This is a genomic window from Scandinavium tedordense (assembly GCF_024764965.1).
Taxonomy (GTDB): Bacteria; Pseudomonadota; Gammaproteobacteria; order Enterobacterales; family Enterobacteriaceae; genus Scandinavium; species Scandinavium tedordense.
Window position 1 is genome coordinate 114375 of the sequence record NZ_JALIGG010000055.1, and the last position, 230686, is coordinate 345060.

Consider the following 230686-nt stretch of genomic DNA (forward strand, 5'->3'; position numbering starts at 1 on the left):
CAATACGGATCACAAACCTTAACGGCTGTGTGAAGGCTGCAGGCCAGATCTGGATGAGCATAGAAAAAAGAAAGGCCAATATAAAATATTGGCTCAAATTCTTTTTAATAATCGGTAGCGATGCACTGATGAATGACATGAGAGACTTAATGTAAATTGGTCTTAAAATAATACTGCTATTGTATAGGAATTTTCCATTCTAATGTGTGGCCAATAAGTGCTTTCAAGCATGAATTATTCGAAATCGATAGGAATATTTGCTGTGCTGACGCCAGAGGTTAATGCGCATTGTGCTTGTAATGAAATACAGGCAGGCCGAGTTTTAGACGGAGCGCCAGCATGCGCATGGTAAAGCCGAACAACAGCGTGGCAATCACCACCACATCATGGTTGCTGACATAGTTCTGCAGGGCGATATACAGCACCGCAGACGCAAACGAGACCCCAGCGTACAGCTCTTTCTGGAACACCAGCGGGATGCGCTTACAGAACATATCGCGTAACACGCCGCCAAAAACGCCCGTTACCACTGCTGCGATACAGGCGATTACCGGGCCTTCTCCCATGTCCAGTGCAATCTGAGCGCCGATGATGGAGAACACCACCAGGCCAAGCGCATCAAGCACGAGGAACAGGCGACGCAGATGTGGCATTACGGGGGCAACGATGGTCGTCAGCACTGCGGCGATGGCCACAATAATCACGTATTCCGGGTGTTTAACCCAACCCAGAGGATAGTGGCCGAGCAGGATATCGCGCACCGAACCGCCGCCGAGCGCCGTAGCAGTGGCAATGATGATGACGCCAAAGGTATCCATCCGGCGACGTCCGGCCGCCAGCGCACCTGTCATCGCTTCCGCGGTGATCCCAATGAGATAAAGAATATGTAGCAGCATAATTGCCCTCGCAAGTCAGAGCGGCAGATTAGCGATTTGTGCGGTTGATCACGATTGAGATTTTCTAAGGCAAACTGAAAAGGATTAGTTTTTGTTATTTGAAATGATATCCATTGGCCATTCTAAGGCGATATTGCTTTTTTTATGGATTAGTAAAAGTATGCTGTTTAACACCCATCAAAGTTCGGAAGTTGAAAAGCCCGGCGTGAACCGGGCCTGTTCACTTATTCGATATTCTGAATCTGCTCGCGCATCTGTTCAATCAGCACTTTCAGCTCGATGGCGGAGGTGGTGACTTCACTGTTTATGGATTTAGATGCCAGCGTGTTCGATTCACGGTTGAACTCCTGCATCATAAAGTCGAGGCGACGACCCACAGCCTCTTTCTTTTTCAGGATGTTCCAGGTTTCTTTCACATGGGCTTCGAGACGATCAAGCTCTTCAGAGACGTCAATACGCTGGGCCATCATGACCAACTCCTGCTCGAGGCGATTGTTCTCAAGCTGTACCTGTGCGTCTTCAAGCTTCGAGACCAGGCGCTCGCGCTGCCACTGGAGAATTTCAGGCATATGCGCACGGACTTTGACAACTTCGGCGCTAACGCCGTCAAGCCGTTGTTCAATGAGTGCTTTCAGCGCAGTGCCTTCAGTTTCACGGGCAACGATGAAGTCATCGAGTGCGCCATCAAGAGCAGAGAGGATTTCAGCGCTGATTGCATCAAGGTCTTGCTCCTGAGCGGCCATAACTCCCGGCCAACGCAGAATATCTACCGGGTTAACTTCGCCCTCGTCGCTTTGCATTTTGACCCAGTTGGCCGCGGTGACCAGCTGTTTCGCCAGCTTTTCGTTGAGAATGAGCTCGCCGGTCGCGATCGGATCTTGTTCGAAACGCAGGGTACATTCGACCTTCCCACGCGTCAGACGGGCACGGATACGCTCACGGACAACCGGCTCCAGGCTCCGGAACTGTTCCGGCATGCGGAAGTAAGTTTCGAGATAACGCTGGTTTACCGAGCGCAATTCCCACGCGGCACTGCCCCATTCACCTTTGATTTCACGACGGGCGTAGGCGGTCATACTGCGGATCATAGACGTTCCTGTTTTTAAAGGAGAGATGGGGGGATTATAGCTAGCGGGGCTTTCTCATGATAGGAATAAGCGCGTTTAATCCGTATAATGCGCAGCCACATTCGTTTTAAGCCGGAGATATCATCATGCGTCCAGCAGGCCGTAGCGCTCATCAGGTGCGTCCCGTAACCCTGACCCGTAACTACACCAAACACGCTGAAGGCTCTGTGCTGGTCGAATTCGGTGATACCAAAGTGCTTTGCACTGCATCCATTGACGAAGGCGTCCCGCGTTTTCTGAAAGGGCAGGGCCAGGGCTGGATCACCGCCGAATACGGCATGCTGCCGCGTTCCACCCACACCCGCAACGCCCGTGAAGCGGCGAAAGGCAAGCAGGGTGGCCGTACCATGGAAATTCAGCGTCTGATCGCTCGTGCCCTGCGCGCTGCCGTTGACCTGAAAACGCTGGGTGAATTCACCATTACGCTGGACTGCGACGTCATCCAGGCTGATGGCGGCACGCGTACCGCATCCATTACCGGTGCCTGTGTAGCGCTGGCTGATGCCCTGAACAAACTGGTTGCTGCCGGTAAGCTCAAAACCAACCCGATGAAAGGCATGGTTGCTGCGGTTTCCGTCGGTATCGTTGCCGGTGAAGCGCTGTGCGACCTGGAATACGTTGAAGATTCCGCCGCAGAAACTGACATGAACGTGGTGATGACCGAAGATGGTCGCATCATCGAAGTGCAGGGTACGGCAGAAGGCGAACCGTTCACCCATGAGGAACTTCTTACCTTGTTGGCTTTAGCCCGAGGGGGAATCGAATCTATTGTCACGACGCAGAAAGCGGCGTTAGAAAATTAATTAGAGGGCGACTGATGAGTCGCCCTTTTTTTGTCTGTAGAAAACAGGATGAGGAGTGAATCCATGAAACCGTATCAGCGCCAGTTTATTGAATTTGCGCTTAATAAGCAGGTATTGAAGTTCGGCGAATTCACGCTGAAATCCGGGCGCAAAAGCCCCTATTTCTTTAATGCCGGGCTGTTTAATACCGGGCGCGATTTGGCGCTGTTAGGTCGTTTTTACGCTGAAGCGCTAATGGATTCAGGCATCGATTTCGACCTGCTGTTTGGCCCAGCGTATAAAGGTATCCCGATTGCCACGACTGCTGCGGTCGCACTGGCTGAACATCACGATCGCGATGTGCCGTACTGCTTTAATCGCAAAGAAGCCAAAACCCATGGTGAAGGCGGCAACCTGGTGGGCAGTCCGCTCGAAGGCCGAATCATGCTGGTCGACGATGTGATCACTGCTGGAACGGCTATCCGTGAGTCGATGGAAATCATCCAGGCTAATGGCGCAACGCTTGCGGGTGTGCTGATTTCGCTGAACCGCCAGGAGCGCGGGCGCGGGGAAATTTCTGCGATTCAGGAAGTTGAGCGCGACTACGGCTGTCAGGTGATTTCTATTATCACTCTGAAAGACTTGATTGCTTACCTGGAAGAAAAGCCGGAGATGGCCGACCATCTGGTGGCAGTCCGGGCGTATCGCGAAGAGTTTGGCGTATAAAAACGAAACCGGGCATCGCGCCCGGTTTTTTTACTGGAGTTGTGCTGCAACCAGCGGCCAGCGGGCATCAAAATCTTCCGTTGGGCAGTATTTGAATTCACTGCGCACAAAGCGGGAAAGCATCCCTTCGCAGAACGCCAGAATCTGGCCAGCTAGCAGTGTCTCATCGTTAACGTAGCCTTCGCCTTCGCGCATTTTCTTTTCGCGTAATACCTGACGCAGCTGAGCTTCAATGCGCTCGAAAAGCTGGTTGATGCGACCCTGCAGTCTGTCCTGTTCAAACATCAGGGCATGACCGGTCAGAATGCGTGTCAGACCTGGGTTACGTTCACCGAAGCCGAGAATCAATAGCACAATCAGACGCAAACGGGCGTTGGTGTCTTTTTCATCCTTCAAAATCAGATTGATACGGGTGATCAGGCTGTCTTCGATGAACTCGATCAGGCTGTCGAACATCCGGGTTTTGCTTGGGAAATGGCGATACAACGCCGCTTCGGAAACGCCCACTGAGGCGGCCAGCTTTGCAGTAGTAATACGTTGACTACCATCACTGGATTCAAGCATAAGCGCCAGAGATTGAAGTATTTCTTCGCGACGATTCCGTTTCGCGGTTTGTTTTTCTGCCATGTTTTCAAATACCCCTGAAAATAAACACTCGTCAGGCGGGCATCCACACAACGACCGCAAACAAGTGCTTGCGGTGATGTTATTGCATTATTGCGCTGGTGGATGCTGCTTCAGAACGGCTTATTTGCGTCCTGAATGGCCGAAGCCGCCTTCGCCACGATCGGTGGCGTCAAACTCTTCCACCAGGTTGAACTCTGCCTGAACGACAGGAACAAATACCATTTGGGCAATACGTTCACCCGGCTCGATGGTAAAGCTCTGCTGACCACGGTTCCAGACGGAAACCATCAATTGGCCCTGATAATCTGAATCGATAAGGCCGACCAGATTACCCAGCACGACACCGTGCTTATGGCCGAGACCGGAACGCGGCAGAATAACGGCTGCCAGGGAGGAATCCGCGATATGAATAGCCAAGCCAGTTGGCAGCAGTGTGGTTGCGCCAGGAGCCAGTTCTACGGCTTCATCAAGACAGGCTCGCAGGTCAAGTCCGGCAGAGCCGGAGGTGGCGTATGTCGGCAGCGGGAATTGCTCGCCAACACGCGGGTCCATAATCTTAACGTCGATTTTTTTCATCATAACGGGTAACGATCTCGTCCAGTAGTAGTTGGCCCAGGAGTTCCTTTCGCGCAAGCGGTAAGACTTTATCTCCATCCTGCCAGAAAAGGTGTAATGCATTGTTATCGCTATTAAATCCTTGATTCTCTTGCGATACATCGTTCGCGCAGATCAGATCAAGGTTCTTGCGGGCTCGCTTTTTCTGCGCGTATTCTTCCACATTATTTGTTTCTGCGGCAAACCCTACGACATAAGGACGAGAGGTCGTGAGCGCGGCAACACCAGCAACGATATCCGGATTTTTAACCATTTTTATCGTTAATTCATCACCTTGCTTTTTAATCTTCTCGTCCGAAATGGCCGCTGCACGATAGTCAGCAACCGCTGCGCAGCCAATAAAAATGTGCTGATTTTGCGCATTTTTCTGGACAGCAGCTTCCATTTCCAGCGCCGTCGTTACATCGATGCGCTGAATGAATGGCGGGGTAGCCATTGCAACAGGGCCGCTGACCAGCGTGACGTTTGCACCACGCTGTGCTGCTGCCGCCGCAATCGCGAAGCCCATTTTACCGGAACTGTGGTTGGTGATGTAACGCACCGGATCTAACGGTTCGCGGGTAGGGCCTGCGGTAATCATGATATTGAGATGTTGCAGGTCTTTGACAGGCGAAAAATGCGTTGCCGCCATCTCGACAATCACCAGCGGATCCAGCATACGGCCTGGGCCGATATCGCCACAGGCCTGGCTGCCACTGTCTGGGCCCCAGAGCAGCAGTCCACGTGAAGCGAGCGTGTCCAGATTATGCTGGGTCGCTGCTGCGCGGTACATTTGCTGATTCATCGCTGGTACGACGGCGACTGGGGCCGCGGTGGCGAGGCAAATGGTGGAGACCAGATCATTGGCCATGCCTGCGGCAATACGGGCGATGAGGTCGGCAGTCGCCGGGGCCAAAATCACCAGGTCAGCCCATTTCCCGAGCTCAATATGACCCATCGCGGCTTCGGCGGCAGGGTCCAGCAGGCTGTCGGACACCGGGAAACCGGATACCGCCTGAAGGCTCAATGGCGTGATGAAGGCTTTCGCAGCATCTGTCATGGCGACGCGGACTTCTGCGCCACGTTCGCGCAAGCGGCGCACCAGTTCCGGCGTTTTGTAAGCAGCGATACCTCCGCTGACACCAAGAACGATTTTTTTACCGGCCAGGCTTAACATGATTCTTTCCTGTGGAAGACATCGGAATACGCCCATTTTATCACAATCCCTCCGTTGTCGTGCTGCAAAGGAAAATCCACTGTGCGAGGCGTTACGCAAGTGTGGCAATCCGCTGTCGTGCGCATGATGGGGCGCATGGCAAGATAGCTGTCGTCAAAAGGAGAAGACGTATGGAAGACGTTGAACGGATTTTGCCGCGTGAAAAAATGCAAACCGAGGGGATTGAAGTACTCAGTGACGTTGAACTGCTGGCTCTGTTTTTACGAACAGGTACGCAGCGACGTGATGTGTTTTCTTTCGCCGATTATTTGCTGAAACATTTTGGGTCGTTACACGGTTTGCTGTTGGCACCAGAGTCAGAACTTCTGAGGATGGACGGCATTGGTATCGCCAAATATGCCCAACTTAAAGGCATTGCCGAACTGGCGCGACGTTTTTTTAATCTTCAGTTGATGATGCAGGAAGACCCGCTGAGCAGCCCTCATGCCACGCGTGAATTTCTGCAAAGTCAGCTGGCGAAAGAAGAGCGTGAGATCTTCATGGTGATTTTCTTAGATAGTCAAAACAGGGTGTTAAAGCATAGCCGAATGTTCAGCGGGACGTTGAGCCATGTCGAAGTTCACCCTCGTGAGATAGTCCGCGAGGCCATTAAGGTCAATGCGGCGGCGCTGATACTCGCACATAATCATCCTTCAGGCAGTGCTCAGCCTAGTAAAGCGGATAGAATCATCACTGAAAGAGTGATAAAGTGCTGCCACTTCATGGAGATAAGCGTCCTCGATCACTTGATCGTCGGCAAAGGAGAGATAATTTCTTTTGCTGAGCACGGATGGATTTAGCGATCCACCGGGATCTTTGTCTGTTCGGGACTTGAGCACACCGCGGAGTCAGCGTATACTACGCCACCTTTGAGAATCTCGGGTTTGGCATTTGGGCCTGGCTATACGAGTTCACTTAGAACCGTCAGACCGGGCTGTAGCAGCCTGACGAGGCGCCAATACCCTATACGAAGCTCGAGCTAATTTGATTTTTGGAGAATAGACATGTCCCGAGTCTGCCAAGTAACTGGCAAGCGTCCGGTGACCGGTAACAACCGTTCCCACGCACTGAACGCGACTAAGCGCCGTTTCCTGCCGAACCTGCACTCTCACCGTTTCTGGGTTGAGAGCGAGAAGCGCTTTGTCACCCTGCGTGTATCTGCTAAAGGTATGCGTGTTATTGACAAGAAAGGCATCGATACAGTTCTGTCCGAACTGCGTGCCCGTGGCGAAAAGTACTAAGTACTAAGAGGAATTAAATCATGGCTAAAGGTATTCGTGAGAAAATCAAGCTGGTTTCTTCTGCTGGTACTGGTCACTTCTATACCACCACGAAGAACAAGCGTACTAAGCCGGAAAAACTGGAACTGAAAAAGTTCGATCCAGTTGTCCGTCAGCACGTACTGTACAAAGAAGCTAAAATTAAATAATTTTAGTTCTCTTATAGAAAAACCCCGCTTCGGCGGGGTTTTTTGTTTTCTGCTCGCCCCCATAATAGGACGCATCCTGCAAAGTATTTGGAGACGTCATGCCTGAATTACCCGAGGTCGAGACCAGCCGTCGCGGTATAGAGCCGCATCTGGTCGGTGAGACCATCCTGCACGTGATTGTTCGCAACGGCCGACTGCGCTGGCCCGTATCTGCGGAAATTCATAGCCTCAGCGATAAGCCCGTACTCAGCGTTCAGCGTCGCGCCAAATATCTGCTGCTTGAGCTGCCTGACGGCTGGATAATCATCCACCTCGGGATGTCAGGCAGTTTGCGTATCCTCGCCGAAGAACGCTCGCCAGAGAAGCACGATCATGTCGACCTGGTGATGAGTAACGGCAAAGTGCTGCGTTACACTGACCCTCGCCGATTCGGCGCGTGGCTGTGGACCAAAGAGCTGGAAGGCCACAGTGTGTTGGCTCATCTCGGCCCGGAACCTCTGAGTGAGGCATTTAACACCGATTACTTCCGCGAGAAGTGTGCGAAAAAGAAAACGCCGATCAAACCGTGGTTGATGGATAACAAGTTGGTGGTCGGGGTAGGGAACATCTATGCCAGCGAGTCGCTGTTTGCCGCAGGCATTCACCCTGACAGGCTCGCATCATCGCTTTCTGCGGAAGAGTGCGCGTTATTGGTGCGTGTCATCAAGGCGGTGCTGCTGCGCTCTATTGAACAGGGCGGAACGACGCTGAAAGATTTCCTGCAAAGCGACGGTAAGCCGGGCTATTTTGCGCAGGAATTGCAGGTCTACGGTCGGAAGGATGAACCTTGTCGGGTCTGTGGCTCGCCGATTATTGCGACGAAGCATGCGCAGCGGGCAACATTTTACTGCCGCCGCTGCCAGAAGTGATTATTTCAACTTGTCCATCAGCGCCTGGTGGACAGCAGGCGGCAGAAAGTGGGCGACGTCGCCATCGTGGCGCGCCACTTCTTTCACCAGTGAAGAGGAGATAAACGACCACTCTTTCGACGGCATCAGGAACACGCTCTCAAGCTCTGGCATCAGGTGGCGATTCATGTGCGCCAGCTGCATCTCGTATTCGAAATCCGCCACTGCCCTTAAACCACGAATCAAGATGTTGGCCTGCTGCGCGCGAGCGAAGTTTGCCATCAGGTCACTAAAACCCACCACTTCCACATTAGTCAGGTGTGAAGTCGCTTGTCTGGCTAACGCGACGCGTTCATCCAGGTCAAACATCGGTTTTTTACTTGGGCTGGATGCAATGGCCAGCAGCACTTTATCGAACATGCAGCTGGCGCGAGTAACGATATCGAGATGGCCGTTGGTGATGGGATCAAACGTGCCCGGGTAGATGGCTTTTGTGCTCATGACTCACGCCTTTTTGCTAAAGCCGCGGTTCAGCGCCCACAGCTCGGTGTACTTGTTAAACGTATACTGCGCGTTCACGACCGACAACAGCCAGCCCTGTGCGCCATCCAGAACGCCGCCACGCAGGATAAGCGTTTTGATTAACGCGCCCAACGTGTGACCAAAAACACTTGCCAGTGAGGTTTTCTTGCCTTTCTGATGACGTTCCTGCGCCCATGCCGTGGCGTAAGCCAGCTGTTTACGCTGGAACTCAGTAAAATCACGACAAGTCAGATGTTTCAGGTCGCCCTTTAGCTCAACAACTTTTGCACCGCGACTGTCGAGGGATTCATGCACTCGATTATCGTTGTACTGCCAGCGCTCACGTTCGTAAAGACGCAGAACTCTGTCTGGATACCAACCGCTGTGACGCATAAAACGACCGAGAAAATAGTTACGGCGGGCGATACTGTAAACGGCGCCCGGTTCTGGGGCCGCAAGGACGTCGCGAAGGGATTTTTCGAGCTCAGGCGTGACGCGTTCGTCTGTGTCGATCATTAACACATAATCGCCGGTGGCGAGCGCTTGCGCGCGCTGACGCTGAATGCCGTAGCCCTGCCAGTCGGCGTTCGCATGAACCTGCACGCCAAGACTTCTTGCCAGTTCAACTGTGTTGTCATCGCTGCCGGAGTCCAGCAGAACAATCTCGTCAGCCCATTGCACTGATGCCAGGCAATCCGGCAGCAGATCGGCAGCGTTTTTGGCGATCATCACCACCGACAGGCGAGTTGGCATTAGTGGCTCCGCTGAGGCAGATAGGGTTGCAGTAACTGTAGCAGACGGGCAAGCGCGCCCTGATTCTGATGAAGCACTTCGACGGCATGGCGGCCATACCAGAGGCGGTAATCTTCATCAGTCAGCAGCGTAGAGACTTCTTTCACCAGAGTGTCCATATCGGTGACCGTGATGAGTCCGTCATCCTGCTGAAGTTTGGCGCAGATATCTTTGAAATTGAAGGTATGCGGGCCCATCAATACCGGAATTGCATGCGCGGCCGGTTCCAGCGGGTTGTGTCCACCACGTTCAACGAGGCTGCCGCCGACAAAGGCCAGGTCAGCAATACCGTACAGCAGCATCAGCTCACCCATGGTGTCGCCAATGACCACCTGCGTGGTAGCGGAAGGGATTTCACCCGTGCTGCGCAGCGTAAACGGCATACCCGCTTTCTGCACCAGTTCACGGGCGTCAGCAAAGCGTTCAGGATGACGTGGCACCAGAATCAGCAGCAGATCGGGGAAAGTTTCCAGCAGCTTTTTATGCGCGTCGAGGATGATTTTTTCTTCGCCGTCATGGGTGCTGGTTGCGATCCACACCTGACGACGCGGCGCCCACTGACGACGTAACGTCACCGCACGTGCTGCCAGTTCTGGCGTCACGGAGATATCAAATTTGAGGCTACCGGTAATAGTCAGCTGATTACGTTTGAGGCCCAACGCGAGGAAACGGTTACCGTCCTCTTCGTTCTGTGCGGCAATCAGGGTGATGCGGCTCAGTAGTCGACGCATAAATTTTCCGAGCTTGCCGTAGCCTTTTGCTGAGCGTTCAGACAGACGTGCATTGGCAATCACCAGCGGGATTTTGCGCTTATGCAGCGCGGCAACCATGTTTGGCCACAGCTCGGTTTCCATCACGATAACCAGCTTCGGACGCGTGGTATTGAAGAAGCGGTTCATCGCGCCGGGTAAATCGTACGGCAGATAGACATGCTGCACATCTTTGCCGAAGGCAGACATTGCCCGCTCAGAACCGGTTGGCGTCATGGTTGTGACAGTTATCGGCAATGACGGGTAACGATGGCGCAGCGCACGCACCAGCGGAATGGCGGCCAGCGTCTCGCCTACGGAGACGGAGTGCAGCAGTATGCCATCAGGCACTACCTTATTTTTGCAAAAGCCATAGCGTTCAGCCCAGCGTTTACGGTACGCGGGAGCCTTTCGGCTGCGCAACAATAACCTCAGCCAGACTAGCGGCTGAATCAGGTAGAGCAAGGTGGTATACAGAAATTCCAAGCGAGTTATCCGTTTTTATACTTCGGCGGGCAAATTCTAAGCATTTAGCGTGCTTAAAGCTATCCCTTTGGTACATCAGTCAGGCCGATGATTGAAGCTTGTGCGCAAAGTGGTTGAAAAAATGGCAGGGAAAGGCTTCCCCGCCATTCATATCAATACTATTGCTCTGCCGGAGGTAAGGCGTTGAGATGGTAAGTTATGCGCTCAGAGAGACCCCGAATATCACCACCGGTGATGAAATAAGAATCATCTTTCTGATTAGGGTTTTTCACGTTAAACCCAAGCATTTTGTTGATGAGGGTAGCGAGCTGGAAATGGTTGAGCGGCACATGATTGGTGATGTTGCTCATCGAATATTCCGGATCGTTACTGAAGTACAGGAATGGAGTCTGGGCTATTGGCATCTCAACCACTGAGTGTCCAAAGAGGCCACCGTCTCCCACTCTTTCACCATGATCGGAAGTGATGAATACCAGGACAGGCAGTTTCGACTTCGCCATAGCTGTGCGAATCGCGGCGGCGAGTTCTTTGTCGTACAGACGAACGGCGTCATCGTACTCGTTCTTCTTCTGCGCAACGTCATCACTCAGACGCGGGGTAGAGAATTTAGCAAATCCAGGCGGAATGTTTCGCTCATAAGGGATATGTGGCGCACGGCTGTTCAATACCATCAGGAACGGTTTGTTCCAGTCCAGATTGGATTTTTCGACTGATGGTGTGAGAACCACATCCGCACCCACTTCTGGAGCAGGACGGATTTGCGTGTCTTCCCACAAGTCGATGTCATGAATACCAATCCAGTTGCTAAGCCCCTCGAGTCCTTGCGCAGAAATAAAGGCCGTCTGGTATCCGTGCTTTTTTGCGTTGGAAAAGATATTCGTGGCTCTGGATTTATAAGCTGCGTAGTTGTCGGGTTCGCGGAGGTTGTTGACCAGCATCGGGATGGCCACGCGCGTCGATACGGCATTTGAGATAATTAAACGGCCTGTCCCTTGGTACTGTTGGAGCAGTGCCTTCAGCTCAGGCGTGGTATCACGCTCATAGCCAAGTGCGCTCACATGGTGAGGATTCAGGCTTTCACCGATGGCAAGAATAATCGAATACTTACCAGCATGCGTATCCGGTACTGGCGTCACGGCATAGGGTTCGTAATGGGCAATATTTTGATTTTCACCAGAGATAGCTTCAGGTATCAACCGGATAGCGCTGTAGCTCATAGCAGATAAGCCATTTCGCAGCAGCGAGTGACGCAGATCTGGGTTGAATTTATACATTTGCCCGTCAATGGCTTTGTAGAACTGGCCCACAAACATTACGACAATCGCAAGCAGGCATGGCATTGCTAACCCTTTATGCCACTTCGGTGCCAGGCGACGAGTAACAAACAACGCAACCAGGACTGCCACAATCATTATGGCAAAGTAGACCCCTAATGAGCCCAGGCTATCGGTAATACCACTGGCAATATCTTTCGTTTCAACGAACGCCAACCAGACTTCGCTGGGTCCATAAAACTGACCATAAAATTGATAATAAATGGCCTCGCTGATCTGAACTATAAATGTCACGGCAAGAAGCACACGTGTTATGAAAAACCGCGAACTCATGGCAGCAAGCAAAGAAATGATGAGATAAAGTGAAATATCACCCGCTTTTGGCTGATAGACATGATCTTTTAGTAGAATAATGATTTCAGAAAGCGAGAACAGGACCAGAAAGAGAACCGTCAGGAACACGGTTCGCAGCAGGTTGGTGCGCAGTGCGGGCGACCATTTTGCAGATGTTTTCAGCATTGGCAGGCTCAATCTCATTAGAACTTTTTAGTCAGCGGACGAATGGCTTTACCAAAGCCAAAGCGAACAGCGCGAACAAACGTAGGGCGGTTATGCAATCCTTTACGCCAGATGTCTTCAAACAAGCTGAACCAGCGGGCAGCAACAGCTTCGCGAGAATAGACCTGTAGACGTTTCTCGCCCTGTTCGCGCATTTGGCGATAGAGTTCAGGGGAGTTTTTCAGTTTCATGATCGCATCAAATGCTTCATCAGGCGTTTTCGCTATCAAATAGTCCAACTCGCTTTCGCGAATAGCTCGGTAAGACGGCTCATCATCACAAACCATGACCGTTTTGCCCAACCAGTTGTTTATGAGTTTGCTGGCAGGTTTCCGCGCTAACTTATGATCGTGTGATTTGCGAAAACTGATGCAAACATCCACATCCTGGTAGTTAGTCCAGTTATCAAACGAGATCCGCAATTTGATGCCTTGCTCTGCCAGGCGCTGCTTGAATGTTCCTTCTCGATACGCTTCCGGGAAACTATCGACACGCCCAAAAAAGGCGACGGTTTCAATCGATTCATCAGTACGTTGACGAGGTTTGACCCCAGGTTGTGGCCAGTTCGGAATGAAGAGGCGGCCAGGAATTGAGGCAACTTCAGGATTTTGTTCGACAACATAATCTGCGCCAATTACCGGTGGTCGATCTGCCCGGGCAACAACTGTTACACCAACCCAAGGTTTTACGCGTGAACCGTAGTGGTCGTTATGCATCAGGTTGATAGCATCCGAGCGACACTCAGTTCCCCAGGTGCATTCTATCTGACCGTTGTAATAGTAATTCAGACATAACATGGTCTGGAATGTCCAGACTCCACGCCCTCCGCAGTAAAAACGATGGGGAATATCATTAGGGTTGATTGCCAGGTCAATCAACTCTTGAAAATCCGCAAAATTAGAAGTGATAAAATCAGGCCGGGAGACAACATGCAGTTTTAGTTTGCTCATAATATCCGTTAGCTGAGAATTTTTTTAAGTCGGAAGAATCGACGCCCCAGACGCCACCGCTGGCGAAAACCACGTGCATTCTGCCAGATCATTGACCAGATACCTCTTTCGAAAAGCTCGCGCGTTATCTCGCGCTGTTTCTCTATATCTTCAATATTGTTGATGCTGTGCAGGATCCCAAGACCTTCTTTTGCTAGCTGCCAGTGACAGGCTGGTACGCGCTTCACCTGTTCTGGATGGCGTTTATTGATGGCGTCCAGCATCTCAAGAATCTTCATATAGTGGCGGGAAGATCGCATCCGGGTATCGTCAGTGCCTGGCGTATGGGATACAGAGGCTGAGTGAATCAGGTAATCGTAAAATACTTCGTCAATATACTGAACGCGTTTCGCCGTCAAAAGAACTTCGGTTGTCCATGGGATATCCTGATGGCGTAGACCGGGTTCGAAGGTAAATCCCTGCTCTTTGATAAAGGCATGGCGGTAGATATTCAGCCAGGTGACATGCAGGAATTTACGTGATGTCAGCGCCATTTGTAGCCAGCTCGGGCCATCCAGCACATCTGTTGAAGAGAGTTTGTCAGAGGGAAAAATCTTTTTCGACGGACGCCCATCGTCGTAAATGTAAGTCCCGTTGCAGGTCGCGACATCCAACTGACCAGCAGAAGCGATTTCCAGCAGGCGTGGGTACATTCCTGGATAGATAACATCGTCGATATCCGGGAAGGCGACATACTCCCCCTTCGCAATGGCAAGCCCTGAATTGCGTGCCACGGAGACTCCGCCGTTAGCCTGCTCAATCACTTTAAAATCACTGAATTCATTCGCATAGCGCTGGATGATTTCTGCTGAGCCGTCGTTTGAACCATCATTGACAATAATGAGTTCCAGACTGCTGAGGTTCTGTTTTTTGATGCTGTCAAAGAAAGCGCTCAGAAATTTCTCGCCATTATAAACGGCGACAATGAGGCTTAACTGCGGCGTACCAGACATGCTTTCTCCGTACTATTACGCGATGATGTGGCTATCAAGATTTAACTGAATCGTGCGATGGCAATTCGACAGCCGTCAGGCTAAAGAGTTCTGAAGGCGTTGATCGCGCCAGAGCTTTTAGGCTCAGACGCGATCAACGTGCGTTCAGGAGGGTTTATCTGTGACTTGCGGATTTCGCAGGGCACACATGCCGATAAGCAACCCTGTAAGGAACATGTACTGCTCCAGATAGTGATCTTTCAGGTTATGGTCGACCATGGTTCTGGAGAAGAAGCCGACGGTGAAGAGTAACAGGAACATCCCAACCATTGTGTTGCCGTGACGGAACTCTTTCCAGCCAATATACCAGCATCCCGCGAGCAGAATAAGCCAACCGGCGATGCCGGCAATCCCATTCTGGAGGCCAAACTCAATCAGACCATAATGGCTGTGTGGGATATTAATTCGATTATCCTGGGTGTCACGCCGCAGAACATAACGGAACGCTTCTTTACGCGGGCCCATCCCGGCAGGGTGTTCACCCACCAGTTTCCAGCCCTGATGGAAGAAGCTGGCGCGGCAGCCATTGGAATGGTCCATTTTACCGCCAATGTTATTGATCGGAACCAAACCGTTAGTTTTGTTGTAACAGAAGCTGGTGAATGGGGCACTCCATCCTGTTACAGCATCTCTTTCAAGATTTTGCCAGCGTGGGTCTGTTTTCCATGACGTATAGCCGAGCACCACTGAGGCAAGAACAATTGCGAGCAGGATACTTCCCGTGAGGATTAAACGGCTGCGCCGCATGTTATGCATGCTCAGCAGGATAAAGGTTGAAAACAGGCTACCGACCAAACCGATAGTGCCCCAGCGGGTATCCACCAGGCCAGTGCATATCAGATTACAAAGCAACATGAGGGATAACGCGGGCGTACCAAGGCGTAAGAAACGTTGGCGCAATAATCCACGCGCGAGCAGCTCAGCAAGAATAAAGCCGGTGATCATATTGATCTGAAAACTCATACGTACGCGGTTAAAGACGATACGTGTTTTACCCCAGGGGATATATCCATCACGCCAGTAGAGGTAGATGCTGTCTAAAAGGTGTATCAGTACTACCCCCCAGAAAAAGAGGATAATCAATGTAAACAGGCGTGCCGCGGTTAGTGAGGGGAATTGTTTCTGAATTGCGGGCAATAAGACAAGACCTGCACAGAAAAGTAATACCGGGCGTAGCCATTGCCCATCCCAGGTCGATACCATTTCTTTGATATCGGGTGCGACAAAAAAGCCGTTAATCAAAATGAAAAAGGTCAGCACCCATAGCGTTATGAGAACGAACTTAACTTTGCTTAAATGTAGACTTTGCTTTGCTGTCACAGAACTGAAAAACAGGCCAAAAGATACGACAATAATGGGGTAAATCAATCCATTACGATGAAATGGCAGCTGATCATTTGGAATTGGCCAGATAAAACATAAAGCCAATACAGACAGGATGATCGCACCTGTCAGAATGTTTCGAGTTTTTGTCATAGTTTTTTAGCTGGTTACGGACTTCGGCATCTTTAACGGCAAGTTTACGGTGCTGTCTGAAATCCACCGAGTTATGCCGTGCAATTAAAAAAACCGAGGAAAATTACCACAGATACCCCCACTACAGAAGGGCAATGTTTGTAAGCAGGAATAATCTCTCTCATTTGTAACGGTGGGGTCTTTTATGTATTACATAAGAGCAACGTATATACTACGCCGATCAAATTAAACAGAGATTATGAACAGGAACCCTATGCACATTGTCCACACCGAAGCAGATGGCGGAAAAGGCGGCCAGCCGCTACGTATCATCAACGAATCTCTGGGCATGATACAGCGTGGACACCAGGTGACTATTCTCTGCCCTGAATCTGCTCCGCTGCATCAGTTGGCGCTCTCGGCAGGACTCAACGTGGTGACCATGCCGCTGAGAAGGAAAAATCTTGGCAACTTGCTGTTGTTACGCCGCTGGCTCAGTGGCCATCGCGACACCGTCGATGTCGTTAATAGCCATAACTCGGCGGATACGTGGCTTGTTGCCTTGGCAAATCTGTTCTTATCTCGCCCACTTCCGCTCATTCGTACGCGACATGCATCCGGTGTACCTCGCAATAACTGGACGACGCGCTGGCTTTACCGTAAAGCCTGCAAGCATATTGTCTCCACAGGAGAAGCGCTGCGTTTGCAAATGGTGGCGCTGGGTGTGCCGCTGGAAAATACCACTTCCGTGCCTAGCGGAGTCGATACTTCGCGTTTTCATCCTGGTGACAAAGACGCTGCCCGCAATCACTGCGATCTGAGTCAGGGTGATTTTTGGCTGGGTGTGGTGTCGCATTTAAGACCGAATAAAGGTCATAGCGTACTGCTCAAGGCACTGGCGCAAATCAACATCCCGGAAATTAAGGTCGCCATCGTGGGCGATGGACCGCATCGTGAAGCGCTTGAAAGCGAAGTTATTCAGCATAATCTCTTAACGCGTGTGGTCCTGGCGGGTCATCAGCCCGATCCGGAACGCTGGTTCCCGGCATTTGATATTGCCATTAGTCCTTCCCACGATATGGAAGGCGTGCCGCAAGGTGTGTTGCAATCTTTGGCGACAGGTATTGCGACAATCGCTACGGATGCTGGTGGGACAGCAGATGCGGTTATCGACAGGAAGACAGGGCTACTGATTGCACAGCAGGACGTCGAGGGACTGCGTGATGCCATTCTCACGCTGTATCATGACCCGGTGTTGCGCCGCCAACTGGCAAGCCAGGGAAATGAGTATCTTAATTCTCATTTTACCCGTGAATGCATGCTGACGGCGATGGAGAAGGTCTTTGCTGACGCGGCTCAGTCCAGCAGTTCGCGATAAAGGTTCTGCAGTTTGGTGGCCATGCTTTCAAGCGTATAGGGTTCGGCGGTGGCGCGTGCCGCCGTCGCGTAATCAACGCCATGATAGCGCCCGTCCAGCCAGGCAGCGATCGCTTGCTGGTATCCCCGGACGTCAAGTGCGTCACGAACCCAGCCGTTGCTTCCTTCCTCAATCCACTCCGCTGCGCCGCAGCCGTGGCTGGTCAACAGCGGTAAACCGCAGGCCAGGGCTTCAACACAGACGTTCGGGAAAGGATCGTACAGCGTCGGCAAAATAAGGGCGTCTGCGCTGCCATAGACTTCGCGCACATCTGACACTGGCCCGAGAAATTTCACGCGATCAGAGACGCCTAACGTACTGGCAAGCTTCGCAAATTTTGATGCATGCTTATCATGACCAGCAATTAACAGCCAGACGTCCTGGTACGGTTGAATTGCTTTTAGCGCCGTGGCCACACCTTTACGGGCGAAACCGGAGCCAACATACGCCAGCACAGGCGCGTTATCCGGAATGCCAAGACGACCACGCATTGAAACCTGGCCCATATCGGGGTGAAAATATTGGGTATCGACCCCGTTATAAATCACCGTCAGTTTATCGTCGCTCACGCCAAAACGGCGGGCGATATCATCCCGTACCATACGTGAGTTACAGATCACTTTGCGCAGGTCAGGGTGGGTAAACATCTGCTGTTCAGCGCTGAGAATGTATCGGTGATAACGGCTAAAAGACTGCGCCCAGCGGGTCAGAGGCGACTGAATACGGTTGTATTGTTCGAGCCAGGCTGCGTGAACGCCGTCACCTGCGCGGAAAATGGACGCGCCGGGGATGCGTTCGTGGCTCTGGACGAGATCAAAATCTTTAAAATGCGCAGCTACAGCTGCTGCAAAACCTTCTTCGCGAGCCTGGCGATTGCGAAACGGTGGGTCGATAGTCAATGTATTCCAGCCCGCCGCATTTTCCCATTTTCGTGCGATTAGGGTGACATCGATTTCGGTATCGCGGGCAAGCACATTCAGTGCGCGGGAGACGAATCGTTCCGCACCGCCGTTAGGATTATAGGTTTGTCTGACGATAGCGAGCTTCATGCCGGGTTTTCCAGAAGCAGTGTATCAATCGCACTCAGTACCTGTTGAGAGGTGATGGCAGTGATGCAATCTGAAACATGGCTATCTCCGCAGCCCGCTTTACCACATGGCTGACAGGTAAAACCTGCGGTAATAACCCGGTATTGCACGCCCCACGGTGCCCATTTAATCGCGCCGGTTGGGCCGAAGATAGCGACCGTGGGCGTTCCCACTGCGCTGGCCAAATGCATCGGCATGGAGTCGACGCCAAAATAGAGCCGGGCATGCTTCATTAATGCGCCCAGTTCTTTCAAATTCAGTTTTCCGCTCAAATCATGGTATGGCTGAGTGAGCCGTGCCCGCAGCCCGTCCATGTATTCACTCTCTTCTTTGGATGGTGCCGCAGAAAGAATAATCGGCAGACCGCGTGCGGAAAGGGTGTCGATGGTGACGGCAAGCTTATCCAGCGACCAGGCTTTAAACATCCAGCGAGAGGTCGGGTGTACCAGCACATATGATTTTGAAACAACACCGAAATCCGCCAACTTCTGCACAATAGAGGCTTCCGCTTCGTCACCCGGAACGAACAGCGTGTTTTTGTCAGCAGCCGTTTGCGGATGAATGCCGATGTGGCGCAGTGCATCCAGATTCACCTCAACCATATGGCGCGAATTGTCCTGAATGGCAGGGTAGAGCGTGGTAAAGGATTTCACCCAGCGACGACGCGCCAGACCAGTGCGTTTATCCGGCTTGAAGCCGACAGATACACGTGGTTTAAGACGACGGGCCAGACGCGCGCCGTGCCAGTGCTCTGTCAGATTGATCAGTACGTCGTAATCGCGGGCTTTCAGAGTTTGGAGCAACGCCCGATACAGCGTCAGCTGTTTGATAAAACCCTGCTTACGCCAGTTGCGGCCAATGGTATGCACCTGATTAATCGACGGATGATTGGTCAGCATAGCCTGTGTATCATCGTAAACCAGCGCATCGACTTCGACATCTGGCCAGTTTTTCTTCAACACGGTAAAGACCGGGGATGTCAGCAGCACATCCCCGTGATGGCGTAGTTTAACGATCAGAACGCGTTTTGGTGGACGATTCGGTGAGAAAAAATCAGGCATGATGACTCTCTGCGGCCAGTAAAGACATTAATCGCTCATAAACGGTCGCCGCACTCAGGTCGCTCAGTTGTGATGAGCTATCAGGACGGCAAATGTGTTGGTTTTTTCCGTAGCCACCGATAAGACCCGGATCCGTAGGGCCATAAAGCGTGATATTCGGGCGGTCCAGCGCAGCCGTTAAATGGCTGAGTCCGGTATCGACCGACACGACCGCACACGCGTCTGCGAGAACGTGAGCAACCTTCTCAAGGCTCATTCGCGGCAACACTTCCGCGTAATCATGGCCTTCGGCTAAACGTTCCGCCCTGGCTTCTTCATGAGGCGCGCCCCACAGCAGTTTGATGTTCAGACCGCTGCCAGCCAGCTTTGCAATCAGCTCCTGCCAGTGCGATTCCGGCCAGTGTTTGTCGTCACGCGTGGTGGCGTGCAGAAATACGAGGTAAGGCGCCGCTGTGGCGCAGCTGGTGTTCACAAAGTGCTGCGCAATCGCATAATCACCTTGCTGATCGGGCTGTGCATAGCCGAGGCTTTTCGCGAACAGCTCACGGGTACGTTCGACCGCATGCTGTTGTTTTTCTATACGATGGCGACGGTTGTAGAACAGGCTGGCCAGCGGTTCGCGGGCACTTTGCCAGTCCATGCCGTGCTTGATGCCGTGTGCGAGGCGCGTAACCAGCGCCGCGCTTTTCACCAGCCCTTGGGCATCGATGATGGCGTCATATTTTTCGGCCTGCACCTTTTGGCGAAATGCGAGGCGTTCGGCTTTTATCGGCGCTGAAAACCACGCTTTGCGCCAGCGGCGGATCGCCACCGGGATAACGTTGTCTACCGCGGCGTGCCAGGAGGGAATCTGCGCAAAGCCTTCTTCAACCACCCAGTCAAAACGGATGCCTGGAATCGCCTGAACGGCGTCGGTCAGCGCAGGTAACGTGTGCAGCACATCACCCATCGAGGACGTTTTAACGATCAATACGCGCATCCGTTATGCGTCCTCGGCCAGCAGCAGCTGGTTTAACTCTTCCAGCACGCGGTCTGGCGTAATGTCGATCAGGCTCTGATGATAACCCTCTTCGCCGTCGCCTTTTCGTACTTTGTGGTAGCCGGTAATCAGGCGGATAACCTTGGCTTTGTGCGATAGCGGCGGCGTGAAATCCGGGCTGCTTGGGCCATACAGCGCAACCAATGGCCGGTTGAGCGCTGCGGCGACATGCATTAATCCGGAATCATTGGTGACGACCGCCTTACAGGCGGCAAGCAGGACAACGGCCTGCTCAAGCTGCGTTTCACCCGCGAGGTTGCGGCACCAGGCCTGCTGTTCCTGGCTGAGTGTGGCCAGAATTTCGTTCCCGGCGTCGTGGTCTTTGGCTGAGCCGAATAAAACCACCTGGTAACCTTCGTCGATCAGTTGTTTTGCCAGTTCTGCATAGTGATAGTGCGGCCAGCGTTTTGCCGGACCAAATTCCGCACCAGGGCAGAAGCCAATCATCTGGCGTTCAGCGGAAAGCGAAAATGCGGAAGCAACCTGTAACTTTTCACTTTCGCTGACCTGGAGCTGTGGCCAGAGCAGCGGCTGCGGTAAATCTTTCGCAGAACGTATGAAACCTTTGTTATACGCCAGCGCGACATAGCGCTCGACCATCAGTGGCCAGGCCGCTTTGTCGAGGACGCGGGCGTCATTCAGTAAACCGTAGCGCATTTCGCCACGCCAGCCGGTACGTTGCGAAATGCCCGCAAAGAACGGGACCAGCGCCGATTTGAACGAGTTCGGCAGGACGTAAGCGCGATCGTAACGTTTTTCACGCAGACTGCGCCCGAGCCGACGGCGTTCGCCAATTTCAAGTGCACCGTGACCGAGCGGCATCGGGATGGCTTCATTCACTTCCGGCATACGCGATAAAAGCGGACGGCACCACGCGGGTGCCATCACATCAATGATCGCCTGGGGATAGCGCGCCTTGAGCGTGCGATAGAGACTTTGCGACATCATCATGTCGCCCACCCATGACGGGCCAACCACCAATATCTTCATTCACTTCATCCTTCACGCTGTCTCTGCGTTGGCTGCCTTCATGCACCCCAGCCACATCGTTATCCTATGCTCTGGGGGCACTCAGTTGCCGCCTTGATACCGCTTCAATGATTTTGTGAATTTGTATCGCTGTCGCGATTAAGCCATTGCATGTATTCCGTCACGCCTTCGGCAACGGTTTTGAACGGCTTATCGTAGCCTGCTGCACGCAGGTTAGTCAGGTCAGCCTGGGTAAACGCCTGATAGCGGCCTTTGAGTTTTTCCGGGAACGGAATGTACTCGATGCTGCCTTGCTGGTGATACGCAAGCGTTGCATCTGCCACAGCCTGGAAGGATTCTGCGCGGCCAGTGCCGAGGTTGAAAATGCCGGACACGCCGTTTTCCCAGAACCACAGGTTTACCGCGGCAACATCGCCGACGTAGACGAAGTCGCGCTTAAAGCTGTCGCTGCCTTCGAACAGTTTCGGGCTTTCGCCATTGTTTAGCTGGGTGTTGAGGTGGAAAGCCACGCTCGCCATGCTGCCTTTGTGGCCTTCGCGCGGTCCATAGACGTTGAAGTAACGGAAGCCGACAACCGGAGAATCCACTTCTGGCAGGATTTGACGCACGTATTCGTCGAACAGGAATTTGGAGTAGCCGTAAACGTTCAGCGGCTTTTCATACTCGCGGGACTCGATAAAGTCAGACGTGCGGCCGCCGTAGGTGGCTGCGGAAGACGCGTACAGGAACGGGATTTCACGCTCCAGGCAGTAGTGCAGCAGTTCTTTGGAGTACTGATAGTTATTATCCATCATGTACTTACCGTCCCACTCGGTGGTGGAGGAGCAGGCACCTTCGTGGAAGACAGCTTCGATTTCGCCCATCTCTTCGCCAGCCATAATCTGGATCAGAAAATCTTCTTTATCCATATAGTCGGCGATGTTCAGGTCGACCAGGTTAACGAATTTGGTGCCGTCTTTCAGGTTGTCCACCACCAGGATGTCAGTGATGCCTTTATCATTCAGGGCTTTAATAATGTTGCTGCCGATAAAGCCTGCGCCGCCGGTAACGATGATCATAACGATAACCTTTGAATGTGGGTGACCGGGACTATCCCGGACGCTAATGGTTCTTATCATACCATCACTACGCAGAGTCTTCACATTCACCGACAACCCGCAAGGATACACGTGATTTATGCTACAAAAATGCTTAACCGACGCAGCGTCATCTCGTATAGACCTATAGCATTGGGTAATATGTTCCAAATTTTGCCGAATCTGGAGAGTTGCAATGCGTGGTGATTTTTACAAACAGTTAACCAGCGACCTGGAAACCGCCCGTGCGGAAGGGTTGTTTAAAGAAGAACGCATCATTACCTCTGCCCAACAGGCGGACATTACCGTCGGCGATGGCCACCATGTCATCAACTTCTGCGCGAACAACTATCTCGGCCTGGCAAACCATCCAGAGCTGATTGCTGCGGCAAAATCCGGGATGGACAGCCACGGATTTGGCATGGCCTCCGTGCGTTTCATCTGCGGAACGCAGGACAGTCACAAGATCCTGGAAAAGAAACTGGCCGATTTCCTCGGTATGGAAGACGCGATTCTTTACTCCTCCTGCTTTGACGCCAATGGTGGACTGTTTGAAACCCTGCTCGGCCCGGAAGACGCCATTATTTCTGATGCGCTGAATCACGCTTCCATTATTGATGGCGTACGTCTGTGTAAAGCGAAGCGTTTCCGTTATGCCAATAACGATATGCAGGAACTTGAAGCGCGCCTGAAAGAAGCCCGCGAAACCGGCGCTCGCCATGTACTGATCGCCACCGACGGCGTGTTCTCAATGGATGGCGTGATTGCCAACCTGAAAGGCGTCTGTGACCTGGCAGACAAATACGATGCGCTGGTGATGGTCGATGACTCCCATGCGGTCGGATTTGTCGGCGAAAATGGCCGTGGCTCGCACGAATACTGCGAAGTGCTGGACCGTGTAGACATTATCACCGGTACGCTGGGCAAAGCGCTCGGCGGTGCATCCGGCGGCTACACCGCGGCGCGTAAAGAAGTGGTCGAGTGGCTGCGTCAGCGTTCCCGTCCATACCTGTTCTCCAACTCACTGGCTCCGGCCATCGTTTCCGCTTCTATCAAAGTACTGGAAATGGTGGAGTCAGGTGCTGAGCTACGTGACCGCTTGTGGTCCAACGCGCGCTTATTCCGTGAAAAAATGACTGCAGCAGGCTTTACTCTGGCCGGGGCCGATCACGCCATTATCCCGGTGATGCTGGGGGAAGCGACCGTGGCGCAAGACTTTGCCCGCGAGCTGCAAAAAGAAGGGATTTACGTCACCGGTTTCTTCTATCCGGTGGTGCCAAAAGGTCAGGCGCGTATCCGCACGCAGATGTCTGCGGCGCATACACCTGAGCAAATTGAACGTGCGGTGGACGCGTTTACCCGCATCGGTAAGCAACTGGGCGTGATTGCCTGAGGATGTGAGATGAAAGCATTATCGAAACTGAAGGCCGAAGAAGGTATCTGGATGAACGACGTTCCGGAACCGGAAGTCGGTCATAACGACCTGCTGATTAAGATTCGCAAAACCGCTATTTGCGGCACCGACGTGCACATCTATAACTGGGACGAATGGTCGCAGAAAACCATTCCGGTTCCGATGGTTGTGGGTCATGAGTATGTTGGTGAAATCGTCGGTATTGGCCAGGAAGTGAAAGGTTTTAAAATCGGCGATCGCGTTTCTGGTGAAGGGCACATCACCTGCGGCCACTGCCGTAACTGTCGCGCGGGCCGCACACATCTTTGCCGCAACACCACGGGGGTTGGGGTAAACCGTCCGGGCTGTTTCGCTGAATACTTGGTTCTGCCAGCGTTCAACGCCTTCAAAATCCCGGATAACATTTCTGATGATCTGGCGTCCATCTTCGACCCGTTCGGTAATGCGGTTCACACGGCACTGTCGTTTGATTTGGTCGGTGAAGACGTGTTGGTGTCCGGTGCAGGCCCAATCGGGATTATGGCCGCTGCCGTCGCGAAACACGTTGGCGCGCGTAACGTCGTGATTACTGACGTGAATGAATACCGACTGGAACTGGCGCGTAAAATGGGTGTGACTCGCGCGGTTAACGTGTCCAAAGAAAGTCTGACTGATGTCATGGCCGAACTGGGTATGACCGAAGGGTTTGACGTGGGCCTGGAAATGTCAGGCGCACCGCCAGCGTTCCGTACCATGCTTGACACCATGAATCACGGCGGGCGTATTGCAATGCTGGGGATACCGCCATCAGATATGTCTATCGACTGGACCAAAGTCATCTTCAAGGGCCTGTTCATTAAAGGTATCTATGGTCGGGAGATGTTCGAGACCTGGTACAAGATGGCGGCGCTGATCCAGTCAGGTCTGGATCTCTCCCCAATCATTACCCACCGTTTCGGCATTGATGACTTCCAGAAAGGTTTTGACGCGATGCGTTCCGGCCAGTCCGGGAAAGTGATTTTGAGCTGGGATTAACCATAGAAAGCGCCCTCGGGCGCTTTTTTCTGCAATTTAATTCATGTAGTTTGTCCAAAAAAAGATTATCGCTAACTTTTCTTCGCTTTTTAATCCCCACGTTTATAAAGTCTGTTGAGGTTTCATTTAACTTTATAACGCCTATGTTCAAACTCACCGTTTGTTTGTTGACCTTCAATTCCGCGCGACTGCTGCATGAAGTCCTGCCTCCGCTGGTTACCGTTGCCGATGAGTTTATTGTGGTGGATTCTGGCAGCACCGATAAGACGCTAGATATTTGTCATGATTATGGTCTGACAATACATCACCATCCCTATTCCATGCATGGTGCACAAATGCGTCATGCAACTGAGTTATCCAGCTATGACTGGGTGCTTTGTATGGACAGCGATGAAATTTTGGATGCTGAAACGGTTGAATTTATTTTGGCGCTAAAAGCGGGCAGTGAACCGGAAGCAAATCATGCCTGGCGCATTTCTCGTTACTGGCATGTGTTAGGGGAAGAAGTACGCACGATTTATCCCGTCTCTTCGCCTGATTATCCGGTGCGATTGTTTAATCGTATCCAAGCCCGCTTCAACGATCGTCCGGTCGATGACAAGGTTGAAGGTAATCTTCAGACGGCCAAAATACCAGGTCGCGTGCGGCACGATACATTTTATTCACTTCATGAGGTTTTTAATAAACTCAATGGCTACACCACCCGACTGGTGAAATATCAGAACATCCGTCCTTCAATTGCCCGGGGGGTGATCAGCGCGATTGGTGCCTTCTTCAAATGGTATCTTTTCAGCGGCGCATGGCGGCAGGGGAAAGTGGGGGCTGTAACGGGGTTATATGCCACGCTCTACAGTTTTCTGAAGTATTTCAAAGCCTGGTATGCTCACAATACAAAACAGGGAGCCGTGATGGAAAAACACACGGACTCCCGTCAGGTCTGAATCAGGGCTGATCCCATCCCTGCCACTGCAGCTGCATATACTGCACCAGCGTACTGTGCGTAATGCTGTCGCCGAGCACGGTAAAGAAGCGGCTGGCATACACTGGCTGCTGAGGTTGTCTTTGTTTACACAGTTTCACACCTCGGAACGGGTTACGCGATGTGGTGGGCTGCTGAGTCGGACTGCTATTCTGCGGCGTCGACGTGTCTACCTGTTGTTCGTTGAGCAGACTGCTTGGTCGGACAAGGGTGATATCCGGCGGCAAGTTGTACACCATCTGCTGAAGCACACGAACCGTCGTTGGATGCGGGTGGCCAATCGCAATCGCCGAGCCATTTCGGCGCGCAAGCTGAATCGCACGATTAAACTGTACCCGAATATCTGCCTCGTTTTGCTTGTCATCCAGGAACACTCTGCGCTTGATGACCTTCACACCTGTGCCGGCGGCCGCGCGCATTGACTGGCTGTTGCCAATCGTCATGCTGTCGAGAAAATAGAAATTGTAGTGGCTCAGCGTCTGCATCACTTTCTGCATGCCGAACAGGCTCGAGGTCATGGCGCTGCCCATGTGATTATTCAGCCCCACGGCGTACGGCACTTTGCCGACCGCATCACGAATAATACGATCAATCTCTGCGCTGCTCATGTCCGGACGAAGGGTGTCTTTCTCCAGCGGCTGCTTGCTGAGTGGCGCCATTGGCAGGTGGATCAGGACTTCATGACCGCCGTTATGGGCTTTAGTCGCCATTTCGCGGGCGTGGGGAGCATTGGGTAACACGGCAACGGAGATGGTATTGGGCAGGGCCAACACTTGATTTTCTTGCTGAGGGCGATAGCCAAAATCATCAATGACTATCGAGAGTTTTCCGGCGTGGGCCGGGGAAACCATCGCCAGTACGGCGGCGACGGACAACGCTAACGAGCGAAATTGAAGCAAAACTTATCTTCCCAACCACGGCTGTGGATTGACCGCCTGACCCTGGCGGCGAATTTCGAAGTAAAGTGACGGTCGGCCCTGACCACCACTGCTGCCCACAAGGGCAATCGGCTGACCCGCGCGAACCTGGGTCCCGACGCTGACCAGCGCGCTTTGGTTATAACCATACAGGCTCATGTCGCCTTTGCCGTGCTCAACCACCACCACAAGGCCGTAGCCCTGCAGCCAGTCGGCGAGGATCACTCGGCCATCGGCAATGGCTTTTACCTCGGTGCCTTCAGACGCACCGATAACCATCCCTTTCCAACGTAGTTCACCCTGAAGCTGTTCGCCATAGCGATGCAGCGTTGGGCCACGAACTGGCCAATAGGCCTGACCGCGCGGTGAACCCAAGCCGCCAGTACGGGACATCAGCGAGCGTTCACTTTCGGACGGTTTATAGGTGGTGCCTTTACGCGAGGCGTCCTGCTGGCGGTCGCGTACGGCCTGCGCTTGACGGGCTTCGCGGTCTGCGCGAGCACGCGCGGCAGCGGCGGCCTGTGCAATGCGGGAGCGCATGCGTGATTCGTTGGCCCGCATTTCGGAAAGCTGTTGTTGGCCTGCCTGAATCGAGGACTCAAGTCCGGCGAGGGTTTTCTTACGTTCGTTACGCGCTTGCTCAAGTTTGGCCTGCTGCGCTTTCTGCTCATACAGCAGCGTTTGCTGTTGGCTTTGTTTCTCTTCCAGCTCGGCTTTTTGCGAGGCCACTTCTTCGCGCGTCTGTTTCAGTTCGACGATAGTATCCTGACGCGCTTGATTGAGGTAACCAAAATAGGCCTGCAGACGTTGCCCGCGCTGGCTCTCTTCACCGCTCAAAATCAGCTGAATACCCGTATGCTCACCCTGACGAAACGCAGCATCAAGCTGTGCTGCGAGACTGCGTTCCTGAGCGGCTTTTTGTTTTTCAAGTTTAGCAATCGATGCGTTCATGGCATCGACCTGCTTATTGAGATCTACGAGGGTATTCTGGGTTTCCCGCAGTTTGCGGGCGGCGGCGGAAATGGCTTCTTCCTGCGTTTTAAGCTGGGCCAGCAAAGCGGAGCGCTGTTGCTGCTGTTGGCGAACGGCCTTTTCTTTACTGGCGATGTCAGCCTGAATAGATTTTAGCTGGTCGCGATCGTCCGCGTGAGCATACGTCGCGCACAGCAATACGCCAGCGCTAACTGCGCTGGCGTAACAAATGGATCGGACTGCCGTCGCTATCCATGTATTTGAAAAAATCGCCTTTCCCCTCATGGGGAGGGATTATTCCACGATGAACAGCGGCTTGCCAGTCATCTCTTCCGGGATTTCCATGCCCATCAGGGTCAGCATGGTTGGTGCGATATCGGAAAGTTTACCGCCATTGACCGCTTTAACCGCTTTGCCACCGACGTAAATCAGCGGTACAGGCAGGTTGGTATGTGCGGTGTGCGCTTGGCCGGTAGCCGGGTCACGCATCTGTTCAGCGTTACCGTGGTCAGCAGTGATAAGTAACTGACCTCCAACGGTCTCTACGGCTGCAGTCACTTCCGCGATGCAGTTGTCCAGCGCTTCAATTGCCTGCACTGCCGCCTCCATCACACCGGTGTGGCCAACCATGTCGCCGTTCGGGTAGTTACAGATGATGGTGTCGTACTTGCCACCCTTGATTGCGCCGACCAATTTTTCAGTCAATTCTGCCGAACTCATTTCTGGCTGCAGATCGTAGGTCGCGACTTTCGGGGAGTTGATAAGGATTCGTTCTTCACCCACAAACGGGTCTTCTACGCCGCCGTTGAAGAAGAAGGTGACGTGCGCGTATTTCTCGGTTTCAGAGATACGCAACTGGGTTTTGTCCTTCTTCGCCATCCACTCGCCGAAGGTATTCGCGAGGGAGGTTGGTGGGTATGCGCAAGGGGCTTTAATGTCAGCCGCGTATTCGGTCAGCATGATGTAGTCGAGATTGACCACTTTCTTGCGAGCGAAGCCGTCGAAATCAGCGTTAACGAAAGCTCGGGTGATTTCACGGGCACGGTCAGCACGGAAGTTCATGAAAATCAGCGCATCGCCATCTTCCATTGCTGCGTCGGCCTGGCCTTCTGCACGGATAACGGTGGCTTTCACGAATTCGTCGTTTTCGCCGCGCGCGTAAGCGGCTTCGAGACCCGCAACGGCGGAGTCAGTCTGGAACTCGCCTTTCGCCAGGGTCATAAGGTCATAAGCCTGTTCAACACGATCCCAACGGTTGTCGCGGTCCATAGCGAAGTAACGGCCAATGATGGACGCCACACGGCCTTTGCCCAGCTCAGCAAATTTTTCTTCGAAACGCTGCAAAGTGGGTTTGGCACTGCGCGGTGGAGTATCGCGGCCATCAAGGAAGGCGTGCAGATAGATTTTCTCTGCGCCACGCTGAGCGGCCAGTTCTACCATCGCCAGGATGTGATCTTCGTGGCTGTGAACGCCACCGGCAGACAGCAGGCCCATGATGTGTACGGCTTTGCCCGCCGCAACGGCTTTATCAACCGCGCCTGCCAGCACGCTGTTTTCAAAGAACGTACGCTCTTTGATTTCAACGTCCAGACGGGTCAGGTCCTGATACACGATACGGCCGGCGCCCAGGTTGACGTGGCCCACCTCGGAGTTACCCATCTGACGGTCCGGCAGACCCACTTCCAGACCGGATGCGTCAATCAGTGTGTGTGGACGTTTGGCCCACAGGGCATCCATAACCGGCGTTTTCGCATCGAAAATCGCGTTATCCTGCTGGTCCTCACGGTAGCCGTAGCCATCCAGAATCACCAGTACCATAGGTTTTTTAGTAACCGACATATGCGACAACCTCATGCTCACAAGATAAAAAATTTGCGTAATTTTACTACAGCTGAATCGATAAATCTGCCTCGGAAGATCAAAGAACGGGCGACCCCTACGCTGAGTTTGGTTATTTTTGGCCTAAATTTAGCGAAACGGGCCGCAGAAATTGGATTAGCTTAGGCTTGGCTTGCTGTATTTGCCACCACGCACAGGTATACTCCTTCCCTGTTTTTTTAATCACTGAGTCGGGAGTTATCACCCTCCATGCAAGAAATTATGCAATTTGTTAGCCGTCATCCCATACTGAGTATCGCTTGGGTTGGCTTACTGGCTGCCGTTCTGTTCACGACCTTTAAGGGCCTGACCTCAAAAATCAAAGTGATCACCCGCGGTGAAGCCACGCGCCTTATCAATAAAGAAGACGCCGTGGTTGTCGACCTGCGCCAGCGTGATGATTTCCGTAAAGGCCACATTGCCGGTTCCGTTAACGTTCTGCCTGCCGAAATCAAAGCTAATAACCTCGGCGAGCTTGAAAAACATAAAGATAAACCCATCATCGTTGTAGATGGTTCCGGTATGCAGGCTCAGGATCCGGCAACGACGCTGAACAAAGCGGGCTTCGAGCGCGTATATGTTCTGAAAGAAGGCGTTGCGGGCTGGAGCGGTGAGAACCTGCCACTGGTCCGTGGTAAGTAATTTTCTGAGGTAACGTCATGGCCAATATTGAGATCTACACCAAAGCAACCTGTCCGTTTTGCCATCGTGCGAAAGCACTGTTGAACAGTAAAGGTGTCTCCTTCCTGGAGTTGCCAATCGACGGTGACGCGGCTAAGCGTGAAGAAATGATTGAACGTAGTGGCCGCACCACGGTGCCGCAGATTTTTATTGATGCGCAGCACATTGGCGGCTGTGACGACTTGTATGCACTTGATGCACGTGGTGGACTTGATTCCCTGCTGCGATAATCCCTTTTAAGGACAAATAAGATGTCAGAACAAAACAATCCAGAAATGACTTTCCAGATCCAGCGCATTTACACCAAAGACGTTTCCTACGAAGCGCCAAATGCGCCGAATGTTTTCCAGAAAGATTGGCAGCCAGAAGTTAAACTTGATCTGGATACGGCTTCAACCCAACTGGCTGAAGGCGTATTCGAAGTCGTTCTGCGTGTCACCGTTACCGCATCCCTGGGCGAAGAAACTGCATTCCTGTGCGAAGTTCAGCAGGGCGGCATCTTCTCCATCGAAGGCATCGACGGTAACCAGATGGCGCATTGCCTGGGTGCATACTGTCCGAATATTCTGTTCCCGTACGCCCGTGAATGCATCACCAGCCTGGTTTCTCGCGGTACATTCCCGCAACTGAACCTTGCGCCAGTAAACTTCGATGCGCTGTTCATGAACTATCTGCAGCAGCAAGCTGGCGAAGGTGCCGAACAACATCAGGATGCCTGATGAACGCACGTAAAGCTGCAATGACTGTGATCGGTGCCGGTTCTTACGGCACCGCTCTTGCCATTACCCTGGCAAGAAATGGGCACGATGTCGTCCTTTGGGGTCACGACCCCAAACATCTGGCGATACTGCAACAAGACCGCTGCAACGCGGCCTTCCTCCCTGATGTGCCTTTCCCTGACACGCTGCACCTTGAAGCCGACCTCGCTACAGCGCTCGCCGCCAGCCGCGATATTTTGGTTGTCGTGCCAAGCCACGTGTTTGGTGACGTGCTGCGTCAGCTCAAACCACTGCTGCGCTCTGATGCGCGGCTGGTCTGGGCGACGAAAGGCCTGGAAGCTGAAACCGGCCGCCTGTTACAGGACGTCGCGCGTGAAGCGCTCGGAGATGACATTCCACTGGCGGTGATTTCCGGCCCGACGTTCGCTAAAGAACTGGCGGCTGGTATGCCGACGGCGATTGCGCTTGCGGCGACCGAACCGGCATTTGCTGAGGATCTGCAAAAGCTGTTGCACTGCGGCAAAAGCTTCCGCGTTTACAGCAACCCAGATTTTATCGGGGTACAGCTGGGCGGTGCGGTGAAAAACGTGATTGCGATTGGTGCCGGGATGTCTGACGGCATCGGTTTTGGTGCTAACGCCCGAACCGCGTTAATCACCCGTGGGCTTGCTGAAATGTCGCGTCTCGGCGCGGCACTGGGTGCTGACCCGACCACCTTTATGGGGATGGCGGGACTGGGTGATCTGGTGCTGACCTGTACCGACAACCAGTCGCGTAACCGCCGCTTTGGCATGATGCTCGGACAGGGCAAAGATGTGCAAGGCGCGCAGGATGCGATTGGTCAGGTGGTTGAAGGTTACCGCAATACCAAAGAGGTCAGGGCACTTGCCCACCGATTTGGTGTCGAAATGCCAATAACCGAGGAAATTTATCAGGTATTGTATTGCGGAAAGAATGCTCGCGAGGCAGCATTGACCCTATTAGGTCGTGCCAGCAAGGAAGAGCGTAGCCACCACTAGTCGCAGGGAATCGTTGTCATCTCAATGACCCGGTCAGCGCAGAACTGACCGGTCATTATCATCGTTTCTGGAGTTTGCAATGCCGTGTGAAGAACTGGACATCGTCTGGAACAATATCAAAGCCGAAGCCCGCGCGCTGGCTGACTGTGAGCCTATGCTCGCCAGTTTCTACCACGCTACGCTCCTTAAGCACGAAGACCTTGGCAGCGCGCTGAGTTACATGCTCGCCAACAAACTTGCCTCGTCTATCATGCCCGCCATTGCTATTCGCGAAGTGGTAGAAGAAGCCTACGCCGCTGATCCCGAAATGATCGCTTCTGCCGCCTGTGATATTCAGGCCGTGCGTACCCGCGACCCGGCGGTTGATAAATACTCCACGCCGCTACTGTACCTCAAAGGTTTTCACGCCCTACAGGCTTATCGAATCGGCCACTGGCTGTGGCATCAGGGGCGTCGTGCGCTGGCAATTTTCCTGCAAAATCAGGTGTCAGTGACATTCCAGGTCGACATTCACCCGGCGGCGAAAATCGGTCGGGGGATCATGCTCGATCACGCTACCGGTATCGTGGTGGGTGAAACTGCTGTTATCGAAGATGACGTGTCGATTCTGCAATCCGTAACCCTCGGCGGAACCGGCAAAACCAGCGGCGATCGCCATCCGAAAATTCGTGAAGGGGTGATGATTGGCGCCGGCGCGAAAATCCTCGGTAATATTGAAGTCGGGCGCGGCGCGAAGATTGGCGCAGGCTCTGTGGTGCTGCAACCCGTTCCTCCGCATACTACGGCAGCAGGCGTACCGGCGCGTATTGTCGGTAAACCTGACAGCGATAAACCGTCAATGGATATGGATCAGCACTTCAACGGCATACACCATACCTTTGAATATGGCGACGGGATTTAACGGGCTCTCTTACTCACTATCTTGAACTTGGGCTGTGCTCGTCATCCTCACGTACTGCGTGTACGCTCCGGTGACTGCGCGCAGTCCGTGTTCAAGTTGGTTGCGCCGATAACGCCCGAAATTTAAATCATTATTTCCTAAGAATAGCGCCCGCATAACCCAGCTGGCGCCAGGCCTCATACACCACTACCGACACCGCGTTCGACAGATTCATGCTGCGACTGTCCGGCATCATCGGAATACGAATTTTTTGCTCAGGCGGCAACGCATCCAGGATGCTGGTGGGCAGACCTCGTGTTTCCGGGCCAAACATCAAATAATCACCGGCTTTGTAGCTAACAGCACTGTGCGCGGGCGTGCCTTTGGTGGTCAGCGCAAACAGACGCTGTGGTTGTTCCGCTTCAAAGAACGCTGCGTAATCGGCATGGCGCTGTACGGCGGTGAACTCATGATAATCAAGTCCCGCGCGGCGCAGTCGCTTATCGTCCCAGGTAAAACCCATAGGTTCGATGATGTGCAGGCGAAAACCGGTATTTGCGCACAGGCGAATGATATTGCCGGTATTCGGTGGGATTTCTGGTTCGAATAGTACAATGTTAAGCATGCTGCCCCCTTAATCGGGGGCAGAATAGCAGAAAGAAAATGATTACGCCGCATCTCCACGCGTCACCGGTGTCAGCGACGCCGCCAGATGCTTAGCCTCCTGCACCAGCGAATCACGCGAAATTTCGCTAATGGATTTCGCCCCGGTCAACGTCATCGCCACTTTCATCTCTTTCTCTATCAAATTCAGGAGATTGGTCACGCCAGCGCCGCCGTGAGTCGCCAGGGCATACAAATACGCGCGGCCCAGCAGCACGCTATCTGCGCCCAGCGCAATCATCCGCACCACGTCCAGACCGTTACGAATACCGCTGTCAGCAAGAATGGCGATATCGCCCTTCACCGCATCAGCAATGGCAGGCAGCGCGCGAGCGGATGACAGCACACCGTCAAGCTGACGGCCGCCGTGGTTCGACACCACAATACCGTCCGCGCCAAAGCGCACGGCATCGCGCGCATCTTCCGGATCGAGGATCCCTTTGATCACCATCGGTCCGTCCCAAAATTCGCGGATCCACTCGAGGTCTTTCCACGAAATCGATGGATCGAAGTTATTCGCCAGCCAGCCAATGTAATCTTCCAGACCCGTGGGTTTGCCGAGGTAGGTGGAGATATTGCCCAGGTCGTGCGGACGCCCGTTTACGCCCACGTCCCACGCCCATTGTGGATGTGTTACAGATTGCCAGTAGCGGCGCAGCGCGGCATTTGGGCCGCTCATCCCGGAATGTGCATCGCGATAGCGCGCACCGGGCGTTGGCATATCGACGGTAAACACCAGCGTTGAACAACCCGCAGCTTTCGCACGTTCCAGCGCATTGCGCATAAATCCGCGATCGCGCAGGACGTACAGCTGGAACCACATCGGACGCTTAATCGTCGGGGCGACTTCTTCAATCGGGCATACGGAAACCGTGGAAAGGGTGAACGGAATGCCTTTGGCATCCGCCGCGCCCGCCGCCTGCACTTCACCGCGACGCGCGTACATGCCACACAGCCCAACCGGAGCCAGCGCCACCGGCATCGACAGCGTTTCGTTAAACAGGTTCGTCTCCAGGCTGAGATCTGACATGTTCTTCAGTACCCGCTGGCGCAGTGCCACCTCGGAAAGGTCGGCCACGTTACGACGCAGAGTATGCTCGCTGTAAGCGCCGCCGTCGATGTAGTGAAAAAGAAACGGCGGCAGAATACGTTGGGCCGCGGCCCGATAGTCGCTGGCGGCTGAAATAATCATTAATGGTTCTCCCTGGAATGCTCGTTATGGTCGCCGGGAAGGCGAGTGATCCGCGCCTGGCGGGCCCTGTCTTCATCAAACTGCTTAATGGTGGTGTGGACGAAACCGAGATGCGACATCATTGCCTGGCGGGCGCCTTCGGCGTCTCCGGCGAGGATGGCATCCAGCACTGCCTGATGCTGCTCGGTCAATTTGGCGAACACCGGCGGGACGAGATACATCCGCTGGCGGCTCTGTTTGACGGAGGATTGCAACAGGTCGAAGAAGCCGCGCATCGTCTGCAACAGCACAACGTTATGCGAGGCTTCGGCAATGGCGAGGTGAAAGCGCACGTCTGCCTGAGAGGCTAAATCCGGGTCATCACTTTGCGTGGCGTCGAAGCACAGACGGATTTTTTCTTTATCGGCTTCAGTGGCCCGCAGCGCCGCATGCCAGGCGGTGCTGGCCTCAATGGCATGACGAGCTTCGAGAATATCGAAGCTGTAATCCGGATCGTCGGCCAGCAGACTTTTCAGTGGCTGCACTATATTTTGCTCCGACCACGGCTCATGCTGCCAGCAGATAAACGTTCCGCCGCCGCGACGGCTCACCAGAAGCCCTTCGCTCGCCAGTTTCGCCAGCGCTTCGCGCAGTGAGTTTCGCGACACGCCAAGCTGCGTGGCCAGCTTGCGCTCGGCGGGCAAACGCGTGCCCGCCTCCAGCTGTTGTTCTTCAATCAGCGTCCGCACACGGGTCGCAACCTCGTTCGCCAGACGCCGTGGCATCACTTTCATGGGATCATCCAGGTTAAGACATATGCCTGTAGCGTGGTGATCACGCCCACCATGCAGGTGAAAATCAGGCTGTGTTTGACCGTGAAGCGGAACAGGTCCGACTCTTTACCGACCAGCCCCACTGCCGCACAGGCAATGGCGATGGACTGCGGGGAAATCATTTTCCCGGTCACGCCACCGGTGGTATTCGCCGCGACCAGTAGCACGTCCGAGACGCCAATCTGCTGCGCGGCGGTGGCCTGCAGCGCGGCAAACAGCGCGTTGGAAGAGGTATCAGAACCGGTCAGGAATACGCCTAACCAGCCGAGGAACGGCGAGAAGAACGGGAACGCGCCACCGGTATGCGCCAAGGCCAAAGCCAGTGTCGATGACAGGCCGGAGTAGTTAGAGATAAACGCGAACGCCAGCACCATGCCGATGGAGTAAATCGGTAGCGCCAAATCCTTCAGCGTATGGCCGAACGTCACTACCGCATCTTTCGGCTTCATGCGTAGCCACACCACGGAAAGCAGGGCGGCAAACAGGATTGCGGTGCCGGTCGCGGAGAACCAGTCAAATTTATACACCGCCGCATACGGCGTGGCTTCGTGAACTACCGGCGGCATACGCGCGACCAGTTTGTCGAGATACGGCACGGAGACGTTAAACACCCAGTCATACAGCGCGCCGCCCGGGGCGAACAGCGCCTTAAACGGCGGCACGCTCCATAACGTCACGGTGGCGGTGAGGAACAGGAAAGGCGACCAGGCGCGGAGCACCTGTCCCGGTGTGTATTGGGTGCGCGACAGGGTCATATCGACCTGAGACGCGCCCACGTCGGCAAAGCGGAAAATGCGCACTGGCTGCCAGCGTTTCAGGAAAAGCGTCAGGCACACCAGGGAAACCAGTGACGAGATAATGTCTGGCAGCTCAGGGCCGATAAAGTTGGAGCTCAGGTACTGGGCAATCGCAAACGAACCACCCGCGACCATTACCGCAGGCCACGTCTCTTTCACGCCGCGCCAGCCGTCCATAATCGCCATGATCCAGAACAGCACAATGATGGTCAGGAATGGCAACTGACGGCCAACCATTTGGCCGATGGCAAAGCTGTCGATACCGGTGACCTGGCCAGCAACCAGAATCGGAATACCCATCGCGCCGAATGCCACCGGCGCAGTGTTCACGATCAGGCACAGGCCCGCGGCATACAGCGGGTTAAACCCAAGGCCGACCAGCAGCGCGGCGGTAATCGCGACCGGCGCGCCGAAGCCTGCTGCCCCTTCCAGAAAAGCGCCAAATGAGAAGCCGACGATCAGCATTTGCAGACGCTGGTCCGGCGTTATTGACAATATAGATGATCGGATAATGTCGAACTGCCCGGTTTTCACCGAGATTTTGTAGACAAATACCGCGGCAATAATAATCCAGGCAATTGGCCACAGGCCGTAGAAGAAGCCGTACACCACGGAAGCCAGCGCGCGATCGACCGGCATTTTATAGAACAGGAGTGCCACCGCGAGGGCGATAGCGACGGTATAGCTCGCGGCCACGTAGCCCTTCAGCTTGAGCTTAAGCAGTGCGAAGAAGAAAAAGATGATCGGTAGGGCGGCAATCAGGCTTGAGAGCCAGATATTTCCCGCAGGGTCGTAGTTTTGTTGCCAGAGGTTCATGCAGGTCTCCCGAGAACCACTCCACGGCTACACGGGCGAGTCTACGCTCAGCTCTGCGTCACACGTTTTGTAAAAGTGGTCCTGCCAATATTGTGATGTGAGGGTAATGCCAAGGAATGGTTAACCATATGTTGCTGTCAGGCAATTCATATGTTGCATGAGATGTGGGTTATGTGAGGCGTCAGGCAGAACCAACAGGAATTGGTAGGGCCAATATAAAGAGGTTTAAATAATCACCCTCTCCCGGGAAGGAGAGGGTCGGGAACGGAAGAGGGATTAAAACGCAGTCTTAGAAAAACCGGTCATCTCTTGCAGTTCCATCTCACGACCGAGAGCGGTCATCGGGTGAACAATCACCAGTCCGCGCACGGCTTTCTTGAGCTTGCCAATATCGGCCTGCTCTTTCTTGGTGATGGCGCGGCGGTGCGGCAGGGCCATCAGTTTTTGCGCTTCTTTGCTCAGCTTTTGCGTATACACGACACGCAGACGCGCAATCTCTGTTTCCAGAGTCGCTTTTTCTTTTTCAAGCTCAGCAAATTTCTCTGCTTCATCTACCAGAGAGAGGGTCGGCTGCAGGTGGCGGATAGCATCCAGGCGGTCGCTCAGGAGTTTGATTTCGTTCTTTTCAACTTCTTTCATGGTCTGTGGCTTTTGCGAGTAAAAGAGTATCGATGCTCAATAGTATGCGCGTTGAGCGCTGTTCCTGATAGTCAATTATCGAAATTTGACGCATTACACTCAGTGAAAATACGTAAATGGCATATCTAATTTTATGAAAATAAAGGATATTTTGTGATTTTCAATTCCGAGTGCATTTTTTTGCATTAAGCAGATGAAAAAGGATGTTATGTCAGTGGCAGGATAATTATTTCTGAAAGGCTTTTTTCAAGCTGACCCGTGAAATCAGCTCAGTGAGGGAAAGGACCATCGTGGAACGCACTACCTGCTGGTAGCGCTGCTTTTGCATGGCATACAGCTCCGCATCGCTGGCATCAAACATCGGCTGCGGCGGTAACGCGGTAACGCAATGGAGTTCGCCAAACGGGCCTAGAATTTCATCGTCAGTGAACGCGTATTCGCTACCGTCGTGATTGAGTTCTTCACGCAGCGCCATCAGCAGCTCGGCATCTTCGTATTCCGCACGGTTAATCACGCCGAGGCCGTAGATGAGCTTCAGGCGCACAGACAGATCGCCCAGCGGCCCTTCGCCGTCCAGCAACGGTTCCACTGCGTATTTCACCGCGTAATCGTCTTTGCGGAAGACCTGAAGCACCAGCATATTCACCGCCTCGGTTAACAATTCGACGGCGGTTATCAGGAAGCTTCTTACGGTTTTGCCAGCATTCAGACGCTCAAGCACACGGTTTTCAAAGGCTTGTGTTTGTTCCATTATTGCCTGCATATCTGACAATCTTTTGTTTGGGTGCTGCTGCAAGAGCAACACCGGGTCCTGCATCATGCGTTCGCTTTATACGCCGCAACCGCTTGTGCGACCACATCGCTCTCAGCATCCAGGCCGGAGACCTGCGCGAGTGCGACCTGTGGCCCTTTCTCGTCGATAAGCGCCGCCAGTTCCAGCGCCTGTGGATCCTGCTCGCTGCGGTAGTGCATCGCGGCAGCAATACCTTTCACCAGATTGGCGTGCGGCAGGCTGTATTCCAGCGTGCCAAGCAGCGGTTTAACCAGGCGATCGCCCGCGCTCAGTTTACGCAGCGGCTGACGGCCCACGCGCTCAACGTCATCTTTCAGATACGGATTCTCAAAGCGACCGAGGATTTTCTGGATGTAAGCCGCGTGTTTGTCGGCATCAAAACCGTAGCGTTTAATTAGCACCGCCCCACTTTCATCCATCGCGCCTTTCACTACCGTACGGACCTGCTCATCGAGGATCGCATCACGGATAGTCTGATGACCCGCCAGCTTACCGAGGTACGCGGTTATAGCATGCCCGGTGTTCAGGGTGAAGAGCTTGCGCTCGACAAATGCCATCAGGTTATCGGTTAATTCCATTCCTGGGATCGTCGGCAGGGTTCCCTTGAACTGGGTCTTGTCGACAATCCACTCGCTGAAGGTTTCCACGGTCACTTCCAGCGGGTCATTGGTGGCGGATTCAGACGGCGGAACGATGCGGTCCACGGCGGAATCGACGAAACCAACGTGTTCCGCGACCCAGGTTTTATCTTCTTCGGCCAGCGCTGCGTCAACGTGACCTTTCAGCTGGGTGGTGCCGCGTACCATGTTTTCACAGGCGATGATGTTCAGCGGGGTGGTGTTGCCAGCGGCTTTACGCTTGGCCAGGCCTTTGGCAATCGCCGGAGCGATGCGCTCCAGAACCACAGGGCCGACGGCGGTAGTCACCAGGTCTACCTGAGCAATCAGGTCCACCACGTCGTCGCCGATGCTGCTCACGGCGTTCACGCCGGATACGGTTTCAACCTGCTCATTCTCGCCAACCACATGCACCTGATAGCTATGACGGGCATTCAGGGCATCAAGAACGACCTGATTCACATCGGCGAACGTCAGCGTGATACCTGCGTCGGCCAACAATTTGCCGATAAAGCCACGTCCGATATTACCTGCGCCAAAATGTAATGCTTTCATAGTGTTAACCTTCATCAATGTTTTTACCCGAGAGGGCTCGGGTGAGGGGACATCCGCGGTCCCTCACCCGAACCCTCTCCCTGCAGAAAACTGCCGAGAGAGGGAAGGAAATCTTAAGAGACTTTGTTACCCGAAATCAGAGCCAGCACTTCGCCCACGCTGTTGGTGGTGGCCAGGCGCTCAATGACGGATTCGTCGTCCAGCGCGTTGGTCAGGCTGGTGATAACGTGGATATGTTCGTTATTACGCGCTGCGATACCAATCACCAGGCGGGCAATGTCGTCCGGCTCTTCGCCGAAGCGCACACCGTCAGGGTACTGACAGAATACCACGCCGGTTTTCAGAACACGGTCTTTCGCTTCGATGGTGCCGTGCGGTACCGCGATGGACTCACCCAGGTAGGTCGGGGTCAGTTTTTCACGTTCCAGCATTGCTTCCACATATTCTGGCTCAACGTAGCCGCCTTTCACCAGTTGCTCACCGGCAAAACGGATGGCTTCTTCTTTGCTGAACGCTTTGCAGCCGAGGAAGATATTTTCCGCGCTGAGTTTGAACAGGTTGCTGTCGTCAGCATCAAAGCTGTCTTTCAGGCTGTCGCGCACTTTCACTTGGTTATCTTCATGACGCTGTGCTGCGACCAGACGCTCGGTCAGGCTGGAGTACAGGCCGCTGTCGAGGAAGTTAGTCAGTGAAATATGCTGGGCCTGTGGCACCTGGCGCATCGCACGCTCGGTCAGATCGCGGTGAGTAATCACCAGGTCGACATCCGGCGGCAGATTGTTGATAGCACTGTTGGTGACAGAGATATGACCCAGACCGGCATCAGCCACTTTCTTACGCAGCACGCCTGCACCCATTGCGCTGGAACCCATACCGGCATCACAGGCAACGATGATTTTACGCACGTGGCTCAGGTCGTTGGTCACGTCGCCCGCAGTCAGCGGATTCGCTGCACCTTTGGACTCGGATTTCATCTCCTGCATACGACGGCTCGCTGCTTCGATATCGTCTTCTTCTTTCACTTTGCTGGTTTTCAGCAGGATGGCAGAGACGATGAAGGAAACCGCTGTTGCCGCAACAATTGCTGCGATGTTTGCGAAGTAAGCGCCTTTCGGGGTCATCGCCAGCACTGCCAGGATGGAACCTGGAGAGGCCGGAGACACCAGGCCGCCATTCAGCAGAGTCAGGGTGAACACGCCAGTCATACCGCCGAGGATAACGGCCAGGATCAGACGTGGGTTCATCAGCACATACGGGAAGTAAATTTCGTGGATACCCCCCAGGAAGTGGATGATGGCCGCACCGCCTGCAGACTGCTTAGCATTACCACGACCGAAGAACATGTACGCCAGCAGGACGCCCAGACCCGGCCCCGGGTTCGCTTCAATCAGGAAGAAGATGGATTTGCCCAGTTCATGGGACTGCTGAATACCCAACGGCGAGAAGATACCGTGGTTAATGGCGTTATTGAGGAACAGGATTTTCGCCGGTTCAACAAAGATAGACGCCAGCGGCAGCATGTCGTGAACGACCATGAAGTTAACGCCAGCGGCCAGCACTTTCGACAGCATCTCAACCGCAGGGCCAATGCCGAGGAACGCCAGAATGGCGAGGATCATCCCGATGATGCCCGCAGAGAAGTTGTTTACCAGCATCTCGAAGCCGGATTTGATTTTACCGTCAACCCAGGCGTCGAAGCGTTTAATCGCCCAGCCACCCAGAGGACCGGCAATCATCGCACCGAGGAACATCGGCATATCAGCGCCGACGATAACGCCCATGGTGGTAATTGCACCGACCACGCCGCCGCGGTCACCGCCAACCAGACGACCACCGGTGTAACCGATGAGCAGTGGCAGCAGATAGGTAATCATTGGCCCGACAAGTTTCGCCAGCGTTTCGTTTGGCAACCATCCTGTTGGAATAAATAACGCCGTGATAATACCCCACGCGATAAACGCGCCGATGTTTGGCATCACCATGTTGCTGAGGAAGCGACCAAAGCTTTGCACTCTGATCTTGATATCGGATGACATAAAAACACCCCTTCTTATGTTTGCTATCGCGCAGGCTAAAAGCCCGAGGTTTATTGTTAATTGGCGGCAGAGGTAGTAGCCGGACCCTGTTGATGATGCGAAATCTGGCACTGAATCGTTCAACTGTCCAGTCAACGCCCCTTTATGTGATCTGTGTCACTCTAATATAGGGTGGTGCGTCGTAATTGAAGAGATCTACGTCACAAAATGGCTGTGTAAAAAAAGAACAGAGATTGAAAAGTGAACTGCCATTGGCTGTTAATGTGATGTTAATCACATTTTCAAGCGTGCTGTTTGTTACTGATGTGTGATTAGAGTCACAAAGAATTTTCGCCTCCGTCCGGACAACTGTGATCGCACGCATATTCTTAATGTCGAGCGACTGCCGCTGTAATGGAGTAACACGGTCAACGGACGGCGACTTTACTCATTCTGTGTTATAGCAATATGACCGACTGGCGATTAATTTTTAGTTTTCTCTCAGGCGTTCCGCAACGGGGCGCGTGCCGATGGGCGTGTCATAATTTCGAGGCGGCTATGTTTCTTAATTATTTTGCGTTAGGTGTGCTTATTTTTGTCTTTTTGGTGATTTTTTACGGGATCATTATTTTGCATGATATTCCTTATCTTATCGCCAAATCCCGCAATCACCCTCACGCCGATGCCATACACGTCGCGGGTTGGGTGAGTCTGTTTACCCTGCACGTTATCTGGCCATTTTTATGGATCTGGGCCACCTTGTACCGCCCTGAACGCGGCTGGGGAATGCAGGCGGAGCACGAGTCTTTGATTCAATTACAGCGCCGGGTCTCGGAGCTTGAGCAGAAACTTGCGGAAACACAACGGTCGTCTGCGGAGTAATCATCATGGATTTACTCATTATTCTGACCTACGTCGCGCTCGCCTGGGCGATATTTAAAATATTCAAAATCCCGATTAATAAATGGACGGTTCCGACGGCAGCATTGGGAGGCGTTTTTATTGTTAGCGGGCTTATCTTATTAATGAATTATAACCACCCGTATACCGCTCAGGCGCAAAAAGCGGTGATCTCCATTCCGATCACGCCACAGGTGACGGGCATTGTCAGCGAAGTCACCAATAAGCAAAATGCGCTGATTAAAAAAGGCGACGTGCTGTTTAAACTCGATCCTACGCGCTATCAGGCGCGTGTCAGCCGCCTGGAGGCCGATTTAGTCACGGCTATCCACAATACTGAGTCGATGAAAGGGCAATTAACCGAAGCGCTGGCGAATACCCAACGTGTCAGCGCGGAGCGTGACCGGCTGTATAAAGATTATCAGCGCTATTTGAAAGGCAGCCAGGCACGGGTGAATCCGTTTTCAGAAAGCGACATCGACAATGCCCGGCAAAATTATCTGGCTCAGGATGCGATGGTGAAATCCTCGGTGGCTGAACAGTCACAGATCAAGAGCCAACTCGACAGCATGGTCAACGGCGAGCAGTCACAAATCGTCAGCCTGCGCGCGCAACTGACCGAGGCGCGTTATAACCTCGAGCAAACGGTGATCCGGGCGCCCAGCGACGGCTACGCCACACAGGTGTTGATTCGTCCCGGAACCTACGCTGCCGCGCTGCCATTGCGTCCGGTGATGGTTTTTATCCCGGAGCAAAAACGGCAAATTATCGCACAGTTCAGGCAAAACTCGCTCCTGCGTCTCGAATCGGGGGACATGGCCGAAGTGGTGTTTAATGCACTGCCAGGGCAAGTATTCACCGGCAAACTGACCACTATTTTGCCGGTGGTGCCAGGCGGGTCTTATCAGGCGCAGGGTACGCTGCAATCGCTGACGGTAGTGCCCGGCACCGATGGCGTATTAGCGCTTATCGAGCTGGAACCCAATGCGCAGGTGGAATCGCTGCCGGACGGTATTTACGCCCAAGTGGCGGTCTATTCCGACCACTTCAGTCATGTCGCGGTAATGCGCAAAGTGCTGCTGCGCATGACCAGCTGGATGCACTATCTGTATCTCGATCATTAACCTGAATTTTTAACCCGCCCGATAAATGAGTCGCGAAGCCGCGGTGAAGGGGGAGAGTCCTTTACCGCAGCCTGGTGTGATACCCACCCAAAATGAATCTTCAAATTTGTGATCAGTCTAAAAGTTACCTTTTTTGTAATCGATTACATTTTTATTCGTCGAAATGTAATCGATTACTTTTATGAGGGGTGGGTTTACTTATGTCTACATCACAAAGTCCTGAAGTTGTCCTGTCGCACCGCCGGCTTTTGGTTCCCCGATTGTCACTGATGATGTTTATGCAATTCTTCATTTGGGGGAGTTGGTCGGTTACGCTCGGATTGGTCATGGCACAGCACAATATGTCATTGCTGATCGGCGATGCATTTTCAGCCGGGCCAATCGCATCCATCCTGTCACCTTTTGTGCTGGGAATGCTGGTAGACAGGTTCTTCCCGTCGCAGAAAGTTATGGCGGTGATGAATCTGGCGGGGGCCGTGATCCTCTGGTTTGTTCCTTCCGCTTTAGAAGCTGAAAATGGTGCACTGCTCATCGCGCTGCTGTTTGGCTACACGCTGTGCTTCATGCCTACGTTGGCGCTCGCCAATAATATTGCTTTCCACAGTCTGTCTAGCAGCGATAAAAGTTTCCCGGTAGTGAGGGTATTTGGCACGATTGGCTGGATAGTGGCAGGGATTTTTATTGGTGTTATCGGTATCTCCGCCAGCGCCTCGATCTTCACGCTCGCCGCTATTTGTTCTATCGCACTGGCAATTTACAGCCTGACGTTGCCGCATACGCCAGCACCGGCTAAGGGATTACCCTTCAAAATCCGCGATTTGTTCTGTGCGGATGCTTTTGCATTGCTGAAAATCCGTCACTTTTTTGTGTTTGCGCTCTGCGCGACCCTGATCTCCATTCCATTGGGTACTTATTACGCTTACACCGCGTCATGGTTGGCCGATGCCGGGGTGACCAATGTCAGTACTGTCATGTCATTTGGCCAGATGTCTGAAATCTTCTTCATGTTGGTCATTCCCTTCTTGTTCCGCCGCCTTGGGGTGAAATACATGCTGCTGGTTGGCATGGCAGCCTGGTTTGTACGTTATGCGCTGTTTGCTATGGGTATGGGCGAAGAAGGTCGTACCCTGATTTATCTGGGCATTCTGCTGCATGGTGTCTGCTATGACTTTTTCTTTGTGGTGGGATTCATCTATACCGATCGTATCGCAGACAAGAAAGTAAAAGGCCAGGCACAAAGCATGGTGGTGATGTTCACTTATGGCATTGGCATGCTGCTCGGCTCGCAAATTTCGGGAGCGCTGTATAACCGTCTGGTCGCAGGTCAAGGCACTGCACAAAACTGGGCAACGTTCTGGTGGATCCCAGCCATTGCGGCAGCCGTCATCGCCATTCTTTTCCTCTTCACTTTTAAATACAGAGAAGATGAAGCAGTTTGATTTACAGGAGGTGTACGTGAAAACGTTAAAAGGACCCGCTATTTTTCTGTCACAGTTTATCGGGCAGCAAGTTCCTTTCAATTCGCTGGAAGGGCTGGCGCAATGGGCATCGGCATTGGGTTACCGGGCATTGCAGATCCCCTGTAATCACCCATCGATTTTCGATCTTGAACGTGCGGCAACCAGCCAAACGTATTGCGATGACGTCACCGGATTACTGGCGAAATATGGGTTAGTCATTAGCGAGTTGTCGACACATCTTGAAGGGCAATTAATTGCAGTTCATCCGGCTCATGATGTGGCATTCGATGGATTCGCTCCGCTGCAGGTTCGGGGCGATAACGTAAAACGCACCGCCTGGGCAACGGAGACGGTGAAAAAGGCGGCAGCGGCATCAGCAAAGCTGAAGTTAAATGCCCATGCCACCTTTTCCGGTTCGCTTGCCTGGCCATATCTCTATCCGTGGCCGCCTCACAATCCTGCATTGCTGGATGAAGCATTTGATGAACTTGCGCGTCGTTGGCTGCCGGTACTTGACGAATTTGATCGCCATGGTGTTGACGTCTGTTTTGAAATTCATCCGGGAGAAGATCTGCATGACGGGATCACCTTCGAACGTTTCCTGGCGCGCGTGAACCACCATCCGCGCTGCAATATTCTGTTTGATCCCAGCCATCTTTTGCTGCAGCACATTGATTATCTGCAGTTTATCGATATCTATCATCAGCGTATTAAAGCTTTTCACGTTAAAGACGCCGAATACCTGACCAATGGTCGTAGCGGTGTGTATGGCGGTTATCAGCGCTGGCTTGATCGTGCCGGACGGTTCCGTTCACCGGGCGATGGTCAGATCGATTTCAACGGCATTTTCAGCAAACTGGCACAGTATGATTATGACGGCTGGGCGGTACTGGAGTGGGAGTGCTGCTTAAAAGACAGTGAGACCGGTGCGCGTGAAGGTGCCGAATTTATCCAGCGCCACATTATCCCAGTGGCAGATCGCGCATTTGATGATTTCGCGGCGCAGAGCGATAGCGTTGCCAGCGTGCGCGCACAGCTCGGTCTGGAATAAGGAACCGCAAATGATCAATGTAGGCATTATTGGCTCGGGTTTTATTGGACCGGCACACATCGAAGCACTGCGTCGGCTTGGCAATATCAACGTTGTCGCTATTTGTGACGTCAGTCAGAGTGCGGCGCAGGCCTGTGCGGCAAAGCTGAATGTGCCGCATGCGTACAGTGACGTTGCCCTTTTTTTGCAGCATGAAGGGCTGCAGGCGGTGCATAACTGCACGCCGAACCATCTGCATTCCGCCATTAACAGGCAGATTATCCGCGCCGGTAAGCATGTGTTCTCAGAGAAACCATTGTGTATGACGATGGATGAAGCCCGGGAGCTGGTGGCGCTGGCTGAACAAGCGGGCGTAGTACACGGCGTCAGCTTTGTTTATCGGCAGTTTGCCATGGTACAGCAGGCTGCCAGTATGGTAAGTCATCAACAGTTGGGGCGACTGTTCTCCGCGCAGGGCAGTTATATGCAGGACTGGATGCTGGAGGAGACCGACTACAACTGGCGGGTCGATGCGGAGAAAGGCGGTGCATCGCGTGCTATGGCGGATATTGGCTCGCACTGGTGCGATACCATCCAGTTTGTCACCGGACGCAAAATAGTAGAAGTGATGGCCGATCTCTCGATAGTCTGGCCCACCCGTAAGGCCAGCCTTGGCAGTGCAGCCACCTTTGGCGCGCAGGGAGGCGAAACACAATACCAATCACGCGACGTTACGACGGAAGACATGGGCTCTGTGCTGTTCCGTTTTGACGATGGCAGCAAAGGCTGTTTCAGCGTGTCACAGGTTTCTGCTGGACGTAAAAATCGCCTCAATCTGGAGGTGAACGGCAGCCTCGGCGCTTTGGCCTGGGATCAGGAAATACCGCAACAGCTGTGGCTGGGACATCGACAAAAAGCCAATCAGCTGTTGTCGGATGATCCCTCCCTGATGAATCCAGATGTGGCTGACCGGGCACGATTCCCCGGTGGGCATATTGAGGGCTGGCCGGATGCGTTCCGGGCGATGATGCAGCAGTTCTATCTGGCCGTGTCAGAGGGTAAACCGCCAGCTCAGCAGTCTGCCACTTTTGCCACCTTCCACGAAGGGGCTCAGGTAATGGCGATTGTCGAGGCGATTGTGCAAAGCCATCAGCAGCAGCGCTGGGTTCGCGTGAGCGCATAGCGCCTGACCCGACCTGCATCTTGCCGGTCGGGCTAACTTATTGTTCACGCTGATTTGTGGTAGCCTGCGTGTCATCTGACTAAGTATGAGTTGCTGCCATGTCCATTCAAAAAATCGCTCGTCTGGCAGGCGTTTCCGTGGCGACGGTATCGCGCGTGCTGAATAACAGCGACACGGTCAAAGACAAAAATCGCGAGAAAGTGCTGCAGGCGATTAAAGAAAGCAATTATCAACCCAACCTTCTGGCGCGCCAGCTACGGACCGCCCGTAGCTCAATGATTTTAGTCATGGTCTCCGACATCTCGAATCCGTTCTGTGCCGAGGTCGTGAAAGGTATTGAGGAAGAAGCCGAAAAAAACGGTTACCGCATACTGCTGTGTAATTCCGGATCCGATATCGAACGTTCCCGTTCCAGTCTGCAGCTTCTTTCCGGAAAAATGGTTGATGGCATCATCACCATGGACGCCTTCAGTAAATTACCCGAGCTGAGCCATTTGATTGCCAATACACCGTGGGTACAGTGCGCCGAATATGCTGATGCCGGGGAGATCTCCTGCGTGGGCATTAACGACAGCGATGCTTCGCAGGAAGTGGTGCGCTATCTGGTGGATAAAGGTCGGAAACGTATTGCGTTGATCAATCATGATCTCAGTTATAAATATGCCCGCCTGCGCCAGCAGGGGTATCTGCAGCAACTCTCGGAACATCAACTAGAGTGGCATGCGATTGGTTATGCCAGCGAGCTAAGTTTCAGTGCAGGAAAGGAAGCAATGATGAATTTGCTGGCATCTGAGACGCATCCTGATGCCGTGTTTGCTGTTTCTGATACGCTGGCTGCGGGTGCAATGGCCGCTATTCAGGCGGCGGGATTACGTGTGCCACACGATATTTCGGTTGTGGGCTTCGATGGTACGGAACTGGCGGAAATGGTGACACCTCCTCTGACAACGCTGGCACAGCCCTCGCGGGATATTGGCCGCAAAGCCTGCGTGCTAGTGTTGCAAAAAATTGAACAACCTGAATCTGCGCCGGAACGCATCATCATGCAAGGCCACCTGATTGAGCGTGCCAGCGCGTAACACCACAAAATGCACACCCGGTCTCTCGATCATTAACCTCAAACCTGAATTTTTAACCCGCCTGCGCCATACTGATATTTTTGCGGAATATTCAGGGAGCAGGCGATGAAACTGATCGGCAGTTATACCAGCCCGTTTGTGCGTAAAATTTCGGTTATCCTGCTCGAAAAGGGGATAACGTTCGAGTTTATCAACGAGATGCCGTACAACGCCGAAAATGGCGTGGCGAAGTACAACCCGCTCGGCAAGGTTCCGGTGTTGGTGACCGACAACGGCGAATGCTGGTCTGACTCCCCGATTATCGCCCAGTACATCGAGCTGCTCGATATTGCGCCCGCCATGGTGCCGCGAGATGCCAACGCCGCGCTACAGATGCGCCAGCTTGAATCCCTGGCCGACGGCATCATGGATGCGGGACTAGTGTCCGTGCGCGAGCAGGCGCGCCCGGCGGCCCAGCAGTCACCGGATGAGCTGCTGCGCCAGCGTGAAAAAATCACCCGCTCGCTGGATGCCCTGGAAGAATACGCTGCCAACGGCACACTAAAAGCCGATGAACTGAACTTGGCTACCATCGCCGTGGCCTGCGCAGTAGGCTATCTCAATTTCCGCCATGTTTCCCCGGGCTGGTGCGCCACGCGCCCGCATCTGGTGAAGCTGGTGGAAGCGCTGTTCCAGCGCGACAGTTTTGCCCGCACTGAACCGCCAAAAGCGTAGCGCGATCAATGACGCTTATCTCGCACTAGCAGTACAATTCCCGCACGTTTATTCCCCTCTCCCGTCGGGAGGGGGCATACCACAGGCTTACTCATGACCACCGAAAACCCTTCGCTGTTCAGTCAAATCCCCGCCACCGATCGCCTGTTGCGCGACCCGGCATTTTCCGAGCTTATTGATAACGCCGGGCACAGCCAGGTGGTGAATGTATTACGCCAGTTGCAGGATGAAGCCCGTGAGGCCATCCGCACTCACGGCACGCTGCCCGAATGGTGTCAGGACTGGCATCAGACTGTGGTCGCGCGGCTGAACGCCAAAGCGCAAAGCCCGCTGCGTGCGGTGTTTAACCTCACTGGCACCGTACTGCACACCAATCTGGGGCGTGCGCTTCAGGCGGAAGCTGCCGTTGCGGTGGTCACGCAGGTGATGCGTGAGCCGGTGACGCTGGAATATTCCCTCGACGGCGCCGGGCGCGGGCATCGTGATAGCGCGCTTGCGGAATTGCTCACGCGTCTCACCGGGGCGGAAGACGCCTGCATCGTCAACAACAATGCGGCGGCGGTGCTGCTGATGCTGGCGGCGACGGCGAACGGTAAAGAAGTGGTGGTGTCACGCGGCGAGCTGGTGGAAATCGGCGGGGCATTTCGCATACCTGACGTCATGCGTCAGGCGGGCTGCGAACTGCGTGAAGTGGGCGCCACGAACCGTACCCACGCCCGGGATTACCGTGAAGCCATCAACGACAACACCGGTCTGTTGATGAAGGTCCACACCAGTAACTACAGCGTGGAAGGGTTTACCAAAGCGGTCGATGAGGCTGAACTGGCCGCCATCGGTCGTGAGCACGGCATTCCAGTGGTCGCGGATTTAGGCAGCGGTTCGCTGGTGGATTTAAGCCAGTACGGCTTACCGAAAGAGCCGATGCCGCAGACGTTGATTGCCAGCGGCGTCAGCCTGGTAAGTTTCTCTGGCGATAAACTGCTCGGGGGCCCGCAGGCCGGGATTATCGTCGGCAAACGCGAGCTGATTGCGAAGCTGCAAAAGCACCCGCTGAAACGCGCGCTGCGGGCCGATAAAATGACCCTCGCAGCGCTCGACGCCACACTTCGCCTCTATCTCCATCCGGAAAAACTCACCCAAACGTTGCCGACGCTGCGCCTGCTGACCCGCAGTCAGGATGATATCCGCGCACAGGGCGAACGCTTGCTGGCTCCGCTTCAGGCGCATTATCCGGGATTTAATGTACGGCTTGAACCGTGTTTATCGCAGATTGGCAGTGGCTCGCTGCCGGTCGATCGCTTACCGTCACAGGCGCTGACGTTCACACCGACCGACGGGCGCGGCACTTTGCTTGAGGCGCTGGCCGAACGCTGGCGACGCCTCGGCACGCCGGTGTTAGGGCGGATTGGCGACGGGCGTTTATGGCTCGATTTACGTTGTCTTGAAGATGAATCACGCTTTCTGGAGAGTGTGCTGAAATGATTATTGCCACCGCCGGGCACGTTGACCACGGCAAAACCACGCTGTTGCAGGCGATAACCGGCGTCAACGCCTCCCGTCTGCCGGAAGAAAAAGTGCGCGGAATGACGATTGATTTGGGCTACGCCTACTGGCCACAGCCCGACGGGCATGTGTCTGGGTTCATCGACGTACCGGGCCATGAAAAGTTTCTGGCGAATATGCTGGCGGGCGTGGGCGGCATCGATCATGCTCTGCTGGTGGTGGCCTGTGACGATGGCGTGATGGCGCAAACCCGTGAGCATCTGGCAATTTTGCAACTGACGGGCAAACCCACTTTAACCGTAGCGCTGACCAAAACCGATCGCGTGGATGCCGCGCGAATCAGTGAGGTTCGCCGTCAGGTTGTTGATGTTTTAGGTGATTACGGCTTTGATGACGTTTCTCTGTTTGAAACCGCTGCCACGCAAATGCAGGGCATCGATGCCCTACGCACGCATCTTTTAAAGCTTGCCGAACGCCAGTACGTTGAGCATCAGCGTTTTCGTCTGGCGATTGACCGGGCGTTCACCGTCAAAGGCGCCGGGCTGGTGGTCACGGGTACCGCGCTTTCCGGCGAAGTGAACGTCGGCGACACGCTGTGGCTGACGGGGGCAAATACCCCAATGCGCGTGCGTGGTTTGCACGCGCAAAATCAGTCTGTCGAGCAGGCCCACGCCGGGCAGCGTATCGCGCTGAATATCAGCGGCGATGCGCAAAAAGAGCAACTCAACCGTGGCGACTGGCTGTTAGCGCAGCAGCCTCCGGTGCCATCGGAAAGGGCGATTGTCGAACTCCACAGCCTCACACCGCTGACCCAATGGCAGCCGCTGCATATTCATCATGCCGCGAGCCACATCACCGGGCGCGTCTCACTACTGGAAAACAATCTGGCGGAACTGGTTTTCGATACACCGCTGTATCTGGCGGATAACGACCGGCTGGTGCTGCGCGATATTTCTGCCCGCGTCACGCTGGCCGGTGCGCGGGTGGTCACGCTCAATCCCCCGCGTCGCGGCAAGCGTAAACCAGACTATCTGGCCTGGCTGGCGCAGCTCGCCGCGGCGGAAAATAACGGACAGGCACTCGATATCCATTTGCAGCGCGATGCGGTAAGCCTGAGCGAATTTGGCTGGGCGCGACAGCTCAACGATGTGGGCGTGGCCGAACTGAGTTGCCAACGCGACCTGCTGACGGCGGCTGATAATCTTCTCAGCGCCAGCCTTGCGGCGCGCTGGCAGCAAAAGCTACTTGATGCGTTGGCGGTGTATCACGATCAGCACCGCGACGAGCCTGGCCCAGGGCGCGAACGTCTGCGCCGGATCGCCCTGCCATTGGAAGACGACGCGCTGGTGCTCGCGCTGCTGGAGCAAATGCGCGCCTCGGGCGTTATTCACAGCCATCACGGCTGGCTGCATCTGCCGGAACACAAAGCCGGATTCACTGACGAGCAGCGCGTGCTGTGGCAAAAAGTGGAACCGCAGTTTGGCGATGAACCGTGGTGGGTGCGCGACCTCGCGCAGCAGACGGGCGCAGATGAACAGGTTATGCGCATGACGCTGCGTCAAGCGGCGCAGCAGGGCATGATCACCGCGATTGTCAAAGACCGTTATTACCGCAACGACCGGATTGTGCAGTTCGCAGGGTTGATCCGCGAACTGGATCAGGCGGTAGGCTCAACCTGTGCCGCCGATTTCCGCGACAGCCTCAACGTCGGGCGAAAACTCGCTATCCAAATTCTCGAGTATTTCGACCGCATTGGCTTCACTCGCCGTCGCGGTAATGACCATCTGCTGCGTGATGCGATGCTGTTCCCGGAGCCTGAAAACAGCAATCCGTGACCGCGCTCGTAAAGCGTTAAACGGCTGGCGAAGAAATCGCCAGCCGCGTCTACCCTTACAGGACACCTCACTGCAAGGAGACGGTAATGACCAACAATCCTCCCTCCACGGGTATCCAGCCCGGCGTATATGGTTTTCCCCTCAAGCTCAAAGCGCGTTACGACAACTTTATCGGCGGCAACTGGGTCGCGCCGGCGGAGGGTGAATATTACAAAAACCTGACGCCGGTCACAGGGCAGTTGCTATGTGAAGTGGCGTCATCCGGGCCGCGAGACATCGATCTGGCGCTGGATGCGGCGCACAAAATTAAAGACAAATGGGGGCAAACTTCGGTTCAGGATCGGGCCGCCATTCTGCTCAAAATTGCCGACCGCATGGAACAAAATATTGAACTCTTAGCGACGGCGGAAACCTGGGATAACGGCAAACCTATCCGCGAAACTACCGCCGCCGACGTGCCGCTGGCGATTGACCATTTCCGCTATTTCGCGTCGTGTATTCGTGCGCAGGAAGGTGGGATTAGCGAAGTCGACAGCGACACCGTGGCCTATCATTTCCACGAACCGTTGGGCGTGGTTGGGCAAATTATTCCGTGGAACTTCCCGCTGCTGATGGCGAGCTGGAAAATGGCGCCAGCGCTGGCCGCCGGAAACTGTGTGATCCTCAAACCTGCACGCCTGACGCCGCTGTCGGTATTAATGCTAATGGAAATCATCGGCGACCTGTTGCCGCCGGGTGTGGTGAACGTGGTTAACGGCGCGGGCGGTGAAATCGGCGAATATCTGGCGACCTCAAAACGCATCAACAAAGTGGCCTTTACCGGCTCGACGGAAGTCGGCCAGCAAATCATGCAGTACGCCACCCAGAACATCATCCCGGTGACGCTGGAACTCGGCGGCAAATCGCCGAACATCTTCTTTGCCGACGTGATGGACGAAGAGGACGCCTTCTTTGAGAAAGCGCTGGAAGGGCTGGCGCTATTTGCTTTCAACCAGGGCGAAGTCTGTACCTGCCCGAGCCGCGCATTGGTGCATGAATCCATCTACGACCGCTTCATGGAACGGGCCATACGCCGGGTGGAAAGCATCCGCAGCGGTAACCCGCTCGACAGCGTGACGCAAATGGGCGCGCAGGTTTCCAGCGGACAGATGGACACCATCCTCAACTACATCGACATCGGTAAGAAAGAGGGCGCGGACGTGCTGACCGGCGGGCGACGCAAAATGTTCGAGGGTGACCTGAAAGAGGGCTACTACCTCGAGCCGACGATCCTGTTTGGCAAAAACAACATGCGGGTGTTTCAGGAGGAAATCTTCGGCCCGGTGTTATCCGTGACGACGTTCAAAACCATGGAGGAGGCGCTGGCGATTGCCAATGATACCCAATACGGGCTGGGCGCGGGCGTCTGGAGCCGCAACGGTAATCTGGCGTACAAAATGGGGCGCGGTATTCAGGCGGGGCGCGTGTGGACCAACTGCTATCACGCCTATCCGGCCCACGCCGCGTTTGGCGGCTACAAGCAGTCAGGAATTGGCCGTGAAACGCACAAAATGATGCTCGAACATTATCAGCAAACCAAGTGTCTGCTGGTGAGTTACTCCGATAAACCGTTAGGGTTGTTTTAGCCGATAGTGCCCGGCGGCACTGCGTTTGTACGGGCCTACAAATGACTCGTAGGCCCAAAAAGCGTAGCGCCATCGGGCGTTTTAGTGCCCTGCGGCCGGGGCACTCGGTGCGCCGGATTTCACAAACGGTGGGCGGGTGAACCAGATAATCACGATCAACCCCATAAAGCCCCAGCCGAGGAGCCAGAAGTAATCAATCGTCGACATCATGTACGCTTGTTGTTCGATGGTTTTGTCGATCAGCGCGAAATGCTGTTGCGTCGGGCCGCCCATCTTCTGCACGTAATCCACCGCAGCCGGATTGTATTGCGACACACTTTCCGTCAGGTTGGCGTGATGGAAGATTTCACGACGTTGCCAGATCCAGGTGGTCAGCGACGAGGCAAACGAGCCGCCCAACACGCGGAAGAATGTTGCCAGGCCTGAACCTTCCGCTACTTCATTACCATTCAGATTCGACAGCACGATGGTCGTCAGTGGCATAAAGAAGAATGCCACCCCAATCCCCATAAACATCTGCACACCCGCAATGGTACGGAAATCCACATCGGTACTGAACTGCGCACGCATCAGGCATGACGCCCCCATCGTCAGGAACGACAACGAACACAGAATTCGCAGGTCCACGCGAGTGGCGTAGCGCCCGATAATCGGCGTCATCAGCAGCGGTAAAAAGCCCATCGGTGCGGCGGCAAGCCCGGCCCAGATGGCGGTATAGCCCATCTGCGTTTGCAGCCACTGCGGTAAAATGATGTTAATGGCGAAGAACGCGGCATAGCCGAGCATTAACGACAGGGTACCTATCGCGAAATTGCGGTCCTTAAACAGACGCAAATTCACAATCGGGTGCTTATCATCGAGCTCCCACATCACAAAGGAAATCAGGCTGATGGCGGAGACAATGGACATCACAATAATCGGCGTCGATGAGAACCAGTCCTCGTCGTTACCTTTATCGAGCACCACCTGCAACAGGCCCACGCCAAGTACCAGCAGCATGATCCCGATGTAGTCGATAGGCGACGACTGCGTTGTTTCTGCACGCCCGCGAAGCTGCGTCCAGACCACAATTGAGGCGAAAATCCCGATCGGCACGTTGATATAAAAAATCCACGGCCAGGAGTAGTTATCGGTTATCCAGCCGCCGGTAATCGGCCCGACAATCGGCGCAACCACGGTCACCATCGACAGCAGTGCCAGCGCCATACTTCGCTTCATCGGCGGAAAGATAACCAGTAACAGCGTCTGACACATCGGGAACATCGGCCCGGCGCAAAAGCCCTGCAATGCGCGGAAGATAATCAGCTCCGTCATGCTGTGGGCGAAGCCGCACAGGAACGAGGTCAGGGTGAAAAATACCACTGAAGCGATGAACAGCCGAAGCTGACCAAAACGCCGGGTAAACCAGCCGGTAAGCGGCAGGGCAATGGCGTTACACACCGCAAAGGAAGTGATAACCCATGTGCCCTGATCGGCGCTCACCCCGAGGTTGCCGGAAATCGTCGGCAGGGCCACGTTGGCGATGGTGGAATCCAGCACCTGCATAAACGTCGCCAGGGACAACGCCAGCGTCGCCAGGATCAGGCTCGGTGGCGTGTAGGCGGCCTTAGGTTCTGACATAGCTTCTCTCTTAGCGCTGCGCGGAGGCTACGGCGCTGCTGTTGTCATGCAGAATTTTGGCGACCAGTTTGTCGGCGGCTTCCATCGGCGTGTTGTACACATCGGTGGTAAAACGCGGCTCGCTGACGGTTTTTTGCGGCAGCAGATGGCCGTCGAGGTCACGAATATCGACCTGTACGTTCATCGACAGCCCAATACGCAGCGGATGCTTTTGCATGTCATGTTCGTCGAGCGCAATGCGCACCGGCAGACGTTGCACAATCTTGATCCAGTTACCGCTGGCGTTCTGTGCCGGCAGTAATGAGAAGGCGCTGCCGGTACCAATCCCCAGGCTTTCGATAGTGCCGTGATACTGCACATCATCGCCGTACAGGTCGGCATTCAGCGTCACTTTCTGGCCAAGGCGCATATCCTGCATTTGGCTCTCTTTAAAGTTGGCATCGACCCACACCTCTTTCAGCGGAACGATCGACAGCAGCGTGGTGCCAGACGTCACTCGCATCCCGAGCTGAACGGCGCGTTTCGCCACATAGCCACTCACTGGGGCCACAATGGTGCTGCGCGAGTTGTCCAGATAACGCTGACGCAGGGTCGCTGCGGCGGTTTTAATTTCCGGGTGGCTGTCGATAACGGTGTCATCGACCATTGCCTGATTGGTTTTCAACGCCTGCTGAGCAGCGGTTAAGTCGCTCTGCGCGCTGGTGACCGCATCGCGATAGTGCGACAACTCTTCTGCGGCAATCGCGCCTGTGGCGAAGATTTTCTGTCGACGATTGTAGTCATTTTGCGCGGTTTGCAGCGCAACTTTTTTGGCCGCCACCTGCGCGCGATAGTTATCGGCAGTGCTGTACAAGCCGCGAACCTGACGCACGGTGCTGGCGAGGTCGGCTTCTGCCTGCTGCAACGCAATTTCAGTATCGCTCGGATCAAGCAGGACTAACGGCTGGCCTTTCTGCACAAAATCGCCTTCATCGACCGTCACCTGAGTTACTGTCCCGGCAATCTGCGGGGTCAGCGTGACCTGGTTGCCGTTGACGTAGGCGTCATCGGTTGATTCATAAAAACGGGCATACAGCAGATACCACGCCAGGCAGCCTGCGGCGGCCAGGATGAGGATCAGCAATAAAATGGCGAAATTACGTTTGCGTTTGCTGGGACGTTGGGTCGTGTCCGGAGCGGTGTTTTCCATAGTGATAAAGGCCTTGGGCTTGTGCTTAGCGATGGGGAGCCGTGAATTCGTCCGGCAGCATTTTGATAAGAATGTCTTTCAGCTGTTGGGATTCATCGGGTGTCAGACGGGCCGTTAAATCAGCCAGGATAGTGTTAAGTGCTTCATTCTGAAATGTTTCGCAGAGGTTTTGGCCTTTCTCCGTCAGGGCCAGGATCACCTGGCGTTTGTCTTGCGGATTAGGGTGGCGTTCTATCAGGTCGCTCTTGACCATCCTTTCCACCATGCGGCTCATAGCGCCGGTATCCATCTGCAAGCTTTTGCAGATTTCCGCCGGGCGGGTGTTCCCTTTGAAGATATTAATCAGCACCTTAAATTGCGGCGCGGTTACCCCTGCACCGGAAAAATAGTGACTGATAAGTTGGTCTTTGAACTGATTTGCCAGATGAAAAAGCAAACCCAGATGCAGGTTTTTTTCGGTGATCGCCGTTGCGGATGTCATGATAGCTGCCTGGTCAGTAATTAAATTAATGATTACTGCCAGGTCAACTATTGTCAATAAACGTCAGTGTAAAGCACACGGATTGACAAATTGGACAGGACTTACGCGCCGGTCTGCAAAAATCCTGTCGATTACAGGGAGCATGAATTTTCTTGCGGCGAGTCTTTCTTAATCGCGATTCGACGGCAGCGCGGCGCGCATAAATATCACGCTGCCGCGCCGTCTGCTGGTCAAGATTGATGGATTTGTACGTGAACATCCATGTTTTAGTAACTGAAGTGCTTTTCTCGCAGAAGCAGCACGGCGTGTGCTGCTGGGTTTACAGTATTATAAATACAGTGCAGCCGTAGCTTTGAGAATATCGGCCCAGGAATAGATATCATCCACGGTTTCAATTGGGTGGCGAGTTTCATTTTTTTCTATATCAAACAAACCGATATATTTTTGTGAGCGGTTGAAATGTAACCGGCAAAGCGGTCTACGGTTATTGTCATCAACCAGTACGCCAAAATAGCTTTTGGTATCTCGGTGAGTGATTCTTTGTGCCTCAATCACTGTGCGGGTTATCGCTCTGACAATGTGATAACCCTCAATTTCTTCTTGTGTAGTTAAAATATCATTCTCATCACGTGATACATCAGACTCTGTTTCTGTATTTTCTGCTTCAATTTCCGCTTTGGCCGGAGTGACACCGGTAATGGCTGATTTTAAGCGCTCATTGACCTGGTCGTTGATGTACTGGATTGCTGCCTTTTTGGTCAGGTTTGAAAATAACTCGCGGACTTTTTGCGTCAATATGCCGTCATACACTCGGGAAGCGAAGAATTTAACAAAGTCATCTTCAGGATTATTGAGTTGTGTATGAAGGATTCTTTTTATTTGACTGACATACTTTAACTCTCCGGCAGCATTAATAATCGACTCAAGGTCGAATGATACTTTAGTAAGTTTTATTAATTCCGGCACAAGATTGTCATCTATGTCCAGCAGGTCAATCTCGAGGAAAGGTTTTTCATCCATTTTATTCGGAGCATCGAGATCGGTAAAAAATTTATAAACCTGACCGTTGGTTAGAATCGAAATGCGTGCATTAGTTACGTGGAAGTACCGGAAAAGCTGTGAGGCATGATTTAGGGTTAAAGGCTCGCCGATCTTTTTACATTCAATAAGGATTTGAACGTCATTATTTCTATGAATGGCGTAGTCAATCTTCTCGCCTTTTTTCGTCCCTACGTCACAAACAAACTCTGGCGTCACTTCCGTTGGATCGAAGACATCGTACCCCAGCACATTATGTATAAATGGCATAACGAAGGCGTTCTTAGTCGCTTCTTCAGTAACAATGGCATCCAGTTGCTGTTTAATCTTGGCTGATAGGGCGTATAATTTTTCATTAAATTCCATGACGTTAACCTTTTGAAAGTGCAGCTGAGTTGTTATGTAGTCGAGTAAATAGAAGACGTGCTAAAAAATAAATTGTTCCTGCTGAATCATTCGATGTCTGAGAAGGCTGTCACAACTATAGTTACGCACTGAAAAATAATGGAATTATTTAGACATTATCGGCACTAACACCATAAATATACTGAAGCACAGATACTAACGGATCATCACTTATTCCTCTTCTGTTTCACAATTTTAATCATTATTAGGCTGATACAGCTGTAAATCCCAAAATCTTATCCTGCAGCTCAGAACATTGATTCGCTTGGTTGTGATTGTCGTGCCTGCATCTATCCATGTTTATGTGTTGGTCCCGAGCAGTAAATTTATTGAGTATTAACGAGCATGTAGCGTAAATGCCAAGTAATGATGCAGGCTGCGCCATACAGCCTGCATGAGTCTGTTACCCCTCATTCACCCAGATCCGCATTTCACCTTCTCCTCGGTTGGCCCAGCAGAACCACGGAATAAAGGTGAGCGTCTGGGTCTGGCGGGTAGCCGGTGAGCGATCGTAGTGCCATAACGATTGCTGTTCCGGAGCGGCAGACGTCTGTTTGTGGCCTTCGGCCTGAATCAGTACTTTGTGGGCGAACAGGCCTTTGCCTTCAAACGCATTGAACGTCGCGTTTTCCGGCAGCCACAGATTATGCAGTTCCTCACCGTTGTCTGCTTGTTCGAGGCAGTACACCAAAGGACCGCGCTGAATCGCGACTTTTCCGGCTACGTGGCGCACCAGCGGGTTGCCATAAACGCGGCGAACCGGCATCGGCAACGTGAGCGTCAGCGTGTCACCCTCCAGCCAGCGGCGATTAATGTGCAGATAGCCTTTGCGGGCTTCACTCGTCACCGGCACGCCGTTGAGTGATACCTGCGGTGCGTCGCACCAGTCTGGAAGACGCAGCGCCAGCGTGTGCTGTACCGGCTGGGCTGAGTCGATGGCGATGGTGACTTTTTCTTGCCACGGGAATTCCCCGCTGATTCGCAGACGCAGCGTTTCATCGCCTACCGTGATTTCCGCGCTGTTACCGACGTACAGGTTGATGTACAGCGCGTCCTCCCGCGGCGTGTAGATATAATGCCCTAGCGACGTTAGCACGCGGGCGATATTCGGAGGGCAACAGGCGCAGCCGAACCAACGTTGACGAACGGGCTTCACATGATCGTAGATGTGATTCAAATTCAGCGACTTCGGATGCACTTCCAGCGGGTTAACGTAGAAGAAGTGCTTCCCGTCCAGGGCCATGCCGCCGAGCACGGTGTTATACAACGCGCGTTCCATCACGTCGGCATACTGACTGTCGGCTTCCATCTCCAGCATCCGTCGGGCGAACATCATCAGGCCAATCGAGGCGCAGCTTTCGGCGTACACCGTGTCGTTGGGCAGGTCGTAATCGCTGCTGAACGCTTCGCCGCTGCTCTGAGAGCCAATCCCGCCGGTAATGTACAGCTGGCGCTGGGCCATGTTGTTCCACAGGCGCAGGCAATCCTCACGCTTCGCTTCGTCGTTGCTAAGCCGCGCCAGGTGCGCGACACCGGTCATCAGGTACACAAAACGCACCGCATGGCCGATAGCCGTCGGCTGCTCTCCCAGCGGCTGATGCGCCTGGCTGTAGGCTTTATCCTTCACCATCCATGCCGGACCATGCGTATTCCAGTACGAGGTTTTTCCGCGTTTTTCGTGCTCGAAATCATAGTAATGCGGCTGAGTTCCCCGCTGTTCGATGAAGTAATTCACGAGATGCAGATAGCGCGGTTCCTGCGTGACGTCGAACAGACGCATCAACGCCAGTTCAATTTCCGGATGACCCGGATAGCCATGCAGTTGGTTTTCAGCGGGGCCAAAAACGTGGTCGATGTGGTCGGCGAGTTTGCAAACGACGTCCAGCAAACGGCGTTTGCCGGTGGCCTGGAAGAAGGCCACACCGGCTTCAATCATATGTCCGGCGCAGTATAGCTCGTGGCATTCTGCGAGGTTAGTCCAGCGCTCCTGCGGGGCTTTAACGGTGAAATAGGTGTTCAGATAGCCGTCGTCACACTGGGCCGCCGCAACCAGTTCAATCACCTCATCGGCGGTCTTTTCCAGCTCGCGATCCGGCTTCTGGCACAGCGACCAGGCCACTGCTTCCAGCCATTTTGCGACGTCGCTGTCCTGAAATACCATTCCGTAAAACTCACCTTGCGAAAGCCCGGCGGCGATACGGAAATTCTCAATGGCATGGCTCGGATCTGCTTCTGCAATCCGGTCGTTCAGCGCGTCCCACTGATAGGGAATAACCACGTCACGCACAAGCTGTTGGTACTGACCGAGAAACGGATCGCTGACTTTGAGTTTATGCAGGTCGACTTCCATCACAGACATAACGTTCTCCTTAAGACTGAACATGGCGCACACGCAGGTCGGTGGCAATGCGCGACATCATAGGGTTATTGAGTTTGCAGGTGCGCAGGGTGAAGGCCAGCAGCAAGTGGAACACCGCAGGTAATAGCGTTTCCATCGCGGTCATGCCGTGCAGCGAGGCCGCGGTCTGGTTCCCGGCGCCGGGTTGATAGGCGACGAAGATGAATACCAGGCTGACGATCCCGGCGCTGGACGCCCAGGCGAGCTTGATGCAGAAAAGGTTAAAGGCGAAGTTCATGCCAGATGAACGCACGCCGGTTTTCCACTCGCCGTAGTCGTCGGCAAAGGCCATCAGACCGAAGTGCAGCGGCAGTGTGAAGCCGAGAATGATGCCGTTGCCGAGAATAACGACCAGCCACAGTGTCTGCCATGCCGGGCCGACGGGCAGGAACCACATCGCTACCGCTAACACGGCTAAAACCAAGTTGGTGTAATAGTAAAGTTTTACCGTATCGACGCGTTTTGTCAGCGGATTGACGACGATCGCGCCGAGAATAGAGGCGAATGTCACCATCGTGAAGAACAATAAGGTGTACGCCGTACTGCCCTGTAAAACGTAGGTGATGAAATACATGTAGCCGCCGCCGCGGATGTTGAACACGTTGATCAGCAGGAAGGACATCACCAGCATCAGCAGCAACTGGTCGTTTTTACGCAGTCCGGCAATGTGCTGGCGGAGGGTAAACTGACCCATGGTGTCCAGCGGCACCCGTTCACGCACCCAGAAGAAGCAGCACAGGAACATCACCACCGCCACCGCACACAGAATGCTGACGCCCATCTGCCAGCCATGCGCGACGTTGCCTTTGCCGAGCGCAGACACCAGCCACGGCAGCCCGACGGAGACTAAAAAGCCCGCCACGCCGCACAGCACAAAGCGCCAGGACTGACAGGCCAGCACTTCGGAATGGCGCGTGGTCATGGTGTTGATCAGCGCGCAGTACGGCACGTTGATGGCGGTATAGCTCACCGAAAGCAGCAGATAGGTGCCGAATGCCCAGAGAATTTTCATGTTCATGCTGACGTCTGGCACGGTGAACGTCAGCACGCCGATGAGTCCAATCGGCACCGCAATCCACAGCTGCCATGGACGAAAGCGTCCCCAGCGGCTTTGGGTACGGTCGGCGATGACGCCCATTATCGGGTCCGAAATGGCGTCAAAGACGCGCAGTGCGATGAATAAGGTGCCGACCAGCGCCGGAGTCAGGCCGAAAACGTCGGTATAGAAAAAGGTCAAAAAGTTCATGATCAGACAGGTGATGACGGTGCCACCGGCATCGCCCAGTCCGTAACCGATTTTTTCTCGTGTCGACAGCACCTCGTTGGCGGTGTGTTGTGCGAGTTCGGTTTGCGTAATCGGAGCAGAAGTCATTGAAAACTCCTCACGTAGGTCAGGGTGCGTGGCCCGCTTTTGGGCGGGCTTATTGTGTGTTTTGCAAGGTACCTGATCCATTCTGCCTGGAATCGCGCGCCCAACAAGGGAAGGGGAAAGTAGAAAAAGATGACGATTCCGACCTGATGCACAAAGTGTGATCGTGATCCGGTAGAATGGATATTTTTGATTAATAATCAAAGACAAGAAGTGATTTCTGTACGCTAAAAAGCGAGAAAGTGAATATCCATGATTGAATTATCCATAGCGTTTCCGATTCGAGTTCAGAACGGAGGGTTATTTATTTCGCGCGGTGTGGGCAGCCATCCGGCGCGCAAACTGAACTCCTGGGAATTGGTGTTCGTCGAGCGCGGCGAGTTCAAGATCCGTGAAGATGGGCTCTTGTTTCGCGTTCAGGCGGGCGAAAGCCTGTTGCTGCGTCCGGGATGTTGGCACGTGGGTGAAGGGGAGTTTCCGGCGGACCTTAAATTTTACTGGCTGCATTTTGACTGGCTCGACGTCACGCTAAATTCCTCGTTGCGTCAGACGTTGCTCAATATTCCGCAGCACACGGGCGTAAGTTCTCCGTCTTACATCATCTCGCTGTTCCGCCAGTTCCTGAATGAGCAGGAAAATGTGCATCGCAGCATTGCGCTGGAGTGCATTTTGTTGCTGATCCTCCAACAGCTTTCAGCGGCGGGATCGCAGGAAAGTGCGAGCGAAAGCCCCGGTGTGGCGCTGGCCTACCGCGCGCAGCAGACGCTGCGTACGCAGTACCATCTGCCACTTTCTACCTCGCAGCTGGCAAAAGAACTGCATTGCAGTGCGGATTACCTCGGGCGCGTTTACCGACGTACGTTTGGTTTAACGCTGACCGAAGCGCTCCATCGCCAGCGGGTGATAGCGGCGGAAAAAATGCTGATCAGTGATTCACTGTCGTTGAAAGAGGTGGCCAGCCGCTGTGGGTTTAGCGATACCGGCTATTTCAGGCAGATATTCCGCAAGCACACCGGGCTGACGCCGGCGGCATGGAAGCGGCGTTATTGCAAAGAGCATATCAATTCAGGCTAACCGTAACTTTCTGACGGATAACGATAAGACATTACCATTCCAGCTTAAAGACAGACTGTCACACCCGTTGCGGGTCATCAGCTGGCTGTGACAGGCTGACGTGTCCTGAATCAGACATTTTCCTGCCAGGCTTTTTCGACTTCTTCAGCCAGAATTTTGATCCCAGCCTCGATTTTCTGCGGATCCGGCACGTAATTCATGCGCATACACTGGTGCGTGTGCGGCCACGGTTTATCGAGCCCCGGGAAGAAGAAGTCGCCAGGCACCATCAGTACTCCGCGCTTTTTCAGGCGCTGGTACAAAATTTCAGTGGTGATGGGCAGGTCTTTAAACCACAGCCACAGGAAAATCGCGCCTTCTGGCTTGTGGATCAGGCAGCGTTCTTCCGGCAAATAACGACGAAGGGTGGCAATCGTTTCTTGAACGCGCTGGTAGTAGAACGGTTTGATGACCGTTTCTGACAGCCGCAGCAGGTCTTTTCGCTGGATCATTTCGCACATCATTGCCGGGCCAATACCGCCAGGGGAGAGGCTGATGATGCCGTTCATGTTGCTGATAGCGCTGATGATTTTTTCATTGGCAATAATGATGCCGCAGCGGCTACCCGGCAGGCCGAGCTTCGACAGGCTCATGCACAGTACGATATTCGGGTTCCATAGCGGACGCGCTTCGCTAAAAATAATACCCGGGAACGGCACGCCATAGGCGTTATCAATGACCAGCGGAATACCGTGCTGATTGGCCAGCGCATCGAGTTTCAACAGCTCTTCGTCAGTGATGACGTTGCCCGTCGGGTTGGTCGGCCGGGAAACGCAGATCATCCCGGTTTCATCGGTAACGCGGAGGTGCTCGAAATCAACGTGATACTTAAACTGGCCTTCTGGCAGCAGCTCGATATTCGGTCGCGCGGAGACAAACAGGTCTTCTTCAAGGCCAGAATCGGCATAACCAATGTATTCCGGCGTCAGCGGGAACAGGACTTTGCGGGTGGTTCCATCGGCGCGACGGCCAGCGAAGAGGTTAAACAAGTAGAAAAATGCGCTCTGACTGCCATTTGTTAGTGCAATATTCTGTGGTCCGATATCCCAGCCGAGCTCTTCACGCAGCATGGTCGACAGGGCGGCCAGCAGTTCGGTTTTGCCCTGCGGACCGTCATAGTTACACAGCGCTTCAGTGGCTTTGCCGCTTTCCAGCATATCTGCCAGCAGATTCTGGAAGTAGTCGTTCATCTCCGGAATTTGTGCCGGGTTGCCACCGCCAAGCATGATGGCGCCTGGCGTGCGCAGCCCATCGTTGAGATCTTCCATCAGGCGGGTGATGCCGGAATGACGGGTGAATTTGTCGCCGAAAAGTGAAAAAGTCATATGCAGGTGTTCTGTCGGTCTTCTGGGTAGGGGCTAACCATAACCCCTGCGCCAGCGAGGTGCAAACAGGTGAAACATTTCTTCCTTGATTATTTATTCTGCATTTAATGTTTTTTCCGGAATATCACTCTGTTCAACGCGCAGAGTTAGTCCGTCAGGGTTTTGCCGCCCACACTACCATCACTTTATCGCCGTTATGTTCGCGCACGAAACCGTAGCCTTGAGATAGTGTGAGCGTCGTTTGGCGTCCCGCGCCAATCGCCGGATGGCGCGCGCGGAACTGGCCAAGTTTCTGCCAATGAGCGACGGTGGCTGCTTCTTTCCCGGTGATGTCCTGCCAGTTCATGTCTGAGCGCGTACCCTGCAACGGGTCGGAGCCAGTAGGGCCAAACGGGCGGGCGGATTCGTCACCGTAAAATATCTGTACTGCACCCGGGGCAAGCAACAACAATTCCGCGCCTTCACTGCCACCCTCGCGGAACAATCGCGTGTCGTGGGAAGAGAGATAGCTCAGCACGTTGAATTTCTGCAATTTGTCAGCCATTTGCTGCCAGGTGGTGTCGATGTTGGCCAGGCAATTCACCGCTTTTGCCGCCTGTTCCTGGTAATCGAAATTAATCATCGCGTCGAAGCCGTGCTGATAATACGCACTCTGCATCACGCCGTGGCCCCAGGCTTCGCCGGTCATCCAGAATGCGCCATCGTCTGGCGATTTACCCGGATTCGCCTTCTTCCACGCCGCCAGTGCTTCGGTGGCCTGAGTTTTTAGCTGCTGCCAGGCCGGGAGTTCAACGTGTTTGGCGGTATCAATCCGGAAACCATCAATGCCGTAATCCCGCACCCATTGGCTTAACCAGTGCGTCAGATAATCACGCGGCGTGTAGCCTGCAATGGCATTGGCTGCAGTATCCGGTTTGTGCTGATAAAACACCGGCAGGCCAGAAACGGTTGTGGATTCGGTTTTGAGGTCCGGCAGGAAGGCCAGCGACATCGTTAAATCGTCAACGCCGGGGTTGTCGTAGTCGCCAATATCGGTGCGGACCCATTGCTTGCCCCACCATTTTTCCCACGCCGTTTTATCGCTAAAGTTGATGTAATCATTAAAGCTGTGCCAGGTCTGGCCGGGACCGGGTTTCCAGTCGGTCCAGTGCTCGCCGAGGGTTTTCTTCAGCGCATCGCCCTGCAAATAGAGTGCGCCAAACTGGTACGTCTGCATATCGGCCAGCGTGGCATAACCGGTGTGGTTCATCACCACGTCAAACAGAATGCGGATGCCGCGCCTGTGCGCTTCGTCTACCAGACGACGCAGGTCGTCCTCGTTGCCCATGTTGGCGTCGAGTTTTGTCCAGTCCTGCGGGTAATAGCCGTGATAGGCGTAGTGCGGGAAATCCCCTTTAGTGCCACCCCCGACCCAGCCGTGAATTTGCTCCAGCGGCGAGCTAATCCACAGCGCATTGACCCCGAGTTGCTGAAGATAATCGAGTTTACGGGTCAGCCCCTGCAAATCGCCGCCGTGAAATGTACCGATCTCCTGCAAACCGTCACTGTGACGTCCGTAACTGTGGTCGTTATCCTGATTGCCGTTTACATAGCGGTCGGTCAATACGAAATAGACCGTGGCGTTATGCCAGTCGAAAGCGGCGGGTTGGCGTGTTTGCGCGTTTTCCAGCAGCAGCAGGCCATTGCTACCGTCGGCAGGCTGCATAGTGATTTTGCCGTCTTTCACCGCCGCGGTTTTTCCACTGTAAAAATCGCGGACCGTGCTGCCTTCTGCGAAGATCTTGCTGACATCCAGCGTGAGCGGTTTACCGTCCCAGCGCGGGCACTGGCGTATTTCCACACTGGCAGTTGTCGCAGCCTCGCTTTTGACGCTTAGCATCAGCGTCGGCGTACCGGAGCGAGTATCCACCGCCAGCGTATACTCGCCGTCGCGGAACAGTCGCCACTGTGGTGCATCGCCGTGGCAGGGCTCAAGCGACAGCATTTCATTCAGTTTGATCGCCGAAGCGGGCTGCCAGCACTGTTGGTCAAGATGCAACGTCAATGGATGTGTACCCTTCGTCAGCGTTTTCTGACTGACAAACGTCCCGCTACCTTCAGGTTTGAACGCAGGGAAATCCGGGGCGGTCCAGCCAGCGATGGCGGCACCGGGCAGCAGAAGCAGTACAACAGCAGCAAGTTTCATGGCGTTCACCTGAAAACAGTTTTGTGCATTTTGCCAGTTGCCACGGCGTTATCCCTCCTCCTGAACTGACATTCCAGGGGAGGACGTCGCAGGGTGAGTGATCTGCTTCTAATGAGAATAAAAATTTCTGCGATTAAGCGTTGAATTTCAGACTTATGAATCGAAAGAATGCCCTTCGTGCAGAACCTCGTTTAGGAATTTGCTTATATCTTAGGGTGCGCTGCCGGAGTATTTTTGGTACTATTCGCGATTCATTTCGCAGTTATATGCATAATTCAAGGTGTTGGAATGTTTCTATCCGACCAGGAGACCTAATGATATCGACTCCCATTCGACGATATGGGGCCGCGATACTCATGTTACTCACCGGTGTATTTTCAGGTGGGGTGCTGGCAACAACGCACACAGCAACAACGAGTCACAAAGCTCCAGTAATAAAGACCAGTAGTAGTAGCAAGGTAAGCAGTAAACAAGAGTATTCTCGCAATAGTGCAAAGAGTAGTTCACTTCCTGATTTGCGAAAATACCCTTCCGGAACACCTCGTAAAAAAGCGTTTCTCCGGACTGTAATGCCTTATATTACCAGTCAAAATGCAGCAATCACCGCCGATCGTAACTGGCTTGTTTCTAAACAGTACGATGGTCGCTGGTCGCCGACAGAGCGTTCGCGTCTGAAAGGTATAACTCAGCGCTACAAAATCAGATGGTCCGGGAATACGCGTAAAATTCCATGGAACTCGCTGCTTGAGCGCGTGGATATCATTCCTGGCAGCATGGTTGCGACCATGGCCGCAGCAGAAAGCGGTTGGGGCACCTCGAAGCTCGCACGTAACAACAATAATCTGTTCGGCATGAAGTGTGGTCGTGGCAAATGCGCGGGTAAAGTGAAAGGCTACTCGCACTTTGACTCTGTCAAAGAGTCTGTAGATGCCTATGTGGTGAACCTGAACACGCATGCGGCTTATAAGTCATTCCGTAAGTCCCGTGCGCAGTTGCGTAAAACGGACCAGGAAGTGACGGCCAGCGCGATGATCCACAAGCTGAAAGGTTATTCGACCCGCGGGTCGAGCTACAATAACTTCTTGTTCAGTATGTACCAGGATAATCAGCGCCTGATTGCGGCTCACATGTAATCACGCTCTGCCTGATATCGCTAAAGAACGCCTTCCATCGGAAGGCGTTTTTGTTTTCTGCGCAAGCTACACCAGCGCTTCACCGAAGCGTTCGCGATATTCTTTGGGCGTGGTGTCGTATTCCTTTTTAAACACCGAATAGAAATATTGTAGCGACGGATAGCCACACATCTGCGAGATCTCGTTGATGGATAAGGACGTCGACACCAGCAAGCTGCGCGCTTTTTCCAGTTTCTCGCTGTGAATAACGGCGTGAATGGTTTCGCCCACTTCCTCTTTAAAGCGTTTCTCCAGATTGGAACGCGAAATACCCACCGCATCCAGCACCTGTTCCACCTTAATGCCCTTGCAGGCGTTATTGCGGATGTAGTGCATCGCCTGAATCACCGCCGGATCGTCGAGAGAACGATAATCCGTGGATCGCCGCTCAATCACACGCACCGGCGGGACCAGCAGGCGTTGCAGCGGCAGCTCTTCGTTATCCAACAGACGGTGCAGCAGTTTGGCGGCCTGATAGCCCATCTGTCGTGTGCCCTGCGCCACGGATGAGAGCGCCACGCGAGACAGATAGCGCGTCAGTTCTTCGTTATCGATACCAATCACACACAGCTTTTCCGGCACCGGAATATGCAGATGTTCACAGGCCTGTAAGATGTGACGCGCACGGGCGTCGGTCACGGCGATAATCCCGGTTTGCGGCGGCAGCGTTTGCAGCCAGTCGGCCAGTCGATTTTGCGCATGCTGCCAGTTATCCGGCGCGGTTTCCTGGCCCTGATACACCACGCCGCGGTATTTCTCTTTCGCCACAATCTGGCAAAACGCATGCTCGCGTTCGACTGCCCAGCGCTTGCCGCTGGAGGAGGGCAGGCCATAAAAAGCAAAGCGATGAACGCCTTTTTCCTTCAGATGTAAAAACGCGCTTTCTACCAGGGCATGGTTATCGGTCGCGATATAGTGAACCGGAGGATAGTGCTCCGGACGATGATACGAACCGCCAACGCCGACGATAGGTACTTCAACATCGCCGAGCAGGGCTTCGATTATCGGATCGTCAAAGTCGGCGATAACGCCGTCACCGAGACATTCCTTTATGTTTTCAATGCGGGCGCGAAAATCCTCTTCGATAAAAATATCCCATTCCGACTGGGACGCCTGTAAGTACTCGCCCACGCCTTCTACAACCTGACGGTCATAGGCTTTGTTGGCGTTGAATAACAGCGTGACCCGGTGGCGCTTTTCAAACATGTTTTGCTTTCCTGAAGAAACAAGGATGGCGAGACCCGAAAGTGTCGCCATCGTAGCGGAAGTTGCCGCGATCAGGCCCGCCGCTTAGTGGCAGAATCCATCCACACCGCCAGCAGTAAAATGGCGCCCTTAACGATATATTGCCAGAAAGTTGGCACGTCCATCATGCTCATTCCGTTATCCAGCGCTGACATGATAAATGCCCCCATGACTGCGCCCGCGACGCTGCCCACGCCGCCTGCAAGGCTGGTGCCGCCAATCACACAGGCAGCAATGGCGTCGAGTTCGGCGATGTTCCCGGCGGATGGAGAACCAGCCCCCAGGCGCGAGCTCAAAATAAGCCCGGCAATGGCCACCATCAGGCCGTTAATCGCGAATACCGCGAGTTTGGTACGTTCCACGTTAATGCCTGACAACCGGGCGGCTTCCAGATTACCGCCAATGGCATAAATGCGCCGACCAAACGCCGTGCGGGTGGCCATAAACATTCCTGCCAGCAGCAGCAGGGCGAGGATCAGTACCGGCGTCGGCACACCGCGATAATCGTTCAGCATCCAGACCGCGCCGAGGGCAATCACCGCAGTAATGGCCTGACGCCCCACTACGCGCGTGGATGCAGGGTTACTCAGCCCGAGCGCCTGGCGACGCATACGCCCGCGCCATTGCCAGGCGACGAATACGAACAGGCCCAGCACACCAATGACAAAACCAATGCCGTCGGGAAGATAGCTCTGACCGATTTGCGACATCGCCGTGCTGGTGGGTGAGACCGTGGTACCGTTGGTGATGCCAATCAGGATGCCGCGAAACGCCAACATACCGGCCAGGGTGACGATAAACGACGGGACTTTCCGGTAGGCCACCCACCATCCGTTCCAGGCACCTAACACCAGCCCCAGCGCCAGCGTGACCACAATCGTCAACGGCAGCGGCCAGCCGAGCCAGACATCGAAAATGGCGGCGACACCGCCCAGCAGGCCCATCATCGAGCCGACCGATAAATCGATTTCTGCGGAGATAATGACGAACACCATCCCGACCGCCAGAATCCCGGTGATAGCGGTCTGGCGCAGCAGGTTCGAGACGTTACGCGCGCTGAGATACGATCCGTCGGTGGTCCAGGTGAAGAACAGCATGATCGCCACGATCGCCGCGATCATCACAAACACCTGCAAATTGAGTTTTTTTATCCCGGCGAAGGCGGCGGGCCTTTGCACGTCGAGCTTCAGTTCAGACGGCGTGTTTTTCGACATGACGCTCACTCCTCAGGGCCGCTTCCATTACTTTTTCCTGCGTCAGTTGATGGTTGACCAGGTCCGCTTTCAGTTTGCCTTCATGCATCACCAGCACGCGGTCGCTCAGGCCAAGCACTTCCGGCAGTTCGGAAGAGATGACAATGACCGCGATGCCCTGCTGCACCAGCTGATTAATCAGTTTGTAGATTTCGTATTTCGCGCCGATATCAATGCCACGCGTCGGTTCATCGAGGATCAGAATGCGAGGATTGAGCAGCAGGCAGCGGGCAAGAATCGCCTTTTGCTGATTGCCGCCACTGAGCCTGCCAATGGCCAGCTCGGGTGACGAGGTTTTCACTTTCAGCCGCGAGAGTGATTGCAGAATGCAGTTCTGCTCTGCGGCGTCATCCAGCGTGCTGAGTGGTCCGGAGAACTGGTTCAGCGCCGCCAGAGTGATATTTTTCCCAACCGCCATCACCGGCACAATGCCGTCTTTCTTGCGGTCCTCTGGAACCATCGCAATGCCGTGGGCTATCGCCTGCTGGCAGTTCTCGATATTCACGGCTTTACCGTCGATAAACACGCTCCCTTCCCAGCGCCCGCGCCAGACGCCAAACAGGCACTGGACTGCTTCGGTGCGTCCGGCTCCGACCAGCCCCGCGATACCGAGAATTTCCCCGCGTCGCAGCGAGAAGGAGATGTCATTCACCCGCTTGATATGACGATTGACCGGATGCCAGGCGGTGAGGTGTTCTACCCGCAGGATTTCTTCGCCGGGCGTGTGCGGCTCGTTGGGATACAGCGCCGTCAATTCGCGACCGACCATCATGGTGATAATGTCGTCTTCGCTCATGCCGTTTGCGTCGCGGGTGCCGATGTGCTGCCCATCGCGGATCACGCAAATGGTGTCGGAAATAGCCTTCACTTCGTTGAGCTTGTGCGAAATATAGATACAGGCGATGTCATGATTTTGCAGATCGCGAATGATATTCAGCAGAATTGCCGTTTCTTGTTCGGTCAGCGAGGCGGTCGGTTCATCCAGAATCAGCAGCCGCACCTGCTTGTTCAGCGCTTTGGCGATTTCTACCAGTTGCTGTTGCCCGAGGCCTAAATCACCGACGCGGGTATCGGGCGAAATGGCGAGGCTCACCTGCGCGAGAAGTTTCTCGCAGCGCAGCGTCATATGGTCGTAATCGAGAATGCCGTAGCGGGTGATTTCTGCGCCTAAAAAGATGTTTTCCAGCACCGTCAGATGCTTAATCAGTGCCAGCTCCTGATGAATGATGGCAATGCCCCGACGTTCGGTATCGCGAATGTGCGCGGCGTGCACCGGTTCTCCGGCAAACACGATTTCACCGTTGTAGGTGCCGTGAGGATAAATTCCGCACAGGACTTTCATCAGCGTTGATTTGCCTGAGCCATTCTCACCGCACAGAGAAACCACTTCCCCGGCGTTCAACCGCAGACTGACATTATCAACGGCCTTTACCGACCCGAAGGCTTTGGTAATGCTCTTCATTTCAAGTAAATAAGGCATGGCGACTCCACGTAGCGTTCCACGTAAAAAGAAAATGCCCCTCGGTGAGGGGCGCGCGGAATTACAGCTCGCTCTTCTTGTGGAAGCCGTCTTTAATCACGGTCTGGTCGATATTGGTCTTATTGACTTCAATCGGCGTGAGCAGACGCGCAGGCACGTCTTTCAGCCCGTTATTGAGCGTGGTGTCTGATTTCGGCTGCTGTCCGTTGCCAAGCTCAACCGCGATTTCAGCCGCAGTGGTGGCAAGCTGGGTGATAGGTTTATAAACCGTCATCGTCTGGGTGCCCGCGATAATGCGTTTCACCCCGGCGAGGTCAGCATCCTGGCCGGAAATGGCGACTTTCCCCGCCAGCCCCTGTGCGCTCAGCGCCTGAATCGCGCCCCCGGCGGTGGCGTCATTCGAGGCCACTACCGCGTCAATCTTGTTATTGTTGGCGGTCAGCGCGTTTTCCATAATTTTCAGCGCATTTTCAGGCAACCAGCCGTCGGCCCACTGATCGCCCACCACTTTAATTTTGCCGTCGTCGATGAACGGTTTCAGGACTTTCATCTGCCCGGCGCGGAACAGCTTCGCGTTGTTATCCACCGGCGATCCACCCATCAGGAAGTAGTTCCCGGTCGGCACTTTGTTGACCAGGCTCTGGGCCTGCATTTCACCGACTTTTTCATTATCAAAGGAAATATAGAAATCAATATCGGCGTTATTAATCATGCGGTCATAGGCCAATACTTTAATACCTTCCTGTTTCGCCTCTTTAATAACGTTACTTAAAACTTGCCCGTTATAAGGAATGATAACAAGCACATCCACGCCGCGGTTGATCATATTTTCAATCTGCGACATTTGTGTTTCTTCATTACCATTTGCGGATTGTACAAATACTTTTGCACCTAAGGATTCGGCTTTATGAACAAATATGTCGCGATCTTTTTGCCAGCGTTCCAGACGCAGATCATCGATAGCCATTCCGATTTTTACTTCTTTGGCGATGCCCGCGAAACTGGTCAGCAGCAGGGAGGCACAAAGGGTGAGGCAAAGGTTCTTTATCTTCATCATCGTAGGGCCTTTTGTAGGTTTTGAAGGTGCTGAGATTGGCGATAAAAGAAACAAATACGTAGGGTACGACGCAAATTTTTAGCACGAGTGGGATTAATGGCAATTACAGATTTTTATCTTCTGGTTACGATATTTGGTTTCTTTTCTAATTTATGACCGTGATCTGATTTTAAATCGTTTCAGCTATTTGTTGCATTGTTGTTCTGGCGATGGGCTGAAAAATGCGGCTTTAGCCTAATTATTTTGCGAGCCAGCGCACGTTTGTGCATTCTCTTAATCGCAGTGTGAAATAACGTAATTGAGCAACCGCGAAACAGGTAACAGTATTACGACACAACCTGGTATTCGCCGCGTTAAATGGAGTTCAATTATGCAAGCTTATTTCGACCAACTCGACAGAGTCCGTTACGAAGGCCCGAAAACGCAAAATCCGCTGGCCTTCCGCCACTACAACCCGGACGAGCTGGTGCTCGGCAAGCGCATGGAAGACCACCTGCGCTTTGCGGCGTGCTACTGGCACACCTTCTGCTGGAACGGTGCCGACATGTTCGGTGTGGGCTCGTTTGATCGCCCATGGCAGCAGCCGGGCGAAGCGCTGGCGCTGGCAAAACGCAAAGCCGACGTGGCGTTTGAGTTCTTCCACAAGCTGAACGTGCCGTATTACTGTTTCCATGATGTGGACGTTTCCCCGGAAGGCGCGTCGCTGAAAGAGTATCTGAACAACTTTGCGCAGATGGTCGATGTGCTGGCAGAAAAACAGCAGCAGACCGGCGTGAAACTGCTGTGGGGCACCGCAAACTGCTTCACAAACCCACGTTATGGCGCAGGTGCGGCCACCAACCCGGATCCGGAAGTGTTCAGCTGGGCGGCCACGCAGGTGGTGACCGCGATGAACGCTACGCATCAGCTGGGCGGTGAAAACTATGTGCTGTGGGGAGGTCGTGAAGGGTATGAATCTTTGCTGAATACCGACCTGCGTCAGGAGCGTGAGCAAATTGGCCGCTTCATGAAGATGGTTGTTGAGCACAAACACAAAATCGGTTTCCGTGGCACGCTGCTTATTGAGCCGAAACCGCAGGAGCCGACTAAGCATCAGTACGATTACGATGCCTCCACAGTGTACGGATTCCTCAAGCAGTTCGGCCTGGAAAAAGAGATCAAGCTGAACATCGAAGCCAACCACGCCACGCTGGCGGGTCATTCGTTCCATCATGAAATTGCGACCGCTATCGCGCTAGGTCTGTTCGGTTCCGTCGATGCTAACCGCGGTGATCCGCAGCTCGGTTGGGATACCGATCAATTCCCAAACAGCGTGGAAGAAAACGCGCTGGTGATGTATGAAATTATCAAGGCGGGTGGTTTCACCACCGGCGGCCTGAACTTTGATGCCAAAGTGCGACGTCAGAGCACCGATAAATACGACCTGTTCTATGGTCACATTGGCGCGATGGACACCATGGCGCTGGCGCTGAAAGTGGCGGCACGCATGATTGAAGACGGCGAGCTGGATAAACGTGTCGCGCGTCGCTATGCGGGCTGGAATGGTGAGCTGGGGCAGCAGATCCTGAAAGGCCAGATGTCGCTGACCGACATTGCGAAGTACGCTGAACAGCATAACCTGGCGCCGCAGCATCAGAGCGGGCATCAGGAATTGCTGGAAAATCTGGTCAATTATTACCTGTTCGACAAGTAATCATTGTTCACCTGGCATGTTGTTGTGTCAGGACCTGAAGCCCGGCAATCGTTGCGTTGCCGGGCATTTTTAATGGAGGAAGCGTCACTATGTATATCGGCATCGATCTCGGAACGTCCGGGGTCAAAGCGATTCTGCTCAGTGAACAGGGCGACGTGCTGGCTTCGCACACTGAGAAGCTGACCGTTTCGCGCCCACATCCGCTGTGGTCCGAGCAGGATCCTGAGAGCTGGTGGCGGGCGACGGACTGTGCGATGAAGGCGTTAGGTGCTCAACATTCACTGGCAGACGTGAAGGCGTTGGGCATTGCCGGGCAAATGCACGGGGCTACGCTGCTTGATAAGCAGCAGCGGATTCTGCGTCCGGCGATTTTATGGAACGATGGCCGCTGTGGCGAAGAGTGCGCGTTGCTGGAGCGCGCGGTGCCTCGCTCGCGGGACATTACCGGCAACCTGATGATGCCGGGTTTCACTGCGCCGAAGCTGTTGTGGGTCAAACGGCATGAGCCTGAGGTATTTAGCCAGGTCGATAAAGTACTGTTGCCAAAAGATTTTCTGCGCTTTCGTATGACCGGCGAGCTTGCCAGTGATATGTCGGACGCGGCGGGCACTATGTGGATGGACGTGGCGCAGCGCGACTGGAGCGACGAAATGCTTCAGGCCTGTGGATTAAGCCGCGACAACATGCCCGCGCTGTTTGAAGGCAGTGAGATTACCGGTACGCTGTTGCCGTCGGTGGCGCAGGCGTGGAACATTCCCGCAGTACCCGTGGTGGCCGGTGGCGGCGATAACGCGGCGGGCGCAGTGGGTGTGGGTATGGCCAATGCCGGCCAGGCGATGCTGTCGCTTGGCACATCAGGCGTCTATTTTGCCGTCAGTAATGGCTTCCTCAGCAAACCGGAAAGTGCAGTGCACAGTTTCTGCCATGCGCTACCGGGTCGTTGGCATCTGATGTCGGTGATGTTAAGCGCCGCATCCTGCCTTGACTGGGCAGCAAAACTGACCGGGCTAGGCGACGTTCCGGCCTTGCTGGCGGCGGCAGAAACGGTGGATAAAAACGCCGAGCCGGTGTGGTTCCTGCCGTACCTGTCCGGGGAGCGGACTCCGCATAACAACCCGAATGCCAAAGGCGTCTTTTTCGGGCTGACGCATCAGCATGGCCCGGCAGAGTTAGCGCTGGCGGTACTGGAAGGCGTGGGCTTTGCGCTGGCTGACGGAATGGACGTGGTGCATGAATGCGGTATCACGCCGAAAAGCGTGACCCTGATTGGCGGTGGCGCGCGCAGCGCATACTGGCGACAAATGCTGGCAGATATCAGCGGCATTGCCCTTGAATATCGTACCGGCGGTGACGTCGGCCCTGCGTTGGGCGCGGCCCGTCTGGCGCAGTTGGCGATGCACCCTGACATTCCGGTGACTGAACTCTTGCCGCAGCTGGCACTCGAGCAAATGCACCAGCCGGATGCAGCCAAAAATGCCGCGTATGCCCCGCGTCGTGACGTCTTCCGTCAACTGTATCAGCAATTAAAACCGCTGATGTCCTGAATGCGCGGATAGCTGTCCTTTTTTGACCTTAGCAAGACGCCTTTTCGTGGCCGCAATGGTTTTATACCGACACGAAAAGGCGTCTGACTATGTCCCGCACCGCCCTGATTAACATTGATACCCAGCAGTCTTTCGAACAGCGTCCGTTCTGGCAGACTGCCGATTTACCGGCGTTTCAGGCCACAATGCTGAAGCTGATTTCAGGCTGCTTGCAGCATAATATTCCGGTGGTCGACATTTTCCACGTCGATGACCAGGGGCCGTTTTCTCTTGAAAGCGGCTTCGTCAAACCAATGTCTTTTTTGCGCCATCAACCCGATGTCATTTTTCATAAACACGTCCATAACGCGTTTACCGACACTGGCCTCGATTTCTGGCTGCGCAGTCGCGATATCAATCACCTGATTATCTGTGGGCTGCGCACCGAACAGTGCTGCGAAACCACCACGCGCGTGGCGTCCGATCTCGGTTATCAGGTGACGTTTGTCACCGAGGCTACGCTGACCTTTCCGATGACGCATAAAGGCGTTACGCTGGATGTTGAGACGCTGCGCCACCGCACGGAAACCGTGCTGGAAGGGCGTTTCGCCACCGTCAAAACCGTAACGGAGACGCTTGAATCGCTATGACTACCGATGTCTGGTTCGTGATGCTGCCTGGCGTGCTGTCGCTTGATATGACCGGCCCGGCAGAGACTTTTGTGCTGGCGGGCGATGCGTTTCGCCTGCATTACATCGGGCCAGACGCGCAGGTGCCGACCTCTATCGGCATGACGATGGGCAACATTCAGCCGCTGCCGGAAACGCTTCCGGTGGGAAGTCTGCTGGTGCTGCCCGGCGTGTGCGATTCAAACCACTACTTTTCCACTCCGCAGGCTGAGTTGGTGCGCCGCTGGCTGACGCGCCAACAGCCCTTGCTACACGCCGGGAAAATCACCCTGATGTGCGTATGTTCCGGTTCGCTGCTGGCGGCGAAAGCCGGGCTGCTGCACGGCGTGCAGTGCACCACTCATCATGACGTGATTACGCGACTGAAGGCCGCCGCACCAGGCGCGATGGTCAAAGAGAACCGAATTTTTATTGAAGATAAGGGCATCTGGACCAGCGCCGGGATCACATCCGGTATCGACCTGGCCCTGCATCTGATAAACCGGCTGTATGGCCCGGAGCGGGCGATGGCGGTGGCACGAGAAATGGTGGTGTGGTTCCGCCGTTCCGGCGACGATCCGCAGCTTTCACCCTGGCTGCGCTATCGCAACCATCTGCATCCGGCGATTCATCGTGCGCAGGATGCGCTTACCGCGGCCCCGCAGCACGCGTGGGCGCTGGTGGATATTGCCGCGCGGGCGCACGTCACCCCGCGCCATCTGACGCGGTTGTTCAAACAGCATCTGGGCGTCAGCGTGCGGGATTATCTCGAACAGCTTAGGCTGGCGCTGGCAGAGCAGCGGTTGTTGCAGGGAAGTGGCGTCGAGCAGGCGGCACAGGCGGCGGGCTTTACCTCTGCCCGCCAGCTGCACCGCGCCCGTCAGCGGGCGTTAGCTGACCAGGCGGCGGGTGTCGATTCGCTGAATCAGCATTGAAAGCAGCAGGCTGCCCGCCAGCGTCGCGCAGAAAATCCACACAATATCCACCAGTGGCCAGCTTTTAAGCTCCAGACCGCTGGAACGCAGCGCGTGAATGACCAGCGCATGAAAACCGTAAATCCCGAGCGAATGCTGTGAAATGGTGCGTAATCCCGGTAGTTCGCGGCCATTTAGCGTGTTTTTCACCAGTGTTAGCAGCGTGACGGCGCAGATGAACACCATCGGCCCGGCATACAGATACCAGGTATCGGCGAAGTTGCCGCGCCATTTCAGTTCGTGCAGCGTTCCGCGTGAGATAACCCACACCGAGGCGGCGAACAGCGCGGCGCACAGCAGCGTCAGCGGTTTTTTGTCGGTGTCCATCATCCCCAGCGCGCGGCCCAGCAGGCCATACAGCACGTAATAAAACGTGTCGCCGTCGATGTATAAATTCACCGGCAGCCATTGAAAACTCCCGGTTTTCAGCGGCACGGTATTTGGGTTCGCCACGATGCCGAGCACAATCATCAGCGCCAGCAACATCCAGCCATTAACACTTTTGACCTGAATCAGCGGCGAAAGCAGGTAAATCACGAAAATCGCGAAGAAAAACCACAGGTGATAGAACACCGGCTTCTGCAGCAAATATTTCAGTGATAGCTCAGCATTGATGTGTGTAAACAATAGGATATATGCCAACGCTACCGTGCTGTAGAACAGCAAACACAGGCCGATGCGCAGGAAGTGACGTGGCTCAGCGCTGCGTTCACCAAAAAACAGATACCCGGAAATCATGAAAAATAGCGGGACGCTGACCCGAGAAGCGGAGTTCAACAGGTTGGCGATATCCCAGTTGAGCGGGCTAATGCTGTGGGCGTTGGTGATATACCAGGTTGTAGTGTGGATCATCACCACCATCAGGCAGGCAATCCCTCGCAGGTTGGTAATCCAGCTAATCTTTCCCGACATCGGTTCCTCAATAATAGGGTGATAAAAAAGTGTGACCTGTGAGTGTAGCCGCTGTCGGCAGGGAAAAATCCGATTTTGCGCGCCTGGCTTGTCGACAAGGGAACGTATTCGCAGAATGCGTGGTCAGAAAATGCATCTCGTCTTAAAAATGACAATAACAGGCAAAGAATAAGGCCGTAATTAAAAATGATGATCAAGTCTGTCATGCCCTTGCTGGTGGTCACGTTGCTGGCAGGATGCAGTACCCAAAAGGCACCCGAACAAAAAGCGCAGCGCGCAAAAGTGGACCCGACAAGCTCGCTCAATATGGAGCACTTGTGTAAGGACAAAGCGGCGGAGCGGTATAATACCGGCGCCCGGAGCGTCGACGTGACAGATTTCGAGCAGTTCCAGGGAAGCTACGAGCTGCGAGGCTTTACGCCACATAAAGAGAGTTTCGTCTGTTCTTTCGATGCAGACGGCCAGTTTTTACACCTTTCGATGCGCTGAGTGGCGGCGATGGCGGGGGGAAAAGTCTGACGTTTCCCCAATATTCCCTCAATTTTCCGCAAACAACTTCCATTCATACTGTATATCTCGCATCCAGCGGGTATACTTGATCCTTCCTTAAATCCACACGTATCCAGCACGAAAAAATATGCAAAAGTTTGATACCAGGACTTTCCAGGGCCTGATCCTGACCTTACAGGATTACTGGGCTCGTCAGGGCTGCACCATTGTTCAACCACTGGACATGGAAGTAGGCGCTGGCACCTCCCATCCGATGACCTGTCTGCGCGCGCTGGGCCCAGAGCCGATGGCCACTGCTTATGTGCAGCCGTCCCGCCGCCCGACCGACGGTCGTTATGGCGAAAACCCGAACCGCTTACAGCACTATTACCAGTTCCAGGTGGTGATTAAGCCATCGCCGGACAACATTCAGGAGCTGTACCTCGGGTCTCTGAAAGAGCTGGGTATGGACCCGACCATTCACGATATTCGCTTCGTGGAAGACAACTGGGAAAACCCTACGCTGGGTGCCTGGGGTCTCGGCTGGGAAGTGTGGCTGAACGGCATGGAAGTGACGCAGTTCACTTATTTCCAGCAGGTTGGCGGTCTCGAGTGTAAGCCGGTTACCGGCGAAATTACCTATGGTCTGGAACGTTTGGCCATGTACATTCAGGGCGTAGACAGCGTTTACGACCTTGTCTGGAGCGACGGCCCGCTGGGTAAAACCACCTACGGCGACGTGTTCCATCAGAACGAAGTGGAGCAATCCACTTACAACTTCGAATACGCGGATGTCGACTTCCTGTTCTCCTGCTTCGAGCAGTATGAGAAAGAAGCGCAACAGCTGCTGGCGCTGGAAAACCCGCTGCCGCTGCCTGCCTACGAGCGTATTCTGAAGGCCGCTCACAGCTTTAACCTGCTGGATGCGCGTAAAGCCATCTCCGTCACCGAGCGTCAGCGCTACATTCTGCGCATTCGCACCTTGACCAAAGCGGTGGCTGAAGCCTATTACGCTTCCCGTGAAGCCCTTGGCTTCCCGCTGTGCAACAAGAATAAATAAGAGGCGGCCATGTCTGAAAAAACTTTCCTGGTGGAAATCGGCACCGAAGAGCTGCCACCAAAAGCCTTGCGCAGCCTGGCGGAATCTTTTGCTGCGAACGTTACTGCGGAACTCGATAACGCAGGTCTGGCTCACGGCAACGTTGAGTGGTTTGCGGCTCCGCGTCGTCTGGCGCTGAAAGTTGCCGCGCTGGCAGAATCTCAGCCCGATCGCGAAGTCGAAAAACGAGGTCCTGCCGTGTCTGCTGCCTTCGATGCAGAAGGCAAACCGAGCAAAGCGGCTGAAGGCTGGGCGCGTGGCTGTGGAATCACCGTTGACCAGGCCGAGCGCATGGTCACTGATAAAGGTGAATGGCTGCTGTACCGTGCGCATGTGAAAGGCGAAAGCGCCGAAGCGCTGCTGCCGAACATGATTGTCACGTCCCTGGGTAAACTGCCTATTCCGAAACTGATGCGCTGGGGCGCGTCCGACGTGCAGTTCGTGCGTCCGGTTCACACCGTGACCCTGTTGCTCGGCGATAAAGTCGTCCCCGCGAAAATTCTGGGCATCGATTCCGATCGCGTTATTCGCGGTCACCGCTTTATGGGCGAGTCGGAATTCACCATCGATAACGCCGATCAGTACCCGCAGATCCTGCTGGAACGCGGCAAAGTCATGGCGGATTACGAATCACGTAAGGCCAAAATCAAAGCCGATGCAGAAGATGCTGCGCGTAAAATCGGTGGTAACGCCGATCTGAGCGAAAGCCTGCTGGAAGAAGTCACTTCGCTGGTCGAATGGCCGGTGGTGCTGACGGCGAAATTCGAAGAGAAATTCCTCGCTGTTCCGTCTGAAGCGCTGGTGTACACCATGAAGGGTGACCAGAAGTATTTCCCGGTATACGGCAACGACGGCAAACTGCTACCGAACTTTATTTTCGTCACCAACATCGAATCGAAAGATCCGGTGCAGATTATTTCCGGTAACGAGAAAGTGGTTCGCCCGCGTCTGGCGGATGCGGAGTTCTTCTTCAACTCCGACCGTAAAAAGCGTCTGGAAGATCATTTGCCGCGTTTGCAGACCGTGCTGTTCCAGCAACAGCTGGGCACACTGCGTGATAAAACTGACCGCATTCAGGCCCTGGCGGGCTGGATTGCTGGCCAGATTGGCGCTGACGTTAACCACGCGGCCCGCGCGGGCCTGCTGTCCAAGTGCGACCTGATGACCAACATGGTGTTCGAGTTTACCGACACCCAGGGCATCATGGGCATGCACTATGCGCGTCACGATGGTGAAGCCGAAGACGTAGCCGTTGCGCTGAACGAACAGTATCAGCCACGTTTTGCGGGCGATGATCTGCCGTCCAACCCGGTCGCGTGCGCGGTGGCGATTGCCGATAAGATGGATACCCTCGCGGGCATCTTCGGTATCGGCCAGCACCCGAAAGGCGACAAAGATCCGTTCGCACTGCGTCGTGCGGCGCTGGGCGTGCTGCGTATCATCGTTGAGAAGAACCTCAATCTTGACCTGCAAACCCTGACCGAAGAAGCGGTGCGCCTGTACGGTGACAAGCTGACCAACGCCAAGGTTGTCGATGAAGTTATCGACTTCATGCTCGGCCGTTTCCGCGCGTGGTATCAGGACGAAGGTTACACCGTCGACACCATTCAAGCGGTGCTGGCGCGTCGTCCGACCCGTCCGGCTGATTTCGATGCCCGCATGAAAGCCGTGTCGCACTTCCGTTCTCTGGACGAAGCCGCTGCGCTGGCTGCTGCCAACAAGCGTGTTTCCAACATTCTGGCGAAGTCTGATGAAACGCTGAACGACGTCGTTCACGCCTCGGTGCTGAAAGATGCGGCGGAAATCAAGCTGGCGACGCACCTGGTCGTTCTGCGCGATAAACTGCAACCGTTCTTCGATGAAGGCCGTTACCAGGATGCGCTGATTGAACTGGCCTCACTGCGCGAGCCGGTGGACGAGTTCTTCGAGAGCGTAATGGTTAATGCCGACGAGAAAGACGTGCGTATCAACCGTCTGACGCTGCTCAGCAAGCTGCGCGAACTGTTCCTGCAGGTAGCGGATATTTCCCTGCTGCAGTAATCGGTTATACGTCTCAAGCAACCCGCCGAAAGGCGGGTTTTTTTGCTGATAAAGTTCTAAAGCGCCCGGCGGCGCTACGCTTGCCAGGCCTACGTTCCGTCCAGTGCCTTGATGTTGTCGGCCCTATACGCGTCTGCTCATTAGTACGCTCCCTCCAGAAAGACGATCCCGTCCTCCGTTTTCAGCCAACGCGGCGCTTTCAGCGTTCCGGCGAAATAGAACACCAGTTGATACAGTAAATCACGGATTGTCCGTTCGGTTTTTGTCGCCAGCGAACCGCTCAGCAATAGCTGGGTTAAAGCCTGACAGTAATCGCCTGGCTGGTCGGCCGCACAGCGCCATTTTCTGCGCCGGATCGTCGCATTCCACTATCACTTCCACGAAACGTTCGCAGTTGTCTGCCAGTTCGGTGAAATCGGTTGTAGATGTAAACGGCACGGTAAATAGCATGTCACCAGTGAAGTCGTTCAGGGTTCCAATCCCGACACCTGATGTGCAGGTGCGAAGCGACAATACTGCTGACCGAAATCGGCGACAACGTTTTTCCACTATGTTGTTGTGGATATTATCATTTCCTGAAGCGTGTTCGCAAAACTCACCTTTAAACTATCGTCTGTGTTGTTATTGCGTGACGGCAAACTTTGGGTTTGCTATTACCAGAACCGGATGTGAGGCCAACGCACTCTGGCAGAGACTGAATTGCCATCTGTGTGAATTTTGCGCATACTAATGACATGTGCATTTTACACGTGTAATTGAGGTCTTTTATGCCAGGAATGAGTGTTCGACATAAAAAAACAGTCAGCGTGACCCTGGATCCAGCATTACTTCAGCAGGCCCGCGAGGCCGGTATCAACCTGTCGGCAGTCCTGACTGCGGCACTGCAACATGAGATAAGTGCTTCTGGGGCTGAACGTTGGAAACAAGAAAACAGAGCTGGCCTGCAGGAACTCAATCGTATAACCGATGAACAGGGCTTGCTGTCGGATGATTACAGGACGTTTTAATCATGCAATATGTCGTCTACCGTAATAATGGAAATAATCTGGTATACCCTTTTTTGCTGGATGTTCAGAGCGACATCATCGAGGAACTCACTACCCGGGTCGTTATCCCCTTGTATCCGCTGAGCCGACTCACGACGAAACCGGTCAGACGCCTGACACCGATCCTGAACATTGAAGGTAATGATTATCTGGTGATGACCCACGAAATGGCCAGTATCCGTCTGACCCAGATAGGTGACGAGGTGATGAATGCGAGACCCTACCGGCAGACCATCAAAAATGCGCTGGATTTCATCTTTGACGGCTTCTGAGCATTGATCAAAACAGAATTTACTGGCCAGTATTTAACCTTGAAACCCTTCCCTCATTGCGGGTATGCTGTGTCCCGACTTTTCTCTTCTCTCTGGAGCGCATCCCGAAAATGAACAATCACGACTGATGAATTCGACCCTGGCATAACGCAAACGCGTTGGCGGGGATGGTTTTTGATTTCATTCAGGAGTGCTTATGGCTCATTTTTGTGCGCAATCCCCTGCGTTTATTTTGCATCAGGTCACCTGTCAGTTTGCGACGGGCGATATTCTTTTTGGTCCTGTTGATCTCTCGCTTGAGCGTTCGCTTTGCGGCTTAGTTGGGCGTAACGGCAGCGGGAAAACGCGCCTGTTGCAGCTGCTTGCAGGCGTCGAAATACCTGCCCACGGACATATCGAACACTTTTCCACGGTGGCATATGTCGCTCAGCAACCGCTGCTTTCCGCGCACAGTACGCTGGCGGATTTACTCGGGCTGACGGCGATATTTTCCTCCCTGGGCCGCGTGAACGACGGCGAGATGCAGCCGGAAGACAGCGATGTGCTCGACGGTCACTGGGATATTGCGGAGCGCCTGAGTGCGGCGTTTGCCGCGTTGTCGCTTCCCGAGTTTGACGCGTATCGTCCGGCTTCATCTCTGAGCGGTGGCGAACGCGTGAAAGCGTTACTGTGCGCCGCATTCCTTTCCGGGGCCGATTATCTGTTGCTCGACGAGCCGACTAACCATCTGGATAGCGCCGGGCGGGCATGGTTATACCAGCAGCTTGCACAGTGGCGCGGCGGGGCGCTGATTGCCAGTCACGATCGCGAATTACTGGCGCAGGTGCCGCATATTCTCGAATTATCTGCCGGGAATTTGCGCCATTACGGCGGTAATTTTGAGGTGTATCAGCAGCAGCGAAAGGTCGAACAGCAGGCGGCACGTTCGGCGCTCGACCATGCGGCGACCGAGCGACGTCGTACCCGCGCCAGGTTGCAAAAGGAGCACGATAACAGCCAGCGGCGCTCTGCACAGACCCTTCGCACCGTGGATTCACTGAACATTGCCTCGTTTGAGCGAGTCGCCTACAAAGGTGCGGCCAAAGCCCGGCCAGGCACGCTGCGCCGTCAGCATCATGAACAAAACGAGGCGTTGAACGCGGCGGTTAATCAAGCGCGTGAACGCGTGGAAGATGAAATGCCGGTGATGATGACGCTGCCGGGCAACCACGTTGCAGCGGGTAAACAGGTGCTGGACGTTCACGATCTGATCCTGGCACATTCCTCGCTCGCGCCACTGAACTGGCGCATGGATGGTCCGATGCGCGTGGCGCTGCGTGGGCCAAACGGCTGTGGTAAAACCACGTTGCTGAAAACGCTTCTCGGGCTGGAGTCGCCGGTGAGTGGCAGCTGTAATTTGTCGGTGAATGCGGCCTGGCTCGATCAGCATCTGAGTCAGTTCAGTCTGTCGCTGTCGGTGATGGAGCATCTGAGTCTGGCGGATACCCCTCTGGAAGAAGGTGTGCTGCGCAGCCGCCTGGCCCAGCTACAGTTGACCGCCGAAAAGGTGGGTCTGCCGTTGTCATCATTAAGTGGCGGAGAACGCCTGAAAGCGGCGTTGGCCAGCGTATTATGGCGGCGAGAAGCGACACAACTTTTATTGTTGGACGAGCCCACCAATCACCTCGATTTGGCGTCGACACAGGCTATTGAAATGGCGTTGTCCGGTTTTCCGGGGGCGATGTTAGTCGTTTCACATGATGAGGCGTTTCTGCGGGGGCTGAAGCTGACTCACAGTCTGGAATGGCAGGATATGGGCTGGGTATTCACGGCGCTGTGATCAAAAACCCCCGCATTCGCGGGGGTAAAATAACAACGTTATTCCATAAGCTGTCTGCTTAATCGGGGATCAGCCTGGATCAGGCGCATCAACTTCAGCTCGGCAGGGGACGGTTTTTCTCGTCTCGATTCCCACTCATGTACCATCGCTACGCTGACGCCCATCGCGCGGGCAAAATCATCGATCTTCAAACCGGAGCCTTTACGCAGTTGCTCAAATTCGGTAAAGGCTGTGGGCTTTTGGGTCAGGGTCATTCTCTGTGAATCATCTTTGAAAACAATTTGTTCAAGACTACTAAGCAGTTCGTACATAGGATCTTTATTTGTCATTGAGAACTCCTCTTTACCCGTCATACTTCCAGCCGCAGGTGCGTTGACTATTTCTGCTCACCCCAGTCACTTACTGGAGTAAGCGCCTGGGAATTCTCAGATTTGCCGCCATCCTGCAACTCGAACTATTTAGGGTATACATCTCACAGTGGGCACGTGAACAACAAGAGCTCATTAAGGATAGTCAGTAAAAAGGGTGAAGGGTGGTAACGGGAGTGACTATTCGTGCGATGTTTTTTGCCTGACCCGATTCAGCCTTTCGTATTATTCGACTAATTATTTGATAAAGAGACGGGAAAGTTATTCAGCACAATTTTTGTAAATCGTAAGTAAACATGTGGCAAAAGACGGGCGTTGCCACCCGCCGTTTGCCCGTCAGGCCTTTTGTGTCGCCTTGCTAACCGGAGTGACAGTGTTTTCAGCCGAGCGATCGGTTTTGGTCATGGCGTATTTCACCATCAGCGCAGTGGCGGACAGCAGCGCGGGGATCGCCAGCAGCATGAAAATGGTTTCAAACGACAGCTGCGCCTGCATCAGGAATACCCCGCTGAAAGCCCCGAGAATACCGCCGAAACGTCCAATGCCTAACATCCATGCCACGCCCGTGGCCCGGCCCTGAGTCGGATAGAACCCAGCCGCCAGCGCGGGCATCGAAGACTGCGCCCCGTTCATGATGCTGCCTGCGACGAATACCATCACCCCCATCAGCGCCAGGCTGCTGGTGGAGAATCCGACCAGACAGACGAATATGCCGGTCAGCAACCAACCCACCGCGACCACTTTGTTGGGGTTAAATTTGTCCATCAGCGCCCCGAGTATCAGTACGCCAATTCCGCCACCGAGTGGGAACAGGGCTGTGATGATCGATGCCTGGCGCATGGTGGCACCGGTTTCGCGGATAAGCAGCGGTAGCCAACTGGTCAGTAAATAGAAAATCAGCAAACCCATGAAGTAGGTCAGGCACAGCATTACCGTACCGAGCGCGTAGCGTGGTGAGAAAATCACACCCAGCGCTGATTTATCCTGCACTCCGCCCGCTTCGTGCAGCACAAAGTGCGTGTCGGTGGCGATCGGAGCAATGCGACGCAGAATGGTTGCCACCTTCTGTTGAGATTTGTTTTTCGCCACCAGATAACGCACCGATTCCGGCAGCAGAAAAATAAGCACAACCGCCAGCACCAGCGGCATCACGCCGCCGAGGATCAGCACGCTTTGCCAGCCATACTGCGGAATTAACCACGCGGAGATAAACCCGCCGAGCGAGGAACCGATGGGGAAACCGACGAACATCAGATTCACCAGCAAAGAGCGGCGGCGTTCCGGGGCATATTCGCTCATCAGCGTGGCGGCGTTTGGCATGGCGGCACCGAGGCCAAGCCCGGTGAGGAAGCGCAGCAGCGTTAGCTGGTTGAGGCTGGTCGCCGCGGCGGTCAACAAGCTGAAGCCGCCAAAGATCAGAATGGAGAGGATCAGCACTTTTTTACGACCAATGCGGTCGGCCATTGGACCTGCGGTCAGCGCTCCGACAGCCAGCCCAACCAGCGCAGCGCTCATTACTGGGCCTAAAGCAGATTTCTGCACGCCCCATTCCTGCACGAGGTCAGAGGCGATAAAGCCGATAATAGCGGTGTCAAAACCGTCCATCGCCACGGTAATGAAGCACAGCACGAGGATCATCCACTGGTATTTCGTGAAGGGATTCTCGTTGATAAAGGCCTGGATATCGGTTGTTGTCTTTGTCATATCGCGATTCCTGGAAGGTAAGTTGTGCGATTATCGAACGTAAATCCGTTATTCGTTCATCAATCAAACCATCAGGATGCTTTTTCGACAACGTGCTGGCCGGGGGAAGCGTGCGATTATCGTACGCGGGGCTGACATCAGCGCCAAAAAAAAGAAGAAATACCTATTGATTCATTATGTTATAGACATAAGTGCGTGAGCTGACAAAATCATTAATTGTGATATGGGCAACAAATAATTAACATCCTTCGTGAGTGAGGAAAGCGTGCGACTTTTCCTAACGTGAATGAAGGAAAGGGTATCCTGCAAGGCTTGCGTCGACTATCCTTGTCAGCGTCAGGCACGTGTGTGCCAGTTTGCGCTTTTTTTTGGCTGAAGGAGTATGAAAATGGCGACAGGAAAGTCCTGCTCTCGCTGGTTTGCGTCTGTTGCGGCGTTATTGATGGTAGTTAGCCTGAGTGGGTGTTTCGATAAAGAAGGCGATCAGCGTAAAGCGTTCATCGACTTCCTGCAAAATTCCGTGATGCGTAGTGGCGAACGTTTGCCAACGCTGACCACCGATCAGAAAAAACAATTTGGTCCGTTCGTTTCCGATTACGCAGTGATTTACGGTTATTCTCAGCAGGTGAGCCAGGCGATGGACGCCGGTTTACGTCCGGTTGTAGACAGCGTGAATGCGATTCGTGTGCCACAGGATTACATGACTCAGCGCGAACCGCTTCGTCAGGCTAATGGCGCGCTGGGTGTGTTGAGCCAGCAGCTGGAAAACGCCAAAATGCAGGCGGACGGTGCGCATTCGGCACTGAAACAGGCTGACGATCTGAAGCCGGTCTACGACCAGGTTTACAATAAAGTCGTGACCCTGCCAGCGAACGCAATGCAGCCGCTGATCCCTGCCGCACAGATCTTCACCCAGCAGCTGGTGCAGATTGGTGATTTCGTGGCACAGCAAAATACCCAGGTAAGCTTCGTGGCCAACGGAATTCAGTTCCCGACGTCTCAGCAGGCGAGCCAGTACAATACGCTGATTGGCCCTCTGGCCGCTCAGCACCAGGCGTTTAATCAGGCCTGGAGCGCGGCGGTTAACGCCACGCGTTAAGCATGAAAACCGGGTGGCGTCCTGTCACCCGGTCTCTTTCTCATTTCACCTGCGGGTTCACGCAGTTCTTCTCAATCTTTCCGTTTAACGCATCAATCAGATTATCGACCGCCGTGGCCGCCATGTTGTAGCGCGTCTCATGGGTGGCAGAACCGATATGCGGCAGCGCCACGACATTGGGCAGCTTGAGCAATTCTGACGAAACCGGCAGCGGTTCCTGCTCGAACACATCCAGGCCCGCCGCATGAATTTCGCCTGCTTTTAACGCGGCGATTAATGCGTTTTCATCTACCACCTGGCCTCGTCCGGCGTTAATGAAAATGGCCGATGACTTCATTTTGGCAAACTCGGCGGCACCGAAAAGATGACGGGTTTCGTCGGTCAGCGGCAGGATCGAACAGACAAAATCCGCTTCCTGAAGCAGGGTGTCGAGGTCGCAATGGCGCGCGTTAAAGCGCTCATCCGCCTCTTTATGCTGACGTCGCGCGTTGTACAAAACCGACATGCCGAAACCGAAATGCGCGCGCTGCGCCAGCGCCAGGCCAATGCGGCCCATCCCGACAATACCTATGGTTTTGTGGTGCACGTCGGTGCCAAACCAGTCCGGGCCAATGCCTTTGGTCCATTCACCTGCTTTCACACGTTCGGCCACTTCGACCACCCGGCGCGCGCTGCTCAGGATCAACGCCATCAGCGTATCGGCCACGGTTTCGGTCAGCGCGGTCGGGGTGTGCATCAGCAATACGCGGCGGGCATTCAGCGCATCGACATCGAAATTGTCGTAGCCGACGGAAATGGTGGAAGTGGCACGCAGGGCGGGCATGTTATCCAGCAGTGCCGCGTCCACTTTTTCGCTTGAGCCAAGCAGGCCCACGGCATTTTTGAACGTGTCGGCGTGATCCTGAACGGTATCCGCGTCCAGGTTCGGCACTTTGGTGACCGAAAAATGGGTCTCAAGGCGGCGTTGCAAATCGTCAGGTAATGATTTGTAGAGAATGACGGACGGTTTCATTCCTTTCTCCAGATAAAGGGTTTAAGCGTGGCGTGCGCCGACGGGAAGCTTCTGATTATTAGCAGGCTTAACAATTAAAGTCAGCCACACTGAGACGAAAAGTGCCACCCCCATAAATATGTAGGAGGCAGACGGCGTGCCGGTTGCCCCGTTGAGGTAGCCAACAAACCAGGAGCCGAAGAACGAGCCGAGCGCACCCATGCTGTTGATCAGCGCCATTGCGCCACCGGCTACATTACGTGGCAACATCTCTGGCACAATGGCGAAGAACGGCCCGTACGGGGCGTACATCGCGGCGCCTGCAATCACCAGCAGACTGTAGGATATCCAGAAATGATCGGCCCCGACGGCCCAGGAACCAATAAACGCCAGGCCGCCAATCAGCAGTAATGGCCAGACGAACAGCTTACGGTTTTGCATCTTATCGGAGGCCCAGGATGCGAGGATCATGGCGATGGTAGCGGCCAGATACGGCACCGCCGACAGCCAGCCCACTTCCACCATTCCTAAGTTTTCACCGCCGCTGCGGATAATGGATGGCAGCCACAGCACGAAACCATACACCCCGATGCTCCAGGCGAAATATTGCAGGCACAGCAGAATGACGTTCCGCGAGCGGAAGGCTTCGCCATAGTTACGCACGGCTTTGATACCCTGCTGCTCCTGATTGAGCTGTGCCTGCAACGCAGATTTTTCTGCTTCAGACAGCCAGCCTACCTGTGTGGGTTTGTCTTTCACCAGCACCCACCAACAGAAAGCCCAGATGACCGCCGGGATGCCTTCAAAGATAAACATCTCGCGCCAGCCGAAGGACTGAATCAGATAGCCTGACACCACCGACATCCACAGCACTGTCACCGGGTTGCCGAGGATCAGGAAGGTGTTGGCGCGTGAGCGTTCAGATTTAGTAAACCAGTTGCTGATGTAAATCAGCATCGCTGGCATCACCGCGGCTTCGACCACACCCAGAATAAAGCGGATCGCCGCCAGCATTGGGATATTACTAACCATCCCGGTCAGCGAGGCACAGCCGCCCCACAGGATCAGGCACACAAAAATCAGTTTGCGCACACTGCGGCGTTCGGCGTACATCGCCCCGGGGATCTGGAAGAAGAAATAGCCGAGGAAAAACAGCGCGCCGAGCAGCGAGGACACGCCTTTGGTGATGCCGAGGTCGTCGTTGATCCCCGCGGCGGAGGCGAATGAGAAGTTGGCGCGGTCGAGATACGCCAGGCTGTACGTGATAAATACGATGGGCATGATGTACAGCCAGCGCCTGGTGGCAGGATTTGAACGGTTCATAAGCGTGCCTCTGTTGCTGAGGAAATGGCTACCGCAGTATGTAGGGTACAGGGTAGCGTTCGTTGTTTGGGGGTTTCGGTTGCTGCCGTTCGGTATGTTGTAAAGGGATTACCCGGCCTCGCCGAGCGCTTCCCGGGTGGGTAATCCTTCGCTGTCGCCCTGGACCTGAATCGCCAGAGAACCAATTTTGTTACCGCGTGCGACCGCCTGCGGCAGGGTTTTGCCCTCCAGCAGGGCACTGATCATGCCGACGGCGAAGCCATCGCCTGCCCCCACGGTATCGACGACGTTTTCTACTTTTTCGGCGGTTACGGTGCCATGCTCGCCATCCGCGCTCTGGTACCACGCGCCGTCGGCCCCGGTTTTAATCACCACCGCTTTTACGCCACGGCTCAGGTAAAAATCAGCAATGCCTTCCGGCGTGCGCTGTCCGGTCAGAATGAATCCTTCTTTCAGCCCCGGTAATACCCAGTCGGCCTGGCAGGCGAGATGATTCAGTTTCTCGACCATTTCCGCTTCGCTTTTCCACAGCACCGGACGCAGGTTTGGGTCAAAAGAGAGTGTTTTCCCGGCGCGTTTCATGGCGTTCGCTGCGTGATCGAGTAGTTCGTAGGCGCTGCCAGATAACGCCGCCGCCACGCCGCTAAGGTGCAAATGACGGGCTGACAGAAAATGCGCGGAATCGAAATCGTCTTTGCTGAGATGGCTGGCGGCGGAACCTTTGCGGAAGTATTCCACAATGGGATCGGTTCCATTTTCGACTTTAGATTTCAGCTGAAAACCGGTGGGATAACGCCCGTCGACGGTGACACCTGCGCTATCAATGCCTTCCTGTTTGAGTGAGTCCAGCACGAACTCGCCGAAGCTGTCATCGCCCACCCGGCTGACCCAACTGACGCTAAGTCCGAGCCGCGCCAGACCGGTAGCGACATTCAGCTCTGCCCCAGCCACGCGTTTGATAAACGACTCAACCTGGCTGAGCGGCCCGGTTTTCTGGGCGACAAACATCGCCATGGCTTCACCGATAGTGATCACATCCCGTGTCTGATTCATGCTTATTCCTCGCGTAACCAGCGAACATAGCGACGGGTGACGGCCACCAAATCGTCGCCTTCAAGCGGAAATTCGATACCGCGCGGTACGTTGTCAGGCAAGGCATTGAGCAGGGCAGCCCAGCGCGGATTGTCGTCCGGGGTTATCGCCCGCCAGCCGTCATGGTGCGGTTCGGCAGCTTTGACGTGAACGTATCCCACGCTCGGTGCCAGCAATTGTGCGGCCTGTTCCGGAGAATCGCCCAGCCACAGCCAGTTGCCCATATCAAACGTCAGACGAATCGGTAACGCCTGTACGCGTACGGCGGCCTGGAAGCGTTGCATCGGAGCCAGCTTTCCGCAGTCGGTCTGGTCGTTTTCAATCACCAGCGCCACCGGGCTGTCGGCCAGAATGGCGCGCAGAGTTTCCAGCGTGGCAGGCTGAGTGAAATGCCCCAGAGAGAGTTTCAGCCAGGCGGCGTTCAGAACCTGGGCTTCCAGAAGCAATGAGCGGAGATTGGGATTCAGACTGCCGTCGGTTTCAAACAGCCCTTGCGGCGCGGAATAGCAGGCCATCAGGTTGTGCTGAGATATGTCAGCCGCCAGCTGTGGCAGGGCGTCGATCTCCTGCGGGGCAAACAGTTCTCGGCGGATTTCGACGCCGTCGGCACCAGCCGCTGCAATGATGGAGAGCACGCCGCGCTGCCCTCCGAGGGTCATCACGCAGTCACGGCCGTAGGCAGCCGTTACGACGATGATTTTTCTTGCCATCCGGGACTCCAGAGCGAAATAAGAATGGGTTTCTCTGTATTACGCTAGATGGAACCGGTTCCAAAGAAAAGGCAACGTTGTCTAATTTATGATCGTCATCACAGGGTAATTAGCGGCTGGTGGATCCTCGGACGATCAGTTCGCCGGAGAAAACCTGCTCGCGGATCGGGTCAGTGCTGCCTTCGATCCGGCGTACCACCTGCTCTACAGCGGCATAGCCGATTTTCCAGGTAGGCTGTTTGAGGGTGGTAATACCCACACCCGCCAGCTCTGCCCATTCAAGTTCGTCAAAACCGAGCAGGCCGATATCGCTGCCCCAGTGCAGGTCAAGGCGTTTGAGCGACCGTGCCACCTGCAACGTCAGTGCGCCGTTGGCGGAAATCACGGCTTTGCGCATTCCGCGATGCGTGGCGTGGAACTGACGCAGCGCGTTATCGATGAGTGCACCGTCGTTCAGTGGCACTTCGGCGTTTTCAGCGCTGATGCCCGGATAGCGAGCCAGCGTCGTGCGAAAGGCGGTCAGGCGTTCGCGTCGGGTGTTGACGCTCCCGAGCGGTTCGCTGAGAAAAAGCAGCGCTTCAAACCCCTGCTCGACGAGGTGTTCGGTGGCGGTAGTGGCGGCCTGGGTGTTATCCAGCCCGACGACGTCGCAGGCAAAATCCGGAATTTTTCGGTCAATCAGGACCATCGGCAGGGCCGACTGTTGCAGACGACTCAGGCCTTCTTCGTGCATTCCCACGGCATTAACCACGATTCCTTCGACCTGATAACTGCGCAGTAAATCGAGATAGTGTCGTTCCTGATCCACTTCGTTATTGGTGTTACAAACCAACGGCGTAAACCCCTGTTCGCGACAGGCGGCTTCGATCCCGCTTAATACATTGACGGAATAGGGATTGGTGATATCGGCGATGATAAGTCCGATAAGGCGAGTGCGGCCATGCTTCAGGCCCCGCGCCATCAGGCTTGGACGATAGTCGAGTTCGGCAATAGCATGTTCGATTCGCGCCAGAAGGGCGTCTGAAAGTAGATGCTTTTCACCGTTAAGATAACGCGAAACGCTGGTCTTACCCGTTTTTGCCGCTTTCGCCACGTCGCTGATGGTGGCTCGCGCCTTGTTCGCCATGAGGGCTTCCTTCACCTGAATGTGTGAACACCTTAGCGTGAAAATAAGCGATGGCAAGCCGTTAATGCTGGAGCTGGTGGGCGTTTTCGTCGAAAACGTTGGCCGGGGCGGCGAAACCCTCCCCGGCACAACGATTACTGCAGCGGGCTGAGGGTGATTTCTACGCGACGGTTCTGCGCTTTCCCTTCGGCGGTGCTGTTGCTGGCGACAGGATTCGCTGGCCCCATTCCGTTGGTGCGGACGCGGTTCGCGGTGACGCCCTGAGTGATAAGGGCGCTGGCCACTGAATCGGCGCGCTGCTGTGACAGGCGCATGTTCAGGTCCTGACCGCCGGTGCTGTCGGTATAACCAACCACGTTAACTGCGGTTTTTTCGTACTCTTTCAATACCATCGCCACGCCGGTGAGGGTGTTTGCCCCGGCCGGTTTGAGGTTGGCGCTGCTGCTGTCAAAGGTTACGTTGTTCGGCATGTTCAGCACGATGTTGTCACCATTACGGGTGACGCTGACGCCTGTACCCTGCATTTTTTGGCGCAGTTTAGCTTCCTGAACGTCCATGTAATAACCGACGCCACCACCAACGGCGGCACCTGCTGCGGCACCAATCAGCGCGCCTTTTCCACGGTCTTTCTTCGACGAAGAAAGCATGCCGATACCCGCCCCCGCCAGCGCGCCAATGCCTGCGCCGATACCGGACTTGCCGGCTTCACGTTCGCCGGTGTAAGGGTTGGTGGTACAGCCTGAAAGGGCCAGCGCGCCGCTTACCATAGCGGCAATCATGATTACGCGTTTTTTCATCTTATTTCCTTAATCCTTTTTATTCTTTGCCACGGCGTCCGCGGCGGTTGATTATGACGCGTGATTGCTGGGAAAATTCCAGGAGCAATCTTTAAATTTGTAAATAAATTGAACACTGATGAAAAAATCAGCGTCGCAACACCTGCATCCGTTAACCAGGAGCCTGTTTTGGCCAACTCATCTGCAACAAAAACCATTCTGACCGCCGCCCACTGGGGGCCCATGCTGGTCGAAACCGATGGCGATACCGTGCTGGCATCTCGCGGTGCGCTTTCTGGGACATTTGAGAACTCGCTGCAAAGTGCGGTGCGTGATCAGGTGCACAGCAAAACGCGGGTCCGTTATCCGATGGTGCGTAAAGGTTTTTTGGCCACGCCGAACAGCCCACAGGGCGTACGCGGGCAGGATGAGTTTGTCCGGGTGAGCTGGGATGAGGCGCTGGATCTCATTCATGCCCAGCATCAACGTATCCGCGAAACACACGGCCCTGCATCGATTTTCGCAGGCTCCTACGGGTGGCGCTCTAACGGCGTGCTGCACAAAGCGGCGACGCTGTTACAGCGCTACATGAGCCTCGCGGGCGGTTATACCGGGCATCTGGGGGATTACTCCACCGGTGCGGCGCAGGCGATTATGCCGTATGTGGTCGGCGGCAATGAGGTGTATCAGCAGCAGACCAGCTGGCCGCTGATTCTGGAACATACTGACGTGGTGGTATTGTGGAGTGCGAATCCGCTGAATACCCTGAAGATTGCTTGGAACGCCTCCGACGAGCAGGGCATGACGTTCTTCGACACGCTGCGTAACAGCGGCAAGCGACTGATTTGCATCGATCCGATGCGTTCGGAAACCGTCGATTTCTTCGGGGAATCGATGGAGTGGCTGGCTCCGCACATGGGTACCGACGTGGCGCTGATGCTCGGCATTGCCCATACGCTGGTGGAAAATAACTGGCACGATACGACGTTCCTGGCACGCTGCACTACCGGCTACGCCCAGTTTGCTGAATATATGACCGGCGAGCGCGACGGCGTGGCGAAAACGGCCGAATGGGCGGCAGATATTTGCGGCATTGATGCGCCTAAAATCCGCGAACTGGCGGAAATTTTCCATCAAAACAGTACCATGCTGATGTCCGGCTGGGGTATGCAGCGCCAGCAGTTTGGCGAGCAGAAACACTGGATGCTGGTCACACTGGCAGCCATGCTCGGGCAGATTGGCACACCGGGCGGCGGTTTTGGTCTCTCTTATCATTTCTCCAACGGCGGAAATCCGACCCGACGTGCGGCGGTGCTGGCCTCGATGCAGGGCGGCGTCGCCAATGGCACTGATGCGGTGGATAAAATCCCGGTGGCGCGCATTGTCGAAGCGCTGGAAAACCCTGGCGCGCCGTATCAGCACAACGGCATGGACAGACACTTCCCGGACATCCGGTTTGTCTGGTGGGCGGGCGGCGCCAACTTTACCCATCATCAGGATACCAACCGCCTGATCCGCGCCTGGCAGAAGCCGGAACTGATCGTTATCTCAGAGTGTTTCTGGACCGCCGCCGCACGCCATGCAGACATCGTGCTGCCCGCGACCACCTCGTTCGAGCGCAACGATTTGACCATGACCGGGGATTACAGCAACCAGCATCTGGTGCCGATGAAACGCGTGGTCGCGCCACGCGATGAGGCGCGAGACGACTGGGAGGTGTTTGCCGAACTGAGCGAACGCTGGGAAGCGGGCGGGCGCGAGCGCTACACCGAAGGCAAAAGCGATCTGGAGTGGCTGGAAACCTTCTATGAGATTGCCGGGCAGCGCGGCGCGAGCCAGCAGGTGACGCTTCCCCCGTTCCAGCAATTCTGGGAAGCGAATCAGTTGATTGAGATGCCGGAGAGCGAGCAGAACGCGAAGTTCATCCGTTTCGCCGCCTTCCGTGAAGACCCGCATGCCAATCCGTTAAAAACCGATAGCGGTAAAATTGAAATTTATTCGCAGCGTATCGCGGGCTTCAATTACGCCGATTGCCCTGGACACCCGACCTGGCTTGAACCCGACGAGTGGCATGGTAATGCGCAAGCAGGGCAGTTACAGCTTTTGTCGGCGCATCCCGCACACCGTTTGCACAGCCAGCTGAATCACACGCGTCTGCGCGAGAAATACGCGGTGGCGGGGCGTGAGCCGCTGACGCTGCATCCTGACGACGCGAAAGCGCGTGGCATTGCCGACGGCGACCTGGTTCGCGTATGGAACGGGCGAGGGCAGGTTCTGGCGGGCGCGGTTGTGACAGAGGGCATTCGGGCAGGCATTATCTGTTTGCACGAAGGGGCGTGGCCGGATCTCGATAATCAGGCCGGGGGCATCTGTAAGAATGGCGCGGTAAACGTGCTGACGAAAGATCTCCCAAGCTCGAAGCTCGGCAACGGCTGTGCGGGAAATACCGCGCTGGCGTGGCTGGAGAAATACCACGGGCCAGCGCCCACGCTTACAGCATTCGATCCGCCTGCCAACGCATAATCCAGGTCGGTTGCCGGGTTTCATCCTGCCATGCGCTGTCCTGAATACGGAAACCCTGCGCATGGTAGAAATTCACCGCCCGGCTGTTTTTCTGGTACACCTCGAGGCTTAATTCCGGGTAGCGGTCGCAGACATACGCGAGCAGCGCCCGGCCAATGCCGCGTCCGATACAGGTGGGCGCGACAAATAGCGCGCCGACAAAGCGCTGGTCCATCACGCTGATAAACCCCTGCACCACACCATCCTCTTCCCACACCCACGTATGCGCGGCGGGCAGATACACATCGCGCACCAGCGGTTCGCTCTCATGCCAGTAGCTTTCCTCGATAAACGGATGCGCAAAAATAGTGCTATCCAGCCACAGCGTCAGCAGGGGTTGGCGGTCGCTATTTTGCCATTTGCGGATCATCGTCGCCTCCCGGATGGCAGAAACACGCGGTGACATGGTCGTTGACTAGCCCGCAAGCCTGCATAAAGGAGTAGCAGATAGTGGTGCCGACAAACTTAAAGCCGCGCTTTTTCAGTGCTTTCGACAGCGCATCCGACGCGGGCGTGCTGGTGGGGATTTCTGCCAGCGTCGCGGCACGCGTGGCCTGTGCATGGTTATCGACAAACGACCAGACGAAATCGGCAAACGGTTCACCGTTGGCTTCCATGGCAAGGAATGCGCGGGCGTTGCCAATAATTGACTGAATTTTTCCGCGATGGCGAATGATCCCGGCGTTGAGCACCAGTCGCTCTACGTCGGCTTCATCCATGGCCGCCACTTTTATGGGGTCGAAGTGGTGAAACGCGTCGCGATAGTTTTCACGTTTTTTCAGCACCGTTATCCAGGAAAGCCCGGCCTGCTGGCCTTCAAGGCAGATCATTTCAAACAGCTTTTGATTATCCCGCTGGGCCACGCCCCATTCGCTATCGTGATAGGCAATGTAAAGCGGGTCCTGACTTACCCAACCGCAACGTTCCATCTCACTCTCCCACTTTTCGATGTCGATGAAGAAATATTCAACCTGCCTTGACGGCAGAAATAAAATGACAATATTTAGTAATACGCACTCGCGTAAAAAATCATAACAACAATGCCGGATTCGGCTCTTTCGGAGTCGCCAAATGATTATTAAAAGATGCAATGGCTACCGGGGTGGTATCTACCCGGCATCTGTTTTTGTGTGGATGTCTCTTGCGACATCAGCTTTCGCCTGGCAACAGGAATATATCGTTACTGACCCACAAAGTAATATGCCGGAACGCTATACCTGGGATAGCGATCACCAACCGCGTTATGACGACATTCTGGCGGAACGCATCAGCGCGACGCAAGTTCAGCCGGGTATGGCGATGAATCAACCCGATGATACCCCGCTGGATGCGACCCGCACGCTGAGCATGGTCTGGAATATTCCGTTGACTGCCCTGTTCACGACCGGGCCGGTGGCGAGTTGGCATTATGATGGATCTGCCACGTCGACCTGGAATGAATTTGGCGACAGCGGGACCAGCACCACGGCGCTGACTGACCCGATGTGGCACGCCAGCAGCAGCACGCTGGGCTGGCGTCTCGACTCGCAGCCGCTGTGGGGTGTGCATCCGTGGGCGCAAATCAGCTATAACCAGCAGTTTGGCGATAATCAATGGAAGTCACAGTCGGGCCTGAACCGCACGCCGACATCCACGCAGGACGGAAATTGGTTCGACGTCACCGTGGGCGCCGATATGCTGCTTAATCAGCATGTTGCGGCATATGCGTCACTGTCCCAAGCCGATAATATGAGCGAAGGAGCCAATTATCTATACATCATGGGATTGAGTGCTCGCTTTTAACATGTTGTTATCGTCATAAATACATCTTTAATTTCATTTGTTCACAGTGTTTACGCGCTCTGTCGTGATAGTTAACACTAACCTCTCCCGCGTTTTTATTTTGGCAATGTCATTCATTCTCCTCTCAGTGCATTTCATTCCGCACTGACGGCAGTTCATGCCTTTTTTAACCCAGCCTGAAATACACTTCGTTATTTTAGCTGCAGTTAATTTTGATAAGGCATCTACGCCCATGAATACTGCAATCCGTCCTTCTACCCGCTGGCTGACGCTGGTTGGAACCATCATCACCCAATTTGCACTCGGTTCGGTTTATACCTGGAGCCTGTTTAACGGCGCGCTGTCCGAAAAGCTCGATGAACCTATCAGCCAGGTCGCATTTTCCTTCGGTCTGTTAAGCCTCGGTCTGGCCATTTCCTCGTCCATAGCCGGTAAACTGCAAGAGCGTTTTGGCGTGAAGCGCGTCACTATGGCCTCCGGGATCCTGCTCGGCCTGGGCTTCTTCCTCACCGCACATGCTAACAATCTGATGATGCTGTGGTTGAGCGCCGGGGTGCTGGTTGGTCTGGCGGACGGGGCGGGTTATCTGCTGACGTTGTCGAACTGCGTAAAATGGTTCCCGGAACGTAAAGGGCTGATTTCCGCGTTTTCCATTGGCGCGTATGGCCTGGGTAGCCTGGGCTTCAAATTCATCGACAGCCAGCTGCTGGTGAGCGTCGGCCTGGAAAAAACCTTTATCATCTGGGGCGCGATTGTGCTGGTGATGATTGTGTTTGGCGCAACGCTGATGAAAGATGCGCCGCTGCAGGAGGTTAAAACCACCAACGGCGTGGTAGAGAACGACTTCAGCCTTGCGCAGTCAATGCGTAAACCACAGTACTGGATGCTGGCGGTGATGTTCCTGACTGCCTGCATGAGTGGTCTGTACGTGATTGGCGTGGCGAAAGATATTGCCCAGGGCATGGTGCATCTGGACGTAATGACGGCGGCGAACGCGGTCACCGTGATTTCCATCGCCAACCTGGGTGGCCGTCTGGTGCTCGGTATTCTGTCCGACAAAATTGCCCGTATCCGTGTTATCACCATCGGTCAGGTGATTTCCCTGGTTGGTATGGCGGCGCTGCTGTTTGCTCCGCTGAATGCGATGACCTTCTTCGCAGCGATTGCCTGCGTGGCCTTCAACTTTGGCGGCACCATTACCGTGTTCCCGTCGCTGGTGAGCGAGTTCTTCGGCCTGAATAATCTGGCGAAAAACTACGGCGTGATTTATCTCGGTTTCGGGATTGGTAGCATCTGCGGTTCGATCATTGCGTCCCTGTTCGGCGGTTTCTACGTGACCTTCTGCGTCATCTTCGCACTGCTGATTTTGTCTCTGGCGCTGTCGACCACCATTCGTCAGCCAAATTGTGCAGTGTTTGAAGAGGCTCATGCCTGATATTGAACGGCATAACCCCTGCCGGTAACACATTCCTGCCATAAATCTTCCGATCCGGGCCATTATTTTTGTAAATATTGCCCGGATCACACTTCCTGATGACACTTTTCTCCTGCGCTATGGTCTACTCACTGCGCTTATAGACGTTTCTCATAACTGTTCCTTACGCGATTACCTAGTCTACTTACTGTCATGCCGATAGCTAAGTCGGTTTTTTGTGCCCCTTTTCCCAGGGTTTGCTTGCATGAATTATATTAAATCTTTAACACAACAGCGGTTGTGCCTGTTCCTCGCCTTGTATATCGGTCTGTTCCTTAACGGCGCGGTATTGGTCAGAAGACTGACGGGCTATCTCGAAAATCCTACGTTCGTAAATGGAATTTTTGCCATTATCGAAATTTGCGGCTCGGTACTGGTGACATTCTGCCTACTGCGCTTGATCTCTATCTTGGGCCGTCGCCCTTGGCAGATTCTGACCTCGCTGGTGGTCATTATCTCCGTTGCCGCCAGCTACTACATGACCTTTATGAACGTCGTCATTGGCTACGGCATTGTTGCCTCGGTGATGACCACCGATGTTGATCTGTCAAAAGAGGTCATCGGCCAAGGCCTGATGATGTGGACGGTGCTGGCAAGTTTGCCGCCGCTGTTCTTTATCTGGAGCAACCGTTGCCGCTATACGCTGCAACGCCAACTACGTACTCGCGGGCAGCGCGTGCGTAATATCGCCGTGGTGGTGATGGCTGGCCTACTGGTCTGGGCCCCGATCCGATTAATGGACCGTCACCAGAAACAGGTTGAGAAAACGTCTCAGGGCGATGCGCCGAGCTACGGTGGCATCATTGCCAATTCCTATCTGCCGTCGAACTGGGTATCCGCGCTGGGCCTGTACGCCTGGGCGCAGGTCGATGAATCATCCGACAGTCGCTCCCTGATTAACCCGGCGAAAAAATTCACCTATGTGGCACCGGGGAAAGACCTGGATGACACCTATGTGGTGTTCATCATCGGCGAAACCACCCGCTGGGATCACATGGGCATTCTGGGCTATGACCGGAATACCACACCGAAGCTGTCCCAAGAGAAAAACCTGGTTGCCTATCGCGGCACGTCCTGCGACACCGCGACTAAGCTCTCATTGCGCTGCATGTTTGTACGCGAGGGCGGGGCAGAGAATAACCCTCAGCGTACGCTGAAAGAGCAGAACGTCTTTGCGGTGTTGAAACAGCTGGGCTTTAGCTCAGACCTGTTCGCCATGCAGAGTGAAATCTGGTTCTACAGCAACACCATGGCTGACAACATTGCTTATCGTGAACAGATTGGCGCCGAGCCGCGTAACCGTGGCAAAGACGTGGCGGACAAACTGCTGCTGCCGGAAATTGCGCAGTCGCTGGAAAGCCATCCGAACGGCAAGCATTTGATCATCCTGCATACCAAGGGCTCGCACTGGAGTTACTACCAGCGCTACACCCGTGATTTTGCAAAATGGCAGCCGGAGTGCGTTGGCATCAACGACGAATGCAGTAAGAAGGAGATGATCAATGCTTATGACAACTCGGTGCTGTACGTGGATACCTTCATCAGTGATGTGCTGAATCAGCTGCGCGATAAGAAGGCAATCGTCTTCTATGCCGCCGACCACGGTGAGTCGATCAACGAGAAAGAGCACCTGCACGGTACGCCACGCATGCTGGCTCCACCTGAGCAGTTCCGTGTGCCGATGCTGGTATGGATGTCCGATAAGTATCTGGAAAATCCAGCGCATCAGCAGGCGTTTACGCAGCTGAAAAAGGAAGCTGACATGAAGGTACCGCGTCGTCACGTGGAACTGTATGACACCATCATGGGTTGTCTCGGATACACTTCGCCAGACGGCGGGATTAACGAGAATAACAACTGGTGTCACGTCCCGGCTAAAAGCCAGTAATGAGACGGCGAGTTTCTCGCCGATCGACAAGGCTTTTGCTGAAAAGGGATTGACGGGGCCGAATCGCAGCAGTAACATGCGGCCCGCATTCGGCGAGTAGCGCAGCTTGGTAGCGCAACTGGTTTGGGACCAGTGGGTCGGAGGTTCGAATCCTCTCTCGCCGACCACATTCGAAAAAACCGCTCTTTTGAGCGGTTTTTTTATGTCTGTAGTTCTTCGCGTGTTTGCCCCCTTGAGGGTACTTTTTCTTGGCCTGCGTCCGGTAGTGTAGGCCCGGTAAGCGCAGCGCCACTGGGTACTTACCGGCTTCTATCTTGACGCTGAAACATCACAAAATCCTCTGCCCAGAGACTCCCCGCTGTCAGTTAACTATTTTGTGACATATTCCATTGTATTTTTTTATATTTGGTTAGCCTTTTTCTTGCGTTTCTTATGGATAACATCAGCATTTTCAGCTGTGCGTTTTAACGTTCACGCTATTAATCGCTCAGATTATCGCCATTGAGGAAGAAATTTTTATCATTTCGCACAATTGTTAATCACTGGTTATTTCCGGGTGTGAAGATGATTATGCTGCTGTTAACCCCGTAGCATAAATTTCCCTGCTGAGAATCCCCTTCCGAAGTTTTTTTAATCTTTGCCTGAGGATTCTCACCGCTGATGTAAATCCCGGTTACCTGTATTGACGTTTGCACATTCTGTTGACAGATTGTAGGGCATGAGGGGCATTTCAGGGAGAATCTGCGCTGCTACTCAGTTGCTCTTCTGAAAGGAATCTCCAACCCTTTTAACGCCTTCGGGCACTACCGAACAGACCGGTTAAAAAACAAAAAAAGGTCTGGCGGAAAACACAACAAACAAACATCACATTTGGAGCAGAATAATGAGTATTTCCTTGAAAAAGTCAGGGATGCTGAAGCTTGGTCTTAGCCTTGTGGCCTTGACTGTGGCGGCAAGCGTGCAGGCCAAAACCCTGGTTTACTGTTCTGAAGGCTCGCCGGAAGGCTTTAACCCACAGCTGTTCACCTCTGGTACGACTTACGACGCAAGCTCCGTGCCTATCTACAACCGTCTGGTTGAATTCAAAACCGGCACCACGGAAATTATTCCGGGTCTGGCAGAGAAGTGGGATGTCAGCGCCGACGGCAAAACCTATACCTTCCACCTGCGCCCAGGCGTTAAGTGGCAGGACAACAAAGATTTCAAACCGACGCGTGACTTAAACGCCGATGACATCGTGTTCTCCTTCGATCGTCAGAAAAACGACAAAAACCCGTACCACAAAGTGTCTGGCGGCAGCTATGAATACTTTGAAGGCATGGGCCTGCCGGACCTGATAAGCGAAGTGAAGAAAGTGGACGATAATACCGTTCAGTTCGTGCTGACGCGTCCAGAAGCACCGTTCCTCGCCGACCTGGCGATGGACTTTGCATCGATTCTGTCAAAAGAATATGCAGACAACATGCTGAAAGCCGGCACGCCGGAAAAAATCGACCTGAACCCAATCGGTACCGGTCCATTCCAGCTGCTGCAGTACCAGAAAGACTCTCGTATCCTGTATAAAGCGTTCCCGGGCTACTGGGGTACCAAACCGCAAATCGACCGCCTGGTGTTCTCTATCACCCCAGATGCGTCCGTACGTTACGCCAAACTGCAGAAAAACGAATGTCAGGTGATGCCGTACCCGAACCCGGCAGACATCGCTCGCATGAAGCAGGACAAAAACATCAACCTGCTGCAGCAGGCTGGCCTGAACGTGGGCTACCTCTCCTTTAACACTGAGAAGAAACCGCTGGATGACGTGAAAGTTCGTCAGGCGCTGACTTATGCGGTGAACAAAGAGGCGATTATCAAAGCCGTTTATCAGGGCGCGGGCGTTGCTGCCAAGAACCTGATCCCACCAACCATGTGGGGCTATAACGACGATGTGAAGGATTACACCTACGATCCGGAAAAAGCCAAAGCGCTGCTGAAAGAGTCTGGCCATGCCGATGGTTTCAGCATTGACCTGTGGGCGATGCCGGTACAGCGTCCGTACAACCCGAACGCTCGCCGTATGGCTGAGATGATTCAGGCTGACTGGGCGAAAGTAGGCGTGAAAGCCAACATCGTGACCTACGAGTGGGGCGAGTACCTGAAACGCGCCAAAGCGGGTGAGCATCAGACCGTCATGATGGGCTGGACCGGTGATAATGGGGATCCGGATAACTTCTTCGCGACCCTGTTCAGCTGTGCCGCGGCGAAAGACGGTTCAAACTACTCTCGCTGGTGTTATAAGCCGTTTGAAGACCTGATTCAGCCTGCACGTGCTGCTGAAGATCACAACAAGCGTATTGAACTGTACAAACAGGCTCAGGTAGTGATGCATGACCAGGCTCCGGCGCTGATCATTGCTCACTCCACCGTGTACGAGCCAGTGCGTAAAGAAGTCAAAGGCTATGTGGTTGATCCATTAGGTAAGCACCACTTCGAGAACGTCTCCATCGAATAATTAAAAATGTAAGGGGTACGCGAGTACCCCTCTATGCCCGGCGACGCTGCGCCTGCACGGGCCTACGAATGTAGGCCGGGTAAGCGCGGCGCCACCCGGCAGTTGTGAGCAATACAGACGTGCTGTCGCCAGGCAGAGCGTCATGAGAGAGAATCCGGGTTATGTTGCAGTTCATCCTCCGACGTCTGGGATTAGTCATCCCGACCTTTATCGGTATCACCCTGCTGACCTTTGCCTTTGTCCATATGATCCCCGGTGACCCGGTGATGATTATGGCCGGTGAGCGCGGTATTTCCCCTGAGCGTCACGCACAGCTTCTGGCTGCCATGGGCCTTGATAAGCCAATGTGGCAACAGTATCTCCATTATATCTGGGGCGTTCTTCACGGCGATTTAGGGATCTCGCTGAAGAGCCGTCTGCCGGTATGGGACGAATTCGTTCCGCGATTTAAAGCCACGCTGGAACTCGGCGTCTGCGCCATGATTTTCGCCATTGCCGTCGGTATTCCTGTGGGCGTGCTGGCTGCGGTCAAACGCGGTTCTATCTTCGATCACACCGCGGTGGGTATCGCATTAACCGGTTACTCCATGCCTATCTTCTGGTGGGGCATGATGCTCATCATGCTGGTGTCGGTACAGCTGAACCTGGCACCGGTCTCAGGACGTATCAGCGATGCGGTGTTCCTCGATGACACGCTGCCGCTAACGGGTTTCATGCTGATTGATACCGCTATCTGGGGTGAACCGGGTAACTTCATTGATGCCGTCGCACACATGGTTCTGCCTGCGGTGGTGCTCGGCACCATCCCTCTGGCGGTTATCGTGCGTATGACCCGTTCGGCGATGCTGGAAGTGCTCGGCGAAGACTATATCCGTACCGCGCGTGCGAAGGGCCTGACCCGGATGCGCGTCATCATTGTGCATGCGCTGCGTAATGCCATGCTGCCAGTGGTGACGGTTATCGGTTTGCAGGTCGGCACGCTGTTGGCGGGTGCGATTCTGACCGAAACGATCTTCTCCTGGCCGGGCCTTGGGCGCTGGCTGATTGATGCCCTGCAGCGCCGTGATTATCCGGTTGTGCAAGGCGGGGTCCTGCTGGTTGCGACGATGATTATCCTCGTTAACCTGCTGGTCGACCTGCTGTACGGCGTGGTGAACCCGCGTATTCGTCATAGGAAGTAAGGGGCCATCATGTCACAAGTCACTGAAAATAAAGTAGCAGCACCGGTGCCAATGACCCCATTGCAGGAGTTCTGGCACTATTTCAAACGTAATAAAGGCGCGGTTGTCGGTCTGGTGTATGTGGTGGCGGTGATGCTCATCGCTATTTTCGCCAACGTTCTCGCACCGTTTAACCCCGCGGACCAGTTCCGTGATTCTCTGCTGGCGCCACCGTTCTGGCAGGACGGCGGCACGCTGACGCATTTGCTCGGTACCGATGACGTCGGCCGTGACGTGCTGTCTCGTCTGATGTACGGCGCACGTCTGTCGCTGCTGGTGGGCTGTCTGGTGGTGGTGCTGTCGCTGGTACTGGGGGTCGTGCTCGGGCTGGTGGCAGGCTATTTCGGCGGCATCATCGATAACATCATCATGCGCATCGTCGACATCATGCTGGCCCTGCCAAGCCTGCTGCTGGCGCTGGTACTGGTGGCGATCTTCGGTCCGTCGATCGGTAACGCCGCGTTGGCACTAACCTTTGTGGCCTTGCCTCACTACGTGCGACTGACGCGCGGGGCGGTGATGGTGGAGGTCAATCGCGACTACGTGACCGCGTCTCGTGTGGCGGGTGCGGGCGCAATGCGTCAGATGTTCGTCAACATTCTCCCAAACTGTCTTGCGCCGCTGATTGTTCAGGCGTCGCTCGGTTTCTCAAACGCCATTCTCGATATGGCTGCTCTTGGCTTCCTTGGCATGGGTGCGCAGCCGCCAACACCGGAGTGGGGCACCATGCTCTCCGACGTGTTGCAGTTCGCGCAAAGCGCCTGGTGGGTTGTGACCTTCCCGGGTCTGGCGATCCTGTTTACGGTGCTGGCATTTAACCTGATGGGCGACGGTCTGCGTGACGCGCTGGATCCCAAACTGAAGCAGTAAGAGGCACGAGATGGCGTTATTAAATGTAGATAAATTATCAGTGCACTTCGGCGACGAAGGCACCCCGTTCCGTGCCGTGGACCGCATCAGCTATAGCGTAAATCAGGGCGAAGTGGTCGGTATTGTTGGGGAATCCGGTTCCGGTAAATCCGTCAGCTCGCTGGCGATCATGGGGCTGATTGATTACCCAGGTCGCGTGATGGCGGAAAAACTGGAGTTTAACGGTCGCGACCTGCAGCGCATTTCCGAAAAAGAACGCCGCCAGCTGGTGGGCGCGGAAGTGGCAATGATTTTCCAGGATCCGATGACCAGCCTGAACCCGTGCTACACCGTCGGTTTCCAGATTATGGAAGCGATTAAAGTGCACCAGGGCGGCAACAAGAAAACGCGTCGTCAGCGGGCCATCGATCTGCTGAATCTGGTCGGTATTCCCGATCCGGCCTCACGTCTCGACGTGTATCCGCATCAGCTTTCGGGCGGGATGAGCCAGCGCGTCATGATTGCGATGGCGATTGCCTGTCGGCCGAAACTGCTGATTGCCGACGAACCGACTACCGCACTGGATGTCACCATTCAGGCGCAAATCATCGAGCTGCTGCTGGAGTTGCAGCAGAAAGAGAACATGGCGCTGGTACTGATTACGCACGACCTGGCGCTGGTGGCAGAAGCGGCACATAAAATCATCGTGATGTACGCAGGCCAGGTGGTGGAAACCGGGGCCGCGCAGGATATCTTCCGCGCGCCGCGTCACCCGTACACTCAGGCACTGCTGCGAGCGCTGCCGGAGTTTGCGCAGGATAAAGCGCGTCTGGCCTCGTTGCCGGGCGTCGTTCCGGGCAAGTACGACCGCCCGAATGGCTGCCTGCTCAACCCGCGCTGCCCGTATGCTACTGACAGATGTCGTGCTGAAGAACCGGAACTGAATACCGTCGACGGCGGTCGTCAGTCCAAATGCCATTACCCCCTCGATGATGCCGGGAGGCCAACATTATGAGTACGCCTGAGGCCACCTCGAAGCCGCTGTTGCATGCTATCGACCTGAAAAAACACTATCCGGTGAAGAAGGGCTTTTTTGCCCCGGAGCGCCTGGTGAAAGCGCTGGATGGCGTCTCATTCACCCTCGAACGCGGTAAAACGCTGGCAGTGGTGGGTGAATCCGGCTGTGGAAAATCCACGCTTGGCCGTCTGCTGACGATGATTGAAATCCCGACCGGGGGCGAGCTTTATTACCAGGGACAGGATCTGCTCAAGCATGATCCGGAGGCGCAGAAACTGCGTCGGCAGAAGATCCAAATCGTGTTCCAGAACCCGTACGGATCGCTGAACCCGCGTAAGAAAGTCAGCCAGATCCTCGAAGAGCCGTTGCAAATTAACACCACGCTGAACAAAGCGGAGCGCAAGGCGAAAGTGCTGGAAATGATGGCCAAAGTTGGCCTGAAAACCGAGCATTACGATCGCTATCCGCACATGTTCTCCGGCGGTCAGCGCCAGCGTATTGCCATTGCCCGCGGCCTGATGCTGGACCCGGACGTAGTGATTGCCGATGAGCCGGTTTCTGCACTCGATGTTTCCGTGCGTGCGCAGGTGCTGAACCTGATGATGGATTTGCAGCAGGACATGGGGTTGTCGTATGTGTTCATCTCTCACGACCTGTCGGTGGTGGAACACATCGCTGATGAAGTCATGGTGATGTACCTCGGTCGTTGTGTGGAGAAGGGCAGCAAGGAGCAGATTTTCAGTAATCCGCGCCACCCGTACACCCAGGCGTTGCTGTCGGCGACTCCACGTCTGAACCCGGATGACCGTCGCGAGCGTATCAAGCTGACCGGAGAACTGCCGAGCCCGCTGAATCCGCCGCCGGGCTGTGCCTTTAATGCCCGCTGCCGTCGTCGCTTTGGCCCCTGCACTCAGTTGCAGCCCCAGCTTAAAGACTACGGTGGACAACTGGTGGCATGCTTTGCCGTTGATCAGGATGAAAACGGTGAAAAACCGCTGGCCTGACTATCTGGCCAGTAGGCATAAAAAAACCCGCTCAATGAGCGGGTTTTTTGTGGCTGGCGATTACTGCGGGTAAGGTACCCACTCGCCACCGTTGAGTTTCACGTACGGTTTGTTCTGGTACTGAATTACGACGGCGTTGGAGTTCTCCGACACCGGTGCCGTTTGCGGCAGTCCTTTGGTCAATTCATCCCAGTTCACGCTGTCCGCGGTGAACATCTTGCCATCGACGGCACGGGAAACCAGTTCCGATACCGCCAGCAGGCTGCTTGGCTGATCGATTTCAATGGCTGCGCCTTCATGTGGTGCTTTCATGCCGAAGAATTTCACCGCTGTCGGGACGTTGGTGATGTTCGGGCTTGGGATATCACGCAGACCAGAAACCTGCATTTTATCGCCTTTCAGCGCACCACCGTGCTCAGGCACGATAACCACCATCACTTTACGACCTGATTTTTCCAGCTCGGTAAAGAAGGTGTCCAGCTCATCAAACATAATCTGCGCGCGGGCTTTGTAGTCAGCCGGTTTGCTCTGACCAGGGAAGCGGTTACCGTCGTGCAGTGGCAGGATGTTGTAGAACGTCGCCGTTCGCGTACCCGGTTCTTTCAGCTCGGTTTCATTCCATCGATGCAGCTGGTCGAGCTCGCTATAGACCGGCGAACCGTCAAAGGCCACCAGGGTCTGCTTCAGGCCTTTCTGGTCCATCAGCGGCGCCTGCATATCACCGTAGTTACGCATCTCTTTCAGGAAGTCGCCGAACATGCCGTTGTGGCCCAGCATCAGCTGTGTTTTGAAGCCCAGCGCCGCCAGGTTATCAAACAGGTAGCACTGCTTGCCCGCCGGAGAATAGAGATCGGTGTGTGATGGCTGACCGCAGCTGGCGCGCAGCAGACGAATCGCCGCCGGGCCGCTGTAGGAGGTGGCAGAGTTAAAGTGTTTAAACACAATATCAAAGTGTGACCACAGCGGATGCTGCATCAGGCCCGCGGCTTCAATGTCATCCCAGGAGATGGAACAGATATTGATAACCAGCAGTTCGAACGGCTGTGCATCTGCCGGCAGTGTCGCAGGGAACGTGGTCTGACGTTTCTGCTCCGCAGCATAGAAGCTGGAAAGCCAGGCGTTCAGGTTCGCTGACGTTGGCGGTGCGGTTTGTGCCGGAATATCACCGACAACAGGTTTCGCATCTGCCGTGGCGACGGTTGCTGCCGCGGTTCCGCCTGTGGTGGTGACCGTGCCGGTCGCCTGACCACCAGGGAACAGTGAGAAGTTTGGGCCAACAACGGTAATGAGGTTCAGCCACACCATGATGACCACGGTGAATACCGTTATGCGAAGCCATTGGGTTAAGAACAGCCATGCAACCAGCAGGACGAAGAAAAGGCCGACCATCTGCCAGTTAATAAAGCGCGTTATCAGATCGATAACGTAGCTCATGCTGAAGCCCGCGACTTCCGAGCCCTGGCTTATGATGCTTTCCGGGCCAGGCAGCCAGGTATCGTGCCAGAACAGCGCAAAACCGATCGGGATGGCAATCCAGTGACGTATTTTGTGCAGTTTGCTGTTCGGAATGGGCAACAGCAGAAAGGCCATAAATACCAGGTTCTGCATGGCGTGGAAATTAAGATATCCCGCCCACAGCAGGCCAAACTTCGCCAGAAAGTAGAAGTTCCATCCAGAAAGGCCGCGCCAGTATTGCCAGAATGGCGATGAGGAGACGGCGGTTTGAGTAGGGTTAGTCATCGTTTTGCTTTGCCTTGACGAAATCTGACCGGCGCAGTGTGCCTGCCGGTTTTACATAACGGGGTCTAAAAAACATCAACCTGAAGGTTGTTTCAATACGGCGCAGGAAGTGACGCGCCATGTATCCCAGTGGGAAAAAAATCAGTGCGCACAGTACAACCAGCTGAATAATATCGCTAATTGACATCATTGAGGTTGTCCTCCTTGTGCGTCGGTAAGACGATGAGGTTTAGGGTAACGACGCCAGCTGCGTCCGTCGTGAACGGCATTCACCACCGGCGCTTTGTCGATGGTAATGGGTAATGGTGCATTCCAGCGATCGGCGGTGACCGCCCGCATTTCCACGATTTCCGCCGTAATCTGCTTATCTTCGAACCAAATCATGCGGTTCGAGAAAATATCGGCCGTCGGTAACGGGAAGATGTGGTTCAGCGCGGTATCCAAATCGTTTATGCGACAGAAGGTCAGGAACATCACCAGACGGTTATCGCCAATGGTCATGATATCGCCGAGGCGGTTCGGGCGGCACAGCGTTAACGCTTGTTCCACACGCAGGCCTGGCACCGGTCGCAACGCCACCATCACACCTTTGTTATCGGCAGGCAGCAGCGGGTTGTTCATAATATTGTGTACCGCTTTGCAGAAAATATCCCACTTCTGATAGCCACGAAGTTTCAGAGGCTGGGTCATCGACAGCAGCGTGCTGATTTCGTCCGGTACGTGACGCTGGAACTGCTGCTTCTGCACGCTTTCAACCAACGTCAGGCAGCGAGACAGCGGCGTATTCCATGGCACAACCAGGTTCGCGCCGCAGCCCAGCAGTAGACGTTCATCCGTTGCACGCAGGCTGGCGGTGATTTCGCGCACCACAATTTTCATCGCGCTGCCACGTTGACGGCGCAACGAGTGGATGTCGTGGGCGAGCTGTTCGATCTGGCTGGTTTGTTCGACGGTGAAAATCACAGTGGCAGCCTGAGCGGTACGCGCGGCATTAAACACTGCATCGTTGGTATCAAAGACTGACCAGTATTCTGACAGCGGCGGGGCACCTTCGAGGGCACTTTTAGTGCTCAGCACATCTTTTTCATCGCTGCGCGGTTGAACCACTGTTTCTTCACGTTCGGCCAATTGCCAGGTTTTACCAATATAGTTAACCTGAAGCTGTTGGCGCGCGCTGACGCCTTTTTCGTTGGCCCAGAATGCAATATCAAAAAGATGACTGTCGCCCTGGAAACGAAGACTTGCTAAACCGGAAAGTGAGCGATACTCGGCCAGTAATAGCGAAAGTTGTGCGTCAGTATTGTTACCTGGATTAAGAATAAGCAACGAGCAACGATAGTATTTAGCCCAGCGCTGGGCGCTATTTAACCATTTCTTTATGCGTTCTGGTGGAATATTCTGCCAGGCGTTATCTGAACACAGCAACATAAATATATGGTCCGCAGGATCAATAGAGCAAAGCAGATCCTGGCGTAGCGAGTATAGACCATTTTCATTCTTTGGCATGTTGAATAGGCGTATTTTTTCAGGACCGTGAGATCCATTTAATTTTACTATCTTCTGCGGTTTTTCTCCCATTGTAATCGCGGCGACTTTTGCATCAGAATTCTGTGCAGCAATCGTCTGATTCAGCAGGCTCACGGCGTCTTCACGACGTTCAACATTGATCCACCAAACACCACCCAGAGGCATATGGCTAACTTCGTCCCATAAGGACTCAATTCCAAGTGAAAATACAGGGTCCACGGTGTCCCTCTTGTGTAAGTTTGACTGTGTATTAGTTTACTAGCAAAACTCTCAGATTAAACCTAACATTGAAATTAAAGAGTAACAGATTTAGCATGTGAACGAATTTTCTGTTCGGACATAGTGTATCTAACTGATGAACTCGTGTTTTAGTTTCTTGAGCCAAAGAAATGTCCGATACGTTTATCCACGAAATGTCCGATAAAGGTTCAAAGAAATGTCTGAAAACGAAAGCCGGACAGCGTCAGAATCAACGCCTGGTTACACCTTCCAAAATGATTTTTTGGCTTTAAGTCGGGCATTCTCTTTGCCCGAAATAGATTATACCGATATTTCCCAACGCGAGCATCTTGCGGCCGCATTAAAGCGTTGGCCATTGCTGGCCGAGTTGGCGGAAAAAAATAAGGAAGCCTGAATGGCCATTCTGGGATTACAGGGCCTGCGAGGCGGCACTGGAACGACGTCTCTGACTGCCGCGCTGGGTTGGGCATTACAGTCTCTGGGCGAGACGGTCATCATTATCGATGCGTGCCCGGATAACATGCTGCGCTACTTTTTTAATGACAACATTGCGAATCGCGATGGCTGGGCGCGTGCGCTTTTAGATGGCAAAGATTGGCGTGATGCCGGGCTTCGGTACACGTCCCAGATCGATATTCTGCCATTTGGTCAAATTTCTGTAGCGGAACGTGTAAATGTACAGGCTTTGGCACAGGTACTACACCAAGCTGTAGACATTGTTCAGGCCCTCGATCAAAAGCGTCCGAACCATTGGGTGCTTATTGATTTACCCCATGATGTTCAGCCGTGGATGCATCCGCTGATTGAAGCCTGCAACCATATGCTGACCGTGGTAAATCCGGATGCGAATGTACATATCCGTCTGCATCAACAGGTTCTGCCGAAACACGGTCATATTCTGATCAACGACTTACGTATTGGCAGCCATATTCAGGACGATATTTATCGAATCTGGTTACAGAGCCAGCCTCGTATGCTGCCGGTGGTTATCCACCGTGACGAATCCGTGGCTGAGTGTCTGGCAGCCAAGCAACCGCTCGGGGAATATCGAAGCGATTCTTTAGCGGCAGAAGAAGTGGTCACGCTCGCGAACTGGTGTCTGATGCATTACGCGGGGACTCGTCCGGGCATGGAGTCGTCATCATGATACGTCTTACCGCCCTCTTGCTGGCACCGGAAGCGGGGGCGCGTCTGCGTGCGCGATATAGTGATTATCGTCGCCACAAATCGTCATGGCTGGGTGCCACCATGGGTTGCATCTGGGTTGCTCTCGCATGGCTGTTTATCCCGCTTGAACACCCACGCTGGCAGCGTATTCGTGCCAATTACAACGAACTGTATCCGCATATCAACGCGCACCGTCCGCGTCCGCTCGATCCGGTCCGCTATGTCCTGCAAAGCCTGTGGCTGGTGTTGACGCTTCCTATTGCAGAGCAAAAGAGCTTCAACTGGAAAGGGCTGAAAGCCATGTCCGGCGCGCGCGGTCGTTATCATAAGTGGATGGACGATCTGCCTGAAAGAATGAGCACCAAGACCGCGCATCTGGACCACAAAAAAGAGCTGACCCACGTTAACCCGAAAGTGCGAAAAATCATTCTTGGGACGGTGGTGTTCTGCTCGTTACTGTTGGCGCTGGTCTGCGTCACGCAGCCGTTTAATCCCATTTCACAATTTATCTTCCTGCTGCTGCTGTGGGGCATTGCGCTTATTGTTCGCAGGATGCCTGGGCGTTTCTCTGCGCTGATGCTGGTCGTGCTGTCGTTAACGGTGTCTTGTCGTTATATCTGGTGGCGTTATACCTCAACGCTGAACTGGAATGACCCGGTGAGCCTGGTCTGCGGCATGACGTTGCTGTTTGCAGAAACCTACGCCTGGGTCGTGCTGGTGCTCGGTTACTTCCAGGTTATCTGGCCGCTTAACCGCCAGCCAGTGCCGCTGCCAAAAGACATGGCTCTGTGGCCGTCTGTCGATATCTTTGTCCCGACCTATAACGAAGACCTGAGCGTGGTGAAAAACACCGTCTATGCGTCGTTGGGTATCGACTGGCCAAAAGACAAACTCAAAATCTGGATTCTGGATGATGGCGGCCGTGAAGAGTTCCGCCAGTTCGCCAAAGATGTCGGCGTGGAGTATGTCGCGCGTACCACTCATGAACATGCGAAAGCAGGCAATATCAACAATGCACTGAAGCTGGCGAAAGGGGATTTAGTCTCGATCTTCGACTGCGACCACGTGCCGACGCGCTCCTTCCTGCAAATGACGGTGGGCTGGTTCCTTAAAGATAAGAAGCTGGGTGTGATGCAGACCCCGCACCACTTCTTCTCTCCCGATCCATTCGAACGTAACCTCGGTCGTTTCCGTAAGACTCCAAACGAAGGCACGCTGTTCTACGGCTTGGTGCAGGACGGGAACGATATGTGGGATGCGACGTTCTTCTGTGGTTCTTGTGCGGTAATCCGCCGTGGGCCGCTGGATGAAGTGGGTGGGATTGCGGTTGAAACGGTAACTGAAGATGCGCATACCTCGCTGCGCCTGCACCGTCGGGGCTATACCTCTGCCTACATGCGTATACCGCAGGCGGCAGGTCTGGCGACTGAAAGCCTGTCGGCGCATATCGGCCAGCGTATTCGCTGGGCGCGCGGGATGGTGCAAATTTTCCGCATGGATAATCCGCTGTTCGGTAAAGGGCTGAAGTGGTCACAGCGTATCTGTTACGCCAACGCCATGTTGCACTTCTTATCCGGCGTACCGCGGCTTATCTTCCTGACGGCACCGCTGGCGTTCCTGCTGCTGCACGCTTACATCATTTATGCGCCGGCGCTGATGATTGCGCTGTTCGTTCTGCCGCATATGGTTCACGCCAGCCTGACTAACTCGAAAATTCAGGGCAAATATCGCCACTCGTTCTGGAGTGAGATTTACGAAACGGTGCTGGCCTGGTATATCGCCCCGCCAACCATCGTGGCGTTGATTAACCCAAAAATTGGTACGTTCAACGTGACGGCGAAAGGTGGCCTGGTGAAAGAAGAGTACGTCGACTGGGTGATTTCACGTCCGTACTTGTACCTGGTAATTCTGAACCTGGTGGGGATTGCTGTCGGTATCTGGCGCCACTTCACCGGTCCGGCGAATGAAGTCCTCACCGTGTGGGTCAGTATTGTGTGGGTGTTCTACAACCTGATTATTCTGGGCGGGGCCGTGGCCGTATCTGTTGAAAGTAAGCAGGTACGCCGTTCCCACCGCGTTGAGATGAAAATGCCTGCGGCAATTGCCCGCGAAGATGGACACCTGTTCTCCTGTACGCTACACGACTTCTCTGACGGCGGTGTAGGACTGACAATCAACGGCGATGGACAGGTTCTGGAAGGTCAGAAGGTTAATTTGCTGCTCAAACGTGGTCAGCAGGAATTCGCCTTCCCGATGCTGGTTGCCCGCGTAATGGGCAGCGAAATCGGTCTGCAACTGCTGCCGATGCCGACTCGCCAGCATATTGATTTTGTTCAGTGTACGTTTGCTCGCGCCGATACCTGGGCGCTGTGGCAAGACAGCTTCCCGGAAGATAAACCGCTGGAAAGTATGCTGGACATTTTAAAACTGGGGTTCCGTGGCTATCGCCACCTTGCGGAGTTCGCGCCGCCTTCGGTGAAATTTATTTTCCGATCGCTCCTCTCACTGGTTGCCTGGATTGTCTCCTTTATACCGCGTCGCCCTGAGCGCAACGTGGGTGAGATTCTCCCTGAACCGGCAATGGCTCAACAATGATGACTATACGATGAAAAGAAAACTTTCCTGGATGTGCGCAGCGGCTGTGGGCATGAGCGCTTTTATTCCACAGATAACTTACTCAGAAACCATGGCACCCACGCCTCCAGCACCGGAGCAGGGGGCACCTACCGCCACCGAAGCCGAGCCTGCAGCACCGGGTGATATGGGAACGACGGCTGCGACCTCGGTTCCGGCAACGGCTGCACCGGGTATGGTTGACCCAACGGTCACGGATCCTTTGGCAGTGAATGCTGCTGAAGGGACGACGCCCGAGGTGGTTGAACAATCACCGTCCCGCGACGTGAAACTCAGTTTTGCGCAAATTGCCCCCGCGCCGGGCAGCATCGAACTGAAAGGCTCGAACCCGACCGGTGCGGTGCAGTTTGGCACTCGTAGCGATGAAGTGGTGTCTAAAGCGATGCTGAACCTGGTGTATACGCCGTCACCCTCGCTGCTGCCGGTTCAGTCACAGCTGAAGGTTTATCTTAATGATGAGCTGATGGGTGTCCTGCCGGTAACGAAAGAACAGCTCGGCAAAAAAGTGATGGCACAGGTGCCGGTTGACCCGCTATACATCACCGATTTGAACAACGTGCGTCTGGAATTTGTCGGCCACTACCGTGACGTTTGTGAAAACACCGGCAGCACTACCCTGTGGCTGGATGTTGCGCGTAATACGTCGCTGGATATGACCCTGCAACGGCTGAACGTGAAGAACGATTTGTCGCACTTCCCGGTGCCGTTCTTTGACGCCCGTGACAACCGGCCCCTGAAGTTGCCGATGGTGTTCGCCTCGACGCCGGATATCGCCGAACAGAAAGCGGCGGCTATTGTGGCATCCTGGTTCGGCTCGCGTGCTGGCTGGCGCGGACAGACCTTCCCGGTCCTGTATAACGAAGTGCCGGACAAGAATGCTGTCGTGTTCGCCACCAACGATAAGCGCCCGGATTTCCTGCGCGACTACCCGCTGGTGCAGACCCCGACCATCAAGATGATCGACAACCCGAATGACCCGTATACGAAAATGCTGGTCATCTTCGGGCGTGATGACAAAGATCTGCTGTTGGCGGCACAAGGCATTGCTGCAGGTAGCATCTTGTTCCGTGGCGACACTGTGACCGTGGATGACGTGAAATCGCTGCTGGCGCGTAAGCCATACGATGCGCCGAACTGGGTCAATACCTACCGTCCGGTGACGTTTGGCGAGCTGAAAACGTATGATCAGCAGCTGCAGTCCAGCGGTCTTGAGCCTGCGTCGATTAACCTGTCGCTGAACTTACCGCCGGATTTGTATCTGCTGCGCAGCAACGGCATCGATATGAATATGAAGTATCGCTATACCCAGCCGGCTATCAAAGACAGCTCGCGGATGGACATTAATCTCAACAACCAGTTCCTGCAATCGTACAGTCTGAACAGCACTCAGGATACCAACAACCTGCTGATGCGCCTGCCGATTGTTCAGGGCCTGATTGATGGCAAAGATCAGGTGTCTATCCCGGCGCTGCGTCTGGGGGCGACCAACCAGCTGCGTTTTGACTTCCAGTACACCAACCCGATGCCGGGCGGTACCATTGAGAACTGCGTCACCTTCCAGCCTATCAAGAACAATGTGGTGATTGGTGACGATTCGACGATTGATTTCTCCAACTACTATCACTTCCTGGCGATGCCGGATCTGCGCGCATTTGCTAATGCAGGCTTCCCGTTCAGCCGGATGGCGGATCTCTCTGATACGCTGGTGGTGATGCCGAAAGAACCGACGCAGGATCAGGTCAGTACGCTACTGGATTCCGTGGCGACCATTGGTGGGCAGGTCGGGCTGACTGGGGCAAACCTCAATCTGACCAACGATCCGAGTGAGATGCAGAAGCAGGATGCTGACATCCTGCTGATCGGCGCCATCCCGGAGAAGCTGAAAGATGACCAGCATATCGATCTGCTGGTGGATGCGACCAAGAGCTGGGTGAAAACCCCGGTGCGTCATAATGAACTGGCATCGGTGAAGTTGGACGACAATGAGCGTCGGCCGGTAGCGCAGGCGAGCATCGGCTCTAAAGGCCCGATGGCAGCCATCATTGGCTTCCAGTCTCCGTATCACGATCAACGCAGTGTTATTGCGCTGATGACGGATAGCGCGCGTGGCTCTGAACTGCTGAACCAGGCACTGAATGACAGCGGTAAGCGTGCGGTGATGTTTGGTTCGGTGGCGGTTATCCGCGAATCGGGCGTGAACAGCCTGCGCGTGGGCGATGTGTACTATGTCGGTCACCTGCCGTGGTATGAGCGTGTGTGGTTCGCGCTGTCTAACCATCCAATTCTGCTGTCGATTCTGGCGGCGCTGAGTGTGGTTCTGCTGGCGTGGGTACTGTGGCGTCTGCTGCGTATCATTAGCCGTCGTCGCCTCGATCCAGATGATGAGTAAACGATGATGAAAGGTGTACGCCAGGGTTGCCTGGCGCTACTGACGCTGGTCACGATGCAGGCCTCAGCCGCCTGTACGTGGCCTGCGTGGGAGCAGTTCAAAAAGGACTATATCAGCGACGGCGGTCGGGTCATCGACCCGTCTGACGCGCGTAAAATCACCACCTCCGAAGGGCAGAGCTACGCAATGTTCTTCGCGCTTGCCGCTAATGACCGCGAGGCGTTTGCTTCACTGTTCACCTGGACGCAGAACAACCTGGCCGCTGGCGATATAAAAGCGCAGCTGCCGGGCTGGCTGTGGGGCAAGAAAGAGGACAACAGTTGGACCGTGCTTGATACCAACTCCGCTTCCGATGGCGATGTCTGGATAGCCTGGTCGCTGCTGGAGGCCGGACGTCTGTGGGATATGCCGTATTACACCGAGCGCGGAAAATCATTGCTGTCGCGGATTGCTGCCGATGAAGTGGTGAAAGTACCGGGCCTGGGTTCAATGCTGCTGCCGGGCAGAGTCGGTTTTGTTGACGATGCGGGCTGGCGTTTTAATCCAAGCTATCTCCCGCCGCAGTTAGCGAGCTACTTCGTGCGTTTCGGCGCGCCGTGGAACGCCCTGCAGGCAACCAATCTGCGGCTGCTGCTGGAAACCGCGCCGAAGGGCTACTCGCCAAACTGGGTGCGTTTCGACAAGAAAAAGGGCTGGCAGCTCAAGCAGGATAAATCGCTGCTCGGCAGCTATGATGCCATCCGCGTTTATATGTGGACCGGCATGCTGAACGATGCTGACCCGCATAAAGCCCGCCTGCTGGCGAAGTTTAAGCCAATGGCAACACATACTGAAAAGACGGGTCTACCGCCAGAAAAAATCGATATTGCCACCGGGAAGGTAGACGGTAATGGGCCGGTAGGCTTCTCCGCTACGCTGTTACCGTTCCTGCAAAATCGTGATGCCCAGGCCGTGCAGCGTCAGCGCGTCGCCGATAACTTCCCAGGTAACGATGCTTATTACAGCTATGTTCTGACCCTGTTCGGGCAAGGATGGGATCAACACCGTTTCCGGTTTACTGCTCGCGGTGAACTTTTACCTGACTGGGGCCAGGAATGCGCAAATTCTCACTAAGTTTACTCAGCCTCTCGCTTGGCATGACGCTAATGCCGATGGCGCATGCCGTGCCGCCGCCTCAACAGCAGCTAATGAATCAGGTGCGCCTTGGGGAGTCCACCAAGCGTGAAGATCTGGTGCGCCAGTCACTGAAACGGCTGGATCTGATTGCACCTGACGATCCTGAGGTTATATACGCACATATGCGCTACATGCTGCGTCAGGGCGATAGCGCTGGTGCGCAGAAACAACTGGATCATCTTAAGTCCATTGCACCCAATTCTGCTGTCTATAAATCTGCGCAGAGTGCAATGCGGCTCTCCAGCGGGACAGACCATCAGACGCTACAGAAAGCGCAGTTGCAGATAAAAAATGGCGACGTCGCTGGAGGCGTTGCTGAGTACGAAAAACTGTTTAACGGTGCGCCCCCGGATGGCGTTGATGCCATTGATTACTGGAGCGCCGTCGCTCGTCTTGACGACAGGCATACTGAAGGGGTCAATCAACTAAAGGCCCTGAATACCAGAGCGCCCGGTAATACCCAGCTGCAAGCCACGTTGGGCAGATTGCTGTTAGCCGATGGTCGCGAGGAAGAGGGCTTTGCCGTCTTAAAGCAGTTAGCGCGATCGAATGACGGCTACGAGCGTGCGGCAGGCCTTTGGTTTGACCAAATTCGCGATAAACCCGTTAGCGACGACACGGTAAAACAACTTCAGGAGTTTCTGGTTCAATTCACCACTGGTGAGCAGGCTAAGCTGGCGCGTGTTGAACTTGCGGACCAGCAGCAGAAACTGGCCGATCCTGAGTTCCGCCTTGAGGCCAATCAGGAAGCCAAAAAAGTCGAACTAGCAAAAGTCGAAGACAATAAGCCGGGGACCTGGGAGATTGTCTGGCCGCTGATCCGCAAAGGCGATGCGGCCCTGAAAGCCAAAAATCTCGATCAGGCCGGACGTTTTTACCAGCAGGCACAGCGCGTGGATAACACCAACAGCTATGCGGTGCTGGGTCTGGGTGACGTGGCTATCGCCCGTAACGACACCGCCGCGGCGGAGCGTTATTACCAGCAGGCGCTGCGTCTGGACAAAGGCAACAGCAACGCCGTGCGCGGGCTGGCCAATATTTATCGGGCACAGTCGTCGGAGAAAGCGACGGCGTTCATTAACACGCTGTCGGCCAGTCAGCGCCGCAGCATTGATGATATCGAACGCAGCCTGACCAACGAACGTCTGTCACAGCAGGCCGAAACGCTTGAAAATCAAGGGCGTTGGGCGCAGGCCGCAGAAGTGCAGCGCCGCCGGTTGGTGCTCGATCCGGACAGCGTGTGGATTACGTATCGTCTGGCGAAAGATCTCTCCAGCGCCGGGCAGCGCAGTGAAGCCGATCGTTTGATGCAGAATCTGGCACGCAAAAAATCGGGCGATCCTGAGCAGGTTTACGCCTATGGTCTGTACCTTTCCGGCAATGGTCAGGATGTGGCGGCGCTCTCGCACATCAATGCGCTGCCGAAAAGCCAGTGGAATGACAATATTCAGGAACTGTCGGATCGTCTGCAGTTCGATCAGGTGATGCAGAAAGCGAACCTGATGCGCGATAACGGTCATGAAGATCAGGCAGTTGCCTTGCTGAAACAGCAAACGCCGTCGGCGCGAATTAATATGACGCTGGCAGACTGGGCGCAGCAGCGTGGTGATAGCGGTACGGCCATCACCGAATACAACGCCGCGCTGACGAAAGAAGCTAACAATAACGATGCGCGTCTGGGTCTGGCGGAAGTGTACGCCGCAGAGGGCAACGAATCCGCCGCGCGCGAACAGGTGAAAAAGCTGAAAGCGCCAGCGGCAGGCGAGGCGCCGTCGCTCAATATGCAACGTCGTCTCGCGCTGGTGGATTCCTCCCTCGGCGATACCGCTCAGGCACAGCAGATTTTCAACACCATCGTACCGCAGGCTAAAGCTCAGCCTGCGTCGATGGAAACTGCGCTGGTTCTGCGAGATAACTCGCGTTTCCAGGTGCAGAACGGCGATCCACAGCAGGCGCTGGAGAGTTACAAAGATGCGATGGTGGCAGCAGGCATTACGCCGACCCGCCCGCAGGATAACGACAGCTTTACCCGCCTGACCCGTAACGATGAAAAAGACGACTGGTTGAAGCGCGGGGTGCGCAGCGATGCGGCGGACCTTTACCGTCAGCAGGACGTCAACGTCACCCTGGAGCACAACTACTGGGGCTCCAGCGGCACCGGCGGGTATTCCGACCTCAAAGCGCAAACCACCATGCTTCAGGTGGACGCGCCGTTGGCCGACGGGCGGATGTTCTTCCGCAGTGATTACGTCAGTATGAACGCCGGGAAATTCTCGACCGACAGCGACGGTGGCTATTCGCCGAATTGGGGCACCTGTGGCGAACAAACTTGCTACGGCGGAGATAAGAGCCAAAAAGACAGTGGCGCCAGCGTGGCAGTAGGCTGGCGCAACGATACCTGGAATGTGGATATCGGTACCACGCCGATGGGCTTCAACGTCGTCGATGTGGTCGGCGGCCTGAGCTACAGCAACAGTATCGGCTCGGTGGGTTATACCGTTGAAGGTCACCGTCGTCCGATTTCCAGCTCTCTGCTGGCGTTTGGCGGGCAGAAAGATCCGAACACCGGTACCACCTGGGGCGGCGTCCGCGCCGACGGCGGCGGTATCAGCCTGAGCTATGACAAAGGCGATGCCAACGGCGTTTGGGCCTCTTTGAGCGCTGACTCACTGACCGGTAAAAACGTGGATGACAACTGGCGTGCGCGTTGGATGGCCGGGTATTATTACAAGCTTATCAATGAGAACAACCGTCGGGTGACCGTGGGCCTGAACAACATGGTCTGGCACTACGACAAAGATCTCAGCGGCTATTCGCTTGGGCAGGGCGGCTACTACAGTCCGCAAAAGTACCTGTCGTTCGCGGTGCCGGTGAACTGGCGTCAGCGTACGGATAACTGGTCCTGGGAACTGGGTGGTTCGGTCTCGTGGTCGCACTCGAAGAACAACAACCAGGCGCGTTATCCTAAACAGGATCTGTTGCCGGCTAACTATCCGAATGCCGGCTACATCGACGATGGCAGCAGCAGTAGCGGTTTTGGTTACACCGCTCATGCGCTTATCGAACGCCGTGTCAGTTCGAACTGGTATGTTGGGGCCTCAATCGATATTCAGCAGGCGAAGGATTACACCCCAAGCCACGCGCTGTTGTACGTTCGTTACTCCGCCGCTGGCTGGCAGGGTGACATGGATCTGCCACCTCAGCCGTTGGTCCCATACGCAGACTGGTAACAGATTCGCCCTAAATGCGTTTTCTGCCATCCCGATGAGCAGACTCTTAGCGTATAATGTGCCGAAAATCACGTAATGCCGGGTTCAATTATGCTAACCCGGCATTACGTGATACGCCCAAGGGCGTGGTTTTTCTCTGGGGAGAGTTCCTTTGCGCGTTAGCCGCTCACTCACAATTAAACAAATGGCCATGGTGGCAGTCGTCACCATGGTGTTTGTGTTCGTCTTTTGTTCCATTTTGATGTTCCATTTTACACAGCAAAACCGTTTTGCCACCGCTACTCAGCTTGAAAGCGTGGCCCGCGCCGTGCGTGAACCGCTGTCGGCGGCCATTCTGAAAGGGGATATTCCGGAAGCCGAAACCATTCTTGGGCGCATTCAGCCTGCCGGGATCGTCAGCCGGGCCGATGTAGTGCTGCCCAATCAGTTCCAGGCACTGCGCATGCGTTTTATCGAAGAGCGTCCGGTGCCGGTGATGATCACCCGGATGTTTGAGCTACCGGTACAGATTTCATTGCCTGTTTATTCCATGGAGCGCCCGGCTAATCCGCAGCCTTTGGCCTATCTGGTGCTGCAATCGGATTCATATCGCACCTACAAGTTCATCATGAGCACTCTCGCTACGTTAGTGACTGCTTACTTACTTTTGGTGCTCATCCTGACGGTAGCGATAACCTGGAGCATTAACCGACTGATTGTGCGTCCGCTGCGCGCGCTGGCCCGCGAGTTAAACGATGTGGCCCCGCAGGACCGGGTGGGCCATCAGTTTGCGCTGCCGCGCCTGCATCATGACGATGAAATCGGCATGCTGGTGCGCAACTACAACCGCAATCAGCAAATCATCCTGCGTCAGCATGATGAGCTGTGCAGTCACTCCACGCGCTTCCCGGTTTCAGACCTGCCAAACAAGGCGTTTTTACTGGCGCTGCTGGAACAGACCGTTGCGCATAAGAAAACCACCGCTCTGATGGTCGTGGCCTGCGAAACCCTACAGGACACCGCTGGCGTGCTGCAGGAGAGTCAGCGCGAAATGCTGCTGCTGACCCTGGCGGAAAAACTTAAGTCGGTGATTTCACCGCGCATGGTGCTGGCTCAGGTCAGCGCCTATGACTTTGCTATTCTGGCGCACGGTGTGAAAGAGCCGTGGCATGCGATCACATTAGGTCAGCAAGTACTCACTATTATTAATGAGCGACTGCCTTTGCAGGGCATTCAGCTGCGTCCCAGCGCCAGTATCGGAATAGCGATGTTTCACGGCGAACTGAGCGGCGAGCAGCTCTACCGTCGTGCGGTGTCAGCGGCCTTTACCGCGCGCCGCAAAGGCAAAAATCAGATTGAGTTCTTCGACCCCGAGCAGATGGAAAAAGCGCAGCAGCGGCTGAGCGAAGAGAGCGACATTCTTTCCGCTCTCGATAATCAGCAGTTTGCGGTATGGCTTCAGCCTCAAATTCACATTGCCAGCGGTAAAGTATGCAGCGCGGAAGTGCTGCTGCGTATGCGTCAGCCTGACGGCAGCTGGGAATTACCGGGCGACCTTATCGAGCGCATCGAATCCTGCGGCCTGATGATCACTGTCGGCTATTGGGTGCTTGAAGAAACCTGTCGCCAGCTTGCGGCGTGGCAGAGTCGAGGCATTATGTTGCCGCTGTCGGTGAACCTGTCGGCCCTACAGTTACTGCATCACGATATGGTGGCGGACATGCTGGAGCTGCTCAATCGCTACCGTATCGCACCCGGCACGCTGGTGCTGGAAGTGACGGAAAGCCGTCGCATTGACGATCCGAAAGCCGCCGTCGCCATCCTGCGCCCGCTGCGTAACGCCGGGGTGCAGATTGCGCTGGACGATTTCGGCATGGGTTACGCCGGTCTGCGTCAGCTGCAGCACATGAAATCGCTGCCGGTGGATGTGCTCAAAATTGACAAGATTTTCGTGGATTCGCTACCGGATGACACCAGCATGGTGTCGGCGATTATCCAGCTGGCCCGCAGCCTGAACCTCAGCATTGTGGCGGAAGGTGTGGAAACCCAGGCGCAGTTTGACTGGCTGAAATCTGCCGGAGTGGATATCGCGCAGGGCTTCCTGTTCGACCGCGCAGTGCCGCCGGATATCTTCGAACAGGAATATCTCTCTACGTCGACTGGTGATGTCAGCGCGTAAATAATCACGCGCTTGTGCGAGTCAGCTCTAATTTTTTAACATTTACCCCGCGAAATGTTTCTGTGTTGTTTATCGGATGTTATTTTAAAGCCGCAGGCGAATATAACCCTTACTCTGCCTGTGGTTTTATCTTAAGGACATCCTATGAAAGCCTCTCTGTTTAAAAGCCTCTATTTCCAGGTACTCACCGCTATCGCCGTGGGTATTTTACTCGGCCACTTCTATCCGGAAGTGGGCGCGCAAATGAAACCGCTTGGCGATGCCTTCGTTAAGCTCATCAAAATGGTGATTGCTCCCGTTATCTTTTGTACCGTCGTGACCGGTATCGCAGGGATGGAAAGCATGAAAGCCGTGGGCCGTACCGGCGCAGTGGCACTGCTCTACTTTGAAGTGGTCAGTACCTTGGCGTTGATTATTGGTCTGGTGATCGTGAACCTGGTACAACCGGGCGCGGGGATGAACGTAGACCCGGCGACGCTTGATGCGCATGCGGTGGCGATGTACGCCGAGCAGGCGAAAGATCAGGGCGTGGTTGGCTTCCTGCTGGATATCATTCCGTCCAGTGTCATTGGCGCGTTTGCTAGCGGGAACATCCTGCAAGTGCTGCTGTTTGCGGTGATGTTTGGCTTTGCCCTCCATCGTCTGGGCCACAAAGGCCAGCTGATTTTCAACGTGATTGAAAGCTTCTCGCAGGTCATCTTCGGCATCATCAACATGATCATGCGCCTGGCACCGATTGGTGCATTTGGGGCAATGGCGTTCACCATCGGCAAATACGGCGTCGGCACGCTGGTGCAGCTGGGGCAGCTGATTATCTGCTTCTATATCACCTGTATTTTGTTCGTGGTGGTGGTGCTCGGCTCTATCGCCAGGGCGACCGGCTTTAGCATCTTCAAGTTCATTCGCTACATTCGTGAAGAGCTTCTGATCGTGCTCGGCACGTCATCGTCCGAATCCGCGCTTCCGCGTATGCTCGATAAAATGGAAAAGCTCGGCTGTCGTAAATCGGTGGTGGGGCTGGTGATCCCCACCGGATATTCGTTCAACCTCGATGGCACGTCGATTTATCTGACGATGGCGGCGGTGTTTATCGCTCAGGCGACCAACAGCCACATGGATATCTTCCATCAAATTACGCTGCTGGTGGTGCTGTTGCTCTCTTCAAAAGGCGCGGCGGGGGTGACGGGCAGCGGGTTTATCGTGCTGGCGGCGACCATTTCTGCCGTCGGTCATCTGCCGGTTGCGGGCCTGGCGCTGATTCTGGGTATCGACCGCTTTATGTCTGAAGCGCGTGCGCTGACGAACTTGGTGGGCAACGGCGTGGCGACTATCGTGGTGGCGAAGTGGGTGAAAGAACTCGACCCGCAGAAGCTGGACGATACGCTCAATAACCGCGCACCTCGTGACAAGGCTCAAGAAATTTCCTCATAATCCCGCGAGTTATCCCTGTTATCTGCCCGTAGTCCCTTGATGGACTACGGGCTCCTGCGCATAATTGACCATATTTTTCGTTGGTCGTGTGACATTTCAAAAAATGCACGGTCTAAACGACGTAATTAACTCATAAAAATGACCATGAGTTGTCTTTGTTACTCATAATGTTGTGGTGCAGTCAACGCACACAGCTCGACGTATGATGAGTAAATAACCAGGATTGTTGATTCAGGGGCTTAAATGCAGGGCACAAAAATTCGACTCATAGTGGGCGGAATGCTGATGGTGGCAACCGCGGGCTATGCGCAAGCAGAAGCGCTCCAGCCGGACCCGGCATGGCAACAGGGAACACTGGCTAACGGATTTCAATGGCAGGTACTGGCCACCCCGCAGCGCCCGAGCGACAGGGTAGAAATCCGCCTTCAGGTCAATATTGGTTCTCTGAGCGAAAGCACGCAGCAGGCGGGCTTCAGCCACTTTATTCCACGTCTGGCGCTCTCGCAGAGCGGCAGTCTACCGACGATGCAGGCCCGTTCACTGTGGCAGCAAGGCATCGACCCTCAACACCCGATGCCACCGGCTATCGTCTCCTACGATTACACTCTTTTCAGCCTGAGCTTGCCGAACAATCGCAACGACCTGCTGAAAGAGGCGCTGACCTGGTTGTCTGATTCCAGCGGCAAACTCAATATCACTCCGGAAGCGGTGAATCACGCGCTCGGTGGAGAAGATATGGTCATGACCTGGCCTCAGGACCCAAAAGAGGGCTGGTGGCGTTATCGCCTGAAAGGGTCGACCATGCTGGGCCACGATCCAGCTGAACCGTTGAAACAGCCGATTGATACCGAACAGCTGAAAAGTTTCTACCAGAAGTGGTATACCCCGGATGCGATGACCCTGATTGTGGTCGGCAACGTGGATAACCGCAACGTGGGTGAGCAAATCAATAAAATCTTCGGTAGCCTGAAAGGCAAACGCGAAACCCCGGGAGCGGTGCCAACGTTGGCTCCGCTTCCGCCAACTGCGGTCAGCATCATGACCGACGCGGTGCCGCAGGATCGGCTCTCAATCATGTGGGACACCCCGTGGTCACCGATTCGTGAATCCGCCGCGTTGCAGCGCTACTGGCGTGCTGATCTGGCGCGTGAAGCGCTGTTCTGGCATGTGCAGCAGATCCTGAGCAAAAGTAATGTCAAAGATATCGGTATTGGCTTCGATTGCCGGGTGCTTTATCTGCGTGGCCAGTGCGGCATCAATGTGGATTCACCGAATGAGAAACTGAACGCTAATCTGGGTCTGGTGGCCAAAGAGTTGGCGAAAGTCCGCGAAGAGGGCCTGACCCAGGAAGAGTTTAATGCGTTGATCGCGCAGAAAAAACTCGAGCTACAAAAGCTGTTTGCGACCTACGCGCGTACCGATACCAATCTACTGATCAGCCAGCGTATGCGTGCGTTGCAAAATCAGGTGGTGGATATCGCGCCGGAGCAGTATCAGAAACTGCGTCAGGAGTTCCTGAGTTCTCTGACTGTTGAAGGCCTGAATCAGGATCTGCGTCAGCAGTTGTCACAGGATATGGCGTTGATTCTCCAGCAGCCGAAAGGCGAGCCGGAATACAACATGAAGGATTTGCAGGAAACGTGGGACAAACTGATGGCGACAACGGCTTCATCGGCGCCTGCGGCCAGTGACGATCACCAGGACGTCACGGATATCCCACCGGGCCAGTAAAGATGTGCATGGGTGAGGGCTGATGCCCTCACCCTCAATCATTACGCAGGCATTGCGTCGCGCGGAATGATCGCCCCGCGATACTGAATCACGGTGCTTGCGGTTAAATGCCCGCGTTGTGCCGCAGCTTGCGTATCTCCGCCGGTCAAACGTACCGCCAGATAACCCGCACTAAACGAATCACCCGCAGCGGTGGTATCCACCACTTTCTCTTTCGGCAATTTCACTGCAGGCACATCCACCACGCCTTCTTCTGCCAGTGAAACAAGGCAAGAATCCGCCCCGCGCTTGATAACCACTTCATGCACACCCGCGGCGTGCGTACGGGCCATCACTTCTTCTACCGGCTTTTCGTCCCACAGCGCGTCTTCGTCATCCAGCGTCAGGAACGCGATGTCGGTGCAGCCCAGCATCTGCTGATAAACCTGCTGCGTCTCTTCGCGACTGGCCCACAGGCGTGGACGATAGTTGTTATCGAAAATCACTTTCCCGCCGTTGGCACGGCATTCGTGCAGCAGAGAGAACAGCTTCTCACGGCTGGCTGGGCTCAGAATGGCGAGGCTGATACCGCTCAGATAGAGGTAGTCAAAGGTCGCCAGCTCTTCGCAAATCGCCGCCGACTGATCGCTCTCAAGCCAGAATTTGGCTGCGGCTTCGTTACGCCAGTAGTAGAACGTGCGCTCGCCGGAGGCATCGGTTTCGATGTAGTACAGGCCAGGCATGCGGTTTTCCATGCGCTGAATCAGGCGAGTATCGACGTGCTCACTCTGCCAGGCGTCGAGCATCTGCTGGCTGAAACTGTCGGTGCCGAGCGCGGTGATATAGCTCACCTGCAAATCGGCTGGTGCAACCTGGCGCGCAATGTATACGGAGGTATTCAGCGTATCGCCGCCAAAACCACGGTTTACTGCAGAGCCTTTCTCTGACAGCTCAATCATGCATTCGCCAATGACGGCAATTTTTTTAGACATAGTCGTCAAGCCTTCCCGAAATCAAAAAATTGCCGTTAGTGTGCGCTGAGGGTGTTAATGGGTCAACTATATTAAAACAACGTTCCATTATTTTTTTGAACTGGCGCGGATTCTCCTTCAATCCTGGCTGCACAGAAACACAAAATGCCGGTCGTTGAACATAAAGTTCTCACTTTCAGCGCCGATAACCCAATGACGAGTTGCGACAGATTCCCCCCATTAACAGGACAGCTGAGATGAAGTTAAAGCAGGTTATCCAGCGGCTAAGCATTCCCGATGCAGGCATTGAAGGCCTACAGGAGCGACGCTATTGGCTGGAGTGTGAGCGTGCTTATACTTACCAGCCGATCTATAAAACCGATGGTTGCCTGATGGCAGTCGAAGTGCTGACCGTGGTGACGCACCCGGAGCACCCAGGGCAGCGTATTGCCCCTGACCGCTATTTTGCGGAAGTGGCGGTGCGTCAGCGGATCGATATTATCAAAGAACAATTGTCGGCACTCACGGCGAAACGCGCGTTCTTCGCTGACAACGAGATATTGGCTTCGGTAAACGTCGATGGCCCGACGCTGATGGCAATGCGTCAGGACCCGGTATTGATGGCACAATTAGAAGATATTCCTTGGCTGCGTTTCGAGTTGGTGGAGCACATTCGTCTGCCACAGGACTCCTCCTTCGCCTCGCTGTGCGAATTTGGTCCGCTGTGGCTGGATGATTTCGGTACCGGGATGGCAAATTTTTCGGCGTTGAGTGAAGTGCGCTATGACTACATCAAAGTAGCCCGCGACCTGTTCATCATGCTGCGGAAGACCCCGGAAGGGCGTAATCTTTTTGAGCTGCTCATTCAGCTGATGAATCGTTATTGTCAGGGGGTGATCGTCGAAGGTGTCGAGACGCTGGAAGAGTGGCGTGACGTCCAGCAATCCCCGGCCCATGCGGCTCAGGGCTACTTCTTGTCACGTCCGGTGCCGATGTCTACCCTCGAAGAAGTGATGCTCAATCTGGCCTGATCGGCGGTTTTTTCTGTCAGCCTCAACTATATTCATGAATGGTGAGGCAAAACAGGAACGTTAACGGCATGACTAAAACCAGCAAAGTCATCACTTTTTCATTTGCGACGCTTGTGGTGTTGATCGTCGTACTGCTAATCGTAATTGCAAATTTCGACTGGAATCGACTCAAGCCAACGATCAATAAAAAAGTCACGGCGGAACTGAACCGGCCCTTCGCCATTCGGGGCGATCTCGGCGTGGTCTGGGAGCGCCAGCCCAGTGAAACCGGCTGGCGAAGCTGGGTGCCCTGGCCGCATGTTCACGCCGATGACATTATTCTTGGCAACCCGCCGGACATTCCTGAAATCACGATGGTTCACCTCCCGCGCGTAGAGGCCACGCTGGCTCCGCTGGCACTGCTGACCAAAACCGTGTACCTGCCGTGGATCAAGCTGGTTCAGCCGGATGCGCGACTCATTCGTCTCTCGGAAAAAAACAATAACTGGACCTTCAATCTGGCGTCTGCCGACGGCACGCAAAAAAATGCGCAGCCGTCCGCGTGGTCATTCCACCTCGATAACGTGCTGTTCGATCGCGGGCGAATCAAAGTAGACGATAAGATCAGTCAGGCCGATATCGAGATCTTCGTTGATCCTCTGGGTAAGCCGCTGCCGTTCAGCGAAGTGACGGGGGATAAGGGCAAAAGCAACGGGCCAAAACCGGGGGATTATGTGTTTGGTCTGAAGGCGCAAGGGCGCTACAACGGGCAGCCGCTCACCGGGACCGGGAAAATTGGCGGCATGTTGGCGCTGCGTAGCGAAGGTACGCCGTTCCCGGTACAGGCCGATTTCCACTCTGGTAACACGCGGGTAGCGTTTAGCGGCACGGTGAACGACCCGATGAAAATGGGCGGCGTTGATTTAAAGCTGAAGTTTTCCGGCGATTCACTTGGCCAACTGTATGACCTCACCGGCGTTTTGTTACCGGACACGCCGCCGTTTGAAACGGACGGACATCTGGTGGCGAAAATCGACACCGAAAAAGGCTCGGTCTTTGATTATCGCAACTTTAACGGGCGCATCGGCGACAGTGACATTCACGGCACGCTGAAATACAGCATGATCAAACCGCGTCCGAAACTGGAAGGCGATATGGAGTCGAAACAGTTGCGGCTGGCGGATTTAGGGCCGCTGATTGGCGTCGATTCTGGCAAGGGTACCAAAACCAAAGAGGTGCAAAAGGATATTCAGCCTTCAGGAAAAGTGCTGCCACATGAGCGTTTCGAAACCGATAAATGGGATGTGATGGATGCCGATGTGCGATTCAAAGGTGGGCATATCGAACACGGCAGTACGCTGCCGCTGAATAATCTCAGCACCCATGTGATCCTCAAGCGCGGCGATCTGCGCCTGGAGCCGCTGAAATTTGGTATGGCCAACGGTACTATCAACGCCAATATTCACCTCGCGGGGAATAAAAAGCCGATGCAGGGCGAAGCAGATATTCAGGCCAGACGGCTGCGGCTCAAAGAGCTTATGCCGAACGTCGAACTGATGCAGAAAACGCTGGGTGAACTGAACGGCGACGCCAAATTCCGCGGCACGGGGAATTCAGTTGCCGCCCTGCTCGGCTCGAGCGACGGTAACCTGAAACTGTTGATGAACGACGGGGTGGTCAGCCGCAACCTGATGGAAATTCTCGGCCTCAACGTGGGGAATTTTATCGTCGGGCAGATTTTCGGTGATGACGAAGTACGGGTGAACTGCGCGGCGGCTAACGTCAATATCACAAACGGTGTCGCACGCCCGCAAATTCTCGCCTTTGATACTGAAAACGCGCTGGTGAACGTGACGGGTACGGCGAGTTTCGCCTCTGAACAACTGGATTTGACTATCGATCCGGAAACTAAGGGGATTCGTATTATTACTCTGCGCTCACCGCTTTATGTGCGCGGCACCTTCAAGAACCCGGATTACGGCGTGAAGCCTGGGCCGCTAATTGTGCGCGGCGCGGTAGCGGCTGCGCTGGCGACGCTGGTGACGCCAGCGGCTGCGTTGTTGGCGCTGATTTCACCGTCGGAAGGCGATGCGAATCAGTGCCATGTGATTCTGTCGCAGATGCGGAAGTGATGAGCGCGCGCTTCCCCTCTCCCTAACCCTCTCCCCGTGGGAGAGGGAACTCGAGGAGTGCCGGTTTTCCCTCTTCCCGTGGGAGAGGGAACTCGATGAGTGTCGGTTTTCTCCCTCTCCCCGTGGGAGAGGGCCGGGGAGAGGGCATCAGGCAGGAACAAACTTACAGCGACTGATGGCGCGTCTCATGTGTCAACACCAGCGCAATCAGCGTCAGGGCAGCCATTGATGCGAGGTAGTAACCCACGTACGCCAGACCGTAAGTCCCGGTCAACCACGCAGCGATGTAAGGCGCTACGGACGCACCCAAAATCGACGACACGTTATACGAGAACGATGCCCCGGTGTAACGTACTTCGGTCGGGAATAACTCTGGCAGCAGCGCGCCCATTGGGCCGAAGGTGAGCCCCATCAGGCTCAAGCCCAGCAACAGATACGCCATAATCAGCGTCGGATCCCCTGAACCCAGCAATGGCTGGAACACAAACAATCCGAACAGAATAATCAGCGTCGTAATGGTGATCATGCTCTTGCGACGACCAAAGCGGTCAGCCAACAGGCCGGCAATCGGTACCATCACGCCAAAACCAATCACCGCCATCATCAGCATCCACAGCACTTCATTGCGCGGCAGGCCCAGACCGTGCGGCACCGCAGCGGTGCTGTAGGTCATCGAATAAACGGTCATGATGTAGAACAGGGTATACGTCGCGAGCATGATAAAGGTGCCGAGCACGGTCACACGCAAATGCTTGCTGAGCAGGGTGCCCATAGGCACTTTAACTTGTTTCTTCGCCGCCGCCACTTTGGCGAACACCGGCGTTTCGTGCAGGGAAACACGAACGTACAGCCCGATAATCACCAGCACCGCAGAGAAGATAAACGGCACGCGCCAGCCCCAGTTCATGAACTGTTCATCGGTCAGCAGCCAGGAAAGCAGCAGGAATGTGCCGTTGGCAAAGAAGAAGCCAATCGGCGCGCCGAGCTGTGGGAATGAGCCATACAACGCACGCTTTTTCGGTGGTGCGTTTTCCGTCGCCAACAGCGCCGCGCCGCCCCATTCACCGCCCAGGCCGAGACCCTGACCAAAACGCGCCAGCGCCAGCAGCACCGGAGCTAAAATGCCAATGGTGTCGTAGCTCGGCAGTAAACCGATAATCACCGTAGAAATCCCCATCGTCAGCAGCGATGCAACCAGCGTCACTTTACGACCGACACGGTCACCAAAGTGGCCGAACAGCGCCGATCCAATTGGACGGGCTACAAACGCGATGGCGAACGTTGCAAGGGATTGCAGCGTCGCAGCAGCCGGATCGCCCTGCGGGAAGAAAATATGAGGGAATACGATAACCGCCGCGGTGGCGTAAATGTAAAAGTCGAAGAACTCAATGGCGGTGCCAATAAGTGACGCGACGACAACTTTATTCCGCGAGTTTACCGGGACGATGTCCTGCTGAGTATCGAGTGTTGTGGCAGCTGATTGCATAATCTTTTCTTATTTTTAGGCGAACGAACGGCCATATTACGCATAGCAAAAGCGACATTTCAATGTGTAACAAGGTGAGCGGTAGAGTGAAAAACCGGCAAAAAGCGGATAATTTTCAGACCAGCGAAATCACTTCTATGAAATGCTTCACACAATTCGATAATAAGTGAATATCACTGCTTTAAGGTTAAATAAAAGTTACCAACTGGATTTATCGACTAAAAATGGAAATCGGGCTGATATTTCAACCCGATAACCGCATCAGTGGTGGGATTTGCCTGGCATCCGCCGGTCATCTTTGTATTCGGCGGTGGCAATCCACGCGGCGCAGAACAGCGTCAGTCGGGCGAAGAAATAGAAAAATGCCATGATCCCGAGTACTGAACCAAAAGCCGCGCCGGACGGGGATTTCACCAGTGCAGGCAGCGTCCAGGTCATGATGATTTTAATCACCTCAAAGCCGATGGCCGCAATAAAGGTGCCGCGAACCAGCGCTTTTCGGCGCGGGCGGTGGCGCGGGAGTCGCCAGAAAATCCAGAAGAACAACAGGTAGTTGGCGAGAATCGAAATCGCGAGACCGATAATACGCCACGCCGGTTTCAGCCACTCAACCGAGTCCAGATACAGCGCGGAGATGATCATCTGCTGCGCGGCCCCGGAGACGGAGGTAATCGACAGGGTGACAATCAGCGCAACCAGCAGGCCAATCAGCGACACAAAATCGCGGAAGTACTTAATCCAGATTTTCTCCTGGTCCTGCGGCGAGCGTTCCCACACGTCGCGCGACTGGGCGCGAATGGCCTCGCGCAAATTACCCATCCAGTTAATCCCGGAGTACAGCGCCACCAGAAGGCCGACAATCCCGACGGTGGTTCGCTGCTGAACCGCAGTGCTGATGGTGTTTTTCAGCGTGGCGGCGAGGGTCGGGTCGCTGACGTTGACCAGAATCTTATCGAAAATATCCTGCAGCAACGTCGGGTGCGAGGCGAGAATAAACCCGCCTGCGGCAAATGACACCATCAGAATCGGGATCATCGACAGGAATGAGAAATAGGTAATGGCCGCGCCAAACTGATTACCCAGGCGATCGTTAAAACGCTCGGCGGCGCGGAGCAAGTGGGCGATAAACGGCTGGCGCTGCACTTTCTTAGCGGTGCCGGTGGCTTTGTCCAGCGCACCACTGGCCCGCTGTTTAATGCCCGAAGCGGAAAGGTCATCGGTCTCCATTTTCCTGACGGGATCGTATTCCAGATCCTGAGTAGGGCGTTTTGCGTCGTTATCCGGCGTCATCAGGTGTTTATTCCTTTCTTTTAAAACCTGAATAAAATTATAGCCGATGAGGTGACGATAATTGACAAAACCTCATGACTATCAGTCTACGTAGCTTTTCAGGACGCCCGTTAACCACTCCATAAACAGATGTACGCGGCGGGAAAGGTTGCGGCGATGCGGGTAAATCAGCGATACCGGCATCGGTACGGCGCGGTAGTGCGGCAGGATCTCGACCAGTTTTCCGCTGCGCAGAGCGTCCTTCACGCCGATGCGCGGCACCTGAATAATTCCCAGCCCGGCGAGGCAGGCCGCGTGATAGGTTTCAGTGCTGTTGACCGTCAAAACCCCACCGGTTTTCAGCCAGCGAATTTGATTGTCGGTGTTGAGCTCAAAGCCCTGCGGGCGTACACCGAGGCTGGTGGCGTAATGCACCATCGCATGGCCTGCCAGATCGTCGAGGGTTTCCGGGTAGCCAAAACGCTCCAGATAATTTGGGCTGGCGCAGTTAATCACGGTCAGTTTGCCGATCGGCCGCGCCACTAATCCGGAATCTTTCAGCGTGCCGACGCGCACCACGCAGTCGAATCCTTCCCGAATCACATCCACCAGACGATCGCTGCTGCTGAGCTCCAGTTCAATACCGGGATACTGCTGCAAAAATGCGGGCAGTTTTGGGATGACTAAATTTCGAGCAACACCCACCGGCATGTCAACCCGTAAACGTCCGCTGATACTGGTGGGGTCATGCTGGAACATACCGTCGAGTTCATCGAGGTTGCTGAGTAAATCTTTTGCACGTTCGTAATAGACCATCCCGTCCTGCGTAAGCTGCACCCGGCGGGTGGTGCGGTGTAAAAGGCGCACACCCAGCAGGTTTTCCAGCGCCTGAATTTGGCGCGAAACGCTACCCTTTGGAAGGCCGAGCGTGTCAGCCGCGCGCGAAAAACTCTCCAGTTCGGCGACGCGAATGAACAGCTGCATTGCGTGAATTTTATCCATAGGTAGCGGCCTTTGTTGTTCTCAGTGAAACAATGAAACGTAATTTCCTATCTTTATTGATTATACACAACCCAATAAGCTCTATCTTACTGTTCTCCTGTCTGAAATGAGGTTGGTTATGACACAACGTATCGCTTTGATCACTGGCGCAAGCCGTGGGCTGGGAAAAAACGCGGCGCTGACGCTGGCGGCGAAAGGAATTGATATTCTGCTGACTTACAACAGCAATCAGCAGGAAGCACAAAAAGTTGTCGCGGAAATTGAGAAACTTGGCGTGAAAGCTGCGGCATTACAGCTGAACGTCGCCGAAGTTTCGGGTTTCGAGAGTTTTGCCCACCAGGTACAGCAGCAGCTGCAAAAGAACTGGCAGCGTGACACCTTTGACTATTTAGTGAACAACGCCGGAATCGGTTTGTACGGTGCGTTTGCCGAGACCAGCGAAGCGGTGTTTGACGAGCTGATGAACATCCACTTTAAAGGCCCGTTCTTCCTGACTCAGCAGCTTTTGCCGTTGATTCAGGATGACGGCCGGATCCTGAACGTGTCGTCTGGACTGGCGCGTTTTGCGCTGCCGGGCTTCGCGGCTTATGCCTCGATGAAAGGCGCGATGGAAGTGCTGACGCGCTACCAGGCGAAAGAGTTGGGCGCGCGCGGGATTTCGGTCAACATTATTGCGCCGGGCGCGATTGAAACCGACTTCGGCGGCGGGCGCGTGCGTGATGACGCGGAAATGAATCAGTACGTTGCGTCCCAGACGGCGCTCGGGCGTACAGGCCTGCCGGATGATATCGGTGGCGCGATTGCTGCGCTGCTCAGCGATGAGCTGGGCTGGATGAACGCGCAGCGCATTGAAGTTTCGGGCGGGATGTTCCTGTAAGTCTGACCCTCTCCCTAAAAGGGAGAGGCCCAAGGAGAGGCCAGGGAGAGGGAGACCTCGGTCTCTTTGATCCCCTCGCCCCTTTGGGGAGAGGGCTAGGGTGAGGGGCGCTGATACTCGTGACGCAATAACCCCAGCACCCAGTCGTTGTGCCATCTCCCACCAATCAGAAAGCTTTCCCGCAATTCCCCTTCCAGCACAAAACCCGCTTTCTCCAGCACCCGGCGCGAAGCGCTATTTCCCACGGTGACCGTGGCGATGAGCCGCCGTATCTCGCCGGTAGTAAACGCAAAATCACACACCGCACGCAGCGATTCCGTGGCGAACCCTCTGCCGTGCGCCTCGGGTGCAAATAAGAAACCCACTTCCGCGCAGTCCGGCTCCCGGTGAATATACCCGGTCAAGCCCACGGGCATGCCCGTTGCCGTCTCCCGAACCAGCAGGCACAGCCAGTGTTCAGCACCCGGCGTCCACGGCGGCAACCGCGATTCAAATGCTTCTCGGATCTCGCCCTCCGGCCGTGAATCATCCACGTAGCGCATCACCTCCTGGTTCTGCTCCAAGGCCAAAAAGAAGGGCCAGTCTGCTTCGGAAAGCGATTCAGCACTCAATCTGGGCGTCACGATTTTTACCATCGAATTTACTCCGGGTACTTTTATCGGTTTATAGACGGATTAGCACACATCACACTGATGTAATCTCATTTCTAACTTGCTAAAAACAAAAATAAAACCCCGTTATTTTTGGGGATACTGATGTCCTCTGAGAAGGAAAACAGATGCACACTGCATCGCACTATTCCGGTGACCAGTTTGAGCACTGTCTGGGCGTGATCCGCCAGGCGGCGAGCGAGATCCTCTCGCTGCTGAATGTCCACGGCGCTGAAGCGAAAGATCCACGCTGGTTTCTTGAGCAGGCCCGGCTGAATCTGGGTGGCTGGGCGAACGTGGCGCGGCGGCTTAATCTCAATGATGCGCAGATCAGTGATTTCACATTGCAGCTACGCCACCTGCAACAGGTGGTCCCGGTCTATGAACGCGGGCAGGCGGTAACGGACAACCAGCTGATTGCGGCGCTGCGTTTTGTCGCCGCGCTGGAATTTGTGCGTCAGCAGCAGCCGCGTCTCAAATTTGATTCTTTACCCGGCGAGGACGGTGATGCGCATCAGGAACAGGCCCAGCGACAACTGCGCGCCCTGACGCTGACGCTCAACGCGCTGATTAGTCAGGCCTTTCCCGATGCAACACGCCTGAATGATTCACTCAAGCTGCAGTTCGGAGCCGACAGCGTTCGTCGGTGGCTGGCGAACAGTGACGCCGGAGATATTCTGTCCGGCATGTTGTTCAGCGATTTAGCCCTGCTGATCGTCGATAAAAAAGCGTTTGCCCGTCATTACTCGACGCTATTTAACTCCGCGTCAGCGCTGACGTTTCTGGCTGAGCAGCGCGTCACGCTGCATGCGTTTCTGGAAGATTGTCGGGTGATGCGTAACGCCGTTCTTGCGCATCGTCCGCTGACGACGACTGAAAGGGTGCTGCTTGATAACTATCAGCGACAGATTGCCAGCCCGGTGCAGCGCGCGTTTGAACAAGGCCGCACGCGGGTCAATCCGGCGTCCTTTATGGCGGTGGACAGCAACGAGTTACACCATTTCTGGGAAAATGCACGCAGCAAAGACCGGGCGCTGGGTGGTGATGTTTCGGCGGTTCGTGAGAATATCGAGCCGCCGAAAAAGCAGCCGGTGCGCAGCCCCGAAGACCGGGACCAGGTGATTTCGACGGTGCTGTGGTGCACCGTCGGCGTGGCGATGCTGGTGATGGCGTTCGCCGCGTTGTGGATGTTTAACAACGTCGCGCCTGCGGAATCGACGGCACAGGCAAGTGAAGCGCTGGTGGATGCACCGGAGCGCGAAATCCCGTCACCGCGTGAGAAGCTCGCGAACATGGGGATAAGCTGGGATATCAACAGTCTGCGGGCGGCGATAGACCGGAACGATAGTCAGGTGACGATGCTGTTTTTACAGGGCGGAATGACCTGGCAACTGGCGTGGACCGAACAGGCTCAGTCGTTCCGCTACGATGACGTGCTGGAACTCTTGCTGCGCTATCGGCTGCAAATGGATGAGCCGAAGCCGTGTCGCCGGTTTATCAGCACCCTTAGCCACGCGATGTCCAACGGCGAGTCGTTAACGTCGGTGCGCAAAGACTATTTACAAGCGTTCTGCACCACGCCAGCGGTGGTTGAACGCCAGCGTTACAATGTTTCGCAGGCTAAGCTGCGCGCGGATGCCACGCCGGATGCACAAAATAAAAAATGGCTAACCATTCAGTCAGCCATTTACAGTGCCCTTCGATAACGGCGTTACGGCTCGCCGTACAGGCCCATCAGGCGGCGCGCCACGCCATTGCTCCAGCCGAAGCCGTCCTGTAACGGATATTCCCCGCCGCCCCCTTCACGGGGCGTTCCGGTGGCGATGTGATATTTCTCAATCACCTTCTGATGGTGCTGATAAAAGTGGTTCACGGTCTTCAGCCAGCTGCGGGCGATTTCATTGCCCAGCGCGTCGTTGCCGTACAGCTTGAAGCCCTGAATCGCCATCCATTGCAGCGGCGCCCAGCCGTTGGGGAAATCCCACTGCTCGCCGCTGTCGTATTCGGTGGTGAGGATCCCGCCGGGAGTCAGCAGCCGCGTACGTACCGCGGTGTCGAGTTTATCCGCCTGTTCATGCGTGGCCATGCCGACGTACAGCGGCACCATGCTGGCGGCAGAAAACAGCGCCAGCTCTTCGCGACGCCAGTCATAGTCGCGATAACAGCCCTGTTCGTCATCCCACAAATAGCGTGTCACCGCGGCCCGACGTTCGCTGGCCTTGTGGCGGAATTCGGCTTCGGTTTCCCGATCGCCTTTGGCACCAGAAATATTGGCAATGGTGCTTTCCAGTTTGAACAGAAAGGCGTTCAAATCGATGGGAATAAACTGCGTGGTGCGGATACTCGCCAGTCGCGTGGTATCCCGCAGCCAGCGCGATGAATAGTCCCAACCGGACTCCGCCCCGGCGCGTAAATCGCGGTAGACCTCATTCGGCGGTCGGCCAGAATGACGTGCGGTTTCCACATCTTCCAGCCACGATTCATCACGCGGCGTATCACGGTCGTCCCAGTAACGGTTGAGCAGCGAGCCGTCCGGCATGCGCACCACGTGGCGCCACGCCTGATTCGGTAGCAGGTTTCCAGAACCATCCATCCAGAAGTTGTATTCCATTTTCAGATGGTCGAGATAGCGTTTCGCGCCGCGCACGCCGTCTTCTTCAAACAGCTCCACCATCAGGGCGAACACCGGTGGCTGCGAGCGGCTGAGATAATAGGTGCGGTTGCCGTTCGGGATGTGGCCATAACGCTCAATCATCCACGCGAAGTTATCAGCCATGCATTTGAGCAAGTCCCCGCGGCCACTTTCCGCCAGGCCGAGCATGGTGAAATAGGAGTCCCAGTAATAGGTCTCAGTGAAGCGTCCGCCGGGCACGATATACGCCTGCGGAAGGGCCAGCAGGGAAGACCAAGGGATGTGATCCTGCGGTTCACGCGTCAGCACTGGCCACAGGGAATCAATATGTTCTTTTAGCGATTTATTGGGGTCGGAAACGTAGTCATCGCTGTGGTCTTCCGGTAGCCAGAAATGCGTCTCAACGAAAGTCCGCAGATTAAAACCGGGCTGACGTTTCTGCTGACGAAAGCGGATCAGAATATCCAGCGGGTCCATTCTCGGTGCGCAGTCGGGGAAGGTTTTGCTATCGGCAAAAATTCGTGCCGACTGGACGCGCTCAAACAGCTCCATATAGCGGTCTGCCGGGGTCAGCGCATCGGACGCGGGCATCCCCTCAATCATCTCCGGTTCGGGCTCAACCTCGAACATTTCATCCAGTTTTAATTCGCACGGATCCGAGAGATAGCAGGGTTCATACTCAATGGCCTGAGCTTCGTCGGTGTCCGGGTTGCGTAATTTCTGGTTGAGCATAGGGTAAAACCTCCGGATAGCGTCAAAACAAGGAGCCGGAAAAAATCCAGCGCTCTATTAAGCGTAGACATTCGCTTCGATGTCTGGGGGCAAAAACGTGCGCTTCGTCACATTTATATGCTTTTCCCTGGCCACGATTTCCCGCTAATTGGCTGTTTTAAAGCAAAAACCCGTGAAAACGAGGCGAATTGCTGATTTATCACTTTCAGAGCTTTCACTTTGCAACCAATTATGAATATCGTTATGGTCTTGCCCTCCATCGATTTGTACACATTATGCACTTTATTAAACGGGAAGGTCCGTGTTGAAAGGGTTAATACTCCCTGGGCTGATAGCGTCTGCGCTGCTGACAGGCTGCGCCGGGACGCTATCGCAAATGAATATGCCTTCCAGTGAAGTAAAGCAGGTGGCGCAAAACGGACGGGTGCTTTCCGTTAATGAGCTGGTCACCGAATATATGCAAAGCAAACAGGTGTCGGGCATGGTAGTGGCCGTCATTCAGCATAATGGCCCGGCGAAGTTCTATTGCTACGGTATCACTGATGGCAAAAATCATTATCCGATAACGCCGGATACCCTGTTTGCGCTTGGATCTTTGAGTAAAGGCATCACTGCCGAAGTGGTGACGTTGATGGTCAATGAAGGGCGTCTGCACTGGGATGACACGTTAGCCACGCTGCTGCCGCCAGGAACGCCGCTGAGCAAAGATGCGCAAAACATCACACTCTTACAGTTGGTGACACACACCTCGGGTTTGCCACGCCAGCCGATGAATTTGCTGTCACTGGAGCATCTGGTGAGTTATCTGCGCGACGGCGAGAATTTCTATCAGGATTTGGACAGCGATGGCGTGCTGAATTATCTTAGTACTTTCCGCGCACCGCTAACGCATGAGCCGCGTTATTCAAATATTGGTTACGCCATCCTCGGCTATGTTCTGAAATATAAAACCGGGGAGTCTATCAATACGCTTGCCGGGCAGCAGATATTCCAGCCGCTGGGCATGAAAAGCTCGAGCTTTGACCCGGAAAATTTGCGCGCCTTCCCTCAGCGCGCGCTGGGCCATGCGGGCGATCAACCCAAATTCATCGCCCGGGGCACACTCACGCCCGATTGGCAATTCAGCAATAATATGGTCGGTGCTGCCAGCCTTTATAGCGACGCGCGGGATCTCATTGAATACGCCCGGGCGCATTTCTCACCGACGCAGAATGCCGCGCTGAATAAAGCCTTTACGGACGTCAGCGTTGATTATTTCCCGCGTGAAAAAGAAGCGGCCAATATTGCATGGATAACGGATACCTATGGCCGACAGAAAATCACCTATCAGGTGGGATATATCGGCGGTTATTCCAGCTATATCGGTTTCGATAAAGAAAACCAGAATGCGGTGGTGGTACTTCAGAATAGTTTTAACTGGAGTAATTATATTGGGCATGCGCTGTTACGGCATATCGCACCTGAATAATCGAGCTTACCACTTCTGATCGCGTGCGTCCTGACGACCATCGCGGCGGTTTTCACGCTTATCCTGACGGCAAGATGCGTTGCTCTTGTCGTCTGCTCTGACACAATCCCGCTTATCCTGACGGCCTTCAGTACGTGACTCCTGGCGTGTGTAACGGGCGTCCTGACGCTTCTCGCTATGGTATGTCGCGTGAGCGGGAAGAGAGATCGCGGGCAACAGCATTGCCGCAGTAACCACAGAGAATATCAATTTTTTCATCACTCGAACCTTATAAAAATACGCTGTTCTGGACAGACACGTATTGTTACGTAGTTCAATTTATGGACACGATACAAATCGTGCGGACTGAAAAAGAAGATTATCCAATATTAAATTAAGGGAAGGATGTTGAGATAATAAAAACCCCGCCAGCGGCGGGGTTTATAGATTAACGCATGGTGACGAATTCTTCCGCCGCTGTCGGGTGAATCGCGACGGTATTGTCGAAGTCTTTTTTGGTCGCACCCATTTTCAGCGCCACCGCAAAGCCTTGCAGGATTTCGTCCATACCAAAACCGATGCCGTGAATACCGACGATTTTCTCTTCCGGACCGACGCACACTAGCTTCATGCGGCATGGCTGACGGTGAGAGGTCACGGCGGTATACATTGCGGTGAAGGAGGATTTATACACCTTCACGGCGTCTGCGCCGTACTGCTCAACCGCCTGCGGTTCGGAAAGACCCACGGTGCCAATCGGCGGATGGCTGAACACCACCGTTGGAATGTTGCTGTAATCCAGATGCTCGTCCGGCTTGTTGTTGAACAGGCGCTCTGAAAGACGACGACCTGCTGCCACCGCGACTGGCGTAAGTTCTACGGCACCGGTGTTATCGCCGACCGCGTAAATGCCCGGCACACTGGTGTTCTGGAACTTATCGACAACGATATAGCCTTTGTCGTTGCTTTTCACCCCGGTCGCCGCGAGATTGAAGTTATCCGTCTCTGGCTCACGACCAATCGCCCAAATCAGGGCATCGACGGTCTGGCTACGGCCATCTTCCAGCTCAAGCGTCAGGCTGCCATCGGCGTTTTTAATCACCGCTTTCGGCACCGCGTGGGTGTGCAGCGTTGGGCCTTCGGCGGCCATCACTTCAACCAGCGTCTCGATGATCATCGGGTCAAAGCTGCGAAGCGGCGCGTGTTTACGCACGAACAGGTGCGTTTCGGCACCCAGTCCGTTGATAACGCCCGCCAGTTCAACCGCGATATAACCCGCGCCCACGACGGCCACGCGTTTTGGCAACGCTGGCAGCGCGAAGAAACCGTCGGAATCGATGCCGAATTCCACGCCTGGAATCGACGGGTGGCTCGGGCGACCGCCGGTGGCAATCAGAATGTGGTCCGCGGTCAGGGTTTCGCCGTTCACTTCGATGGTTTTTTCATCGATAAAGCGCGCAAAGCCTTTGATAACATCCACGTTATTTTTGCCCAGCACGGTATCGTACGAGGTATGGATGCGGTCAATGTACGCGCTGCGGCTGGAAATCAGTTTGTTCCAGTCGAAGTTATTGATGGTGGTATCGAAACCGTAATCCGGGCCGTACATGTGGATGGCTTCGCGAATTTGCGCCGCATGCCACATCACTTTCTTCGGTACACAACCGACGTTAACGCAGGTGCCGCCGAGCTCTTTAGCTTCAATCAGCGCACATTTCTGGCCGTACATTGCCGCGCGGTTGATGGAGGCGATGCCGCCGCTGCCGCCGCCGATGGCGATGTAGTCATAATGCTTAGTCATAGCTTCTTCCTTAATCGTTGATTGCCGCGATTGTATACCTGGAATCCATAGGTTCCACCGATGGTTGCGATTACTCCGGCACGATCCAACTGACGGTGGCGTGACCGGTGCCCGCCGGAACCAGCTTTTTATGCAGCCAAGGCAGAACGTTTTTCATCTGCTGCTCGAGCTTCCACGGTGGATTGATAACAATCATGCCCGAAGCGGTCATGCCGCGCTGATCGCTGTCCGGACGCACCGCCAGCTCGATTTGCAGGATGCGACGAATGCCGGTGGCTTCGAGTTCTTTAATCATGCGTTTGATTTGCGTGCGCAGCACCACCGGATACCACAGCGCGTAAGTGCCAGTGGCGAAACGCTTGTAGCCTTCGTTGATGCCGGTCACTACCGCCTGATAATCGGTTTTGATTTCATACGGTGGGTCAATCAGTACCAGACCACGACGCGAGGCCGGTGGCAGCTTGGATTTAAGCTGCTGATAGCCGTCGGATTTTTCCACGCGGGCGCGGTCATCTTTCTGGAATTCGGAACGCAGCAGTGGGAAATCGCTCGGGTGCAGTTCGGTCAGGTTCAGGCTGTCCTGCTCGCGCAGCAGCTGGCGCGCAATCAGCGGGGAACCTGGGTAGTAGCGCAGCTGGCCGCTACGGTTGAAGTGCTGCACGACGCTGATGTAAGGCTCAAGTTCTGCCGGTAAATCGTCCTGCTGCCAGATGCGGGCGATACCTTCCAGATACTCACCGGTGCGCTCCGCATGTTCGCCGCTCAACTGGTAACGACCGGCGCCTGCGTGGGTGTCGAGATAGAGAAACGGTTTTTCTTTCTCTTTCAGCGATTCAATGATCAGGCTCTGAACGGTGTGTTTGAGGACGTCGGCATGGTTGCCAGCGTGAAAGCTGTGGCGATAACTGAGCATGGATACGGGAGTTCCGAAATAATAAACGATGCCGACAGTTTACCGCAGATTGCCGAGGATTACCGCTGATGCTGAGCGCGACGGTGATTCCCGCTGTCATAAATGTGTCAAACGGATGCGCTAGCGTCGGATTCTGGCAAGGTAATTCATTGAATCCAGGATAAAAAAATGACTAAAAATTATTCGGTTCTCGCAGCCGCGCTGCTGTTGGCGCTCCCTGCACTGGCTAACGAAACGGCGGTGAACACGGCGGCACAGCTGGCGGCGACCGTCACGCCAGCAGCCAACAGCCAGGCGTTCGATGCGCTGGAAGGCCAGTCGCTGACGGCGCTGCGTCATGCGCTGCAAAACGGCGAACCAACGCTCACGCGCGACGGGCTGGAAAAAGCGAAGCAGTCATCCACCCAGGCGGATACCGTGTGGCTCAAGGCCAGCGGTTATGATTTCCAGGCCAAAGCCCGTCAGCAGGCGGGCATTGCGCTGCTTTCCGCGTTCAGCTCGCTGCCCGCCGATACGCTGGCGGCAAGCCTGAAAACGGTGACTGATATCAACCGCGATGCGCCAGCGGCCACGCGTCAGCAGGCGCTGGCCGATGCCGAGGGCATCAGCTATCTCTATTTCCTCAGCGATGCGCTGGGGCCGCGTCTGGGCAAGGCGTTCATCACCGCCTATGACAAAGGCGAACTGAACAAAGCGGCGGCGCTGATTAAAGCCAGCGAAGTCAGTACCGGCGCGGCGAAAAAGCACTTCAACTACGCGCGGCCGTTCCTGGTACAGAGCAACACCATTCACCTCGTGCCCGACGACACGGTAGTGAAAGACAATCAGCCTTACACCGCAGACGGCGGCTCGTTCCCGAGTGGGCATACCAACACCGGCGTGACCGACGCGCTGCTGATGGCGCAGATGATCCCCGAACGCTACGACGCGCTGGTGACGCGCGGCGCCCGCTACGGCTACTCCCGCATTGTGCTTGGCGTGCATTACCCGCTGGACGTGATGGGCTCGCGAATGGTGGCGCAAAGCAACGTGGTGCATGACCTCAACGACCCGAAATACCGGGTGCTGTTTAACGAAGCCCGCGACCAGCTGCGCGCTGCGTTGGCAAAAGAGTGCGGTATGACGCTGGCGGAATGCGCAAAAACCGATGGCAAAGACGACCCGTATCGCGACGCGACGATGCAGGCGTTTTATCGCTTCACCCTGAGCTACGATTTGCCGCAGCAGAAAGGGACGTCAGTTGCGCTTACGGTGCCGCAGGGCGCGGAAGTGCTGCTGGAAAGCGCGTTGCCAAACGCGTCGGCGCAGCAACGTCGTGCGCTGATGGTGAAAACCGCGCTGCCCGCCGGGTATCCGCTTTCCGGCACCACGCCTGAGCAGCAGTTCTGGCAGCGCCTGGACCTGCCTGCCGCGTACACTGCTGGACATTCCCTGCGTTAATGGATCACCGGGTGGGGCGCATTGTGCCTTACCCGGCCTACACGTTCTGAAAGCCAGGCGCTCGTGGTGTCGCTGCCATTGAAATCCTCTACACTTACCCCCATTCTACCAAGATATGTGCCGCGCCGGACGTGCGCCTTATTCACTCTTTTCAACAGGACAGCGCTTATGACCAATCCATTACTGACGCCTTTCGAACTGCCTCCGTTTTCGAAAATCCAGCCTGAACACGTGGTTCCTGCGGTCACCAAAGCGCTGGACGACTGCCGCACGTCGGTAGAAAGCGTGGTAGCGCAGGGTGCGCCGTACAGCTGGGAAAATCTCTGTCAGCCGCTGGCTGAAGTGGACGACGTACTGGGCCGTATTTTCTCTCCGGTCAGCCACCTGAATTCAGTCAAAAACAGCCCTGAGCTGCGCGAAGCCTATGAGCAAACGCTGCCGCTGCTGTCCGAGTACAGCACCTGGGTCGGCCAACATGAAGGGCTGTATCAGGCTTACCGCGACCTGCGGGAAGGCGACAACTACGCGGGCCTCAATACCGCGCAGAAGAAAGCGGTGGATAACGCGCTGCGTGATTTTGAGCTCTCCGGGATTGGCCTGTCGAAAGAGAAACAGAAACGCTATGGCGAAATCGCCGCGCGCCTGTCTGAGTTAGGCAACCAGTACAGCAACAACGTGCTCGACGCCACGATGGGCTGGAACAAGCTGGTCACCGATGAAGCAGAGTTGGCCGGTATGCCGGAAAGCGCATTGGCGGCAGCAATTGCGCAGGCCGAAGCCAAAGAGCAGGAAGGGTATCTGCTGACGCTGGATATCCCGAGCTATCTGCCAGTGATGACCTATTGCGACAACGGGCGGCTTCGTGAAGAGATGTACCGTGCGTACACCACGCGTGCATCCGACCAGGGCCCGAACGCCGGAAAATGGGACAACAGCCCGGTGATGGAAGAGATCCTCGCGCTGCGTCACGAACTGGCTCAGCTGCTGGGCTTCGAAAGCTATGCGGTTAAATCCCTCGCCACCAAAATGGCGGAAAACCCACAGCAGGTGCTCGACTTCCTGACCGATCTGGCGAAACGCGCCCGTCCGCAGGGTGAGAAAGAGCTGGCTCAGCTGCGCGCCTACGCGAAAGCCGAATTTGGCGTGGACGATCTGCAACCATGGGACATCGCTTACTACAGCGAAAAACAAAAACAGCATCTGTACAGCATCAGCGACGAGCAGCTACGTCCATACTTCCCTGAAAACAAAGCCGTTAACGGCCTTTTCGAAGTGGTGAAACGCATTTACGGCATCACCGCTAAAGAGCGCACCGACATCGAAGTGTGGAGCCCAGAGGTGCGCTTCTTCGAGCTATACGACGACAAGAACGAACTGCGTGGCAGCTTCTATCTCGACCTCTACGCGCGTGAGCACAAACGCGGCGGGGCATGGATGGACGACTGCGTAGGCCAGATGCGTAAAGCCGATGGCTCGCTGCAAAAGCCAGTGGCCTATCTGACCTGTAACTTCAACCGTCCGCTGGGCGGCAAACCCGCGCTGTTTACCCACGATGAAGTGATCACCCTGTTCCACGAATTCGGTCACGGGCTGCATCACATGCTGACCCGCATCGAAACTGCAGGTGTTTCTGGTATCAGTGGTGTGCCGTGGGATGCCGTCGAACTGCCAAGCCAGTTTATGGAAAACTGGTGCTGGGAGCCGGACGCGCTGGCGTTTATCTCTGGCCATTATGAAACGGGCGAACCGCTGCCGAAAGAACTGCTGGATAAAATGCTGGCGGCAAAAAACTACCAGGCGGCGATGTTTGTTCTGCGCCAGCTGGAGTTCGGTCTGTTCGATTTCCGTCTGCACGCTGAGTTTAACCCGGAGCAGGGCGCGAAAATCCTCGATACGCTGGCTGAAATCAAGAAGCAGGTTTCCGTGGTGCCGGGTCCATCTTGGGGACGTTTCCCACACGCGTTCAGCCACATTTTCGCAGGGGGTTACGCGGCGGGTTACTACAGCTACCTGTGGGCCGACGTATTGGCGGCAGATGCCTTCTCCCGCTTCGAAGAGGAAGGGATTTTCAACCGCGAAACCGGCCAGTCGTTCCTCGACAACATCCTGAGCCGTGGCGGTTCAGAAGAGCCAATGACGCTGTTCAAACGCTTCCGTGGACGCGAACCGCAGCTGGACGCGATGCTTGAGCATTACGGCATCAAGGGCTAATCGTTTCGTGAAAATCTGTTTAGTGGATGAATCAGGCGCCAGTGATGGCGCCTTATCTGTTCTGGCGGCCCGCTGGGCGCTGGAGCACGATGCAGACAACCTGATGGCGCTGGTCTTAACCCCGGAGCATCTTGAACTGCGTAAGCGCGATGAGCCAAAGCTTGGCGGCATCTTCGTGGATTTTGTCGGCGGCGCGATGGCGCATCGGCGCAAATTCGGCGGTGGTCGTGGCGAAGCGGTGGCAAAAGCGGTTGGGGTTAAAGGCAGTTATCTGCCGGACGTCGTGGATGCGACGGCGGGGTTAGGGCGCGATGCGTTCGTGCTGGCGTCCGTCGGCTGTCGTGTGCGAATGCTGGAACGTAACCCGGTGGTCGCAGCGCTGCTTGATGATGGTCTGGCACGCGGTTATGCCGACCCGGAAATCGGCGGCTGGCTACAGGAGCGCTTGCAGCTCATTCATGCTTCCAGCCTGACGGCGTTGACCGACATCACGCCGCGTCCGCAGGTGGTTTACCTCGACCCGATGTTTCCGCACAAGCAGAAAAGCGCGCTGGTGAAAAAGGAAATGCGGGTATTTCAGTCGCTGGTGGGGCCGGATTTAGATGCGGATGGTTTGCTGGGGCCTGCACAACAATTGGCGACAAAGCGAGTGGTGGTGAAGCGCCCGGATTATGCGCCGCCGTTAGCCGATATCGCCACGCCAAATGCGGTGGCCACCAAAGGGCATCGGTTTGATATTTATGCGGGTACGGCTGAGGGTTAGTGCGGTCTGATGCCCTCTCCCCGACCCTCTCCCACAGGGAGAGGGAGAAAAGCCAGTTCCCCCTCGCCCCTTTGGGGAGAGGGGACAGCCGGAAGCCGTTTCCCCTTACTCCAACGCGGAGAGGGAATTTGTTTTCCCCCTCGCCCCTTTGGGGAGAGGGCCGGGGTGAGGGGAACTAAACCTTACTCGTCTTCTTCATCACGCAGCGGAACAATCAGCATATCCACATGCACGGTATTAATCAGCTGACGAGCAGACGACATCAGTTTGCTCCAGAAATCCTGATGATGACCGCACACCACCAAATCCATATCGTATTTCTTGATTGCGTCGACCAGAACCTGGCCAAGGTCACCGCTGCCGCTGAGGGTTTCTGTGATCGGATACCCGGCGTTGGTGGAGAGTTCGCTTAACGCGTGGTGAGTCTCCTCCGAGATGCGTTTCTGCATATCTCCCAGATTGACATCGATCAGGCCGGTGTAGAGATCGGAGTAGTTCACATCGACATGAATCAGGGAAACTTTCGCGTTGTACGGGCGCGCCATAGAGACTGCTTTGTCGACCAAGACTTTGCTTTCTGGTGAGAGGTCAACCGCGATAAGAATGTGTTTGTAAGCCATAGTGTTACTCCTTCCTTAAGTCTGTGTATACCCGTCATACTTCAAGTTGCATGTGTGTTGGCTGCGTCCGCTCACCCCAGTCACTTACTTAAGTAAGTGACTGGGGATGCTCAGCCTTGCCGCCTTCCTGCAACTCGAATTATTTTGGGTCTCGTTATTAAATAGTGTAGACAACCCAACCTTAAAACGAGCCTCAAGTTACGTCAATGACCCTTGATCACCAATCAGTTAAACAAATCTTCGCGTTTTAACTATTGATAACGATTAACGATGTGGCAAAAAAATCAGCGGATCTCCTACACTATTTAAAGAGTCGGTCGGATAAGTTAATGTGACCGGATTCTCACTCTTTCACTGACTGTCTGTTGAGTTTCGGGTTGCGGTAGTCCCGGAGGAAGTCTCCGTGGGCCGGTCGCCGGGGAGGAGCTATGGTAAGCACTGTCGCACTATTTTGGGCTTTGTGTATTGTGTGTGTAGTGAATATGGCGCGCTATTTCTCATCATTGCGCGCGCTGCTGGTGGTGCTGCGTGGTTGCGATCCTTTACTCTATCAGTATGTGGATGGCGGAGGGTTTTTCACCTCCCACGGTCAGCCTGGAAAACAGGTGCGTCTGGTGTGGTATATCTACGCGCAGCGCTACCGGGATCATCATGATGATGAGTTTATCCGCCGCTGTGAGCGTGTTCGCCGCCAGTTTGTATTAACCAGTGCGCTGTGTGGCCTGGTCGTGATCAGCATGATTGCTTTAATGATTTGGCATTGAGTGTTGATCGATAAAGTACAGGCATAAAAAAACGGGTCAGTTTCCTGACCCGTTTTTGTCGTGCTTTCAGGCTAATCAGATGAGCTTGAGGCTCAGCCAGTACAGTCCGCCTGAAAGAATAATCGCCGCAGGCAGAGTCAGAACCCATGCCATCAGGATGTTGGTCACGGTTTTGCGCTGCAAGCCGCCACCGTCAACGATCATCGTACCCGCAACGGAGGACGACAGAACGTGCGTGGTGGATACCGGCATCCCGGTGTAACTCGCCAGACCAATCGACACCGCCGCGGTCATCTGCGCCGACATGCCCTGAGCATAGGTCATGCCTTTTTTACCGATTTTTTCGCCGATAGTGGTCGCCACACGACGCCAGCCGATCATCGTACCAATGCCCAGCGCCAGAGCGACGGCCATGATAATCCAGATTGGAGCGTACTCGATGGTGCTCAGCATATCGGTTTTAAGTTTCTTCAGCAGACGCTGATCGTCGTTGTTGACGTTCGGCAGCTTAGCCACTTTATCGGTGGTATCGGAGATGCACAGCAGAATGCGACGCATCTGGCTGCGCTGCTCGACGCTCAGCTTGTCGTAGCTCTCAATGTTATCCAGCATACCTTTCACGCGGTCTAACGCATTGACGGTATTCGCCGGATGGCAATGGAACTCAGCAGGCTGGGTTGCGCCAGGCTCCGGAGACGGGATCAGCGGTTCAGCACTGGTCACTTTTGCCAGCAGGTCAGGATGCTGCTGGAAATAGACTTCCACGTTGTTGACTGCATCACGGGTACGGGTGATTTCATAGCCGGACGCATTCATGTTGACCACGAATCCAGCCGGTGCCACGCCAATCAGTACCAGCATCACCAGACCAATGCCTTTCTGGCCATCATTCGCGCCGTGGGAGAATGCCACGCCAATTGCGGAGAGGATCAGGGCAATACGCGTCCAGAATGGCGGCTTTTTCTTACCGTCTTTCTTTTCACGTTCGGCAGGCGTGAGGTGGATACGCGCCTTTTTCTTGGTGTTGCTCCAGTAACGACGCAGTATGAAGATTAAGCCACCGGCAACAACCAGGCCGACGATAGGCGAAATAATCAGTGAAGCGAAAATCCCAAGAACTTTCGGGATATTCAACGCGTCCACCACCGAGGTGCCGTTCATCAGCGCATTGGTTAAACCAATACCGATAATAGCCCCAATCAGGGTATGAGAGCTGGAAGCCGGAAGGCCGAAATACCAGGTACCGAGGTTCCAGATAATTGCTGCCAACAGCATAGAGAAGACCATGGCGAGACCATGAGCAGAGCCCATGTTCAGTAGCAAATCCGTTGGCAGCATATGCACAATCGCATAGGCTACGCTCAGACCGCCTAACAGCACGCCAAAGAAGTTGAAGAGTGCCGCCATCACCACCGCTAATTGCGAACGCATTGCGCGGGTGTAGATAACAGTCGCTACTGCGTTTGCGGTGTCGTGGAAGCCATTAATCGCTTCGTAAAACAACACAAATCCCAGAGCAAGCAATAACAAAAGCCCAGTATGCAAATCCAGGCCAGCAAACAAATGTAGCATAGGTACGTTACGCCATTTTGAGGACATGAACGCGGCGCATTATCCAGGACAAACGCAGCGTGGGCAAAGAGAAATATAGACTTTTATTGATATTTGTTCACTGTCGTAAAAATAGCGTCAGTAATTACCCTATATGTTTCAAAGGCATGACCATATATGAAAAAATTCTTACTGGTCGTACCCGATGGGAAAATTTACACTTCCCGACATTCAAAACGAGAGGATAGGCGTGTGGAAAGGTTTGATGCCATAGTTGTCGGCGCAGGCGCGGCGGGAATGTTTTGTGCAGCGCAGGCGGGACAAGCGGGGGCGCGAGTGCTGCTTCTGGATAACGGCAAAAAGCCGGGCCGCAAGATTTTAATGTCCGGCGGCGGGCGCTGTAACTTCACCAATATGAACGTGGAACCCGCGGCATACCTCAGTCAGAACCCCCATTTCTGTAAATCGGCGCTGGCCCGTTACACCCAATGGGACTTCATCGAACTGGTCGGTAAATACGATATCGCCTGGCATGAGAAAACCCTCGGTCAGCTGTTTTGTGACGATTCTGCCCAGCAGATTGTCGATATGCTGGTGGCGGAATGTGAAAAGGGCAACGTTACCACGCGGCTGCGCACCGAGATTATTACCGTCGAACGCGACGACGACGGCTACACCTTGCAGCTGAATGGCGACACGGTGGCCGCGAAAAAGCTGGTAATCGCCAGCGGCGGCCTGTCGATGCCAGGCCTGGGTGCTTCGCCGTTCGGCTATAAAATTGCCGAGCAGTTCGGGCTTAACGTCCTGCCGACTCGCGCGGGCCTGGTACCGTTTACGCTCCACAAACCACTTCTGGAGCAACTGCAGGTGCTTTCCGGCGTTTCTGTGCCTGCGGTTATCACCGCGGACGACGGCACGGTGTTCCGTGAAAGCTTGCTTTTCACCCATCGCGGCCTGTCCGGCCCGGCGGTTCTGCAAATCTCCAGCTACTGGCAGTCCGGCGAGTTCGTCAGCATCAACCTGCTGCCGGAGTGCGCCCTCGAGACATTCCTCGACGAACAGCGTAACGCGCACCCGAATCAAAGCCTGAAAAATACTCTGGCGATGCAGTTACCAAAACGGTTGGTGGAGTGTCTGCAACTGCTGGGGCAAATCCCGGATGTGCAGCTCAAGCAGCTGAACAGCAAAGATCAGCAGCAGCTAGTGGAAACCCTCACAAACTGGCGCGTGCAGCCCAACGGCACCGAAGGATATCGTACTGCTGAAGTGACGCTGGGCGGAGTCGATACCAACGAACTGTCTTCGCGCACCATGGAATCCCGCAAAGCGCCGGGACTGTATTTTATCGGCGAAGTCATGGACGTCACCGGCTGGCTCGGTGGATACAACTTCCAGTGGGCCTGGGCGTCCGCATGGGCATGCGCGCAGGAGCTGGTAGAAGCGTAAATCGTCGTGAATAACGCCTCGAGCAGGGAATAACCAAACAGCACAAAATAATTCCCTGTTTTTAACAAGTGTATGTACTATGTCGCACTCTTTTAACAGCGCCTGGATGCACATACAGAGAGCACATGAACATTTACGCGGTTGTTATATCTACCTTTGCGACGAAACTCTTGTTGTCGTTTGTCATCTATAAGAAAAACAAACATGTTTTCAAGCGAATGAGTCTGCCTGCAAAAGGTGCGGTGATTGGCGGTGGATGGCTTGCCAGCTACGGGCTCCTGCAGCTGATCAACGAAGTTATCTGAGCCAAATTGCTTTAGAAAAGAGCCAGCCCCGTGCTGGCTCTTTTTTATTGTTCCTCAGCCAAGTTCCAAAAACGTCTGCGCAATTTCGAAGTCGATAATCAGCCCCATACCGTCGGCACCCCGCTGAGCCGGCGATCCACCAGCTGCACAGCAACCTGCTGACGTTCGTCATCCGGCTTAACGTGAAACGTACTGCTGTCCATCAGGGCGCAAATCGGCTGGCCTGTGTCCGCTTCCTGTAATAGTTTTCGCACGGATAAAATACCGTGCCGCTTATTTACGGCGACAACAAAGACGCGCCCCGGAATATCGTTGTTCTGTAATTGAGACAGGAAAGATTCACGGACTTCATGTACGCAGAAATGATCGGCAAGGGCGGTGACTTATATTTGTACAGGAGCCTCGGCATAACGAGATCGTTAAAATGAGTCACCATTATATTCAGGCTGAATATTTATACGAGCGAGAAGTGAGTCTGGTTGAGACTGTATTTAGAATTATCTGATTACCGGATCGGGGAGAACCTGGCGCACCGCCAATAAATGGTGGTTCCAGTATGGACTGGTTAACTGTGAAATGGTGACGCCTTTGCGTCGGGAGGCGTGAATAAAACGATTATCGCCGATATAAATCCCCACATGTCGCTGCACACGTCCGGTTTTGAAGAACACCAGATCACCAATATGCGGTGCGCCACGTCGGGCTTTCTTGCCTCTGCGCATCTGTTCGCCGGTGGTTCGCGGTAGTTTCACGGCGAACGCTTCCTGATAAAGACGACGGGTAAGGGCCGAGCAGTCGATCGCTCTGTGCGAGTTTGCGCCCAGACGATAGTGCGTACCTTTCCAGTGTTGATACCCGCTCATCAGGCGCTTGCGGCGCTTAACATTACCGGTAACTTTGGTCGACTTTATGGCTACGGATTTCGAATGGTGCGATGAACGATGATGGACGTGGCGATGATGAACCTGGCGATGGTGAGAATGACGAACGCGTGCGGCCTGCGCAGTGCAGTGAAAAGTAAACAGAAAACACATCAGTAAGGCCAGGCGCAGGGACATAATTGCTATCTAATCGTCTATCATAAATTGAACAAAAAATATTACAGGCGATCGATGCTACGTTTTTTAGGGGCGTTGAGCAATGCGAAAGAAAAAATTCGTTATTTTGAGCGAAAAACTGGTCTAAATCACTTTTCGCGGTAAAGCGGGTAACGCCTCATAACCGGTTATTTGACAATAGCAGAGGGGGGGCCGGGGAGAAAAATTCTCCCGGCGAAGGCGAGTGAATTTCGCGTGCTATCAGGCTTGCTGTGACAACAGGCCGTGCAGATGTGAACCGTTGCTACGCGAAATAGCCGTTTTAATGCGTAACATCGCCAGCGTATTTTTCGATTTCATCCGCAATTTATGTTGGATATTAACCCGGTGGCCGCTGGCCGTTTTCTGTGAAATATCCAGTTCACGAGCGATTTTCACGTTCTGCAAATGGAACACATCGAGGATATCCAGTTCACGCTGGGTGAGGACATTCTGACGTGGTTTCGGGAAGTAGCGCACGATTTTCTGGATATAGTGCGGTGAACACTCCATTGAAGAGAACACTACGTCGCCAATCTTAAAGCAGTGATCTTTAATGATATCCTGCATCAGTACCATGTACTTAAGGCTAAGCGTATTGACCTTTTTAATGAAGTAATCGCGCAGGAACAGATTTTCAATTCCTACGACCAGATAGTTGGTCGGATTATAAGACTGCAAATATACATCAATATCACGCTTACAGGTAATCTGGTGTGAATCGAATACTTGCGATTCGATACCTGCGCACAGGTAATAGTTATCACTAACGTAGCTAATGTTCATAATAGAAAGGTATTCCTGAACGGTATTTGAGAGAAAATAAAAACAAGGGCTGTCGTGTTTAATTTTAAATTTTCGGTCGCCTGTTTGTCGGCCTAAACAGTACGGTTATTGCCCTGCTGATGTAAACACCAATAATGTTAAATGTCTTTTTTTAGACATTGGAGATAATAAATAACCCTTTGTTTTATGGTGGTTTGTCGATTTTTGGTCAGTTCAGGGGAAAATATTAAGTTACATGTGTGCGGTGTTCTGCGGCGAAATTCGTAAAAATGAACAGAGAATTTTCTGATGTCGGGGGAATATCGTGTTCCAGTTCCTGACGCCTGTGCATGATGTTTCCCTCCGCTGGGGGCAAAAAAGGAAACGGCAGGGATGGTGTTTAAACACCTTAGAGGCTGATCTCCCATTCAGGAACGTTAAACTGCCTTTTTTGTCTCACAAACATCTGCCAAAACGCCAGACGGTATATTTAAAAAATGCGAGTAAGTTCATTCTATTTCATAGAATAATATATTTTTCGTTTGCCTTTCGTTGATGTTTTAGCCTCTGTTATTCATCACGACTTCATTACACTTAGAGGATGAGAGGCGATTTGTGGTTAAAACATATTTTCCCGTAACCACCTGAAGTTAAATGAGTTGTTTTTTATTTTTAGCTCATCTTCTATTCTTAATATTATCCTAATGTAAGCGGTATAAATTTAATTGTGTTGAGCTGGCGTTTATCAAATCGCAGTTTTCGATCCTATTTATTATTACTTCGTTTAACTCTGCGGGCGCAGGATGGTTTTTTGTTTTAACCACAACGTTCAGGGTAAGGATAATCAATGAGTGAATTTTTACCTTTCTCACGCCCATCGATGGGGGATGAGGAGTTTAACGCGCTGAAAGAGGTGTTGCAGTCTGGCTGGATCACCACTGGACCCAAAAATGCCCAGCTTGAAGACGCGTTCTGCACTCTGACCGGCAACCGCCACGCCATTGCCGTCAGTTCCGCCACCGGCGGGATGCACGTCACTCTGATGGCGCTCGGCATTGGCCCTGGTGACGAAGTCATTACCCCGTCGCAAACCTGGGTTTCGACCCTCAACATGATTGAGCTGCTCGGCGCGACGCCAGTGATGATTGATGTCGACCACCACACGCTGATGGTCACCCCAGAAGCGGTAGCCGCTGCCATCACACCGCGCACCAAAGCGATTATTCCCGTTCACTACGCGGGCGCACCGTTCGATATCGACGGTATTTATGCCGTTGCTGAACAGCACGGCATACCGGTTATCGAAGACGCGGCTCACGCGGCGGGTACGCTGTACAAAGGTCAGCCCGTTGGCGGCAAAGGCACGGCGATTTTCTCCTTCCATGCGATCAAAAATATGACCTGCGCCGAAGGGGGCTTAGTCGTCACTGATGACGACGCGTTGGCTCAGCGTATTCGCAGCCTCAAATTCCACGGTCTGGGCGTTGACGCTTATGACCGCCAAACCCACGGCCGCGCGCCGCAGGCGGAAGTGATTTCCCCCGGCTTCAAATACAACCTGGCGGATATCAATGCGGCGCTGGCGTTGGTTCAGCTCGGAAAACTGCCGCAAGCCAATCAGCGTCGAAGCGAAATGGCACAACGCTATTTAACCGAACTGGCCGACACGCCGTTCCAGCCGCTGACAATCCCCGCCTGGCCGCATCTGCACGCCTGGCATCTGTTCATCATTCGTGTGGATGAAACGCGCTGCGGCATTAGCCGTGATGGCCTGATGGAACAGCTCAAGGCTCAGGGCATCGGCACCGGGCTGCATTTCCGCGCTGCTCACACGCAAAAGTATTACCGCGAACGCTATCCGCATATTTCCCTACCGAACACGGAGTGGAACAGCGCGCGTATTTGTTCTCTGCCTCTTTTCCCGGATATGACCCATGACGACACAACCCGCGTCATTTCTGCGCTCCATCAGCTCGCAGGACGTTGAAATGTTTGACTCTCCAAAAGTAAAAAAGGTCTCAGTGGTGATCCCTGTTTATAACGAACAGGAAAGCCTGCCGGAACTGATTCGCCGCACCGAAGCCGCCTGCGCCTTGCTGAAGCACGATTACGAAATCCTGTTGGTCGATGACGGCAGCAGCGACGACTCTGCCCGCATGTTGTGCCTGGCCGCAGACGCGCCGGGCAGCCACATAGTGGCGGTGCTGTTGAACCGTAACTACGGCCAGCATTCGGCGATCATGGCGGGCTTCAGCCACGTCACCGGTGACCTGATCATTACCCTCGATGCCGATTTGCAAAACCCGCCGGAAGAAATTCCGCGCCTGGTGGATAAAGCCGATGAAGGCTACGACGTCGTCGGCACCGTGCGCCAGAACCGTCAGGACAGCATTTTCCGCAAAACCGCGTCGAAGATGATTAACCGCCTGATCCAGCGCGCCACCGGGAAAGTGATGGGCGACTACGGCTGCATGCTGCGCGCTTACCGCCGTCACATCATCGATGCGATGCTGAATTGCCACGAACGCAGCACCTTTATTCCGATCCTCGCCAACACCTTTGCGCGCCGTACGGTAGAGATCCCGGTGCTGCACGCCGAACGTGAATTCGGTGATTCCAAATACAGCTTTATGCGCCTGATAAACCTGATGTACGACCTGGTGACCTGCCTGACCACCACACCGCTGCGTCTGTTAAGCGTGGTCGGCAGCGTGATTGCGCTCTCCGGTTTCGCTTTCGCCATTCTGTTGGTGATTTTACGTCTCGCCTTCGGCGCGGAATGGGCTGGCGACGGCCTGTTCCTGCTGTTCGCCGTCCTGTTTATTTTTATCGGCGCGCAGTTCGTCGGTATGGGACTTCTCGGGGAGTATATCGGGCGCATCTATAACGATGTTCGTGCTCGTCCCCGGTACTTTATTCAACGTGTGGTTCGCCAGGAAAGCCTGGTGGAAGAAGAGGGAAATCGTTCATGAAAGCTGTTGTATTCGCCTATCACGATATGGGTTGCACGGGCATTCAGGCCCTGCTTGACGCCGGATATGACATTGCGGCCATCTTTACTCACCCGGATAACGCCGGTGAGAATAACTTCTTCGGCTCCGTAGCGCGTCTGGCTGCCGAGCAGGGGATTACCGTTTACGCTCCGGAAGATGTCAATCATCCGCTGTGGGTTGAACGTATCCGCGCTCTCGCGCCGGACATGATTTTCTCCTTTTACTATCGCAACCTGTTGAGCGACGCCATCGTCAGCACCGCAAAACACGGCGCCTTCAACCTGCACGGTTCCCTGCTGCCACAATATCGCGGTCGCGCACCGCTGAACTGGGTGCTGGTTAACGGCGAAAAAGAGACCGGCATTACCCTGCATCGTATGGTGAAACGCGCGGATGCGGGCAATATCGTCGCGCAGCAGAAAGTCGAGATTGCCGATACTGACGTGGCCATGACCCTGCACCGCAAGCTCTGCTCCGCGGCCCAGCCGCTGCTGCGTGATGCGCTGCCGCAAATTGCGAACGGCAGTATCGCCGAAACCGTTCAGGACGAAAGCCAGGCCACTTATGTAGGCCGCCGCACGCCGGATAACGGGCGTCTGAACTGGGAACAGTCCGCAGAATCGCTGCACAACCTGGTGCGCGCGGTGTCCGATCCGTGGCCAGGCGCGTTTGGCTTTGTTGGCACCAACAAATTTATCGTCTGGAAATCCCGTGTGCGTCACGACGTCGCGGCGGCGAAGCCGGGTACCGTGATGTCTGTCTCTCCGCTGGTCGTTGCCTGTGGTAACGGCGCGCTGGAAATTATCACCGGTCAAACCGACAAAGGCGTCTACATGCAGGGCGTACAGCTGGCGCAGTCTCTCGGTCTGGTGACCAGCGCGCTGCTGTCGAGCAAACCGTTTGTGGCGGTAAAACGTCGCACCCGCGTGCTGATCCTCGGCGTGAACGGCTTCATCGGTAACCATCTGACCGAACGCCTGCTGGCTGACGATAACTACGAAATTTACGGCCTGGATATCGGCTCTGACGCAATCAGTCGTTTCCTCGAGTGCCCTCGCTTCCACTTCGTTGAAGGCGATATCAGTATCCACTCTGAGTGGATCGAATATCACATCAAGAAATGCGACGTGGTGCTGCCGCTGGTCGCCATTGCCACGCCGATTGAGTACACCCGTAACCCGCTGCGTGTGTTTGAACTTGATTTCGAAGAGAACCTGAAGGTGATCCGCGACTGTGTGAAATACAACAAGCGCATCATCTTCCCGTCCACGTCCGAAGTGTACGGCATGTGTACCGACAACAACTTCGACGAAGACGCGTCCAATCTGGTTGTCGGCCCAATCAACAAACAGCGCTGGATTTACTCCGTTTCCAAACAGCTTCTTGACCGCGTGATTTGGGCTTACGGCGACAAAGAAGACCTGAAATTTACCCTGTTCCGTCCGTTCAACTGGATGGGACCGCGTCTGGACAACCTGAATGCCGCGCGTATCGGCAGCTCACGCGCCATTACCCAGCTTATCCTCAATCTGGTGGAAGGTTCGCCAATCAAACTGATTGAAGGCGGCAAGCAGAAACGTTGCTTCACCGATATTAGCGACGGTATCGAAGCGCTGTTTCGTATCATTGAGAACAAAGACGGGCGCTGCGACGGGCAGATTATCAACATTGGTAACCCGGAAAACGAAGCGAGCATCAAAGAGCTGGCTGAACTGCTGCTCGACTGCTTCGACCGTCACCCACTGCGTAACCAGTTCCCTCCGTTTGCGGGCTTCCGCGACGTAGAGAGCAGCGATTACTATGGAAAAGGTTATCAGGACGTTGAGCACCGCAAGCCGAGCATTCGCAATGCCAAACGTTGCCTCGACTGGCAGCCAACAGTGGAAATGCAGCAAACGGTTGAGCAGACCCTGGACTTCTTCCTGCGCACCGTTGAGTTAACGGAAGCCCAAAAATGATGAGAAAGGTTGGCTTACGCGTTGATGTGGATACCTTTCGCGGCACTCGCGATGGCGTACCCCGCCTGCTGGAAATCCTTCAGCGGCACGACATTCAGGCCAGCTTTTTTTTCAGCGTCGGGCCGGACAACATGGGGCGTCATTTGTGGCGCCTGTTGAAGCCGAAATTCCTGTGGAAAATGCTGCGCTCGCGCGCGGCATCGCTGTATGGCTGGGACATCCTGCTGGCAGGCACTGCCTGGCCGGGGAAAATCATCGGCGCGGCGAACGCGGAAGTCATACGCACCACGGCGAAAGCGCATGAAGTCGGGCTGCACGCCTGGGATCATCATCGCTGGCAGCGGTGGAGCGGCGTCTGGAGCGACGCGCAACTGGAGCAGGAAATTGGCCGTGGTTTGCAGTCGCTGGAAGCGATCATTGACACGACCGTCACCTGTTCAGCCGTCGCGGGATGGCGAGCGGATGCGCGGGTAGTAAACGCCAAAGAAGGTTTCGAGTTTCTCTACAACAGCGACTGTCGCGGCACGCGTCCGTTCCTGCCGATTCTGGATAATGGCAAGACGGGTACGGTGCAAATCCCGGTCACGTTACCGACATGGGATGAAGCGGTGGGCAGCAGCGTCAACGCAGAAGGCTTCAACAACTGGCTGATTGAGCGTATCCACAAAGACAGAGGCGTGCCGGTTTACACCATTCATGCCGAAGTCGAAGGCATCATAGCCGCAGAACAATTTGAGAGCCTGATCCGGCAAGCGGCTGAAGAGGGCATTACGTTTTGCCCGCTGAGCCAGCTGTTGCCGGAGGATTTTAGTACGCTACCAAAAGGGAACGTGGTACGAGGCGAACTGGCAGGCCGGGAGGGCTGGCTGGGACAAGAACAATTATTGGGTTAAGGTCTATGAAATCCTTACGTTTACGCGCATCAATGCTGTTTTTATTCGCGCTGTATTATGTGGTTCCTCTGAATTTCCGCCTATTGTGGCAGCCGGATGAGACCCGTTACGCGGAAATCAGTCGTGAAATGCTGGCCTCCGGCGACTGGATTGTGCCGCACTTCCTCGGCCTGCGTTACTTCGAAAAACCGATTGCCGGTTACTGGATCAACAGTATCGGTCAGTGGCTCTTTGGTCATACCAATCTTGCTGTGCGCTTTGGCGTGGTATTTTCCACGGCCTGTACTGCGCTGCTTGTTGCGTGGCTGGCGTGGAAACTCTGGCAGGACAAACGCACGGCGGTATTGTCTGCCGTCATCTTCATGACGGCCTTTCTGGTGTACGGCATTGGTACCTATGCGGTACTCGATCCGATGATTTCCCTGTGGTTGATGCTCGCCATGTGCAGCTTCTGGGGAGCGTCTCAGGCGCAAACCCATGGCGGTAAACTTGGCGGCTACATGCTGCTGGGCATTGCTTGCGGCATGGGGGTCATGAACAAAGGTTTTCTTGCGCTGGCGGTACCGGTCATCGGCGTGCTGCCGTGGGTGATTGTGCAAAAACGCTGGAAAGAGGTGTTGCTGTGGGGCTGGGTGGCGGTGCTGGGGTGTATTCTTACGGTGCTGCCGTGGGGTCTGGCAATCGCCCAACGCGAACCGGATTTCTGGCGCTACTTCTTCTGGGTCGAACACGTCCAGCGTTTTGCCCAGAGTGATGCGCAGCACAAAGCCCCGTTCTGGTATTACATCCCATTCCTGATTGCTGGCAGCCTGCCGTGGCTGGCGTTGCTGCCCGGCGCGCTGAAAACGGGCTGGAAAGAACGCGATTCGCAGCGCAGTACCTTCTATTTGCTGGGCTGGATAGTGATGCCATTTTTGTTCTTCAGCATCGCCAAAGGCAAGCTGCCAACCTACATTCTGCCGTGCTTTGCGCCATTGGCGATACTGATGGCGCGCTATGCGCTGGACGTGGCTGACAGAGGTGCGAAGGCGCTGCACTATAACGGTCTCATCAACATCGCGTTCGGCCTGATTGGGCTGGTGGCGGTGCTGGTGGTGTCACCGTGGGGCCTGCTGTCGAAGCCGGTGTGGAACGATATCGAGCTGTATAAATGCCTGCTGGCGGCGGTGGCATTTGCCGCCTGGGCGTTGGTCGGCTGGTTGTCGATTTGTGACGGCGTGCAGCGCTGGGCGCTGGCCGCCTGTTGTCCGTTGGCACTGGCGTTACTGATTGGTTTTGCCATTCCGGACCGCGTTATCGACAGCAAACAGCCGCAGTTCATCACCGATATCGTCAGCGAGCAGCTGGTGCCGAGCCGTTACGTGCTCACCAACCGTGTCGGCGTTGCTGCCGGGCTGGCGTGGGAACTTAATCGCAGCGACGTGATTATGTTCGGCCAGCAGGGCGAGCTGAAATACGGCCTGGCGTATCCCGATGCGAAGGGGCGTTACCTCGACAATGATGATTTCGACAGCTGGCTGGCGACGCATCGTTCGCAAGGGCCGGTGTCGCTGGTGCTACAGTTGAACAAAGGTCAGAAACTCGAGGATCTGGGATTGCCGAAAGCCGATAACGTCTACGAGATGAGCCGGATGGTCTTCGTGCAGTATCTGCCGCAATGATAACCGCGCTATCTCTGCTGCTGGCGAGCCTCCTGAGCTGTGCCGGGCAGCTGTGCCAGAAGCAGGCGACTCACGCCTCACCGTCTGCTCGGCGTGGGCGGCACATTGTGTTATGGCTGGGCCTGGCGCTGCTGGCGCTCGGCAGCGGCATGGCGCTGTGGCTGGTGGTTTTGCAACGTTTACCTGTCGGCATTGCGTATCCAATGCTGAGCCTGAATTTTGTCTGGGTGACGCTGGCGGCGAAGTTTATCTGGCATGAGCCGGTTTCTCGCCGTCACTGGCTCGGCGTGGGGCTGATCATTCTGGGCATTCTGGTGCTGGGAGGTAGCCGCTGATGGGGATTATCTGGGCATTGATGAGCGTGATTTTGGTCAGCGCCGCGCAGCTTCTGTTGCGCAGTGCGATGCTGACACTGCCTGCGGTGAGCGATACCGGCACGCTGCTGTGGAATGTAGTGCATTTCCAGCCCGGAACGGGCGCACTGTTGCTCGGCCTGTGCAGCTATCTGGCGTCGATGGTGTGCTGGTTCTTCGCGCTTAAACGTTTACCGCTGGCGAAGGCGTATGCGCTGTTGAGTTTGAGTTATATCACGGTCTGGGCGGCGGCGTTGCTGTTGTCAAATGAAGCATTTTCCTGGCAAGGACTGGCGGGTGTGCTGCTGGTGATGGCGGGAGTGATGACGATTTTTGCGCCGCAACGGCGGTAACGACTTACCCCTCACCCCGACCCTCTCCCCAAAGGGGCGAGGGGGAAAACCGTGCTGTCCCCACTCTCCAAAGGGCGAGGGGGAAAACTGTGCAGTGCCCTCTCCCCAAAGGGGCGAGGGGGAAAACCGTGCTGTGCCCTCTCCCCAAAGGGGCGACGGGGAAAATTGTGCAGTGCCTTCTCCCCAAAGGGGTGAGGGGGAAAACCGTGCTGTGCCATCTCCCCAAAGGGGTGAGGGGGAAAACCGTGCTGTGCCCTCTCCCCAAAGGGGTGAGGGGGAAAACCGTGCTGTCCCCTCTCTCCAAAGGGCGAGGGGGAAAACCGTGCTGTGCCCTCTCTCCAGAAGGGCGAGGGGGAAAACAGTGCTGTCCCTTCTCTCCAAAGGGTGAGGGGGAAAACCGTGCTGTGCCCTCTCCCCAAAGGGGCGAGGGGGAAAACTGTGCAGTACCTTCTCTCCAAAGAGTGAGGGGGAAAACCGTGCTGTGCCCTCTCTCCAGAAGGGCGAGGGGGAAAACCGTGCTGTGCCCTCTCCCCAAAGGGGCGAGGGGGAAAACCGTGCTGTCCCCTCTCTCCAGAAAGGCGAGGGGGAAAACTGTGCAGTGCCTTCTCCCCAAAGGGGCGAGGGGGAAAACAGTGCTGTCCCTTCTCTCCAAAGGATGAGGGGGAAACTGTCCTGTGCCCTCTCCCCAAAGGGGCGAGGGGGAAAACTGTACTGTCCGCTCTCCCCAGAAGGGCGACTGGGAAAACTATACTGTCCCCTCTCCCCTATGGGGAGAGGGCTAGGGTGAGGGGAAAGGCCCTACGCCACCCACTCAATCATCTGCGTTGAAACGCTAAACGGGGTCGGCGTACACACCGCCAGACTCAGACCGTCAGACTGCAAATCACTGACGTGCAGGTGCAGCGGCGCGGTGCTGTCGTGACTGACAATCTGCCACGCGCTGCCGCCGCGCTGTTTTACCATCGCTTCCTTCCGCGTCCAGATCCGCCAGAACGCCGCCAGATGGTGCTCTTCAGCTTCCCGCTCAATTTCGAGATGCTCATTGTTGGTAAACGTGGCATTCGCCAGCTGTCGCCACTGCGGACGCGGGCGCAGGGCTTCGATATCACAGCCCACTTCGCCTTCGTCACTCAGCAGCAAGGCGATGTTGTCACCACTGTGGCTCAGGTTAAACCACAGCGCATGGTTATCGTCAAACCCCGGTTTACCCTGCTCGCCAAAGCGAATCTCCGGCAACGGCGAAACGGCGTGGCACAGCAGCGCACGCCCGGCAAGCCAGGCGCTGCGGCGCTTTCCGTCTGGCGCGCATTCCGCAAGCGCCGGCGGCAGTGTTGCCGTACTTAGAGTCGAAATCTTTCCGAGGAACAGCCGATACATCTTTACTCCCAGCGTTTGATGACAATCGAGGTGTTGATCCCGCCGAAGGCGAAGTTATTGCTCTGCAAAAACTCACAATCAATAGCCCGTGACTCTCCCATAATATAGTCCAGGGAGCCACATAGTTCGTCAGGTTGTTGCAGGTTAAGCGTTGGCGCGAACCAGCCTTCACGCATCATTTGCAGGCTCATCCACGCTTCCAGCGCGCCGCACGCCCCGAGCGTATGGCCGAAATAACTCTTCAGCGACGAGATAGGCGTCTTGTTACCGAACACCGCAGCGGTGGCCTGGCTTTCGGCGATATCGCCGCGATCGGTCGCCGTGCCGTGAGCTGAAATATAGCCGATATCCGACGGCGCAAGCCCCGCTTGACGCAGCGATTGCTCCATACAAATTTGCATCGTTTCACGCTGCGGCTGGGTGATGTGGGCCGCATCGCAGTTAGTGGCGAAGCCAACAATCTCACCAAAGATAGTCGCGCCGCGTGCTTTCGCGTGCTCGAGTTCCTCCAGTACCAACGTGCCCGCACCTTCCCCGATAACCAGCCCATCACGGTTCACATCGAATGGCGACGGCGTGGTGCCCGGCGCGTCGTTGCGCTGGCTGGTGGCGAACAGCGTATCAAACACCGCCGCTTCCGACGGGCACAGTTCTTCTGCACCGCCGGCGACCATCACCGTCTGATATCCGTGGCGAATGGCTTCATACGCGTAGCCGATTGCCTGGCTGCCGGAAGTACAGGCGCTGGACGTGGGGATCACGCGTCCACGCAGGCCGAAGAACAAGCCGGTATTGACTGCGGTGGTGTGGGGCATCATCTGCACGTAGGTGGTGCCGGTGATGTTGTTGGTGTGTTTTTCGGTCAGCATGGTGGCGAACTCGCTTACCGGGCCGGTGCTGCCGGTGGACGAGCCGTAGGCAATCCCGGTTTCGCCGTTGGTCAGCACTGGGTTTTCCAGTAGTCCGGCCTGTTCCAGTGCCAGTTCGCTGGCGCGGGTCGACATCAGCGACACGCGACCCATCGCGCGAATGCGCTTACGGGTGTAGTGTGCAGGCAGCGAGAAATCATCAATCGGCGCGCCGAGCAGGGTGTGTAGTCCATCGTAAATCTGCCACTCCGGCATTTTACGCACCGCATTCTGATAGCCGCGCAGTCGCTCAGACACGCTCTGCCAGTTCTCGCCAAACGCGGTCACGCCGCCCATGCCGGTAATGACCACGCGACGGGTCATAACATGCCTCCATTGATGGAAATCACCTGACGGGTAACGTAGCCCGCGATATCGGACATCAGGTAGCTGGCGAGCCCGGCCACTTCATCGGCCTGACCCATGCGTTTCATTGGGATCATGCCCATTGCCTCTTTCTGCGCCGCCTCTTCCATTTCAATCATGCCGGTATCAATCAGCCCCGGTGCGATGCAGTTGACGGTGATTTTGCGTTTTGCCAGCTCGATTGCCAGCGCTTTGGTGGCGCCGATGATCCCGGCTTTCGCCGCGCTGTAGTTGACCTGGCCGCGGTTGCCCATCAACCCGGAAACGGACGACAGCGTAATGACGCGTCCGCCCGCTCGCAGTCCAATCATCGGCATAATGCACGGTTGAATGACGTTGTAGAAGCTGTCGAGATTGGTGTGAATCACGCTGTCCCAGTCGTCGTCGCTCAGTGCGGGGAACGCACCGTCACGGGCGATGCCCGCGTTGCTGACCACGCCGTACCATGCCCCGTACTGTTCGATATCCGCTGCCAGCACGTCGCGACACTGCTCGCGATTGCCGACGTCAAACTGCAACAGGCGGCCTGCGCCCCCGGCGCTTTCAATGGCGTTCAGGGTGTCCTGCGCGCCTTGCTCATCGCGGAGATAATGCACGCCAACGGTAAAACCGTCGGCCGCCAGTTTGAGCGCAATCGCGCGGCCAATACCCTTGCTGGCCCCGGTGACCAGAACTGAACGACTCATGATGACGACCCTTGTTGAAAAAGCGTGGTTAATTCTTCTGTTGTCGGCTGGAAGGTGTTCACGCGCCCGGTGGCGAGCGTCTCGCCATTGGCGGTAATCGCGCACTCAAAGCTGCCGAACCGTTCGTCCTGCATCAGTAATGAGACGGTGATATCCAGCACGCTGTTGGTGTGAAATTCGCCGGGAACACACTTCAACTCGCGTGCACCGAGCACCATGCCGAGTGTGATTTGTGCTTCGCCTTTCTGCTGACGGTGCCAGCCTGACCAGACGCCAACGGTCTGCGCCATCAGTTCCAGCGCGTACCAGCCCGGCAGTTTGCCGCAGGCATCGAGGAATGGGGCGAGCACGCCCGTGCGGCTAACGGTCACCTGGCAAACGGCCTGTTCATCGGTGACATTTTTTACCGTTTCCAGCAGCAGCATCGGCGCGTTATGCGGCAGATAGTGGCCTGGTGTTAAATAGTGGCTCATGCCGTTCTCCCGAGCAGAATACTGGCGTTGTTGCCGCCAAAGGCGAAGGAATTAGACAAAATGACCGGGCGCGTCAGCGGCTGCTGCGTAGTGAGTAAACCGCAGACGGGCAGCGTCGGGTCAACCGGCGCGTGGCTGAAATCTTGTGGCGGAAGCGGCAGATTGCGCGTGAGGATAAGCCAGCTCAGCGCCGCTTCGGTAATGCCCGCCGCGCCGAGAGTATGTCCGGTTAGATGTTTGGTGGAACTGCATGGCACGTTCTCGCCAAACAGCGCGTTCACCACCTGGGATTCCACCTGATCGTTGAGCGGCGTGGCGGTGCCATGCAAATTGATATAGCCCACGTCCTGCGGCGACAGCCCGGCGTCATTCAGCGCCTGCTGAATCGCGCGGATAGCGCCTTCCCCCTGAGGATGCGGGGCAGAAATATGGTGTGCATCGCTGGATTCACCGACGCCGAGCAGCGCAATCGGCTGCGGTTCGCGGGTCAGAAGCATCAGCGCCGCACCTTCGCCAATGGTAATGCCGCAGCGGTCACGGCCGAACGGCTGGCAAAGGAGATTGGAAAGGGATTCCAGACTGTTGAAACCGTTCACCGGCATCCGACTCAAGGTATCGGCTCCGCCGACAATCGCCACGTCGACCAACCCCGCGTCAATCAGACGGCGGCCGCTGATCATCGCGCGAGCACTGGAAGAACAGGCGGTGGAAAGCGTGTAGGCCGGGCCTTCGAGCTGCAGCCAGTTGCGCAGGAAACGCGACGGATCGCCCAGCTCCTGTTGGCTGTAACGCCAGTCAGAACTCTCTTTGCCGTTCAGTTGCAGGTTGGCATGAATATCGCCTTCATCAAGCCCGGACGTGCTGGTACCCATAATCACCGCCACCCGATCGCGGCCGAAGCGGGTCATCGCCTCATCAACCTGCGGCTGAATCTGTTCGAGGGCCGCCAGCAACAGCTGGTTATTACGGGAACGGTGCCCGACAAACGCCTCGGGTATCGATGGTAACTCACCGTCCACGCCACCAAGTACGGCAGGAACATCGCCCTGTAACCAACCTTCGCGTGGGCGCATACCTGGCGCTACGCCTGCACTCAGGTTGGCGGCAATGTCATCCGGCGTCCGGCCCAGTGCGTTAATCATTCCTGAGGCAGCAATGTAGATCATCTCAGTCGCCCAGATATTGAATGGTGATGTGGTAGTTGAACACGTGCTGTTCGATGCTGATGGGCTGGCGCTGGCCTTTGCGCTGCAGGTAGGTGATTTCAGTCACCAGTTTGCCCTGAGCATTGCGAAGCTCACGTTTATCACCGTTGTCGGTGAGCGTCCAGCCTTTCGGCAGCTGTGGCGTCCACGCGCTGATCGGCCAGTGGCTCAGCATCACGTCGGCCAGCACCTGGCTTGCCGGTGGCAGCTGTGGCACCACGATCGACTGCTCGGTGTGAATGCCTTTCTCATCATAGGACACGAGGAACAGACGGATACCCACTGACGACAGCCCCGCGAGGGTCAGCTTTTTATCATCGGCGTTGAGCATCACCAGTAACGACTGGGATTTTCCGTTAAAGCTGCCGGTTAACAATTGCTGGGCGCTGACCGCCGGGGTAATGCCGGGCGGCGGGAGCGTAATTTGCGTGCCCGGTTGCAGCCACGCCTGCGGGCGACCGCTTTCATCCTGCGCCGAATGGCTACAGCCGGTGAGGGCCAGCACTGCCGCGAGGGCGAGGCCATGCCAGAAGGTGCGTATCATCATTTTCGTTTTCTCTCTTTCTTGCCCGGCATCGCCAGCGGCGACAGCAGAAACGCGGTAAAGATGCCGCTGACCAGCACGATGCCAAAGCTGCTGATGGCCTGAGTGGCGCTGAAAACCAGCATTCCGAGGGTCAATAACGTGGTTATCATTGCCAGCGTGATGGCCAGCAGCGAGGTGAGCGGCGTGCCGCGCGGGTTGCTGAAAAATAGGGTGTAGTTGATGCCAATACCCAGCACCAGCACCAGCGCCAGCAATGAGAACAGGTTTACCGCGTGGCCGCTGAGCGACAGCACCGCCAGGCCGCAGCCCAGCGACAGCAGCGACGGCACCAGGCTTATCAGGCCCTTGCGCCAGCCGAGTCGCAGCATCGCGCCGATGGCGATAATCACCAGCGCCACGCCGAGCAGGGCGGTTAAAATCGTGCGATAAAGGGCGAATAGCTGGTCAAACGAGGCTTTACGATCGTTCCACGCCACGCCGTCGGTGTGCTCTGCCAGTTGCTGAAGTGCGGCACTGTTTTTCACCCCGTCGACCGGGACCAGCACGCCGCTGCGTCCGTCCGGCAGCGTCAGCCACAGCAGACGCCAGCCTTCACTGGCCGGGCTTTTCAGCCAGGCATCAATGCTGACCGGCATCGGATTCAGGTCCGGCGTTACCGTTTTGAGTCCGGCAGTTTGCAGGGCTTTCACCACCGCCGGTGACGCCTGTTTCAGCAGCTGTAAATCCTGTTGCTGACGCTGAAGTGAATTGAGCGGCAGGGTGCGGAACTGGGTGAACAGACCCTCTTTTTGCGTTTTTTCAAGTTGCGGAACGAACGCTTCCAGCCGTTCCAGCGTTTGCTGGGCGGAATCGCCGTACACCACAAACCATTTCTGATCGACGCTCTGCCCGGTGAGAGCGGTGATCTGTTTTTCCTGCGCCAGCAAATGCTGCGGTAGCGCTTGCAGCTGGGAAATATCGTCGTCTACGCGCAGGTTGGCGAGGCCTGCCAGGGCAAACAGCGCCAGCGCCACTGGCAGGCCGACGGCGAGTTTTTTATTGCGACGCCACGCCGCCAGCCAGCGCAGCATCAGGGTCATCAGCGGTACCGGACGCACCGGCAGGCCGCGGCACAGCCACGGATGCCAGAAAATCACCGTCAGACATGAAGCGCTCAGTCCGGCGGCGGCAAATACCGCCATCTGACGAATGCCGGGGAACGGGGCCAGCATCATCAGCAGATAGGCCGCGACGGTGGTGAGCAGCGCCAGCAGTAGCGCGCTGCGCACTTTGACCAGGCTTTGCCATGGTGTAGACGCTTCGCCGTGGACCATGCGTTCGGTCAGATAATAGAGTGTGTAATCCGCCGAAATCCCGATGATGCTCATGCTCATCACCAGCGTCATCAGGTGCAGTTCACCGAACAGCAAGAGCGTAGCGACGGTGCCTGCCAGCGCACCGATGCCGACGGAAAGCAGGCACAGGAACAGCGGGCGAATTGAGCGGAACACCAATAAAATCAGCAGAATAACGCCGAGAACAGTGGCCACGCCGAGCGTCGATACGTCCTGTTTGGCCTGCTGGCTGGCGTAATCGCTGTAGAACATCGTTCCGCGCGACAGCAGTTGCGCCTGTGGGAATTGGGATTTCAATTGCGCTTCCAGCCCCGCCAGTTCAGTGACGCGCTGGTGGGTTTGCTGCATATCGAACGAGGAACCGTTCAGCTCGCCGTGCAACAGATACCAGTAGTTGCCCGCGCTGTCCTGCGCGACCAGCCAGCCGTCCATCAGCCGCAGCTTTTGTCCATTTTGCGCCAGCGCCAGCTGGGAGCCGCGCATTAGCATCAGCGGATCGTTGTTCAGCTCTTTGCCGCTAACGCCAGAAAAGGCTGAGTAGAGTTGCGATAAAATCCACTGCGCCTGCGCTTCACCGCCCTGTTGTAAACGGCTGCGAGTGGCGCTGTCGATAGTTGCGTTGCGATGCTGGAAGAAGAAGGTGCCCCACGCCTGTTGGCTGTTGGCATCCATCTGGCCTTTCACGTCGCGTAACGCGCCGGACTGTGCCAACAGCGCCTGCCAGCGGTTCGCCACCGTCGGATCGGCGGTTTTACCGGGGCTTACCAGCCACACCAATTGCTGATCGAGACGCTGCATAAAACCGTCGCTTAGCGCAGGCGGGATAGCGCCCATACTTTGCGAAGGCAGCATCGCCAGCACGCTGCTGTTCAGGCGCGCGCGCGGCAACAGCAGCGCCAGCGCGGTCAGCAGAATAAGGCACAGCGCCAGCCAGCCCCACGCCGCTCGGCGGGCGCTATTGGGCGGCGAAGCGTTGACGTTCATCATCGGTCAAAGTGGCCGGGGTCAGGCGCTGGTTAGTTAACGTAATGTCGGTGCGATCGCCCTGCTTATCGTTGAGTTGAATCGTGTTCAGGTACGTGGCGCCGCCCAAATCGATGGAGGTGAAAATCTTATCCAGCGGTGTGGTGATGGGCGTCAGCTTCAGCGTCCAGCTGTTGTTGCCTTTGTCCTGGAAATCGATGCGGAAGTTTTGTTCCAGCACTTTGCGGTCAGCCTGGAATAGCGCGCGCAGCAGGTGGTTAAACTGGAACATCTGCGGATTGTTATCAGCGGTAATGGTCTGCGGCGGTTGACCGTTGACGATTTGTACCATCCTGGCATCGTTGAGCATCAACTGCATCGGGAACGGGGAGGTTTGATCCCACAGCAGGCCAGTATCGCGCGCAATCAGCATTTCGCCCTGCGAACGCAGCGGCTGCGGCATCTCTTTGATGGTACGCGTCTGGTCGAAGTGCGCGCGCACCAGCGGCTGTTCGGTGAAACGCTGCTGCAAATCATCGAGGGTGATGGCGTGCGCCAGTGGGGCCAGCAGCAGGACTACAAGAGGCCACAGTTTCATGCGCTGACTCCCATGCGTTCAAATAACACCGCTGGGCTGACGAAGCACAGCTCTTTGGTTTTCTCTTCCACGGCGACCTGAATGGTGTAGCCGGTGGTGGTGCGTTTACCGGTGGTGGCATCGACTATTTCATAGCCGATACGCAGGCGGTTTTCGTACTCTTCCAGCTTCGCGCGCACACGAATGGTTTGCTCGAAGGTTACCACGTCGCGGTATTTCACGCGGGTATCGACCACTGGCCAGACGTAGCCGGATTCCTTCATCTGGCGATAGCCGTAATCGAACTGGTTGAGCAGCGCCTCGCGGGCGATTTCGAAATAGCGGAAGTAGTTGCCGTGCCACACCACGCCCATCATATCGACGTCGTGAAACGGCACGGTGATTTCAACTTCGGTGGTAAAGCGGGGATCGTTGAGCACCCTTATTCCTTCTCAGTCGCATCCGGCAGACGCCAGAAATCAAAAAAGTTAAACCAGTCGAGGGGCGATAGCAGGGCGTAATGCTCCAGCCGTTGCGCGTAACGGTCGACGGTATTCTGTAACGCCTGCTGGCGTTCGCCGCGCGGCAACACCAGTGGGTCAGCGAACGGTTCGCAGTGGACATGTAATTTGCCCTGCTGCTTGAGGGCGAAAATCATCAGCACCGGGCATTTGAGCACCGATGCCAGAATAAACGGCCCCTGTGGGAACGGCGCGGGCGAGCCCATAAACTCGCTCCAGATAACGCGCCAGTCGCCGCCGCGCTGCGGGTTCACTGCAATGCGATCGCCGACGATCGCTACCCATTCGCCCCTCTCGAGTTTCTCTTTCAGCAGCATCGCGGTGTCCGGGCCGATGTTGGTCACAGAGATTAAATTAATGCCCGACTGCGGGGCGTTTTCTTCCATCACCTGCTTGAAACGTTGGGCGTTATCGCTGAACACCAGCGCGTTAATGGTGCGGGTAGAAAGTGCGCGGCAGGCTTCGACATCGCCCAGATGCGAGGCCAGCAGCAGCTTGCCCTGCGGCATGGACATATCCAGTGCTTCTTGCGCGCCTGGCGCAAACACGATATCGCGGCCCGGTTTTATCTCCCCGCGCCAGCTGGCGATTTTGTCGAGGAGAGCATGGCCGAAGCCCATAAAATGCTGGAAGCTATTAAAGCGGTCAGGCTGCGGTAGATTGCGCGCCGAAAGCTCGCGTTTGGCGCAGGCAATCCACTGCTGTGAGGCGCGCCGTGGTTCGCGGGCGGTCAGCCAGAAAACGGCAATCACCGGCCACAGTAAGAGTGAAAACGCGCCACGCCCGAAGGTTTTCCACACCCAAATCATCAGCTTCATGCCCCACAGGCCTTTGGCTTCCGGCTGTTTCGCCCAGTGCTGGCGACGACGGCGGAAAAGCAGGGACGGAATGCGCGGTAACATGCCGAAAAACAGGCGGGTGTGCATCCACGAGATGCGCAGATTGTCTTTCAGGGCGTCGAAATGGGACAAGCCGTCCAGCGGATAGGTCACGCGGGTCGGCACAAAATAGCTGGTGTTTCCCTGCCAGTAGAGACGCACCATCACTTCGGTGTCGAAGTCCATGCGTTTGCCGAGCGCCACCTGCTTCGCGAGTTGCAGCGTTGGCTCAACAGGATACACGCGAAAGCCGCACATGCTGTCTTTGAGCTGGAGAGACAGCGTCTCGATCCATACCCAGACGTGGGTCACGTAACGGCCATACAGGCGCGAACGCGGCACGGAATCGTCGTAAATCGGCTGCCCGGAAATCAGTGAGTCGGGGTGTTTTTCTGCCAGCGCCAGTAATTTGGGAATGTCTTCGATGGCGTGCTGACCGTCGGCATCCACCTGCACCGCGTGGCTAAAGCCTGCGCGCTGGGCCTCTTCCAGACCGCGAATCACTGCCGCCCCTTTGCCTGCGTTTTCCGCCAGGCGCACCAGCGTCAGATGTTTGTGCGTTTCTGCCAGCGCGTTGAGCACTTCACCGGTGGCGTTATCGCTACCGTCGTCCACCACAATGCACGGCATCGCAAATGCAGACAGCCGGGCGAGCACGCTCGCCATCATCGCGCCGTGGTTGTAGCAGGGGATCAGAATACAGGGGGAAAAGGCTACGGACATAACCGGATCTTGCCGCTGCTGGCGGTGTGGCGAGCGTCGCCGTCGTGGCGTTGATAGCTGAACGCCAGCAGCTGTTTGTCAGCCTGCCAGGTCATTTCCAGCGTGACTGTCGTTTCCGGCAACAGCGGGGCCTGGAACTTCACGTTCTGGATGCTGTGAAAACGAAAGCCGGGAGCCAGCAGGGTGGTGGCGTAATGCATCACCCAGTCGAGCTGTGCTACGCCGGGCAGCAGCGGTTGTATGTCGAAATGGCCCTGAAACCAGAACAGCTCCGGGTCGAGGTGCAAAATGACCGACAGCGCCTGCGGCTGTGTCTGCTGGCGTTCAATTTCACGAGGCTTCATGAAAATAGCTCCTGCAATTGCGCGTAGACACGCTTGTTCATGCTGTTGACCGGGATTTCGTCGAGCACGCGCCAGTAGCGCGGCACGGAAACCGGCTCCAGCCACGGTAACAGCGCGCGACGCCAGGCCAGCTCTTGCGTCTTTCCGCCGGTAGCCTGCCACTGCTGACGGGCGCTTTCGGTGAGCACCAGCACCACGCCAATGCCCTGACGGCCACCGCGTGAAACAGGGAGCGCAGCGGCATCGGCAATGCCTTCCAGCGCCAGCAATCGTTTTTCGACTTCGCTCAGGGAAACGCGTTTTTCTTCAATTTTAACGACCCGCCCACGACGTCCCGCCAATCGGAAACCGTCATCGACCAGTTCGATCATATCGTCGAGCAGCAGGCCTTCGGGGCCATTAAGCAACGGCGAAATCAGCCGCCACTCTTCGCCTTCGGCACGCAGCGTCACACCCGGGAAAAGCTGCCACGAGGTGCTGTTATCGATGCGCTGACGCCAGGCCATGATCCCGGTTTCGGTGCTGCCGTAGATTTCATCGGGCCAGACCTGAAACCATTCTTGTGTCACTTTTGCTTCCCGCCACGGCAGCATACCGCCTGCGGAGAGGATCATGTCGACGGGCGGCGGCGTGAGCTTCGCGTCCAGACGCTTGAGAAACGCCGGGCTGCTGATAAACACGTAGCGATGCTCAGGGTCTAGTGCGCTCAGCTGTTCAGCGTAGTAGAGCATTGCGGCGTGCAGCGGCAGCCCGCAGGCCATTGGCAAGAAGATGCGGAACGTCAGGCCATAAAGATGCTGCGGCACGACCGACGCCACAAACCGGCAGCCCTCGAGGCGCTGTTCGAAACGGGTGTGCAGCATGCAGGCTTCTTCGTCGAGCAGCGCGATGGGCTTGATGATTTTTTTCGGCTGGCCGGTGGAGCCGGAAGTAAAGAGTTCAACAAAGCTGTCGGCAGCGACGGGCGGGAGCGTGATATCCCCCGCGTGCGAGACATTTTCGCTGGCGCTGACGATTATCTGCGGGCCGCCGCATTCGAGCTGCGTTTCACTCAGGATGCCGTCGAATAAATCCTGCTGTTCGTTCAGCAGAGGGGCGCGGCAGTGGCCAGGGATCACCGGGATTTTCCCCGCGTGCAGCGTGGCCAGCAGCGCGAGGATAAACAAATAACTGTTTTCGAAACACAGCGCCCAGCGCTCACCGGGCTGTGCCTGTAACGACTGCGTCAGCTGCGCGACATCGTGGCGCAATTCGCCAAGCTGCCAGTGCCGTGAGCCGAGCCAAGCAATGCAGGTGTCGTCAGGACGCACTGGGCTTAGCCATTGTGACAGCGGAAGGGGGTGTTTCATGGTTAATCTCTTTTCATCAAACGTCTGCGAACCAGCCATTCACCGGCCATCAAGGTGCCCATCAGCAAGTAGGCGATGACGCCGTTCCACGCGGTCCACAGCCGCATGTCGCCATGCAGGGCGGTGAAGAGGGCAATCGATCCGTTCACGATAAAAAACAGGCACCAGATGCGGGTCACCTGACGGGTATAACGCACGCCCGCAGGGGGCAATTCTGGCTCACGTAGGCGCGCCAGACGCTCAACTAGCGGCATGTCGCTCCACAGCGAGCCGCCGAATACCGCGAGCATCACCGCGTTCACCATCACCGGATAGAACAGCAGCAGCTGGTGCGCTTTCAGCAGCGCGCTGGCAGCGCACAGGGCAATTCCGGCAAGCGCCACAATTTGCAGCACCCGGCGCATCGGTCCGGCCTGTTTGCGCACCTGGAACAGACGCAGCAACAGCAGCAGCGCCATCACCGGCAGCAACCAGTGCAAGCCGTTATGCGCCAGACCAAAGCCAACCAGTAATGGCCAGGCCAGAACAATGGTCCCTGTCGCCAGCCGCATCAGCGGCAGCGAGCGTAAGCTGCGCATCTGAATTATTCGTCGTGCAGCAGACGGCTTACGGCATCGACCACATCCTGTACAGTGCGGACCGATTTGAATTCTTCAGGCTTAATTTTCTTTCCGGTTTTTTTCTGCAGGTGGACCACCATGTCGACGGCGTCGATGCTGTCCAGCTCCAGGTCTTCATACAGGCGGGACTCAGGCGTAATGTCCTGAGGGTCGAGTTCGAAGAGTTTGTGCAGAAGCTCGGTCACTTCCTGATAAATCGTTTCTTGTTCAGTCATAACGGACTCGTCTTCACGCGCGTTGAGCGTTAATAAAGGACGCCAGTGTGGCGACGGAATAGAAATGCTGACGCATCTCTTCGCTTTCTGCTGAAAGCACCACGCCGTACTGATTCTTTACCGCCAGTCCCAGTTCGAGTGCATCAATGGAGTCCAGGCCCAGGCCGTCTCCAAAGAGTGGGGCATCGGTGTCGATATCATCCGCTGACATCTCATCAAGATTCAGGGTCTGAATAATGAGGTTTTTTATTTCAAGATAGAGGGCTTGCATCATTAATTCCTGCCAAAAATAGTTCTGTCCCGATTAGGTTTTCGGGTTGGTCTGCTGCAGTTGAGACAAAAACAGCCGGTTGAGCTGTCGGGCAGCCAGAGCCGGTTCTTGTAAGTTTGCATCATATAAGTCGGTGATGGCGAGACGCTCGCACACATTCACATCGAATATAGGTTTCACCGGCGGCACATCATACCACCTGCTCTGTTTGTCGAGCATGCGTTCGCTGCACTGGATCGTCACAATTCGGACATCGCTTGCGCAACGCACGGCGATATTTGCCGCGCCGCGCTGGAGCGTCATTGGCTCACCCACGCGTGTGCGGGTGCCTTCCGGAAAAATCAAAATCGTGTCGCCTTTTGCCAGACGCTGCTGGCAGGCGGGCAGCAGACTGTCGGCCTGGCTGTTAATCAAATAGTCCGCGCTGCGAATGACGCCACTCATGCATGGGTTTTTCAGCAGTGAGCTTTTCACCATGCAGTCGGTGTCGGGCATTACCGAAGCCAGCATCACGTAATCGAGCAGGGATGGGTGATTGGCGATAACCAGACAGCCGCGCTCCTGGCGCAAAATATTTTCGCCGTGAATACGATAGTCCAGCACGCCCATGACTTTTGTGACCCATAAAAAGAAACGAAAGCTGGTGGCAATGCTGCGGCGCGCCAGGCTGCGGCGACGGTCTTTATTTCGCACGCACAGCAATAAAATATTAAACCAGATAAGCGACAACAGCAGCCCGCCGAGGCCGAACAGCGAAAAGCAAAACCCGGTGGCGAAGATGCGCCACAGGCGGTTGACGCGGGAACTGACGGTTTTCATGCCCGGCTCCAGCACCAGCGGGAGACGTCACCGTCAATGACGAATTCGCAGTCGTGATTCAGATAGTGGCGCAGGAACGTCAGGCTTTGCGGCAGCGCGTTTTCTGCCTCCGTTCCGCCGGATTGTGTGGTGCAGGCGAGGCTTGTCCCGGCTTCGAACACCATCGCGCAGGCATAGGCCCAGGTCGGCATGGCGTCGGGTATGTCCGGGTGATAAAACGCGGGCAGCGCGCCGTCAAAATCAACCATTAGCACGCGCTTATAGCCCGCCTGCAACAGGCTGATAACTTCGCACAAGCCTTGCTGAAAAGTGTCTTTTCCGGCGGACAGCGAAGATGAAACCACTGGCTGTTGCGCCACGATGGTCAGGTTTCCGACGGCAGAGTTATGCACCGAGAGCGCGAAATCGGTGGGCGACACGGATTGCTGCGCCGCCAGCGCCTCGAGAATGCGGAAGTTGCGTTCGAGTTCGCCGTGGCGGCTGGTGTAGAGCACCGCATCAATGGCGTGTTTGCGTAACATCAACAGCCCGCACTCCACCGCGAGTTTGCTCCCCGAGCTTAAACGGCGCGCGGTCATCATCGGCAGCGCGGTCAGTTTGGCCTGCGGCGCAGTGGCATCAATGGGCTGGACGTGATTCGCCCACTGAATCCACTGAGCGTCGTCGCTAAGGCCAGGCGCACGGGCCTGCCAGTCGATAAGGTTTAATGCAAAATTCATCAGTGCGAGCCTGGTCTGTCGATACTCTTTATTCGTTAGAAGACGTTATGCCATTTATTATCGTTTTTTTCACGCGGCATTTTGCCGTGGGGCTACTATTTGCACTCATATTCTACAATGTCATCGGCAGACAGGCGAATATCTGTAAGACAGAGTGGTCTTAATTCTGGCATTTGTCACATTGGGACGTAAACGCAGCGGGATATCAGGTCGTTGTGATCTGATATCCCGAAATAACGATTACTGCTGTACGGCACTGGAGAGGCTAATCTGAATATCTTTATCGAGATTATGTACCCAGCGGTTGTAGTTCTTATGGATTTGTCCACCTTCCGCCATCAGATTAGTACTACCGTCATATTTAATGATGTAGCTATTGGCAGAATACTGAATCAAAACATTGGCGGTATGGTCACGTGCCTGCTGACGGCCTTTAATCACGCCCGGGCCAGCATCGTTCATTATCCACTGACGGTTCAGACCCGCTTTTAAGATGGCATTACGCACCTGGGCTTCGGTGTGACCGGTGGCTACCGGGCTTTGCACTGTTTCAATCGGTGCGGTGCGAGAAACGCAGCCCGCCAGAGTGCCGACAACAGCAACGGCAGTACACCATGTTACTAATTTTTTCATCAATAACTCCATTCAATCTGTAAAGCGCTGCGAGATTAAAGCAAGCATTATCCAAACCCTTTATCAACGGCCGAGCGTTATTTCGATTACGTGATAACAGGTGTTTTTTTTGGTTATTTTGACGTTAAAAATGATAAGGGAGTATGTGAGTGGCTGCAACCGGAATATTTGTTAATACGATGATAAGGATCCGCGTAATTAATATTTCGACAATTGGATTTTAATTATTAGAAAATTGTAGTTAGGGAGTTATTCATTTCTGTGCGAAGAAAAAGTCAGAACAAAATGTCCGGCGGCGCAATGCCTGCACGGGCCTACGGGATAGGTAGGTCCGTGCAAACGCAGCGCCGTCGGGCAATGCCATTAACCAGGCAATCGGCTCTTCGGACGCCCAGGGCCCAACAAAATCGCCAGCTTGCTGCCGCCTTTAGTGGTTTCCATCCAGATTTTACACACACTGGTGAGCGGTACTGAGAGCAGCATCCCGACCGGGCCGAGCAGCCAGCCCCAGATCAATAATGATAAGAACACCACAAGCGTCGACATGCCCAGACGATGGCCCATCATTCGCGGTTCGACCATATTTCCCAGCACCATATGTACCGCGAGGAACAGCCCGCCGACTAGCATTCCTTCATACCAGCCGTTAAACAGGAACGCCTGAATCATCGGCGGAATGGCTGAAATCACCGACCCAATGTTGGGGACGTAGTTCAACAAGAACGCCAGTACGCCCCACATCAGCGCGAACTGCACGCCGAGCAGCAGCAAACCGAGCCAGACAATCACCCCGGTCCACAGGCTGATCAGTGTTTTCAGCGCCAGATAGTGGGACACCCCTTTCAGGGCGCGGTGCAGCCCGGCGATATGGATTTGCGGATTCACGAGGGCGAAACGCAGTTTGTATGGGACGTGGCGCACTTCGAATAGCATAAACACCACCGTCATCATCAGTAGCACGATGCTCGCCATGGCCCCGGAAAATTGGGTCATCATGGTGGTCGCGAAGGCGACCATTTTGTCGGAATCAACGCGTTGCAGCATACGCTCTGGCGACATGTGCATGTGTAAAAATGGCATTGAGTCTTGTAAGGCAAGCAGCTTGTGGGTCAGTTCTTTGTTGTATTTCGGCAGCATGGCGACAAATTCACTGGTGGATGCCGCCAAAACGGCGACCAGCGCGGTGAGTACGCACAGCATTGCAAAGACCACAATCGCGATGGACAGCGGTCGTGATACGCCGCGACGGATAAACCAGGTCACCAGTGGATTGAGAACGATGGCGAAAAACAGGGCCAGTAAAAGTTGGACAATAATGTCGGCGGCGGCGTGGATCCCAGCCAGGATGACAACCAACGACGCCAGTTTGAGAAGTATGTGTAAACCCGCTTTATCAGCGGCAAGTGTGGTCATGACAATTTCCTTATGAGCTATCGCCATTAAGTGTAGTGCGTCCCGCTGGGCTGACTATCGGAAAGAAGGATGGTTTTCTCCCGCGCCCCTTTGTGGAGAGGGCAGGGTGAGGGGAATATTGCCCTTCGCTATTGCCTGACGACGCTTGGTTTGCGCATGCCTACTTAACGCGAGGGTTAACGCGAACCAAAAAAAGCCCCCGGTCGCGAAACCGAGGGCCGTATCGTCAGCAGGATAACTTAGTTGATGACGATGGTATTGATGATGTTCTCTGCGGTGCTCTGCGCTTTCTGCTGATCGTCAGCAGGCAGCGTGATTTGCAGGGTCAGCAGTTTGCCGTCCACTTTGCCCAGTACCACGGAAGAGTACGCGGTCTGGCCTTTGGCAGAGATAATGCTGTCGAGCTGCTGAAGGGTCTGGCCTTTCAGCTCGATGGATTTGTTGGTCACAACCTGCAGCTGCGGATCGCGGCTACGCTGCTGCGCTTCCAGACGGGCAGCCAGTGCGCTCAAGTCTTCGTTGGAGTTGTCGCCGACAATCACGATAACCGCTTTCTGGCCCGTTGCGTCGGAGTAAACGTGCATGTTGTTAGCCTGAGTGCCCAGCTTGCCGCTCTGATCGGTCATATCGGCCGGCAGGGAGAAGCTGAGTTTGCCATCCAGCAGTTTTACAGGCTGTGCAGCGGCGTTGCTTTCGGCAGCTGCTCCCTGAACTGGGGCTTTGCTGTCGCTGTTGTCACAGGCGGAAAGGCCCATTACCAGCAGGCCAATACCGACGTATTTAACCAAATTGCGCATTGACATCTTCCTTTTGATAAACGGCCATTAATGGCACATCAGCTTATCTTATCACAACCCAAAGCATGAACCTTTAACCCGCTTGAAAAGCTGGGCTTTCAGATTTATCTGCCAGTTTTTTCAACAACATATTCAACACCACGCCGTACATCGGCAGGAAGAATACCAAACTGATAAGCACTTTGAAGGTGTAATCAACCAGCGCGATTTCGACCCAATGGGAAGCCATGAACGGATCGGGGCTGCGCCAGAAGGCGATGAAGAAGAACGCGAGGGTATCGCTGACGTTACCGAATAGCGTGGAGGCGGTTGGCGCCATCCACCAACGGTGATTCTGTCGCAGACGGTTGAAGACGTGAACGTCAAGAATCTGCCCTAGCGCGTAAGCCATAAAGCTTGCGGCGGCGATACGAGCAACAAACAGGTTAAAGCTGGTAAGTGCGGCAAAACCCTGCCATTCGCCCATATAAAACAGTGACGAAATAACGTAGGAAATCAGCAGCGCAGGAGCCATTACCGCAAAGATAATCTTACGGGCAAGCGGCGCGCCAAAGATACGCACGGTCAGGTCGGTGGCGAGGAAAATAAATGGAAAGCTAAACGCGCCCCAGGTGGTATGAAAACCAAAAATGGAGACCGGCAGCTGCACCAGATAGTTACTGGAGGTGATTACCAGTAGATGAAAAAGCGAAAGCCAAAACAACGCTTTTACGCGCTGTGCTTGAGAGAACTGCATCATGTTGTAGCCTTTTTAGTGGTTGGGGTGAGGGAACCCAATGTGTATCTTGAAACGCTAAAAACCGCCGCATGATACTGCGTTATGTGCGCTTTGCAACGGCTAATTTTCGCGCAATCGTTAACCTGCCTTGCGTCACAAATAACTGGCGGTAAACTAGGGCGGTTTTTTTGACTGACTGAGTGAACCATGAGCGATATTTTTTCTGCTGCTGACCACACCCTCGATGCTCAGGGCCTGCGCTGCCCCGAACCGGTAATGATGGTACGCAAAACCGTGCGCACCATGCCCGTCGGCGAAACATTGCTGATTGTAGCGGATGACCCAGCGACGACCCGTGATATTCCTGGCTTCTGCCGCTTTATGGATCATGAGCTGATTGCTCAACAGACCGAAAGTCTGCCTTATCGCTATCTCATCCGTAAAAACCATTAATTCTCTAAGGGCAGAAAATGTGATCTGCCCTGAAATATCGTTACCAAACCTTTAAACCATCGTTTCATAATTATGGCTTTTGTGAGGCGTCTCACCGTCGTTTTTCCAGTACCAGGCTAATTTTTAAACGCAAAACTAAAACAACGTTTTATTAAATATCCTGGAGCCGACCGATGAAAATGACTGTAAGGCCATTTGTGGCCGCTTTATGCTTTTCCACCGCAGCACTCTGTTTTACTCCTTCGGTTTTAGCGCAAACCATTCGCGCCGCCGATGTCCATCCTGAAGGTTACCCGAACGTGGTGGCGGTTCAGCATATGGGCGAAAAACTCAAACAGCAAACTAACGGCGACCTGGAGATTAAAGTCTTCCCGGGCGGCGTGCTGGGCGATGAAAAGCAAATGATTGAGCAGGCGCAAATGGGGGCCATCGACATCATCCGCGTATCGATGGCGCCAGTGGCGGCTATTCTGCCGGACATCGAAGTGTTCACCCTACCGTACGTCTTCCGCGATGAAGATCATATGCACAAGGTGATCGACGGCGATATCGGCAAACAAATTGGCGAGAAGCTCACCAACAATCCGAAATCCAAACTGGTGTTCCTCGGCTGGATGGATTCCGGCACCCGTAACTTGATTACCAAACAGCCGGTCACCAAACCAGAAGATTTGAAAGGGATGAAAATCCGCGTTCAGGGCAGTCCGGTGGCGATTGATACCTTGAAAGACATGGGCGCTAACGCTGTCGCGATGGGCGTGAGCGAGGTTTACAGCGGTATGCAGACTGGCGTTATCGACGGTGCCGAAAATAATCCCCCAACCTTTATCGCCCACAACTACATGCTTGTAGCGAAGCATTACACCCTCAGTGGCCACTTCATTACCCCGGAAATGCTGCTTTATTCCAAAGTGAAATGGGACAAACTCAACGCCGATCAGCAGCAAAAAATCCTGACACTGGCCCGCGAAGCCCAGATGGAACAGCGCGAGCTGTGGAACGCCTACAACAAACAGGCGCTGGAAAAAATGAAAGCGGGTGGCGTGCAGTTCCACGACATCGACAAAGCCTACTTTGTCCAGGCGACGGAGCCGGTGCGTAAAGCCTATGGTGAAAAGCATCAGGATCTGATGAAAGCCATCGCTGACGTCCAGTGAGTTTCACGTCGGACGGAGGACTTATGTCTGAATCCTTTTCAAAAGTGATGGATAAGCTGTACATGCTGGCGATGTGGGTCGCCGGCGTGTCGCTTCTGGTGATGACCATCGTGATTCCCATCGGCATTTTTTCCCGCTACGTGCTGAACCAAGGGGAATCCTGGCCGGAGCCGGTGGCCATTCTGTGCATGGTAACGTTCACCTTTATCGGTGCGGCTGTGGGCTACCGCGCCGGTTCGCACATCGCGGTCAACATGCTGACCGACCGTCTGCCCGCGGTGCTGCAACGCGCATCGGCGCGGCTGGTTGATCTCATGATGCTGCTGATTACCGGGTTGATGCTGTGGTACAGCTACGGGCTGTGTCTCGATTTGTGGGATCAGCCAGTGGCGGAGTTTCCGCTGCTGACCTCCGGTGAAACCTATCTGCCGCTGCCGATTGGCTCGGCGATGTTGATTCTGTTTGTCATTGAGCGTCTGTTGTTCGGTTCTCAGGAGAACCGCCCGATAGTGCTTATCGGTAACCACGGTTAAGGGGTGTCAGATGGATGCGTTTATTCTGCTTTTCACCCTCGCCATTTTGTTGGCTATTGGGATGCCGGTGGCCTTTGCCGTGGGGCTCAGCGCCGTGGTAGGGGCAATTTGGATTGAGTTACCGCTGGAAGCGCTGATGATTCAGATTACCAGCGGGGTGAATAAATTTACCTTGCTGGCGATTCCGTTCTTCATCCTCGCCGGGGCAATCATGGCGGAAGGCGGGATTGCTCGCCGACTGGTCAATTTCGCCTATCTGTTCGTGGGCTTTATTCGCGGCGGTCTGTCACTGGTGAACATTGTGGCATCGACCTTTTTCGGTGCAATTTCCGGTTCGTCAGTAGCGGATACTGCATCTATCGGCAGCGTGATGATCCCGGAAATGGAGAAGAAAGGGTATCCGCGCGAATACGCGGCGGCAGTCACTGCCAGTGGTTCGGTGCAGGCGATTTTGATCCCGCCGAGTCACAACTCGGTCATTTACTCGCTGGCGGCAGGCGGCACGGTGTCTATCGCCTCGCTGTTTATCGCCGGTGTGTTGCCGGGCTTGCTGTTGAGCGTCAGTCTGATGGTGATGTGCCTCGCCTTTGCACGAAAGCGCGGCTATCCGAAAGGCGAAGTCATTCCGTTTCGTCAGGCGGTTAAGATTTTCTTTGATGCGCTGTGGGGGTTGATGACGGTGGTCATCATTCTCGGCGGGATCCTTTCGGGTATTTTTACCGCGACGGAATCCGCGGCGGTGGCCTGCCTGTGGGCGTTCTTTGTCACGATGTTTATCTACCGTGACTACAAATGGAACGAGCTGCCGAAGCTGATGTACCGCACGGTGAAAACGGTCAGTATCGTAATGATCCTGATTGGCTTTGCCGCGGCGTTTGGTGCGGTGATGACCTACATGCAGCTGCCGACGCGTATCACCGAGTTCTTCACCACGCTTTCCAGCAACAAGTACGTGATTCTGATGTATCTCAACGTCATGCTGCTGTTGATTGGTACGCTGATGGATATGGCGCCGATCATTTTGATCCTGACGCCGGTGCTGTTGCCAGTGACGAATTCGCTGGGGATCGACCCGGTGCATTTCGGAATGATCATGATGGTTAACCTGGGGATCGGCCTGATTACGCCACCGGTAGGATCGGTGCTGTTTGTGGCCAGTGCGGTGAGTAAGCAGAAGATAGAAACCGTGGTCCGCGCGATGCTCCCGTTCTACGGAATGCTGTTGGTGGTGCTGGCGATGGTGACGTATATCCCGGCAATTTCACTGTGGTTGCCGCACGCCCTGGGGATGTAACGTTTCCCCTCACCCCGGCCCTCTCCCCAAAGGGGCGAGGGGGAAAAGCGGGAGGGATTGGCGCTTTGGTGTTCCCTCTCCCCCAGGGGCGAAGGGGAAAAGCGGGAGGGATTGGCGCTTTGGTGTTCCATCTCCCCCAGAGGCGAAGGTGAAAAGCGGGAGGGATTGGCGCTTTGGTATTCCCTCTCCCCCCGGGGCGAGGGGGAAAAGCAGAAGGGATTGGCGCTTTGGTATTTCCTCTCCCCCAGGGGCGAAGGGGAAAGCGGGAAGGATTGGTACTTTGGTATTTCCTCTCCCCCAGAGGTGAAGGGGAAACGCGGGAGGGATAGGCACTTTGGTATTCCCTCTCCCCCAGAGGCGAGGGGGAAAAGCGGAAGGGATAGGCACTTTGGTATTCCCTCTCCCCAAAGGGGCGAGGGGGAAAAGCGGAAGGGATTGGCACTTTGGTGTTCCCTCTCCCCCAGAGGCGAGGGGGAAAAGCGGGAGGGATTGGCACTTTGGTATTCCCTCTCCCCTTGGGGGAGAGGGTTAGGGTGAGGGGTTGTTTTCTCCCTCTCCCTAAGGGAGAGGGCAGGGGAGAGGGGATTACACCTTCCGATTTAACAACCGCAACGCATTCGCCGTCACCAGCACCGTGGCACCGGTATCGGCCAGAACCGCGAGCCACAGGCCGGTGATCCCGAGCAGCGTCGTGACCAGAAAGACGGCTTTCAGTCCCAGTGCAATCGTAATATTTTGGCGGATGTTAGCGCTGGTCGCGCGGGCAATGCTAATCATCTGCGCCAGACCCGTCAGGCGATTCCCGGTCAGCGCCGCATCGGCGGTTTCAAGCGCCACGTCCGTACCGCTGCCCATCGCAATGCCAATCGTCGACGCTTTCATCGCAGGCGCATCATTGATGCCGTCGCCCACCATCGCCAACGGAGCCTGCTGATTCAATGTGGTCACGGCGGTCACTTTATCCGCAGGCAGCAGCCCGGCACGGAAATCCAGCCCCAACTCATTGGCAATCGCCGCCGCTGCCCGAGGGTTATCGCCGGTCAGGATAACACCCTGAATGCCCAGCGCATTCAGCGCGCTGACGGCTTCGCGAGCGTCGTCCCGCAGCGTGTCGCGCAACGCCAGAATGCCTTGCAGATGCTGATTTTTAACCACCACTACCACCGTTTGTCCGGCTTCTTCCAGCGCCCTGATTTGCGCCGCCTGACCTTCGGCAGGGAACTTATCCCCGGTACAAATCAGTACCTTCTCGCCATTCACGTCGGCTTCGATACCGGATCCGGCAAGCGCTCGTTGATTCTGAGCCCCTGGCAGCGTGAGGTTGCGCGCATTCGCTTCATTGATAATTGCTGTCGCCAGCGGGTGACTGGATCCTTGTTCCACGGCCGCAGCCAGCGCCAGAAGCTCGTCTTCGGTGGTGCCGTTCAGCGCCACAATGCTGGTCACGCACGGTTTGCCGACGGTCAGCGTCCCGGTTTTGTCGAAGGCGATGTGATGAATGCGACCGAGCTGTTCCAGCGCCGCGCCGCCCTTAATCAAGGCGCCCTGGCGCGCCGCCGCAGCCAGGCCGGAGGTAATCGCCGCCGGCGTGGAAATCACCAGCGCGCACGGGCAGCCAATCAGCAACAGCGTCAGCCCTTTGTAAATCCACGGCTGCCACTCAGCGCCCGTCAGCAGCGGCGGTAATACCGCAACCAGCAGCGCGACCAGCATAATCGCCGGGGTGTAAATGCGGCTGAAGCGGTCGATAAAACGCTCAATCGGTGCCCGGCGCTCTTCGGCCTCTTCAATCAGGCGCAGAATGCGGTCGATGGCGCTGTCGCCGGGTTCGGACGTCACGCTCAGCTGCACCAGGCGGTCAACGCTGGTGGCTCCCGCAGGCACGTTTTCGCCCGCATTTCGTTCGACGGGCACTGATTCACCGGTGAGCGCGCTTTCATCGAAACTGGCAAAGGCAGATATCAGCTTACCGTCCGCAGGCAGGCGGCCCCCGGCGGCGACTTCGATAACGTCACCCGGACGCAAATCGCGTTGGGGGACGGTTTCGCGTTGGCCATCACGCACCCGGACCGCGATGTCTGGTTTTAACGCCATCAATGCACTAACGCCTTTGCGGGCGCGACTGGCGGCCCAGCCTTCAAGGCGCTCCCCGATGATAAACAGCAGCAATACCATTGCCGCTTCAGCCGTCGCGCCAATGAATAATGCGCCGATAGCCGCCACGCTCATCAGCGTTTCAATGGCAAACCAGCTGCCGGTTTTAATCAGACGCAGCGCCTGGCGCGTAATCGGGAACAGTCCGACCAGGGTAGTGGCAATAAAAGCGAGATTCCCGAGCGGATGGTTTATCTGTGTCAGTCCCCAGCTGAGAGCCATCAGGATGATCAGCGCTATTAGCGGTAAATTTTCTTTCAGACGAGAAGGGGCGGGCGCTTTCGGCGCATCTTCACTACGCAGGACATAGCCGGCGTTGGCGACAGCGGTTTCGACCTGCGTGCGAATATCGCTTTCGGCATCAACCAGCAGCTTTTCGGTGGTGAACAGCACCTGAACCTGGTTGACGCCGCTCACCTGGCGAACGGCATTTTCAACTTTGCGCGCACAGGCGGCGCAGTCCATACCGTTGACCAGCCAGCTGAAACGCGTACCGGAAGCAGGGGAGATGACCGGTGCAGACTCAGGCTTTGAGCCGCCGCAGCAAGCGCCGTGATCGTTGTGCGGTACCGTTACCTGAGCAGGCGTGAAGGTCGTTTTCGCGAACTGAGGCGTGGGTTTGGCTTTGGCGTCTGGAGTCGACATGGCACTCTCCTGTTACTGATAATTTTCTCAATAACACCGAGCATACACTTTGGAGTCGACTCCAGAGTCAAGCCTCTTTTTACAAATACAGCGCGCGGACGATCAAAAAGTGTCCGGCGAAGTAGCAAGCGGAGGAAATGGCGGTATCGGCGCGGAAGCGGCGACGGTAGTGACTACCCAGCCACACGATATTGCCGATAAGCAGCAGCGTCGCGCCAAGGAAGCCGGAAAGCGCGGTATCCACTGGACGGAAGAACCACAGCTCGCCCGCCAGCCACACCATCACCAGCGTCATTGCAATAAACGTACATACCGGCAGACGCAGCTCTTCAAGGCGCGACCAGATAACGGCTATCAGCAGCGCGCCAATTACCAGCAGCACCAGCGGCAGCGGCCAGAAGAACGACAGCGTCATCTGACTGGCGAACCAAATCGTATACAGCAGATGAGAAAGGAAGAACGCGCCCACCGCGTACAGCATACGTTCGCGCGACAGCAACGTCAGTGCATCGCCAATCAGCGATGCACACAGGCCCGCCAGCACCAGGTAACTGATTGCGTTAAACATCGGGGCTTGCCAGGCGAGAAGCAGCAGCAGAATCAGCGTGACGGGTTTGAACACCCAGCGCTGCCAGACCGGGCCACGGTAGGATGCGTCGACGTAAAGCCAACCGGATAAACAGACTGCAATGAAAGACCACAGCATAATAAGTCCTTGTATCTTTTATCGATGTAAAAGCACTCTCCGATTCAGTGTAGTGGCGCGGGGTGGCAGATGGCAATGCCGGTTCAGGCACGGTATCCTCCTTTGCGTCAATTCTTAGAAGACAGTGAGAGAATCCTCCCATGAGCAAAATGCCGCTCTTTTTTGTGATTGTGGTGGCGATAATTGTCGTTGCCGCGTCGTTCCGTTTCGTGTCACAGCGTCGTGAAAAGATGGAAAACGAGGCCGCTCCGCTGCAGCAAAAGCAGGTAGTTGTGACCAACAAACGTGAAAAGGTGTTGAACGATCGACGTTCTCGCCAGCAAACCGTCGCCCCGGCGGGCAGCGATATGCGTTATCAAGCGAGCTTTAAACCGGAAACCGGCGGGCTGGAAGTAACGTATCGTCTGGATGAGAAGGCGTATCACGCGTTGAACGTCGGTGACAGAGGGACGCTGAGTTACAAAGGCTCGCAGTTTGTGGCCTTCACGGTGCAATAACCCGGTGTCGGTTCATTGAGAGAGTAGGCCCGGCAAGCGTGAGCGTCGCCGGGCAAAAAATCACTTCTTCTTCGTCGGCGTCAATTTCATCTTCTTCTGCCAGGCAATCAGTTCAAATACCCCAAACAGGAACACGCGAACCGACTCGCCGCGGGTCATTTGCGGACCGTCTTTTGGCAGAGTGGCTTTCAGGAGGGTCATTTGCAGACCGTGCATAAGGATCATGAAAATCAGCGCCACGTTGACGAAGATATTCACCGGAAATTTGAACGGGTGCAGAACGTTGAGGACCAAAAAGGCCCAGACGCAAAGCATGAGCAGGCGGCCAATATTAAGCAGCATTGTTATTTCCTTGTGCTTCACGTTGATAAAGGCGATAAGCAACCTGACCGGCCACTTTTTCGCGGTATAAATCCCAGTGCGAGGGGACCAACGGGAGGCCGTTTTCCACTTCGCTTTCGACATAAATCAGCGCGTCGTCCGCCAGCCAGCCATTCGTTTCCAGCAGATTCAGTGTTTCGTCGAGCAGTCCTTTACGGAACGGCGGGTCGATAAATACTACATTGTGCGGTGTGCCAGGCTGCGCAAGGAACGTCAGACTGTTGGTATTGACCACTTTCGCGTGACTGGCGTTAAGCGTCGCGAGGTTTTTTTGTAACTGTTGTGCCACATGGCGATCCATTTCCAGCAGGGTCGCACTGGCGGCATAACGCGACAGCGCCTCAAGCCCCAACGCGCCGCTTCCGGCGAAACAATCGAGGCAGTGAGCGTCGACCATATGCGGCGCAAGCCAGTTAAATAGCGTCTCACGGACGCGGTCAGTGGTTGGGCGCAGGCCTGGGCTGTCCGGAACAGGGAGCTTACGGCCCCGCCATTGCCCGCCTATAATGCGGATCTGGCCGCTACCGGAGTGGTTTGGTTTTTTCATATCTATGCTCAGCTCAATGCTGGATTACTGTTCCAGGCGGTGATGCGCGTTAAGTTAAGTGATAGACTATTTCATCATTTTTTTAGCTTCCATGTACATAGCGGTGACGCGGTACCGGGAATCAACAGCGAAGAGCGTGCTCGCAAATGGCAAAAGACAAAAAAAGAGGCTTTTTTTCCTGGCTGGGCTTTGGACAGAAAGAAAAAGAGCAACAGGAAGCCGAACAGCAGCAAAGCGAAGCGCAGCCAGCGCCCGCTGAACCTGTCATTGAGCAGGACACGCAGGAAGTTGCTGACGCCGTAACGGTTGAACCTGTCGCGGAACAGGACGTTGAACGCCTCGCTGAACCCGAAGCGGAAGTGACCGCGCACAGCGAAGCAGAAACCGAAGCCTTCGCCGAAGACGTAGTTGAGGTGACCGAAGAGGTCGCTCAAGGCGCTATCGTGCAGCCGGTTGAGCCTGAAGCCGTTATCGAACACGAAACGCTGCCGCTGCCGGAAGACATTGCCGCAGAAGAGCCGGCAGTGGTTATCGAAGAAGAAGCCGTTGTCGCGCATCAGGTGCAAGCCGAAGAAGCGACCCCGGTTGAAGCCATCGCAGAAGAAACTATTGCCGAAGAACCCACTGTTGAAGAACCGGCAGTTGAAGAGCACGCAGTTGAAGAGCCTGTGGTTGCAGAAACCCCGGTTGAAGAAGCTGTTGTTGAAGACGTTGCCGAAGAAGAACTCGCTGACGTCGAACTGAGCGACGAAGAGCTTGAAGTGCAGGCGCTAGCCGCCGCCGATGCGGCAGAAAATGCCATCGACGCGCCGGAAGAAACGGCAGAAGAAGCCGACGACGCACAAACGCAGCAGGAACAGGAGCGGCCGACCAAAGAAGGCTTCTTCGCGCGTCTGAAACGCAGCCTACTGAAAACCAAAGAAAACCTCGGTTCCGGATTTATCAGTCTGTTCCGCGGCAAGAAAATCGATGATGATCTGTTTGAAGAGCTGGAAGAACAGCTGCTGATTGCCGACGTCGGCGTGGAAACGACCCGCAAAATCATCGCCAATCTGACCGAAGGTGCAAGCCGCAAACAGTTGCGTGATGCCGAAGCGCTGTACGGTCTGCTGAAAGATGAAATGAGCGAAATCCTCGCAAAAGTGGAAGAGCCGCTTAATATTGAAGGCAAAACGCCGTTTGTTATCCTGATGGTTGGTGTCAACGGTGTGGGTAAAACCACCACCATTGGTAAGCTGGCGCGCCAGTTTGAGCAGCAGGGTAAATCGGTGATGCTGGCAGCGGGTGATACCTTCCGTGCTGCGGCGGTTGAGCAGCTCCAGGTCTGGGGCCAGCGCAATGATATTCCGGTGATTGCTCAGCATACCGGGGCCGATTCCGCATCGGTGATTTTCGATGCTATTCAGGCTGCGAAAGCACGTAATGTGGATGTCCTGATTGCCGACACCGCAGGGCGCTTGCAGAACAAATCGCACCTGATGGAAGAATTGAAGAAGATTGTCCGCGTAATGAAAAAGCTCGACGAAGATGCGCCGCATGAAATCATGCTGACCATCGATGCGAGTACCGGTCAGAACGCTATCAGCCAGGCGAAGCTATTCCATGAAGCGGTTGGGCTGACGGGCATCGCATTGACTAAACTGGACGGGACCGCCAAGGGTGGCGTTATCTTCTCGGTGGCCGATCAGTTCGGCATTCCGATTCGCTACATTGGCGTTGGCGAACGTATCGAAGATTTGCGTCCGTTTAAATCGGACGATTTTATTGAGGCACTTTTTGCCCGAGAGGATTAACAATGATTCGCTTTGAACAAGTCAGCAAAGCCTATCTCGGTGGGAGACAAGCGCTGCAGGGGATTAACTTCCAGCTGCAGCCGGGTGAGATGGCCTTTCTGACCGGCCACTCCGGCGCGGGGAAAAGTACCCTGCTGAAGCTCATTTGCGGTATCGAGCGTCCCAGCACCGGGAAAATTTGGTTTAGCGGCCACGATATCAGCCGCCTGAAACACCGCGAAGTGCCGTTCCTGCGTCGCCAGATTGGGATGATCTTCCAGGATCACCATCTGCTGATGGACCGCACCGTGTTTGATAACGTCGCTATTCCGCTGATCATCGCGGGAGCCAGCTTCGATGATATTCGTCGTCGCGTCTCGGCGGCGCTGGATAAAGTCGGGCTGCTCGATAAAGCGAAAAATTTACCGATTCAACTTTCCGGCGGTGAGCAACAGCGCGTGGGTATCGCCCGTGCGGTAGTGAATAAACCGGCGGTATTGCTGGCGGATGAACCGACCGGTAACCTTGATGAGGCGCTGTCGGAAGGCATTCTGCGTCTGTTCGAAGAGTTTAACCGCGTTGGGGTAACGGTGTTGATGGCGACCCACGATATGGGGCTTATTTCCAGCCGTTCATACCGACAGCTGACGCTCAGCGACGGGCATTTGCACGGAGGCTACGGTGAATAAACGCGAGGCGATGAACCACATCCGGCAGTTCGGCAACCGTTTTGACCGGCTGCGTAACTCTGCAAGCGGCGGCGGTAAAAACGGCGGCAACGTGCCGAAACGCGCGAAGTCTTCGCCGAAGCCAAACTCCCGCAAAACCAACGTTTTTAACGAGCAGGTGCGTTACGCCTTTCATGGCGCGGTGCAGGACCTGAAAAGCAAACCGCTGGCCACGTTCCTGACGGTGATGGTCATTGCTATCTCCCTGACGCTGCCGAGCGTGTGCTACATGGTCTACAAAAACGTGAACACCGCGGCGTCGCAGTATTATCCGTCGCCACAAATTACGGTGTATCTCGAAAAAACGCTGGACGATGACGCCGCGGCGAAAGTCGTGGGACAGTTGCAGGCCGAACAGGGCGTGGACAAGGTGAATTACCTGTCCCGCGATGAAGCGTTGGGCGAGTTCCGTAACTGGTCAGGCTTCGGTGGCGCGCTGGATATGCTGGAAGAGAACCCGCTTCCCGCCGTGGCGATTGTCATTCCAAAGCTCGATTTCCAGGGTACCGATTCGCTGAACACCCTGCGTGACCGCGTGTCACGTATTCAGGGCGTGGATGAAGTGCGCATGGATGACAGCTGGTTTGCGCGACTTTCTTCCATCACCGGCCTGGTCGGGCGCGTAGCGGCGATGATTGGCGTGCTGATGATTGCGGCGGTGTTCCTCGTCATTGGTAATAGCGTGCGCCTGAGCATCTTTGCGCGTCGCGACACTATCAACGTCCAGAAGCTTATCGGCGCAACCGACGGCTTTATCCTGCGTCCATTCCTGTACGGTGGGGCGCTGTTGGGCTTTTCCGGTGCATTCTTGTCGCTGATCCTTTCCGAGATCCTGGTGCTGCGGTTGTCATCGGCGGTGACGGAAGTGGCGAAAGTGTTTGGCACCCAGTTTGAACTCAGTGGGTTAGGTCTGGATGAATGTTTGCTGATGCTGATTGTTTGTTCAATGATTGGCTGGATTGCCGCCTGGCTGGCGACGGTACAACATTTACGCCACTTTACGCCGGAATAATAAAAGTCTGATATACTCTCTCCCTGCTGCAAAGTTCCTGTGCAAAATCGCAGGGAGAGAGTCAAAACCCATCTGCTTTCCCTGCCCGCAAACATTATCAACGTGATGTCACATTTTGTGCGTAATCTATTCACAGCGTTGCATGGAACTTGTGGATAACATCACTGTCTGATTAAAATGTGAATGTTAATCTCGCTGCTCGTAACAACTGGCCCGAAAGTTGCCTGATGGTGACGTACCACGGCCAGGACGTAAATTGAGAGGACTTGAATGACCAAAGATATGCAAACTTTAGCTTTAGCCCCTGTTGGCAACCTGGAATCCTATGTCCGGGCGGCAAACGCATGGCCGATGTTGACGGCTGATGAAGAACGGGCACTGGCGGAAAAGCTGCATTACCAGGGCGATCTGGAAGCAGCGAAGACGCTGATCCTGTCTCACCTGCGCTTTGTTGTTCACGTTGCTCGTAATTATTCGGGCTACGGTCTGCCGCAGGCCGATTTGATTCAGGAAGGTAACATCGGCCTGATGAAAGCCGTGCGTCGTTTCAACCCAGAAGTGGGTGTGCGCCTGGTGTCTTTCGCCGTGCACTGGATCAAAGCTGAAATTCACGAATACGTGCTGCGTAACTGGCGTATCGTCAAAGTCGCGACCACCAAAGCGCAGCGTAAGCTGTTCTTCAACCTGCGTAAAGCCAAGCAGCGTCTGGGCTGGTTCAATCAGGATGAAGTCGAAATGGTTGCGCGCGAGCTGGGTGTTTCCAGCAAAGACGTACGTGAAATGGAATCGCGAATGTCCGCGCAGGACATGGCCTTTGATATGTCATCTGATGACGATTCCGAAAGCCATTCCGTCGCACCGGTGCTCTACTTACAGGATAAAACGTCTAACTTTGCCGACGGCATTGAAGACGACAACTGGGAAGAGCAGGCCGCGAACAAACTGACTCACGCGATGGAAGGTCTGGACGAACGTAGTCAGGACATCATTCGCGCTCGCTGGCTGGATGAAGACAACAAGTCCACGCTGCAGGAGCTGGCCGACCGCTATGGTGTGTCCGCCGAGCGTGTGCGTCAGCTTGAAAAGAACGCGATGAAAAAATTGCGTATGGCGATCGAAGCGTAAGCTGAGAGCCAATGCCCGGTGGCGCTTACGCTTACCGGGCCTACACATTGCCATGACGTCCCGGCACAAGAAAGCCCGAAGGTTTAACCTGTCGGGCTTTTGTTTTTTATACACTCCATCAATACCTTAAAGGCTCCTTCCATCTCTTCTTCGCGCATCGCCGCAAAACCCATTAATAATCCACGCTGCGTCGCATGGTTCAGGTAATAGCGTGAAAGCGGTCGCACCAGGATACCTTTTTCATTTGCCGCGTTAGCCAGCGCCACGTCGTCACAATCGGCATCAAGTTTCAGCACCAGGTGCAGCCCGGCGTTGTCATTAAATTCGCTTAATGCCTCTTTGCCGAGATAATCGGTGATAAGCCCCGCCAGCCGCTGACGACGACGGGCGTACAGCAGGCGCATCCTACGGATATGCGCGGTGTAATGCCCTTCGCGAATAAACAGCGCCAGTGCTTCCTGGTCGAGCAAACGCCCGCTGCGGTAAAGCTCGGCATGCGCGGTGCGCAGCGACTGCGCCAACAGGCGAGGTAATACGACATAGCCGAGGCGCATCCCCGGCCACATGGTCTTACTAAAAGTACCGATGTAAATCACCGGCGCATCTTCGACCAGCCCCTGTAGCGCCGGAATCGGCTGGCCCGAAAAGCGGAACTCGCTGTCGTAATCGTCTTCGACAATCCAGCTCCCGGTCTGTCGCGCTACCGCCAGCAAGCGCTGACGGCGTTCCAGGCTCATCACGCAGCCAAGTGGATACTGGTGCGACGGCGTGACAAAGATCAGGCGTGGTGGCGACTCTCCTGGCTCCGGCGGGTTCATGCCGCTGAGATCGACATTGACCGCCTGCAGATTCACCCCGCTCATCTGCAACACGTTGCGAATGCCCCAATAGGCGGGCTCCTCAATCCATGCGCTGTCGCCGGGGTTGCACAGCATACGTGCCACCAAATCAATCGCCTGGTGAATGCCTTCGGTTATCAGAATTTGATCCGGTGTGCAGCGCACTGAGCGCGCCACGCGTAAATATTCCATCAACGCCTGTTGCAACGCCAGACTGCCGCCGGATGGGCTGTAGGAAAGCTGCATCGCCTGCGGTTTTCGGCTGACGCGGGTGTGGATTTTACGCAGCAGCGCATGAGGGAATTCGTTGACGTCGGGCACGCCGGGTAAAAACGCGCCCCACTGGCGAGGGCTGGCACGGCTATGCGCCAACAGCGCCTGACCGCGTTCTGAAAAGCTCACACTTTGTGGCGAACTGGCGTGCTGTTCATCGCTGCCCGCAGCGAACAGCAGCGCGTCCGGCACGGTTTTCGCTACAAACGTGCCGCTACCGGAACGGGACACGATATAGCCCTCCGCCAGCAGCTGTTCGTACACGGTCAGCACCGTATTGCGCGACAAGCGCAGCTGGCTCGCGAGATCGCGTGACGGCGGCAGACGGCTTTGCGGCGGCAGACTGCCGTCGAGGATCGACAGCCGTACGGCGTTATACAGCTTTTTGTGCAATTTATCGTCAGATTGTTCATCCAGACGCAGTTGCAGGAGATCACACACTAAAGAACGCAATTGGATCCCTCAATTATTCAAAACTGGTACTCGATTATAGGACCGCTTAGAGAGTAAAACACTTATATTGTTTCAAAGTTGTTAACACTAATTAAGTCTGAGATGGGGTAAGGTCGATGAAGAACAATGAACTGAATCAGCGCCGTTTGCAGGCGACACCACGCGGCATTGGCGTCATGTGCGGTTTCTACGCTGAGAAGGCTGAAAACGCTACGCTGTGGGATGTGGAAGGTAATGAAGTGATTGATTTCGCTGCGGGTATTGCGGTGCTGAACACTGGGCATCGTCACCCTTCCATCGTCGCGGCGATTGAAAAGCAGTTGCAGGCGTTTACCCACACTGCGTACCAGATTGTCCCTTACGAAAGCTACGTTTCACTGGCCGAACGCATTAACGAGCGCGTACCGGTGAACGGCCCGGCGAAAACCGCATTCTTCTCGACCGGTGCGGAAGCGGTCGAAAACGCGGTGAAAATCGCCCGCGCTTACACCAAACGCCCTGGCCTGATTACCTTCGGCGGCGGTTTTCACGGCCGTACTTTCATGACCATGGCGCTGACCGGCAAAGTGGCGCCGTATAAAATAGGCTTCGGTCCGTTCCCAGGTTCCGTTTACCACGGCCAGTATCCGAGTGAAGCGCAGGGTGTCAGCACTGCAGACGCGCTGAAAAGCCTCGATCGTATTTTCAAAGCGGATATCGCTCCGGATCAGGTGGCGGCAATTATTCTCGAGCCGGTGCAGGGGGAAGGTGGTTTCAACGTCGCGCCGGCCGATTTTATGCAGGGCCTGCGTAAACTGTGCGACACCCACGGCATTCTGCTGATTGCTGATGAAGTGCAGACCGGTTTTGCCCGTACCGGCAAACTGTTTGCGATGGAGCATTACGACGTGAAGCCTGACCTGATGACCATGGCGAAAAGTCTGGCCGGCGGGATGCCGCTCTCTGCGGTGGCGGGTCGTGCCGACGTAATGGATGCACCAGCGCCAGGCGGTCTCGGTGGCACTTACGCCGGTAACCCGTTGGCCGTCGCAGCGGCGCACGCGGTGCTGGATATCATCGACGAAGAGAAGCTCTGCGCCCGTGCGGCTGAGCTGGGTCATCATCTGGTTGAAGTGCTGAATAACGCCAAAGCCAGCTGTCCTCACATCGTGGATGTACGTGCGCAAGGTTCGATGGTTGCCGTTGAATTTAACGATCCGCAGACCGGCGCACCCTCGCCTGAATTCACCAAACAGGTGCAGGATAAGGCGATGAAAGAAGGCCTGCTGCTGCTGAGCTGTGGCGTCTACGGCAACGTGATTCGTTTTCTTTACCCTCTCACCATCCCTGAAGCCCAGTTCCGTAAGGCGCTGGAGATTATTCGACACTCCCTCAGCCACTAATGGCTCGCCGCTCTTCGGAGCGGCTTTTTTTTGTCACGTTTCTGTTACATAACCCTCAAAATTATCGTTCCAATTGCTAAAAAATCGGGTATGTTTTAGCAGAGTATGCTGCAAAAGCGCGGGCGGCAGACCTAAAATAGATATAAAGCGCTACATAACAACATCAAAACAAATACAATCACCATCACAATGGGGAATCTCAGGATGAAAATGAAGGGCAAAGCGTTACTGGCAGGATGTATCGCGCTGGCGATGAGTCACATGGCGATGGCCGACGATATTAAAATTGCAGTCGTGGGAGCAATGTCCGGTCCGGTAGCGCAGTATGGCGATCAGGAGTTCACGGGTGCTGAACAGGCTGTCGCTGACATTAATGCCAAGGGTGGCATCAAAGGCAACAAACTCGAAATCGTAAAATATGACGATGCCTGCGACCCGAAACAGGCCGTGGCCGTGGCGAACAAAGTCGTGAACGATGGCATCAAATACGTTATCGGTCACCTGTGCTCCTCTTCCACTCAGCCAGCGTCTGACATTTACGAAGACGAAGGTATTCTGATGATCACCCCAGCGGCGACGGCACCTGAGCTGACTGCGCGTGGTTACAATCTGATCATGCGTACCACCGGTCTGGACTCTGACCAGGGCCCAACTGCCGCGAAATATATCCTCAATACCGTGAAGCCGAAACGCATTGCGATTGTGCATGACAAGCAGCAGTACGGTGAAGGTCTGGCGCGTGCCGTGCAGGATTCCCTGAAAAAAGGGAATGCCAACGTCGTGTTCTTCGACGGGATCACCGCCGGTGAGAAAGACTTCTCCACGCTGGTTGCGCGTCTGAAGAAAGAGAATATCGACTTCGTTTACTACGGTGGTTACCACCCGGAAATGGGTCAGATCCTGCGCCAGGCGCGTGCAGCCGGTCTGAAAACCCAGTTCATGGGGCCAGAAGGCGTGGCCAACGTGTCACTGTCTAACATTGCCGGTGATTCTGCGGAAGGCCTGCTGGTCACCAAGCCGAAGAACTACGATCAGGTTCCGGCGAACAAACCGGTTGTAGACGCTATCAAGGCGAAGAAACAGGATCCGAGTGGGGCGTTCGTGTGGACGACTTACGCAGCGATCCAGTCACTGACTGCTGGCCTGAACCAGAGCGACGACCCCGCGAAGATTGCTGAATGGCTGAAAGCCAACAGCGTCGACACCGTCATGGGCCCACTGACCTGGGATAAGAAAGGCGACCTGAAAGGCTTTGAGTTCGGCGTGTTCACATGGCATGCGAACGGCACCGCCACTGACGCGAAATAAACAGCAAACGGCAACCTCAGGTTGCCGTTTTAGTGTTTGCACCCTCTCCCTGTAGGAGAGGGCATCAGGTTGAACGTAACCGCCACCCGGTTTTTTTAACGTTTTTCCCAGCCACCCTGCTGTGCAGTAAACCCCAGCGCCTGCATAAATGCCGCCATCACGCCTCTGTCTTCCACACCGACATCCGCCATCCACCAACTGTCGATGCCAGGATTCTCGCACAGTACTTCTTCCAGCAGATATTTCCCTACGCCGCGGCGACGGGTGACTTCGCGTATCCGCATGGAATCCAGCGCGCCCTGCGTGCCTTGTAGCGTCACGCGTACCGCCCCAAGCAGACGCTCATTAAACCGCGCCGCATAGATCCGATGCTGATCGTCCATCTGCAAAGATGAAGAACTGTATTCCGGCCAGATCTTGCCGAGATCAACGTGGTCTTGCTCGCTGAGCGTGGTCAGCCTGATTACTGTCAGTTTCATGTGAAGCCACCTCTAAAAAAATAATACCCAGAGTTTATCGAATTTCTCGATTCGCCGATTTCTATTTTTACACTGACTTCCAGCGGATTCGTTTTCTCCTGATCGTTCGAAGCAGCGTAATGCGTTATGGATCGAAAAATAAGCAGAATTTTAACCTGACAGGTAGTGATTTATTCCGCTCTTTGTATCCTTATTTTATGCTGAAAACCGCGCTTTTTTTTGTTTAACTCTGGTTAAATACAGAATATTATCTTTGCTTAATCGACTGAAAAATAGAGATTTTAGTCTGGTTTTTGGCAAATAGCATCGCTAAACCATTAAAGAGACTGGTAAAAGTAGCGTTGTGCATTAAAAGCACAGAATGCTTTTTAACCAAATAAATACAAAATATAAACAAACGACATCACGAATGGGGATTGAAGATGAAACGGAATGCGAAAACATTGATTGCGGGAATGATTGCCCTGGCCATGTCGCAGTCAGCAATGGCAAAAGACATTAAGGTCGCCGTGATTGGTGCGATGTCTGGCCCGGTTGCACAGTGGGGCGACATGGAGTTCAACGGCGCGCGTCAGGCAATTAAAGACATCAATGCCAAGGGCGGCATCAAAGGCGACAAACTGGTTGCCGTGGAATATGACGACGCCTGCGATCCGAAACAGGCCGTGGCCGTGGCCAACAAAGTGGTCAACGACGGCATTAAATATGTTATCGGTCACCTCTGTTCTTCTTCTACTCAGCCTGCGTCTGACATTTACGAAGACGAAGGCATTCTGATGATTACCCCAGGTGCAACCAACCCGGAACTGACGCAGCGCGGCTATCAGTACATCATGCGCACCGCAGGTCTCGATTCCTCTCAGGGGCCAACCGCCGCGAAATATATTCTGGATAACGTGAAGCCTAAGCGCATTGCCATCATCCATGATAAACAGCAGTACGGCGAAGGGCTGGCGCGTTCCGTACAGGACAGCCTGAAGAAAGGCGGGGCAGACGTGGTGTTCTTCGACGGCATCACCGCTGGCGAAAAAGACTTCTCCGCGCTGGTGGCTCGTCTGCAAAAAGAAAACATCGACTTCGTTTACTACGGCGGTTACTACCCGGAAATGGGGCAGATCCTGCGCCAGGCGCGTTCCGTTGGACTGAAAACGCAGTTCATGGGTCCGGAAGGCGTGGGTAACTCTTCCCTGTCGAACATCGCGGGTGCCGCGGGCGAAGGGATGCTGGTGACGATGCCGAAACGATATGATCAGGATCCGGCAAATAAAAGTATCGTTGACGCGCTGAAAGCCGAGAAGAAAGATCCGAGCGGCCCGTACGTGTGGATCACTTACGCCGCCGTCCAGTCTCTGGTGACCGCTATGGACCGCACCGGCAGCGAAGATCCGCTGGCACTGATTAAAGATTTAAAAGCTCACGGCGCGAAAACCGTGATTGGGCCGCTGAACTGGGATGAGAAAGGCGATCTGAAGGGATTTGAGTTTGGTGTCTTCCAGTGGCATGCGGATGGTTCGTCCACCGTCGCTAAATAATAAGACAAATTTCCCTGCCGCCCGTACACCTGCCGGGCGGTTATAAAAAGGTTACCTTATGTCAGAGCAGTTCCTCTATTTCCTGCAGCAGATGTTTAACGGCGTCACGCTGGGAAGCACCTATGCACTGATCGCCATCGGTTACACCATGGTGTATGGCATCATCGGGATGATCAACTTCGCCCACGGCGAGGTGTACATGATCGGCAGCTATGTGTCGTTCATGATCATCGCTGCGCTGATGATGATGGGTATCGACACCGGCTGGCTGCTGGTGGGCGCCGGATTCGTCGGGGCGATTATCATCGCCAGCGCCTACGGTTGGAGCATTGAACGTGTGGCGTATCGACCGGTTCGCAGCTCTAAACGTCTGATTGCTCTGATCTCCGCCATCGGGATGTCCATCTTCCTGCAAAACTACGTCAGCCTGACGGAAGGCTCGCGCGACATCGCGTTGCCAAGCCTGTTTAACGGCCAGTGGATTATCGGCAGCAGCGAAAACTTCGCCGCCAGTATCACCACTATGCAGCTCGTTATCTGGATTGTGACTTTTGTGGCGATGCTGGCTCTGACGGTGTTTATCCGCTATTCCCGCATGGGCCGCGCCTGCCGCGCCTGCGCAGAAGACCTGAAAATGGCGAGCCTGCTCGGCATCAACACCGACCGCGTTATTGCCCTGACGTTCGTTATCGGCGCGGCGATGGCGGCGGTGGCGGGCGTTCTGCTCGGTCAGTTCTACGGCGTAATTAACCCGTACATCGGCTTTATGGCTGGGATGAAGGCCTTTACGGCTGCGGTTCTCGGTGGGATTGGCAGTATTCCAGGAGCAATGATCGGCGGCCTGATTCTGGGCGTGGCCGAAGCACTGTCCTCCGCTTACCTGAGTACCGAATACAAAGACGTGGTGTCTTTCGCGCTGCTGATAGTCGTACTGCTGGTGATGCCGACCGGGATCCTGGGTCGTCCGGAGGTAGAAAAAGTATGAAACCGATGCATTTTGCGATGGCCCTGCTTTCAGCCGCCATGTTCTTCGTGCTGGCGGGCGTCTTTATGGGCGTTCAGCTGCAACTGAATGGCACCAAACTGGTGGTTGATACCGCCGCTGACATCCGCTGGCAGTGGATTTATATCGGCACCGCAGTGGTGTTTTTCTTCCAGCTGCTGCGCCCACTGGTGCAGAAGAGCCTGAAAAACATTTCCGGACCGAAGCTGGTGCTGCCAGCGATTGATGGCTCTACCGTTAAACAAAAATTGTTCCTGATTGCGCTGCTGGTCATTGCTGTTGCCTGGCCGTTCATGGTGTCTCGCGGCACTATCGATATCGCGACCCTGACCATGATCTACATTATTCTCGGTCTCGGTCTGAACGTCGTAGTCGGGCTGTCCGGTCTGTTAGTGTTGGGTTACGGTGGGTTCTACGCCATCGGCGCGTACACCTTTGCGCTGCTGAATCACTATTACGGCCTCGGCTTCTGGACCTGTCTGCCACTGGCAGGGCTGGTGTCAGCTGCCGCAGGTTTCCTGTTGGGCTTCCCGGTACTGCGTTTGCGCGGTGACTATCTGGCGATAGTGACTCTCGGCTTCGGTGAAATTGTGCGTATTCTGCTGCTGAATAACACCGAAATCACCGGTGGTCCGAACGGTATCAGCCAGATCCCGAAACCGACGCTGTTTGGCCTGGAATTTAGCCGTACCGCTCGCGAAGGCGGCTGGGATACCTTCAGCCACTTCTTTAATTTGAAGTATGACCCGAGCGATCGCGTGATTTTCCTTTATCTGGTGGCATTGCTGCTGGTGGTCTTTACCCTGTTTGTGATCAACCGCTTGTTGCGGATGCCGTTGGGTCGCGCGTGGGAAGCGCTGCGTGAAGATGAAATTGCCTGTCGTTCGCTGGGCCTGAACCCGACGCGTATCAAGCTGACGGCGTTTACTATCAGTGCCGCGTTTGCGGGGTTTGCCGGCACGCTGTTCGCCGCCCGTCAGGGCTTTGTCAGCCCGGAATCCTTCACCTTCGCCGAATCGGCATTCGTGCTGGCGATTGTGGTGCTGGGCGGAATGGGCTCGCAGTTTGCCGTGATCCTCGCAGCAGTGCTGCTGGTGGTATCGCGCGAACTGATGCGTGATTTCAACGAATACAGCATGTTAATGCTGGGTGGTTTGATGGTTCTGATGATGATCTGGCGTCCACAAGGCTTGCTGCCGATGACCCGTCCACAGCTGAAACTGAAAAGCGGACAGACCAAAGGAGAGCAGGCATGAGTCAGCCATTATTATCCGTTAACGGCCTGATGATGCGTTTTGGCGGCCTGCTGGCGGTCAATAACGTCAATCTTGAACTGCACCCGCAGGAAATCGTCTCGCTGATTGGCCCAAACGGTGCCGGGAAAACCACGGTTTTCAACTGCCTGACCGGTTTCTATAAGCCGACGGGCGGCAGCATCATGCTGGGAGACAAGCATCTTGAAGGCCTGCCGGGCCAGAAAATTGCGCAGATGGGCGTGGTGCGTACTTTCCAGCACGTGCGTCTGTTCCGCGAAATGACGGTGATTGAAAATCTGCTGGTGGCGCAACATAAGCAGCTGAAAACCGGCGTGTTTTCCGGGCTGCTGAAAACGCCGTCGTTCCGCAAAGCGCAGAGCGAGGCGCTGGACCGTGCCGCGACGTGGCTCGATCGTATCGGCCTGCTGGCACACGCGAACCGTCAGGCGAGCAACCTGGCCTACGGCGATCAGCGCCGTCTGGAAATTGCGCGCTGTATGGTGACGCAGCCGGAAATCCTGATGCTTGATGAACCGGCAGCAGGGCTGAACCCGAGAGAAACCAAAGAGCTGGATGAGCTGATTGCCGAACTGCGCAGCCATCACAACACCTCCATTTTGCTGATTGAGCACGACATGAAGCTGGTGATGGGTATTTCCGATCGTATTTACGTCGTGAATCAGGGAACGCCGTTGGCTAACGGCACGCCGGAAGAGATCCGCAATAATCCTGACGTTATTCGCGCCTATTTGGGTGAGGCATAAGATGGAAAAAGTCATGTTGTCCTTTGACAAAGTCAGCGCCCATTACGGCAAAATTCAGGCCCTGCACGAGGTCAGCCTGCATATCAATCAGGGTGAAATCGTGACGCTGATTGGCGCGAACGGCGCGGGTAAAACTACGCTGCTCGGCACGCTGTGCGGTGACCCACGCGCTTCCAGCGGGCGTGTGACCTTTGATGGCAAAGATATTACCGACTGGCAGACCGCGAAAATCATGCGTGAAGCGGTGGCGATTGTGCCGGAAGGGCGTCGCGTGTTTTCCCGCATGACCGTGGATGAGAACCTGGCGATGGGCGGCTTTTTTGCCGACCGCAGCGAGTATCAGACGCGCATTAAGTGGGTATACGAACTGTTCCCGCGCCTATGGGAGCGTCGTGTTCAACGTGCAGGCACCATGTCCGGTGGGGAGCAACAGATGCTGGCGATAGGCCGCGCGCTGATGAGCCAGCCGCGTCTGCTGCTGCTCGACGAGCCGTCGTTGGGTCTGGCGCCGATCATCATCCAGCAAATTTTCGACACCATTGAGCAACTGCGCAAAGAGGGAATGACCATCTTCCTCGTCGAGCAGAACGCCAACCAGGCGCTGAAACTCGCTGACCGTGGCTACGTGCTGGAAAACGGTCACGTGGTGCTGGAAGACACCGGTGACGCGCTGTTGGCCAACGAAGCGGTGCGGAGTGCGTATTTAGGTGGTTGAGTAAAAACCCTCACCCTCACCTTCTCCCATGGGAGGGGGCGGGGTGAGGCATCAGGTCGTCCAAACCCGTCCCCATGTTCACCGTTCCATCATCTCTCTGAAGCCTGGCTGTCACCGCTTCGTCATCTTTCATCTCTATTTCTGTCATACGCGCATGTCATGTTGTGTTGCGAACAAAAACGCGTGATTACGCGCATCCGGCACAACAAGAGAGATAACCGAATGACATCGTTACGACACACAGCTTTAGCTCTGACGCTGGGACTGACCTTTGTCTCCCAGGCCATGGCGGTCACTACCGTTCCGTTCTGGCATTCCATGGAAGGGGAGTTGGGCAAAGAAGTTGATTCCCTCGCCCAGCGTTTTAACGACGCCCATCCTGATTACAAAATTGTGCCGGTTTATAAAGGCAACTACGAACAGAGCCTGGCGGCCGGGATTGCGGCCTTCCGCACCGGTAACGCTCCGGCTATTTTGCAGGTTTATGAAGTCGGCACCGCGACCATGATGGCGTCGAAAGCCATCAAACCCGTGTACGAAGTGTTCAGCGATGCAGGCATTGCGTTCGACGAGTCGCAGTTCGTGCCGACGGTATCGGGCTACTACACCGATTCCAAAACTGGCCACCTGCTAAGCCAGCCGTTTAACAGCTCAACGCCGGTGCTGTACTACAACAAAGACGCGTTCAAAAAGGCCGGATTAAATCCGGACCAGCCGCCGAAAACCTGGCAGGACCTGGCGGAATACACCGCCAAACTGAAAGCGGCAGGCATGAAGTGCGGCTACGCCAGCGGCTGGCAGGGTTGGATCCAACTGGAAAACTTCAGCGCCTGGAACGGTCTGCCGTTTGCGACCAAAAACAACGGCTTTGACGGCACCGACGCGGTACTGGATTTCAACCAGCCGGAGCAAGTGAAGCACATTGCGATGCTGGAAGCGCTGAACAAGAAGGGCGATTTCAGCTACTTCGGGCGCAAAGATGAGTCCACCGAGAAGTTCTACAGCGGCGACTGCGCCATTACCACCGCGTCTTCTGGGTCGTTGGCGGACATCCGTCAGTACGCCAAGTTTAACTACGGCGTGGGCATGATGCCGTACGACGCTGACGCCAAGGGCGGCCCGCAGAACGCCATTATCGGCGGGGCCAGTTTGTGGGTGATGCAAGGCAAAGACAAAGATACCTACAAAGGCGTGGCGGAGTTCCTCGACTTCCTGACCAAACCGGAAATCGCTGCCGAATGGCACCAGAAAACCGGTTATCTGCCGATCACCAAGGCAGCATATGACCTGACCCGTCAGCAGGGTTTCTACGATAAGAACCCGGGGGCAGATATCGCCACGCGTCAGATGATGAACAAACCGCCTCTGCCATTCACCAAAGGTCTGCGTCTGGGCAATATGCCGCAGATCCGCACTATTGTGGATGAAGAGCTGGAATCGGTATGGACCGGCAAGAAAACCCCGCAGCAGGCGCTGGATGCCGCCGTCGAGCGTGGGAATCAGCTGCTGCGTCGCTTTGAGAAATCAACGAAATCGTAATTGGGAAACCCCTCACCCTCACCCTCACCCTCTCCCCCCAGGGGAGAGGGGACAGCTCGGTGCTGTATGTTCCCTTGTGGCATAGGCAAAGGGCGCTGTCTTTTCTCCCTCGCCCTCCAGGGGAGAGGGGACAGCCCGGTGCTGTATGTTCCCTTGTGGCATAGGCAAAGGGCGCTGTCTTTTCTCCCTCGCCCTCCAGGGGAGAGGGGACAGCCCGGTGCTGTATGTTCCCTTGTGGCATAGGTAATAAAGGGCGCTGTCTTTTCTCCCTCGCCCCTTTGGGGAGAGGGCTGGGGTGAGGGGGGTCAGGAAATAACATTGAGCATAATTATGTCATCATCTCGTCCGGTATTTCGCTCGCGCTGGCTGCCCTATGCGCTGGTCGCGCCGCAGCTCGTCATTACTGTCATTTTCTTTATCTGGCCTGCGGGAGAAGCGCTGTGGTATTCGCTGCAGAACGTCGATCCGTTCGGGCTCTCCAGTGAATTTGTCGGCTTCGATAATTTCATCGCTTTGTTCCACGACAGCTACTATCTCGATGCATTCTGGACCACCATGAAATTCAGCGGCATGGTCACCATCAGCGGTCTGCTGGTGTCGCTGTTCTTCGCCGCGCTGGTTGATTATGTGGTGCGCGGCAGCCGCATATACCAAACCCTTATGCTGCTGCCCTACGCCGTCGCCCCGGCCATCGCCGCAGTGCTGTGGATTTTCCTCTTCAACCCCGGTCGCGGTCTGATCACCCACTGGCTGGAAATGGTGGGCTATAACTGGAACCACGCGCAAAACAGCGGTCAGGCGATGTTCCTCGTGGTCTTCGCCTCGGTGTGGAAGCAAATCAGCTACAACTTCCTGTTCTTCTTTGCCGCGTTGCAATCCATTCCCCGCTCGCTGGTGGAAGCCGCCGCTATTGACGGCGCAGGCCCGGTGCGCCGCTTCTTTGCCATTGCGCTGCCGCTGATTGCCCCGGTGAGCTTCTTCCTGCTGGTGGTCAATCTGGTGTACGCCTTCTTCGACACCTTCCCGGTGATTGACGCGGCGACGGCGGGCGGCCCAGTGCAAGCCACCACCACGCTTATCTACAAAATTTACCGCGAAGGCTATGCCGGGCTGGACCTGTCTGCATCGGCGGCGCAGTCGGTAGTGCTAATGGGGCTGGTGATTGTGTTAACGGTGGTTCAGTTCCGCTACGTGGAAAGTAAGGTGCGCTATCAATGATTGAACATCGTCGCGGGCTGACCTGTTTCAGCCACATCATGTTGATTCTGGGGATTGCAGTGATCCTGTTCCCGCTGTACGTCGCGTTTGTCGCGGCAACGCTGGATGACAAAGCCGTTTTCGCCACACCAATGACGCTTATCCCCGGCTCGCATCTACTCGAGAACATGAAAACCATCTGGCTACAGGGCGTCGGGGTCAACAGCGCGCCGTTCTGGCTGCTGTTGCTGAACAGCTTCGTCATGGCTTTTACCATCACGGTGGGGAAAATAGCAGTGTCGATGCTTTCAGCCTTTGCCATCGTCTGGTTTCGCTTTCCGCTGCGTAACCTGTTCTTCTGGATGATTTTTATCACCCTGATGCTGCCGGTCGAAGTGCGAATTTTCCCCACGGTGGAGGTGATAGCCAACCTCAAATTGCTCGACAGCTACACCGGGCTGACGCTGCCGCTGATGGCCTCGGCGACCGCGACTTTCCTGTTCCGCCAGTTCTTTATGACGCTGCCGGATGAACTGATGGAAGCCGCCCGAATCGACGGCGCGTCGCCGATGCGTTTTTTCCGCGACATCGTGCTGCCGCTGTCGAAAACCAACCTCGCGGCGCTGTTCGTCATCACCTTTATCTACGGCTGGAACCAGTATCTGTGGCCGTTGCTAATTATCACCGACGCGGATCTCGGCACGGCGGTGGCCGGTATCAAAGGGATGATAGCCACCGGGGAAGGTACCACGGCGTGGAATCAGGTGATGGCGGCGATGCTGCTGACGCTGATCCCGCCCGTTATTATCGTATTAGCCATGCAGCGTGCGTTTGTCCGCGGCCTGGTCGACAGTGAGAAATAAGATGGCAGGATTGAAATTACAGGCTGTAACCAAGAGCTGGGATAACGGCAAAACTCAGGTGATCCCGCCGCTGACGCTGGACGTCTCCGACGGCGAGTTTATTGTGATGGTTGGCCCGTCAGGCTGCGGAAAATCGACGCTGCTGCGCATGGTGGCCGGGCTGGAGCGTGTTTCCAGCGGGGATATCTGGATTGACCGCCAGCGCGTGACCGAACTGGAACCGAAAGAGCGCGGCATCGCGATGGTGTTCCAGAACTACGCCCTGTATCCGCACATGAGCGTGGAAGAAAACATGGCCTGGGGCCTGAAAATTCGCGGCATGGGCAAAAGTCATATCGCTGAACGCGTGAAAGAGGCGGCGCGTATTCTGGAGCTGGATGCGTTACTCAAACGCCGTCCGCGCGAACTGTCAGGCGGCCAGCGCCAGCGCGTGGCGATGGGGCGCGCTATCGTGCGCGATCCGGCAGTGTTCCTGTTCGATGAACCGCTGTCTAATCTTGATGCCAAACTCCGCGTGCAGATGCGCCTCGAGCTGCAACAATTGCACCGCCGCCTGAACACGACGTCGCTGTACGTAACACACGATCAGGTGGAAGCGATGACCCTCGCCCAGCGGGTGCTGGTGATGAACAAAGGCATTGCCGAGCAAATTGGTACCCCGGTTGACGTGTATGAAAAGCCTGCCAGTCGCTTTGTGGCGAGCTTTATCGGCAGCCCGGCGATGAATCTGCTCGACGGGCGCGTGAGCCCATCGGGCACGCATTTCGAACTCGATAGCGGTATGGCGCTGCCGTTGAACTGGCTGTATCGCGGCTACGCCGGGCGCAGCATGACGCTGGGTATCCGTCCGGAACATATTGCGCTAAGCTCGCAGGCCGAAGGTGGCGTACCGCTGGTGATGGATACGCTGGAAATTTTGGGTGCAGATAACCTCGCGCATGGTCGCTGGGGTGAGCAAAAAATGGTGGTGCGTTTAGCGCATCAGCAGCGCCCGACGGCAGGTACCACGCTGTGGCTGCATCTGCCGGAAAATCATCTGCACCTGTTTGATGGTGAAACAGGACAACGAGTATGAGCAACTGGCCTTATCCCCGCATCGTCGCCCACCGTGGCGGCGGTAAACGGGCTCCGGAAAACACCCTTGCGGCGATTGACGTGGGTGCGCGCTACGGCCACACGATGATCGAGTTTGACGCTAAGCTGTCAAAAGATGGACAGATTTTCCTGCTACATGATGACAACCTCGAGCGCACCAGCAACGGTTGGGGCGTGGCGGGTGAACTTGAGTGGAACAAACTGCTGCATGTTGATGCCGGAAGCTGGTTTAGCCGTGAGTTTAAAGGTGAGCCGTTACCGCTGCTTTCGCAGGTGGCGGCGCGCTGTCGTGAGCATGGCATGATGGCTAATATCGAAATAAAACCCACCACCGGCACTGGGCCGCTGACCGGTAAAATGGTCGCCCTGGCGGCACGTGAACTGTGGGCCGGCACGACGTTGCCACTGCTCTCATCGTTTGATATCGACGCGTTGACAGCCGCACAAGAAGCGGCACCTGAACTGCCTCGCGGACTGTTACTAGATGACTGGCGCGACGACTGGCAGGCGTTGACCACGCGACTGGACTGCGTGTCGATTCACGTTTATCACAAGTTGCTGGATGAGGCGCGGGTGAAAATGTTGAAAGCGGCGGGGCTGCACATTCTGGTGTACACAGTGAACAAACCCCAGCGGGCATCAGAGTTGCTGCGCTGGGGCGTGGATTGCATCTGCACCGATGCAATTGACGTTATCGGGCCCGACTTCCGGTAGTGCCGCTCACTGTTAACGAGAAAGAGGCTGCGGGTTAGACGGTGTACTCAGCAGGTCACCGTTCTGAGTCTGCGGCAGCATGTGCTGCTGAGAACTGTTCAGCGTTCTGTCACTATTGCTGCCGCTTAACATCCCGCCGCTGGTGTTCGGCAGCACCTGCTCCCCCGGCTGGCCGTTCAGCACCCGCTGCTGATTGCTATTCATCTGCGTTTGCAAATGCTGCTGCTGAACCTGGTTTTGGTTCTGTAGCTGCTGATTCAACATCCCTTTCTGCTGTTGCTGCTGCGTATTCATTTCAGTCTGCATCCGCTGCTGGCTTGGGATCACATACCCTGGCTGGTTGGGGTTGTTGGTGGTGTTGAGTGGCTGTGCTAAAACGGCAAACGGCATGAGTGCCGCAAGAATGAGTAACTTTTTCATCTTTTCCTCCTCCCCGTCAGGGGCTTCTTTAAGTGTACCTCCAATTGTCCATAACAATGATTTTTTAGGATTTCTGCACCAGGATTAAGCGGGAACACAACACCCATCACCTGGAGAATAACAATGACAGAAACGCATTTTTGGCGCGGGGCGGCGATTGCTGCTCTGCTGGCAGGAGGGACGTTCAGTGTGGCAGCTACCGAGCCGTCGCCCGCTGCACCGCCGGTGTCTTACGGCGTGGAAGAGGACGTTTTCCACCCGGTAACGGCCCAGAAGGGTATGGTCGCATCGGTGGATGAAACGGCGACGAAAGTCGGCGTGGAGATACTTAAACAGGGCGGGAATGCGGTGGATGCCGCAGTAGCCGTGGGTTACGCGCTGGCCGTCACGCACCCGCAGGCGGGGAACCTCGGCGGCGGTGGCTTTATGCTGCTGCGCACTAAAGACGGCAAAACCACATCGATCGATTTCCGTGAAATGGCCCCCGCGCAGGCCACGCGCGATATGTTCCTCGACGATCAGGGCAATCCCGACAGCAAAAAATCGCTGACTTCACACCTGGCATCCGGTACGCCAGGCACTGTGGCCGGTTTCTCGCTGGCGTTGAAAGAGTACGGCACCCTGCCGCTCAACAAAGTGGTGCGTCCGGCCATCAAACTCGCGAAAGAGGGCTTTATCGTTAACGATGCGCTGGCGGGTGACCTGAAAACCTACGGGCCTGAAGTCATTCCTCAACACGAAAACAGTAAAGCCATTTTCTGGAAAGACGGCGAGCCGCTGAAAAAAGGCGACAAGCTGGTGCAGACCAATCTGGCGAAAAGCCTGGAGATGATTGCTGAGAATGGGCCGGACGCGTTTTATAAAGGTGCAATTGCCGATCAGATTGCCAATGAAATGAAAAAGAACGGCGGGCTGATAACCAAAGAGGACCTGGCGAATTACAAAGCGGTGGAGCGCGAGCCTATCAGCGGCGACTACCGTGGTTATCAGGTGTTCTCGATGCCGCCGCCGTCTTCCGGGGGCATTCATATCGTTGAAATCCTGAATATCCTCGAAAACTTCGATATGCATAAATACGGTTTTGGCAGTGCCGACGCGATGCAAATCATGGCGGAAGCTGAGAAGCATGCCTATGCCGATCGCTCGGAATACCTCGGTGACCCGGATTTTGTCAAAGTCCCGTGGCAGGCGTTGACAAGCAAGGCTTACGGCAAATCCATTGCTGACGAAATCGACATCAATAAAGCTAAACCGTCGAGTCAGATCCGTCCGGGGAAACTCGCGCCGTATGAAAGTAAACAGACCACGCATTTCTCGGTGGTGGACAAAGACGGCAATGCGGTGGCGGTGACATATACCCTGAATACCGAGTTCGGTACCGGCATTGTGGCAGGGAATAGCGGCATCCTGATGAACAACCAGATGGACGACTTCTCTGCCAAACCGGGCGTGCCGAACGTGTACGGCCTGGTCGGCGGGGATGCGAACGCGGTTGGGCCGCATAAGCGTCCGTTGTCGTCGATGTCGCCAACGATAGTGGTGAAAGACGGTAAAACCTGGCTGGTAACCGGTAGCCCGGGCGGTAGCCGGATTATCACCACTGTGCTGCAAATGGTGGTGAATACCATCGACTTTGGGATGAATATCGCCGAAGCGACCAACGCGCCGCGTTTCCATCACCAATGGCTGCCGGATGAGCTGCGGGTTGAGAAGGGCTTTAGCCCGGATACGCTGAAGCTGCTGACGGATAAAGGTCAGAAGGTGGCGGTGAAAGAAGCGATGGGCAGCACGCAGAGCATCATGGTCGGCCCGGACGGTACGCTGTATGGCGCATCGGATCCGCGCTCGGTGGATGATTTAACGGCGGGGTACTGATTTTCCCCTCACCCTTTGGGACAGAACGGTTTCGCCCTCTCCCAAAGGGTGAAGCGGTATAACGGTTTTCTCCCTCTCCGAAAAGGTGAAGTGGCAGAACGGTTTTCTCCCTCTCCGAAAGGGTGAAGTGGTATAACGGTTTTCTCCCTCTCCCTTTTAGGGAGAGGGTCGGGGTGAGGGTTAAGCTAACGTTTCATCCGCGCCATATAATACGCATCCACGTATTCGCCGTTGCGCAGGGCGTAGTTTTTCCCAGTACCTTCCACCTCAAAACCGAATTTGCGGTACAGGCCGATGGCTAATGGATTATCGATGAACACCGTCAATTCAATGCGTTCGACGCGCAGCCAGTTATCACACAGATTCACCATCTCACGCATCAACGCGCTGCCGACCCCGCGATTCTGGAACTCCGATGCAATGCTGATCCCAAACGTCGCCACGTGACTGCGACGCGGATTCTCCATCACATCGACAGTCAGATGGCCGACTACGCGTTCGTCGAGGCAAGCAACGAGCTGTTTTCTTCCCGGTTTTCTGGCCACGCGTTCGTGCCACATCTCCAGGGAAGGATGAGGAATTTGTAGCGTCGAGTGATAAACATCCGCATGCGTGTGCATCAGATGTAAAGCTGCTGCGTCGGTGGCTTCAACGTGGCGGACTCTTATCTCACTCGTGTTCATTCCTCTTCTCCTTCGGTTAGTTGTCCCCTTTAACATCTCCGAGTCACAAAATTTCGTCAACTGCTGATTTTTATCAAAAATGGCTAGACAAGTGCGAATGATAATGATTATTATTGTCATGCGTTCAGGGAGACCCTTTACGGAGAACCTGAAAGCACGACATTGCTCACATTGCTTCCAGTATTATTTTATAGCCAGCCTCGCGCTGGCTTTTTTTTTGCCTATCTTAATCTGGCTTACTGGCCATTTTTTCCCCGGAAAGTGCTCGGTCTCCTTACGTACATTGAGTACGCGACACTGCACATAAACTTGCGTTATGGTAGCCAGAAGTAACCTTATAAAGGACTGAGCCATGACCCTACATTGTGCATTTATTGGTTTCGGAAAAAGCACCACGCGTTATCACCTCCCGTACGTTCTTAACCGCAAAGACAGCTGGCATGTGGCGCATATTTATCGTCGTAGCCCGAAGCCGGAAGAGCAGCAGCCGCAGTATCAGCACATTCATTTCACCAGCGATCTGAACGACGTGCTGAACGATCCGCAGGTCAAGTTGGTGGTGGTTTGTACTCATGCCGACAGCCATTTTGATTATGCGAAACGGGCGCTGGAAGCCGGGAAAAATGTGCTGGTGGAAAAACCGTTCACCCCGACATTAGCCGAAGCGAAAGCGCTGTTTGCGCTGGCAAAAGAGAAAGGACTGACGGTCACACCGTACCAGAACCGTCGCTTTGACTCCTGCTTCCTGACAGCGAAAAAGGTGATTGAGAGCGGCAAACTCGGCGAGCTGGTTGAAATTGAGAGCCATTTCGACATGTACCGTCCGGTGGCGGAAACCAAACCGGGACTGCCGCAGGACGGCGCGTTTTACGGCCTGGGTGTGCACACCATGGACCAGATTATCTCGCTGTTTGGTCGCCCGAATCACGTGGCGTATGACATCCGCAGCCTGCGCAATAAAGCTAACCCGGACGATACTTTTGAAGCGCAGCTTTTTTATGGCGACCTGAAAGCCATCGTCAAAACCAGCCATCTGGTGAAAATCGATTACCCGAAATTTATCGTCCACGGCACCAAAGGCTCGTACCTGAAATACGGCATCGACCAGCAGGAAACCAGTCTCAAGGCCAACATCATGCCGGGTGAACCAGACTTTGGTGCAGACGACAGCATCGGACACATCGAGTACATGAACGCTGATGGCGTCAGCGTGCGTGAAGAAGTGAAACCGGAAATTGGCGACTATGGCCGGGTATACGATGCGCTGTACGACACGCTTAAAAACGGTGCGCCGAATTACGTCAAGGAAACTGAAGTTCTCACCAATCTTGAGATCCTCGAGCGGGCCTTCGAACAGGCTTCTCCTGCCACGATAACCCTCGCGAAATAAGCAGATTTGGCTCCTCTGAAGTTGTTCATAAATTTTGAACAGAGGAGTCAATTTTCACCCACTATCATCCTGAAGCGTTCGGGTCCACACTAACTCCATCGAAACGAATACGGAGTTAGACATCATGATTTTCTTACGCAAAGCAAACGAACGTGGCCATGCAAATCACGGCTGGCTGGACTCCTGGCATACCTTCTCGTTCGCCAATTATTACGATGCAAATTTCATGGGCTTCTCTGCGCTTCGTGTCATTAATGACGACGTGATTGATGCCGGTCAGGGCTTCGGCACCCACCCGCACAAAGACATGGAAATCCTGACTTATGTGCTGGAAGGGGCCGTGGAGCACGAAGACAGCATGGGCAACAAAGAGCAGGTGCCCGCCGGTGAATTCCAGATCATGAGCGCCGGGACTGGCGTGCGTCACTCGGAGTACAACCCGAGTAAAACGGAAAAATTGCACCTGTATCAAATCTGGATTATTCCGCAGGAAACCGGCATTACGCCGCGTTATGAGCAACGTCGTTTTGACGCCGAGCAGGGCAAACAGCTGGTGCTGTCGCCGGATGCGCGTGACGGTTCCCTGAAAGTGAACCAGGACATGGAACTCTATCGCTGGGCGCTGTTGAAAGATGAGCAGTCAGTGCATCAGATTTCTGCCGACCGTCGGGTGTGGATCCAGGTTGTCAAAGGTGAAGTGTCTATTAACGGCACCAAAGCGACCACTGCCGATGGCCTGGCCATCTGGGATGAGCAGGCTATTTCGGTCCATGCCGAAAGTGATGCTGAAATTCTGCTGTTCGATCTGCCGCCGGTATGATCCTGATTAAATAAATTTCAGAACCTTTCCCCAACGGGGGAAGGTTCTGCTGCGTCCATGATAAACTGAGGAAATGTTCCCCCTTTATCAGCCTCCGGACGATGAAAAAGAAAAGACCCGTACTTCAGGATGTTGCCGATCGCGTCGGTGTGACCAAAATGACGGTCAGTCGTTTTCTGCGTAACCCGGAACAGGTTTCCGAGGCGCTGCGTGGCAAAATTGCTATCGCGCTTGATGAACTGGGTTACATCCCCAACCGCGCCCCGGACATTTTGTCCAACTCGACCAGCCGCGCGATTGGTGTCCTTCTTCCTTCACTGACCAACCAGGTTTTCGCGGAAGTGCTGAAAGGCATTGAAAGCGTGACCGATGCCTATGGCTACCAGGCCATGCTCGCCCATTACGGCTACAAACCGGAAATGGAAGAGGAGCGTCTGGAGTCGATGCTCTCCTGGAACATCGACGGGCTGATCCTTTCTGAGCGCACCCACACTGCGCGCACCCGCAAAATGATTGAAGTGTCCGGCATTCCGGTAGTTGAACTGATGGACAGCCAGTCGCCGTGCATTGATATCGCCGTCGGTTTCGACAACTTCGAAGCCGCCCGCCAGATGACGGCCACTATCATTTCGCGCGGGCACCGTCACATCGCCTATCTTGGCGCACGCCTCGACGAACGCACCATCATCAAACAGCAGGGCTACGAGCAAGCGATGAACGAAGCGGGCCTCACGCCGTACAGTGTGATGGTTGAGCAGTCGTCATCCTACTCCTCCGGGATTGAGCTGATGCGCCAGGCGCGTCGTGAATATCCGCAGCTCGATGGTATTTTCTGTACCAACGATGACCTTGCGGTCGGCGCGGCGTTTGAATGCCAGCGCCTGGGCTTAAAAATCCCCGACGACATGGCGATTGCCGGTTTCCACGGCCACGATATCGGCCAGGTGATGGAGCCGCGTCTGGCGAGCGTACTGACCCCGCGTGAACGCATGGGCCGCATCGGCGCTGAGCGCCTGCTGGCGCGCATTCGTGGTGAAATTGTTACGCCTAAGATGTTAGATTTAGGTTTCACATTGTCACCAGGCGGATCAATTTAAACTGACAAGTTTGAAGTAGATCACACAACGCAGTTTATCGTCCGGATGGTTATTGCTTATCCATAAGCTCGGCAGGACAATGTTACCGATAACAGTTACCCGTAACAAATCGACCTGTGGGAGCAACGCTTTGAGCACAACTAACCATGATCACCATGTCTACGTTTTGATGGGCGTCTCTGGTAGCGGTAAATCCGCCGTCGCCAGCGAAGTCGCGTATCAGCTGCATGCCGCGTTTCTTGATGGCGACTTCCTCCATCCGCGCAGCAATATCGTCAAAATGTCCTCCGGCGAAGCGCTAAACGACGACGACCGCAAACCGTGGCTGCAGGCCCTGAACGACGCCGCTTTTGCGATGCAGCGCACCAATAAAGTGTCGCTGATCGTCTGTTCAGCCCTGAAAAAAACCTACCGTGACCTGCTGCGCAAAGGTAATCCGAACCTCTCCTTTATCTATATGAAGGGTGATTTCGACGTTATCGAAAGCCGCCTGAAAGCGCGTAAAGGCCACTTCTTCAAAACCCAAATGCTGGTCACGCAGTTTGAAACGCTGCAAGAACCGGGCACGGACGAAGCCGACGTGCTGGTGGTCGATATCGATCAGCCGCTGGAAGGCGTTGTCGCCAGTACTATTGAGTTAATCAACAAAGGCAGTAAGTAGTGACTACATTAACGCTTGTTTTAACGGCAGTCGGCTCAGTATTGCTGCTGCTGTTTTTAGTAATGAAGGCGCGTATGCACGCCTTCGTTGCTTTGATGGTGGTGTCTATTGGTGCAGGGCTTTTCTCGGGTATGCCGCTCGATAAAATCGCTGACACCATGCAAAAAGGGATGGGCGGCACGCTCGGCTTCCTCGCGATCGTGGTTGCGCTGGGGGCAATGTTTGGCAAAATTCTGCACGAGACTGGCGCGGTCGATCAGATTGCCGTCAAAATGCTGAAGTCCTTCGGACACAGTCGGGCGCATTACGCGATAGGCCTCGCAGGGCTTATCTGTGCGCTGCCGCTGTTCTTCGAAGTGGCCATCGTGCTGCTGATTAGCGTCGCGTTTTCCATGGCGCGTCACACCGGGACCAACCTGGTGAAACTGGTTATTCCTCTGTTTGCAGGCGTGGCTGCGGCTGCGGCGTTCCTGTTGCCTGGGCCTGCGCCGATGCTGCTGGCTTCGCAAATGCACGCAGATTTTGGCTGGATGATTTTGATTGGCCTATGTGCGGCCATCCCCGGGATGATCATCGCCGGGCCGCTGTGGGGTAATTTCATCAGCCGTCACGTTGAGCTGCATATTCCGGACGATATCTCCGAGCCGCATCTGGGCGAAGGCAAAATGCCGAGCTTTGGTTTCAGCCTCGCGCTGATCCTGCTTCCGCTGGTACTGGTTGGCCTGAAAACTATTGCGGCTCACTTTGTGCCGCAGGGTTCTACGGCGTATGAGTGGTTCGAGTTTATCGGCCATCCATTTACCGCAATTCTCGTTGCGTGTTTGGTGGCGATTTACGGCCTGGCGATGCGTCAGGGCATGCCGAAAGACCGGGTGATGGAAATCTGCGGGGCGGCGTTGCAACCGGCCGGTATTATTCTGCTGGTGATCGGTGCAGGAGGCGTGTTCAAACAGGTGCTGGTAGATTCCGGTGTTGGTCCGGCACTCGGTGAAGCGTTGACCGGCATGGGCCTGCCGATCGCCATTACCTGCTTCGTGCTGGCGGCCGCGGTGCGCATCATTCAGGGTTCCGCTACCGTGGCGTGTCTGACGGCCGTCGGTCTGGTGATGCCGGTCATTGAGCCGCTGCATTACAGCGGTGCACAGATGGCTGCTCTGTCTATCTGTATCGCAGGTGGTTCTATTGTGGTGAGTCACGTGAATGATGCGGGTTTCTGGCTGTTCGGTAAATTTACCGGCGCGACTGAAGCGCAAACCCTGAAAACATGGACGATGATGGAAACCATTTTAGGGACTGTGGGGGCAATAGTTGGGATGATTGCGTTTACGCTTCTGAGCTAATGTACGATGAGGTGCGGTCTGATGCCCGCACCTCAACCCTCACCCCAACCCTCTCCCATGGGGAGAGGGAGCACACACTAAAAATGGCGACCAAAGGTCGCCATTTTGCTTTTACCTAGCCTTTCATCCACACCCGAATCCCGTCGAGGAACATTTGGGTCGCCAGCATCACCAAAATCAACCCCATCAGTCGTTCCAGCGCATTTACCCCTTTCTCGCCAAGCAGGCGTAAAAACAGCCCTGACTGCAGCAAGATAGCCACCGTACCGCCCCAGGCGAGCATCAGCGCGAGCACTAAATGACTCATCTTATTTGGATACTGATGTGACAGCAGCATCAGCGTCGCCAGCAAAGACGGCCCGGCAACCAACGGAATAGCCAGCGGTACGATAAACGGTTCTTCTCCAGCCGGTAAGCCGTTACTGCTGCCCTCGGCGCTCGGAAAAATCATCTTTATGGCAATCAGGAACAAAATGATGCCGCCAGAGATAGAAACCGTCTCTGCGCTCAGGTTCAGGAACGCGAGGATTTTTTCTCCAGCGAACAGGAAAATAAGCATGATAAGCAGGGCGATTAAGAGCTCACGTATCATGATCGCTCGACGGCGCTTAGGCTCGGTATGCTTCAGCACCGACATAAAAATCGGCAGGTTCCCCAGTGGATCCATAATCAGGATCAACAACACCGCTGCGGAAAGGATTTCACTCATTGCATAGTTTCCTGATAATCGTGTTTTACACGGTAGATACGCGTTTAAAATTAACGCGTTAAATTAGTTATGTTACTTAATCATGACGCATCATTGATTTTTTTCACTTGCGACTTTGGCTGCATTTTGTAATGTGAGGGATACCCTACCTTCTTTTGATGGAAACGGGGTCAGCACAACAGCACACACCTCTGCAGGAACACACGCTATGAAAAATGTTGGTTTTATCGGCTGGCGCGGAATGGTCGGCTCTGTACTCATGCAACGCATGGTAGAAGAGCGCGATTTTGATGCCATCCGCCCGGTCTTCTTCTCTACCTCTCAGTTCGGTCAGGCTGCGCCTGCATTTGGCACTCAGCCTGCCGGCACGCTGCAGGATGCCTTCGACCTGGAGGCGCTGAAGGCGCTCGACATCATTGTCACCTGCCAGGGCGGCGATTATACCAACGAAATCTATCCAAAGCTGCGTGAAAGCGGCTGGCAGGGTTACTGGATTGACGCGGCCTCTTCGCTGCGCATGGATGACGACGCCATTATTATTCTGGATCCGGTTAACCAGGCTGTCATTACCGACGGCCTCAATAACGGTGTAAAAACGTTTGTCGGCGGAAACTGTACCGTCAGCCTGATGCTGATGTCCCTCGGTGGCCTGTTCGCGGAAGACCTGGTGGAGTGGGCGTCTGTCGCCACCTATCAAGCAGCCTCCGGCGGCGGCGCGCGCCATATGCGTGAACTACTGAGCCAAATGGGCGCGCTGCACCACTACGTTGCGGATGAACTGGCTAACCCGGCGTCGGCCATTCTTGATATCGAACGCAAAGTTACTGCACTTTCCCGCAGCGGCGAGCTGCCTGTCGACAACTTCGGCGTACCGCTGGCCGGGAGCCTGATCCCATGGATCGACAAACAGCTCGATAACGGCCAGAGCCGCGAAGAGTGGAAAGGGCAGGCTGAAACCAACAAAATTCTCGCGACCCAGAACGTGATTCCGGTTGATGGTCTGTGCGTGCGTATTGGTGCGCTGCGCTGCCACAGCCAGGCCTTCACCCTCAAACTGAAGAAAGACGTGTCGATCCCGACAGTGGAAGAACTGCTGGCGGCGCACAATCCGTGGGCCAAAGTGGTGCCAAACGATCGCGACATTACCATGCGCGAACTGACGCCAGCGGCGGTCACGGGGACATTGAGCACACCGGTTGGGCGGTTGCGTAAACTGAATATGGGGCCGGAGTATCTCTCCGCTTTCACTGTCGGCGATCAGCTCCTCTGGGGGGCCGCCGAGCCGCTCCGCCGCATGTTGAGGCAATTAGCGTAACGAAATGAAAAAAGGGGTGCTGAGTCACCCCTTTTTTATGCCTGTCACTTTATACGTAGATCAGAACTAAATGCGTATGCCTGAATTTTTACCGGGAGTCAGATAAAGCCTTGGCTATGCTTTAAGGAAGAGGTTTTTCCCTGAGGGTGGGATGGCGCAGAAAAGGAAGCACACTGGCTGCGTTGTTCAGGTCAAAAAAAAGTCGCTACAGGTACTGGAAACAGCGGCACCTATAACAGGATGAATAGCATGTCCGATCGTATTGAGAAAGACGTGATTAATGCTCTTATTGCTGGCCATTTTGCGGATCCGTTTTCCGTGCTTGGCATGCATTGCACCGATGCGGGACTGGAAGTCCGTGCCCTGTTACCTGACGCCACCGAGGTGTGGGTCGTCGAACCGAAAACCGGACGCAAGATAGGGCAGCTCGACTGCCTTGACTCGCGCGGTTTCTTCTGCGGCGTCATGCCGCGCCGTAAAAACATCTTCCGCTATCAGCTGGCTGTGCTTTGGCACGGGCAGCAAAATCTCATTGATGACCCTTACAGTTTCGGCCCGCTGTTGCAGGAGATGGACGCCTGGCTGCTATCGGAAGGCACGCATCTGCGGCCCTACGAAACATTGGGGGCGCATGCCGCGACAATGGACGGCATAACCGGCACGCGTTTTTCCGTCTGGGCACCGAATGCACGCCGCGTGTCGGTGGTCGGACAGTTCAACTACTGGGACGGTCGCCGCCATCCGATGCGCCTGCGGGCGGAGTCGGGCATTTGGGAGCTATTCATTCCCGGGGCGCATAACGGTCAGCTGTATAAATTCGAAATGATCGATGCCCACGGCGAGCTGCGGATCAAAGCCGACCCGTACGCCTTCGAAGCGCAAATGCGTCCGGAAACGGCGTCGCTGATTTGCGGGCTGCCAGAAAAAATCGAGCAGCCGGAATCCCGGCGGAATGCGAATAATTTTGATGCGCCGATTGCAATTTATGAGGTGCATCTCGGTTCCTGGCGCCGTCACACGGACAACAACTTCTGGCTGAGCTACCGCGAGCTGGCGGATCAGTTGGTGCCATACGCCAAATGGATGGGCTTCACCCATCTGGAACTGTTACCGATTAACGAGCATCCGTTCGATGGTAGCTGGGGTTATCAGCCCACCGGGTTGTATGCGCCCACACGTCGATTCGGCACGCGGGAAGATTTCCGCTATTTCATCAATGCGGCGCACAACGCCGGGCTCAACGTCATTCTCGACTGGGTGCCGGGCCATTTCCCATCCGATGATTTTGCGCTGGCGAAATTTGACGGCACCGAGCTGTACGAGCACAGCGATCCGCGCGAAGGCTACCATCAGGACTGGAATACCCTGATTTACAACTATGGCCGTCGCGAAGTGCAGAATTTCCTGGTCGGCAACGCGCTGTACTGGATTGAGCGTTTCGGCATTGATGCCCTGCGCGTGGACGCCGTCGCCTCGATGATCTATCGCGACTACAGCCGAAAAGCGGGCGAATGGGTGCCGAACGAACACGGCGGGCGCGAAAACCTCGAAGCCATTGAATTCTTGCGCAGCACCAACCGCATTCTGGGTGAACAGGTGCCGGGTGCGGTGAGCATGGCAGAAGAGTCCACCGACTTTGCGGGCGTCTCACGTCCACCGGACATGGGCGGGCTGGGCTTCTGGTACAAATGGAACCTGGGCTGGATGCACGACACCCTCGACTACATGAAGCTCGACCCGGTGTACCGCAAACATCATCATGACAAACTGACCTTCGGCATGTTGTACAACGGCACCGAAAACTTCGTGCTGCCGCTGTCGCACGACGAAGTGGTCCACGGCAAAAAATCGATTCTTGACCGCATGCCGGGCGACGCGTGGCAGAGGTTCGCCAATCTGCGCGCCTACTACGGCTGGCTGTACGCTTTTCCGGGCAAAAAGCTGCTATTTATGGGCAATGAGTTTGCGCAGGGGCGCGAATGGAATCACGACGCCAGTCTTGACTGGCATCTGCTGAGCGGCGATGACAACTGGCACCACGGCGTGCAGCGGCTGGTGCGTGACCTGAACCTGACTTATCGCCATCACAAGGCGATGCATGAGCTGGATTACGAGAGCTACGGTTTTGAATGGCTGGTGGTGGACGATCATGAGCGCTCGGTGTTTGTGTTCGTGCGCCGTGACCGACAGGGCAACGAAATCATTGTGGCCAGCAACTTCACCCCGGTTCCGCGCCACGAATACCGGTTTGGTATCAACCAGCCTGGGCGCTGGTGCGAAGTGATGAACACCGATTCTATGCATTATCACGGCAGCAATGCAGGAAATGCGGGCGGTGTTCATAGCGATGAGATTGCCAGCCATAACCGTCAGCACTCGCTGTCACTGACGCTGCCGCCGCTGTCAACCATCTGGCTGGTGCGGGAGGGGGAATGACTAAACTCACGGCGGGGAAACCGGCGCCGCTTGGCGCAAGTTACGACGGCAAAGGCGTGAACTTCACACTTTTCTCCGCGCATGCACAGCGGGTTGAGCTCTGTGTATTTGATGAGGACGGCAACGAACGGCGTGAGGATTTACCGGGCCGTGATGGCGACGTGTGGCACGGTTATCTGGCCGATGTACGTCCGGGGCTGCGTTATGGTTTCCGCGTTCACGGGCCGTGGGAGCCGTTGCAGGGGCACCGTTTTAACCCGGCGAAGCTGCTGCTGGATCCGTGCGCGCATCGCGTTGATGGCGAAGCCACGGACGATCCGCTGTTACATGGTGGACACGACAGCCCGGACAGCAGAGACAGCGCCGTGGTTGCGCCGCGATCGGTGGTGGTGGATTTGCATTACGAATGGGGCAAAGACGCTTTCCCGCGCACGCCGTGGGGCAAAACCGTTATCTACGAAGCGCACGTCAAAGGGCTGACGTATTTACATCCCGGTATTCCAAAAGAACTGGCCGGAACCTACGGCGCGCTCGCGCATCCGCTGATGATTGCCTACTTCAAAAAGCTCGGTATCACTGCGCTGGAGCTGCTGCCGGTGGCGCATTTCGCCAGTGAGCCGCGTCTGCAACGGCTGGGGCTGTCTAATTACTGGGGCTATAACCCGTTAGCAATGTTTGCCGTTGACCCGCGCTATGCGAGGTCGGCGAAGAACGCACTAAACGAGTTTCGTGATGCGGTTAAAGCGCTACACGCTGCGGGCATTGAGGTGATTCTCGATATTGTGCTGAACCATAGCGCGGAGATCGATCTCGACGGCCCGACCTTCTCCCTGCGCGGAATCGACAACCGTAGCTATTATTGGATAAGGGACGATGGCGATTACCACAACTGGACCGGCTGCGGAAACACCCTGAATCTTAGCACGCCGGGCTCGGTGGAATATTCGCGTCAGTGTCTGCGTTTTTGGGTCGATGAGTGTCATGTCGACGGTTTCCGTTTCGATCTCGCCTCGGTAATGGGCAGAACGCCCGAATTTCGACAGGATGCACCGCTGTTCGAGGCGATTAAAAATGATCCCCATTTGAGCGCGGTGAAGCTGATTGCTGAGCCGTGGGATATCGGTGACGGTGGTTATCAGGTGGGCAACTTCCCACCGCTGTTTGCCGAATGGAACGATCATTTCCGAGATGCGGCCCGGCGCTTTTGGTTACAACAAAGCCTGCCGCTTGGCGAGTTCGCCAGCCGCTTTGCCGCCTCCAGCGACGTGTTCCAGCGTAATGGTCGTTTGCCGTCCGCCTCGGTCAACCTGGTAACGGCGCATGACGGTTTCACCCTGCGCGACTGCGTCTGTTTCAATCAGAAACACAATGAGGCAAACGGAGAAGAAAACCGCGACGGGACCAACAATAACCATAGCTTTAACCATGGTATAGAAGGGTTAGACGGCAGTCTCGATGTGATTGAGCGGCGACGCGCCAGCGTCCATGCCCTGATGGCCTCACTGCTCTTATCACAAGGGACACCGATGATACTGGCCGGCGATGAGCACGGTCATAGCCAGCACGGTAACAACAACGCGTACTGTCAGGACAACGCCTTAACCTGGCTCGACTGGGAAAAGGCTAACGCTGGCATGACGAAATTCACGGCTGCACTCATTCACCTGCGTCAGAAAATCCCGGCGCTGACCGACGATCGTTGGTGGCAGGAGGGCGATGGTAGCGTTTGCTGGCTTAACAAGGACGCGCAGCCGCTGAGTGCGGATGAGTGGCAACACGGTATTCCGCGGATACAAATCCTGCTTTCGGAGAACTGGCTGATTACGCTCAACGCATCGCAGGACGTTGCAGATATTGTATTACCGACAGGGGAATGGCGCGCCATTCCTCCATTCGCCGGAGAGGATAATCCGGTCATCCTGGCTGTCTGGCATGGGCCCGCGCACGGAGTGTGCGTATTCGAAAAGGTCCGCTCGGACGTGTAGCGAGCGAGAAAAGGAGTTAATCATGGTTAGACTTGAAAATTACGATCCTCTGATGTTAGCGCGTCAATTACCGATCAAATCGGTGGCGCTGATCCTCGCCGGTGGGCGCGGAACCCGACTCAAAGACCTGACGACGACCCGCGCCAAACCTGCGGTGCACTTCGGCGGTAAGTTCCGCATCATCGACTTCGCCCTCTCTAACTGTATTAACTCAGGTATTCGCCGCATCGGCGTGATTACCCAATACCAGTCGCACACGCTGGTGCAGCACATTCAGCGCGGCTGGTCGTTTTTCAGCGAAGAAATGAACGAGTTTGTCGATCTGCTTCCTGCTCAACAGCGCGTCAGCGGTGAAAACTGGTATCGCGGTACGGCAGATGCGGTCACCCAAAACCTCGACGTCATACGCCGCTATAAAGCCGAATACATCGTCATCCTCGCGGGTGACCATATCTACAAGCAGGACTACTCGCGGATGCTCATCGACCATGTCGAAAAAGGCGCACGTTGCACCGTGGGCTGCATGCCGGTGCCTGTTGTTGAGGCAACGGCGTTTGGCGTGATGGCGGTGGATAACGAAGACAAAATTATCGACTTCGTTGAAAAACCCGCTAAACCGCCGACTATGCCGGGTGATGACACCAAAGCTCTCGCCAGCATGGGCATCTATATCTTTGATGCTGATTACCTTTATGAGCTTCTGGAAGATGACGATAAAGACGCCAACTCCAGCCATGACTTCGGCAAAGATATCATCCCGAAAATCGTCAAAGTTGGCATGGCATATGCACATCCTTTCCCGTTGTCATGCGTGCAGTCAGACCCGGATGCCGAACCGTACTGGCGCGATGTAGGCACCCTGGAAGCGTACTGGAAAGCCAACCTCGACCTTGCGTCGGTGACGCCTGAACTCGATATGTACGATCAGAACTGGCCGATTCGCACTCATATGGAATCTCTGCCGCCAGCGAAATTCGTGCAGGACCGTTCCGGCAGTCACGGAATGACGCTGAACTCGCTGGTCTCGGGCGGTTGCATTATCTCTGGTTCGGTGGTGGTGCAGTCGGTGCTGTTCCCACGTGTTCGGATCAACTCGTTTTGTAATATTGATTCGGCAGTGTTATTGCCGGATGTCTGGGTCGGGCGCTCGTGTCGTCTGCGCCGCTGCGTTATCGATCGTGCCTGCGTGATACCCGAAGGTCTGGTCATTGGAGAGAATGCGGAAGAAGACGCTCGTCGTTTCTACCGTTCCGAGGAAGGTATTGTGCTGGTCACGCGTGAAATGCTGCGCAAATTGCAGGGCTGACAGGAGCGATAATGCAGGTTTTACATGTATGTTCAGAGATGTTCCCGCTGTTGAAAACCGGTGGTCTGGCGGATGTGATTGGCGCGTTACCGGCGGCCCAAATTGCTGATGGCGTGGATACGCGCGTTTTGCTACCAGCCTTTCCGGATCTTCTGCGTGGCGTGACGGACGCCCAGGTAGTGGCGCGTCGCGATACCTTTGCCGGACCGATTTCGCTGTTGTTCGGCCACTATAAGGGGGTGGGCGTCTATCTGATTGACGCCCCGCACCTTTACGCACGTCCGGGGAGTCCGTACCACGACACCAACCAGTTTGCTTACACCGACAACGTGCTGCGCTTTGCGCTGCTTGGGTGGGTGGGCTGCGAAATGGCCTGCGGGCTGGACCCGTTCTGGCGAGCGGAAATTGTCCATGCGCATGACTGGCATGCGGGGCTGGCTCCGGCATATCTTGCTGCGCGGGGCCATCCAGCAAAGTCCGTCTTTACGGTGCACAACCTGGCCTACCAGGGGATGTTCTACGCGCATCATATGAATGAAATTGACCTGCCGTGGTCGTTCTACAACATGCACGGTCTGGAGTTTAACGGCCAGATTTCGTTCCTGAAAGCCGGACTGTTCTATGCCGATCACATCACGGCGGTGAGCCCGACCTATGCCCGCGAAATTACCGAGCCGCAGTTTGCTTACGGTATGGAAGGGCTGCTGCGTCAACGTCATCAGGAAGGGCGGCTGTCCGGCATTCTGAACGGCGTCGACCCGGAAATATGGAGCCCGGAAAACGACTTGCTGCTGACGGCGCGTTACAACCGCGATCAGCTCGAGGACAAAGCAGAGAACAAGCGCCAACTGCAAATTGCGATGGGGCTGAAAGTGAATGACAAGGTGCCGCTGTTTGCGGTGGTCAGTCGCCTGACCAGTCAGAAAGGGCTGGATTTGGTGCTGGAAGCGCTGCCGGGCTTGCTCGAGCAGGGTGGCCAACTGGCGCTGCTGGGCGCGGGCGATCCGGTACTGCAGGAAGGTTTCCTCGCCGCCGCCGCCGAGCATCCGGGGCAGGTGGGCGTACAGATTGGTTATCACGAAGCGTTCTCGCACCGCATTATGGGTGGGGCGGATGTGATTCTGGTGCCGAGCCGCTTTGAGCCCTGCGGGCTAACGCAGCTTTATGGCCTGAAATACGGCACGCTACCGTTGGTCAGACGCACCGGGGGCCTGGCAGACACCGTGTCCGACAGCTCGCTGGAAAATCTGGCGGACGGTATCGCCAGTGGTTTCGTCTTTGAAGACAGTAATGCCTGGTCGCTGCTAAGGGCTATCCGGCGTGCTTTCGTGTTGTGGTCGCGCCCTTCGCTCTGGCGGTACGTTCAGCGTCAGGCGATGAATATGGATTTTAGCTGGCAAGTCGCGGCGACCTCTTACCGCGAGCTTTATCAACGCTTGATGTAATCACAGGAACCACCGCTATGAATGCACCGATTTCCTATGCTTCCCCCACACTCAGCGTTGAGGCACTGAAACACTCGATTGCCTATAAGCTGATGTTTATCGTCGGGAAAGATCCGGCCATCGCCAATAAACATGAATGGTTGAACGCCACGCTGTTTGCCGTGCGTGACCGCCTCGTCGAACGCTGGCTACGCTCCAATCGCGCGCAGCTATCCCAGGAAGTGAAGCAGGTTTACTACCTGTCGATGGAATTTTTGATTGGGCGCACCCTTTCCAATGCGCTGTTATCGCTTGGTCTTTACGACGACGTCAAAAACGCGCTGGAAGGGATGGGGCTTGACCTTGAAGAGCTGATTGGAGAAGAAAATGATCCCGGCCTCGGTAACGGTGGTCTTGGCCGACTGGCGGCCTGTTTCCTCGATTCGTTGGCAACGCTCGGCCTACCTGGCCGTGGCTACGGCATTCGCTACGATTACGGGATGTTCAAACAAAACATCGTCGACGGGCGGCAAAAAGAGTCCCCGGACTACTGGCTGGAATACGGCAACCCGTGGGAATTTAAGCGCCACAACACCCGTTACACGGTGCGTTTCGGCGGCCGTATTCAGCAGGAAGGTAAAAAATCGCGCTGGGTCGAAACGGAAGAAATCCTCGCCGTCGCTTACGATCAAATTATTCCAGGTTATGACACTGACGCCACCAATACGCTGCGTTTGTGGAACGCGCAGGCCAGCAGCGAAATTAACCTCGGTAAATTCAACCAGGGCGACTACTTCGCGGCGGTGGAAGATAAAAACCATTCCGAGAACGTATCCCGTGTTTTGTACCCGGATGACTCCACCTATTCCGGGCGTGAGCTGCGTCTGCGACAGGAGTATTTCCTCGTCTCGGCAACGGTGCAGGACATTCTGAGCCGT

205 protein-coding genes, 1 tRNA gene and 3 pseudogenes (2 of these 209 only partly in view) are annotated in these 230686 nt (G+C 55.0%); 109 read left to right on the forward strand and 100 right to left on the reverse strand.

Annotation, left to right across the window (positions count from 1 at the left end; translation table 11 throughout):
• The 3 genes from MUU46_RS11510 to MUU46_RS11520 form a co-directional block, all read right to left on the reverse strand.
• Positions 1 to 139 carry the 5' end (the start) of a phosphoethanolamine transferase gene (locus MUU46_RS11510; RefSeq protein ID WP_258965582.1) on the reverse strand. The gene continues 1514 nt to the left of window position 1, outside the view, so only the first 139 of its 1653 coding nucleotides appear in the window; the start codon lies at positions 137 to 139; its stop codon lies beyond the left edge, outside the window.
• Positions 140 to 278: 139 nt separating this feature from the next.
• Positions 279 to 896: a trimeric intracellular cation channel family protein gene (locus tag MUU46_RS11515; protein WP_110510337.1), complete on the reverse strand. Its 618-nt coding sequence runs from the start codon at positions 894 to 896 to the stop codon at positions 279 to 281.
• A 224-nt stretch (positions 897 to 1120) separates the two neighbouring features.
• A complete protein-coding gene (locus MUU46_RS11520; protein WP_258965583.1) occupies positions 1121 to 1984 on the reverse strand; it encodes a YicC/YloC family endoribonuclease in 864 nt (287 codons plus the stop codon).
• Between the two features lie 125 nt (positions 1985 to 2109).
• Here MUU46_RS11520 and rph point away from each other — a divergent pair, with 125 nt between their 5' ends.
• Together rph and pyrE are read left to right on the forward strand one after the other, a co-directional pair.
• The gene (gene rph / locus MUU46_RS11525; protein WP_110510335.1) at positions 2110 to 2826 is read left to right on the forward strand and encodes a ribonuclease PH; all 717 of its coding nucleotides are present in this window, start codon (positions 2110 to 2112) and stop codon (positions 2824 to 2826) included.
• A gap of 63 nt (positions 2827 to 2889) precedes the next feature.
• Positions 2890 to 3531 (forward strand): orotate phosphoribosyltransferase, encoded by a 642-nt coding sequence (pyrE, locus tag MUU46_RS11530; protein WP_159757070.1) that lies wholly within the window; start codon positions 2890 to 2892, stop codon positions 3529 to 3531.
• Between the two features lie 30 nt (positions 3532 to 3561).
• Here the strand turns inward: pyrE and slmA are convergent, their stop codons facing one another.
• From slmA to coaBC, 3 genes are all read right to left on the reverse strand, one after another.
• Positions 3562 to 4158: a nucleoid occlusion factor SlmA gene (gene slmA, locus MUU46_RS11535; protein WP_125354656.1), complete on the reverse strand. Its 597-nt coding sequence runs from the start codon at positions 4156 to 4158 to the stop codon at positions 3562 to 3564.
• Between the two features lie 120 nt (positions 4159 to 4278).
• Complete coding sequence (dut, locus tag MUU46_RS11540; protein ID WP_166665219.1) at positions 4279 to 4737, reverse strand: dUTP diphosphatase; 459 nt, start codon at positions 4735 to 4737, stop codon at positions 4279 to 4281.
• The gene (gene coaBC, locus MUU46_RS11545) at positions 4715 to 5929 is read right to left on the reverse strand and encodes a bifunctional phosphopantothenoylcysteine decarboxylase/phosphopantothenate--cysteine ligase CoaBC (RefSeq protein ID WP_159757073.1); all 1215 of its coding nucleotides are present in this window, start codon (positions 5927 to 5929) and stop codon (positions 4715 to 4717) included. Before coaBC ends, dut begins: the two co-directional genes overlap by 23 nt.
• Before the next feature lie 170 nt (positions 5930 to 6099).
• On the opposite strand from coaBC, the gene radC reads away from it, so the two are divergent.
• The 4 genes from radC to mutM all read left to right on the forward strand — a co-directional run bounded on the left by radC (position 6100) and on the right by mutM (position 8305).
• Positions 6100 to 6768 carry a RadC family protein gene (radC, locus tag MUU46_RS11550; protein WP_159757076.1) on the forward strand — a complete coding sequence of 223 codons (669 nt, stop codon included), beginning with the start codon at positions 6100 to 6102 and terminating at the stop codon, positions 6766 to 6768.
• A gap of 204 nt (positions 6769 to 6972) precedes the next feature.
• Complete coding sequence (gene rpmB, locus MUU46_RS11555) at positions 6973 to 7209, forward strand: 50S ribosomal protein L28 (RefSeq protein ID WP_002436699.1); 237 nt, start codon at positions 6973 to 6975, stop codon at positions 7207 to 7209.
• Positions 7210 to 7229: 20 nt separating this feature from the next.
• Positions 7230 to 7397: a 50S ribosomal protein L33 gene (gene rpmG, locus MUU46_RS11560; RefSeq protein ID WP_003024094.1), complete on the forward strand. Its 168-nt coding sequence runs from the start codon at positions 7230 to 7232 to the stop codon at positions 7395 to 7397.
• Positions 7398 to 7495: 98 nt separating this feature from the next.
• On the forward strand, positions 7496 to 8305 hold the full coding sequence (gene mutM / locus MUU46_RS11565; protein WP_159757079.1) for a DNA-formamidopyrimidine glycosylase: 810 nt from the start codon (positions 7496 to 7498) through the stop codon (positions 8303 to 8305).
• Here mutM and coaD read toward each other — a convergent pair whose 3' ends face one another.
• The 7 genes from coaD to MUU46_RS11600 form a co-directional block, all read right to left on the reverse strand.
• Positions 8306 to 8785, reverse strand: a complete 480-nt coding sequence (gene coaD / locus MUU46_RS11570) for a pantetheine-phosphate adenylyltransferase (RefSeq protein WP_159757082.1) — start codon at positions 8783 to 8785, stop codon at positions 8306 to 8308.
• Between the two features lie 3 nt (positions 8786 to 8788).
• The gene (locus MUU46_RS11575; RefSeq protein WP_258965584.1) at positions 8789 to 9559 is read right to left on the reverse strand and encodes a glycosyltransferase family 2 protein; all 771 of its coding nucleotides are present in this window, start codon (positions 9557 to 9559) and stop codon (positions 8789 to 8791) included.
• Positions 9559 to 10833: a lipid IV(A) 3-deoxy-D-manno-octulosonic acid transferase gene (gene waaA / locus MUU46_RS11580; protein WP_159757088.1), complete on the reverse strand. Its 1275-nt coding sequence runs from the start codon at positions 10831 to 10833 to the stop codon at positions 9559 to 9561. Before waaA ends, MUU46_RS11575 begins: the two co-directional genes overlap by 1 nt.
• A 158-nt stretch (positions 10834 to 10991) precedes the next feature.
• On the reverse strand, positions 10992 to 12626 hold the full coding sequence (locus MUU46_RS11585; protein ID WP_159757091.1) for a sulfatase-like hydrolase/transferase: 1635 nt from the start codon (positions 12624 to 12626) through the stop codon (positions 10992 to 10994).
• Positions 12627 to 12643: 17 nt separating this feature from the next.
• A complete protein-coding gene (locus MUU46_RS11590; protein WP_258965585.1) occupies positions 12644 to 13615 on the reverse strand; it encodes a glycosyltransferase family protein in 972 nt (323 codons plus the stop codon).
• A gap of 8 nt (positions 13616 to 13623) precedes the next feature.
• On the reverse strand, positions 13624 to 14607 hold the full coding sequence (locus MUU46_RS11595) for a glycosyltransferase (protein ID WP_258965586.1): 984 nt from the start codon (positions 14605 to 14607) through the stop codon (positions 13624 to 13626).
• Positions 14608 to 14751: 144 nt separating this feature from the next.
• Positions 14752 to 16122, reverse strand: coding sequence for an O-antigen ligase family protein (locus MUU46_RS11600; protein ID WP_258965587.1), 1371 nt, complete (start codon positions 16120 to 16122; stop codon positions 14752 to 14754).
• Positions 16123 to 16375: 253 nt separating this feature from the next.
• Between MUU46_RS11600 and MUU46_RS11605 the strand changes: the two genes are divergently transcribed.
• The gene (locus tag MUU46_RS11605) at positions 16376 to 17479 is read left to right on the forward strand and encodes a glycosyltransferase family 4 protein (protein WP_258965588.1); all 1104 of its coding nucleotides are present in this window, start codon (positions 16376 to 16378) and stop codon (positions 17477 to 17479) included.
• On the opposite strand, the gene MUU46_RS11610 is transcribed toward MUU46_RS11605, so the two are convergent.
• The 5 genes from MUU46_RS11610 to rfaD form a co-directional block, all read right to left on the reverse strand.
• A complete protein-coding gene (locus MUU46_RS11610; protein ID WP_258965589.1) occupies positions 17458 to 18567 on the reverse strand; it encodes a glycosyltransferase family 4 protein in 1110 nt (369 codons plus the stop codon). The two genes, MUU46_RS11605 and MUU46_RS11610, sit on opposite strands and share 22 nt — an antisense overlap.
• Positions 18564 to 19667: a putative lipopolysaccharide heptosyltransferase III gene (gene rfaQ / locus MUU46_RS11615; protein ID WP_258965590.1), complete on the reverse strand. Its 1104-nt coding sequence runs from the start codon at positions 19665 to 19667 to the stop codon at positions 18564 to 18566. Before rfaQ ends, MUU46_RS11610 begins: the two co-directional genes overlap by 4 nt.
• Positions 19660 to 20646 (reverse strand): lipopolysaccharide heptosyltransferase RfaC, encoded by a 987-nt coding sequence (gene rfaC, locus MUU46_RS11620; RefSeq protein ID WP_258965591.1) that lies wholly within the window; start codon positions 20644 to 20646, stop codon positions 19660 to 19662. Before rfaC ends, rfaQ begins: the two co-directional genes overlap by 8 nt.
• 3 nt (positions 20647 to 20649) lie before the next feature.
• Positions 20650 to 21696 carry an ADP-heptose--LPS heptosyltransferase RfaF gene (gene rfaF, locus MUU46_RS11625; RefSeq protein WP_258965592.1) on the reverse strand — a complete coding sequence of 349 codons (1047 nt, stop codon included), beginning with the start codon at positions 21694 to 21696 and terminating at the stop codon, positions 20650 to 20652.
• Positions 21697 to 21800: 104 nt separating this feature from the next.
• Positions 21801 to 22754 (reverse strand): ADP-glyceromanno-heptose 6-epimerase, encoded by a 954-nt coding sequence (gene rfaD / locus MUU46_RS11630; protein WP_159757118.1) that lies wholly within the window; start codon positions 22752 to 22754, stop codon positions 21801 to 21803.
• Between the two features lie 214 nt (positions 22755 to 22968).
• Between rfaD and kbl the strand changes: the two genes are divergently transcribed.
• The 3 genes from kbl (at position 22969) to MUU46_RS11645 (ending at position 26141) form a co-directional block, all read left to right on the forward strand.
• On the forward strand, positions 22969 to 24165 hold the full coding sequence (gene kbl / locus MUU46_RS11635; RefSeq protein ID WP_258965593.1) for a glycine C-acetyltransferase: 1197 nt from the start codon (positions 22969 to 22971) through the stop codon (positions 24163 to 24165).
• Between the two features lie 9 nt (positions 24166 to 24174).
• On the forward strand, positions 24175 to 25200 hold the full coding sequence (gene tdh / locus MUU46_RS11640; protein ID WP_159757124.1) for an L-threonine 3-dehydrogenase: 1026 nt from the start codon (positions 24175 to 24177) through the stop codon (positions 25198 to 25200).
• A 143-nt stretch (positions 25201 to 25343) separates the two neighbouring features.
• Positions 25344 to 26141: a glycosyltransferase family 2 protein gene (locus MUU46_RS11645; RefSeq protein ID WP_258965594.1), complete on the forward strand. Its 798-nt coding sequence runs from the start codon at positions 25344 to 25346 to the stop codon at positions 26139 to 26141.
• Between the two features lies 1 nt (position 26142).
• Here the strand turns inward: MUU46_RS11645 and MUU46_RS11650 are convergent, their stop codons facing one another.
• The 3 genes from MUU46_RS11650 to gpmM are packed head-to-tail and all read right to left on the reverse strand — an operon-like array spanning position 26143 to position 29907.
• A complete protein-coding gene (locus MUU46_RS11650; protein WP_258965595.1) occupies positions 26143 to 27078 on the reverse strand; it encodes a divergent polysaccharide deacetylase family protein in 936 nt (311 codons plus the stop codon).
• A 3-nt stretch (positions 27079 to 27081) separates the two neighbouring features.
• On the reverse strand, positions 27082 to 28353 hold the full coding sequence (gene envC / locus MUU46_RS11655; RefSeq protein WP_159757133.1) for a murein hydrolase activator EnvC: 1272 nt from the start codon (positions 28351 to 28353) through the stop codon (positions 27082 to 27084).
• Positions 28354 to 28362: 9 nt separating this feature from the next.
• Entirely contained in the window at positions 28363 to 29907 is a 1545-nt protein-coding gene (gene gpmM / locus MUU46_RS11660; RefSeq protein ID WP_258965596.1) for a 2,3-bisphosphoglycerate-independent phosphoglycerate mutase, read from the reverse strand.
• 249 nt (positions 29908 to 30156) lie between these two features.
• Between gpmM and MUU46_RS11665 the strand changes: the two genes are divergently transcribed.
• From MUU46_RS11665 to cysE, 5 genes are all read left to right on the forward strand, one after another.
• Positions 30157 to 30588 (forward strand): rhodanese-like domain-containing protein, encoded by a 432-nt coding sequence (locus MUU46_RS11665; protein WP_110510309.1) that lies wholly within the window; start codon positions 30157 to 30159, stop codon positions 30586 to 30588.
• A 17-nt stretch (positions 30589 to 30605) separates the two neighbouring features.
• Positions 30606 to 30857, forward strand: a complete 252-nt coding sequence (gene grxC / locus MUU46_RS11670; RefSeq protein ID WP_258965597.1) for a glutaredoxin 3 — start codon at positions 30606 to 30608, stop codon at positions 30855 to 30857.
• A gap of 21 nt (positions 30858 to 30878) precedes the next feature.
• The gene (gene secB, locus MUU46_RS11675; protein ID WP_159757142.1) at positions 30879 to 31346 is read left to right on the forward strand and encodes a protein-export chaperone SecB; all 468 of its coding nucleotides are present in this window, start codon (positions 30879 to 30881) and stop codon (positions 31344 to 31346) included.
• Positions 31346 to 32365: an NAD(P)H-dependent glycerol-3-phosphate dehydrogenase gene (gene gpsA / locus MUU46_RS11680; RefSeq protein ID WP_159757144.1), complete on the forward strand. Its 1020-nt coding sequence runs from the start codon at positions 31346 to 31348 to the stop codon at positions 32363 to 32365. The genes secB and gpsA overlap by 1 nt, the downstream gene beginning before the upstream one ends.
• 79 nt (positions 32366 to 32444) lie before the next feature.
• The gene (gene cysE / locus MUU46_RS11685) at positions 32445 to 33266 is read left to right on the forward strand and encodes a serine O-acetyltransferase (protein WP_159757147.1); all 822 of its coding nucleotides are present in this window, start codon (positions 32445 to 32447) and stop codon (positions 33264 to 33266) included.
• Positions 33267 to 33396: 130 nt separating this feature from the next.
• Here the strand turns inward: cysE and trmL are convergent, their stop codons facing one another.
• From trmL to MUU46_RS11725, 8 genes are all read right to left on the reverse strand, one after another.
• Positions 33397 to 33870, reverse strand: a complete 474-nt coding sequence (gene trmL, locus MUU46_RS11690) for a tRNA (uridine(34)/cytosine(34)/5-carboxymethylaminomethyluridine(34)-2'-O)-methyltransferase TrmL (protein ID WP_258965598.1) — start codon at positions 33868 to 33870, stop codon at positions 33397 to 33399.
• 42 nt (positions 33871 to 33912) lie between these two features.
• Positions 33913 to 35100, reverse strand: a complete 1188-nt coding sequence (gene lldD, locus MUU46_RS11695) for an FMN-dependent L-lactate dehydrogenase LldD (protein WP_258965599.1) — start codon at positions 35098 to 35100, stop codon at positions 33913 to 33915.
• On the reverse strand, positions 35100 to 35873 hold the full coding sequence (gene lldR / locus MUU46_RS11700; RefSeq protein WP_258965600.1) for a transcriptional regulator LldR: 774 nt from the start codon (positions 35871 to 35873) through the stop codon (positions 35100 to 35102). The genes lldD and lldR overlap by 1 nt, the downstream gene beginning before the upstream one ends.
• Positions 35870 to 37525, reverse strand: a complete 1656-nt coding sequence (gene lldP, locus MUU46_RS11705; RefSeq protein WP_159757159.1) for an L-lactate permease — start codon at positions 37523 to 37525, stop codon at positions 35870 to 35872. The genes lldR and lldP overlap by 4 nt, the downstream gene beginning before the upstream one ends.
• Before the next feature lie 276 nt (positions 37526 to 37801).
• Positions 37802 to 38164, reverse strand: a complete 363-nt coding sequence (locus MUU46_RS11710; RefSeq protein WP_159757162.1) for a YibL family ribosome-associated protein — start codon at positions 38162 to 38164, stop codon at positions 37802 to 37804.
• A 226-nt stretch (positions 38165 to 38390) separates the two neighbouring features.
• Entirely contained in the window at positions 38391 to 38981 is a 591-nt protein-coding gene (mtlR, locus tag MUU46_RS11715) for a mannitol operon repressor MtlR (RefSeq protein WP_159757751.1), read from the reverse strand.
• Entirely contained in the window at positions 38981 to 40129 is a 1149-nt protein-coding gene (gene mtlD / locus MUU46_RS11720) for a mannitol-1-phosphate 5-dehydrogenase (protein WP_509908882.1), read from the reverse strand. Before mtlD ends, mtlR begins: the two co-directional genes overlap by 1 nt.
• Positions 40130 to 40242: 113 nt before the next feature.
• Positions 40243 to 42165, reverse strand: coding sequence for a PTS mannitol transporter subunit IICBA (locus tag MUU46_RS11725; protein WP_159757168.1), 1923 nt, complete (start codon positions 42163 to 42165; stop codon positions 40243 to 40245).
• A 537-nt stretch (positions 42166 to 42702) separates the two neighbouring features.
• Here MUU46_RS11725 and MUU46_RS11730 point away from each other — a divergent pair.
• The 10 genes from MUU46_RS11730 (at position 42703) to exaC (ending at position 54597) form a co-directional block, all read left to right on the forward strand.
• Complete coding sequence (locus tag MUU46_RS11730; protein WP_159757754.1) at positions 42703 to 43026, forward strand: DUF3302 domain-containing protein; 324 nt, start codon at positions 42703 to 42705, stop codon at positions 43024 to 43026.
• Positions 43027 to 43031: 5 nt separating this feature from the next.
• Positions 43032 to 44168: an HlyD family secretion protein gene (locus tag MUU46_RS11735; protein WP_159757171.1), complete on the forward strand. Its 1137-nt coding sequence runs from the start codon at positions 43032 to 43034 to the stop codon at positions 44166 to 44168.
• 200 nt (positions 44169 to 44368) lie between these two features.
• Positions 44369 to 45607, forward strand: a complete 1239-nt coding sequence (locus MUU46_RS11740) for an MFS transporter (RefSeq protein WP_258965602.1) — start codon at positions 44369 to 44371, stop codon at positions 45605 to 45607.
• 16 nt (positions 45608 to 45623) lie between these two features.
• Positions 45624 to 46679, forward strand: coding sequence for a sugar phosphate isomerase/epimerase family protein (locus tag MUU46_RS11745; RefSeq protein ID WP_258965603.1), 1056 nt, complete (start codon positions 45624 to 45626; stop codon positions 46677 to 46679).
• Positions 46680 to 46689: 10 nt separating this feature from the next.
• Positions 46690 to 47841, forward strand: coding sequence for a Gfo/Idh/MocA family protein (locus MUU46_RS11750; RefSeq protein ID WP_258965604.1), 1152 nt, complete (start codon positions 46690 to 46692; stop codon positions 47839 to 47841).
• Positions 47842 to 47939: 98 nt separating this feature from the next.
• A complete protein-coding gene (locus MUU46_RS11755) occupies positions 47940 to 48920 on the forward strand; it encodes a LacI family DNA-binding transcriptional regulator (RefSeq protein WP_258965605.1) in 981 nt (326 codons plus the stop codon).
• A gap of 105 nt (positions 48921 to 49025) precedes the next feature.
• Positions 49026 to 49634, forward strand: a complete 609-nt coding sequence (locus tag MUU46_RS11760) for a glutathione S-transferase (protein ID WP_258965606.1) — start codon at positions 49026 to 49028, stop codon at positions 49632 to 49634.
• A gap of 93 nt (positions 49635 to 49727) precedes the next feature.
• Positions 49728 to 51116 (forward strand): L-seryl-tRNA(Sec) selenium transferase, encoded by a 1389-nt coding sequence (gene selA, locus MUU46_RS11765; RefSeq protein WP_258965607.1) that lies wholly within the window; start codon positions 49728 to 49730, stop codon positions 51114 to 51116.
• Positions 51113 to 52972 (forward strand): selenocysteine-specific translation elongation factor, encoded by a 1860-nt coding sequence (selB, locus tag MUU46_RS11770; protein ID WP_258965608.1) that lies wholly within the window; start codon positions 51113 to 51115, stop codon positions 52970 to 52972. The genes selA and selB overlap by 4 nt, the downstream gene beginning before the upstream one ends.
• 86 nt (positions 52973 to 53058) lie before the next feature.
• Positions 53059 to 54597, forward strand: a complete 1539-nt coding sequence (exaC, locus tag MUU46_RS11775; RefSeq protein WP_159757183.1) for an acetaldehyde dehydrogenase ExaC — start codon at positions 53059 to 53061, stop codon at positions 54595 to 54597.
• Between the two features lie 81 nt (positions 54598 to 54678).
• Here the strand turns inward: exaC and MUU46_RS11780 are convergent, their stop codons facing one another.
• Genes MUU46_RS11780 through MUU46_RS11790 form a run of 3 tightly spaced genes read right to left on the reverse strand, consistent with a single transcriptional unit; the run spans position 54679 to position 57887 of the window.
• The gene (locus MUU46_RS11780) at positions 54679 to 56217 is read right to left on the reverse strand and encodes a DHA2 family efflux MFS transporter permease subunit (RefSeq protein WP_159757186.1); all 1539 of its coding nucleotides are present in this window, start codon (positions 56215 to 56217) and stop codon (positions 54679 to 54681) included.
• A 10-nt stretch (positions 56218 to 56227) separates the two neighbouring features.
• The gene (locus tag MUU46_RS11785) at positions 56228 to 57406 is read right to left on the reverse strand and encodes an HlyD family secretion protein (protein ID WP_258965609.1); all 1179 of its coding nucleotides are present in this window, start codon (positions 57404 to 57406) and stop codon (positions 56228 to 56230) included.
• A 25-nt stretch (positions 57407 to 57431) separates the two neighbouring features.
• Positions 57432 to 57887: a MarR family transcriptional regulator gene (locus MUU46_RS11790; RefSeq protein WP_159757192.1), complete on the reverse strand. Its 456-nt coding sequence runs from the start codon at positions 57885 to 57887 to the stop codon at positions 57432 to 57434.
• 175 nt (positions 57888 to 58062) lie between these two features.
• On the opposite strand from MUU46_RS11790, the pseudogene MUU46_RS11795 reads away from it, so the two are divergent.
• Positions 58063 to 58164 (forward strand): annotated as a pseudogene (locus MUU46_RS11795) (type II toxin-antitoxin system HicB family antitoxin); the annotation flags it as partial.
• Positions 58165 to 58214: 50 nt separating this feature from the next.
• Here the strand turns inward: MUU46_RS11795 and MUU46_RS11800 are convergent.
• From MUU46_RS11800 to MUU46_RS11810, 3 genes are all read right to left on the reverse strand, one after another.
• Positions 58215 to 59291 carry a type I restriction endonuclease gene (locus tag MUU46_RS11800; protein WP_258965610.1) on the reverse strand — a complete coding sequence of 359 codons (1077 nt, stop codon included), beginning with the start codon at positions 59289 to 59291 and terminating at the stop codon, positions 58215 to 58217.
• Positions 59292 to 59733: 442 nt separating this feature from the next.
• Positions 59734 to 61689, reverse strand: coding sequence for a glycoside hydrolase family 127 protein (locus MUU46_RS11805; protein WP_258965611.1), 1956 nt, complete (start codon positions 61687 to 61689; stop codon positions 59734 to 59736).
• A 10-nt stretch (positions 61690 to 61699) separates the two neighbouring features.
• Positions 61700 to 63100: an MFS transporter gene (locus MUU46_RS11810; protein ID WP_258965612.1), complete on the reverse strand. Its 1401-nt coding sequence runs from the start codon at positions 63098 to 63100 to the stop codon at positions 61700 to 61702.
• A gap of 249 nt (positions 63101 to 63349) precedes the next feature.
• Between MUU46_RS11810 and MUU46_RS11815 the strand changes: the two genes are divergently transcribed.
• Positions 63350 to 64171 (forward strand): AraC family transcriptional regulator, encoded by an 822-nt coding sequence (locus MUU46_RS11815; protein ID WP_258965613.1) that lies wholly within the window; start codon positions 63350 to 63352, stop codon positions 64169 to 64171.
• Between the two features lie 110 nt (positions 64172 to 64281).
• Here MUU46_RS11815 and avtA read toward each other — a convergent pair whose 3' ends face one another.
• Together avtA and MUU46_RS11825 are read right to left on the reverse strand one after the other, a co-directional pair.
• Entirely contained in the window at positions 64282 to 65535 is a 1254-nt protein-coding gene (gene avtA / locus MUU46_RS11820; protein ID WP_258965614.1) for a valine--pyruvate transaminase, read from the reverse strand.
• A gap of 154 nt (positions 65536 to 65689) precedes the next feature.
• Positions 65690 to 67720: an alpha-amylase gene (locus tag MUU46_RS11825; protein WP_258965615.1), complete on the reverse strand. Its 2031-nt coding sequence runs from the start codon at positions 67718 to 67720 to the stop codon at positions 65690 to 65692.
• A gap of 314 nt (positions 67721 to 68034) precedes the next feature.
• Between MUU46_RS11825 and MUU46_RS11830 the strand changes: the two genes are divergently transcribed.
• A complete protein-coding gene (locus MUU46_RS11830) occupies positions 68035 to 68853 on the forward strand; it encodes a protein bax (RefSeq protein WP_159757213.1) in 819 nt (272 codons plus the stop codon).
• Between the two features lie 66 nt (positions 68854 to 68919).
• On the opposite strand, the gene xylR is transcribed toward MUU46_RS11830, so the two are convergent.
• From xylR to xylF, 4 genes are all read right to left on the reverse strand, one after another.
• Positions 68920 to 70098, reverse strand: a complete 1179-nt coding sequence (xylR, locus tag MUU46_RS11835; RefSeq protein WP_159757216.1) for a D-xylose utilization transcriptional activator XylR — start codon at positions 70096 to 70098, stop codon at positions 68920 to 68922.
• Positions 70099 to 70169: 71 nt separating this feature from the next.
• Positions 70170 to 71351 carry a xylose ABC transporter permease XylH gene (gene xylH / locus MUU46_RS11840; protein WP_159757219.1) on the reverse strand — a complete coding sequence of 394 codons (1182 nt, stop codon included), beginning with the start codon at positions 71349 to 71351 and terminating at the stop codon, positions 70170 to 70172.
• The gene (locus MUU46_RS11845; protein WP_258965616.1) at positions 71329 to 72870 is read right to left on the reverse strand and encodes a xylose ABC transporter ATP-binding protein; all 1542 of its coding nucleotides are present in this window, start codon (positions 72868 to 72870) and stop codon (positions 71329 to 71331) included. Before MUU46_RS11845 ends, xylH begins: the two co-directional genes overlap by 23 nt.
• 61 nt (positions 72871 to 72931) lie before the next feature.
• Positions 72932 to 73924: a D-xylose ABC transporter substrate-binding protein gene (gene xylF, locus MUU46_RS11850; RefSeq protein ID WP_159757757.1), complete on the reverse strand. Its 993-nt coding sequence runs from the start codon at positions 73922 to 73924 to the stop codon at positions 72932 to 72934.
• Between the two features lie 373 nt (positions 73925 to 74297).
• On the opposite strand from xylF, the gene xylA reads away from it, so the two are divergent.
• The 4 genes from xylA (at position 74298) to MUU46_RS11870 (ending at position 78746) form a co-directional block, all read left to right on the forward strand.
• Complete coding sequence (gene xylA, locus MUU46_RS11855; protein WP_258965617.1) at positions 74298 to 75620, forward strand: xylose isomerase; 1323 nt, start codon at positions 74298 to 74300, stop codon at positions 75618 to 75620.
• Between the two features lie 89 nt (positions 75621 to 75709).
• Complete coding sequence (gene xylB, locus MUU46_RS11860; RefSeq protein WP_258965618.1) at positions 75710 to 77164, forward strand: xylulokinase; 1455 nt, start codon at positions 75710 to 75712, stop codon at positions 77162 to 77164.
• 89 nt (positions 77165 to 77253) lie between these two features.
• Positions 77254 to 77793, forward strand: a complete 540-nt coding sequence (locus MUU46_RS11865) for an isochorismatase family protein (RefSeq protein ID WP_258965619.1) — start codon at positions 77254 to 77256, stop codon at positions 77791 to 77793.
• Positions 77790 to 78746 carry a GlxA family transcriptional regulator gene (locus MUU46_RS11870; protein WP_258965620.1) on the forward strand — a complete coding sequence of 319 codons (957 nt, stop codon included), beginning with the start codon at positions 77790 to 77792 and terminating at the stop codon, positions 78744 to 78746. Before MUU46_RS11865 ends, MUU46_RS11870 begins: the two co-directional genes overlap by 4 nt.
• Here MUU46_RS11870 and MUU46_RS11875 read toward each other — a convergent pair.
• The gene (locus tag MUU46_RS11875; protein ID WP_258965621.1) at positions 78702 to 79697 is read right to left on the reverse strand and encodes an acyltransferase; all 996 of its coding nucleotides are present in this window, start codon (positions 79695 to 79697) and stop codon (positions 78702 to 78704) included. The two genes, MUU46_RS11870 and MUU46_RS11875, sit on opposite strands and share 45 nt — an antisense overlap.
• Positions 79698 to 79901: 204 nt before the next feature.
• Between MUU46_RS11875 and MUU46_RS11880 the strand changes: the two genes are divergently transcribed.
• The 3 genes from MUU46_RS11880 to glyS all read left to right on the forward strand — a co-directional run bounded on the left by MUU46_RS11880 (position 79902) and on the right by glyS (position 83325).
• Positions 79902 to 80186 carry a YsaB family lipoprotein gene (locus MUU46_RS11880; RefSeq protein ID WP_374685006.1) on the forward strand — a complete coding sequence of 95 codons (285 nt, stop codon included), beginning with the start codon at positions 79902 to 79904 and terminating at the stop codon, positions 80184 to 80186.
• 148 nt (positions 80187 to 80334) lie between these two features.
• The gene (glyQ, locus tag MUU46_RS11885; protein ID WP_110510263.1) at positions 80335 to 81246 is read left to right on the forward strand and encodes a glycine--tRNA ligase subunit alpha; all 912 of its coding nucleotides are present in this window, start codon (positions 80335 to 80337) and stop codon (positions 81244 to 81246) included.
• 9 nt (positions 81247 to 81255) lie between these two features.
• Positions 81256 to 83325 carry a glycine--tRNA ligase subunit beta gene (gene glyS / locus MUU46_RS11890; protein ID WP_258965622.1) on the forward strand — a complete coding sequence of 690 codons (2070 nt, stop codon included), beginning with the start codon at positions 81256 to 81258 and terminating at the stop codon, positions 83323 to 83325.
• A 140-nt stretch (positions 83326 to 83465) separates the two neighbouring features.
• Here the strand turns inward: glyS and MUU46_RS11895 are convergent.
• Positions 83466 to 83775, reverse strand: a pseudogene (locus MUU46_RS11895) (hypothetical protein).
• 317 nt (positions 83776 to 84092) lie between these two features.
• On the opposite strand from MUU46_RS11895, the gene MUU46_RS11900 reads away from it, so the two are divergent.
• The 3 genes from MUU46_RS11900 (at position 84093) to MUU46_RS11910 (ending at position 86462) form a co-directional block, all read left to right on the forward strand.
• Positions 84093 to 84332 (forward strand): type II toxin-antitoxin system CcdA family antitoxin, encoded by a 240-nt coding sequence (locus MUU46_RS11900; protein ID WP_258965623.1) that lies wholly within the window; start codon positions 84093 to 84095, stop codon positions 84330 to 84332.
• A gap of 2 nt (positions 84333 to 84334) precedes the next feature.
• Positions 84335 to 84643, forward strand: a complete 309-nt coding sequence (locus tag MUU46_RS11905; protein ID WP_159757247.1) for a CcdB family protein — start codon at positions 84335 to 84337, stop codon at positions 84641 to 84643.
• Between the two features lie 196 nt (positions 84644 to 84839).
• Positions 84840 to 86462 carry an ATP-binding cassette domain-containing protein gene (locus MUU46_RS11910; RefSeq protein WP_258965624.1) on the forward strand — a complete coding sequence of 541 codons (1623 nt, stop codon included), beginning with the start codon at positions 84840 to 84842 and terminating at the stop codon, positions 86460 to 86462.
• A gap of 38 nt (positions 86463 to 86500) precedes the next feature.
• Here MUU46_RS11910 and MUU46_RS11915 read toward each other — a convergent pair whose 3' ends face one another.
• Positions 86501 to 86791: an HTH-type transcriptional regulator gene (locus MUU46_RS11915; RefSeq protein ID WP_159757253.1), complete on the reverse strand. Its 291-nt coding sequence runs from the start codon at positions 86789 to 86791 to the stop codon at positions 86501 to 86503.
• 375 nt (positions 86792 to 87166) lie between these two features.
• Positions 87167 to 88534, reverse strand: coding sequence for an MFS transporter (locus tag MUU46_RS11920; protein WP_258965625.1), 1368 nt, complete (start codon positions 88532 to 88534; stop codon positions 87167 to 87169).
• 388 nt (positions 88535 to 88922) lie between these two features.
• Between MUU46_RS11920 and MUU46_RS11925 the strand changes: the two genes are divergently transcribed.
• Positions 88923 to 89633, forward strand: a complete 711-nt coding sequence (locus MUU46_RS11925; RefSeq protein ID WP_159757259.1) for a DUF3053 domain-containing protein — start codon at positions 88923 to 88925, stop codon at positions 89631 to 89633.
• Between the two features lie 40 nt (positions 89634 to 89673).
• Here the strand turns inward: MUU46_RS11925 and ghrB are convergent, their stop codons facing one another.
• The 6 genes from ghrB to MUU46_RS11955 all read right to left on the reverse strand — a co-directional run bounded on the left by ghrB (position 89674) and on the right by MUU46_RS11955 (position 95672).
• The gene (ghrB, locus tag MUU46_RS11930; protein WP_258965626.1) at positions 89674 to 90645 is read right to left on the reverse strand and encodes a glyoxylate/hydroxypyruvate reductase GhrB; all 972 of its coding nucleotides are present in this window, start codon (positions 90643 to 90645) and stop codon (positions 89674 to 89676) included.
• A 21-nt stretch (positions 90646 to 90666) separates the two neighbouring features.
• Positions 90667 to 91947, reverse strand: coding sequence for an MFS transporter (locus tag MUU46_RS11935; protein WP_258965627.1), 1281 nt, complete (start codon positions 91945 to 91947; stop codon positions 90667 to 90669).
• 108 nt (positions 91948 to 92055) lie between these two features.
• Positions 92056 to 93000 carry a sugar kinase gene (locus MUU46_RS11940; protein ID WP_159757268.1) on the reverse strand — a complete coding sequence of 315 codons (945 nt, stop codon included), beginning with the start codon at positions 92998 to 93000 and terminating at the stop codon, positions 92056 to 92058.
• A 2-nt stretch (positions 93001 to 93002) separates the two neighbouring features.
• The gene (locus MUU46_RS11945) at positions 93003 to 93749 is read right to left on the reverse strand and encodes a sugar phosphate isomerase/epimerase family protein (protein ID WP_258965628.1); all 747 of its coding nucleotides are present in this window, start codon (positions 93747 to 93749) and stop codon (positions 93003 to 93005) included.
• A 109-nt stretch (positions 93750 to 93858) separates the two neighbouring features.
• Positions 93859 to 94875 (reverse strand): LacI family DNA-binding transcriptional regulator, encoded by a 1017-nt coding sequence (locus MUU46_RS11950; RefSeq protein WP_258965629.1) that lies wholly within the window; start codon positions 94873 to 94875, stop codon positions 93859 to 93861.
• Positions 94876 to 95009: 134 nt separating this feature from the next.
• The gene (locus tag MUU46_RS11955) at positions 95010 to 95672 is read right to left on the reverse strand and encodes an OmpA family lipoprotein (RefSeq protein WP_159757274.1); all 663 of its coding nucleotides are present in this window, start codon (positions 95670 to 95672) and stop codon (positions 95010 to 95012) included.
• 168 nt (positions 95673 to 95840) lie between these two features.
• On the opposite strand from MUU46_RS11955, the gene MUU46_RS11960 reads away from it, so the two are divergent.
• The gene (locus tag MUU46_RS11960; protein ID WP_258965630.1) at positions 95841 to 98174 is read left to right on the forward strand and encodes a molybdopterin guanine dinucleotide-containing S/N-oxide reductase; all 2334 of its coding nucleotides are present in this window, start codon (positions 95841 to 95843) and stop codon (positions 98172 to 98174) included.
• Here MUU46_RS11960 and MUU46_RS11965 read toward each other — a convergent pair.
• The gene (locus MUU46_RS11965; protein WP_258965631.1) at positions 98143 to 98583 is read right to left on the reverse strand and encodes an N-acetyltransferase; all 441 of its coding nucleotides are present in this window, start codon (positions 98581 to 98583) and stop codon (positions 98143 to 98145) included. The two genes, MUU46_RS11960 and MUU46_RS11965, sit on opposite strands and share 32 nt — an antisense overlap.
• Positions 98561 to 99142: a DNA-3-methyladenine glycosylase I gene (gene tag / locus MUU46_RS11970; RefSeq protein ID WP_159757280.1), complete on the reverse strand. Its 582-nt coding sequence runs from the start codon at positions 99140 to 99142 to the stop codon at positions 98561 to 98563. Before tag ends, MUU46_RS11965 begins: the two co-directional genes overlap by 23 nt.
• Positions 99143 to 99284: 142 nt before the next feature.
• On the opposite strand from tag, the gene MUU46_RS11975 reads away from it, so the two are divergent.
• From MUU46_RS11975 to dppF, 9 genes are all read left to right on the forward strand, one after another.
• The gene (locus tag MUU46_RS11975; RefSeq protein ID WP_159757282.1) at positions 99285 to 99995 is read left to right on the forward strand and encodes an autotransporter domain-containing protein; all 711 of its coding nucleotides are present in this window, start codon (positions 99285 to 99287) and stop codon (positions 99993 to 99995) included.
• Positions 99996 to 100227: 232 nt separating this feature from the next.
• Complete coding sequence (locus MUU46_RS11980) at positions 100228 to 101430, forward strand: L-lactate MFS transporter (RefSeq protein ID WP_258965632.1); 1203 nt, start codon at positions 100228 to 100230, stop codon at positions 101428 to 101430.
• A gap of 244 nt (positions 101431 to 101674) precedes the next feature.
• Positions 101675 to 103357 carry a kdo(2)-lipid A phosphoethanolamine 7''-transferase gene (eptB, locus tag MUU46_RS11985; RefSeq protein ID WP_159757286.1) on the forward strand — a complete coding sequence of 561 codons (1683 nt, stop codon included), beginning with the start codon at positions 101675 to 101677 and terminating at the stop codon, positions 103355 to 103357.
• A 90-nt stretch (positions 103358 to 103447) separates the two neighbouring features.
• Positions 103448 to 103524 (forward strand) — tRNA-Pro (locus MUU46_RS11990).
• 716 nt (positions 103525 to 104240) lie between these two features.
• On the forward strand, positions 104241 to 105848 hold the full coding sequence (dppA, locus tag MUU46_RS11995) for a dipeptide ABC transporter periplasmic-binding protein DppA (RefSeq protein WP_258965633.1): 1608 nt from the start codon (positions 104241 to 104243) through the stop codon (positions 105846 to 105848).
• Between the two features lie 161 nt (positions 105849 to 106009).
• Positions 106010 to 107029, forward strand: coding sequence for a dipeptide ABC transporter permease DppB (dppB, locus tag MUU46_RS12000; RefSeq protein WP_159757290.1), 1020 nt, complete (start codon positions 106010 to 106012; stop codon positions 107027 to 107029).
• A gap of 9 nt (positions 107030 to 107038) precedes the next feature.
• Complete coding sequence (gene dppC / locus MUU46_RS12005) at positions 107039 to 107938, forward strand: dipeptide ABC transporter permease DppC (protein WP_159757292.1); 900 nt, start codon at positions 107039 to 107041, stop codon at positions 107936 to 107938.
• Between the two features lie 10 nt (positions 107939 to 107948).
• Positions 107949 to 108932 carry a dipeptide ABC transporter ATP-binding protein gene (gene dppD, locus MUU46_RS12010; RefSeq protein WP_159757294.1) on the forward strand — a complete coding sequence of 328 codons (984 nt, stop codon included), beginning with the start codon at positions 107949 to 107951 and terminating at the stop codon, positions 108930 to 108932.
• A complete protein-coding gene (gene dppF / locus MUU46_RS12015; RefSeq protein ID WP_258965634.1) occupies positions 108929 to 109939 on the forward strand; it encodes a dipeptide ABC transporter ATP-binding subunit DppF in 1011 nt (336 codons plus the stop codon). Before dppD ends, dppF begins: the two co-directional genes overlap by 4 nt.
• A 60-nt stretch (positions 109940 to 109999) precedes the next feature.
• Here the strand turns inward: dppF and bcsG are convergent, their stop codons facing one another.
• Genes bcsG through bcsE form a run of 3 tightly spaced genes read right to left on the reverse strand, consistent with a single transcriptional unit; the run spans position 110000 to position 113425 of the window.
• Positions 110000 to 111679, reverse strand: coding sequence for a cellulose biosynthesis protein BcsG (gene bcsG / locus MUU46_RS12020; RefSeq protein WP_159757298.1), 1680 nt, complete (start codon positions 111677 to 111679; stop codon positions 110000 to 110002).
• Positions 111672 to 111869 (reverse strand): cellulose biosynthesis protein BcsF, encoded by a 198-nt coding sequence (gene bcsF, locus MUU46_RS12025; RefSeq protein ID WP_159757300.1) that lies wholly within the window; start codon positions 111867 to 111869, stop codon positions 111672 to 111674. The genes bcsG and bcsF overlap by 8 nt, the downstream gene beginning before the upstream one ends.
• Entirely contained in the window at positions 111866 to 113425 is a 1560-nt protein-coding gene (gene bcsE / locus MUU46_RS12030) for a cellulose biosynthesis protein BcsE (protein ID WP_159757302.1), read from the reverse strand. Before bcsE ends, bcsF begins: the two co-directional genes overlap by 4 nt.
• A 217-nt stretch (positions 113426 to 113642) precedes the next feature.
• Here bcsE and bcsR point away from each other — a divergent pair, with 217 nt between their 5' ends.
• From bcsR to MUU46_RS12075, 9 genes are all read left to right on the forward strand, one after another.
• Positions 113643 to 113840, forward strand: a complete 198-nt coding sequence (bcsR, locus tag MUU46_RS12035; protein WP_159757304.1) for a cellulose biosynthesis protein BcsR — start codon at positions 113643 to 113645, stop codon at positions 113838 to 113840.
• Positions 113841 to 114593: a cellulose biosynthesis protein BcsQ gene (gene bcsQ, locus MUU46_RS12040; protein WP_159757306.1), complete on the forward strand. Its 753-nt coding sequence runs from the start codon at positions 113841 to 113843 to the stop codon at positions 114591 to 114593. It abuts the gene before it with no gap.
• The gene (bcsA, locus tag MUU46_RS12045; protein ID WP_258965635.1) at positions 114590 to 117208 is read left to right on the forward strand and encodes a UDP-forming cellulose synthase catalytic subunit; all 2619 of its coding nucleotides are present in this window, start codon (positions 114590 to 114592) and stop codon (positions 117206 to 117208) included. Before bcsQ ends, bcsA begins: the two co-directional genes overlap by 4 nt.
• A 10-nt stretch (positions 117209 to 117218) precedes the next feature.
• Positions 117219 to 119636, forward strand: a complete 2418-nt coding sequence (bcsB, locus tag MUU46_RS12050) for a cellulose biosynthesis cyclic di-GMP-binding regulatory protein BcsB (protein ID WP_258965636.1) — start codon at positions 117219 to 117221, stop codon at positions 119634 to 119636.
• 6 nt (positions 119637 to 119642) lie between these two features.
• Positions 119643 to 120749, forward strand: a complete 1107-nt coding sequence (gene bcsZ / locus MUU46_RS12055) for a cellulose synthase complex periplasmic endoglucanase BcsZ (RefSeq protein WP_159757760.1) — start codon at positions 119643 to 119645, stop codon at positions 120747 to 120749.
• Positions 120731 to 124042, forward strand: a complete 3312-nt coding sequence (gene bcsC / locus MUU46_RS12060) for a cellulose synthase complex outer membrane protein BcsC (protein ID WP_258965637.1) — start codon at positions 120731 to 120733, stop codon at positions 124040 to 124042. The genes bcsZ and bcsC overlap by 19 nt, the downstream gene beginning before the upstream one ends.
• 151 nt (positions 124043 to 124193) lie before the next feature.
• A complete protein-coding gene (gene hmsP / locus MUU46_RS12065) occupies positions 124194 to 126200 on the forward strand; it encodes a biofilm formation regulator HmsP (RefSeq protein WP_258965638.1) in 2007 nt (668 codons plus the stop codon).
• 144 nt (positions 126201 to 126344) lie between these two features.
• On the forward strand, positions 126345 to 127631 hold the full coding sequence (locus MUU46_RS12070; protein ID WP_159757316.1) for a dicarboxylate/amino acid:cation symporter: 1287 nt from the start codon (positions 126345 to 126347) through the stop codon (positions 127629 to 127631).
• Between the two features lie 243 nt (positions 127632 to 127874).
• Positions 127875 to 129362, forward strand: coding sequence for a M16 family metallopeptidase (locus MUU46_RS12075; protein WP_258965639.1), 1488 nt, complete (start codon positions 127875 to 127877; stop codon positions 129360 to 129362).
• Between the two features lie 41 nt (positions 129363 to 129403).
• Here the strand turns inward: MUU46_RS12075 and kdgK are convergent, their stop codons facing one another.
• The gene (gene kdgK, locus MUU46_RS12080; protein WP_159757320.1) at positions 129404 to 130333 is read right to left on the reverse strand and encodes a 2-dehydro-3-deoxygluconokinase; all 930 of its coding nucleotides are present in this window, start codon (positions 130331 to 130333) and stop codon (positions 129404 to 129406) included.
• A 236-nt stretch (positions 130334 to 130569) separates the two neighbouring features.
• Here kdgK and pdeH point away from each other — a divergent pair, with 236 nt between their 5' ends.
• Positions 130570 to 131343 (forward strand): cyclic-guanylate-specific phosphodiesterase, encoded by a 774-nt coding sequence (gene pdeH, locus MUU46_RS12085; RefSeq protein WP_159757323.1) that lies wholly within the window; start codon positions 130570 to 130572, stop codon positions 131341 to 131343.
• Between the two features lie 68 nt (positions 131344 to 131411).
• A complete protein-coding gene (locus tag MUU46_RS12090; RefSeq protein ID WP_258965640.1) occupies positions 131412 to 133454 on the forward strand; it encodes an AsmA family protein in 2043 nt (680 codons plus the stop codon).
• A 163-nt stretch (positions 133455 to 133617) separates the two neighbouring features.
• Here MUU46_RS12090 and MUU46_RS12095 read toward each other — a convergent pair whose 3' ends face one another.
• The 3 genes from MUU46_RS12095 to MUU46_RS12105 all read right to left on the reverse strand — a co-directional run bounded on the left by MUU46_RS12095 (position 133618) and on the right by MUU46_RS12105 (position 137211).
• Positions 133618 to 134940 (reverse strand): MFS transporter, encoded by a 1323-nt coding sequence (locus tag MUU46_RS12095; protein WP_258965641.1) that lies wholly within the window; start codon positions 134938 to 134940, stop codon positions 133618 to 133620.
• Between the two features lie 261 nt (positions 134941 to 135201).
• Positions 135202 to 136167, reverse strand: coding sequence for an inner membrane protein YhjD (gene yhjD, locus MUU46_RS12100; RefSeq protein WP_374685007.1), 966 nt, complete (start codon positions 136165 to 136167; stop codon positions 135202 to 135204).
• Positions 136168 to 136311: 144 nt separating this feature from the next.
• On the reverse strand, positions 136312 to 137211 hold the full coding sequence (locus MUU46_RS12105) for a LysR family transcriptional regulator (protein ID WP_159757335.1): 900 nt from the start codon (positions 137209 to 137211) through the stop codon (positions 136312 to 136314).
• A gap of 118 nt (positions 137212 to 137329) precedes the next feature.
• Between MUU46_RS12105 and MUU46_RS12110 the strand changes: the two genes are divergently transcribed.
• A complete protein-coding gene (locus MUU46_RS12110; protein ID WP_258965643.1) occupies positions 137330 to 138088 on the forward strand; it encodes an SDR family NAD(P)-dependent oxidoreductase in 759 nt (252 codons plus the stop codon).
• Positions 138089 to 138183: 95 nt separating this feature from the next.
• On the opposite strand, the gene MUU46_RS12115 is transcribed toward MUU46_RS12110, so the two are convergent.
• Positions 138184 to 138723 carry a GNAT family N-acetyltransferase gene (locus MUU46_RS12115; protein ID WP_258965644.1) on the reverse strand — a complete coding sequence of 180 codons (540 nt, stop codon included), beginning with the start codon at positions 138721 to 138723 and terminating at the stop codon, positions 138184 to 138186.
• A 143-nt stretch (positions 138724 to 138866) separates the two neighbouring features.
• On the opposite strand from MUU46_RS12115, the gene MUU46_RS12120 reads away from it, so the two are divergent.
• On the forward strand, positions 138867 to 140444 hold the full coding sequence (locus MUU46_RS12120) for an STY4199 family HEPN domain-containing protein (protein ID WP_258965645.1): 1578 nt from the start codon (positions 138867 to 138869) through the stop codon (positions 140442 to 140444).
• A gap of 5 nt (positions 140445 to 140449) precedes the next feature.
• On the opposite strand, the gene MUU46_RS12125 is transcribed toward MUU46_RS12120, so the two are convergent.
• Positions 140450 to 142102: an alpha,alpha-trehalase gene (locus MUU46_RS12125; RefSeq protein WP_159757347.1), complete on the reverse strand. Its 1653-nt coding sequence runs from the start codon at positions 142100 to 142102 to the stop codon at positions 140450 to 140452.
• A gap of 376 nt (positions 142103 to 142478) precedes the next feature.
• Here MUU46_RS12125 and MUU46_RS12130 point away from each other — a divergent pair, with 376 nt between their 5' ends.
• On the forward strand, positions 142479 to 143570 hold the full coding sequence (locus MUU46_RS12130) for a serine hydrolase domain-containing protein (RefSeq protein WP_258965732.1): 1092 nt from the start codon (positions 142479 to 142481) through the stop codon (positions 143568 to 143570).
• A 6-nt stretch (positions 143571 to 143576) separates the two neighbouring features.
• On the opposite strand, the gene MUU46_RS12135 is transcribed toward MUU46_RS12130, so the two are convergent.
• From MUU46_RS12135 to MUU46_RS12145, 3 genes are all read right to left on the reverse strand, one after another.
• On the reverse strand, positions 143577 to 143828 hold the full coding sequence (locus MUU46_RS12135) for a hypothetical protein (RefSeq protein WP_258965646.1): 252 nt from the start codon (positions 143826 to 143828) through the stop codon (positions 143577 to 143579).
• Positions 143829 to 143997: 169 nt separating this feature from the next.
• Positions 143998 to 145350 carry a glutathione-disulfide reductase gene (gene gorA, locus MUU46_RS12140; protein ID WP_258965647.1) on the reverse strand — a complete coding sequence of 451 codons (1353 nt, stop codon included), beginning with the start codon at positions 145348 to 145350 and terminating at the stop codon, positions 143998 to 144000.
• Between the two features lie 70 nt (positions 145351 to 145420).
• The gene (locus MUU46_RS12145) at positions 145421 to 146263 is read right to left on the reverse strand and encodes a 23S rRNA (adenine(2030)-N(6))-methyltransferase RlmJ (protein WP_159757356.1); all 843 of its coding nucleotides are present in this window, start codon (positions 146261 to 146263) and stop codon (positions 145421 to 145423) included.
• 168 nt (positions 146264 to 146431) lie between these two features.
• Here MUU46_RS12145 and MUU46_RS12150 point away from each other — a divergent pair, with 168 nt between their 5' ends.
• The 3 genes from MUU46_RS12150 to rsmJ all read left to right on the forward strand — a co-directional run bounded on the left by MUU46_RS12150 (position 146432) and on the right by rsmJ (position 150677).
• On the forward strand, positions 146432 to 147703 hold the full coding sequence (locus MUU46_RS12150; protein WP_258965648.1) for an acid phosphatase: 1272 nt from the start codon (positions 146432 to 146434) through the stop codon (positions 147701 to 147703).
• A 168-nt stretch (positions 147704 to 147871) separates the two neighbouring features.
• Positions 147872 to 149914 (forward strand): oligopeptidase A, encoded by a 2043-nt coding sequence (gene prlC / locus MUU46_RS12155; RefSeq protein ID WP_258965649.1) that lies wholly within the window; start codon positions 147872 to 147874, stop codon positions 149912 to 149914.
• A 7-nt stretch (positions 149915 to 149921) separates the two neighbouring features.
• Positions 149922 to 150677, forward strand: a complete 756-nt coding sequence (gene rsmJ / locus MUU46_RS12160) for a 16S rRNA (guanine(1516)-N(2))-methyltransferase RsmJ (RefSeq protein ID WP_258965650.1) — start codon at positions 149922 to 149924, stop codon at positions 150675 to 150677.
• 182 nt (positions 150678 to 150859) lie between these two features.
• On the opposite strand, the gene uspA is transcribed toward rsmJ, so the two are convergent.
• Positions 150860 to 151297 carry a universal stress protein UspA gene (uspA, locus tag MUU46_RS12165; protein WP_003861223.1) on the reverse strand — a complete coding sequence of 146 codons (438 nt, stop codon included), beginning with the start codon at positions 151295 to 151297 and terminating at the stop codon, positions 150860 to 150862.
• A gap of 428 nt (positions 151298 to 151725) precedes the next feature.
• Here uspA and uspB point away from each other — a divergent pair, with 428 nt between their 5' ends.
• On the forward strand, positions 151726 to 152061 hold the full coding sequence (uspB, locus tag MUU46_RS12170) for a universal stress protein UspB (RefSeq protein ID WP_097163345.1): 336 nt from the start codon (positions 151726 to 151728) through the stop codon (positions 152059 to 152061).
• A 75-nt stretch (positions 152062 to 152136) separates the two neighbouring features.
• On the opposite strand, the gene pitA is transcribed toward uspB, so the two are convergent.
• Positions 152137 to 153633, reverse strand: a complete 1497-nt coding sequence (gene pitA, locus MUU46_RS12175) for an inorganic phosphate transporter PitA (protein ID WP_258965651.1) — start codon at positions 153631 to 153633, stop codon at positions 152137 to 152139.
• Positions 153634 to 153864: 231 nt separating this feature from the next.
• Here pitA and MUU46_RS12180 point away from each other — a divergent pair, with 231 nt between their 5' ends.
• Both MUU46_RS12180 and MUU46_RS12185 read left to right on the forward strand, forming a co-directional pair.
• Entirely contained in the window at positions 153865 to 155058 is a 1194-nt protein-coding gene (locus MUU46_RS12180; protein ID WP_258965652.1) for a BaiN/RdsA family NAD(P)/FAD-dependent oxidoreductase, read from the forward strand.
• A gap of 125 nt (positions 155059 to 155183) precedes the next feature.
• The gene (locus MUU46_RS12185) at positions 155184 to 155363 is read left to right on the forward strand and encodes a hypothetical protein (RefSeq protein ID WP_159757373.1); all 180 of its coding nucleotides are present in this window, start codon (positions 155184 to 155186) and stop codon (positions 155361 to 155363) included.
• A gap of 107 nt (positions 155364 to 155470) precedes the next feature.
• Here MUU46_RS12185 and MUU46_RS12190 read toward each other — a convergent pair.
• From MUU46_RS12190 to MUU46_RS12200, 3 genes and pseudogenes are all read right to left on the reverse strand, one after another.
• Positions 155471 to 155737: pseudogene (locus MUU46_RS12190) on the reverse strand (magnesium transporter); the annotation flags it as partial.
• Between the two features lie 123 nt (positions 155738 to 155860).
• Positions 155861 to 156397, reverse strand: a complete 537-nt coding sequence (locus MUU46_RS12195) for an NlpC/P60 family protein (protein WP_258965653.1) — start codon at positions 156395 to 156397, stop codon at positions 155861 to 155863.
• 264 nt (positions 156398 to 156661) lie between these two features.
• A complete protein-coding gene (locus MUU46_RS12200) occupies positions 156662 to 157225 on the reverse strand; it encodes a LuxR C-terminal-related transcriptional regulator (RefSeq protein WP_159757376.1) in 564 nt (187 codons plus the stop codon).
• 826 nt (positions 157226 to 158051) lie between these two features.
• Between MUU46_RS12200 and arnB the strand changes: the two genes are divergently transcribed.
• From arnB to arnF, 7 genes are read left to right on the forward strand one after another with little or no spacing between them, the layout of a single operon-like run.
• Positions 158052 to 159191 (forward strand): UDP-4-amino-4-deoxy-L-arabinose aminotransferase, encoded by a 1140-nt coding sequence (gene arnB / locus MUU46_RS12205; RefSeq protein WP_258965654.1) that lies wholly within the window; start codon positions 158052 to 158054, stop codon positions 159189 to 159191.
• Position 159192: 1 nt separating this feature from the next.
• Positions 159193 to 160176, forward strand: a complete 984-nt coding sequence (gene arnC, locus MUU46_RS12210; protein WP_258965733.1) for an undecaprenyl-phosphate 4-deoxy-4-formamido-L-arabinose transferase — start codon at positions 159193 to 159195, stop codon at positions 160174 to 160176.
• Positions 160173 to 162155 carry a bifunctional UDP-4-amino-4-deoxy-L-arabinose formyltransferase/UDP-glucuronic acid oxidase ArnA gene (gene arnA, locus MUU46_RS12215; RefSeq protein ID WP_258965655.1) on the forward strand — a complete coding sequence of 661 codons (1983 nt, stop codon included), beginning with the start codon at positions 160173 to 160175 and terminating at the stop codon, positions 162153 to 162155. The genes arnC and arnA overlap by 4 nt, the downstream gene beginning before the upstream one ends.
• The gene (gene arnD, locus MUU46_RS12220; protein ID WP_258965734.1) at positions 162155 to 163048 is read left to right on the forward strand and encodes a 4-deoxy-4-formamido-L-arabinose-phosphoundecaprenol deformylase; all 894 of its coding nucleotides are present in this window, start codon (positions 162155 to 162157) and stop codon (positions 163046 to 163048) included. The genes arnA and arnD overlap by 1 nt, the downstream gene beginning before the upstream one ends.
• Before the next feature lie 5 nt (positions 163049 to 163053).
• Positions 163054 to 164709 (forward strand): lipid IV(A) 4-amino-4-deoxy-L-arabinosyltransferase, encoded by a 1656-nt coding sequence (gene arnT / locus MUU46_RS12225; protein ID WP_258965656.1) that lies wholly within the window; start codon positions 163054 to 163056, stop codon positions 164707 to 164709.
• On the forward strand, positions 164706 to 165044 hold the full coding sequence (gene arnE / locus MUU46_RS12230) for a 4-amino-4-deoxy-L-arabinose-phosphoundecaprenol flippase subunit ArnE (RefSeq protein ID WP_159757387.1): 339 nt from the start codon (positions 164706 to 164708) through the stop codon (positions 165042 to 165044). Before arnT ends, arnE begins: the two co-directional genes overlap by 4 nt.
• A complete protein-coding gene (arnF, locus tag MUU46_RS12235) occupies positions 165044 to 165415 on the forward strand; it encodes a 4-amino-4-deoxy-L-arabinose-phosphoundecaprenol flippase subunit ArnF (RefSeq protein ID WP_258965657.1) in 372 nt (123 codons plus the stop codon). Before arnE ends, arnF begins: the two co-directional genes overlap by 1 nt.
• A 798-nt stretch (positions 165416 to 166213) precedes the next feature.
• Here arnF and acpT read toward each other — a convergent pair.
• From acpT to MUU46_RS12340, 21 genes are all read right to left on the reverse strand, one after another.
• Complete coding sequence (acpT, locus tag MUU46_RS12240; protein ID WP_258965658.1) at positions 166214 to 166792, reverse strand: 4'-phosphopantetheinyl transferase AcpT; 579 nt, start codon at positions 166790 to 166792, stop codon at positions 166214 to 166216.
• Between the two features lie 2 nt (positions 166793 to 166794).
• Positions 166795 to 168024: a beta-ketoacyl-ACP synthase gene (locus MUU46_RS12245; protein WP_159757396.1), complete on the reverse strand. Its 1230-nt coding sequence runs from the start codon at positions 168022 to 168024 to the stop codon at positions 166795 to 166797.
• Positions 168021 to 168752 (reverse strand): 3-ketoacyl-ACP reductase FabG2, encoded by a 732-nt coding sequence (locus tag MUU46_RS12250; protein ID WP_258965659.1) that lies wholly within the window; start codon positions 168750 to 168752, stop codon positions 168021 to 168023. Before MUU46_RS12250 ends, MUU46_RS12245 begins: the two co-directional genes overlap by 4 nt.
• Positions 168749 to 169225, reverse strand: a complete 477-nt coding sequence (locus MUU46_RS12255; RefSeq protein WP_159757402.1) for a hotdog family protein — start codon at positions 169223 to 169225, stop codon at positions 168749 to 168751. Before MUU46_RS12255 ends, MUU46_RS12250 begins: the two co-directional genes overlap by 4 nt.
• The gene (locus tag MUU46_RS12260) at positions 169222 to 170391 is read right to left on the reverse strand and encodes a beta-ketoacyl-[acyl-carrier-protein] synthase family protein (RefSeq protein WP_258965660.1); all 1170 of its coding nucleotides are present in this window, start codon (positions 170389 to 170391) and stop codon (positions 169222 to 169224) included. The genes MUU46_RS12255 and MUU46_RS12260 overlap by 4 nt, the downstream gene beginning before the upstream one ends.
• Position 170392: 1 nt before the next feature.
• On the reverse strand, positions 170393 to 170977 hold the full coding sequence (locus MUU46_RS12265; RefSeq protein WP_159757408.1) for a DUF3261 domain-containing protein: 585 nt from the start codon (positions 170975 to 170977) through the stop codon (positions 170393 to 170395).
• Positions 170974 to 173298: an MMPL family transporter gene (locus MUU46_RS12270; RefSeq protein ID WP_258965661.1), complete on the reverse strand. Its 2325-nt coding sequence runs from the start codon at positions 173296 to 173298 to the stop codon at positions 170974 to 170976. Before MUU46_RS12270 ends, MUU46_RS12265 begins: the two co-directional genes overlap by 4 nt.
• Complete coding sequence (locus tag MUU46_RS12275; RefSeq protein WP_159757414.1) at positions 173267 to 173872, reverse strand: outer membrane lipoprotein carrier protein LolA; 606 nt, start codon at positions 173870 to 173872, stop codon at positions 173267 to 173269. Before MUU46_RS12275 ends, MUU46_RS12270 begins: the two co-directional genes overlap by 32 nt.
• On the reverse strand, positions 173869 to 174291 hold the full coding sequence (locus tag MUU46_RS12280) for an acyl-CoA thioesterase (RefSeq protein ID WP_159757417.1): 423 nt from the start codon (positions 174289 to 174291) through the stop codon (positions 173869 to 173871). The genes MUU46_RS12275 and MUU46_RS12280 overlap by 4 nt, the downstream gene beginning before the upstream one ends.
• 2 nt (positions 174292 to 174293) lie before the next feature.
• On the reverse strand, positions 174294 to 175973 hold the full coding sequence (locus MUU46_RS12285; RefSeq protein WP_258965662.1) for a glycosyltransferase family 2 protein: 1680 nt from the start codon (positions 175971 to 175973) through the stop codon (positions 174294 to 174296).
• Positions 175964 to 176317, reverse strand: coding sequence for an ApeI family dehydratase (locus MUU46_RS12290; protein WP_159757423.1), 354 nt, complete (start codon positions 176315 to 176317; stop codon positions 175964 to 175966). The genes MUU46_RS12285 and MUU46_RS12290 overlap by 10 nt, the downstream gene beginning before the upstream one ends.
• Complete coding sequence (locus tag MUU46_RS12295) at positions 176314 to 177666, reverse strand: AMP-binding protein (RefSeq protein ID WP_258965663.1); 1353 nt, start codon at positions 177664 to 177666, stop codon at positions 176314 to 176316. The genes MUU46_RS12290 and MUU46_RS12295 overlap by 4 nt, the downstream gene beginning before the upstream one ends.
• A 2-nt stretch (positions 177667 to 177668) precedes the next feature.
• Positions 177669 to 178244 (reverse strand): COG4648 family protein, encoded by a 576-nt coding sequence (locus MUU46_RS12300; RefSeq protein WP_258965664.1) that lies wholly within the window; start codon positions 178242 to 178244, stop codon positions 177669 to 177671.
• A 5-nt stretch (positions 178245 to 178249) separates the two neighbouring features.
• A complete protein-coding gene (locus MUU46_RS12305) occupies positions 178250 to 178501 on the reverse strand; it encodes an acyl carrier protein (RefSeq protein WP_125354977.1) in 252 nt (83 codons plus the stop codon).
• Between the two features lie 13 nt (positions 178502 to 178514).
• Positions 178515 to 178772: a phosphopantetheine-binding protein gene (locus MUU46_RS12310; RefSeq protein WP_159757773.1), complete on the reverse strand. Its 258-nt coding sequence runs from the start codon at positions 178770 to 178772 to the stop codon at positions 178515 to 178517.
• A gap of 33 nt (positions 178773 to 178805) precedes the next feature.
• Positions 178806 to 179591 carry a lysophospholipid acyltransferase family protein gene (locus MUU46_RS12315; RefSeq protein ID WP_159757432.1) on the reverse strand — a complete coding sequence of 262 codons (786 nt, stop codon included), beginning with the start codon at positions 179589 to 179591 and terminating at the stop codon, positions 178806 to 178808.
• Complete coding sequence (locus tag MUU46_RS12320; protein WP_258965665.1) at positions 179588 to 180310, reverse strand: beta-ketoacyl synthase chain length factor; 723 nt, start codon at positions 180308 to 180310, stop codon at positions 179588 to 179590. The genes MUU46_RS12315 and MUU46_RS12320 overlap by 4 nt, the downstream gene beginning before the upstream one ends.
• A gap of 240 nt (positions 180311 to 180550) precedes the next feature.
• A complete protein-coding gene (locus tag MUU46_RS12325) occupies positions 180551 to 180943 on the reverse strand; it encodes a hypothetical protein (RefSeq protein WP_258965666.1) in 393 nt (130 codons plus the stop codon).
• 363 nt (positions 180944 to 181306) lie between these two features.
• Positions 181307 to 182356: an AI-2E family transporter gene (locus MUU46_RS12330; RefSeq protein ID WP_159757441.1), complete on the reverse strand. Its 1050-nt coding sequence runs from the start codon at positions 182354 to 182356 to the stop codon at positions 181307 to 181309.
• 239 nt (positions 182357 to 182595) lie between these two features.
• Complete coding sequence (locus tag MUU46_RS12335) at positions 182596 to 183153, reverse strand: DcrB family lipoprotein (RefSeq protein ID WP_258965667.1); 558 nt, start codon at positions 183151 to 183153, stop codon at positions 182596 to 182598.
• A 73-nt stretch (positions 183154 to 183226) separates the two neighbouring features.
• Positions 183227 to 183892 carry a 7-cyano-7-deazaguanine/7-aminomethyl-7-deazaguanine transporter gene (locus MUU46_RS12340; RefSeq protein WP_159757447.1) on the reverse strand — a complete coding sequence of 222 codons (666 nt, stop codon included), beginning with the start codon at positions 183890 to 183892 and terminating at the stop codon, positions 183227 to 183229.
• Positions 183893 to 184078: 186 nt separating this feature from the next.
• Here MUU46_RS12340 and tusA point away from each other — a divergent pair, with 186 nt between their 5' ends.
• The 4 genes from tusA to MUU46_RS12360 all read left to right on the forward strand — a co-directional run bounded on the left by tusA (position 184079) and on the right by MUU46_RS12360 (position 187308).
• Positions 184079 to 184324 (forward strand): sulfurtransferase TusA, encoded by a 246-nt coding sequence (gene tusA, locus MUU46_RS12345; RefSeq protein ID WP_110510173.1) that lies wholly within the window; start codon positions 184079 to 184081, stop codon positions 184322 to 184324.
• 173 nt (positions 184325 to 184497) lie between these two features.
• Positions 184498 to 185481 (forward strand): TRAP transporter substrate-binding protein, encoded by a 984-nt coding sequence (locus tag MUU46_RS12350; protein WP_258965668.1) that lies wholly within the window; start codon positions 184498 to 184500, stop codon positions 185479 to 185481.
• Between the two features lie 23 nt (positions 185482 to 185504).
• Positions 185505 to 186014, forward strand: a complete 510-nt coding sequence (locus MUU46_RS12355) for a TRAP transporter small permease (RefSeq protein ID WP_159757453.1) — start codon at positions 185505 to 185507, stop codon at positions 186012 to 186014.
• A gap of 10 nt (positions 186015 to 186024) precedes the next feature.
• Positions 186025 to 187308, forward strand: a complete 1284-nt coding sequence (locus MUU46_RS12360; protein ID WP_159757456.1) for a TRAP transporter large permease — start codon at positions 186025 to 186027, stop codon at positions 187306 to 187308.
• Between the two features lie 585 nt (positions 187309 to 187893).
• Here the strand turns inward: MUU46_RS12360 and zntA are convergent.
• Entirely contained in the window at positions 187894 to 190107 is a 2214-nt protein-coding gene (zntA, locus tag MUU46_RS12365; RefSeq protein ID WP_258965669.1) for a Zn(II)/Cd(II)/Pb(II) translocating P-type ATPase ZntA, read from the reverse strand.
• A gap of 79 nt (positions 190108 to 190186) precedes the next feature.
• Positions 190187 to 190813, reverse strand: a complete 627-nt coding sequence (locus MUU46_RS12370; RefSeq protein WP_159757462.1) for a lysoplasmalogenase — start codon at positions 190811 to 190813, stop codon at positions 190187 to 190189.
• A 149-nt stretch (positions 190814 to 190962) separates the two neighbouring features.
• Here MUU46_RS12370 and MUU46_RS12375 point away from each other — a divergent pair, with 149 nt between their 5' ends.
• Positions 190963 to 191310, forward strand: a complete 348-nt coding sequence (locus MUU46_RS12375) for a DUF2500 domain-containing protein (RefSeq protein ID WP_258965735.1) — start codon at positions 190963 to 190965, stop codon at positions 191308 to 191310.
• A gap of 60 nt (positions 191311 to 191370) precedes the next feature.
• Here the strand turns inward: MUU46_RS12375 and MUU46_RS12380 are convergent, their stop codons facing one another.
• Positions 191371 to 191652: a DUF1145 family protein gene (locus tag MUU46_RS12380; RefSeq protein WP_110510166.1), complete on the reverse strand. Its 282-nt coding sequence runs from the start codon at positions 191650 to 191652 to the stop codon at positions 191371 to 191373.
• Entirely contained in the window at positions 191642 to 192238 is a 597-nt protein-coding gene (gene rsmD / locus MUU46_RS12385) for a 16S rRNA (guanine(966)-N(2))-methyltransferase (RefSeq protein WP_258965670.1), read from the reverse strand. The genes MUU46_RS12380 and rsmD overlap by 11 nt, the downstream gene beginning before the upstream one ends.
• A gap of 146 nt (positions 192239 to 192384) precedes the next feature.
• Between rsmD and ftsY the strand changes: the two genes are divergently transcribed.
• The 4 genes from ftsY (at position 192385) to rpoH (ending at position 196875) form a co-directional block, all read left to right on the forward strand.
• Positions 192385 to 194031 carry a signal recognition particle-docking protein FtsY gene (ftsY, locus tag MUU46_RS12390; RefSeq protein WP_258965671.1) on the forward strand — a complete coding sequence of 549 codons (1647 nt, stop codon included), beginning with the start codon at positions 192385 to 192387 and terminating at the stop codon, positions 194029 to 194031.
• Positions 194032 to 194033: 2 nt separating this feature from the next.
• Complete coding sequence (gene ftsE / locus MUU46_RS12395; protein WP_110510163.1) at positions 194034 to 194699, forward strand: cell division ATP-binding protein FtsE; 666 nt, start codon at positions 194034 to 194036, stop codon at positions 194697 to 194699.
• Positions 194692 to 195750: a permease-like cell division protein FtsX gene (gene ftsX, locus MUU46_RS12400; RefSeq protein ID WP_159757471.1), complete on the forward strand. Its 1059-nt coding sequence runs from the start codon at positions 194692 to 194694 to the stop codon at positions 195748 to 195750. Before ftsE ends, ftsX begins: the two co-directional genes overlap by 8 nt.
• A gap of 270 nt (positions 195751 to 196020) precedes the next feature.
• Positions 196021 to 196875: an RNA polymerase sigma factor RpoH gene (rpoH, locus tag MUU46_RS12405; protein ID WP_159757474.1), complete on the forward strand. Its 855-nt coding sequence runs from the start codon at positions 196021 to 196023 to the stop codon at positions 196873 to 196875.
• An 83-nt stretch (positions 196876 to 196958) separates the two neighbouring features.
• Here the strand turns inward: rpoH and pdxR are convergent, their stop codons facing one another.
• Positions 196959 to 198440, reverse strand: a complete 1482-nt coding sequence (gene pdxR / locus MUU46_RS12410) for a MocR-like pyridoxine biosynthesis transcription factor PdxR (RefSeq protein ID WP_258965672.1) — start codon at positions 198438 to 198440, stop codon at positions 196959 to 196961.
• Between the two features lie 116 nt (positions 198441 to 198556).
• On the opposite strand from pdxR, the gene MUU46_RS12415 reads away from it, so the two are divergent.
• Together MUU46_RS12415 and MUU46_RS12420 are read left to right on the forward strand one after the other, a co-directional pair.
• Positions 198557 to 199822, forward strand: a complete 1266-nt coding sequence (locus tag MUU46_RS12415) for a 4-aminobutyrate--2-oxoglutarate transaminase (RefSeq protein ID WP_159757480.1) — start codon at positions 198557 to 198559, stop codon at positions 199820 to 199822.
• 204 nt (positions 199823 to 200026) lie between these two features.
• The gene (locus MUU46_RS12420; protein WP_159757483.1) at positions 200027 to 201130 is read left to right on the forward strand and encodes a branched-chain amino acid ABC transporter substrate-binding protein; all 1104 of its coding nucleotides are present in this window, start codon (positions 200027 to 200029) and stop codon (positions 201128 to 201130) included.
• 95 nt (positions 201131 to 201225) lie between these two features.
• Here MUU46_RS12420 and panM read toward each other — a convergent pair whose 3' ends face one another.
• Positions 201226 to 201609 carry an aspartate 1-decarboxylase autocleavage activator PanM gene (gene panM, locus MUU46_RS12425; protein WP_258965673.1) on the reverse strand — a complete coding sequence of 128 codons (384 nt, stop codon included), beginning with the start codon at positions 201607 to 201609 and terminating at the stop codon, positions 201226 to 201228.
• 422 nt (positions 201610 to 202031) lie between these two features.
• On the opposite strand from panM, the gene livK reads away from it, so the two are divergent.
• The 10 genes from livK (at position 202032) to ugpQ (ending at position 212287) form a co-directional block, all read left to right on the forward strand.
• Complete coding sequence (livK, locus tag MUU46_RS12430) at positions 202032 to 203141, forward strand: high-affinity branched-chain amino acid ABC transporter substrate-binding protein LivK (protein WP_258965674.1); 1110 nt, start codon at positions 202032 to 202034, stop codon at positions 203139 to 203141.
• Between the two features lie 58 nt (positions 203142 to 203199).
• Positions 203200 to 204126, forward strand: coding sequence for a high-affinity branched-chain amino acid ABC transporter permease LivH (livH, locus tag MUU46_RS12435; RefSeq protein ID WP_125354955.1), 927 nt, complete (start codon positions 203200 to 203202; stop codon positions 204124 to 204126).
• Positions 204123 to 205400 carry a high-affinity branched-chain amino acid ABC transporter permease LivM gene (locus MUU46_RS12440; RefSeq protein ID WP_258965675.1) on the forward strand — a complete coding sequence of 426 codons (1278 nt, stop codon included), beginning with the start codon at positions 204123 to 204125 and terminating at the stop codon, positions 205398 to 205400. The genes livH and MUU46_RS12440 overlap by 4 nt, the downstream gene beginning before the upstream one ends.
• A complete protein-coding gene (gene livG / locus MUU46_RS12445) occupies positions 205397 to 206164 on the forward strand; it encodes a high-affinity branched-chain amino acid ABC transporter ATP-binding protein LivG (RefSeq protein ID WP_159757495.1) in 768 nt (255 codons plus the stop codon). Before MUU46_RS12440 ends, livG begins: the two co-directional genes overlap by 4 nt.
• A 1-nt stretch (position 206165) precedes the next feature.
• Positions 206166 to 206879, forward strand: coding sequence for a high-affinity branched-chain amino acid ABC transporter ATP-binding protein LivF (gene livF / locus MUU46_RS12450; protein ID WP_159757498.1), 714 nt, complete (start codon positions 206166 to 206168; stop codon positions 206877 to 206879).
• A 222-nt stretch (positions 206880 to 207101) separates the two neighbouring features.
• The gene (gene ugpB / locus MUU46_RS12455; protein ID WP_258965676.1) at positions 207102 to 208418 is read left to right on the forward strand and encodes a sn-glycerol-3-phosphate ABC transporter substrate-binding protein UgpB; all 1317 of its coding nucleotides are present in this window, start codon (positions 207102 to 207104) and stop codon (positions 208416 to 208418) included.
• A 330-nt stretch (positions 208419 to 208748) separates the two neighbouring features.
• Positions 208749 to 209636, forward strand: coding sequence for a sn-glycerol-3-phosphate ABC transporter permease UgpA (gene ugpA, locus MUU46_RS12460; RefSeq protein ID WP_159757504.1), 888 nt, complete (start codon positions 208749 to 208751; stop codon positions 209634 to 209636).
• Positions 209633 to 210478 (forward strand): sn-glycerol-3-phosphate ABC transporter permease UgpE, encoded by an 846-nt coding sequence (ugpE, locus tag MUU46_RS12465; protein WP_258965677.1) that lies wholly within the window; start codon positions 209633 to 209635, stop codon positions 210476 to 210478. Before ugpA ends, ugpE begins: the two co-directional genes overlap by 4 nt.
• A gap of 1 nt (position 210479) precedes the next feature.
• Positions 210480 to 211553: a sn-glycerol-3-phosphate import ATP-binding protein UgpC gene (locus MUU46_RS12470; RefSeq protein WP_258965678.1), complete on the forward strand. Its 1074-nt coding sequence runs from the start codon at positions 210480 to 210482 to the stop codon at positions 211551 to 211553.
• A complete protein-coding gene (gene ugpQ / locus MUU46_RS12475; protein ID WP_159757513.1) occupies positions 211550 to 212287 on the forward strand; it encodes a glycerophosphodiester phosphodiesterase in 738 nt (245 codons plus the stop codon). Before MUU46_RS12470 ends, ugpQ begins: the two co-directional genes overlap by 4 nt.
• 12 nt (positions 212288 to 212299) lie before the next feature.
• Here ugpQ and MUU46_RS12480 read toward each other — a convergent pair whose 3' ends face one another.
• Positions 212300 to 212707, reverse strand: coding sequence for a DUF2756 family protein (locus tag MUU46_RS12480; protein ID WP_159757516.1), 408 nt, complete (start codon positions 212705 to 212707; stop codon positions 212300 to 212302).
• Between the two features lie 123 nt (positions 212708 to 212830).
• On the opposite strand from MUU46_RS12480, the gene ggt reads away from it, so the two are divergent.
• A complete protein-coding gene (ggt, locus tag MUU46_RS12485; protein ID WP_258965679.1) occupies positions 212831 to 214582 on the forward strand; it encodes a gamma-glutamyltransferase in 1752 nt (583 codons plus the stop codon).
• A gap of 185 nt (positions 214583 to 214767) precedes the next feature.
• On the opposite strand, the gene yhhY is transcribed toward ggt, so the two are convergent.
• The gene (gene yhhY / locus MUU46_RS12490; RefSeq protein ID WP_258965680.1) at positions 214768 to 215265 is read right to left on the reverse strand and encodes an N-acetyltransferase; all 498 of its coding nucleotides are present in this window, start codon (positions 215263 to 215265) and stop codon (positions 214768 to 214770) included.
• 352 nt (positions 215266 to 215617) lie between these two features.
• Here yhhY and MUU46_RS12495 point away from each other — a divergent pair, with 352 nt between their 5' ends.
• The 5 genes from MUU46_RS12495 (at position 215618) to gntU (ending at position 220573) form a co-directional block, all read left to right on the forward strand.
• Positions 215618 to 216655 (forward strand): oxidoreductase, encoded by a 1038-nt coding sequence (locus tag MUU46_RS12495; RefSeq protein ID WP_258965681.1) that lies wholly within the window; start codon positions 215618 to 215620, stop codon positions 216653 to 216655.
• A gap of 124 nt (positions 216656 to 216779) precedes the next feature.
• On the forward strand, positions 216780 to 217475 hold the full coding sequence (locus tag MUU46_RS12500; protein ID WP_159757528.1) for a pirin family protein: 696 nt from the start codon (positions 216780 to 216782) through the stop codon (positions 217473 to 217475).
• A gap of 101 nt (positions 217476 to 217576) precedes the next feature.
• Positions 217577 to 218572 (forward strand): gluconate operon transcriptional repressor GntR, encoded by a 996-nt coding sequence (gntR, locus tag MUU46_RS12505; RefSeq protein WP_258965682.1) that lies wholly within the window; start codon positions 217577 to 217579, stop codon positions 218570 to 218572.
• Between the two features lie 130 nt (positions 218573 to 218702).
• A complete protein-coding gene (gene gntK / locus MUU46_RS12510) occupies positions 218703 to 219233 on the forward strand; it encodes a gluconokinase (protein ID WP_159757534.1) in 531 nt (176 codons plus the stop codon).
• Complete coding sequence (gntU, locus tag MUU46_RS12515) at positions 219233 to 220573, forward strand: gluconate transporter (protein ID WP_159757537.1); 1341 nt, start codon at positions 219233 to 219235, stop codon at positions 220571 to 220573. Before gntK ends, gntU begins: the two co-directional genes overlap by 1 nt.
• Positions 220574 to 220688: 115 nt before the next feature.
• On the opposite strand, the gene MUU46_RS12520 is transcribed toward gntU, so the two are convergent.
• Positions 220689 to 221282, reverse strand: a complete 594-nt coding sequence (locus tag MUU46_RS12520) for a YhgN family NAAT transporter (protein ID WP_159757540.1) — start codon at positions 221280 to 221282, stop codon at positions 220689 to 220691.
• 208 nt (positions 221283 to 221490) lie between these two features.
• On the opposite strand from MUU46_RS12520, the gene asd reads away from it, so the two are divergent.
• The 6 genes from asd to glgP form a co-directional block, all read left to right on the forward strand.
• Positions 221491 to 222597: an aspartate-semialdehyde dehydrogenase gene (gene asd / locus MUU46_RS12525; RefSeq protein ID WP_159757543.1), complete on the forward strand. Its 1107-nt coding sequence runs from the start codon at positions 221491 to 221493 to the stop codon at positions 222595 to 222597.
• A 249-nt stretch (positions 222598 to 222846) separates the two neighbouring features.
• Positions 222847 to 225033: a 1,4-alpha-glucan branching enzyme gene (gene glgB / locus MUU46_RS12530; RefSeq protein ID WP_258965683.1), complete on the forward strand. Its 2187-nt coding sequence runs from the start codon at positions 222847 to 222849 to the stop codon at positions 225031 to 225033.
• Positions 225030 to 227018 (forward strand): glycogen debranching protein GlgX, encoded by a 1989-nt coding sequence (glgX, locus tag MUU46_RS12535; RefSeq protein WP_258965684.1) that lies wholly within the window; start codon positions 225030 to 225032, stop codon positions 227016 to 227018. The genes glgB and glgX overlap by 4 nt, the downstream gene beginning before the upstream one ends.
• A 22-nt stretch (positions 227019 to 227040) precedes the next feature.
• On the forward strand, positions 227041 to 228324 hold the full coding sequence (gene glgC, locus MUU46_RS12540) for a glucose-1-phosphate adenylyltransferase (protein WP_159757551.1): 1284 nt from the start codon (positions 227041 to 227043) through the stop codon (positions 228322 to 228324).
• Between the two features lie 11 nt (positions 228325 to 228335).
• Positions 228336 to 229769 carry a glycogen synthase GlgA gene (gene glgA, locus MUU46_RS12545; RefSeq protein ID WP_159757554.1) on the forward strand — a complete coding sequence of 478 codons (1434 nt, stop codon included), beginning with the start codon at positions 228336 to 228338 and terminating at the stop codon, positions 229767 to 229769.
• A 17-nt stretch (positions 229770 to 229786) separates the two neighbouring features.
• Positions 229787 to 230686, forward strand: the 5' end (the start) of a protein-coding gene (gene glgP, locus MUU46_RS12550) for a glycogen phosphorylase (protein ID WP_159757557.1). Its footprint extends 1548 nt past the window's final position; only the first 900 of its 2448 coding nucleotides appear in the window; its start codon is at positions 229787 to 229789; its stop codon lies off the right edge, out of view.

Coding starts and splice junctions, on each gene's coding strand:
- MUU46_RS11515 (WP_110510337.1), bottom strand. CDS start 896: ATGCTGCTACATATTCTTTATCTCATTGGGATCACCGCGGAAGCGATG.
- MUU46_RS11520 (WP_258965583.1), bottom strand. CDS start 1,984: ATGATCCGCAGTATGACCGCCTACGCCCGTCGTGAAATCAAAGGTGAA.
- rph (WP_110510335.1), top strand. CDS start 2,110: ATGCGTCCAGCAGGCCGTAGCGCTCATCAGGTGCGTCCCGTAACCCTG.
- pyrE (WP_159757070.1), top strand. CDS start 2,890: ATGAAACCGTATCAGCGCCAGTTTATTGAATTTGCGCTTAATAAGCAG.
- slmA (WP_125354656.1), bottom strand. CDS start 4,158: ATGGCAGAAAAACAAACCGCGAAACGGAATCGTCGCGAAGAAATACTT.
- dut (WP_166665219.1), bottom strand. CDS start 4,737: ATGATGAAAAAAATCGACGTTAAGATTATGGACCCGCGTGTTGGCGAG.
- coaBC (WP_159757073.1), bottom strand. CDS start 5,929: ATGTTAAGCCTGGCCGGTAAAAAAATCGTTCTTGGTGTCAGCGGAGGT.
- radC (WP_159757076.1), top strand. CDS start 6,100: ATGGAAGACGTTGAACGGATTTTGCCGCGTGAAAAAATGCAAACCGAG.
- rpmB (WP_002436699.1), top strand. CDS start 6,973: ATGTCCCGAGTCTGCCAAGTAACTGGCAAGCGTCCGGTGACCGGTAAC.
- rpmG (WP_003024094.1), top strand. CDS start 7,230: ATGGCTAAAGGTATTCGTGAGAAAATCAAGCTGGTTTCTTCTGCTGGT.
- mutM (WP_159757079.1), top strand. CDS start 7,496: ATGCCTGAATTACCCGAGGTCGAGACCAGCCGTCGCGGTATAGAGCCG.
- coaD (WP_159757082.1), bottom strand. CDS start 8,785: ATGAGCACAAAAGCCATCTACCCGGGCACGTTTGATCCCATCACCAAC.
- MUU46_RS11575 (WP_258965584.1), bottom strand. CDS start 9,559: ATGCCAACTCGCCTGTCGGTGGTGATGATCGCCAAAAACGCTGCCGAT.
- MUU46_RS11585 (WP_159757091.1), bottom strand. CDS start 12,626: ATGCTGAAAACATCTGCAAAATGGTCGCCCGCACTGCGCACCAACCTG.
- MUU46_RS11590 (WP_258965585.1), bottom strand. CDS start 13,615: ATGAGCAAACTAAAACTGCATGTTGTCTCCCGGCCTGATTTTATCACT.
- MUU46_RS11595 (WP_258965586.1), bottom strand. CDS start 14,607: ATGTCTGGTACGCCGCAGTTAAGCCTCATTGTCGCCGTTTATAATGGC.
- MUU46_RS11600 (WP_258965587.1), bottom strand. CDS start 16,122: ATGACAAAAACTCGAAACATTCTGACAGGTGCGATCATCCTGTCTGTA.
- MUU46_RS11605 (WP_258965588.1), top strand. CDS start 16,376: ATGCACATTGTCCACACCGAAGCAGATGGCGGAAAAGGCGGCCAGCCG.
- MUU46_RS11610 (WP_258965589.1), bottom strand. CDS start 18,567: ATGAAGCTCGCTATCGTCAGACAAACCTATAATCCTAACGGCGGTGCG.
- rfaQ (WP_258965590.1), bottom strand. CDS start 19,667: ATGCCTGATTTTTTCTCACCGAATCGTCCACCAAAACGCGTTCTGATC.
- rfaC (WP_258965591.1), bottom strand. CDS start 20,646: ATGCGCGTATTGATCGTTAAAACGTCCTCGATGGGTGATGTGCTGCAC.
- rfaF (WP_258965592.1), bottom strand. CDS start 21,696: ATGAAGATATTGGTGGTTGGCCCGTCATGGGTGGGCGACATGATGATG.
- rfaD (WP_159757118.1), bottom strand. CDS start 22,754: ATGATCATCGTTACCGGCGGCGCAGGCTTTATCGGCAGCAACATTATT.
- kbl (WP_258965593.1), top strand. CDS start 22,969: ATGCGTGGTGATTTTTACAAACAGTTAACCAGCGACCTGGAAACCGCC.
- tdh (WP_159757124.1), top strand. CDS start 24,175: ATGAAAGCATTATCGAAACTGAAGGCCGAAGAAGGTATCTGGATGAAC.
- MUU46_RS11645 (WP_258965594.1), top strand. CDS start 25,344: ATGTTCAAACTCACCGTTTGTTTGTTGACCTTCAATTCCGCGCGACTG.
- envC (WP_159757133.1), bottom strand. CDS start 28,353: ATGAGGGGAAAGGCGATTTTTTCAAATACATGGATAGCGACGGCAGTC.
- gpmM (WP_258965596.1), bottom strand. CDS start 29,907: ATGTCGGTTACTAAAAAACCTATGGTACTGGTGATTCTGGATGGCTAC.
- MUU46_RS11665 (WP_110510309.1), top strand. CDS start 30,157: ATGCAAGAAATTATGCAATTTGTTAGCCGTCATCCCATACTGAGTATC.
- grxC (WP_258965597.1), top strand. CDS start 30,606: ATGGCCAATATTGAGATCTACACCAAAGCAACCTGTCCGTTTTGCCAT.
- secB (WP_159757142.1), top strand. CDS start 30,879: ATGTCAGAACAAAACAATCCAGAAATGACTTTCCAGATCCAGCGCATT.
- gpsA (WP_159757144.1), top strand. CDS start 31,346: ATGAACGCACGTAAAGCTGCAATGACTGTGATCGGTGCCGGTTCTTAC.
- cysE (WP_159757147.1), top strand. CDS start 32,445: ATGCCGTGTGAAGAACTGGACATCGTCTGGAACAATATCAAAGCCGAA.
- trmL (WP_258965598.1), bottom strand. CDS start 33,870: ATGCTTAACATTGTACTATTCGAACCAGAAATCCCACCGAATACCGGC.
- lldD (WP_258965599.1), bottom strand. CDS start 35,100: ATGATTATTTCAGCCGCCAGCGACTATCGGGCCGCGGCCCAACGTATT.
- lldR (WP_258965600.1), bottom strand. CDS start 35,873: ATGAAAGTGATGCCACGGCGTCTGGCGAACGAGGTTGCGACCCGTGTG.
- lldP (WP_159757159.1), bottom strand. CDS start 37,525: ATGAACCTCTGGCAACAAAACTACGACCCTGCGGGAAATATCTGGCTC.
- MUU46_RS11710 (WP_159757162.1), bottom strand. CDS start 38,164: ATGAAAGAAGTTGAAAAGAACGAAATCAAACTCCTGAGCGACCGCCTG.
- mtlR (WP_159757751.1), bottom strand. CDS start 38,981: ATGCAGGACCCGGTGTTGCTCTTGCAGCAGCACCCAAACAAAAGATTG.
- mtlD (WP_509908882.1), bottom strand. CDS start 40,129: ATGAAAGCATTACATTTTGGCGCAGGTAATATCGGACGTGGCTTTATC.
- MUU46_RS11725 (WP_159757168.1), bottom strand. CDS start 42,165: ATGTCATCCGATATCAAGATCAGAGTGCAAAGCTTTGGTCGCTTCCTC.
- MUU46_RS11730 (WP_159757754.1), top strand. CDS start 42,703: ATGTTTCTTAATTATTTTGCGTTAGGTGTGCTTATTTTTGTCTTTTTG.
- MUU46_RS11735 (WP_159757171.1), top strand. CDS start 43,032: ATGGATTTACTCATTATTCTGACCTACGTCGCGCTCGCCTGGGCGATA.
- MUU46_RS11740 (WP_258965602.1), top strand. CDS start 44,369: ATGTCTACATCACAAAGTCCTGAAGTTGTCCTGTCGCACCGCCGGCTT.
- MUU46_RS11750 (WP_258965604.1), top strand. CDS start 46,690: ATGATCAATGTAGGCATTATTGGCTCGGGTTTTATTGGACCGGCACAC.
- MUU46_RS11755 (WP_258965605.1), top strand. CDS start 47,940: ATGTCCATTCAAAAAATCGCTCGTCTGGCAGGCGTTTCCGTGGCGACG.
- MUU46_RS11760 (WP_258965606.1), top strand. CDS start 49,026: ATGAAACTGATCGGCAGTTATACCAGCCCGTTTGTGCGTAAAATTTCG.
- selA (WP_258965607.1), top strand. CDS start 49,728: ATGACCACCGAAAACCCTTCGCTGTTCAGTCAAATCCCCGCCACCGAT.
- selB (WP_258965608.1), top strand. CDS start 51,113: ATGATTATTGCCACCGCCGGGCACGTTGACCACGGCAAAACCACGCTG.
- exaC (WP_159757183.1), top strand. CDS start 53,059: ATGACCAACAATCCTCCCTCCACGGGTATCCAGCCCGGCGTATATGGT.
- MUU46_RS11780 (WP_159757186.1), bottom strand. CDS start 56,217: ATGTCAGAACCTAAGGCCGCCTACACGCCACCGAGCCTGATCCTGGCG.
- MUU46_RS11785 (WP_258965609.1), bottom strand. CDS start 57,406: ATGGAAAACACCGCTCCGGACACGACCCAACGTCCCAGCAAACGCAAA.
- MUU46_RS11790 (WP_159757192.1), bottom strand. CDS start 57,887: ATGACATCCGCAACGGCGATCACCGAAAAAAACCTGCATCTGGGTTTG.
- MUU46_RS11800 (WP_258965610.1), bottom strand. CDS start 59,291: ATGGAATTTAATGAAAAATTATACGCCCTATCAGCCAAGATTAAACAG.
- MUU46_RS11805 (WP_258965611.1), bottom strand. CDS start 61,689: ATGTCTGTGATGGAAGTCGACCTGCATAAACTCAAAGTCAGCGATCCG.
- MUU46_RS11810 (WP_258965612.1), bottom strand. CDS start 63,100: ATGACTTCTGCTCCGATTACGCAAACCGAACTCGCACAACACACCGCC.
- MUU46_RS11815 (WP_258965613.1), top strand. CDS start 63,350: ATGATTGAATTATCCATAGCGTTTCCGATTCGAGTTCAGAACGGAGGG.
- avtA (WP_258965614.1), bottom strand. CDS start 65,535: ATGACTTTTTCACTTTTCGGCGACAAATTCACCCGTCATTCCGGCATC.
- MUU46_RS11825 (WP_258965615.1), bottom strand. CDS start 67,720: ATGAAACTTGCTGCTGTTGTACTGCTTCTGCTGCCCGGTGCCGCCATC.
- MUU46_RS11830 (WP_159757213.1), top strand. CDS start 68,035: ATGATATCGACTCCCATTCGACGATATGGGGCCGCGATACTCATGTTA.
- xylR (WP_159757216.1), bottom strand. CDS start 70,098: ATGTTTGAAAAGCGCCACCGGGTCACGCTGTTATTCAACGCCAACAAA.
- xylH (WP_159757219.1), bottom strand. CDS start 71,351: ATGTCGAAAAACACGCCGTCTGAACTGAAGCTCGACGTGCAAAGGCCC.
- MUU46_RS11845 (WP_258965616.1), bottom strand. CDS start 72,870: ATGCCTTATTTACTTGAAATGAAGAGCATTACCAAAGCCTTCGGGTCG.
- xylF (WP_159757757.1), bottom strand. CDS start 73,924: ATGAAGATAAAGAACCTTTGCCTCACCCTTTGTGCCTCCCTGCTGCTG.
- xylA (WP_258965617.1), top strand. CDS start 74,298: ATGCAAGCTTATTTCGACCAACTCGACAGAGTCCGTTACGAAGGCCCG.
- xylB (WP_258965618.1), top strand. CDS start 75,710: ATGTATATCGGCATCGATCTCGGAACGTCCGGGGTCAAAGCGATTCTG.
- MUU46_RS11865 (WP_258965619.1), top strand. CDS start 77,254: ATGTCCCGCACCGCCCTGATTAACATTGATACCCAGCAGTCTTTCGAA.
- MUU46_RS11870 (WP_258965620.1), top strand. CDS start 77,790: ATGACTACCGATGTCTGGTTCGTGATGCTGCCTGGCGTGCTGTCGCTT.
- MUU46_RS11875 (WP_258965621.1), bottom strand. CDS start 79,697: ATGTCGGGAAAGATTAGCTGGATTACCAACCTGCGAGGGATTGCCTGC.
- MUU46_RS11880 (WP_374685006.1), top strand. CDS start 79,902: ATGCCCTTGCTGGTGGTCACGTTGCTGGCAGGATGCAGTACCCAAAAG.
- glyQ (WP_110510263.1), top strand. CDS start 80,335: ATGCAAAAGTTTGATACCAGGACTTTCCAGGGCCTGATCCTGACCTTA.
- glyS (WP_258965622.1), top strand. CDS start 81,256: ATGTCTGAAAAAACTTTCCTGGTGGAAATCGGCACCGAAGAGCTGCCA.
- MUU46_RS11900 (WP_258965623.1), top strand. CDS start 84,093: ATGCCAGGAATGAGTGTTCGACATAAAAAAACAGTCAGCGTGACCCTG.
- MUU46_RS11905 (WP_159757247.1), top strand. CDS start 84,335: ATGCAATATGTCGTCTACCGTAATAATGGAAATAATCTGGTATACCCT.
- MUU46_RS11910 (WP_258965624.1), top strand. CDS start 84,840: ATGGCTCATTTTTGTGCGCAATCCCCTGCGTTTATTTTGCATCAGGTC.
- MUU46_RS11915 (WP_159757253.1), bottom strand. CDS start 86,791: ATGACAAATAAAGATCCTATGTACGAACTGCTTAGTAGTCTTGAACAA.
- MUU46_RS11920 (WP_258965625.1), bottom strand. CDS start 88,534: ATGACAAAGACAACAACCGATATCCAGGCCTTTATCAACGAGAATCCC.
- MUU46_RS11925 (WP_159757259.1), top strand. CDS start 88,923: ATGGCGACAGGAAAGTCCTGCTCTCGCTGGTTTGCGTCTGTTGCGGCG.
- ghrB (WP_258965626.1), bottom strand. CDS start 90,645: ATGAAACCGTCCGTCATTCTCTACAAATCATTACCTGACGATTTGCAA.
- MUU46_RS11935 (WP_258965627.1), bottom strand. CDS start 91,947: ATGAACCGTTCAAATCCTGCCACCAGGCGCTGGCTGTACATCATGCCC.
- MUU46_RS11940 (WP_159757268.1), bottom strand. CDS start 93,000: ATGAATCAGACACGGGATGTGATCACTATCGGTGAAGCCATGGCGATG.
- MUU46_RS11945 (WP_258965628.1), bottom strand. CDS start 93,749: ATGGCAAGAAAAATCATCGTCGTAACGGCTGCCTACGGCCGTGACTGC.
- MUU46_RS11950 (WP_258965629.1), bottom strand. CDS start 94,875: ATGGCGAACAAGGCGCGAGCCACCATCAGCGACGTGGCGAAAGCGGCA.
- MUU46_RS11955 (WP_159757274.1), bottom strand. CDS start 95,672: ATGAAAAAACGCGTAATCATGATTGCCGCTATGGTAAGCGGCGCGCTG.
- MUU46_RS11965 (WP_258965631.1), bottom strand. CDS start 98,583: ATGATCCGCAAATGGCAAAATAGCGACCGCCAACCCCTGCTGACGCTG.
- tag (WP_159757280.1), bottom strand. CDS start 99,142: ATGGAACGTTGCGGTTGGGTAAGTCAGGACCCGCTTTACATTGCCTAT.
- MUU46_RS11975 (WP_159757282.1), top strand. CDS start 99,285: ATGATTATTAAAAGATGCAATGGCTACCGGGGTGGTATCTACCCGGCA.
- MUU46_RS11980 (WP_258965632.1), top strand. CDS start 100,228: ATGAATACTGCAATCCGTCCTTCTACCCGCTGGCTGACGCTGGTTGGA.
- eptB (WP_159757286.1), top strand. CDS start 101,675: ATGAATTATATTAAATCTTTAACACAACAGCGGTTGTGCCTGTTCCTC.
- dppA (WP_258965633.1), top strand. CDS start 104,241: ATGAGTATTTCCTTGAAAAAGTCAGGGATGCTGAAGCTTGGTCTTAGC.
- dppB (WP_159757290.1), top strand. CDS start 106,010: ATGTTGCAGTTCATCCTCCGACGTCTGGGATTAGTCATCCCGACCTTT.
- dppC (WP_159757292.1), top strand. CDS start 107,039: ATGTCACAAGTCACTGAAAATAAAGTAGCAGCACCGGTGCCAATGACC.
- dppD (WP_159757294.1), top strand. CDS start 107,949: ATGGCGTTATTAAATGTAGATAAATTATCAGTGCACTTCGGCGACGAA.
- dppF (WP_258965634.1), top strand. CDS start 108,929: ATGAGTACGCCTGAGGCCACCTCGAAGCCGCTGTTGCATGCTATCGAC.
- bcsG (WP_159757298.1), bottom strand. CDS start 111,679: ATGACTAACCCTACTCAAACCGCCGTCTCCTCATCGCCATTCTGGCAA.
- bcsF (WP_159757300.1), bottom strand. CDS start 111,869: ATGATGTCAATTAGCGATATTATTCAGCTGGTTGTACTGTGCGCACTG.
- bcsR (WP_159757304.1), top strand. CDS start 113,643: ATGTCTGAAAACGAAAGCCGGACAGCGTCAGAATCAACGCCTGGTTAC.
- bcsQ (WP_159757306.1), top strand. CDS start 113,841: ATGGCCATTCTGGGATTACAGGGCCTGCGAGGCGGCACTGGAACGACG.
- bcsA (WP_258965635.1), top strand. CDS start 114,590: ATGATACGTCTTACCGCCCTCTTGCTGGCACCGGAAGCGGGGGCGCGT.
- bcsB (WP_258965636.1), top strand. CDS start 117,219: ATGAAAAGAAAACTTTCCTGGATGTGCGCAGCGGCTGTGGGCATGAGC.
- bcsZ (WP_159757760.1), top strand. CDS start 119,643: ATGAAAGGTGTACGCCAGGGTTGCCTGGCGCTACTGACGCTGGTCACG.
- bcsC (WP_258965637.1), top strand. CDS start 120,731: ATGCGCAAATTCTCACTAAGTTTACTCAGCCTCTCGCTTGGCATGACG.
- MUU46_RS12070 (WP_159757316.1), top strand. CDS start 126,345: ATGAAAGCCTCTCTGTTTAAAAGCCTCTATTTCCAGGTACTCACCGCT.
- MUU46_RS12075 (WP_258965639.1), top strand. CDS start 127,875: ATGCAGGGCACAAAAATTCGACTCATAGTGGGCGGAATGCTGATGGTG.
- kdgK (WP_159757320.1), bottom strand. CDS start 130,333: ATGTCTAAAAAAATTGCCGTCATTGGCGAATGCATGATTGAGCTGTCA.
- pdeH (WP_159757323.1), top strand. CDS start 130,570: ATGAAGTTAAAGCAGGTTATCCAGCGGCTAAGCATTCCCGATGCAGGC.
- MUU46_RS12090 (WP_258965640.1), top strand. CDS start 131,412: ATGACTAAAACCAGCAAAGTCATCACTTTTTCATTTGCGACGCTTGTG.
- MUU46_RS12095 (WP_258965641.1), bottom strand. CDS start 134,940: ATGCAATCAGCTGCCACAACACTCGATACTCAGCAGGACATCGTCCCG.
- yhjD (WP_374685007.1), bottom strand. CDS start 136,167: ATGGAGACCGATGACCTTTCCGCTTCGGGCATTAAACAGCGGGCCAGT.
- MUU46_RS12105 (WP_159757335.1), bottom strand. CDS start 137,211: ATGGATAAAATTCACGCAATGCAGCTGTTCATTCGCGTCGCCGAACTG.
- MUU46_RS12110 (WP_258965643.1), top strand. CDS start 137,330: ATGACACAACGTATCGCTTTGATCACTGGCGCAAGCCGTGGGCTGGGA.
- MUU46_RS12115 (WP_258965644.1), bottom strand. CDS start 138,723: ATGGTAAAAATCGTGACGCCCAGATTGAGTGCTGAATCGCTTTCCGAA.
- MUU46_RS12120 (WP_258965645.1), top strand. CDS start 138,867: ATGCACACTGCATCGCACTATTCCGGTGACCAGTTTGAGCACTGTCTG.
- MUU46_RS12125 (WP_159757347.1), bottom strand. CDS start 142,102: ATGCTCAACCAGAAATTACGCAACCCGGACACCGACGAAGCTCAGGCC.
- MUU46_RS12130 (WP_258965732.1), top strand. CDS start 142,479: ATGAATATGCCTTCCAGTGAAGTAAAGCAGGTGGCGCAAAACGGACGG.
- MUU46_RS12135 (WP_258965646.1), bottom strand. CDS start 143,828: ATGAAAAAATTGATATTCTCTGTGGTTACTGCGGCAATGCTGTTGCCC.
- gorA (WP_258965647.1), bottom strand. CDS start 145,350: ATGACTAAGCATTATGACTACATCGCCATCGGCGGCGGCAGCGGCGGC.
- MUU46_RS12145 (WP_159757356.1), bottom strand. CDS start 146,263: ATGCTCAGTTATCGCCACAGCTTTCACGCTGGCAACCATGCCGACGTC.
- MUU46_RS12150 (WP_258965648.1), top strand. CDS start 146,432: ATGACTAAAAATTATTCGGTTCTCGCAGCCGCGCTGCTGTTGGCGCTC.
- prlC (WP_258965649.1), top strand. CDS start 147,872: ATGACCAATCCATTACTGACGCCTTTCGAACTGCCTCCGTTTTCGAAA.
- uspA (WP_003861223.1), bottom strand. CDS start 151,297: ATGGCTTACAAACACATTCTTATCGCGGTTGACCTCTCACCAGAAAGC.
- uspB (WP_097163345.1), top strand. CDS start 151,726: ATGGTAAGCACTGTCGCACTATTTTGGGCTTTGTGTATTGTGTGTGTA.
- pitA (WP_258965651.1), bottom strand. CDS start 153,633: ATGCTACATTTGTTTGCTGGCCTGGATTTGCATACTGGGCTTTTGTTA.
- MUU46_RS12185 (WP_159757373.1), top strand. CDS start 155,184: ATGAACATTTACGCGGTTGTTATATCTACCTTTGCGACGAAACTCTTG.
- MUU46_RS12195 (WP_258965653.1), bottom strand. CDS start 156,397: ATGTGTTTTCTGTTTACTTTTCACTGCACTGCGCAGGCCGCACGCGTT.
- MUU46_RS12200 (WP_159757376.1), bottom strand. CDS start 157,225: ATGAACATTAGCTACGTTAGTGATAACTATTACCTGTGCGCAGGTATC.
- arnB (WP_258965654.1), top strand. CDS start 158,052: ATGAGTGAATTTTTACCTTTCTCACGCCCATCGATGGGGGATGAGGAG.
- arnC (WP_258965733.1), top strand. CDS start 159,193: ATGTTTGACTCTCCAAAAGTAAAAAAGGTCTCAGTGGTGATCCCTGTT.
- arnA (WP_258965655.1), top strand. CDS start 160,173: ATGAAAGCTGTTGTATTCGCCTATCACGATATGGGTTGCACGGGCATT.
- arnD (WP_258965734.1), top strand. CDS start 162,155: ATGAGAAAGGTTGGCTTACGCGTTGATGTGGATACCTTTCGCGGCACT.
- arnT (WP_258965656.1), top strand. CDS start 163,054: ATGAAATCCTTACGTTTACGCGCATCAATGCTGTTTTTATTCGCGCTG.
- arnE (WP_159757387.1), top strand. CDS start 164,706: ATGATAACCGCGCTATCTCTGCTGCTGGCGAGCCTCCTGAGCTGTGCC.
- arnF (WP_258965657.1), top strand. CDS start 165,044: ATGGGGATTATCTGGGCATTGATGAGCGTGATTTTGGTCAGCGCCGCG.
- acpT (WP_258965658.1), bottom strand. CDS start 166,792: ATGTATCGGCTGTTCCTCGGAAAGATTTCGACTCTAAGTACGGCAACA.
- MUU46_RS12245 (WP_159757396.1), bottom strand. CDS start 168,024: ATGACCCGTCGCGTGGTCATTACCGGCATGGGCGGCGTGACCGCGTTT.
- MUU46_RS12250 (WP_258965659.1), bottom strand. CDS start 168,752: ATGAGTCGTTCAGTTCTGGTCACCGGGGCCAGCAAGGGTATTGGCCGC.
- MUU46_RS12255 (WP_159757402.1), bottom strand. CDS start 169,225: ATGAGCCACTATTTAACACCAGGCCACTATCTGCCGCATAACGCGCCG.
- MUU46_RS12260 (WP_258965660.1), bottom strand. CDS start 170,391: ATGATCTACATTGCTGCCTCAGGAATGATTAACGCACTGGGCCGGACG.
- MUU46_RS12265 (WP_159757408.1), bottom strand. CDS start 170,977: ATGATGATACGCACCTTCTGGCATGGCCTCGCCCTCGCGGCAGTGCTG.
- MUU46_RS12270 (WP_258965661.1), bottom strand. CDS start 173,298: ATGATGAACGTCAACGCTTCGCCGCCCAATAGCGCCCGCCGAGCGGCG.
- MUU46_RS12275 (WP_159757414.1), bottom strand. CDS start 173,872: ATGAAACTGTGGCCTCTTGTAGTCCTGCTGCTGGCCCCACTGGCGCAC.
- MUU46_RS12285 (WP_258965662.1), bottom strand. CDS start 175,973: ATGTCCGTAGCCTTTTCCCCCTGTATTCTGATCCCCTGCTACAACCAC.
- MUU46_RS12290 (WP_159757423.1), bottom strand. CDS start 176,317: ATGAAGCCTCGTGAAATTGAACGCCAGCAGACACAGCCGCAGGCGCTG.
- MUU46_RS12295 (WP_258965663.1), bottom strand. CDS start 177,666: ATGAAACACCCCCTTCCGCTGTCACAATGGCTAAGCCCAGTGCGTCCT.
- MUU46_RS12300 (WP_258965664.1), bottom strand. CDS start 178,244: ATGCGCAGCTTACGCTCGCTGCCGCTGATGCGGCTGGCGACAGGGACC.
- MUU46_RS12305 (WP_125354977.1), bottom strand. CDS start 178,501: ATGACTGAACAAGAAACGATTTATCAGGAAGTGACCGAGCTTCTGCAC.
- MUU46_RS12310 (WP_159757773.1), bottom strand. CDS start 178,772: ATGCAAGCCCTCTATCTTGAAATAAAAAACCTCATTATTCAGACCCTG.
- MUU46_RS12315 (WP_159757432.1), bottom strand. CDS start 179,591: ATGAAAACCGTCAGTTCCCGCGTCAACCGCCTGTGGCGCATCTTCGCC.
- MUU46_RS12320 (WP_258965665.1), bottom strand. CDS start 180,310: ATGAATTTTGCATTAAACCTTATCGACTGGCAGGCCCGTGCGCCTGGC.
- MUU46_RS12325 (WP_258965666.1), bottom strand. CDS start 180,943: ATGAAAAAATTAGTAACATGGTGTACTGCCGTTGCTGTTGTCGGCACT.
- MUU46_RS12330 (WP_159757441.1), bottom strand. CDS start 182,356: ATGACCACACTTGCCGCTGATAAAGCGGGTTTACACATACTTCTCAAA.
- MUU46_RS12335 (WP_258965667.1), bottom strand. CDS start 183,153: ATGCGCAATTTGGTTAAATACGTCGGTATTGGCCTGCTGGTAATGGGC.
- MUU46_RS12340 (WP_159757447.1), bottom strand. CDS start 183,892: ATGATGCAGTTCTCTCAAGCACAGCGCGTAAAAGCGTTGTTTTGGCTT.
- tusA (WP_110510173.1), top strand. CDS start 184,079: ATGAGCGATATTTTTTCTGCTGCTGACCACACCCTCGATGCTCAGGGC.
- MUU46_RS12350 (WP_258965668.1), top strand. CDS start 184,498: ATGAAAATGACTGTAAGGCCATTTGTGGCCGCTTTATGCTTTTCCACC.
- MUU46_RS12355 (WP_159757453.1), top strand. CDS start 185,505: ATGTCTGAATCCTTTTCAAAAGTGATGGATAAGCTGTACATGCTGGCG.
- MUU46_RS12360 (WP_159757456.1), top strand. CDS start 186,025: ATGGATGCGTTTATTCTGCTTTTCACCCTCGCCATTTTGTTGGCTATT.
- zntA (WP_258965669.1), bottom strand. CDS start 190,107: ATGTCGACTCCAGACGCCAAAGCCAAACCCACGCCTCAGTTCGCGAAA.
- MUU46_RS12370 (WP_159757462.1), bottom strand. CDS start 190,813: ATGCTGTGGTCTTTCATTGCAGTCTGTTTATCCGGTTGGCTTTACGTC.
- MUU46_RS12375 (WP_258965735.1), top strand. CDS start 190,963: ATGCCGCTCTTTTTTGTGATTGTGGTGGCGATAATTGTCGTTGCCGCG.
- MUU46_RS12380 (WP_110510166.1), bottom strand. CDS start 191,652: ATGCTGCTTAATATTGGCCGCCTGCTCATGCTTTGCGTCTGGGCCTTT.
- rsmD (WP_258965670.1), bottom strand. CDS start 192,238: ATGAAAAAACCAAACCACTCCGGTAGCGGCCAGATCCGCATTATAGGC.
- ftsY (WP_258965671.1), top strand. CDS start 192,385: ATGGCAAAAGACAAAAAAAGAGGCTTTTTTTCCTGGCTGGGCTTTGGA.
- ftsE (WP_110510163.1), top strand. CDS start 194,034: ATGATTCGCTTTGAACAAGTCAGCAAAGCCTATCTCGGTGGGAGACAA.
- rpoH (WP_159757474.1), top strand. CDS start 196,021: ATGACCAAAGATATGCAAACTTTAGCTTTAGCCCCTGTTGGCAACCTG.
- MUU46_RS12415 (WP_159757480.1), top strand. CDS start 198,557: ATGAAGAACAATGAACTGAATCAGCGCCGTTTGCAGGCGACACCACGC.
- MUU46_RS12420 (WP_159757483.1), top strand. CDS start 200,027: ATGAAAATGAAGGGCAAAGCGTTACTGGCAGGATGTATCGCGCTGGCG.
- panM (WP_258965673.1), bottom strand. CDS start 201,609: ATGAAACTGACAGTAATCAGGCTGACCACGCTCAGCGAGCAAGACCAC.
- livK (WP_258965674.1), top strand. CDS start 202,032: ATGAAACGGAATGCGAAAACATTGATTGCGGGAATGATTGCCCTGGCC.
- livH (WP_125354955.1), top strand. CDS start 203,200: ATGTCAGAGCAGTTCCTCTATTTCCTGCAGCAGATGTTTAACGGCGTC.
- MUU46_RS12440 (WP_258965675.1), top strand. CDS start 204,123: ATGAAACCGATGCATTTTGCGATGGCCCTGCTTTCAGCCGCCATGTTC.
- livG (WP_159757495.1), top strand. CDS start 205,397: ATGAGTCAGCCATTATTATCCGTTAACGGCCTGATGATGCGTTTTGGC.
- livF (WP_159757498.1), top strand. CDS start 206,166: ATGGAAAAAGTCATGTTGTCCTTTGACAAAGTCAGCGCCCATTACGGC.
- ugpB (WP_258965676.1), top strand. CDS start 207,102: ATGACATCGTTACGACACACAGCTTTAGCTCTGACGCTGGGACTGACC.
- ugpA (WP_159757504.1), top strand. CDS start 208,749: ATGTCATCATCTCGTCCGGTATTTCGCTCGCGCTGGCTGCCCTATGCG.
- ugpE (WP_258965677.1), top strand. CDS start 209,633: ATGATTGAACATCGTCGCGGGCTGACCTGTTTCAGCCACATCATGTTG.
- MUU46_RS12470 (WP_258965678.1), top strand. CDS start 210,480: ATGGCAGGATTGAAATTACAGGCTGTAACCAAGAGCTGGGATAACGGC.
- ugpQ (WP_159757513.1), top strand. CDS start 211,550: ATGAGCAACTGGCCTTATCCCCGCATCGTCGCCCACCGTGGCGGCGGT.
- MUU46_RS12480 (WP_159757516.1), bottom strand. CDS start 212,707: ATGAAAAAGTTACTCATTCTTGCGGCACTCATGCCGTTTGCCGTTTTA.
- ggt (WP_258965679.1), top strand. CDS start 212,831: ATGACAGAAACGCATTTTTGGCGCGGGGCGGCGATTGCTGCTCTGCTG.
- yhhY (WP_258965680.1), bottom strand. CDS start 215,265: ATGAACACGAGTGAGATAAGAGTCCGCCACGTTGAAGCCACCGACGCA.
- MUU46_RS12495 (WP_258965681.1), top strand. CDS start 215,618: ATGACCCTACATTGTGCATTTATTGGTTTCGGAAAAAGCACCACGCGT.
- MUU46_RS12500 (WP_159757528.1), top strand. CDS start 216,780: ATGATTTTCTTACGCAAAGCAAACGAACGTGGCCATGCAAATCACGGC.
- gntR (WP_258965682.1), top strand. CDS start 217,577: ATGAAAAAGAAAAGACCCGTACTTCAGGATGTTGCCGATCGCGTCGGT.
- MUU46_RS12520 (WP_159757540.1), bottom strand. CDS start 221,282: ATGAGTGAAATCCTTTCCGCAGCGGTGTTGTTGATCCTGATTATGGAT.
- asd (WP_159757543.1), top strand. CDS start 221,491: ATGAAAAATGTTGGTTTTATCGGCTGGCGCGGAATGGTCGGCTCTGTA.
- glgB (WP_258965683.1), top strand. CDS start 222,847: ATGTCCGATCGTATTGAGAAAGACGTGATTAATGCTCTTATTGCTGGC.
- glgX (WP_258965684.1), top strand. CDS start 225,030: ATGACTAAACTCACGGCGGGGAAACCGGCGCCGCTTGGCGCAAGTTAC.
- glgC (WP_159757551.1), top strand. CDS start 227,041: ATGGTTAGACTTGAAAATTACGATCCTCTGATGTTAGCGCGTCAATTA.
- glgA (WP_159757554.1), top strand. CDS start 228,336: ATGCAGGTTTTACATGTATGTTCAGAGATGTTCCCGCTGTTGAAAACC.